A 171,871-nucleotide genomic window follows, 5' to 3' on the forward strand; every position below is an offset into this window, starting at 1 on the left:
GTCCAAGGATATCGCCGCGATCTGCTCGCGGCTGAACAGCTTCAGCGGCAGCGCGTGACGTGCGCAGAATTCGAGCAAACCGGCTTCGTGGGCTTTGACGTCGACCGAGGCAATCGCGCTGATTTCATCGAATGCATGCGAACCGAGTGTGGCACGCACAGCCGCTTCGATCTGCGCAGCCGAGCTGTGCAAGCGGCAACCGATGCCGATGGTTAGCGTTTTCATTGGGCGTCCGCTGGGTTCGCGGCGTTGGAGGTGTCCGACGCGTTTGCCGTCCCGGCCGAGTTCGTTACCTTTGCCGCTCCCACCGCTCCCACCGCTCCCACCGCGTCTACTGCGTCCAGCGCACCTGCATTCGCATTCACAGCATCCCGCGCCAAAGCCAGCGACACGACGCCGCCGATCACCACGATCGCCGGCGAGCCGAGCCCGGCACACGAGACCGCATCCGCGAACTCGCCGAGTCGGGCGAGCGTATGCCGTTGCTCCGGACGCGTGGCCGATTCGATCGCCGCGCACGGCGTATCGGCGTTCATGCCGGCCGCGAGCAACGCGCCGGCGATATCGTTCAGCCGCCGCATGCCCATATAAATCACCAGCGTCATCCGCGTGGCGACGAGCGCGGCCCAGTCCGGCTCGCTGCTGCCGGCGCCGTGTCCGGTGACGAACACCACGCCTTGCGCGTGATCGCGATGGGTCACAGGAATGCCGATCGCCGCGGGCGCCGCAATCCCGGCGGTGATGCCGTTGATCACATCCACCTCGATACCCGCCGCATGCAGCGCCTGCTGTTCTTCGCCGCCACGGCCGAACACGAACGGATCGCCGCCTTTCAAACGCGCGACGCTGCGCCCGGCCTGCAGGTGTTCTAGCATCTGTGCGACGATGCCGGCCTGCGGCGTGGACGGATGCCCGCCGCGTTTGCCGACGTACACGACCTGGGCATCGGCGCGGGCGAACTGCAGCACATCGGGGTTCACCAGATCGTCGACCAGCACCACATCGGCTTGCGCGAGGGCGCGAGTCGCCTTGAGCGTCATCAGTTCGACATCGCCGGGGCCGGCGCCGATCAGCCAGGCGCGGGTCATCGCGGCGTGCATGGCGAGCGCCATGTCGTGACAAGCGGGAGCGGGTGAGGCGCGAAGATGCCGGAGGCGGCAGAAATTGAGGTCATGCGGTGCTACGGATTACGCGCGACGAAAAACGCCGCTCGCCGCGTTTCCCTCAGGAAAACGCCAACGGCCGCGCCACATCGTGCTTCAGCGCCTTCACATCCGTCCCTCGCGGATTCCGGCGGCCGGCAGCGTGATGTTCGCTGCCTCCGCGTCTGGCCGGTATCCGGGCTGGCGGCCTCATGCGTTTTGCCTTCCCGTCCGGATTCGTCAGACAGTGGCATCACAAACGCATGCGCGATGCGAAAGCACCGCAGGTCGCTTACCGTTGCGGGGACAGCACAGGTTGAGCGCAGCGAGCGCGGCCTGTTTCCCGTTTAACTGCACATGCGAACGCATATGCGGGCACCAAACGCGCGCATACGATAGCACACGGCAGGCCGCGCCGGCACTGCGCAAAGGCCCTGCCGCGGCCCGCGTTTCCTTGACGGCACGGGGCTCTCGGCCTAAACTCGCACGCACTTTGGTGCTCGTGTGCGCGCTCGTGCGCATGCAGTTAAACGGGAAACAGGGTGCCCACCTGCAATGGACCGGGTCAACCTGTGCTGCCCCCGCAACGGTAAGCGAAAAGCGGTGCGTTCTCCAGCGCCGCGGAGCCGGCTTCGATGTCCACGCGCAAGGCCGCGTCGGCATATAACCACTGGGCGAGAAACCACTCGTCCGGGAAGGGGAAGCGGCGCTTTCGCCAGCCCGGATACCGGCCAGACGACGAAGAACGACCACCGCGGGGATGCGGCGGCGCGTTCATGACTTCACTCCCGTTTTCTGTTTCTTTGTTGCCTTGGCAACGCCGTTGTTCGTCCCCGTGTTTGCTTATTGTCGTGGCTTGCGGCATGTGCCCCGTGTGCCCGGCCTGAACAGACATGCGCCGGCGTGCACGTGCAACTCCTACGGATGGACCTCACGATGCAAACTCAAATGCGCAAGATTCCCGTCACCATCGTCACGGGCTTTCTCGGCAGCGGCAAGACCACGCTGCTGCGGCACATTCTTCAGCATGCGGGCGGCAAGCGCATCGCGGTGATCGTCAACGAGTTCGGCGAACTCGGCATCGACGGGGAAATCCTCAAGGGTTGCGGCATCGGTTGCGATGAAAACGGCGTCGAGACCGAAGGGCAACTGTATGAACTCGCGAATGGTTGTCTGTGCTGCACCGTGCAGGAGGAGTTTTTCCCGGTGATGGAAAAGCTGGTGGAGCGGCGCGAGCAGATCGATCACGTGCTGATCGAAACCTCCGGTCTCGCGTTGCCGAAGCCGTTGGTGCAGGCGTTCAACTGGCCGCAGATCAAGAATAGCTTTACTGTCGACGCAGTCGTCACCGTGGTTGACGGCCCGGCCGCAGCGAGCGGCCAGTTCGCCGAGAATCCGCTCGCCGTGGATGCACAACGCAAGGCCGATCCGAATCTCGATCACGAATCGCCGCTGCACGAATTGTTCGAAGATCAATTGTCGGCAGCCGATCTGGTGATTCTGAACAAAACGGATTTGCTCGACGAATCGCATCAAGCGTCTGTCGAAGCCACCATCCGCGCAGAAATTCCGCCGCAAGTGAAGATCGTGCGCGCGCAGATGGGCCGGCTCGATCTGCATACGTTGCTGGGTCTCGAAGCGGCGTCGGAAGAAACGATTCACCTGCGCCATGATCATCATGGTTCTGCCGAAGACGCCGATCACCATCATGACGAGTTCGATTCGGTGGTGGTGCACGCGAATGTGTCGTCGCGTGAGGCCGTGATCGCCGCGTTGCGGGGGCTCGTCGAAACGAACACGATCTACCGCGTCAAAGGTTTCGCGGCTTTGCCGGACGCGGCGATGCGTCTGGTGATCCAGGGCGTGGGCCGTCGTTTCGATAGTTACTTCGACCGGCGCTGGCAAGCGGGCGAAACGGGCCAAGGCCTGCAAAGCCGTTTCGTGCTGATCGGCGAAGACCTCGATCAGGCCGCGCTGCAACAGGCATTCGACGCCGCATTGGGCGCCGAGGCGAGCGCTCAGCCGCAACAGGCGTAACCGTCATGCATCTGCTGCGCACCACGCCGGGGGGCTTTGTCGACGATACGCAAGGCGTGATCCGTATCGACCAGCAGCCCGCCGATATCGTGGTGCTCAGCTCCGCTGATACCACGCTGTCGCTGCTCGCGAGCGTGTTTCCGCGTCTGGGCGAGGGTTTTCCGAGCGTGCGGCTCGCGAACGTCACGTATTTGCGGCAGCCGGCTTCGGTCGATTTCTATGTCGAAGACGTGTTGCAGCATGCGCGTGTCGTTGTGGTCGATCACCTCGGCGGTGAGGCGTATTGGCCGTACGGGATCGAGCAGGTGGTCGCGCTCGCTGAGCGCAAGCAGCAGACGCTCGCGATGTTCTCCGGCGATCTGCAGGAAGACCCGAACCTGCTCGCGCGCAGCACCGCCGACGCCGATCTGTGCCATCAGCTCTGGCGTTATCTGCGTGAAGGCGGCCCGCAGAATGCGGAGGCGTTCCTGCGCTGCATCGCGTACCGCTCGCTTGGCTGGGGGCGCGAGCCGGCGCCGCCGCGCGCACTGCCTGCCGCGACGCTCTACCATCCCGAACACGACACGCCGACCGTAGCCGACTGGCAGGCGCGCTGGCGTAAGGGCGCACCGGTCGCCGCGATTCTGTTCTACAAGGCGCATCTGCAAGCGGCCAACACGGCCGTGTTCGACGCGCTGATCGATGCGCTCGAAGCACAAGGCCTGAATCCGCTGCCGATCGCGATTACCTCGCTGAAAGATGCGATGAGCCGCGACGTCGTTCAGCGGCTGTGCGCGCAACATGATGTCGCACTGGTGCTGAATACAACCGCATTCGCCGCGTCCGCCATCGACGACCCCGAGCCGCTTGCGCTCGCCGGTGACGCGCCGGTGATGCAGGTGATCCTGAGCGGCGGCAACCGCGAGGATTGGCTCAAAGACAATCAGGGCCTCAACTCGCGCGATATCGCCATGCATATCGCGCTGCCGGAGGTGGACGGACGCATCATCACGCGGGCGATCAGCTTCAAGGGGCTCGCCTATCGTTGTCCGCACACCGAGGTCGATGTGGTCCGCTATCAACCGGACCTCGAACGCGTCGGCTTTCTGGCCGAACTGAGCCGCCGCTGGTGCCGGTTGCGCACGCTCGATAACGCGGACAAGAAACTCGCGCTGATCCTCGCCAACTATCCAATGAGCGAAGGGCGCATCGGCAATGGCGTGGGACTCGATACGCCGGCCTCGGTGGTCGGCATTCTGTCCATGTTGCGCGATGAGGGATACCGCGTCGCCGAGTTGCCCGCCGACGGCGATGCGCTGTTGAAGAAGCTGACCGAAGGCGTGACCAACGATCCGGTCGTGCGCGACTTGCGCCCCGCGCTGCAAAGCCTTGCGCTCGACGACTATCTTTTGTACTTCAACGCCTTACCCGCCGAAGCCCGCCACGCGCTGAACGCGCGCTGGGGTGCACCCGACCAGGATCTGACGTTGCGGCGCGGCCGTTTCATGATCGCGGGCTGGCGCTGCGGGCAGGTGTTCGTCGGGATTCAGCCGTCGCGTTCTCGTGAACAGGGCGATTACGCGAGCTATCACGACGCTGAGCTCGTGCCGCCGCACGCGTATCTGGCGTTCTATTTCTGGCTGCGTCATCAGTTCGGCATCGACGCAGTCGCGCATGTCGGCAAGCACGGCAATCTCGAATGGCTGCCGGGCAAGAGCGTCGCATTGAGCGATGTCTGCTGGCCCGATCTGATTCTCGGGCCGATGCCGCATCTGTATCCGTTCATCGTCAACGATCCGGGCGAGGGCAGTCAGGCGAAACGCCGCGCGCAGGCCGTCATCATCGATCACCTGATGCCGCCGCTCACGCGCGCCGAAACTTACGGGCCGTTGCAGGACCTCGAACGCCAGGTCGACGAATACTATGAAGCGCTGATGGTCGATCCACGCCGCTCGAAGCTGTTGAGGCGCACGATTCTCGCGACCATCGTCGAGCATAAGCTGCATGAAGAGTTGAGTCTCGCGGCGCCGACCGGTCAAGACGATGAGGACGTGCTGTTGACGCGCGTCGACGCCTGGCTGTGCGAGTTGAAGGAGGCGCAGATTCGCGATGGTCTGCATACGTTCGGGCAATCGCCCGCTGGAGTGCAGCGGCGCGATACGTTGCTGGCTTTGGGGCGCTTTCCGGTCGGCGATGGCCAGGGCGGTAAGGCCGGGTTGATCGATGCATTGGCGCGTGATCTGCAGATGGATCATCTGTTCGATCCGTTGTCGGTGGATTGGTCGGCGGCGTGGGACGGTCCTCGCCCCGACGTTATGCAACGTGTGAGCGACGCGCCGTGGCGGCACAGCGGCGATACGCGTGAGCGCCTGGAGTTGTTGGCGGCTGAGATGTTGCGTGGCGTGTGTGGCGATGAGACGTCCGCTGCGATGCCGGCGGCTGGGACGTTGCCCCAAGTCGAACGCGTGATCGAACGCCTGCGCAACGACGTATTGCCGCGGCTCGACGCTTGCGGTCCGCAGGAAATGCTGCATCTGAAGCGCGGCCTTGAAGGGCGCTTCGTCCCGCCAGGGCCGAGCGGTTCGCCTTCGCGTGGACGGCCCGATGTGCTGCCTACCGGCCGCAACTTCTATTCGGTCGATACGCGCGCAGTGCCGACGCAGGCGGCATGGTCGCTCGGTTTGAAATCCGCGCAGCAGTTGATCGAACGGCATCTGCAGGAGAAGGGCGACTATCCGCGCGCGATCGGGCTTTCGGTATGGGGCACCGCAACGATGCGCACTGGCGGCGACGATATCGCTCAGGCACTCGCTTTACTCGGTGTGCGGCCGAAGTGGGCGCCGGGCAGTCATCGCGTGACCGACTTCGAGATCATGCCGATCGAAGCGTTTGACCGGCCACGTATCGACGTCACGTTGCGCGTGTCGGGCTTTTTCCGCGATGCCTTCGCGAACGTGATGCATCTGTTCGACGCCGCCGTGCAGACCGTGGCCGAACTCGACGAGCCCGAGGACCTGAACCCGATCCGCGCGCGTGTGCTGCGCGAACGCGATGCGCTGATTGCGCGCGGCATGGACGCTACCGAGGCGCGCAAGCGCGCCGGCTGGCGCGTGTTCAGTGCGCGGCCCGGCGCTTATGGTGCAGGTCTGCAGGACATGATTGACTCGCAGCAATGGCAAACCGATGCCGATCTCGCGAACGCCTATCAGGCGTGGGGCGGTTACGCCTACACGCAGAAAGGTACCGGGGAAGAAGCGCGCCACGCGTTCGGCACACGTCTTGCGGCGATGGACGTGGTGCTGCAGAACCAGGACAACCGCGAGCATGACCTGCTCGATTCGAACGATTACTACCAGTTCCAGGGCGGTATGGTCGCGGCGGTGCGGCATCTGGCAGGCAATCAGCCGCAGATCTATCACGCGGACCATAGCAATCCGGCCGCGCCGCGCGTTCGCACGCTGCATGAAGAGATTGCGCGTGTGATCCGTTCGCGGGTGGTCAATCCGAAATGGCTCGACGGCGTGAAGCGCCACGGTTACAAGGGCGCCGCTGAAATCGCGGCGACGGTCGACTACCTCTACGGCTACGACGCGACCGCGCGGGTGGTCGCCGATCATCAATATGCGCTCGTCACCGATGCCTATCTGAACGACGCCGATACTCGCGAGTTCTTGCAGCGGCACAATCCGCATGCCATGCATTCGATCTGCGAGCGTCTGCTCGAAGCGATGCAGCGCGGTCTGTGGCAAGCGCCCGGTGACTATCGCGCGCAAGTCGAACAACATCTGCTTGCGAGCGAGCAGCAGATCGAAGGAATCCAAACATGAATGCAGCGACCCAACGGCCCGCTTTTCCATTTGCTGCGCTGATCGGCCAGAAGCCATTGCAGCAGGCGCTCCTGCTGGCGGCGATCGATCCAGGTCTCGGCGGCGTGCTGGTGAGCGGGCCGCGCGGCACGGCGAAATCGACCGCGGCGCGCGCGCTCGCTGAGTTGTTGCCGGAAGGGCAACTGGTGAATTTGCCGCTCGGCGCGAGCGAAGATCGCTTGATCGGCACGCTCGATATCGAAACCGTGCTGCGCGACGGCTCGGTGCGTTTTTCGCCTGGCTTGCTCGCGAAAGCCCATCGCGGCGTGCTGTATGTCGACGAAGTGAATCTGTTGCCCGATGCGCTCGTCGATGCGTTACTCGATGCGGCTGCCAGTGGCGTGAATACCATCGAACGCGATGGTGTTTCGCATAGTCACGATGCGAGCTTCGTGCTGATTGGCACGATGAATCCGGAAGAAGGCGAGTTGCGCCCGCAACTGATCGATCGCTTTGGTTTGATGGTCGGGTTGCAGAATTGTTTTGAGCCGCAGGTGCGTCAGCAGATCGTCAAAGCACGTCTGGCGTTCGATCTCGATCCGCCGGGTTTTCGTGCGGGATATACGCAACAACAGGAAACGTATGTTCGACGGATTCGCGCGGCGCGTGAAGCGCTGCCGCAACTCGGCTTCGACGACGCCGTGCATGCGCATGTCAGCGCGCTGTGCATCGACGCGGCGGTCGATGGGTTGCGTGCCGATCTCGTGATGTTGCGCGCAGCGCGGGCATTGGCTGCGCTGGAGCAGGCGTCCGCGGTGACGACGGAACATGTCGAGCGGGTCGCTGAGGCGGTGCTGATGCATCGGCGCCACGATCGCGAGACGCGTGCAGGTGGCGACGCACGTGAGAGCGAAGCGCCGCTGCAGGTCGCCGACGGTGCGGATGCAGCACCTTCACTCGCTTCTACGGGGACAGCGCCGGGCGCCGCTGCCGGCGATAGCGATTGGGGTTATTTGCCACCGCAGCCCGCGGGCGTCGCACGGGTCAAAGGCGTTATTCCGCTCAACGCAAAAAAACGCTGAGCCATCGGAAGGGTGCCGCCGCTGACTCGCGCAGCGGTTTTCGATGGCGGCAAGGTGCTGGCGCAGGTTCGCGTGGCCGTTTGCAAGGTGCGCCGGGAAAGCGCATTGCATGGCTGCCGACGCTCACCGCGCGGCGTCAGGACACACTGCGCGCCGAGCATCTGCGCTTCGTGCGCGAGGCGCCGCGAGGCGGCGTACTGCATTGCTTCGTGCTCGATTGTTCAGGTTCCATGCTTGGCGGGCAGCGCCTTGCACTGGCTAAGGGTTTGCTGATTGCGCTGTTCGATCGTGCAGGCGCCGCGCGTGCCGAGGCTGCGCTGGTGTGTTTTGGCGGTGCCGGCGCGGATCTGCGCTTCGGTCCAGCCGTGCCGCGCTGGTGGAGCGAACGGTGGCTAAGACCGGTGGGGGGAGGCGGCGGGACGCCACTAGCGTCCGGCGTGCGTCAGGCTGCGCAGGTGCTGGAGCGCAGCGCCCGCCGCAAGCCCGCGCAGCAGCGCTGGTTGTGGATCCTGACCGATGGCCGCAGCGGTGATCAGCCGGCGCGGCCGCTCAACGCCGACGAGGTGGTATTCGTCGATTTCGAGCGGGAGGCGATACGGCTGGGCCGGTGCCAGACGCTTGCCGACGCATGGGGCGCGGCGCTTCTCACGCCGGAAGAACTGATCGCCTGAGTCTGAGCGACACGAGCAACGTGCGGCACGTTTTCGTGCGCTTATTTCAAGCCGTTGGACCAATACTGCACATCGTCCTGGCGGTCGAATACGAAGACTTTCATCGCCATCTGTTGCGCGACGTCGAGTTGATCGAGTTCGAGGCCATGGGTCGATGGCTCGCCCGGCGCATTGCCTTTCTGCACATTACGGATGACCGCTGTAGTTTCGATCTCGGTTTGCTGCTCTGCCGATTTGAGGCAGAAGGCGACGCGCAGTCGTTCGCCGACTGTACCCAGCGTCCACGAGGCGGTCAGCGACATGCCGTCTGCGCTAATGCTTTTAGCGAGGCCCAGACCTTCATAGGAATCGCCGGTTTCTCCGATGCCGAACCGTACTGCGAGGTGCGCGTGGACGCGGATCGACTTGCGTTCGCGCAGGCGGCGGATCACGCCGGGTTTTGAAAGCACCACGTAGTCGAATGGAGCGCGGCACACTGCCTCGACCGTGCAGACGAAGCGAAACACGGCGTGGCTGGCTATGGCGACGATCTCGACGTTTTCACTGAGGCCTAGCGGGAGGATGCGGCCTTCGTGTAGCGGCGGCGTGACGAAGAGTGCGTGGTTGGGGGCGAAGCCGATGATGCGGCATGGGTGCATTGGGGCGCCGCTGCCTAGCTGCGAGCGCACGCCTATTAGTGCACCTATTGTCAGGTGCATGTCCTTTAGGGTGGGTTTATCGGTGGGGTGGTCGGATTGGGGTTCCTGCTGCGTGGCTGTGTCCAGCAAGTCGCCGCGGTGCGGGTGGAAGTTGTCGAACAGGAATTTGCGCTCGTCTGTGGTCGCCAGGATGGTGCCGCCGGCGAAGAGGAGGGTGCCGTCGGAGTCTGCGATTGGCCAGTCGAGAGGGATGCCGATTGGGACTGCCTCTAGAGTCAGGTGTGGTGTTGGGGTTTCTGCCTGGGTCTCTGTTTGGGCTTCTGCTCGGGCCTCTGTTGCGTTTTCCATGGTCGGTGTCGCTAAATATGTGGCTGGATTACTTGTTTACGGCCGCGTGCGCGGTGAGCTTTAGGGGTTTGGGGGTTTTGTTGCTCTTTTATGTTGTTTGCATGATGAGGTGGTTCTTCTTGATTTGTTAGTGGTCTATTAGTGTTGCCCCTGTGCGGGGCGGCACTTACTTTCTTTGCCGCCGCAAAGAAAGATAAGCAAAGAAAGCGGCTCACCCCGCTAATTCTTAAGCGGGTCCCCCGCGCAGTCGCGGTAGTGGTGCATCTGGAATCTGTGCCCTCGCACATTCGGCTTCAGTGACAAAGGAGTCATCAGCTCCCACTCCGCACTACGTGCGTCGCGGATGGGTCTGCCTGGGAAACCGAGGGCTTCTTTTGAAGCGGGGAGCTATGCTTCGGCGCAGCGCCCAATTATCTGGCCGTGAGAGGCACGGATACGCGGTGATACGAGCCTGGGCTTCAAACGAAGTGCGGTGCCTCGTAGCGCGTTCGCGACGGGACGGTGGCCTACTGTGCCGAGTAGTTGACGGCGGGCGCGAAAACGACCGGATGGTTTGGTGAAGTACACGTCGGCGCGCGCAGCGCCGCCGGAAGTATGACTGCTTTGTCACCAGGGCCGAATGTGCGAGGGCACGGATTCCAGATGCACCACTACCGTGGCTGTGCGGGGGACCCGCTTAAGAATTAGCGGTTTTGAGCCGCTTTCTTTGCTTATCTTTCTTTGCGGCGGCAAAGAAAGTAAGTGCCGCCCCGCACAGGGGCAACGCTAATAGACCAATAAGAAATCAAGGAAAGGCCAACGCCGCAGGCAAGCAGGCAAGCAGACAAACAACGAGCGCCGCGCAGGCAAAAACCCCAAACGCCGCGCCGTCAGGCGCCCCCCGCCCAAACGGGCAAAAACCAGAGATAGCCCTCAATAACCCTTCTTTTCGACCCATCGCGCCGCAGGCAAATAAACAACAATCACCCTCACCAGCACTAAAGGCAAGCAAAGCAAACCTCATGGCAACCACGACCGCAAACCAGCAAGCCGCGCCCGCCTCGCCGGGCCCCTTGAAGCGCATCATCCTGATCGTCGTCATCGCGCTCATCGCCGCAGGCGCCGCCGGCGCGGGTGTGTGGTTCTACATGTCCCAGCGTAGCCCGGCCCCCGCCTCAGCGGCCACGGCCAGTGCGCCGGCGCCACTGGCCGTGCCGCTGTTCTTCCCGCTCGAATCGATGACGGTCAACCTGCAATCGGACGACGGTCAGCAACACTTCCTGCGTATCGGCCTGACCCTCAAGCTCAACGACCCGAAAACCCAGCAGGAACTCTCCGACCATATGCCGGAAGTGCGCAGCCGCATCCTCCTCGCCCTGTCGAACAAACATCCGGAAGACCTCGCGCCGCTCGAAGGCAAACGCGCGCTGGCCACCGAACTCCAGACATTGATCGAACAGCCGACCGATAAAGGCGCGCCGCCGATCCACGTCCAGGACGTGCTGTTCACCGAATTCGTCGTGCAGTGACGTTCTCAGTGACGTCATTCACCGCCGCCATCATTAACCGCCGGACGCACGAGGAATAAGGAATGGGCCACGAAGAGTTCATGTCCCAGGAGGAGGTCGATGCCCTCCTCAAGGGCGTCACCGGCGAGTCCGACTCGGTCGCCGAGCAGACCGATCGTGCGGGCGTACGCCCGTACAACATCGCGACGCAGGAACGCATCGTCCGCGGCCGGATGCCCGGCCTCGAAATCATCAACGACCGCTTCGCGCGCCTGTTGCGCGTCGGTATCTTCAACTTCATGCGGCGTTCGGCGGAAATCTCCGTCGGTCCAGTGAAGGTGGTGAAGTACAGCGAGTTCACCCGCAACCTGCCGATCCCGACCAACCTGAACCTGGTCCATGTGAAGCCGTTGCGCGGCACATCGCTGTTCGTGTTCGACCCGAATCTGGTGTTCTTCGTGGTCGACAACCTGTTCGGCGGCGACGGGCGTTTCCATACCCGCGTCGAAGGCCGCGATTTCACGGCAACCGAGCAGCGCATCATCATGAAGCTGCTCAATCTCACGTTCGAGCACTACGCGGCGTCGTGGAAAAGCGTGCGCCCGCTGCAGTTCGAATTCGTACGCTCGGAAATGCACACGCAGTTCGCCAACGTGGCGACGCCGAACGAAATCGTCATCGTCACGCAGTTCTCGATCGAGTTCGGCACGACGGGCGGCACGCTGCACATCTGCATGCCGTATTCGATGATCGAGCCGATCCGAGACATTCTCTCGTCGCCGATCCAGGGCGAGGCGCTCGAAGTCGACCGCCGCTGGGTCCGCGTGCTGTCGCAACAGGTGCAGGCAGCAGAAGTGGAACTGACCGCCGACCTTGCACAGGTGCCGGTCACGTTCGAACAGATCCTGAACATGCGCCGTGGCGATGTTCTGCCGATCAACATCCCCGAACACATCACGGCGAAAGTCGATGGCGTGCCGGTGATGGAGTGCGGCTACGGAATTTTCAATGGTCAGTACGCGTTGCGGGTCCAGAAAATGATCAGCGCAGCCGACACGATGAAGGAAGGTGGATATGAGTGACCTGAACGCAAAGACTGAGGCCGAACTGGCCGCTGGCGCGCCGCAACTGGCCGCCGACGCAGCCAGCGCCGAAGACGACGCGGCGATGGCCGACTGGGCCAGCGCGCTGGCCGAGCAGAACGACAACACGGAAGTCAGCGCAACCACGGCAGGCGTGTTCCAGCCGCTCTCGAAGGTCGAGTCGACCTCGACGCGTAATGACATCGACATGATCCTGGACATTCCCGTCCAGATGACCGTCGAACTCGGCCGCACCAAGATCGCGATCCGCAACCTGCTGCAACTCGCGCAAGGTTCGGTCGTGGAACTGGACGGCATGGCCGGTGAACCGATGGACGTGCTGGTCAACGGCTGCCTGATCGCCCAGGGCGAAGTGGTGGTCGTCAACGACAAGTTCGGTATCCGTCTGACCGACATCATCACGCCGTCCGAACGCATCCGGAAGTTGAATCGATGAACCGTGTTGCCGGTCGCGCCGCGTTGCGTATGCCGCAGGGTTCGCCTCAGTCACATGCGTCACATGCGTCACATGCGTCACATGCGTCACATGCGTCGCGCCATGATCTCCATCGCACTGGCCTCGCGACGACCGCGGCAACGACAGCGACAGCGACTACGTCGGCGCTGATGGCCGCACTGGCCTCCGTGGCGACATTCGCACCATCGGCCGCGCACGCAGCCGACATGAACGCGGTCAACAACGCCGCGAAAATCGCGTCGGGTGTCGGTGCCGGCACGGCCGTTCCGGCGCTTGGCGTCGGCGCGGTGTTGCAAACCATTGTCGGCCTGCTGGTCGTGATCGGTCTGGTGTTCGCCTGTGCATGGCTCGCGCGCCGCTTCGGCTTGCAACCCGCCCATCGCGGCGGCCTCGTAAAGACGATTGGCGGTGCCTCGCTCGGCGGCAAGGAGCGGGTCGCGGTGGTCGAGATCGGCGATACGTGGCTCGTGCTCGGCACGGCGCCGGGCAATGTGCGTCTGCTGCACACGATGCCCGCCGGTTCGGCCGCAGTCGATCCGGCCGCAGGCACGCAACCCGCCACACCAGGCGCATCCGGTACCGGCGCAGCATTGCCCGGCACCTTCGGCCAACGCTTTCGCGACGCTTTAAAAGGCGAAGTGGGCAAACGTTTCAATGGGCAAGGCAGCGGGGATCGGTAATGCAGTTCAGTCTTCAATCAGCGCAATCAGTGCGTCACGCGCACGCCACTCGCATGTCTTCTGCCGCCTCGAAAGTCATTCCCGTGCTGCGCCGTGTCGCGCCAGTGGTATTACCGGCTCTGATGCTCGCACTGCCGACGCTGTCGTTCGCGCAAACCGCCGGCTTGCCGGCCTTCAATACGAGCCCGGGCCCGAACGGTGGCACGACCTACTCGCTGAGCGTGCAGACGATGCTGCTGCTCACGATGCTGTCGTTCCTGCCTGCGATGGTGCTGATGATGACGAGCTTCACGCGCATCATCATCGTGTTGTCGTTGCTGCGCCAGGCGCTCGGCACGACCACCACGCCGCCTAACCAGGTGCTGGTCGGTCTCGCGCTGTTCCTCACGCTATTCGTGATGTCGCCAGTGCTGGACAAGGCCTATAACGACGGCTACAAGCCGTTCTCCGAAGGCTCGATGCCGATGGAGACAGCCGTCAACCGCGGCCTCGCGCCGTTCAAGACCTTCATGCTGCGCCAGACCCGCGAAAGCGATCTCGCATTGTTCGCCCGCATCTCGCACGCCGCGCCGATGCAAGGCCCGGAAGATGTGCCGCTGTCGCTGCTGGTGCCGTCGTTCGTGACGAGCGAACTGAAAACGGGCTTCCAGATCGGCTTCACGATTTTCATCCCGTTCCTGATCATCGACATGGTGGTGGCGAGCGTGCTGATGTCGATGGGGATGATGATGGTGTCGCCCGCCACCATCTCGCTACCGTTCAAGCTGATGCTGTTCGTGCTGGTCGACGGTTGGCAATTGCTGCTCGGCTCGCTCGCGCAGAGCTTTGTTTAACCGCGTCGCTTAGCGGCCTCATCTAGCTGCGCCACTCAACCCCTCACGCTTCCGGTCGACTCGCCATGAATCAAGAATCCGTCATGACGCTCGCGCACCAGGCCATGTACGTCGGCCTGCTGCTTGCCGCGCCCTTGCTGCTGGTCGCGCTGGTGGTCGGTCTGGTAGTGAGCCTGTTCCAGGCCGCTACGCAGATCAACGAAACCACGCTGTCATTCATTCCGAAGTTGCTCGCCATCGCCATCACGATGGTGATCGCCGGTCCGTGGATGTTGACCACCATGCTCGACTATCTGCGCCAGACGCTCACCAACATCCCGTCGCTCGTCAACTGAGCGCGGCGCCGGCTTCCGCCCTTCTCCACCGTCATGTTTTCCGTCACCTACGCACAACTGAACGCCTGGCTCACGGCGTTCCTGTGGCCGTTCGTGCGAATTCTCGCGCTGGTGGCGACTGCGCCGGTGCTTGGCAACCGCGCGCTGCCGATGCGGGTGAAGATCGGCCTCGCGGCCTTCATCACGATCATCGTCGCGCCCACGCTCGGTGCGCTGCCGCAAGTCACGGTGTTCTCCGCCGAAGGCGTGTGGATCATCGCCAACCAGTTCCTGATCGGCATCGCGCTCGGCATGACGATGCAGATCGTGTTTCAGGCGATCGGCGCCACAGGTGATTTCGTCGGTCTGGGCATGGGCCTGGGTTTCGCGACGTTCTTCGACGCGCAGGCGAGCAGTTCGAGCCAGGTGCTGTCGAGCTATATGACCACGATCGCGATGCTGGTGTTTCTGGTGATCGACGGCCATTTGCAGATGATCAGCGCGCTGCTGACCACGTTCCAGTCGGTGCCGGTCTCGGCGAACATCCTCGGCGCGCCCGGCTGGCGCACCCTGGCGAATTTCGGCAGCACGGTGTTTTCGGCGGGGCTGCTGCTGTCGCTGCCGGTGGTCGTCGCGCTCCTGATCGCCAACATCTCGCTCGGCATCCTGAACCGCGCCGCGCCGCAAATCGGCGTGTTCCAGATCGGCTTTCCGCTGACGATGCTGATCGGCATGCTGCTCCTGCAGCTGATGATCCCGAACATGATTCCATTCTTCATGCGCCTGTTCGATGTTGGCATCGATCAGATGGGACGCGTGGCGGCCGGCTTCAAGTAGCGCAGCCTGCCCCGGGGCGGCGACTGGCTTCGCGTTGGCCACCCATCGGCCACCTAAAACAAAGAAGGGCGGAACCGGCTCACACCGGCTTCCGCCCTTCTGCATTTCAGACTACGTAGCCGCTCAGTTCAGGTACTGGAACAGCGAAACGCTCTGAATCTTCACGAACGCCTGCTGCGCCGCTTGCAGCGCGTTTTGCGTCATCGTGTACTGGCCGATCGTCTTGGCCATGTCGGTCTGCGTCAGATCTGCCAGGTTGCTCGCCGTCTGCAACGTGTTGGTCTGCGTGACGGTCTGCAACGCTTGCACTTGCTGCTCACGGCCACCCACCGCCGCCTGCGCGGTCACGACGTTGTTCATCGTGTTTTCGAGCTGGGTCATGCTGGTGGTCAGCGCGCTCTGGAAAGTGGCCGTCGAGGCGCCGCCAGACAGCGGCGATTGCAACGTGGTGATCAACTGGCTCAGATTTGCGAACACATCCATGCTGCCTTGCGTGGCCGGCGTCACGGAAAAGCTGTCGCCCGCGTTCGGCGCGCCAGTGATGTTCACCGTCTGGCCGCCAAGCGTGATCGCCGAGCCGGCCGTGAACGCTTGCGGCGCGCTCGTGGTCGGCGCCCCGCTCGGCGGGGTCTGGGTCACCGTGTAGGTGGTCGCCGACGTGAAGTTGATCTGGTACGTATCCGCATTGGCCGGATTGGTCGGATTCGTCAGGCTGACGGTGCTGATCACGCCCGTGCCGGTATTGGCGGCCGTCGCGGCCGGCACCGAGCTGGTGCCGATTGCTGCAACGCTGCCGAAGATCGCGATACCGTTGTCGCCGGTCTGAATCGTGTGCGACGACGTGACCTGCATGGAAGGCGTACCGGTATCGCCCGAATAGCTCACAACGCCGGCTGCGTTGGTGGTGTACGGGGTCGCGGTGGTTTGATAACCGCCGAACAAGGCGTTGCCCTGCGGATCGGTCGCATTGGCGAGCGTCATCAACTGGCTGCGCAAGCTCTGCAGTTGCGTTGCGATCGAGCCGCGGTCGCCGTTGTTCAGCGAACCGTCGCCGGCGCTCAGCACCAGCGTATGAATGCTCTGCAGCACTGTATTGACGCTGCCGAGCGTTGAATCTTCCTGTTGCAGCGAAGAGAGCGCTGCGCCCTGGTTGGTCGTGTACTGCGACAGGCTCGTCGCCGTCGAGCTCAACAGCACTGCCTGCGCCGCGCCGAGCGGATTGTCCGACGGCGTGGAGAGGCTGACGCCGGTCGAGATCTGTTGATACAACTGCGACAACTGAGCTTGCTGATCGCTCATCGTCGCCACGTTCATGTTGAAGTACTGCATGCTGGAGATACGCATGTTCAACGCCTCACTGGAAGATGCCGAGTAGCGTCTGGAACAGGGTCTGCGCGGTCTGGATAACCTTGCTGTTCGCCTGATAGAGCTGCTGATACTGAAGCAGGTTGGCTGCTTCTTCGTTGATGTTCACGCCCGAGACCGACTGCTGCGCGGTGGTGATCTGCGTCACCAGCGAGGTCTGCGCCGTGCTCGAGGTCTGAATCTGGTTGGTCTGGTTACCGATCTGGTTGACGTAGTTCGCATACGCGCCCGTCAGCGTGACCGTGCCGCCCGACAATACCTTCGCCGCGGACAGGTTCGACAGCGCCAGCGCATTGCGGCCGTCGTTGCTCGCGCCGGTGTTCGGGCCGATGGTGAACGTGTCGCCCGCGGCCGGTGCGCCGCTGATCGTCACCGAAACGTTGTTCATCTGGCCCAAGGTCGGGTTGGTGATCGTCAGCGACGCACCCGTGGCCGACGAATACGGCACCACGGTCGCCGCACTGGCGATCGGGTAAGGGGTAGGGGGCGTGCCAGCTACCGTCACCGTCGAACCGGCCGGGAAGCCGGACAGACCCGCGCCGTTGTACGACAGCGTGGTGGTCGCATTCGGCATCGTGTAGCCGGCCGTTACGGTGCCTTGTGTGATCGTACCGGTGCCGGTATTGCTCGGCGTTGCAGCGCCGAGCACCGGTGCCGCGGCGGCAATCGCCGACGGGTCCGTGGTCGCCGTGTTGAAGCTGTTCAGCGCGCCGCGGGTCGGTTCGACCGTGAACGAGTCGCCGGCTTTCATCGTGCCGGTGGTCGAGAAATTTAGACCGTTGATCGGCTGGGTCAGATTGGCCGCCGAACCCACCACGTTGCCGGTCGAATTGTCGGTCAGCGTGTAGGTGCTGCCGTTGTAGGACAGCGTGTAATCGCCGGTAGTCGGCTGCGCGGGATTCGCGAACGAGACGTTCAGCGACGCGTTACCGGTGTTCTGCGTGTTCGCGTAGACGGTCGGGCCACCCACTGAGAACAGCGCGCCGCCTTGGGCGCCGGCGAGCGTGATGCCGAGGCCGTTCTGCGCGTTGACCTGGGCGGAAAAGCTCACCGCAATCGCGCCGAGTTGCGCTTCCGACGGATCGAGTGTCTGGCTGCGGAACGCCAGCAGGCCGCCCAGCGTGCCACCCGTGACCTTGCTGTCGGGCAGGTTTTGCGGCGCGGCGGCCGGGTTCGCACCGGCTTGGCCGAGATACTGCACCGACAGTTCGCTGGTGTCGCCTGTGGAAGGCGCCGTACCCAGGTTGTAGCTATTGGTGGACGACACGAGCGGCTGGCCGTTGGCCATGAACACGCTGTAGCTGCCGTTGCTGTTCACGACGTTCACGCCGATCAGTTGCGACAGGTTCGACACGGCTTGATCGCGTTGATCCATCAGCTGGTTCGGCGGCTGACCTTGCGTGCTGGCCTGGGAGATCTGCCCGTTCAACTGGGCGATCTGTTGGGTGTAGCTGTTGATTTGCGCAACGGTGTTGCTGAGCTGCGTGTTGACGCTCTGGCGCATCGCGTCGTATTGCTGACCCGCGGCATTGATCTGGTTCACGAGCGTCTGCGCGCCGCTTATCGCGCCCTGACGGGTGGACAGGCTGGAGGCGTTGTTCGAGACGTTCTGCAAACCGGTGAAGTAGCTGGTGATCGCGCTTGCAATGCCGGCTGTCGGGCTGCCGACCAGATTGTTCAGTTGCGAGATCATCGTGTTGTACGCCGTCAGCGAGCTGCCCGAGCTCTGGGCGTTGTTCAGCTCAGTGGTCAGGTACTGGCTGTACTGGCGCGTCACGGTGACGGTCGAGACACCCTGCGGCAGAAAACCCGAGCCGGTGTACTGGCCGCCGGCTTCCGCATAAACGGGGGTTTCGATCGTATAGCCGGGCGTCGACGCGTTGCTGATGTTCTGGCCGGTCGTCGTGAGTCCCCACTGCGCAGCGTTCAGTCCGCTGAGGCCGATACTGATGAGATCTGACATGCGTCATCCTGAAGGGCGACACCGACCACTTGCCGCCACGTTACTTGAACATCTTGTTTAACGGCCCTCACGAGGAAAAATTGAGGGCCATTCCGATGCTTGTTCGACGTTTGTTTCAACGTTTGCGAGGCGCGTGCCGCAAGGCTTCTGCACCGCTCAGCGCACCAGCGAACGGCGCTTCATTTCGAGTTGCGTAATCAGGCGTTGAAGCGTGTTTTCGGCGCTGCCCGGCAGCGTCAGAAAACGGAAGCCAAGTTGGTAGCGCTGCGTGCCGTTCGGCAACGCGGTGGAGCGGTGCGACACCAGTTGCAGATCAAGCGAAAGCCGGCCGAGCGTGCCGAGCGACAGTTCGCAATCCTGCAGCCGCGTGCCCATCGGCAATTCGGCCACGCGTTCATCCGTGGTGCGCATGCCGACGCCGCCAAGCGACAGATCGTGTACTTCGAAGCGAAACGTGTCGCCTTCGGGCAAACGGCCGCTGCACATATACGGATCGAGAATCGGCGCATCGACGCGGAAATACTCGCGGCGCTGCACATAGAACAGCACTTCAGGGAAGTCGGACTCGAATGCGGGCAGTCCTTCGTAGCGGGTCTCGCGCGGCGTGCCGGTGACGAACTCGACGCGCACACCGTCAGGCGACGCGTGGAACTGGCAGCGCGGCGCGCCCAATAAGCCTTTGTTCTGCTCGGCGAGCGCGCCCCAATCGAAAGTGAAGGTGCGCCCGCGCACGTCGACATCGAGCAGGCGCGTCACGAGCTGACCGCCCGCGTATTCAACGGTGAGGAAATCGCCTCGATTGACGAGGTTGCGTAACTGAACGCCGATCTCCAGCGGATTGCGACGGCCGAAATCGGGTGCGCTTTCGTCTAGGGTGGCGTGCGGCTGGCCGGGTGCGTCGGTCTGGCCGTGCGACTGGGTAGTATCCATAGGCTTGCCGGTATGCTTGTTCTTGCGGGCGCGTGCCAAGGCTCCTGCCGGGGCTTTCGCGCGGTCTTCATCGAAGCCGCAGCACGCGCATTCAACCGGACATTACAACGCTTTCCGGTATCGGGTCTAACTGATTAGCGGCAGCGCCCAGCCAAAATTTAGGGGGCGGTTATGAAATATTTGCCGCAAACGTTAAAACCGATATACCGCGGATGAAATCCGGCGGCTTCGAATACTGGCGGCGATCAGCTGGTCACGCGGTTCGACCGGCCGCCCGTAGGCGGCCGGCCTCATCCGTCTTGTTATGCACCTGGCCCCGTCGCGTGCATGGCTTTATTCGAGAAAATCACCCTGCATGAACTGATCAACCGCACGGTCGACTACGACCGCGTACCTGTATTAACGGCAGCTCAGCCCATTTTCTGCATGATGGACATCAGTTTTTTCGCGTAATGCGGATCGGTCGCGTAACCCGCGCGCTGCATGCCGTTGGCAAAGCCATTCACGTCATGCGCGGAATTGATCACCTGCGCATAACGCGGGTTGCCCTTGAGCAGGCTCGCGTAGTCGGTCATCGCTTCCTGGTACGAGTCGTACGCACGGAATTTTTCGACGGTGCGCTGCGGTTTGCCGTTCACATATTCAGTCGTGACCGTCGAGACGGTCTTGCCGGTCCAGTCCTTGGTCGCCTTGATGCCGAACACGTTGTGGCTGGTCGAACCGTCCGACTTCTTGATCTCGCTCTTGCCCCAGCCCGATTCGAGCGCGGCCTGGCCGATGATGAAGCGCGCCGGAATACCGGTTGCCGCGCTGGCGGCTTGCGCCGGCTCGGCCAACTTGTCGACGAAGGCATCGACCTTCGGCGAACTGCCGTCGCCTTTGATCGGCGGAGTCAGCGCGCTGTTGGCCGAGTAGCCCTTGCCCATCGCCAGTTGGCCGTTGGCCTGCGCATTGCCGTAGGCTCTCGCAAGCGCATTCAGCGCCGCGCTCTGGCCTTCGTCGCCGCCGCTGCCGCCACCCAGCGCACCGGCGAGGCCGCCGCTTGCACCATTCGCGCCGCCCACCTGCATGCCCTGATTGCGCATCATCTGCTTGAGCATCGCGTCAGCCACGCCAATGCCCTTCTGCGACAGCTGTTGCGACAACTGCTGATCCATCATCGACGTGAAGGTGGCGCTGTCGTGCGAATCGAACGGACCATCCTGTGGCGTCGCATCGCGCATGCTCTTCAGCATCATCTGCGTGAACACCGCGTCGAACTGCTGAGCGGCCATCTTCATGCCGGCTTGCGGCGAAGCCTTGGCTTGCGCACTCAATTTTCCGAAGCCTTGGACGTCGAGCGCGAAGCGCTGGGTCAGGTCGTTCGCCGCATTGGCGGAATTGGTCGTATCCGAATTCATCCTGTGTCTTCCTTAGATGATTTCCAGCTCGGCGCGCAGAGCGCCCGCCGCTTTCATGGCCTGCAGGATCGACATCAGATCCGCGGGCGTCGCACCGAGTGCGTTGAGCGCCTTCACCACTTCGGCAAGATTGGCGCCGGCGGTCACCATCTTCAGTGCGCCGTTGTCCTGCTTCATCTGAATCTGCGACTGTTTCTCCACCACCGTCTGGCCGTTCGAGAACGCACCCGGTTGGCTCACCACTGGCTGCGTATTGATCACCACCGACAGATTGCCGTGCGCCACCGCGCAGCTTTGCAGCGTGACCATCTGGTTCATCACGATCGAGCCGGTGCGCGCATTCAGGATCACCTTCGCGGCAGCTTGCGCCGGCTTGACGTCCAGGTTCTGCAATTGCGCCATGAAGGCGACCTGCTGCTCCGGATCGGTCGGCGCGCGCAGTTGAATCGTGCGGCCGTCGAGCGCCGTGGCCGTACCGCTGCCGAACGCGTTGTTCACCGCTGCCACCACGCGCTGCGTGGTGTCGTAGTCCATCTCGTTCAGGTCGAGCTGCATCGTGCCCGCTTGCGACACCGAGGTCGGCACCGCGCGTTCGACGATCGCGCCGCCGGCGACGCGGCCCGCATTGAGTGTGTTCACCTGCACCTTGCTGCCGTTCGCGCTCGCGCCAGCGCCGCCGACTGCCACGTTGCCCTGGCCAAGCGCATACACCTGGCCGTCCGCGCCCTTCAGCGGCGTGAGCAGCAGCGTGCCGCCGCGCAGGCTCTTCGAATTGCCGAGCGACGATACCGTCACGTCGATCGCTTCGCCGGGACGCGCGAACGGCGGCAGCACGGCCGTCACCATCACCGCGGCGACGTTCTTCAACTGGATATTCGACAACGACGACTGCGAGTTGCTCGAGCCCGCCGCCTGGTTGTTGATCGAGATGCCGAGGTTCGCCAGCATGTTGGCGAGCGTCTGCGTGGTGAATGGCGTTTGCGTGGTCTGGTCGCCCGTACCGTCGAGACCGACGACGAGGCCGTAGCCGATCAGCGGGTTGTCGCGCACGCCCTGGATCTGCACAAGATCCTTCAGACGCTCGGCGTGAGCGGGGGTGACGGCCGGCAGTGCCGCGCAAGCCAGCGCGACGATGGCGAGGACGCGGCCGAGGTGGACGAGTCGCGTGAAGCGGCCGGGACGGGAGAAGACGGTACGCATGATCACCACGGCGACACGTTGAGGAAGAAGCGCTGCAGCCAGCCCATGTTCTCGGCCTCGTCGAGATAGCCCTTCGCGGAGTATTCGATCTTGGCGTCGGCCACCTGGGTCGAGTACACGGCATTGAGACTGGAAATCGTGTTCGGATTCACGACGCCGGAGAAACGCACGAATTCGTTGCCCTGGTTGATCAGCATCTGCTTTTCGCCGCTCACCGTCAGGTTGCCGTTCGGCAGCACGCCCGTCACCGTCACGGTGATCGTGCCGTTGAAGGTGTTCGACGCGTTCGCACCACCGGTGCCGTTGAACACGTTCGCGCCGTTCGCGCTCAGATTGGTTTTGCCGAACAGTCCACCCAGGAAGCCCGCCGTCGGCACGCTGAAATTGGTGGTGCCCGTGCGATTCGCGTTGGCGCCCGACGATTTCGTCGCGTTGACGTTTTCCTGAATCACGATGGTCAGGATGTCGCCGACATTGCGCGGCCGCTGGTCTTCGAACAGCGGCCGGCCCGCGTAACCCGGGTTGTAGATCGAGCCCGGCGTTTGTGCCTGCGGCGGCATCGGCGGCAAGGCCGTCATCGGTTGCTGGGTGATCGGCTGCTTCGGCACGAGGCCGCAACCGCCCATCGCCGCGAGCAGCGTGAGCTGCACGAGCGCCTGAGCGGTGCGCGAATGAACCGGATTACGAGTGAAGTGCGACATCTTGATTACTGCCTTTCGAGAAAACGCCGGGCCGCCCCAAGTTTCCTTGTCCCCCTCGGGGGGGCCTGGCGCAAAGCGACAGGGTCGGGGGCGTTCTTAATTCCCAGTCCCTTAAGCCTTAAACCTGCATCTGGCTGAGGGTCTGCAGCATCTGGTCGGAGGTCGTCACGGCCTTGCTGTTGATTTCGTAAGCGCGCTGCGTCTGGATCATGTTCACCAGTTCCTGCACCACGTTCACGTTCGATGCTTCCACGTAACCCTGATTCAGCGTGCCGGCGCCGTTCAGGCCCGGTTGCGCGATGTTCGGCGCGCCCGACGAAGCGGTTTCCGCGAACAGGTTTTCGCCCTTCGCATCCAGACCGGCCGGGTTGATGAAGGTCGCGACCTGCATCGAGCCGAGTTGCTGGCTGTTGGTCGAGCCGGCGACAGTGATCGACACCACGCCGTCGCTGCCGATCGTGAGCGAGGTTGCGTTGTTCGGAATCGTGATGGCCGGGATGACCTGATAGCCGCTCGACGTCACGAGCTGGCCCTGTGCGTTGGTCTGGAACGAACCGTCGCGGGTGTAAGCGGTCGTGCCGTCGGGCATCTGCACCTGGAAGAAGCCCTGGCCGTTGATGGCGATGTCTTTCGAGTTGCCGGTCTGCTGCAGGTTGCCCTGCGTGTACAGACGCTCGGTGGCGACCTGTTGCACGCCGGTGCCAAGCTGGATACCGGACGGCAGTTCGGTTTGCTGAGTCGAGTTCGCACCCGGCTGGCGGATGGTCTGGTACAGCAGATCCTCGAACACCGCGCGCGAGCCCTTGAAGCCGTTGGTGCTGACGTTGGCGAGGTTGTTCGAAATCACGTCCATCTGCGCCTGCTGCGCATTCATGCCGGTAGCGGCGATGTAGAGTGAGCGATTCATTCTTCTTCTCCTATGTCGATCCGGAGTTAGTGCTTTAGCACTTACTCCGGTCCCATGCAGCGCGGTCGATCCGGAGTTAGTGCTTTAGCACTTACTCCGGTCCCATGCAGCGCGGTCGATCCGGAGTTAGTGCTTTAGCACTTACTCCGGTCCCATGCAGGGCGGTCGATTCGGACCGCCGGCGCGAGCCGCAGTGCGCCTATGATGCGAAGCGGGCTCGCGGACGCCGTATTGGCATGGCGCGTTCCTTCAGGCTTCTCCGGCTTCGGCCAACACCGGATAGTCGGTATAACCTTGTCCATCGCCGCCGAAGAACGTATTGGGGTTCGCATCGTTCAGCGGTGCACCGGTCTTCAGGCGCGCAACGAAATCCGGGTTGGCCAGCACCATCTGGCCATAGGCTTCCAGATCAGCGAGCCCCGATGCGACGTCGGTGCCAGCCTGGTCGCGGGAGCGGCCGGGCCGGTTCAGGATCAGCGTGCCCGTCCAGCGCTTGCGAATGTCAGCCAGCAGCGGTTCGTTGCCCTGATGCGTGACGTGCAGGTACGCCAGACCGAGCTTGTCCAGTTCAGCCACCAGATAGCGGTAGAGCGCCGGTCCTTCGACGCCTTCGTCGATGCCCCACCGCGCCAGGCCAGGCGACAGACGAATGGCCGTCCTGTCAGCGCCGATTTCCTCAGCGATTGCAATCGCCACCTCAATGGCAAAGCGGGCACGGTTTTCGATCGAGCCGCCATATTCGTCGGTGCGGGCATTGGCGCTTGATGCAAGGAACTGATGGATCAGGTAGGCATTCGCACCGTGGATCTCGACGCCATCGGCGCCGGCCTCGATCGCGCGGCGTGCCGCGAAGCGGAAGTCGGACACCGTCTGGCGCACCTCCTCGGTCGTCAACGCACGCGGTACCGGAATGTCCTGCATCCCCTTGGCCGTGAACATCGGCGTATCGGGCGCCGCGATGGCCGAAGGCGCGACGCTCTGACGATGATGCGGCGTGTTGTCCGGGTGCGACATGCGCCCTGCGTGCATGAGCTGGATGAAGATATGGCCACCGCGCTCATGGACGGCGGAGGTGATCTTTTTCCATCCCGCCGCATGCGCATTGGTATAGATGCCCGGCGTGGCAAGATAGCCCTGACCATCGTCAGACGGCTGAGTGCCTTCAGTCACAATCAGGCCGACACTCGCGCGCTGCGCGTAGTACTCCGCGGCCAACTCTCCCGGTGTGCCGTTACACCCGGCGCGGCTGCGGGTCAACGGCGCCATGACCAGGCGGTTCTTCAGTTCCAGCCTGCCGAGGCGAACGGGCGCAAACAGGCCCTCAAGTACGTTCGTAGTCACGATCAACTTCCTTTTCAAAGATGTGTGAGCTACTGTACAAACTAGGCGATTGTTGAAAAAGTGGCTAAATTTGATAACTTTATCTACGTGGATAGATAATCGACATGGACCAATTGCTTGCCATTCGCGTGTTTGCCCGTGTTGTCGAAGCGGGCGCATTCACGCGTGCCGCCGACTCGCTCGATATGCCTCTCGCCACGGTGAGCAAACTCGTGCGTTCGCTGGAGCAGCATCTCGGCGTCAAGCTGCTTCAGCGAACGACGCGACGCGTCACAGTCACGCCCGACGGTGCCGCGTACTACGAGCGCACCTCGCGCGTGCTGAAGGAACTCGAAGACATCGACACGGGTTTCTCCAGCGCACATCAGCGTCCGCGCGGACGGCTGCGCATCGACATTGGCTCGGCGAACGCAAGCTGCGTGTTGATCCCCGCACTGCCCGACTTCATCGCGAGATATCCCGACATACGTGTTGATCTCGGCGTGAGCGACCGGCAGGTCGATCTCATCGGCGAGAACGTAGATTGTGTCGTGCGCGGCGGCAACGCCGACGAGCTCTCGCTAGTCGCACGTCCGCTCGGGCGTGCATCGTGGGTGACATGCGCGACACGCGATTATCTGAAGCAGCACGGTAGGCTGACGCATCCCAACCAGCTGAAAAACGGGCATCGCATCGTGAGCTACGTTTCGGCACGGACCGGACGCGTCATGCCAATGCATTTTCAGAAGGGCAGCGAGCGAATCGAAATCGGCGGCTTACCGGGCATGGGTGTCAACGAGAGCAACGCGCATGTCGCGGCGGCGCTGGCCGGCCTCGGTGTGATTCAGACCTTCTCCTTTGCCGCGACGGACGCGATCGCGCGTGGCGAGCTTCTGCCTGTTCTGACGGCGTGGCAGCCGGATCCATACCCATTCTTCCTGGTGTACCCGCCAGACAGGCACATGAGCCAGCGGTTGCGCGTCTTCATCGAATGGGCGACGGAGCGGTTTGCACACAAGTTCGATCGGGCAACGTAGTCGTCGCCGAACGGCTCCGGGCAACGTTGGCGGCTCTCTGGAGCCGAAAGTGACATTGGCCTACCCTCGGCGCGAATGTCCACGTGATCGATTTCCGGGTTGCGTGTCCACGGCGGTGAGGAGATGCTGACGGCCCTCGTCAAGAATTTCATCCGCGAGCGCCGGGTCGACGTCTGCCACTGCACGCGAAAGCAGCAACGTACCGACCATCTGACTGAACAGAGTGATCGCCTTCCCGCGACTGCCTTCGCTGCTCCCCTCCGTCTCTTCGATGACCCTGGCGAATTCCTGGAGGTTCGCCGCAAGACCTTCCACGTAAGCGCCGCGCGCCACGTCGCCAAGCCGCCGGGCATCGCCTACAAAACCCGACAGGGGGCAGCCCGCCTCGATATTCGCGCGATGCTCGGGTGAGAGGTACCACTCGATCCGTTGCCTGACCGGGTTGGCGTCAGCCGACCTGGCGTTTTCGATGATGGAGGCATAAGTCTCCCCACCATCGTCCATCGCCTTTTCGATCACTGCGGCGACCAGTGCATCTTTTGATTTGAAGTGGTTGTAGAAACCGCCCTGTGTAAAGCCCGCCGCCTTCATCAGCTCGGCGAGCCCGACCGCATCGACGCCGCGCTCGCGAAACAGCTTCTCGGCGGCGGCCACGATCGCGTGCCGGTTTTCAACCGCCTGTTGCCTGGAAACACCCACTCTCCCTCCCTTCGGCCGACATCGGGCCAATCAGATCCATCGAAAAATACAATGTCGATCACCATTGACATTGGCGGGGTGTCCGCCCACAATCCACTTCAATGACAATGTTATTCACCATTGTCTTAAGTATAGCCCTTTTTACCTGAACGTCCAGGTAACCCGGGGGTCCGGTGAACACGATCTGGCCAATGGCTTCAATGCACAGATGGCGGAAGTGTTTGCCGGGTGATTCGCTGCCTGCCGGAAACTTGACGCAGGCGATAGGCCACCGGAGCAGACCAAAACTAGAGGAAAGGAAGCGAGATGACGAATGATCTTTTGAAGCTGGCTATTGAGGCCCATGGAGGCCTTGCGCGCTGGAATGCGTTCAGAACGCTGGAAGCCGAAATGTCGATCACAGGCGGCATCTGGCATGTCAAGCAGAAGCCAGATATTTTCAGGCACACTGTCGCCGCAATAGATATGCACGCCCAGCGTGTCGAAATGCGGCCTTTCACAGCGCCCGATCGACACGCCATTTTTACCCCGGGCCGCGTTGCCGTCGAATCGACCGACGGGCGCGTACTCGAGAGTCGCGACAATCCGCGTTCATCCTTCGCCGGTCATAGCCAGCAGACGCCCTGGGACGATCTTCATGCGGCATATTTCTGCAGTTATGCGCTGTGGACCTATCTCAGCACGCCGTTTCTCTATACGTATCCTGGCGTCGTGACCGAGGAGTTGTCGCCGTGGCATGAAGACGGTGAGCAATGGCGGCGCTTGAAAGTGACGTTTCCAAATTCCATCGAAACGCATTCACGCGAGCAGATTTCGTACTTCGGCCCGGATGGCCTGCTGCGGCGCCATGATTACACCGTGGACGTCATGGGCGGCGCTACCGGCGCAAACTATGCGTCGAACTACCAGGACTTTGACGGCATCATGGTGCCGACGACCCGGCGCGTGTTCGCTCATGACACTGATGGCCAGAAGATTGACGAGCCGCTGCTGGTTGCCATCGATATTGCTTCGGTATCCTTTCGGTAGGCTAATTACAGCGAACGCTCAATCGCCTGCCCGAGCAACGCCAGGCCCAGATCGATCTCATCCTCGTGAACGGTCAAGGGAGGGGCGATGCGGAAGACGCCGCCCATGCCGGGCAACTGCACGATGTTCATGCTGAGCCCCAGGTTCATGCACTCGCGGGTGATCTTTGAACCAAGCCCATCCGCCGGCTCCTTCGTGTGTCGGTCCCTGACGATCTCCATACCCAGAAGCAGCCCTCGTCCGCGAATGTCGCCGATACATTCAAAGCGTTCCATCAGATCCAGAAGGCCGCGTTTGAGTCGATCACCCATCAGGTTCGCACGCGCAACCAGTCCCGCGCGCTCGACCACATCCAGCACCCGCAGACCGACGGCGGCGGGAAGCGGATCGGACACATGGGTCGTATAGAACAGGTAACCCAATTCATGGGCTCGCTCCTCGATCTGCGCGGAGGTCACCACGGCCGCGAGCGGCAGACCGGCGCCTAGCGTCTTCGACAGGGTAAGAATGTCGGGCGTGACGCCATCGTGCTGACAGGCGAACATCGTCCCCGTGCGCCCGACCCCGGTTTGCGCTTCATCGAGGATCAGCAGCATGCCGCGCTCCTCGCATTTGCGCTTCAGCGCGGCCATGTAGCCTGGCGGCAGTTCGATGATCCCGCCGGAACTGAGGATCGGCTCTGCAATGAACGCGGCGAGATTGCCACTGGACTGACGATCGATAAGATCGAAGGCGTAGTCCAGCTCCGCCAGGTAATCGTATTCACCATTGCGCTCGAAACGCGGACGGTACAGGAACGGAGCGGGAATCGCGAAGGAGCCGACGGCAGCTGGACCGACGCCCTTGCGACCGGCGCTGTAAGTCGCGGATGCTGCGTTCCCCGTCATGCCGTGCCAGGACTGCGCAAAGCCAACGATTTCATATTTGCCCGTGACCAGCTTCGCCATGCGAATGGCGGCCTCGTTCGACTCCGCGCCGGTACTGAGCAACAGCGCCCGGTCGAGTCCGTCAGGCGTAATGTCGGCCAGCCGGGTCGCCAGGTCGACCACCGGTCGCGAAAGCATCCCGCTGAAGAGGTGGTCGAGCTTGCCGGCGTATTCGTTAATAACCGACACGATTTCCGGATGGCTGTGCCCGAGCACCGCGCTCATCTGCCCGGAGGTGAAATCCAGGATCGCGCGGCCGTCCGCGTCATAGACGAAGCTGCCCTGGGCGCGCTCAATGATCATCGGCTCGAAGGTGCCGCCATAGCGGATGAGGTGCTGCCTGGCGTTGCGCCAGAAAGTTGCATCATTGTTTCGGGACACCTTGCTTCTCCTTGGCGGGTAACGAGAATAGCTTGCAGTCTAGATGGCTCTCTGCTTTCATAGAATCGAATAGTTCTTATGGAAGCTAGAAGCGGGGCTAATATCTTGGGTCTTTCACTCGAAATCGATCTGCTGCGTTCGTTTACCGTCGTTGCCGAAGTCCGGGCGCTCAGTCGTGCGGCCAATCGGATCGGCCGGACCCAGTCGGCGCTGAGTCAGCAGATGAAGCGCCTCGAAGAAATTGTGGATCAGCCGCTGTTCCAGCGCACGGGTCGTGGGGTGGTGCTGACGAATCCCGGCGAACGTCTTTTGATCCACGCCCAACGCATTCTGCGGCTGCACGACGAGGCGATGGCTGATCTTTCCGGTAAAGGGCTGTCGGGGACGATGCGCTTCGGCTGCCCGGACGACTATGCCGCGGTTTTTCTCCCGCATTTACTGCGTCAGTTCTCGGGCCAACACCCGCATGCGCTGGTGGAGGTTATTTGCGCGCCCACGCCACGATTGCTCGAACAACTGGAGATGCATGCGCTGGACCTTGCCATGATCTCGTTGCCTGAGGACGCCCCGAATGAGGACTTCATTCGCCGCGAACCGTTGGTCTGGGTTGGCTATCCGGGACTGGATTCCGCGCACTTCGACCCATTACCGCTGGCACTTTCCGATCCGGACACGCTCGACCACGTGGCGGCCTGCGAGGCACTGCAACGCGCTGGCAGGGCCTACCGCATCGCCTATGCGAGCAGCAGTCTTGCCGGGCTCACGGCCCTGGTCCGTTCGGGGCAGGCCGTGGCCGTCATCACACAGACTGCCGTCGCCCCGGATCTCTCCATACTCAATGGCGATCCTTCGCTTCCGCCGTTGCCCACCGTCGGCATTACCCTAAAGTTCGAGCGGGAGCGTCCTTCTCATCTGACCACGGTATTCGCTGAGCACATCAGACTGACGCTGCCGTTGCTGTGATCGAGCAGGCTCAGAAGAGGGCGGCGACCTGTCGTCGCCGCTTCAGTGTGGCCAAGTTGTCATTCGACATTGATGAAAAGATAGCTGACAATCCAAGCGGACTTTCACCCAAAGCAATACCCGTTAGAGGCGAGGCGAATAGTGTCGAATCAAGCACGCGAGCTGTTGAAGGCAACCGAAATCGACGCAATGGAGCCTCAGCGCTCCGTCCATCCATTGAATGAACGAGCGGTTCGTCTTAAAAGGTCGTTAAGCGAAATGACCGGGCTCACCCAGTTAGGCTTTCACCTCATCACGATCCAGCCGGGGCACGAGTCCACCGAATATCATCGCCACCTTTACGAAGAGGAATGTGTCTACATCCTCTCAGGCACGGGCGAGGCGATGATTGACAATCAGGTGCACGAAGTTGGACCCGGGGACTTCATGGGTTTTGCACGCGGGGGCGCCGCGCATACATTGTCGAATACTGGTCACATCCCTCTCGTTCTTATCGTCGCCGGTCAGAGGCTGGAGCAAGATGTTTGCGACTACCCACACAAAGGCAAGCGCCTGTATGTGGCGGGCGCCAATAAGGTTTTCGTGGACCTCGCCAACGAGAGCAAAGATTAAGGGGGTGTTCAACCCCAAAGGGTGGGTTCTCATTCAAGCGGGGTAATGGCGAATTTCGACTTTGAATTCCGGGTTGCGACCACATTGAGATTTCACGCGTATCGATGAAACCTTCCAACAAAACCACGTTCCCGAAACGACGACGTATTTTGCAATTCGCGGTCGGGCTCACAGTTTTGCCTGGCGCCTAAAAACAGATGCTCGCTGGGGCTCGAATTACAGCAGGCTGCTCGCCGTTAAGAACCGGTATGACCCCGATGGCTTGTTCTTCGTTCATCACGGCGTAGGGAGCGAACGCTGGAGCGCCGACGGTTTCACGAGGCTCGTATGAGGCTGGCACTGCCACTATGTCAACGAGCGAAAAAGCCTCGGGCGACGCCGCTACAATAGCGTTCATTCGATGCGCCCGCCTCCCGGCCCGGCCTGGCTTGGACGGTGGCGACGCCTGCGGCGGCGGGCGCGTCGCTTGAGCCGCCGCAGCGCGCTAACCAACCGGCCAGACCAGACATGCTCGGTGAAGTGGGTTCGCCGACAATGGGGGGATCTATGTTCGACAAGGCGCTGCGTATCGAGGGCGGGCCAGACTGGCATCACTTCAACATCTATACCGATAGCGCTTTTGTCGCGGTACTGCTTGTTGTCGCTCTCCTGTTCGCCATTCTGCTGGCAAGCGCTATCTGCTACTACGTGACGCGCTCGATCATGTTGATGATCGTTGGCCGCCTCGCACACCAGGAGCAGCACAAGTGGCTGCGAGCCGCCGAGCGCCACAAGGTCTTCCATCGGCTCGCGCCGCTCGTACCCGCGGCGATCGTCTACGCGGCCGGACCCCTGCTTTCCGGACTCACATTCCCGCTGATCGCGGCGCTCGGACATCCGCTGGCGCTGCTCGCGGCTTGCTACATGGTGTACACGCTGCTTCGCGCCGCGCTCGCGTTCCTCGACAGCGTCAGCGAGCGCTACAGCCATGTCCCATCCGCGAGCGAGCGGCCGATCAAAAGCTTTTTGCAGATCGCCACCATCGTGCTGTACGTGATCGCGCTGATCGCCGTGATTTCGGTGTTGCTGGAGCGTTCGCCCGCATACTTCCTCACCGGCCTCAGCGCCATGACGGCACTTCTTATTATCATCTTCCGCGATTCGCTGCTCGGTTTCGTGGCGAGCATCCAGCTCGCCGCCTACGACATGCTGCGAGTGGGCGACTGGATCGAGGTGCCCGGTTTCGTCGCCGACGGCACGGTGATCGACATCGCGCTGAACACGATCAAGGTGCAGAACTTCGACAACTCGATCGTCATGCTGCCGAGCTACGTTCTGCTGACGAATAGCGTGAAGAATTGGCGTGGCATGACAGAGTCGGGCGGCAGGCGCGTCAAGCATGCGATTCATTTTGACGCCGACACCGTCCGCTTTCCCGACGAGGCGCTGCTCGCCCGGCTGCACAGCGATGTCGACCGGCCGCTCGCCGCACTTGCGCCCGGTGACGCACGGCGGCGCACAAACCTCGGCTTGTACCGTCTCTATCTGACCGCGCATTTCCGCGACCACCCGGCGGTCCGTCACGACATGCCCCTCGTGATCCGCCAACTGCAGTCCAGCGAGCCCGTCGTCGCGCTGGAGATCTATCTCTACGTCGACGAGACTCGCTGGGAACCGTACGAAAACCTGCAGTCGGACATGCTTGACCATGCTTATGGGCTCGTACCGCTGTTCGGCTTACGCTGCTGGCAGCCACAATGTTCGTCATCCCGGCAGCCGTAGCGGAACTCGGGGAGTGGAATCCGCCCGGCCAGAAGCGGCTGCTAACGCACGCCTGCTAAACTCATCCCGATTCCCGACTTCACTGTCTTTGATTCACTGTTTTTGAGTAGACCAATCATGAAGGGTAGTTCAACAGGCGGCCTTGTCTATTCCACCGATGGCGGGCGGATGTGTCCCGAATGCAGACAGGTGCTCGCGAAATGTGTCTGCAAGACCGTTGCCAAGACACTGCCGGCAGGTGACGGCGTGGTGCGAGTGACGCGCGAGACCAAGGGGCGGGGTGGGAAGAGCGTGACGATCGTTAAAGGGCTGGCGCTCGATCCTCTTGCCTTGGCCTTGCTAGGCAAGCAGTTGCGCACGGCCTGCGGTTCTGGTGGAACGGTCAAGGATGGCGTAATTGAAGTTCAGGGTGACCATTGCGAGCGGATCATTGAAGCGCTCAAGAAGTACGGCCACAGCGCGAAGCGGGCGGGAGGCTAATCGCTTCACTGGGCCGCGGCGCGATAAGCTCAATTGAACGTGTGCGGCCAGCTTCGATAGTTCGAGGTCGGGGCGGGAAAGAGAGGGCCGATGTTACCTAGTCGACAATGAACAGTTTGGCGCCCGTTGTAGTCGACGAGCGATGTGCCTCGGCATCATCGGCAACCTGGTAACTCATGCCGGGCATGAGTATGAACTGGCGTCCATCTTGAAGTTCGGTTCGAAGCTCTCCTTCGATACAGAAAAGGATATGCCCCTTGACGCACCAATGGTCGGCAACGTAGCCCGCCGTATACTCGACGCGCCGTACGCGAACCGGTCCGAAGTATTGGGTTCGCCAGTAAGCAACGCCGCTATCACCCTTATGTTCGGTTTTTTGCAGCGTCTCCCAGTTGGTGACGCCGAATGGAAAGCCTTTCATTTGCATCGTTGAATTCTCTTGATCATCTCATTGGGAATGCGTGGTGATTGCGCATGGCCGAAGAAAATCTTTGCATCGGATCACTCTAAAGACTTAGGGCCTCAATTGTCAGATACAGATCGCCGGACATTTGACCGCTACAGCCAACGTGTTCATGCGGAAGCGAGATACTTCGCGGGTGCCGCGCGGTCGCGCGAATGGCCGTTCTGGAGAAAGCGCATCAGCCGCTCCGGGTTGCGTGCCGTCGATCGCCGTCAGGCAGTGACCGGAAAGTTTGAGACGTTCGACGGCTCCGCTTAAACTATCGGCAATCATTGCTCCCTGACACGCACCGAACGAAATGAGCGCGATTGAACTGTTAAAACCTTCGACCGCATTGCTCCCGAGCTACGTTGCGGCCCTTGAGGCGGGATGGTCACCTGACAACGTCCGCAAGGAAGTCGCTGCGCGAGAACAATTGCACGCTATCAAAGTGAACGCGGAGGCGTTTGTCGACGGTCTGGATGATCCGACCGCATCCGGCGGACCGATTCCTTTGCCCGATGGCTCGATCATCGCACGTCTGCCCAGCATTGTCCGATGGATTTGGGACGGCGACGTTAGCGGCGCAATCGGATTTCGTTGGCAAGCTGGAACTGCCGAATTACCGCCGTATGTACTCGGACATATCGGCTTCTCAGTCGTGCCGTGGAAAAGAGGTAACGGATACGCGCGGCAGGCGCTCAATTCAATGCTGGGCGAAGCGAGGCGACATGGCTTGCCCTACGTCGAGCTGACGGTTGACCCTGAAAATAGAGCCTCGCAGAGGGTTATTGACGCGTGCAATGGTGTCTTGATCGAGCGCTTCAGAAAGACTGCGGCCTATGGATTCGCTGAGACTCTTCGCTACCGTATTGAGCTGGAAGACTGAGGAACCTGTCGGACTCCGTTCGGCCGATGCTGTGTGAAAACGCAAAAGTACTCGGCTTTCGGGTGTCGCTCTACCCTTCCCGAGTTGCTGCCAAGCCAATACGGCGCGATCTGAAGGTCGATTTTTTGGAACGCGGCATTCAGCATGCGTTTTCACACAGCCTCGGTCGACTACGGAAATTCGTCGTCGACCCGGGAGCGGCCAGAAACCGTCGTTTGCGAGTGGCAGCATTCAGGTTGCCGAACTATTGATGGACGCTGTCTTAATCCCATGATAAATACCGGTACGAGGCAATACCGCGCTTCGCATATTCTTCAAAGGAGAAAGTCGTGACCAAGATGATTTTTGTGAATTTTCCTGTCGCAAACCTCGCGGCATCGAGACGTTTCTACGAGGCGCTGGGCTTCACGAACAACGCGCTATTTAGCGACGACACGTCTGCCTGCATGGTGTGGAGCGAGTCGATAAACGTTATGCTGATGACCCATGCCAAGTGGAGCACGTTCACGGCTCGTCCCATTCCGCCCAGCACCTCAAGCGAGGTGATGCTCGCTGTCTCCTGCGACAGTCGCGAGGCGGTCGACGCGATGAATACGGCCGCAGCGGCTAACGGCGGGACGGCCGATATCAACCCGATGCAAGACCTTGGCTTTATGTACAACCGAAACGTGGCCGATCCCGACGGCCACATCTGGGAAGCGGTCTGGATGAATCCGACGGCCATGGGTGCCGGTGAGCACAAAGCGACGGGAGAGTGACCGGCGCCTTGTCTTTGAAGGTGGGTGGTCCAGCGTCAGAGAGACAAGTCCGTTCGTAAGCGACTTCTTTCTTGCGCTGAAACCAACGAGCCGAGCGACCGCTTCACGCCCTGAGTCGGGCAGTCGCCGGCCAGTTAGGGCCCTTCGACATAAGCACCTGGATCGTTCAATCTGCGTCAACGGGCGATGCGGTCCCCGTCCATGACATGCTGCCGCGAATAGCACACAATGATTGAACCCACGGGGGCCTGCACCGCAGGTGTGAAGGTGCGCGTCACTCGCCAGCGTATGGTCGGAAAAATCGCCCGACACAGTGGCGCGGACATAGCAACCGGAGTAACGTCCGGCCGCCCGTGGCATTCCACTCTCGACAAATGGGAACCGAGCGGCCATTTCTCGCGGCGGACGGGGGCTCCTGGGCAGGTTTTCGGCGTGACTATTTTGTGGGGGCTGTGTGACCTTCGAACGCGGAAACAATGCCGTCAATCATCGCTGCGATGCGCGCGGTATGCCGAAGGTCTTGATGCGTGACGAGCCAGATTTCGTAGACTGCCCCACGTGCGGGTTCCGGCCATACCTGCACGAGGCCGTCGTGTTCAGCCAGATGTATCGGAAGCTCACCGATGCCGAGGCCGGCCTTTACCGCGGTACGCAGCATGAGGCTGGAATTGAAGGTCGAAACGATGCGCCCCGCATGTGTCGGTTCGCCAGCCAGAGTCGGTGATGTGGGTGATCGACTACCGGTCCAGTTTCCCTGATAGACGACAAGATCGTGACCCTCGAATGCGGAGCCAGGGGCGGGCTTGCCGTGCTGCTCAAGATATGCCGCCGATGCAAAGAGCGCCATGGGCCAGCGAGCCAGGCGCCGCGCGATCAGATCGGGATTGTCCGGCCTGACTGACCGGACCGCGATATCCGCTTCACGCTTTGCCAGATTGAGCATGCGCGTCGACGTGTCCAGCAGGACGCGCACTTCGGGATGCGCAGCATGCAGGCGTTCGATGGCGGGAAGCAGGAAGTCGAGCGCGATCGAGTCCGTGCTGGTGACTCTGACGTCGCCCGCCAGCCGTGTATCCGTGCCTTGAGTTTGTCTGACGAGTTCATGTGCGGAGTGTTCCATTTTCTCCGCTGATCTCAGCGCGGTTTCGCCTGCGGCAGTCAACGCGTAACCCTCAGAGGTGCGCAGGAAGAGCGTTGCACGTAGGGCGTGCTCGAGTGCCGCAATCCGTCTGCCGACCGTCGCCTGATCGAGGTTGAGCGTCCTGGCCGCTCCACGGAGCGTTTTTTCGCGCTCCACCGCGAGAAACACTCGCGCGTCATCCCAGTTCATCGTTCTGTCCCCCTTGATGCAAATTTGCATCAGACCACGTGAATAATGCCGCGCGGATTCATCAATGTCGACTCCTATACTTAGCGCAAGAGTTCCTCGTTCAGTGATCCGACCGGATCAATCGAGCCTCATCAATAGAAGGAGTGGTATCCATGTCTGCTTCAACTTATCGTGTGCCGTCGTCCATGATGGCCATTGAGATCAAACAGCCAGGCGGTCCTGAGGTTCTGGTGCCGACTACGCGTCCGGTGCCGATGCCGGCCGCCGACCAGGTTCTGATCCGCATCCACGCGGCTGCCGTGAACGGCCCAGACGTTTTCCAGCGCAAGGGACTGTATGATCCGCCCCCCGGCGCTTCGGACATCCCTGGTCTGGAAGTGGCAGGTCGAGTGGTTGCCGTTGGCTCCGACGTGTCCCAATTCCGGATCGGCGAACTGGTGTGTGCGTTGATTCCCGGCGGTGGCTACGCAGAATATGCAGTCGCGCACGCCTGCAACACGATGCATATTCCCAAAGGCCTGACGTTGGTGGAAGCGGGGGCCATGCCCGAAACGTTTATGACGGTATGGCTGAACCTGTTCCAGCGCGGCAAGCTGGTTGCCGGCGAATCGGTATTGATCCATGGCGGCGCGTCAGGCATCGGGACCACGGCGACCATGCTGGCGAAGGCATTCGGCGCTGCGAAAATCATCACGACAGTTGGCTCGCAGGCGCATCGGGAGGACAGCCTGGCGCTAGGCGCAGACCTCGCGATTGACTACCGCGAGGAAGATTTCGTCGCCGAAACGAAGCGGTTTACCGATGGAAGAGGCGTCGACGTGATTCTCGACATCATTGCCGGCGACTACGTGGCTAGAAACTATGAGGCCGCAGCCATGGACGGACGGATCCTCCAGGTGGGCGTGATCAAGGGGCCGGCGAAGGATCTCAACATCTTGCCGATGCTGACGAAACGTCTAACGCATATGGGCTCAACATTGCGTTCGCGCACATCCGCGGACAAGGCGGCCATCGTCAATGAACTCGAGCGGCAGGTCTGGCCGCACATCGAGAGCGGCAAGATCAAACCGGTTGTCTACAAGACCTTTGCGCTTGCCGACGCTCGCGGCGCTCACGAGCTGATCGATTCCGGCACACACTTTGGAAAGATTGTCCTTACGACAGGTGCCGATCTCATTGGCTGAAGCCTGGCTTGCCGCCAACGCGCAGGTGGCAAGCCTCCTTCCGGTTTCGTGATGGACGTCAAGAAAAAGCGTTACGTTCAAATATCACGGACTGTCTCACGATCTGCTCGACGCCCCCCGACGCGCACGTGTCCGATGTTTGCCGAACAGACTCGTCTGCCCACGGTGGCCAACACTCCTCATCACATTCGTTCGACTGTCCGTCCGATGGCGGGGGCACGGCGGCTAGGTGCGGTCGTTCGAAGTCGCTGCCTGGATCGTCGATGAAAGGCCCCGAATGACTACAAGGCCTCCGCCATGTTGTGGTCCGCTTAGCGCGAAAGAGCAATGCGCTTGACGTGCTCTGTGCTTTTAATCACTATCTTCCCCCAATGCTCTAATTGATCAGCGGGCAATATCGACGACGGCTGAAAGGTGTTTTGAAGCGCCGGGATGTTGCAGCATTGAGAGTTTCGGCGGCCGGCTATGTAACTGGGACGGATTGGATGGAAATATCGACAATGCAAATGCCTAAACCCCTGGCCGCTCATCGGGTTGATCCTCTGATCGTCGAAGCGTGGGTAACGGGCTGGGCGCTATCGCGAAGAACGGCCGCCCCGACGCTCTTATCAATTGGTTTTCGGGTCGACGTCGGATTACCTCAACAAAACGCACGCTATGTGCTGCCGGAATTCGAACCGGAAGTCGTCACAGAGCTGACTTCCCGTATCGATGCCCCATGGACTTTCATCAAGGTTTGCGCCGAGCCGCGGACCGTGGCAGAAGTCCTTCCGAAGACCTGGACCGTGCAAGCGCCTGTGTTCATGATGACGGCAGCGTTGGCCGACAATGAACGTTCGCAAGGCGAGCGCATCCTTCCGAAAGGGTATGCCGCACGCGTATTTGACGAGGGGCCAATTATCCGGGTACAAGTCAAGGATGCTGCGGGTGATATAGCCGCGAGCGGTCAGTGCGCTCTATTCGGAGAGTCGTGCATATTTGACCAGATCATCACGCATGAATCACACCGCAGACGTGGCCTGGGAAGCGCAATCATGAAGTTATTGAGCGGCGAGGCTGTTGCGCGAGGAAAGAAGCAAGGCGTTTTGGTGGCGACGGCCGACGGCCTTGCGCTGTACAGTTCCATGGGATGGACTGTCCATTCGCCCGTCACCTCTGCCGTGATCATTCCCGCTGAGGAGAGCGCAGCCGGGCAATAGCTCTCCGGTAGCGGCCGTGAAATCTTCCACGCTCCGGGTAATGCCAGGTCATGCAGCCTGTCGCTGCTCCCGGCCGCCGCACCTGCATCCGCACCCGACCCACCGAACCGTGGACATAAGCAACGGCTAAGAAACGGAGACACGCATGAAAGTAGGATTCATCGGCCTCGGCGTGATGGGGCAGCCCATGGCGCTTAACCTCGCGCGCGCGGGCACCCCATTGGTGGTGTGGAATCGCACCTCGGAACGTTGCACCGCGTTGCGCGACGCTGGCGCGCAGGTCGCGGACAGCGTCGGCGACGTCTTCCAGCAGGCCCGCATCGTCATCCTGATGATGGCAACTGATACAGCGCTCGACGCGGTGCTTGGCCGCCACACCGCGGATTTCGCGGCGAACGTCGCACAGCATACGATCGTGCACATGGGGACGACGTCGGCCGACTACTCACGTGGCCTCGAAGCCGACATCCGCGCGGCGGGAGGACAGTACGTCGAGGCGCCCGTCTCGGGCTCACGCAAGCCGGCCGAAGCGGGGCAACTGGTGGCGATGTTGGCGGGCGAGCCGACCGCCGTCGAAGAAGTGTGTCCGCTCCTTAAACCGATGTGCCATGAAACGGTGATCTGCGGAGCGGTGCCCACGGGGCTTCTGATGAAGCTGTCGGTCAATACGTTCCTGATTCCGATGGTGACCGCGCTTGCCGAGGCATCACATCTCGCGCGGCGCTACGGACTCGACATGAAGCAATTCCAGGCCGTGCTCGACGCGGGTCCGATGGCGAGCAACGTATCGCGCGTGAAGGTCGACAAGCTCGTGAATGAGGATTTCACGGTGCAGGCCTCGATCCTCGACGTGCTGAAGAACAACCGGCTCGCGGTCGAAGCGGCGCGCAATGCGAATCTCGCGTCGCCGCTGCTGGATGTGTGCTTTGATCTGTACACCGAAACCGTCGGGTTGGGTCACGGTCAAGCCGATATGGCGGCCGTCGTGCACGCGATCGAAGCGCGCACCGAGGCGAGGGGAAATGGCTCGCGCAGTTGATCAACGGCGGGGGGCGCACTGATGCGAACTAGCGGGCTCACGCTTCAGGAGATGCGAGAGCCGTTGGATCCGCGAACTGGCAAGCCGGCATCAGTGATCTTTCGCGCGCATGTGCGAGGTTAGTTAAGGGGCGCGACGTAGATGGCGATGTTACTGGCGCGCGACCGGCGTGAACCCGTAACGTGTGAGGACGTCCTGCGCCTCCGGGCTCATCAGGTACAAGGCAAGCCGGTAAGCGGCGTTTTGCGTGGCAGCGTTCTGCGGCAACTCCAGGACTGTCATCCCATAGTCTGCGGAGATGCTGAGGTTGGCCGGGAGTTCGACCTGCACAAGAGTCGAATCGGGCTTTGTTTCGTGAGAGCTGCAATAGCCGATGAAGACATCGACACGCCGGGTCGCCATAAAGTACTTCACCGGACTCTGACCAGCCGGAACCTGAGGCGCTACTGGGCCACCCACCAGCTGCTGTGCTTTCGCTTCGAGAATCTGCTTCGCTCCGGGGCGGACTGAGTCAGCCTTCGCGAACAACGCCCATGCATAGTCACCGCCCGGGTCTGCCTTCGGTGTTGAAGTGCCGATCTTTATAGTCGGATCAAGCAGTTTGTCGAGCAGATTATCCGTTGTGAGGCCGACGTCCGGGCGAGCCTGAACACAAACCCGATTCCTCGCAAAGACAACGGTAGGTGCAGCCTTTCCTTCTGCCGTCAGGCGCTGCGGATGCGCCATATTTGCGGAAACGAAAATATCCGCCTTGGCGGAATTCTCGATCTTGTTCAATAGAAGACCTGCTGGCCCTGTAACGAGATCAATCTTCTGGCCCGACTCCGCCGTGTATTGATGCGTGATAGTGGCGAGTGCGCCGCCCATGCTTCCAGCAGCATAGATCGTGACAACCGGTGAGGCGGGCGCTTGCTGCGCCCACGCGATGCCCATGGTGCTACCGAGCGCGACAGCAAGGAGAGTGCGAAAAAACATATGTCAGTCCTTGTTCAGAGATTGATTTGTAGCGAAGCGCGGACGGTGCGAGGAGCGCCAAGCGTGCCTGTACCATTGTCGGAGCCGGTGTAGCCATTTTGTCCACTTGGCGTGATGTTGGCCCAGTACTAGCGGTTGGTGATGTTGTCGACGGCAATGCGCAGTGTCACTGATTTACCGGCAATTTTCGTTCTGTAGCGCGCACCGGGATCGAAGACGGTATAGCCGTCGACATAGTCTGTGTTCGTATAGTTGCCGGGTCGACGGCTTGCGTAGTTCATGTTGACGTTGTACCCGAGACCGGCGACCGCCGGCACGGAGTAGTCAAGCAGAGCATCGAATACGACGCGCGACAGCGCGAGGATCTGCTTACCACTGGTAGACGCCGAGCCCGTGTCGAACAGACGGGGATCGAGTAGCGAGATCCCCGTGAAGATGTTGAGATCTCGTGTAACCGCGCCTGTCGCAGTCAGTTCAAGTCCGCGATTAACTTGTTGACCTTGTTCAGCAAAAACGTTGTTTGCGCCTACATATGCGTACGGTCGCTCGATGCGGTAAAGGGCGGCGCCGAGCGTAACCTGGCTCACATAGACTTTGTAGCCCAGTTCCCATTCTTCGCTTCGGTACGGAGCGAGGCTATCTCCCGCATTGGCTGATCCCGCTGGAGCAATGTCCCCCTGTTGAAGACTGTCAGCGTACGTCAGATACGCCGTCATATTATCTTGCGGCTTAAACATCAGACTGGCTGTCGGGCTGACGCCGTCCGCGTTGTACTTGCTGTCGTCGCGCCTTGCTTGCTGTAGTTCTCAGTGTGTATCCAGCTCTGGCTTGCGGCCAGCAGCGTTGACCAGTATCGGCCGAATCCAATCCTGTCCCCGACGCTAATCGACTGCTGGACCGTGTTGGAGGACAGATATCGATTTGAAAAATCGGGCAGCGGAGGTTTCGCAAAAGACAGCGGGTCGTTGATGCTCGCACTGCCGAGCGTAATCGCGCCTGTTTGATACGGCGTATACCGATTCCAGTAGAAACCCGTGGTTGACACGAAGACGTCGTGTGACAGGCCTGCAAGCTCGGTGTGGCCATTCAGCGCGATGGTGTTGCTAACGATCGTATCCAGGCTGTACGTGGTCGTCGCGGTGGTCGTCGTATAGGCGCCGGTCTTGCTGGTGATGGTGTTGGTCGGCACGGTCGACGCACGGTCGTTCGTCTCTCTCAACACGCCAGCGCTTAGGTGCCAATCCTTGTTGAAGTCGTGCTTCAAGGTGGCGCTGAACATGTTGGTGACGTTGTCATCACCCGCCCACGATTGGCCGTAGCCCGGATGTGTAGGGTCCGGCGCACTGGGAAAGGGCACGTTGCGCGCCAAAGCAAACGTTCCTGGGAAGCCAGTCGACAGGTAGTGGTACGTGCTGAAATTGGTCTCAAGCGTTGTGTCCGGGGTGAAACGAACGTCGAACGCAAGGCTTGCCAATTCTCTGCGCAGGCGACTGCCCTCCACATATCCCTCACCGTTCTGGTTGAGCAAATTCAGCCGATACCCGAAGCGGTCGTCGTTGCCGAAGTGTCCTCCGAGGTCCAGATGTTCAGTCAAGGACTGACGTGACTCGTAGCCGAACGTGAACTCGCGTAACGGCTCGGCGGTAGGCCGTTTGAGCACGTAGTTGAACGTGCCGGCAGGACTGGCGGGCCCGTACAGGGCACCGGCCAGGCCATTTAGAACCTCAATCTGCTCGAATTGCTCGATTGGATAGTCTGTTGTCGCGGCGATATTCAGGCCATCAATCCGCGTGTTCTGGACGACCCCGGCTTGCATCCCTCGAGTCTGAGGGCGGATGTTTTCGCCCTGAACCGTCGGGACGAAGCGAAACGCTTCCCGCACGCTCTGGAGTTGCTGATTCTCCGCGAGCGATGAGGGGACGACGCTAATTGAGTACGGCGTATCAAGAAGCTCCTTCTCGCCTAACGGTCCAACTTTCGTTCGGTCGATCTGATAAGACGGGTATTGAGTGGGCGATATCCCAGTGATGACCACAGGTGTGAGTTGGATTCCGTCGTCCTGAGCATGGACTGAGAATGTCGCGCCCATCCCCGCTGATACGAGGGTGAGCGCCTGAAAGGCGTTGATTGAGCGAGTCATGGAGCTTGAGGTTTCTACTTCTGTGTCGTTATATCCTAATATATATAACGCAGTGCGTGAACTCTCGACAAGCAGCAGCCTGTAATAGATGGAATTTGGCCAAAACTCCGCTCAGGAAGCCTTGCGACTGAAATCAGGCCTTCAACGGCAGCCAGATTTCGAGCCCGCCCATACCGCTGACCGGATCGAACTTTTCGTCATAGCGCTCGAAGTTCGGCGCATCGGCAGGCACATGTCCCGACGCCGGTAGCCATTGATTCCAGATCGTGTTCACGGTGCGCCGGATCGTCGAGATATGCTCGCGGTGGCTGAAAATCGCATACCGCTGCGCGGGAATACGTACGCGGCTCAACTCGGCGGGCAGCGCCGAAAAGTCGCTGACTTCGACGCCGCACAGGTAGTCGAAATTGCCCGCATCATCCGCGTTGTAGCAAACGCCGTAAGCCACGCGGCCTACTTGCCCCGGCACCTTGCCGTAGTAGGCGCCAAAGCGCTGCCATTGCGAGGGAATAGCGGTGCTGGTGTCGCAGGTATAGCGCTCGCTCAGACCCGCGATGAGAAACGGTTTCCCGTCTTCGAAACGCGGCGGTTCGAGATGGGTGAGAAGAGTTTCGTCCATTTTGATCGGCTCCACGAGGGCAAGGTTGTCGAGGTGACCACGTGCACGCAGCGCTTCGGGTGTGAGTCCGAACTGCTCGCGAAACGCACGCGTGAATGCTTCGTGAGAACCGTAACCGGCGTCGATGGCGACTGTCAGGATGTCGGGTGCGCCGTCGGCGAGGCGACGTGCCGCTTCGCTCAGGCGGCGTGCACGAACGTAACGCATCACCGACAGCCCGGTGGCCGCTTCGAAAGCACGCGCCAGGTGAAAGCGCGACACGCATCCGCAATTAGCGATGTCGTCGAGCGTTAACTCGTGGGCAAAATGGCTTTCGATAAACCATAGTGCTTTTCCAACCGGGTTCATATCGGCTCTCATGTCTGCATGAAGCCAGCATAGCCAGGCGCGATGCGGCGCATTTGATCGCGCTTGCGGTTTTGCGATTGGTTTTTCGATTAGCCCTGACCGGCCGTCATGGCAGCACGCTCAGGTAGGCGAAATGTCTTCAACCGGCCAACCGAAATACACCGTCACTTCGAAGTAATTGCGAATCAGCGTGGAAACGTCGGTGCTGGTGGTCATGATGTAGCTCCTTCGTATGCTTGCTTCGTAGACGCCCCGCGCAGGTCAATAGTTTTCCGTCGCTGCCTTGTTGCCGGTGGAACGAGGATGTTCCGATGCCGATGTGTCGAGACCGTGCGCGTCCGCGTGAGCGCCGCCAGGCTGCCCCGGACGCAACAGCAAGCCACCCAGCACACCCGCCGCCGCTGCAAAGATCGCACCGAACAGAAACGCCACGTGATAACCGCTGTTGAGCGCCGCCGTGGCGCTCTCAGAGGCCTGCATCGCTTCGCTGCGCGCGGCAGCGAGGCTCGCGAGCACGGCGAGACCGAGTGCGCCCCCCATCATGAACGACGTATTGACGATACCGGAGGCCAGGCCCGAATCGCTCGGATCGACGTCGCTCATGGCGGCCAGCAGCATGGGATTGAACGCGATGCCTGCGCCGAAGCCGAGCAGGATCATGCCCGGCAGCACGTCGAGCACGAAGCTGCCATTGACCGGCGCGCGTGCAAACAGCGCAAGCCCACACGCCGCGACCAGTAGCCCGGCGGCAAGCGGAATACGCAGGCCGAAGCGCATCACCACGCGTGCCGACAGGCCCAAGGAAAAGAACGCCATGATCAGATTGGCAGGCAGGAACGCGAGCCCGACCTGCAACGGCCGGTAGCCGAGCACGCGTTGCAGATACAAGGCGGAGATGAAGAACCACGCGAACATCGCCGCCGCCCACAGTACGCCGACCACGTTGGCGGTCGCGACATTGCGCAAGCGGAACAGACCGAGCGGCATCAACGGATGCTGGACGCGCGCTTCGATAACGAGAAACACGGCCAGCAGCGCGAGCGCGGCGACCAGCAGGCCCAGCGTTTGCGCCGAGGTCCAGCCTGCTTCATTGCCGTTCACGACCGCGTACACGGCAAGCATCAGCGAAGCAGTCACCGTCACCGCGCCGGCCACGTCGAGCCGTTCGCCATGAGCATGACCGCGTGCCGACGGCAGGAGCGCGACGCACAGCGCGTAGACCGCGATGCCGATGGGCAAGTTGACGAGAAAGATCCAGTGCCAGCTCAGCAGGTTGGTCAGCAGGCCGCCCAGCAATACACCGATGCTGCCGCCACCCGCGCAGACGAAACCATATACGCCCATCGCTTTCGCCCGTTCGCCGGTCTCGGTGAACAGATTCATGATCAGCGACAGAGAAACAGCGGAGACGACAGCGCCGCCCAAACCCTGCACGGCACGTGCGCACACCAGCAGAGCTTGTGAGTTCGCCATGCCGCATGCGAGCGACGCCAGCGTGAACAGGGTGATGCCGCCGAGGAACAGCTTGCGGTGGCCGTAGAGATCGCCGAGCCGGCCGCCCAGCAGCAGGCAGCCGCCGAAGGTGAGCATGTACGCATTGACCACCCACACCAGCGACGTCTCGGTAAAGCCGAGGTCTGCGGCGATCGACGGCAAGGCAACGTTCACGATCGTCGTATCGAGCACGATCATGAGCACGCCGAGGCACAGAACGATCAGCGCCAGCCAGCGTTTGTTGCCGTGGATGGAATGGGTCATGCAGGGGCTCCTTTGCCGTGGTCAGGCGGGCGCAAGCGGATGCAAGCGAATGCCGGACGTGCCGCCGCTCGGCACGAAGTCGGAAACCCGGTCGGCAACCCGTTGATGGCAATGGGAATTTTTTAGTCTAGCACTCGCGACTTTCGACCCACAACTACGAATTCCTGGGCGGCGTTGGCGGTCAATCGCCGCCCAGCAGTTCATACTTGCCGCCGCGCTCCAACGCGCGCTGATAAGCCGGCCGCGCATGAATGCGTTTCAGGAAATCGACCACGGCGGGAATCTGCCCTTCCATGCCGCCGCGTGCGGTGGCGGCTTCGAGCGGAAAGCTCATCTGAACATCGGCCGCCGTGAAATCGTTGCCGACGAACCAGCCGGTCGCGCCCAATTCCTGATTGATGTAGCCGAGGTGCAGCTTCAACTGCGGATCGATGAAGCTCGATTGCAGCGTCGACGCGATCTTGCGGGCGATCGGCTTGGCGAAAAACGGCATTGGCGCACTGGCGATGCGCAGGGCGACCAGTTTGAGCAGCAGCGGTGGCATTGCTGAGCCTTCCGCATAGTGCATCCAGTAGGTGTAACGCAGCCGCTCGGGTGTGCCCGCTGCGGGTGCAAAGCGGCCCTGACCGTACTTGTCGACCAGATACTCGATGATCGCGCCGGATTCGGCGAGGGTCTGGCCGTCGTCGGTGATGACGGGCGATTTGCCGAGCGGATGGACCGCGCGCAACTCGGGCGGCGCCAGCATCGTCTTCGGGTCGCGCTCGTAGCGCTTGATCTCGTACGGAACGCCGAGTTCTCCGAGCAGCCACAACACACGTTGCGAGCGGGAGTTGTTCAGATGATGGACGATCAGCATGGGTCGAGGGACGTTGGCCTGTGGAGTGTCACATCATAGGGATGTTGTGCCGAGGCGGGGCTCTAGGAAACAGGGGCTACGTCATCGTACGCAATTCAAAGCGTTTGAGCTTGCCGGTTTCGGTGCGCGGCAGCGCGTTGATGAAAGAGATGACGCGGGGGTATTTATACGGCGCCACGCTATTTTTCACGAAATCTTGCAGTTGCGCGACCAGTTTGTCATCCGGCGCATAACCTGGGTTCAGTACCACGAAGGCCTTCACGATCTGCCCGCGCGTCTCATCTGGCACCCCGATCACGCCGCATTCGGCCACCGCGTCGTGTTGCATCAGCACGCTTTCCACTTCCGGACCGGAGATGTTGTAGCCGGCGGAGACGATCATGTCGTCGGCGCGAGCCTGATAAAACACGTAGCCGTCTTCGTCGAGATAGACCGAGTCGCCGGGAAGGTTCCAGCCGTCGCGGACGAATTTCGTTTGGCGGTCGTCGGCCAGATAGCGGCAGCCGGTCGGGCCGCGTACCGCGAGTTTGCCGATCGTGCCGGGCGGGACCGGTTGCATGGCATCGTCCACAGCTTGCACGACGTAGCCGGGCACCGCGCGGCCGATGGCATGCGGGCGAATCGCGTTGCCTTGAGCCGAGATGAAAATATGGATCAGTTCCGTGCCGCCGATCCCGTCGATCATGTCGATGCCGGTGGTGTCGTGCCAGAGACGGCGCGTCGAATCCGGCAACGCCTCTCCCGCCGAGACTGTTTTCTTCAAGCTTGAAATGTCGTGGTGCGCCACGAGGGGCGCCATTTGCCGATAGAACGTCGGCGCGGTGAACATGATCGTCGCGTGAAAGCGTTCGACGGCTTGCAGCAAGGTCTCGGGCGTGAGCCGCTCGATCAGCACCGTCGACGCGCCCACGCGCAGTGGAAAGCACAGCAAACCGCCGAGCCCGAATGTGAAGGCGAGCGGCGGCGTGCCGCAAAACACATCGTCCGATGAGGGTTTCAGAACATGACGCGGAAACAGATCGCACATCGCTAACACGTCGCGATGAAAGTGCATGCAGCCCTTCGGTGCACCCGTCGTGCCGCTGGTGAAGGCGATCAGGCAGACGTCGTCAGCGGCGGTGTCGCAGGCCTCGAAGTGGTCCGATTTGTTGATCGTGAGGGTGTCGAGCGAATCGGCGGAGTCGTCATGAAACAGGCGCGTTTGTTTCAGGCCCGCGCAATAGAACTCATCCTGAGGATTGTTGCAGCGTGCGAGTTCGTCGGTGAGTCGTGCGTCGCATAGCGCGGCGCTGACTTGCGCCTTCTCGATAATCTGCTTGAGTTCTTTCGCACGCAGTAGCGGCATGGTGGGCACAACGACGAGGCCGGCCTTCAGCGCGGCGAGCGCCGTGACCGCCATGTGCAACGTGTTCGGTCCGCGCAGCAGGACGCGGTTGCCTGGCTGCAAACCCATTTCATCGACCAGCACGTGCGCGCTGCGGTTGACCAAGGCAAGCAGTTCGCCGTAAGTGGTCGCCTGCGGTTTCCCATCTACGTCCGACCAGATCGCCGGACGGTCGCGATGGCCTGCTTCGATGTTCGTGTCGAGCAATTCCGTCGCGCAATTGAAGCGCGCCGGGTAAGCAACGTCCGGGTTGTCGAGCAGAAAGACAGGCCATTGATCCTGCGGCGGAAGATTGTCCCGCGCGAAGGTATCGACGTGTGCTGACGGTTCCATCATTGTCTCCCGGTCGTTGAGCCGGCTGAATGCGCTTCGGTTGGCCTGGTGGCTAGGTATTTCGTATTTCGTGCGCTTACTGGGGGATCACTGCCGTGGCTTCGATTTCGACCTTGGCTTCGTCCTCAATCAAGGCGACGACCTGTACCGCGCTCATCGCGATGTCGTAGTCGCCGATCAGTTCGCGAAACGCACGGCCGATGTCTTTCAGCGCGGCGAGGTACTCGCGCTTGTCTGTGACGTACCACGTCATGCGGACCAGATGCTCGGGTGTGCCGCCCGCTTCATGCAGCACAGCCAGCACGTTCTTGAGCGCCTGAATGGCTTGTTGTGCGAAGTCGGTGGTCTGGAAGCGCGCCTGTTCGTCCCAGCCGATCTGGCCGGCGATAAACACTTGCGTGCCGGTTGCCGCGACGCCGTTCGCGTAACCACGCGGCTTGAGCCAACCAGCGGGAAGGAGAGCTTTTTTCATGAGCGATGCGCCTCGATGAATTCGGACTGTGGGCTGAACGTCGCGAGCGCGCTCGCGATGTCGGCGGGAATGTCGATGGATGTGCCGCGTTCGAGCGATGTCGTCACGAGCACCTGTTTCGCGCGAAAGCGGGTTTCGTCGCCGCAATAGCCGAGGATGTCGATGCTGATCGAGCGTCGTCCAATCGCCACGACGCTGAGTGCCAGCGTGATCGTTTCGCCCATCTGGCTCGGCCGCGAGAACTCGCAATCGAGTTTGACGATCGGCAAGCCGATACGGCGTTGTGCGATCATCTGCGCATAGTCGATCTGCAGGCCGTCGTTGAACCAGTCTTCGACCAACGCGTTGGTCATCACCAGATACTGCGGAAAGAACACGATGCCGGCGGGATCGCAGTGCTGGAAGCGGATGCGGACCGGTCTTTCAAAGGTTGTGTTCATTTCGCTGCGTCCTTGCTGACTTCCGCAGCGTGGGCTTTCAAGAGGTCGCGGCCGATGATTAACTGCTGCACTTCAGTCGCGCCTTCATAAATCCGCAACGCCCGAATCTCGCGGTACAGCATCTCGACGGCTGTGCCGCTTTGCACGCCCATGCCGCCATAGAGTTGCACGGCTGCGTCGATCACCTGTTGCGCGCCTTCGCTTGCGTGCCACTTGGCCATCGCGGCTTCACGTGTGACGTTTTCGCCCTGATCGCGCAGCCAGGCGGCGCGATAGACCAGCAACGCGCTGCTGTCGATCGTCAATGCCATTTGTGCGAGTTTGGCTTGCGTCAGTTGAAAATCGCCGAGCGTCTGTCCGAACATCTTCCGCGACGACGCGCGCGAGAGGCCTTCAGCCATGGCATGACGCGCGAAACCCAACGACGCAGCCGCGACCGACGTGCGGAAAATATCCAGCGTACGCATCGCGAGTTTGAAACCTTCGCCGGGTGCGCCGAGCATCTGACTGCGCGGTACGCGTGCGCCGGCAAAGTGCAAACGCGCTAGCGGATGCGGTGCGATCACGTCGATGCGTTCGGCGATTTCCAGACCCGGCGTGTCGGCATCGACGATGAAGGCGGTAATGCCGCGTGCGCCCGGCGCTTCGCCGGTTCTGGCGAACACCACGTAGAAATCGGCGATGCCGCCGTTCGAAATCCACGTCTTGTCGCCGTCGAGGATGTAGAAGTCGCCGTCTTCGCGCGCTGAGAGGGACATCGCGGCGACGTCCGATCCTGCTTCCGGTTCCGACAAAGCGAAGGCGGCGATGGCCGTGCCGTTCGCCACGCGCGGCAAGTAGCGCGTCTTTTGCTCATGTGTGCCGCCGAGCGAGATCGCGCCTGAGCCGAGTCCTTGCATCGCCAGCGCGAAATCCGCGAGACCGGAATACTTGGCGAGGGTTTCGCGCAGCAGGCAGACGGCACGTGTGTCGATGGTGTCGCCATTGCCGCCATAGGCAACGCCGCCGACACCGTATTTCAGCCAGCCTGCCGAACCGAGTTCACCGACCAGGCGACGGCAGGTCGCATCGACGTCATCGTGCTCACCATGCGAAAGATTCGCGCGGCACCATGCTTCGATACCCTTAGCCAGTTCGCGATGGCGTGGTTCGAAGAACGGCCAGGCCAACGCGCTGTGCAGATCCATATCGCTGTTCGTGCTCAATTCAATCTCCCTCGAACACCGGGCGCGACTTCGCGGCAAACGCGCTATACGCACGTTCGAAATCGCGTGTACTCATGCAGATGGCTTGTGCTTGCGCTTCCGATTCGATCGCTTCGTCGATGCTCATGCTCCATTCCTGATGCAGCATTTTCTTCGTGATGCCGTGCGCGAAAGTCGGACCGGCGACGAGATCGGCGGCGAGCTTTTGCGCGTCCTCGAGGAGTGCTGCCGGTTCGCACAGGCGGTTATAGAAACCCCATGCATGGCCTTCGTCGCCACTCGCCGAGCGGCCGGTGAACAGCAATTCGGCGGCGCGTCCCTGACCGATGATGCGCGGCAGGATCGCGCATGCCCCCATATCGCAACCCGCGAGGCCGACGCGCGAGAACAGGAACGCGAGCTTGCTGCGCGCGGTGCCCAGGCGCATATCGGACGACATCGCCAGAATTGCGCCGGCGCCGGCGCATACGCCGTCGACCGCGGCAATGATGGGTTGCGGGCAATGGCGCATCGCTTTGACCAGGTCGCCGGTCATGCGCGTGAACAGCAGCAGTTCCGGCATCGGAAGATCGATCAGCGGTGCGATGATGTCGTGCACGTCGCCGCCGGAGCAGAAGTTCTCGCCTGCGCCGTGAATGACGACCGCCTTGACGTCGGTTGCGTAGGCGAGCTGCCGGAACAGATCGCGCAATTCCGCATACGATTCGAACGTCAGCGGGTTTTTGCGTTCGGGGCGGTTCAGCGTGATTGTCGCGACTTTGTCGGCGACCGACCAGCCGAAGTGCTGCGCCTCGTAACTTGCGAGCGTCAGGCGGTTGCCGGCCAGCAGCGCGTCGGCGTTGGATCGTGTCATGAGTGTCTCCTGTGTCGACCGGAGTTAGCGCTTTAGCTGTCGACCAGAGTTGACGCTTTAGCGTCTCACTCTGGTCCCATGCAAAGCGCTTACTCTGGTCCCATGCAAAATGGTTGCTCAGTTCGTGCGGATCAGTCTTTCAGACTGTCGAGCAGATGTTTCTTGAGTTTGCCGAGGCGTTGATGGGTGCGCGATTTCTCGTCGAGGCTCAAGCCACCGAACAGTTCGACAACCCATTGCTCATGCGCGACGGCCATCTTGTCGAACGCCTTGCGGCCCGTGGGCGTGAGGCACACGCTGATCGAACGGCGATCGTTCGGGTCGGTGTCGCGCGAAACCAGGCCTTCTTTTTCGAGCTGATCCGTGATGCCGGTCACGTTGCCGCCCGTCACCATCAAACGGCGCGACAGTTCGGTCATCTTCAGGCCTTCCGGATGACGTTCGAGTTGCGCCATCAAATCGAATCGTGGCAGCGTGGTGTCGAATTCGTTGCGCAGGCGCTTGCGCAGTTCGGCCTGCACGAGATTGGTCGTGGTCAGCATACGCAGCCACAAACGCAGGCCCATGTGACTATCGGCACCAGTGCTCATTTCCAGATCCACGACGTTCTCCGCGGGTTTGGCGACGCCTTTGCGCGGCGGCTTTGCTTCAGCCGGCGAGGGCTTTTTGATGTTCAATGACTTGGTCACATTACTTCTCCACCGGAGATGGAAATGGATTGCCCCGTGATCGCGTCCGAGCCGGGTTGGCAAAGCCAAAGCACTGCGTTGGCGACCTGCTCCGGGCTCACGAAGCGATGTTGCGGATTCGAGCGAAGCAAGGTTTCGCGCGCCTGCTGTTCGGTGCGCGAGGTTTTGCTGGTGATCTGTTCGAGCGATGCGTGAAGCAACTCGGTCTCCGTGTAGCCGGGACACACGGCATTGACGGTGATGCCTTTCGTCGCGACTTCCAGCGCGAGTGAACGCGTCAGGCCGATTACACCGTGTTTCGCGGCGCAGTAAGCGGCGACATACGCGTAGCCGATTTGCCCGGCCGTGCTCGCGACATTGACGATGCGGCCGTGACCGCGTTCGAGCATGCCGGGTAATACGGCGCGCATGCCGAGGAATACGCCCGTGAGATTCACGTCGAGCATGCGCTGCCAGAGCGCCATGTCGGTGTGGGTGAACGGCGCGGCTTGCGCCTGGCCAGCATTGTTGATGAGGATGTCGGTTGCGCCGGCTTGGGCGAATGCTTTCTCGACCGAGTCCTCGCTGGTGACGTCGACGCTGATGCATGCGACATCGCCGAGTCCGCTGAAATTCTCCCGCTGCGCATCAAGACGCTGGGCGTTGCGTCCCATCAAGGTGACGCGCGCGCCGGCGCGCAACAGCGTTTCGGCCACTGCCGCGCCGATACCGCTGCCGCCGCCTGTGACGACAGCGTCCTGTCCTGCGAGCGTTCTGATGGGCGTGTTCACGTGGTTCCTTCAGCGCGTTGTGCGCGTTGTTGCGGCGACAGTCCGGCATTTGCAGCGGCCTGGGCGCGCTCACGTTCGAGATTGCGTTCCAGTTGCGCCTTTGCTGCCGTGTAAGGCTTCGGCCACATCACATCGAAATAGCCGATTTTTGCGGCTTCATTCAACGTCCACGACGGATTCGCCAGATGCGGCCGCGCAATCGCGCAGAGATCCGCGCGGCCCGCCGCGATGATGCTGTTCACGTGATCCGCCTCCGAGATTGCGCCAACCGCGATCGTTGCGATGCCAGCTTCGTTGCGCACACGATCGGCGAATGGCGTCTGGAACATGCGGCCAAACACGGGCTTTTCCTGCTTGCTGACCTGGCCCGACGAGACGTCGATCATGTCGGCGCCTGCAACTTTGAAGGCGAGGGCGATTTGCACGGCGTCGTCGGGCGTGGTGCCGCCTTCGACCCAGTCGTTAGCGGAAATACGCACGGAAATCGGCTTGTCTTGCGGCCAGACTGCGCGGATCGCCTTGAAGACCTGCAATGGATAGCGCAGACGGTTTTCGAGCGAGCCGCCGTATTCGTCGGTGCGATGATTGGTCAACGGGGACAGGAAGCTCGACAGAAAGTAGCCGTGTGCGCAGTGCAGTTCGAGCCAATCGAAGCCCGCCTCCGCGGACATTTGCGTGGCGCGTACGAACTGCGCTTCGATTTCTTGAAGTTCGTCTCGGGTGGCCTCATGCGAGATCTGACTGACGCCGTTTAAATATTGTTGCGGCGAAGCCGACACGACCGGCCAATTGCCTTCGTCAAGCGGCTGATCGATGCCTTCCCACGAAACGCGCGTTGAACCTTTGGCGCCGGAGTGCCCCAGCTGGATACCGATCTTCGCGTCCGACTGACTATGCACGAGGTCGACGATGCGCTTCCACGCTGTGAGATGTTCCGGCGCGTACATGCCGGGACAAGCGGGCGTGATGCGCGCTTCGGGTGACACGCAGGTCATTTCTGTCATGACTAGCGCGGCGCCGCCCATTGCGCGGGCACCGAGATGCATCAGGTGATAGTCACCGGCAATGCCGTCGACGGCGGAGTACTGCGCCATCGGCGAAACGACTACGCGGTTTTTCAGCGTGACGCCACGCAACGTGAAGGGGGTGAACATCGGCGGAACGGAGTGCTTTTCAGGCGCGCGTTCAACGCCTGAGCGGTGTGCGAGCCAGTCTTCGAACGTCGAAAGATAGCTTGCATCACGCTCACGCAAATTCTCGTGCGAAATGCGCTGCGAGCGCGTAAGCAGCGAGTACGCGAACTGTTCCGGTTCGAACGACGTATAGCGGTCGACATGCTCGAACCACTCCGTCGAATTGCGCGCGGCGTTCTGGATACGCAATACGTCGATGCTACGGACATCCGTGTAGTGCTTCAACGCAGCGGGCAAATCACCGGGATGCGCGTCGATGCTGTTGGCGAGTTCGATCGAATCTTCGAGCGCGAGCTTGGTGCCCGACCCGATCGAGAAGTGCGCGGTGTGCGCCGCGTCGCCCATCAGCACGATCGGCGTTTGCGTGCCATTGGCGTTGTCGCGCCAATGCACCCAATCCTCATTGACGACGCGCGGGAAACGAATCCACTGCGACGAACCACGCAAATGCGCAGCGTTCGATAGCAACGCATTGCCGTCCAGATACTTGGCAAACAGCTTCTCGCAGAACGCGATGCTGTCTTCCTTGCTCATTTCGTCGAGACCGGCGGCGCGCCACACGCGCTCCGGCGTTTCCACAATGAACGTGGAGGTCTGATCGTCGAAGCGATAGGCGTGCGCCTGGAACCAGCCGAACTCCGTTTCTTCGAAGGCGAACGTGAAGGCGTCGAAGAGCTTCTTGGTGCCGAGCCAGACGAAGCGGCAATCGCGCATGTCGATGGCGGGCTTATAGGTGGCGGCGTGCTTCTGACGGATTGCGCTGTTGGCGCCGTCGCAGGCGACGATCAGGTCGGCTTCGTAGGCGGTGTCGTCTGTGACCTGGGTTTCGAAGACCAGCTTGACGCCGAGCTCTTCGCAGCGCGCCTGCAGGATATTCAACAGACGTTTGCGGCCGATGCCGCAGAAGCCGTGGCCCGACGAGCGAATCTGCCTGCCGCGGAAATTGATCTCGATGTCGTCCCAGTGATTGAAGGCGTCGAGGATCGCGTCCGCGCTGGGGGCGTCGGCGGCGCGCAGGTTACCGAGCGTCTGGTCTGAGAATACGACGCCCCAGCCGAAAGTATCGTAAGGACGGTTGCGTTCGACCACCGTGACGTCATACGCCGGGTTCCGTCCCTTCATTAACAGGCCGAAGTACAACCCGGCCGGGCCGCCGCCGATACAGACGATGCGCATGTTGACTCTCCAGTGGACTTTGCTCTGGAGGGTAATTTAGGCGTCGATAGTTTAGATGTCAAGTAAATGATGGGCGGAGTTGGCGGGCAGGCGTGTTGCCCTGATCAGAAGAAATATCGTCGGTCGGAGGCCGGTGATCTGCAGTGGGAAGTCCGTCACGCGTTTCTGCCGCGTTGTTGAGGGCGGTAGGAAACGCCAGTTGGTTTGCGATGAAGTCCCAGCTTGTAGAGATTCGACTGTGACGGCATCTTAGGCGACGTGATGGCCGATCACCGGCAAGTCATCCTTGTGCGAAATGGCGCACGTTCATCGTGCTTTTCAACAGCTGTAAGAACGTAGACGCAGCCCTGCTAAGCGGCTTGTCGCTACGCGTGACAGCGACGAGCGGGCCGAGATGAAGCGGCAATTCACAGAGCACGGGTTGCAGTCGATACAGGGCGTGCAACTCTTCCGCAATGCATTGCGATGCGAGCACGAGCGTGTCGCTCTTGCTTGCGAGCCGGAATGTCAAAGGCGAAACCTGCGAGGACATGACATCCGCTCCAAAGCGCAGGCCCATGTCGCGCACGGCGAACTCCAGTTGCTGTCTGATGATATTGGGTTGTTCAGGTAAGACCCATGGGAAGCCCAATAGGTCTTCGAGCGCGACCGGTTTCTGCGTGAGTGGATGTCCCTGTCGGGCGACAAATAGTGGATGGTCATCGCGAAGAGGCTCTTGCAAGTACTGATCGCCGCCAAAGCCACTTGCGAGGCGCCCGATGACGATGTCAACAAGATCCTGATCCAGGCGCTCAAGAAGGGTTTCCATCGCGTCCTCGCGGACGTTCAGGCGTATCCTGGGCGATCTCGTCCGGAATTCCGCGACGCAATCGGCGAGAACTTCCCACCAGTTAAGCGGGAAGAATACGCCAATCGACAATGTTCCCATGTCACCAACGCGCAGCGCGTCGAGTTCCGCTTCCGCCCGTTGGACGTCGCTGGCGATCAGATAGCCATGGCGCACAAGGGCTTCCCCAAGAATCGTGGGGCGCATTCCTGATGATGTGCGCTCGAACAGCTGTGCGCCCGCGATTGCTTCAACTTCCGCGAGTGCCTTCGATATTGCCGAGTGACTCACCGTGAGCGCCTCTGCCGCCTTCTGCAGATTCCCGCATCGCGCTATTTCGAGTACCACCGAAATATGGCGAAGCTTCAGACGCTGTTGCAAGGAGCTCATAGTCGGTGGCTCATGAATTTTCTTCAAGGGCGGTTGCGAAATTTTCCGTTTTGTTTCCGCCGCAGCTGCATGAACATCACTCCGAACACACAACAGCATACTCCGGCTGGAAACGCCAAGGATATCAGGAGAAGTAGGGCGTGAGATGAAGGATTTTGGCGGCAGGATGAGCGCGAAACCGTTCCCAACGCGCCCGTGCAGCCACATGGAGGCGAGCGAGATCAATCAATGACGAAGACAAGCATCACACATTGCGCACAAGGTGTTCTCAAGGGCGTACTGGACGACGGAGTCCACACATTCTTCGATATTCCCTATGCCGCCGACGCGGGTCGGTTTTCCCCTCCGCTTCCGCCCTCCACATGGCAGGGCGAACGCGACTGTACACGGCCAGGACCTGTCTTTCCGCAGCTGCCAAGCCGCCTCGACTTTGTGATGGGCCCAACGAGCAAAGGCGCGGAAATGTCGGAGGATGCCTTTCGTCTCAACGTCTTCACGCCGGCGCTTTCCGCCAAACTGCCTGTCATCTTCTGGATTCACGGGGGTGGCTTCCTGACGGGAGGCGGCTCGCTGCAGTGCTACTTCGGCGACCAACTCGCGAGAAGCGGGCGCGCCGTCGTGGTAACCATGAACTATCGGCTTGGTCTGCTCGGCAATCTCTTCATGAAGGGGATTTCTCCGGGTAACCTCGCCGTTCGCGATCTCGAGATGGCATTGCAGTGGGTCAAATCGAATATCGGAAGTTTTGGTGGCGATCCGGAATCGATCGTGCTGGCCGGACAATCCGCGGGTGCCTGGTTCACGCAGTTGCTCGCTGCGATGAAGTCAACGAGTGCGCTGGTCAAAGGCGGCATCATGATTAGCTATCCGGGTCTGCCACCCATGACGCCTGAAGCCGCTCAGACAATGGCCGAGCAATCTTGTGCGATGGCGGGGATAGACCCGTCCGGCGACGCGTTGCGGACGATGCCTGTGGAACGCATACTGGAATTGCAGACCGCGATGTTGCGCGCGCAAAGCGCGTTTGCCGAGGTACCCGTGCTGTTCCAGACCGTTTGCGATGGCGAGGTTCCGGCGAACCCGGGCGCAGAAGCTTGCGAGAATTTTGCCGGCAAACCGCTGATGATCGGCTGGACCCGGGAGGAAATGGGCAGCTTCCTCGCGAGTAACCCCGCAATGATTGGCGCGACGGAAGAGCAAGCCCAGAAGAAATATAGCGAAGAATTCGGCGAGCAAGGCAGGCCGCTTTACATGCGGGCACTCAAGCGTCGGCTCAATGGTCGACCTTACACAACGCTCGTCGATCTAGGTTCGGACAAACTATTCAGGCTTCCGGCAGTCAGGTTCGCTACTGAGATGGAATCGGCGGGCAACGACGTCTTCACGTATCAGTTCGACTTCCAGTCCCCTCAGGCGGAAGTGGGAGCGGGTCATTGCTTCGAGTTGCCCTTCGTATTCGGCAACTTCGAAGACTGGGTTGACGCACCGATGCTGGACGGGATCGACCTGGCGGCTGCTCGCTCGCTATCGGCATGCATCCAGGAGTACGTGCTGAACTTTGTCGAGTCGGGCGATCCAAATGGCGCGCACTTGCCGTATTGGCCGGCCTATGACCACTTGCAGGAGCGGTGGACCATGCGCTTCGCGAATGTGATTGAGACCGTTGCGAGCGATACGGAGAGCGGAGCGTATTGAGAACGTACGAGGCTTGTTGGTTCAACGAAAGCGCGTCAAGTTAATCGTTAAGTATTGCTATGCAAATAAATGAGCAACTTGGAGAGGCGCAGTTTTACTCAAGAGGCTGATCGATTTTTTCCGTATTGTTTTCCCCGAACTCAAAGGATTATCGAGTCAGCCTCGGATGGAGTTCGAGAGCAAGAGCACTGAACATAAACGACTAGATGGGCAAGGAGATCGGCGTGGGAATCGGAAAAAACGTGAAGTTGCTGGGCGGTGTGGGTGTTCTTCTGCTGGGATGTTCGTCTGGAGCATTCGCGCAAAGCAGTGTTTATATTTCGGGTTTTCTGGGCGCTGGGATCGGCTACACGAGCAACGTCGGAGGCCACTCAAGCGTGTCTGAAACCAATGGTGTATTGCGTCCAAACTCGTTTGCAATACAGGGCAAAGAAGACCTGGGTGACGGTCTGCAGGCGCTCTTCTATTTGGGTTCACTGTTTTCGATGAGTACAGGAACGGTCCTTGGTGCGCCCGGTAGCCTTTTCTCCCGAGAATCCTATGTTGGCCTGTCGGATAAATATGGCACTTTGACCTTTGGTCAGCAGCGCGATTTTATGTTCGACATGACGGTGCATGGATATGCAGGCGGCTACAGCCAGGGCCTGTGGGGCGCGCACCAGGGGCCGTTTCCGAGCTTCGGCGTGCCGTACGTAATTGGCGGATCTTACGACTTTGACCGGCTCAACGGCGAGGCCCTCAACAACGCGGTCAAGTTCAGGAGCGCGAATTTCAGCGGGATGACCTTCGGAGCGATGTACGGCTTTGGTGGCGTTGCCGGTCATTTCGGAAACTCCAGCTCATCGAGTTTCACCGTCAACTATGAGTTCGGATCAGGTGGTGTGGGTGCTGCGTATACGATGGCAAAGTCGCCCACGATCGACAATGGTAATGATGGTATTCGGAACATCGGCGTAGGCGGGAAGTATCTGGTGGCGCCGGTTCAATTTTCGGTGCTGGGGACGATCTCTCGCAATACAGGAACCGGAGCGCAGATCGATGCCGTCGACGCAACCGTGAGTTACGACTTTACGCCGTTCTGGAATCTCGCCACGACCTATACCTATATGAGTGGCAATCACGTGCTCGATAGCGTGCACGCAAACCAGGCGGATGCCACGCTAACTTACCGCTTCTCGAAGCGCACCTCGGTGTATGGAACCTATGTTTGGCAGGAGGCATCGGGCAAGGGCGCGCTCGCCCGCATCAACTCGACTTTAACGAGCCCATCGAGTTCCGATGCCCAGACGATGGTGGGTATCAGCATCATGCATCTGTTCTAGCCGTCGCGCGGAGGCTTTTACCATGGGGACGTAATGTCCCCTGTAAGGCCTTCTAGTGAGTCGGATAGGGACTGGGCCCGCGTTGTTTGCTCGGCGGGTGCATCAGCCTTGGCCGGCACCGTGCAGCTTTTTTTGTGACGGGTGCGAACGCTGGCCAACGAGCCGGTCCAGTCACACCGAGCTAGTATCTGAATCCAATTCAGCCAGCGAGCGATCTGAACCTAGCTGCTGCCATGCCTTTTCCCAGTATTCCTGGGAACGCCCGTCGGGACTACCTTCTTTCTCCCAAAGATAGAACGCAAGCGTACGAATTTGCTCCTCGGTAACAGGCACATCCATTTTCAATCTCCCAAAAAAATACCTTCAATTGGCCAGAGCATTGTCGCTATGGTCAATCGAGTCGACAGCGCGGAAAGGAAGCACCGCACGGTGCCCGCCTTCCGCATACCAAACAACCCACTCATGCGTGGTCCACGACAACCGCTAACGGTAACGACGGTTTGCTGCGATTCGCGTGACTACTGGCACCAAACGAGGGTTCAACACAGGAACAGAGCCGGCACGACTTTCAGCTCGCGCAACTATTGCATCAATAGTGACTCGTGCGACCGCGCGTTGTGCCCGCCTTGCGAAGTGCTTCATGCGGCGGTCGCTGACCGGATGCCGTGCCCATACTAGCGCTGCTAACCAACCGATAACTGTCCACCCGAGCAGGATGTTCACCATGGTCACCGCAAAGGCATCTTCGCGTTCTCTAGCGTCTGCAATCATTGCGGGCACCAGATAGAGCACCAGCGCACCCAAAAACACCGCAGCTTCGATAACCTTCAACATTTCTACACCTCACTACAGTCTCGGTCAGCTGACGACCTTCAGATCAGTGGCGTGCGTACACACGACCACCAGCTTCGGCGGGTTGACGGATGCCGGATTCCGAGGACGATGCAACTACGCCACCATACGAATCATTGACGGAGCCGACCGTTTCGCTGCGTTCAGCTGCAACAGTTTGCGCACTCTGGCCTCGCTGTGACGCAGGCGCCCCTACCGAGGGCCGGTAGGAAGGTGCTGGGCCGTAGCCGCTGGCAAACGCAGGCGCAGCGATTGCGGTCGTAGCTGCGATGAACAGAGCTGCAAGAAGTTTGCTTTTCATGATGAATCTCCAATGCGATTTTTAAGAGCGCCGCAAGCCGAGTAAGACCTGCGCTGCTGACAGGACTCAGTTTAGGTGTGGCCTATCTTTTTTCTAGGTCGATAGCGTGAAATCACAATTGCAAAAGGCCGAACAATGGCGCTCCCTACCGCCCATCGTGGGTTCGCGGGTATCCCTATGCTGGAGGAGGTCTCCGCACTGGCCCCTGCGCGCCGATGGATGCAGAAGCGTATGCTGCTGTAAATCATCAGGAGAAGACCATGAGCCTTGCTGGCAAGACACTATTCATGTCCGGCGGCAGTCGCGGCATCGGACTTGCGATTGCACTCAGAGCCGCACGCGACGGCGCGAATGTCGTGATTGCCGCAAAGACCGCCGACCCAGATCCGCGTCTCGAGGGTACGATTCACACGGCGGCTGCAGCCATTGAAACTGCTGGCGGCAAGGCACTCCCGCTTGTTGTGGATATTCGCGATGAAGAACGCGTGAAAGCCGCAGTTGCCGAGGCCGTTGCGTTGTTCGGTGGCATCGATATTCTTGTGAACAATGCCAGCGCGATTCGACTGACTGGCACGCTTGACACACCCGTCAAACGGTACGACCTGATGCATGGGGTCAATGGCAGAGGCACGTTCGTGTGCGCGCAAGCGTGCCTGCCGCATCTCCTCAATTCGGCGAACCCGCACATTCTCACACTGTCCCCGCCCTTGGTCCACGACGCGAAGTGGTTTAGCGACTTTCCTGCATACGCCATTGCAAAATACACGATGAGTCTGTTCACGTTGGCGCTTGCCGGCGAGTTTAAAGACCGTGGTATCGCCGTCAATTCACTATGGCCCCGAACAGCTATCGCGACCGCCGCTGTGCGAAATGAGATTGGCGGTAAGGAAATGATTGCAGCGTGTCGCAAGCCTGAGATAGTCGCCGACGCGGCCCACTATATCCTGACGCGCCCTGCCAAGGAGTGTTCGGGAAACTTCTTCCTCGACGACGAAGTTCTGCTGGCAGCCGGGGTGCGCGACTTTGCACAGTACGACGTGCAGGCTGGGGCGGCGTTGCAAGCGGATTTCTTTGTTGAGGCCTTGCCGGGCATGTTGCCGGCGGACAATATGACGAAGCGACCATCCCGCAACCCACTCGGCTAAAAAGTCAGGTTGTGCGCAAACGGACGCGGTATGCGACGGGCGACTACAATCAGCGAGGCGCAGAGCGTGAACGCACGGCACTGCGTACGTAGCAGCGCTAGTCCCTGCTGAATCCGGAGGAACCATGAGTCGAACTGAGACAGCTTTGATTGTGGGCGCGGGAAAGGGATTGAGTGCTTCGCTCGCGCGACTGTTTGCGGCAGAGGGTATGCAGGTTGTACTCGCTGCCCGCAACACCAGCAAGCTGACAGAACTCGTAGACGAGACGGGCGCTCTTCTCCTGAATTGTGACGCCAGTCAACCGGACGATGTCACCGCGCTTTTTGACCGCATAGATAACGCATTCGGCGCTCCCGACCTCGTTGTTTACAACGCCAGTGGCCGCTATCGCGCGGCGGTCGAAGCCATCGAGGCACAGAAACTCGAGGATGCCCTGAAAGTGACCGCATTCGGTGGGTTTCTCGTTGCCCAGGCCGCGGCGGTTCGAATGCTGGCACGCGGCAACGGCACCATCCTCCTGACCGGCGCTACTGCAAGTGTAAAAGGGCTACCTGGTTCGACGCCATTTGCGATGGGCAAATTCGCTTTGCGAGGGATGGCGCAGTGTATGGCGCGAGAACTCGCCCCCAGGAATATTCACGTTGCCCACTTTGTCATCGACGGTGGCATCGCGAGTAGCGTACCCCAACCGGATGACGGTGACACAGGCGACAAATGGTTGGATCCTGACGCCATAGCGCAGGAGTATCTCCACATCCATCGTCAGCACCGCAGCGCGTGGACTTGGGAAGTCGAACTGCGCCCTTGGGTAGAGAAGTTTTAGGTGGCGACGTACGCTTGACTAGGCCGATTCGGGCGTTGCGCCTATAGGCAGATTGCGAGAAAGCATCCGTGTCTGTTCACCTTCGCGGACCGCGTTCTGGCGGAGCAAAGACGGGCGGCCAGTTACCCGCCAGCCCCGCCTTTGCCCCGTTTTGTAGTCACGTGTCGCTAGCACGGACCACATCTACATCATAGTCACTGCGCCGGCGTGCGGCGGAGATTTTCACCGGCGGCGCAGCGCATCAGCCGCCGGCGTCTGGCGTCCGCTGCGAGATGCCAGGATCTGCCGGATCGCTGCCAGCGACTGCTCGGCCGTCGCACTCGCAACGCGCCGGCACGGTGCGGTGAACTGCGGCACCGTCACGCCAAGCATTCGGCACACCGTGGACAGGTACGGCTTAGCCGGACCCATGTACCGCTGCGCCGCGGCCTCGATCGCTGCATCGCCGACCTGCCCGCGCAGCCACGCGAGCGTGCGACGATCCCGTTCATTCTGTACGCGCACCAGATGCTCCATGACGCCCTCCGGAACTGTATATGCAACCATACTGTATATATATACAGGTTTTCGGGGATTTTCAAGAACAATGATCACGCGCAAGGACCGATCCGGGCGATCGCCTACCGGCTGCGGCGGGGTGCCGGTCGCGTGAGATGGCGTGATGACGAAGTCTCAATCGCTCTATACCCGGCGACCTTCGATCGGATATCCCGGATCCGTGTAGCCCGGGGTCGATGCGTGGCCGGGAGGCACCAGACTGTCTACGAACTTCTCGTCTTCGGGTCCCAGTTGCACGTTGAGCGCTTGAACGTAGCTGTCCCAATGAGCCTCTGTGCGAGGACCGGCGATCGTCGAGCTGACCAGTTTGTTCTTGAGCACCCACGCCAAGGCGAAGGCGATCGAAGTCGTACCGCGTGCCTCGGCGTGGGCGGCAACTTGTTGCGCGATCGCCAGCGACTCAGGCCGCCATTCCGTTTGCTGGATGCGTTTGTCGCCGCGCCCTGCGCGCGAATCCGGCGGCGGCGCACCATCCAGCGCATATTTGCCGGTCAGTACACCGCGAGCCAGCGGGCTATAAGGCACGACGCCGATGCCGTAGTGCGCGGCCGCGGGCAATTGCTCGACCTCGGCGGTACGATCCACCATGTTGTAGAGCGGCTCGCTTGCAACCGGCCGATCGATGCCGAGTTGGTCAGCAAGACGCACGATTTCGGCGATGCGCCACCCGCGGAAGTTGGACATGCCGAAGTAACGAACCTTACCCTGGCGAATCAGGTCGCCAATCGCGCGGACACCTTCTTCAAGCGGTGCATCGAGCAGCGCGCGATGGAAGTAGAGGATGTCGATGTAGTCCGTGCCCAGGCGCTTGAGGCTGGCTTCGACTGACTGGATGATCCACTTGCGCGACTGGCCTTGTTCGTTCGGACCCTGAGTCGTCGGATAGCCAAACTTCGTGGCGATCACCCAGCTGTCGCGCCGCTCGGCAATCGCGCGGCCGACGATTTCCTCGGAACGGCCGGCGTGGTAAACGTCCGCCGTATCGATGAAATTGACGCCCTGATCGAACGCCTTATCGATGATTCGCTTCGACGTGGTTTCGTCCGTTTCTCCGCCGAACATCATCGCGCCCAGACACAAGGGCGAAACCTTGAGGGCGCTACGGCCCAGATATCGATAGTCCATTACCTTTCTCCATACAGGCTATGCCTGCGGTTAGTCACGATCTCTTATCGCGCTTTGAAGCCGCCATCGATCGCTAGCGCGTGACCATTGGCGTTGCAATGATGTCTGGGCACATTGCATTGATATTGACGCCCTTGCTGACGTAGTCGAGGTCAGCGCGCTTAAATGTCGAGTCAGATGAAATGATAGACATTCGCCGTCTATAGATTAAGTCCATGAAACCGCAAGCTGTTATGAATGTGATTCATGAGTGCGCTCGCGTGTCTGCGCAAATGGGCGGCGTTTGAAGGCCGTGATGATGAAGACCGGCAAACCGTCAAGGTCCCTTGTCATTATTGACCTTGCGAAGTTAACCAGTGCGCGCCTGCGTGACTAGTGGTTAAATTCCGCAAACGTCTATGAGGGCAGTTCATTAATGCCACGCGAAAATTTCAGCGACCTGCTCGCCTTCATTGCGGTTGCACGCGAACGCAGCTTTACCCGCGCGGCCGCCCAGCTAGGTGTGTCCCAATCGGCTTTGAGCCATACGATCCGTGCGCTCGAGAATAGACTCGGGCTCAGGCTGCTGACGCGAACCACGCGCAGCGTATCGCCGACCGAGGCAGGCGAGGGCCTCCTGCGGACGGTGGCGCCGCGTTTCGAGGAGATCGAAGCTGAACTGACAGCGGTAACCGAGCTTCGCGATGTGCCTGCCGGCACGATTCGCATCACCGCGACAGACTACGCGACGAACACGATTCTCTGGCCCAAGCTGTCCAAGGTGCTCCGCAAGTATCCAGAGATCAAAGTTGAAATCATGACGGATTATGGTCTCACCGATATCGTGGCGGACCGCTACGACATCGGGATCCGCCACGGGGACCAGGTCGCGAAAAACATGATCGCGGTTCGCATCGCACCGGCTATGAAGATGTCGATTGTTGGCTCGCCGGCGTACCTGGAAAAGCAAGCACTGCCGAAAAAACCTCAGGACTTGATGGCGCACAAGTGCATCAATCTGCGTCTGCCGACACATGGGGCGTTTTACGCATGGGAGCTGAAAAAGGGAAGTCGAGAAGTTCAGGTTCGCGTGGAGGGCCAGCTCGCTTTTAACGGCACCTATCACATGCTCGACGCTGCGTTGGCAGGCTACGGCCTTGCATACCTACCGTCTGACCTAGCACAGCCACACGTTGCCGCAGGGCGTCTCGTTCGTGTCCTCGACGATTGGTGTCCGACGTTTCCAGGCTTGCATGCGTACTATGCGAGCCGTTCCGAATCTTCGCGCGCCATGGCACTGATTATCGATTCGCTACGCTATCGTCCGAAAACGAGCTAGATCCGGCGTGGCTTTCCGCGACTCATCCGGTCCGGCAGACCCGGCAGGCTGTGATATGGTCCACAATGCCACGCCAACGAGTATGGCCGCCGATGACCCGCTTCCGGTCGCTGCGAATCTGCTTAGCTCGTCCATGCTCGTGGGCGATGTTGTCGCCGGGCATGGGGTGACGCCATTTTTGCAGGCGGCCCAAACCGCGGGCTGCAAGACAGCGAATGGCGTGCAGATGGTCGAGGCCGTGCAGGAGTTGATGCTCGACTTCGTGCTCGGCAATTAATCGATTAGCGCTGTACTACAGCACCGGCGACGGCGACTGATGAGGAGACCGATGTCATGGAACGCTCTGAATTCCTCGCTGCCACGCGGCAGCTGGCAGCAGCGGCTGAGCTTCTAGCCAAAGCCGGTCCCGAAGACGGGCGGTCCGATGCTTTCCAGATGCTCGCGTTTTTCCGCCGATACGATCATCCCGGTGTCGGTTTGAATGCGGTCGCAACGTCCGACGACGCGCTGTTCGCGCAAACGGGGCACGCTGCACTCACTATGGCTGGACGTAATGAGTTTGCGGCGGCGCACGCGCTTCTCAAGCAGGCCCGGTCGCTTTTGCCGGGGACATGAGCGCATCTGGCGTCTGCCCGAGTCCAACGCAGGGTCTCGTAGCGAAGCCATCTGATTGTCTACCGGCCCTCGTTCCTTCTGATAAACCACGCGCCGGTCAGGAGAGGACCCCAAAAGCAGCGCCGACAATGCCCGCAACACACACGACCGCGGCAATCCCGGAAACGAGCCACAAATAAGCGCCACGAGGCCGATGCTGGCGAGGCAGCACGGTGACGCTGAGTGCGATGAGTAATCCAACCACGAGCGGCAGCATCAACGCGTTGACGACCTGCGCTGCAACGTTCAGCGAAACGAGATTCGGGGCTAGCCAGACGACGTAAGCGCTACCGGTGACGGACACCACGTACACCCCGTAGAACCACGGCGCGCTCGCGGGCCGGTCTTCGAGCGAGCGCCGGTATCCCGCCACTTCGCCCAGTCCCCATGCCAGCGACAGTGAGCAGACTATGGCGGCCACCATCGATGCACCAAGAACCCCTGCACTGAAGAGAAGGCGTCCCGCCTGTGGGCCCACTACGGTCGCGAGGGCGTCACTGATTTCGCCGACGCTTTCCAAAGAGCTCGGGTGACCACGTCCCCATAGCGTTGCGGCTGCGGCGACAAGGACCGCTGCCGTCAGTAGCTGTGTGAGGACGGCGCCAACGGCCGTTTCAACCCGGGCGGCCGTGTAGTCCGCCGGAGTGAGTCTTTTGTCCGCGACCGCCGCCTGCTGATAGAAGACCATCCATGGATTGAACGTCGCGCCAATCAGCGCAGCAGCAAGATATCCAAACTGGTGGTTGCCAAGCGGGAGGGTAGCCATTTGCCGGAACAACTCGTGGATATCCGGGTGCGCTTTCCATGCCACAACGAAAAACATCAATTCGAAGGCGCCAATGACGATGGCGACCTTGTCCACGCGTTTATGCGAGCCCGTGAACACGACGGCTATCAGGGCGGCAACGGCGAGCGGTAACGTAATGGACCGGGATACACCGTACATCTCTCCCACGCCGGCCACTCCAGTGAACTCAGTGACCAGCGAGCCGAGCACGGCAATGACCAGTCCGGTCGCGGATACCCATGCCCATAGTGGACCGAAGTTCGAGCGAATGAGTTCGCCGTGACCTCGCCCGGTAAAAATGCCAAGCCGGACAGTGAGTTCCTGAACCATATAAAGCAGGGGGATGAGGCCTAGTAGCACCACCAGAAGTTGGAGACCCCACTGCGCACCGGCCTGCGCGGCCGTTACAACATTCCCGGCGTCGCAGTCTGCGAGCATGACGAGCAGTCCAGGTCCCCACAAAGCAAACCAGCGCAGACGGGGCGAGACCTTTGGTTTGAGCAGAGAGGAACCAGTCATGCTTTCTGAAAGGAAGCGAAGGTAGTATTCGGCGACTGATTGTAGCGTGACATGTACTGCCGTCAGGCATGACATACCCATCAACGACCTTACATGGTCGAGCAATCAAATGTGCTGCCGATGCCGATGCCGCTGCGTTAGCGCGCTGACTCGCACACCCACCCTATCTCGAAGGCTCGAAATGGACACTTACATCTTGTTGGGCTGTGGTTTTGGCGCGGCTCTGCTGATTGCAATCTGGGGAATCTGGAATCTCAGGTAATCCGCAAAAGGGGGCGCCCGAAGAGCGCGTGACGAAGCCCCCAATTGCGCGAACAAACGTGTGACTCAACACGTTGTAATGGCACAGCAGCATCAGAACACGATGTTGGTCCTCAGGCCCACAACGGCTTCATTGCCGATACGCTGCGACGGGTTCTCCGGATTCGGAATGCCGCCCGCCGGACGGAACGCGTACTGAAAGTCCGCCTGCAACTGCCACCACGGCGTGACCTGGTACTGATAGGTCGCTTCGATGATCGTCTCCGCGCTGCGCGACGGATACCCCGGCGTCGTGAGCGAAGCCGTATCGCTCGCGAGGTTCTGCGCGTGCGAGCCAATCTTCGCGTAGCCGACCGCAATCCCGGCGACGTCATTGTCGCGGCCCTTGAACGGCGCCTTCAGTGCCACACCGACGTTCACCCCCAGGTCGACCAGATTGCGATCGCCCGGAGCGCCCATGACTCTGGCGAACACGCCCAACGATTGCGGACTGTCCGGGCCCGCACGCCAGACCATCTGGTCGGCCACCGCGTAGAAGCTGTAGTCACCCCGATGATTGCGTGGAACGCCGGTGCTGGCCGGATTCGCCAGTGACAGGCCGGTGTTGTCGAACTGCTGGTCGGCAAAATTCCCCGTGTTGTACCAGAAGCCCAGTTTGTAAGTGCTAGGCAGGCCGGTGGGTTTCGGGTCCGATGGGTTAGCCGGTGGCTGGTTGATCGCGTACTGCACTTCGCCGATGAACAGGGCGCTGTCATGCAGGTTGAAATTGGTGCCGTGTGCGTTCAGCTTCTGCGGATCGCCGATACCATTGCCCGCCGGATTACCGTCGAACACACCAGCAAGCACCGTCCACGAATCCGCGGGGGTGGCCCGCACGCGTACCCCGAGTGACGACAACGGATAGGCAGGCCCGCCCGCCGGCATATCGGTGGACGGCAGCACCGGCCAGCCAAACGTGGCGTTCATGAACGTGCTCGCATACTGGCTCGTCATGAATTCCTGGTCGAGACTCTGCTGCCCGATCTTCACATCGACCTTGCCCGCGAGCAGGGACTGCTGATACCAGAGTTCCCACAGTCTTGTCGTCGCTTCCGCTTCGATGCCGGTCGCCGATTGCAGGGTCTGCAGGTTGCGCTGGGTCAGGTTGGTGCCGTGAATCTGCAACGCCGACACATTGAAGGTACCGCCCGGCAGCCCGAATGCTTTTTGCGTGTCCACCACGACACCGAGCTGCGTTAGCCCGTCGTAGGCGCCACTGCGGTGGGTCCCACCGGACAGGTTGTTCAGATATTCGCTGGTCTCCTGCAGGCTGAGCGTGACGCCGTGGTCGCCGAGCCAGGGCCGCAGGCCGCCCATGTCGCCAAAAAGTGTCGCGCGGTCCCAGAAACCGGTCGGCGAAGGCGGCGCCTGGTCCGCCTTCGCCGCGTCCGGTGCGGGCGTTGACGACGATGGCGCGGACTCGGCCGGTGTGGCGGCGGGCGCGGCTTCCCCGCTCGCCTGGGCGAATGCGGGCTGTACGACGCCCAGAGACAGCAGGCAGGTCAGGCTGATGGGGGCGCCGCACATCAGCAAGGTGGTCTTGAGGTTTTTCTTCATGGCAAGTGGAGGCGAGATTATCAGGCGGATAAATCCGTTCGTTTTATGGATAAGACACGCGATATGTGGCGGAACCGTGATCGGACATTGTTCAGGAGAACCACCAGCTCAGCCGCAGCGAGCGACCCAGCTCGTTGCCGACTGCGGAAGTGCACAACATCGCGACCAGTGCAAAAGCGGCTACCGTGACGGCGACAATCGCGTACCCGGTAGGCGTTAAAGGGTTGCCTACATAGGCCACACGAAGCGCGGCGCGCACGGCCGTTTTCCCGGCGCGGCGCAGGTGGCTTGCTACCGCTGACCTATGGGTTCCACTAGCGTGACCGAGGGCGCCGGCGCGTGCCGTTGCCGACACAGGCGTGGATACGACAATGAGATGCGCACGGGCGGCAAGCCGCATTGGGTGCCGGGCATGGACCGCGCCAGCGAAAAACGTACCGAATGATTTGACGAACATAAGCGCATCCCCGTCCTGCCCGGCCAAACCGGGCGACGTGTAACGACGTGACTGCGTCTCGCAAGCGGACTTGCGTCTCGCAAGCGGACTTGCGACAAGCGGCCAAACAAAGGGAGCGTGCTGCTGACAGACTGGCAGAAAGCCAGTCGGTGATGAAGCGCGCTAACCCGACCAGAGCGAGTTAGCGGCGAAGGAGTGTTCCTGCGGCGGCTATCTCGCGGTTACTTCGCCGGCACAGGCCGGCATCGGACTTCCACTACTAGAGCATGTGTCCACGAGGGACTCCTTTTGATGAGACGGGCGGATTGTATTCGGCTCGCAATAAAAACTGCAAGTAAAAAAACCGCAAAGACATCGCAGTCCGAATCTCCTGACCACAACTTCGCACCAAATGATTCTGTTTCTTATTTCAATGTCGTTCCCAGGCAGCGGTGACGTTTCTTTCAATTCTGAAAGAAAATGATGCCAGGAAATTATATTGGCTCTGCTTAACGAATGAAGTTGACTTCGGATTCGAGCGCCGCCTAAAATTTAAAAGTCTTCACAAACGGGGCTGATGCCTTGGACACCTGCAGTAGTCGACCTTCGTATAGTTTCGCTGCCTGACCGGCAGGACGTCCGCGCTCTCTTCACCCAGCCGCCGTCTTGCCTTCAGGCAGACGGTGCGCGCCGTAGTTACCCTCTCCGTGCACCCTTGATTAGCGCCATATGGCCGCAGCGTTTGCGCGTCCATGTGGCACCGCGTCGCGAGCGTCAACTCGCGGCTGCGTCCCTTTGCGCCTTGTCGATTTTTGATGGCGCGGGCGGACGCGTGGATAAGCGCGCGTGTTGCAAACATGCAGCAAGCGCGTACAGACCTCGATAAGGAGCCGCCATGCCGGACAGTGACAGTTACCCCATATGCCGCTCACCTTTACCTTTGCCTGAGGAAAGCGAGTAGACGTCTGTCGCCGCGCGCATAGCACGCCCGGCCTCCCTGTCTGCTGGCTTTCCGCAAATCGCGTTAAGCCAAACGCTCGGAGAAATATCATGAACTTCGGCCTCCTCGTCTCGCAACTGCCGCACGTCCAGGAATCCCGCGTCCACTACGACGCCATGCTCGCGCTGCACGCCCCCGCGCCGCATGCATTTGCCGCCTTCTGGCAGCGCCTCATAACCTTCGTTTCCTGATTTTTACCGCGCAACTTTCCGCCATACGCAAGCGACGTCGTGGTTTCCCGACGCACGCCCTTACGTATGTCGGAGAAGCGCATTTTCCTTTCAATAAACACAACTAGGGAAGAAAGAAAAATGTCTACTCCTACGCAGGTTTCATCCGCGCGGAGCGCAGTACTTGATTCGGCGCACATCGGCGATATCAAGGGTGCGCTAGGCACCATTGCGCACCACGACACCGCCCCGCGCACCAATTGGTGGGCGCGTTTCCGCACACTGCTCGCCATTCTCGGCCCCGGGCTCATCGTGATGGTCGGTGACAACGATGCAGGCGCCTTCGGCACCTACACCCAGGCCGGCCAGAACTACGGCACCACGTTGCTGTGGACCATGCTGCTGCTCGTGCCCGTCCTCTTCGTCAATCAGGAAATGGTGCTGCGCCTCGGTGCCGTCACCGGTGTCGGCCACGCGCGCCTCATCTTCGAACGCTTCGGCAAGTTCTGGGGTGCGTTCAGCGTTGTCGACCTGTTCATCCTTAACGCGCTGACTATCGTGACCGAGTTCATCGGCATCACGTTCGTCCTCGACTTCTTCGGCATCTCCAAGATTCTGGGCGTCTGCATTGCCGCGGCGCTAACGATGGCGGCCGTCAGTACGGGCAACTTCAGACGGTTTGAACGCTTCGCCGTCGTACTGTGCCTCCTGAGCCTGTTGCTGGTGCCGGTGCTGGTGTCGATTCACCCGCCGGTTGGCCAGATGACGCGCGATTTCTTCATTCCGAACTGGCCTGCCCACTCGAAGCTGAGCGATGTGATGCTGCTCGTCATCGGCATCGTCGGCACGACGGTCGCGCCGTGGCAACTGTTCTTCCAGCAGAGCTACATCGTCGACAAGCGCATCACACCACGTTTCATGAAGTACGAAAAGGCCGACCTGTGGATTGGCATTGTGTTCGTGCTGATTGGCGCCGTGGCGATGATTTCATTCTGCGCGGCGATGTACGCCGGCAAGCCCGAGTTCGGCAATTTCACGGACGCAGGTGGTGTGATTGCAGGTCTGGAAAAATACGCGGGTCGCACATCCGCCACGCTCTTCGCGGTGGCACTGCTCGATGCCTGCATCATCGGCGCAGCCGCCGTGTCGCTGTCGACCGCGTACGCGATCGGCGACGTGTTCAAGATTCGCCACTCGCTGCATCGTCCCGTGTCGGACGCCAAGGGTTTCTATCTCGTCTACTTCGGTATTGTTGCCGCCGCTGCAGCGCTGGTGCTGATTCCCGGTAGCCCGCTTGGTCTGCTGACTGAAGCCGTGCAAACGCTCGCGGGCGTATTGCTGCCGAGCGCCACCGTATTTTTGCTTCTGCTGTGCAACGACAAGGCTGTGCTTGGCCCGTGGGTCAACTCGAAGAAACTGAACCTGTTCACGGGCGCCGTTATCTGGGTGCTGGTGATGCTGTCCATCATCCTGACCGCCTCGGTCGTCTACCCGGACATCACGGGCGAAACGATTCTGGAAACGCTCGCTGGCGGGACGCTGCTGGCAATCTTTGGCTACGCCGCCACGGTCGGGATTCGCCGAGTCCGTCGCGAAGCCGCGGATAGAGACGAGCAGAAGTATCCGAAGAACGCCCGCGATACGTGGCGCATGCCGCCGCTGGATGAGCTGGCGCCGCCGAATCTCACGCTGTCCAAACGCGTCTGGATGGGTGTGCTGCGCGGCTATCTGATCGTGGCAGTCGCACTCGTTGTCGTGAAGGTCGTGCAGATGACACTCCTGAAATAAAACAAACGCCCGCGCCGACCGCATTTTCGGTCATTCGCACAGACGCAGTGCACATCTCGCCGTTGCGACGCGGATGAGAATCCATGCAGTGTTTCGAGCGACGGTTCAAACCATCAGAAGGTGCTGATATCCGCTGCGCTGCGATGGTTTAACCTTAAAGAAGCATCCGACAGGTTGCGCGTCGCGCGAGAGCCCGTTCTTTCAGGGCGTGCAGCATCGCGCGCGCCAGACGCAAAATGATCTTCAGCGGTTTTGCCGCCGGGCGGCAGGCTGTGCGCCCGGCGCGCTTCCCTATGAAAAGAACAGGCAAACATGACCCTTGACTTTGTTTTGCGTCTACTCGCTGCATTTGCATGTGGGGTGGTCATTGGGCTCGAGCGCCAGATGCGTCAACGGACAGCAGGGTTGCGTACGATTACGCTCGTTGCGAGCGGTGCCTGCCTGTTCGTCACCCTTGGGGTGCTGACTGGAAACGGGACGACCGGCGTGACACAAATCGCCTCATATGTCGTCTCTGGTGTCGGCTTCCTCGGCGGTGGCGTCATCATGCGCGACAAGGGTTCGATACAAGGCGTCAATACGGCAGCCACGCTCTGGTGCTCAGCCGCAGTCGGCGTTCTATGCGGTGCGGGGCACTTTGGCCCCGCCGCCGCAGGAACCGCTGTCGTGTTGCTCACGAATACCGTCCTGCGCGAAGTGAGCCGCGCGATCAATATCTCCCCGGTATCGGCCGCAGACCTTGTGCGTGAGTACACGCTCACCGTGGTCTGCCGCGAAGCCGACGAAGTGCATATCCGTGCATCGCTGTCCAATTCGATGTCCTCCGCGCCGCTTTCGTTCCAGAGTTTGACTAGCCGCGACTACGAGGACGACCCGCAACGTATCGAGGTGACGGCGACACTCAAGCTGCACCCGAAGGATCAGTCCAAGCTTGAGCACATCGCCAGCCGTCTGAGCATGGAGAAAGGCGTCTCGAGCGTCAGCTGGTTGGGCCTCGACGCTGAGCCCACGCCGGAATAACTTTCCTGCGGAACCGCCGGGCGACGCGCACGCTCGCCGTACTTCATGGCAGGTGCAGCCGCGCTTTCACACGTGAGGAATGACGTGTGAAAGCGCGGCCACCCTCTCAGTCAAGTTCGAAATATTCCGTTTCAGAACTCACAACTCCATGGTCAACAACGGCGTCGTCAGGCGCGTTGAGCAGATGAACGGCCATAAAGCCGCCCGTCAACCGGATTGGAGATGATGACCATGAAACTCGCTTACAAACTCGCCGCTGTTGCCACCCTCGCGATGCCCTTCACCGGCATTGCGTCAGCACAAACGAACTGGGACGCGACTCATCCGCGCCGCGCGGAAGTGAACCAGCGACTCGCGAATCAGGACCATCGCATTCATCAGGAGGTCCGTGAGGGCGACATGTCGCATAGGGAAGCGGCCAGACTGCATCGCGACGATCATCAGATTCGCCAGGAAGAGCGTGACATGGCAAGCCAGGACCGTGGCCACATCACGAAGCGCGAGGACTACGCGTTGAACCAGCAGGAAAACCACGTTAGCCGCCAGATTGGGCAATAGGGTTGGCAACAACGCCCAGCGTCGAGTCTCAGAAGGCTCGGCGCTGGTTTGCCTGAATCAACCCGGTCTATATGGTGACGCCGCGCCCATGTCCACGGTTTGGAAGTCACGGCAATGGGCCGCGCGCCACGCTTCGAGACCGTTACCTTATCCGACGCCCATGTCCTCCGACTTGTTGGAGGGGAAAATGAAAAACTCAAGCGACCAATCCCTACGCTGCCAGGTAGAAAAGTGGCTTGCCCCGGCACCCGGAAGTCCGGTTCGGGTGACTGAATTCAGTCGCACCCGTTGGGATGGCAGACGCTACGTGTGCGTCAGAACTTCGTCATCGGCCGGTGCCCGCGCGTTGCTTTTCTTCCGGCACGATGACGGGAGCTGGTGCGTGTTCCCGGTCTCGTTCACCAATCACTTCTAACGCGCTGCGATGGGCTGCGGGCGCTCAGATATTAATCTGACCACCCATTTCTACCACGCGGTTAGCGGGCAGGCTGTAATACTCGGCCGCCTGCGCCCCATTTCTTGCAAGAAACGCGAACAGCTTCTCGCGCCAGAGCGGCATCGATTTACTTTCACCGGTCGCCACGATGGTATCGCGCGCGAGGAAGAACGACGTATCCGCCGCTTCGTACTTCCAGTTCGGCATCTGTTTCTGCGCCAGTTCGAGAATGGCAGGGACGTTTGGAATCTCCATGAAGCCGTGGCGAACCGTGACGGCGTAGCATCCGTGCCCGAGGTCGACCACTACCGCTTTGCGCTGGTCGGGAACATGCGGCACGTTGTCTGTTGTACCTGAAAGGAAGATGTTGACCTGATGCATGACACCGTTGTGCTTCAGGTTATGCAGAAACGCGGAGGGCGCCATGTCTACGACCCCACCCGGAAAAACGGCCGTGCCATTCACGCGCGGCGGGGCGTGCTCGCCGTCGCACAGGGAGTGAATCAAGGCCACCAGCGGCATATTGTCGGCTTTCATCTTGTCGACGACCGTCTCGCGTCCCTTATGCCAGGTTGTCATCACGGTAAACAGCACGCCCCCGGCGAGCAGCGGAAACCAGCCGCCTTCGAGCACCTTGCTAACGTTGCTTGCCACGAACACCGCGTCGACCAGGGCCAGGGGACCGATGACAGCCGCGGTTGCAAGCGGCTTCCAGTTCCAAAGACAATGAGTGATGAAGTACATCAGCAAGGTGGTCAGCAGCATGGTCGATGCCACTGCAATACCGTAAGCTGCCGCCAGATTGTCAGAGGACTTGAAGAACACCACGAGAAAGACGACGGCCGCGTAAAGCGAGACATTGATGAACGGGACATACACTTGTCCGATCTCGTGCGTCGACGTGTGCACGACCGGGATGCGCGGCAGGAAGCCGAGCTGGACCGCCTGCTTGGTCATCGAAAAAGCCCCCGAGATAACGGCCTGCGACGCGATGATAGTGGCCGCCGTGGCAAGCACGACCAGCGGCACGAGCGCCCAGCCAGGCGCAGATTGAAAAAATGGTTGAGCGATCGCTGAAGGCGTTTCCAGAACCAGCGCCGCCTGACCGAAATAGTTCAGCACCAGGCTGGGTAGCACGAGAAGCAGCCATGCTAGACGGATCGGCTTTTTGCCGAAATGGCCCATGTCGGCGTAGAGAGCCTCGCCGCCGGTCAGCGCCAGAAAGACCGAGCCCAGCACGACGAACGCGGTGGTCGGCGCGTGGGTGATGAACCTGATGGCATAGAGCGGCGATACGGCCTGCACAATGGCGGTATGCGTAACGATATGGGATAGGCCGAGCGCCGCGAGTGTCACGAACCATACGATCATCACCGGTCCGAAAACTTTGCCGACCGCGCCCGTGCCGCGTTTCTGAAGTTTGAAAAGGCCGGTGAGAATGACGAGCGAAATAGGAACGATCCATTCACTCAGATGGGGGTCCACGAGTGTCACGCCCTCCACGGCGGATATCACCGAAATTGCCGGCGTGATCATCGAATCGCCGTAGAACATGGCCGCGCCGAATACCCCGAGCGTCAGTAGAACGCCGCGCAACCGCGCGGGGGCGACACCGGATGCCAGTGCGGTGAGCGCCAGGATGCCGCCCTCACGATCGTTGTCCGCGCGCATGACGAAGCTGACGTACTTCAGCGTGACGACAATGATGATCGACCACAGAATCAGCGACACAATGCCGAACACGTTGGTTTGCGTGATACCGCCGGCCGCCTTCAGGCACTCGCGAAGCGTATAGAGCGGGCTGGTTCCGATATCACCGAAGACAACCCCGATTGCGCCGAGCACAAGGCCGGGCGCAGCTTGTTTTGCAGGAGAGGCTGCGCTGAGAGCAGTGGAGGACATAGGGGTTCTAAGTTGAGTATTTCGGTAGGCGCGCGGCGTATTGATAACCGCGACTTCTGCGCGTGATGCGCGCGGTAAGCCTGCCCCAGGCTTGGCTGGAAGGGGCCTCTCGCGTGCTTGCGAAACTTGTGATGCGTGAGCGATCTGCTGCTATCTCAAGCGCCAGATCCCCCGTGCTGCAATGAGCAAAGCCATGGCGAACCCGCCGCCGAGGAGGATGTAGGTGGCCATCGAAATGAAATGTTAATGATATGTGATTGAAAGGAGTGGCCGTGACATTGCGTCGTATGCTACCGGCTCTACCTTTCAGAATATCTGTCGATGACGCTTTGGCCCGGCCTAATCCGCCGCGCGTTCTTGGCTCGTCGATGCAGTAGCGTGCTCGCCGGCGTTCAGGAATGGTTTGGCGATGTTCTCCAGGCGGTGCTGGAGCGGCTTTACAAGGCGGAGTTTACGAGGTGGAGGGCGACAATCCGCAGCACCGTTTGACGGTAATGCCGCTTGCGTTTCTGGAAGGGTTCAACCCGTGGTAGCTCGCCTGGTCATGACCGCGACGACTGCGTCACCCATCTGGCCTGTGCCGACCTTGGTCGTGCCTTCGGCGTAAATGTCCGCCGTACGCAATCCCGACGCGAGCACATCCTTGACCGCCAATTCGATGCGGTTTGCGGCGGTGGCCTGGTTGAGTGAGAAACGCAACATCATGGCAGCGGACAGAATCGTCGCCAAAGGATTCGCGATGCCCTTGCCCGCGATGTCCGGAGCGCTGCCGTGGCTGGGTTCATACAGGCCCTGATTGCTCGCATTCAGACTGGCCGATGGCAGCATGCCGATAGAGCCAGTGAGCATCGCGGCTTCGTCACTGAGGATGTCCCCGAACAGGTTGCCGGTGACGATCACGTCAAATTTCCTGGGCGCCTTGACCAGTTGCATCGCTGCGTTGTCGACGTACATGTGGTCAAGCTCCACGTCGGGGTAGTCCTTGCCGACTTCGGTCACGATGTCCCTCCAGAACTGCGAGGTTTCCAGCACATTGGCCTTGTCTACGCTGGTGAGACGCTTGTTGCGCTGGCGCGCGGCCTGAAACGCGACATGGGCGATGCGCTCGACCTCGGGACGCGAGTAGCGCATGGTGTCGAAACCCTCCTGCGCGCCGGGGAAGTGACCGTCGACAGCGGTGCGGCGTCCACGGGGTTGGCCAAAATAGACGTCGCCGGTTGCATCGCGGATGATCAGGATGTCGAGGCCTGAGACCAGTTCGGGTTTGAGGCTGGAAGCGCCAACCAGTTGCTCGTAGCAGATCGCGGGGCGGAGATTGGCAAATAAAGCCAGGTGCTTGCGCAAGCCCAGGATTGCCTGCTCGGGACGTAAGTGGCGGTCCAACTGGTCATATCGCCAGTCGCCAACGGCGCCAAACAGCACGGCGTCAGCCTCCCGCGCCAGTTTAAGCGTGGCTTCTGGCAAGGGGTGACTGTGGGACGCGTACGCAACACCGCCCACCAGGGCGAACTCGGTTTCAAATTTCAGGTCCAGGACGTTCAGGACCTTGATGGCTTCAGCGATGATTTCGGCCCCGATGCCGTCGCCGGGAAGGATTGCGATTTTCACGGTCAATTTTTCTGCAGGTTGAATAGTTCACTCGCTCGTTTCAAGTCTTTGCCTATCGACCCGAGCGCCCGGTTGTTCAAGAAGGCATTGTTTACCCGCTTTAAAACCGGTACAAGGCAACTGTTTATCCTGGGTTTAATGCTACCGTGATCGAACCTGATAGCCGCGATGAGGCAGCCAATTTCCACAAGACATGATCGCCAGGCAATTACCCAACATGAGCATTGCCGAGCTGCTTTCAATCCTGAACTCGACGCGCAATGCATTTTTCGGCGCGGACGTGCATCCTCGCTTCAAATCGGATAGGAATGCAAACGAAAAAGAACCGGCTGGCCGAGGGATCGCCTGGCGACGAGATCGAGGAGTGGGGTTGGCCTGAGAGCGGCGCCCCTCGAAAGACCGAAGCGGAGGTGAGTCGTTCGAAGCCGGCGGTGGACGCAAGCGGCCGATTGCGTCAAATTGTTGGTCGACAAATAAACCTGAAAATCAAATTAATACAGTAACAAAAACTGGCCTCAGCCCGATACGATAGTGGAAAACGCTGCCTGTCGGCCACAACAGTGGTCTTTAGTAACGGGCATCCATTCCCTTTCCAAACAAGCCCTCAACACCTCCTATGCCACGCCCGATCGTTGCACAGATTCATCCCGACGCAGTCAGCCACAACCTCTCCCTCGTCAAGCAGCGGGCGCCTCGATCACGGACTTGGGCCGTCGTCAAAGCCAACGCCTATGGACACGGAATCGATCGTGTGTTCCCGGCACTCGCGAAGGCCGACGGCATCGCGCTGCTCGATCTTGACGAAGCGGTCCGGGTGCGTGAGTTGGGTTGGACCAAGCCGGTTCTTCTTCTGGAAGGTGTCTTCAGGACAGGTGACGTGCAAATCGCCCAACAGTTCGATCTTTCCATGGCCGTGCATTGCCGTGAGCAACTCGACCTGTTGCGCTTGTCGCCGTCACGTGAGCGCATCAACGTGCATCTGAAAATGAACTCCGGGATGAATCGCCTTGGATTCCGGCCCGACGCGTACCGCGCCGCATGGGAGGAGGCCAGTTCGATTCCAGGCATCTCGGACATCACGTTGATGAGCCACTTCGCGAACGCTGACGATGGCGACGTGGCATGGCAGATGGATCGCTTCGATGCAGTGACTCACGGCATACCCGGCCAACGAAGTCTCGCGAATTCAGCGGCCGTTCTGTGGCATCCCCAGGCTCATCGCGACTGGGTGCGCCCGGGTGTCGTGCTGTACGGCGGCTCGCCCACCGGTCAGTCGCGCCATATTGACGACGTGGGCCTGCGCGCCTCGATGACGCTCAAGAGCGAAGTGATCGGCGTGCAGTCATTGTCGGCGCAGGAGACCGTCGGTTATGGCCGTGCCTTCGCCGCGAATACCGACATGCGCATCGGTGTGGTGGCATGCGGCTATGCGGACGGATATCCCCGGCACGCATCGACGGGTACGCCAATCGCTGTCGACGGAATCATGACGCAAGTGGTTGGCCGCGTCTCGATGGACATGCTCACCGTCGACCTGACACCGTGCCCGCATGCGCAGGTTGGTTCAAAGGTCGAACTGTGGGGCGAGAAGGTCAACATCGATGACGTCGCGCATGCTTCAGGGACGATCGGGTATGAACTGATGTGCGCCTTGGCAAAACGGGTGCCTGTAGAAGTCAAAGCAGCGCAATAGCGGTGCAACCAGGCATTTTTGTGTTTACGTAATAATTGCGAGGAGCGTACGATTCGACCCACTAACCATAAAATGCGCAGGTCATGGCTTTCAGCGAACCAAGGTCTCCATTTTTCAAGTGGGTCGTGTCCTCCGCTCAGGATCTGAGCGCCGAGAATCGGCAAATATTGCTGGCCAATCTGTTCACGCGCACTGCGTCGATCGTGTTTGCGTCGATCTGCGAAATCAGTGTTTGCGCGACCGCGTTCTATCTCTATCCCAAAGCCCTTTACGCATGCTGGGGCAGCGCCGTCGTCGCGTTGCTGATTACCCGCCTTGCCTTGATCTGGCTGTGTTGCCGGCGCAGCGCGCTGGGTCAGCCGACACCCACATCGGCATTTCTTTTCGCGAGCCTTCTATGGAGCGCGCTATTCGGGTTCGGCACCTTCTTGTGCAATACCAGCGGAGATCAGACGCTTTTCCTGCTCGGCAACGTTTGCGCGGTGGGTGTGATCGGCGGCCTGGCTGGACGAAACGCCGGGACGCCCCGCCTCGTGCTGCTCCAGATTTCGTTCATTCTCGGGCTGTTAGGCGCGGGGGCGGCGCTGTCTCCCGGCTCCGGCAAGCTCGTGCTGCTGTTTCAGGCGCCGTTTTGCGCCGCTGGCTTCTTTACGGTTGCGCTGCGTAGCAATCGTGACACCGTTGCGTTGCTGCTGGCACGCGAAAACAGTCATCGCCTTGCCCATGAGGACAGTCTCACTGGCCTGCCCAATCGCGCGCGTATCAGCGAGCTCCTGCTGGAGCGTACCCAGGCAGGCTTGTTGCGTCAGGATCAATTGTTCGCTGTTTTGCTTATCGATCTCGACGGCTTCAAGGCGATCAACGACAGCCTCGGCCATGCCGCTGGCGATCAGATCCTTCAGGAAGCGGCGGTCCGATTGCGTGAAGTACTGCCGACCGGCGATCTCGTGGGACGGCTGGCCGGCGACGAGTTCGTCGCCATTTCCGACGGCACCGGGCTGAACCGCGACGTGCGGTTGCTGGCGGACCGGATCGTCAAGACGCTGGCGCGGCCTTTCGCACTCAGCGAGGCGCGGGTGCATATCGGTGCGAGCGTGGGCGTCTCGCTCTATCCGGAACACGCGAGGACCGGGCCGCAATTGTTGATCTGTGCGGATCGCGCCTTGTACGCGGTCAAACGCAGCGGCAAAAGCGCGTACGCGCTCTTCGATGCCTTCAGGCACGCGTCCGACGAAAGTCTGAGCCTCCTGCGAAGCGATCTGGAGGGCGCAATGCAGTCTTATAGCGGTTTGCGCATGGAGTACCAGCCGATTATCGACCTCAGCGACGACACGATTTCCGGCCGCGAGGCACTGCTTCGCTGGACGCACCCGACTCGCGGCGAGCTTTCTCCCTCCGCATTTATTCCCACCGCCGAACGGACGGGCCTCATCCTCGCACTCGGCGAATGGGCCTTGCTGCAATCATGCACGGAAGCTGCCACCTGGCGTGACGCAGTGAGCGTCGCTGTGAATGTTTCGCCGGTGCAATTGCGGGAGGAATCGTTCGCCTCGACGGTCGCGGCGATCCTTGGCAAGACGGGGTTGCCGCCGGCGCGTCTGAATATCGAAGTCACGGAAACGGTGTTGTTGAGCGACGATATCGTCACGCGGCTCAACGTCGAGAAGCTTCGCGCGTTGGGAATTGGCCTCGCGCTCGACGACTTCGGCACCGGGTTTTCAACCATGTCGACGCTCGTGCGCTTCTCATTCGACAAGCTCAAGATCGACAGTTCGTTCGTGAAGGAGTCCGTGCATCGGCGCGAATCCGCGGCTGTGGTTCGCGGGATTGTGGCTTTGGCACGGGAGATCGGCATACCGACCACGGCGGAAGGGATCGAGACGCAGGAGCAGCTGAATTTTGTGCGTGTGTGTGGATGCACGCATGCTCAGGGTTATCTTCTGGGCAAGTCGGTCTGTGGTGAGGAAATTCCGCACCTCGAAAATAGGCTTGCCGCGCCCGCTGAATCCAGCGGGCGCTGATCATTGCGGCCTGCTTTTACTGACGCAGTTCCGGCGAATCCTGCATGGCTGCCTGCAGCTTTTGCACGGCGTCAATCGTCGCGCGCTGGGCGGCGAGACCGAAATTGCGCTTGAACTCGCCAAACTCCGCGTGACCGCTGCCTGTCACTTCCTTTTTTGTCACGAGCTTGCCGCTCGGATCTGTCACGGTACACACGAGCGTCACCGAAAAGTCGGTCGGTGGCCAGGTCAGGAGGCTCGGCGACGAAGAAGTCGTCGAGATGGTCGGCGTGACGACATAGCTCAGGCTTTTTGATTGGACCGTTGCCTGATCAGGCGCGGCATTCAGCTTCACCACATTGCTGAACACCTGGCTGAGTTCGACGTAGATCGGAAGCTCCAGATCGCGATACGGTTTGTAGGCCACCTTGTCGCCACCGCCGCCCGGCGTGACGACTTCCTTTGCGCGCAACTCGTCTGTAATGACGAGCCCAACCGTCTTGTTGATGATCGGCTGCGTTTGGGCCGTCGCCGTTGCTGCGGTCGTGGTGGTTGCGGTGAGCGCTGCCGGGTCGCCGGAGATGGTGATGTCGTGTGCGCAACCTGCGAGCGACGCAATGGCGCCGGTGACCGCGATACTGCGAATGAGGTGGATCAGTTTCATGATGATGTCTGGTCTGCGAGAAAAGGAGGATTACTGGATGGCTTGCATGAATGCGGGATCCGCGTAGAGCGACGCGAGCAGTTTCTGGACGATGAGCGGATACTCCTGAGTCGCCCTCGGAATCGCGATCGCGGCTGCGAATGACGAATCCCATTGCGTCGTCGCGCTTTTCACGCTGTCATATCGCACTTCGTCGCCGCGCTTGACGATGAAGCGAGCGGAGATCGTGCCGGTGGCCGTGCCGATGTTGGCATCGACGTTATTCTTCAGCAGCACGCCGCTCAGTTCGACCTTGGCGTCGGGTGACAGCGCGCGGGCGATCGTCAGTTCCTGTTGTAAGGCGCCGGAGAGGTATTGGGCAAACGAATCGCCAACGGGCGAAGTCATGCGGTTCGCGCGCAGTTGCACAGATGAATGATCGCCATCGGCTTTATCGTTGGTGAAAGTGCCGAGACGCGTTGCCAGAGGCGATGCGTTCTTGAGCGTCTGGATATTGTCGACGGAAGCCGAATAGGGCGGCGCGACAACTGAGCAAGCGGCGAGCGCGGCAATCGGGATGATGAGGAGAATCCTTCGCAAAGCAAACATGGGCTTCTAATGCCTCTTTGGTTATGGTCTAAATGAGGTGGCCGACCGCCTCGACGCTTATGTAAAGGCGGTTCATGTGTTATCGGCAAGTCCAGAGAAAAATTGACTGAAGGCCTATTCTCTTTTTCGCTGAAAGCTAATCGTAATAAACTCGCGCGAGAAGGCGAGAAGTATTGACGAGTTGATTCAGAATTAACCGGTCTATGGTCGGCCATTGCATGACGGCCAATGGCGCCGACTTATCTCCACTAGCGCACGCTCATGATGCGATACCGAGGTCGACATGGAACACACATGGCAATTCCAGCTAAGAATCACCGTCTCGCCCAAACTTGCCGGCGATCTGCGCGCAAATCCGCAGGGTGTTTCGCATGCCGCGCTTCATGATGTGCTATGCCGGCACAACGCGACCTTGAAGTGTCAGTTCGACGCTTTCGCCGACTACGTGAACGAAGCGGAAAAGCAGGGAACGGAAAACTATCCGCTTTATCAATGGACCCGGCAGACAATCGAGAACCCGGAGAAGAAAGCAAAGTACTTGCAGTCGTTCACGGTCTATGTGAACGGCGACGAGATATACGGCAAGGAAATCGCCGACGTGATGGAAGCTGAATTGCAGGCACTCGTCAGTGACGAAGGCATTAAAAACGTCGCAAGGTTCGATACCAATCCCGCGAATAATCCGCAGCCGCCCAAGCGCTAACACTTATCCGTAGTCCGCCTGTTTTTTACCACGACACTCGCATGTAATAAACGGTAATTATCGTCTCGGCACCGCTTGCGCCTAAGCGCGGCGGTTGCCGACGCGCGATCGCGTCCGTCATTCATTTCCACGGAGACACTCATGCCGACTTCGGCATTCCGGCTTTTTGCGCTCGTCGGCGCTATTGCAGTGACAGCGCTGCTTGGCGCGTGCGGCGACGGTCTGTCGTCTCCTTCGCCGGTGCCCGCTGCAGCGGTCAAGGCAGCATGCGGCAACGCCACTGTCGCTAATGCGCGCATGAGTTGCCCGCCGGGTTTCGTCCCACCCGCCTCCTGAGCTCAGAATTCAAACTAGGTCCATCGCATGGTCACCAAAACGCGTCGAGATTTTCTGAAGCTGTCCGCCGGACTGGCGGGTGCGACAGCCGCCACCACCCTGTTTCCCGAATCGATTCGCAAAGCGCTCGCAATCGAGCCGACTTCGGTGACGGGTACGATTCAGGACGTGCAGCACATTGTTGTCTTCATGCAGGAGAACCGCTCGTTCGATCACTACCTCGGTCACCTGAGTGGCGTGCGCGGTTATAACGACCGCTTTCCCGTGACGCTGCCGAACGGCCAGCCGGTGTGGTTCCAACCGCGTCAGGAGGATCAGACGAAGGTGATCGCGCCGTTCCGCTACGACACGAGCAATCCGAACGTCAACGCGCAATGTATCGGCGGTCTGCCGCACACGTGGGCCACCACGCACGGTGCGATCGACAGCGGCCGCGCCGACAAGTGGGCCGTGCAGAAGAGCAATATGACGATGGGCTATCACGTGCGTGAGGACATTCCGTTCCATTACGCGCTCGCGGATGCCTTCACCGTATGCGACAACTACTTCTGTTCGATCCCGGGCAACACGCACCCGAACCGCATGTATCTGATGACGGGGATGGTCGACCCGCTCGCCACCGGTGGCGGCCCGCTACTCGACAACACCGATTACATCGACAATCAGTTCGACGCGATCAAGCTGCAGCCCTTCAACTGGACCACGTATCCCGAGCGGCTCGAGACGGCCGGCATCTCGTGGCAGATCTACCAGCAGGGCACCGGCTTCGACAATTTCAGCGGCAACTACGGCACGAACATGCTGGCCTCGTTCCAGAACTTCGTGAATGCACCGGCGGGTTCGTCGCTGCAGAACCGCGGCATGAGTACACGCACGCTGACGCAGTTGAAGGCCGACGTACATGCCAATGCATTGCCGCAAGTGTCGTGGCTGCTGCCACCTGCCGCGTACTCGGAGCATCCGAAGTTCACACCGCTCTACGGCGCCAATTACATCTCGACGATCCTCGATGCGCTGACGTCGAATCCCGATGTGTGGAGCAAGACGGTCCTGTTCATCATGTATGACGAGAACGACGGTTTCTTCGACCACGTGGTGCCGCCGCAAGCACCCACGTTGCCGGGCTCGGGCATGAGTACCGTGGACATCTCGCTTGAACGGCATAACGTCGTGACGGCGACGCAAGCGGGTACTTATACCGCCGACAATCTGCCGTACGGCCTCGGCCCGCGCGTGCCGATGACCGTGGTGTCGCCGTGGTCGAAGGGCGGCTTCGTCTGCTCGCAGGTATTCGATCACACGTCGGTGCTGCAATTCATCGAGAAGCGTTTCGGCGTGATCGAAACCAATATCTCGCCATGGCGCCGTGCAATCTGCGGCGACCTGACTTCGGCGCTCGACTTTTCGAAGACCGACTCGAGCATGCCGTCGCTGCCGAGTACGCAAACCTATGTTGCACAGGCCGATATGCAATGCGCGCGGTCCACGGCGCAGGCCGCGCCGGCCAGTACCGCGCAGCAACTGGTGACGGCGCAGGAGCCCGGCACGCGGCCCGCGCGTGCGTTGCCGTACGAGTTGCATGTGAACGGGCAGGTGCAGTCACAAGGCTATGCGCTGACGTTTGCGAACACCGGCACGCAGGGCGCACATTTCTGGGTGTACACGGGCGATCCGACTGCGATGCCGCGTCGATACACCGTCGAGGCCGGCAAGCAATTGACCGATACGTGGGCGTTCGACGCGAACGGCAACTACATGGTGAACGTCTACGGCCCGAACGGTTATTTCCGCCGCTTCGCGGGATCATCTACGGCGGACGCTGCTGCCAAGCCGGATGTCGTGACTTGCTACGACGTGGCCAACGGCAACGTCTACGTCACGCTGTCCAACGCGGGGAGCACGCCGCTCACGGTCACCGCGGCCGACGTCGCCTATGGCCAGGCGCCGCTCACGGTGACGGTGCCGGCGGGCAAGAGCGTGGAGGCACATTGGGACCTGTCGTGCAGCAGTCAGTGGTATGACTTTCAATTGACTGTCGCGGGCAATGGGAGCTGGTTGCGACGCATTGCGGGTCATGTCGAGACGGGCCAAATCAGCATTACCGATCCGGCGGCAACCGCGCCGGTAACGAAGGCGATTTAAGCGTGTGGATTCGACGTTTCTTTCAATGTCATTTCGGCGTCTGTGCAAACTGGTAAATCAATTTTACATTTGGCGACAACGCGCCGAGTTCGTGAGAGGATGGCATTTCACTTTTTCTCGCGGAGGGCGAAATGGGACTCTTGGACGAAGTAGGCAAGATCGCTGGCGCAGTAGCTGCCGTTGAGGCGGCAGAAAAAGTCGATCCGGACGCAGGTCTGCTAACGAAGGGTGTTGCAGCGGTTGCGGGCTTTGAAGGTGCCGGTGCATTGGAGGGGTTGGTCGAGAAGAAAGACGGCGAGAAGCAGGACGACGCCGACAATGCTCAAGCCACCGACGATACGAATCCTCAGACGTGATTTCGCGCTGTTAGCGAACCAGTCCAGAACGGGCCAACCCTTAGCGGGGTTGGCCCGTTTTGTTATGGTGAGCCGGCATTGGAGCGCGTAACAATTCGCACGGCTCTCTAGCTTCATTACCGCGACATGCGAAATAGAGGACGATTCTGTGACCATTTCTGCAACACGCCGGCGCTTGGCCCTTGGGTTGCCCATGCTCCTTAGTCTTCGAGCTACACCCACTCTGGCCGCAAATGCATCTCCATTGGCCAACATCGAACGCCGCAATGGCGGACGCCTTGGCGTGTTCGCTATCGATACCGGCTCGGGCCGAACCTTGGCTCATCGCGCTGACGAGCGCTTTCTGATGTGCAGCACCTTTAAGGGACTGCTCGCCGCGCAGGTGCTATCCCGCGTGGATGCCGGCAAGGAGGATCTTGCCCGTCTTGTGCGCTACACCGAGAAAGACCTCGTCTTTACGTCGCCTGTGACGAAGGCGCATGTCGCACAAGGCGCGATGTCGGTCGGCGCGTTGTGCCAGGCCATCGTCGAAGTGAGCGACAACACGGCGGCTGTGTTGTTGATGAGCGATGGCGGTGGTCCCGCCGGTTTGACGCAATTCGTTCGCAGTCTCGGCGATACCGTGACTCGCTCCGATCGATACGAACCCGAGTCGAACAAATATAGCGGTGTGCTCGATACCACGACGCCTCGATCGATCACAACGTCGGCGAGCAAGATTCTCTTGGGGAACGTTCTCAGTCCCCAATCGCGTGCGCAACTGGAAAACTGGATGATGACGTGCACACCGGGTCTGAACCGGCTCCGCGCGGCGTTACCGCCGGATTGGACAGCGGGTGACAGACCCGGAACAAGCGTGGAAGAAGAAACCAACGACTACGCGATTGTTCGCCCACCGGGACGCGCTCCGCTTCTCATCGCAGCCTATTACGATGCACCGGCGCTTGCTATGCCGGCTCGGGAGGCCGTGTTGCGTGAGGTCGGTGCTGCATTCGTGAAGTGGACGTCGGATCGGACATGATGATGGTGAGCCAGCGTAACCCGCGGATTGGCTGGCGATGTAAGACTGCTGCTATTCGCCGGGTTTCTCGTGCTATCGGCAGCGTTGAGTGCCTGTATCGCCCGACTTTTTGCCGAGCCGCTAAACCGCAGGATCAGAGATTGGCGCGTGGCTGCATAGAGGCTGTTGGCACTGCGAGCCCGTCGTCAGCCCGCTGACGGTTGACGGACGAAGCGACGCTTTGCGCTCTTATCCTGCCGTCGTCGCGCGCAACCGATCCGCGCTTACGGCGCTAACGCGCTTTGCCCCGAGTACTCTTCCTGGCGGTCAAGGCGCGCGGCGTATCTTTAGCCGGCGAGGCGCCGCCGCCGTTCATCTGCTCCATCCACGACAAGGCGTCGACGTACGACAGGAACTGCTGGAGATAGCCCGGTGACAGCTCGCGCATCAGCGAGAGCGACCGATGCACGAGGCTGCTCGAGTTGAGCGGACCAGCATTACCCGGCGCCTTCTTCAGCGACTGCCGCAACTGTTTCTCGGACCGGACCTTGGACCAGGTCTCCCTGAAGTATTCGAGCGCCTCCAGTTCCGGATATGAGGGGCGCCGGGGCGCGGGGTTGCCCGCTGCGGGGCTGCATCCGTCTGCGGGCGCATGGCTGGCGATGTAGTCGATCAGTCCGGCCAGCGCGCCGCGTGCGGGTTCGCTGGATGATGCCGCAGTGCCGGTGCCGGTGCCGGTGCCGGTGCCGGTGCCGGTGCCAGAGCCAGAGCCAGAGCCAGAGCCAGAGCCGACATCGACAGCCTTGGATGTGCCGCGCTCAAGATCATCCGCATAGGCCGCGATCAGTTTGGACAGCTTGTCGTCCAGAAGACACCGCGCCTCGCCGCTGTGGCCGGCTGCCCGCCGATCCAGCGCCTCGATGAAATGAAAGCGAATGGGATCCAGCCGATCGGCGCCGCGCTCGCGCCACGCGTCGAGCGTCGCCCGGGTGCCGCTTGGCTGACCGCCAGCGTCACTGCTCGCGCTAGTCACACTACTCACGGGGCTTCACCGCTGCAGTCGAAGGCCTAGGGACCGGTGCTATTTCCACTCGCCGGTTCTTAGCCCGACCTTGGTCGTCGGCATTCGAACTGACGGGCTGCTGGGAGCCAAACGCGGCCGCAAATACGGACGAGGAGGGAACGCCCTCATCGATCAACGCACGGGTCACCGTCAACGCGCGCTGGGCCGACAGCTCCCAGTTATCGGCAAAGCGGCGGTTAGCCTCTCGCACCTGCCGGTCGTCGGTAAAGCCGCTCACCATCAGGATCTGGTCATTGGCCCGGAGGTAAGCGGACAGCGGCCCCGCCAGGCTCTTCAGCACGTCCCGGCCTTCGGGCTGCAATTGATCGGAGTTCAGCGCGAACAACACGTTGCCGTTGATGCCGATGCGCCCGTTGACCAGTGTCACCCGGCCCGCAGCCAGCGGTCCTGCCAACGCCTGCTCCAGCGTCTTGCGGCGCTGCGTTTCCATCTGACGCTGCTTGACCTCCTGCTCCAGCCTGGTCGAGAGTTCCAGTTGGACGCCGATGACGCTCACCAGGATCAGCACGAAGGCGCCCAGCAGCACCGACATCAGGTCGCCGAAGACGGGCCATATGGGCGCCGCAGTCTCCACGCCGCCGTCGATTTCCTCGCTCATGCCGCTTCAGCTCCCGCGACCGCTCGCTTGCCGGCGAGCTGCTGCAGGTCTTCGACGATCTGCTTCTGCGACATCATGCTCAGGTCGATGACTTCTCTTGCCTGGGCGACGTAATAGGCCAGTTGTTCGTCGCTGCGCGCGAGGGACTTGTCCAGCGCGGCTTCGATACGTTGCAGGTGCGCGACGAGCGTGGTGTTCGACTCGCCGAACAACTGGACGGCCGCGCCGAATGCTTCGCCCAGGCTCGCCACTTCGACGGCGCTGCCGGTGACCTGCGCGGCCACCGCGCCCAGCTTCCCGGTCTCAAGCTCGACCTTGTCGGTGAAACGGGTGCCGACACGATCCAGCAGATCCGCCGACGTGGCAACGAGCGCGTCGACGGCCGAGCGTTGCTCGGTGGAGGCATGGTTCACGGCATCGAGCAGGGTTTCCAGCGTGGCCAGCAGGCGGCTGCGTTCCTCCAGCATCGCGGTGTCGCGGACCATGCTGTCGGAGAGCTTCTGACGCAGTTCGGCGACGACTTCCGCCGCGGCCTTTGGGGCTTCCGACGCGGCTTGCACGAGTTGGCCGATCTCGGCGATCGTACTGCTCGCGTGCGCCTGTGTCTGGGCTGAGATGTCGCGCGCGGTTTGCGCCAGCGTGTCGCAGATCTCCTGCTGCCGGCTCGCGGTACGCGCGCCTGCCTGCTCCCATTCCTTGCTCAACGTCGTGGCCATGGAACCGAGCGTCTCGGTCCAGGCCGCCAGCCGCTGCTGGTCCCGTTCGGCCAGTTCCGCCTGCAGGTCCGCCGCAGCCTTGGGCGCTTCCGCCGCCGCCTGGACGAGCCGGTCGATTTCGGCGACGGTGCTGCTGGCGTGCGCCTGCGTCTGAGCCGAGATGTCGCGGGCAGTTTGTTCCAGCACGTCGCAGATCTCCTGCTGCCGGCTCGCGGTACGCGCGCCTGCCTGCTCCCATTCCTTGCTCAACGTCGTGGCCATGGAACCGAGCGTCTCGGTCCAGGCCGCCAGCCGTTGCTGGTCCCGCGCAGCCAGTTCCGCCTGCAGGTCCGCCGCAGCCTTGGGCGCTTCCGCCGCCGCCTGGACGAGCCGGTCGATCTCGGCGACCGTGTTGCTCGCATGTGCCTGTGTCTGGGCCGAGATGTCGCGGGCGGTTTGCGCGAGCACGTCGCAGATTTCCTGCTGCCGGCTTGCGGTACGCGTACCCGCTTGCTCCCACTCCTGGCTCAACGTCGTGGCCATCGAGCCGAGCGTCTCGGTCCAGGTCGCCAGCCGTTGCTCATCTCGCGAGGCCAATTCCGTCTGCAAGTCCGTATGCGACTGCCCCACGGTGCGCAGCAGCGACGCCGAGTGCTGTTCGAAGGTCGCTGCTGCTGCTGCCAAGGCTTGCTGATTGTGGCCGGCCAGCTTCTCGCCGACCTGCTCTTGCCGTGACAGTGCCTCGTTCCATGCTGCCGACACGCTGCCCGCCGTTGCGTCCAGGCGCGCTGAGACGCCTTCCAGCAGACCGGCCGAGCGTTGCTCGAAGGTCTCGGTGAATCGATCCAGCGACGTGCTCAAGTGCTGAGTGAGCGCCTCGCTCGATCGCTGGTGCCCTTCCAGTGCTTTGTTCCAGATGCCCGCGACGGTGGTGGTGGCCGCCTCGAATCCGCTCGAGAGTCCATCCAGTTGCCGTTGCACGGCGTGGGTGACGGTGTCGTGCAGCGAGGCCGTCTCGCGCGCGAGACCCGCCATCGTGGCCGCCATGACCGGCTGCAGCGCCGCGCTGGCGGCGCGGGTGCTTTCAGCGACGCTCTCCTTCAACGATTGCTCCACGGATGAAGCGAGGCGCGTGTAGGCGGCCTCGGCCTTGCCGTGGAAGGCGTCCTGGCTGGCGATCTGCCGCTCGTTCAAGGCGAGGCTCTGTTGCTCGATGGTCGCCATCATCGTCTGCAGACGATCGACCAGGGTGGGCATCACCTCGGCCTGCCGCTGCAGGAGCTTGAAGCTTTCCTCGCGCTGATGGGTCTGCGAGTAGATGCGCAAGGTCGTCGCGATTTTCACGTCGAGCGTCTGCGCGGCATCGATCCGCTCGCGCCGGCACAACGCGGAAAGCAGCCCGAGCATCGCCGAGGTGGCCACGCCCGCAATCGACGTGCCGAACGCGAAGCCGAGCCCCTTGACCGGCGCGGCGAGCGAATCGCGGATAGCCTGCAGGTCCGTCGCGCTTTCCAGCGCCATGCCGGTGCCGCGCAGGGTCGCCACCATGCCGAGGAGCGTGCCGAGCATGCCCAGCAACACGAGCAGGCCGACCAGATACGGCGTCAGCGCTGGGCCCGGCAAGGCCACACGCTCACCCTCGACGCGCAGGCGCACCGCATTGCGCAGGCTGGGATGCAACGGGTCGAGCCAGGTGCCCAGGCTGGGCGGCGGCCCGGACAGACCCGCGACCGCACGCGCCAGCGTCGAAGTGGCCTGGCTGTAGCGTCGAAGTTCGAGCGCGCCCGCCACGTAGCTGACGCCGATCAACATCGTGACCGCCAACGCCAGTGTGTTCGAGCCGACGTAGCCGGCACCGATCCAGCACACCGCGGCCAGACCTACCAGAAAAACAACGAGATTGAGATATCTGGACATAGTGTCCCAGTTAGCGGGTACGAAGGGCCGCGAGCAACCCTTCGACCGGTTGTAAACGAACATCCAGTTCGGCAAGCAACACGCTCTGCATATCCTTGTGGAACGTGTTCAGCCATGCGCCGGGCGTGGCGGGTGTGACTGTTGCTGCGTCCCCCGAGGCTTCGGCGTCGGCCAGTGTCTGCTGCTCCGCCTGGCGCAAACGCTCGAAGTGCCCTGCGAGCAACCCGGGCACGGCGGCCAGAAGACTCCGCTCGCGCTCGCTGAGCGCTCGCTCCATGACGGCGTCCACCACCGCGAGCCGGGCCATGGCGGGCGTTCTGGCGGCCAACATGGCCCGCAGGCGGCCGCGCAGGGTGCCGATGCCCGTCTCCATCGACTGCTGCATGGAGAGGTAGCGCTGACGAAACACCGCGTAATCGACCGGCGCATCCACGGGGGCGCCTTGGGGGAGCACTTGCGACGCGGGTCCGCGACGCCTCGCGGCAGCAAACACGCTATCGCCGACGATGGCATTCGCCAACGACGTGCGCACGCGGGCGCACTCGCTCTCCTCAGCTTCGCCGAAGGCTCGCGCGCCGGCGGCGACGGCAGGCGGATTGCCGTTCAACGCGGAGGACAACGCGATCGCGTCGGTCCAGCCGAGCCATTGGCTTAGCCGGTCCGACAGCGATTGGCCGGATTCGGGAACATCGACGTCCGTCAGGCGCGCAAGTAAACGGATGAGCGCCGGGCCACTGAAAGCTGTGCGCTGTGGGGCTTGCACCATACCACCAGAGTCAAAAAAGTCAGCAGTTTACACGTCGGCGGGGGCGGGGATGCGGCCCCTTAATGACTGGAACGGCCGAAAGTGGATTTCAGTGTGCCCGATACGCCTTTCGCGATGCCGCGATTGGGGTCGCCATGCCGGTTTTTTCCCGGCTACCTGGGCGGTTTTAACGTCATCCATTGTTTGAGCGATCAAGGCGGTCGGGCGGTGCGATGTGCTGCACCGAGACCACACCGACGCGGCGCAGCCGGTCCCGAAAGCGGCTATGCGGCGTCTCCCACTTCGGCCATTTCATCTCGGTGTCATAGCTTCACGACTAGGATGCCCCATCACTTCCGCTGCGCCCTGGTTCGGCACGGCACTCGCGGCCCACATAGGACCGTGTGCCCGCCGTCCGCGTTGGTGACCTTCCACACCCATACAAAAACACCCGACATGTCGAACAAGAAAATTGCCAAGGATTTGCTGACCGAGCAGGGCGCGACCATCGTCTCGCGCCGTGGGTTTTTGAAGTTTGCCGGCGCATCCAGCCTCGCGACGGCCGCGGGCACGCTCGCATCGGCGGCGCGGGCCGCGAACAGCGCGCCCGACGGCACGCCAGAGCAGGTCCACCTGACCTGGGGCAACGATCCGACGAGCGAGGTCACCGTGTCGTGGGCGTCGCCGGCGCAGGCGGTCAACCCACAAGTGCGAATCAGTAGTGCGGGCGAGGCGAGAGCGACAGTGCACGGTGTCCAAAGCACCTATACCGATGGCATCAACGGCGAGGTCGTGTTCACCTATCACGCGCGGCTGCGTGGCCTGAAGGCCGATACGAGTTACGCGTACGAGGTGAGTGCCGACAACGACAGCAATGCGGCTCAGCCATTTGCCGCGAGCTTCCGCACCGCGCCCCTCGGCCGTGCGCCATTCCGCTGGACGAGCTACGGCGACCTCGCGACGCCCAATACTGGCTGGGCCCTGTCGTCGCCGCAGAGCCGTTTCGCGGTTCAGGCCGTCGAGCGATTTCAGCCATTGTTCCACTTGCTGAATGGCGACCTCTGCTACGCCAATCTGAACCCGACACACCAGCCGGACGTGTGGCGCGATTTCGGCAACAACTGCCAGACCTCGGCGTCGAACCGGCCATGGATGCCGTGTCCGGGCAATCACGAACTCGAATTCCACAACGGCGAACAAGGCCTCGCCTCGTATCTGTCGCGCTACACGCTGCCCGAGAATCACACGCGCTTTCAGGGACGCTGGTACAGCTTCCGCGTGAGCTCGGTGCTTTTCATTTCGCTCGATGCGGATGACGTGGTCTATCAGGATGCGGCTGCGTTCGTGGCGGGCCCGAGTCCCCTGGTACCGGTGGCGAGCACCGGCAATCCGCCGATTCAGCCGGGCACCTCGCTCTATGTGCGCGGATATAGCGAGGGCGAGCAGACCCGCTGGCTCGAGAAGACGTTGCGCCGGGCGGCGGAAGACCACGAAGTCGACTGGATCATTGTGCAGATGCATCAGGACGCGTTGAGTTCATCTAAAACCGGCAACGGTTCCGACAAGGGCATCCGCGAAGCCTGGCTGCCGCTGTTCGACCGCTACGGCGTCGACCTGGTGCTGTGCGGGCACGACCATGATTACGAGCGCAGCTATCCCGTGCGTGGTTGCAATCACAACAAGGGCACCGATATCGCCACGGGGCAGGCGGTCGATACGTTGCAGCCGCGGCCGGTGATGTCGGCGGTGTCGTCGGGTGCGTCGACGTTCGACACCCGTCACGGTACCATTCACCTGATTCTCGGCGGCGGCGGGACCAGTGCGCCGCTCGACGTGTATGGGGTGGATGCCGGTACCGGCTTGCCACAGGCGCGTATTTTCACGCGGCCTAATCGTCCGGTTGCAGGGACGACCGCGGGTACGTTTGTGCGTGCCAGCGCGGATGCCGTTGAAGATGCGGTCTGGTCCGCGCAACGGGATACCGGCACGGGCTACGGTATCGCGGTGTTCGATCATGATCCGGGACAGCCGGGTGGCGAAACCACGATTACCATGAACTACTATCACGCGCCGGGGGCTGATCAGACCCCCACGCCGAACTATGAGTTGTTCGAAACAATTGAGTTAAAGAAGACGCGGCGGGGGTAATCTTCGCACTATTTCACGCGTCGTGTCTTGAAGCCCGGCAGGGTCCGGGCGTCGGGGCTCCCTGCAAGGTGGACCGCCTGCTCGACGGCTCCCTTGAACTGCGAATCGCTCGTCCATATAGGAATGCGCGTGCGAAAAAAATCCGCCCACTGAAATTCGGCGAAGGGTTCGGGCGTCTTCAGATAGCCCCCTGCGTCCCGCACGAACGCGGAAATGCTGCGGTACGGGTCGTTGGTGAGGGCGGAGACCTCATCGGGAATCGAGGAAATGGCGCGCAGGATGCCGCGTTCATCGTAGGGATGCACCCAGCGTTTTGCAATCACGGTGTCCCAGAACTTCTCGTCCGGCAACTGCGACAGGTCGTCCACAACCATGGCGAAGGCCTTTTTGATGCCGCCATCCCACAGCGCACGCGCGAGGTGGTGGTGGTCGATGACGTAGTGCCTGTCGCGCTTGCCAATGACGGTTGGAATCGGCGCCCCTTTCAGGAAGGCTTTCAAAGACTTTGCGTCCATGGCCAACAGGCGTTTTCGTTTTGCATCGACTTCCAGCATGCCTACCGTTGCCTGCAGGGGGCGCAGTTGTTCAATGTCGATGCTCGTTATCGTTGCCATAGGTCGTGACCCTCCGTATCTGGACTGGAGCATTCTACTGCTGCGCTTGCATTCGTACGTCGCAGAGTTTTCAGAAGTCGATGTGATGCACTCACCGGCTGGACCCGGTCGTTGGGCGCCGCGTCCCCCATCGTTCACACTGGGTCGACGGCCCAGGCTGGACGCCCTCAGGCAGAAGCGGTAGGCTGTCAGTGCTGGTGACTCTGTTTGGCTATGCTGGTCTTAAACGACAACGTGGAGCCTGCACATGGACGTGAGCACGGAAACGCTGGTGGAACTGCTGCGGGAAGTGGAAGCCGACGACCCGATCGACTATGCGGACCTTCCCTTTGGAGAGCAGGAACTCAGGCGCCTTGTCATGAGTTCACTTGTCGAGCGTCATCACCTGGTCGAAGCCGGCAACATGTCGGTCTCCGACATCCATGCGCTGTATTTGCTGAGCACCGCCAAGCTTGTTCTCGAGAACACGGTGCTTCACGCAAGGTTGCTTTTGCTCCAGGGGCAGCGGGTCGACGTACAGTCACTGTTAGCTTCTTTTACCCTCAAAGGCAAACCGTAGTAGCAAGCATCACTTCTTAAGTTCTGCAAACAACCAATCCTGGAAGCTACGCAGCTTCGGCAATTCAGCGCGAGATTTCAGCAGGTTGAGCGTATAGCCTCGCACAGGGAGTCCTTCGAAACCGAACGGTGCGACCAGTCGGCCCGTTTCCAATTCGCGTTGTGCCAGAAGCAGGCTTTCAAGGCAGACACCCAACCCGTCGACCGCCGCGCTGATCGCCATGAACGAGCGATCGAAGCGCGGACCGCGTCCGATGTCGAGCCGCGTTTTGCGATGCAAGCGCATCCAGTCACGCCAGTTCACGAGGCACCCCTCGCTATGAATCAGCGAATGGTGCTGCAAATCCGCGACGCTCTGCAGGGGATGCTCGCCCACCATGAGCGCGGGCGAGCACAGCGGCACGATCGTCTCGGGTGGCAATTCGAGCACCATCGTGCCGGCCGGTTGCAGCTTTCTTGGACCGTAGCGGATGTCGATATCCACCGCTTCCGAGATCAGATTGACCGCTTCTGACGACGCATTCAAGCGCACGTCGATATCCGGATGCGCCGCGCTGAAACGCGCGATGCGCGGCATCAGCCACTGAGTCGCAAAGCTGGGCGTGCAATGGATCGTGAGGATGTCGCTCTTGGCGGCGCGCCCGATCTCGCGGGTGGCGGAATCGATCCGCGCGAACGCCGCGGTGATTTCCTCAGCGTATTGCCGCCCAGAGTCCGTCAGGATCACCGTGCGGTGCAGTCGATGGAACAGACGAATGCTCAATTGCTCTTCCAACAGCTTGATCTGATGGCTGATAGCCGAGGGCGTGACAAACAGTTCGTCTGCTGCGAGCGCAAACGACGAGAGCCGTGCGGCGGCTTCGAATGCCTGTATCGACTTGAAGGTGACGCGATTGTGCATGGCAGCATCAAGGTGAATTGAATTCATCCATTGGGCCATCTTAATTCGTTTGAGCGCGTGTGAGTGCGAGATTACGCTTGAGTCACTGGGATCGGCATCACAGCGGTCCCTGCAAAGCGACCCACGCGCAACGATGTTGCATGGGACCGGAGTAGCGAGCTTTGCATGGGATCGGAGTAGCGCGCTAAAGCGCGAACTCCGATCGACAGCTAAAGCGCGAACTCCGGATCGACAGGAGACAAACAGTGACCACCAGCGAAACCGCGCCGTACGCCAAACTCGCGGCGCACGCCTACCAGATCCGCCGCAACGCGCTACGCATGGGCGAAGTGCAGGGGCAGGGTTATATCGGCCAGGCGCTCGATATTGCCGATGTGCTTGCCGTCGCCTATTTCCGCGCCATGCGCTATCGCGCTGACGACCCCGAATGGGAAGGCCGCGACCGTTTTCTGCTATCGAACGGCCACTACGCGATCGCCCTGTACGCCGCGCTGATCGAGGCCCGCATCATCGCCGACGAAGAACTGGAAACCTACGGCAGCGACGACAGCCGTCTGCCGATGTCCGGTATGGCGAGCTATACGCCAGGCATGGAGATGTCCGGCGGCTCGCTGGGCCAGGCGTTGACGATCGCGGTCGGCCGCTGCCTGGGTCTGAAGCGCAAAGGCTCGGACGCCCGCGTCTACACACTGTTTTCCGACGGCGAACTCGATGAGGGTGCGATCTGGGAAGGTCTGATGTCGGCTGCCCACTGGAAGCTCGACAACCTGATCGCGATGGTCGACGTCAACAACCAGCAGGCCGACGGCCCGTCGTCGAGCGTGATGGCATTCGAGCCGCTGGTCGACAAGCTCCAGGCGTTCGGCTGGTTCGTGCAGCGCGTGGACGGCAACGATCTCGCCGCCGTCGTCGCCGCGTTCGATGCGGCGCACGCGCATCCTGAAGCGCAACCCCGGATCATCGTCTGCGATACGCGGATGGGGTGTGGCGTGCCGTTCCTCGAAGCGCGCGAGAAAAACCACTTTATTCGAGTCGATGCGCACGAGTGGCAACTCGCGCTGCAGGCGCTGGAAGCCGGGAGAAACGTATGAGCGCCGCCGCACCGAAACCGCGTTTGAAAACGTCGGCGATGATCGCCTCGATTGCCGGCGAAGGGCAAATAACCCGCTCGGCCCCGTTCGGCCACGCACTGGTCGAACTGGCGCGCAACCGCCCCGAAGTGGTCGGCATGACCGCCGACCTCGGCAAATACACCGACCTGCATCTGTTCGCGAAGGCATACCCCGAGCGCTACTACCAGATGGGCATGGCCGAACAACTGCTGATGGGCGCCGCCGCCGGGATGGCGCACGAAGGCGCGCAGCCGTTCGTCACCACGTACGCCGTGTTCGCCGCACGCCGTGCTTATGACTTCATCCATCAGGCGATTGCCGAGGACAACCTCGACGTCAAGATCGTCTGCGCCTTGCCCGGCCTCACAACCGGCTACGGCCCGAGCCACCAGGCGGCGGAAGACCTCGCCCTGTTTCGCGCGATGCCGAACCTCACGGTGATCGACCCGTGCGACGCCATCGAAATCGAACAGATGGTGCCGGCGATCGCCGACCATCGTGGGCCGGTGTATGCGCGGCTGTTGCGCGGCAACGTGCCGGTCGTGCTCGACGAATACGACTACCAGTTCGAACTTGGCAAAGCGAAGCTGCTGCGCGACGGCGCCGAGGTGCTGATTATCTCGTCCGGGATCATGACGATGCGCGCGCTGGAAACGGCCAAGGCGCTGGCCGTCGATCGCATCGACGTCGGCGTGCTGCACGTACCGACCATCAAGCCGCTCGACACCGTCACGCTGCTGCGCGAAGCGCGCCGCTCAGGCCGCCTTGTGGTGGTGGCGGAGAACCATACCGTGATTGGCGGACTAGGCGAGGCCGTGGCCACCGTGCTGCTGACCAACGGCGTCACGCCGCCGTTCCGCCAGATCGGCCTGCCCGACGCGTTTCTCGACGCGGGCGCGCTGCCGACCTTGCACGACCGCTACGGTATTTCCACCGAGGCGATGTGCGACACGATCAAAGGCTGGCTGCGGTAACGGTTCATAAGCGTCGATCAGCGCCGATAAGCGCCACACACGTAGTCACCGATAGCCAACAACGTAACAAACCATAAGCTTCATATTCAGGAGATCCGCATCATGTCAGAGTCACGTCTACTCGACGGCAAGGTCGCCGTCATTTCCGGCGGCGCGTCGCCGCGCGGCATCGGCATCGCGACCGCCCGCATGTTCGCAGCGCACGGCGCCCGCATCGCCATCTTCGATCTCGACGAAGCCGCCGCCGTCGAAGCCGCCGCGTCGATCGGGCCCGAGCATCGCGGCTATGTGTGCAATGTGACCGACCGTGGCGCCTGCCAGGCTGCAGTCGAACGCACCGTCGCCGATTTGGGTTCGATCGATATCCTGATCAACAATGCCGGCATTACCCAGGCCGCCAAGCTGCTCGAGATCGATCCGGAAAGCTGGGACCGTATCCTCGACGTCAACCTGCGCGGCGTGTTGTATCTGTCGCAAGCTGTCGTCCCGCAGATGAAGAAGCAGAAGAGCGGCTCGATCGGCTGCATGTCGTCGGTGTCGGCGCAGCGCGGCGGCGGCATTCTCGGCGGCCCGCATTACTCGGCGGCGAAGGCCGGTGTGCTGGGTCTTGCCAAAGCGATGGCGCGCGAACTCGGCAACGACGGCATCCGCGTGAACTGCGTGACGCCGGGGCTGATCCAGACCGACATCAACGCGGGCAAGATCAGCGACGATAAGCGCGGTGAAATTCTCGCCGGCATTCCCCTCAACCGCCTGGGCGTACCCGACGATGTGGCCGGCGCCTTCCTGTTCCTCGCGTCGAACCTGTCGTCGTATATCACCGGCGCGGTGATCGATGTGAACGGCGGGATGCTGATTCACGGCTGACGCGCAACGGCAGGACGGGCCGTCTGGCGGGAGGCCGGCGGCGGCGATGGAGATCCGGTAGTAGAGAACAGACGACCGCGGCGAGCGATACGTGCAGCCGCCGCGGTTCAGACTCGAAAACTATAACGACACGCCCAATTGGAGGAAGACATGACAACCCGTTCTAACGCGCCGCAAGGCATCAGCCGCCGCACCTTTCTGAAAGCCGGTGCGGCCATGTCCGCCGCCGCGCCGTTATGGAGCATCTCGCGCAGCGCGATGGCGGCCCCCGAGTTTTCGTACAAGCTCGCGGCCGGCCAGGACCCGACGCATCCGGTCAACATCCGCGCTCAGGAGGCGATCAATCACATTCGCGAAGCGACCAAGGGCCGCCTCGACATCAAGCTCTTTCCGCAAAATCAGCTAGGCTCCGACACCGATCTGCTCTCGCAGGTGCGCAATGGCGGTGTCGAGTTCTTCAACCAGGCCTCGTCGATTCTGGCGACGCTGACGCCCGCCGCGGGCATCGTCAATACCGGCTTCGCGTTCAAGGACTACGACGCGGTCTGGAAGGCGATGGACGGCGATCTTGGCAACTACATCCGCGCGCAGATCGGTAAGTCGGGCATCGTCTCGGTGAGCAAGGTGTGGGACAACGGCTTCCGGCAAATCAGTTCGTCCACCAAGGCGTTGCGTGCGCCGGCCGATCTGAAAGGCTTCAAGATCCGCGTGCCGCAAGCGCCGATGTTGACCTCACTGTTCAAAGCGCTCGACGCCGGCCCTTCGCCGATCAATTTCAACGAGCTGTATTCGGCGTTGCAAACCGGCGTGGTGGAAGGTCAGGAGAACCCGCTGCCGATCATCGCGACGGCCAAGCTTTATGAAGTGCAGAAGTACATCAGCCTCACGTCGCACGTATGGGACGGTTACTGGATTCTCGGCAATCGCGCCGCGTGGGAGCGCCTGCCTGCGGATATTCGCGCGATCGTCACGCGTGAATTCGAAAACGCCGCGATGCTGCAACGCGCGGATATCGCCAAGCTCAGCCTCTCGTTGCGCGACGACCTGAAAAAGAAGGGCATTACCTTTATCGATGTCGACCGCGACGCTTTCCGTGGCGCGCTGGCCAAGACGAGCTTCTATCACGACTGGAAAGCCAAATATGGCGAAGAGGCGTGGGGGTTGCTGGAGAAGTCCGTCGGGAAACTGGGGTAATGCGATGATCTCGATCTCTTATTCGCACGAGCGGCAGCATCGGTTCGCCTGTGCGCTCGACTCCGCCCTCGGCCATCTGGTGGAGATTCCGGCCGCCTTGCTGGTGCTCGCGGAAATCGTCGTGCTGCTGGCGGGCGTGACCAGTCGCTATGTGCTGCACGCGCCGCTCGTCTGGTCCGATGAACTCGCCTCCATGCTGTTCCTGTGGCTCGCCATGCTCGGCGCCGTGATCGCCTTGCGGCGCGGCGAGCATATGCGGATGACGGCGTTGGTCGGCATGGCGCCGCCGGGTGTACGCGCCTTTCTCGACGTGGTCGCGATCGCCGCGCCGATCGCGTTCCTCGCGATGGTGATCGGCCCGGCGATCAGCTTTGCGCAGGACGAATCGTTCATCACCACACCGGCACTCGAACTGTCGAACTCATGGCGCGCGGCGGCATTGCCGATCGGTTCGGCGCTGATGCTGCTGGTCGCCGTGGTGCGGCTTGCCCGCGTGAGCAACTGGCGCCTGACGCTCGCCGGGATTGCAACGGTCGGCGCGCTGGTCGGCATCTTCGTTGCGCTGGGACCGCTGCTGCGCGATCTCGGCAATATCAACCTGTTGATCTTCTTTGTCGGCCTGGTGGCGCTCGGTGTGCTGAGCGGTGTGCCGATTGCCTTCTCGTTCGGACTCGCCACCTTCGGCTACCTTGCGCTGACCACGAATACGCCGATGCCGGTGGTGGTCGGCCGGATGGATGAGGGCATGTCGCATCTGATCCTGCTCTCGGTGCCGCTCTTCGTGTTCCTCGGCCAGTTGATCGAGATGACCGGCATGGCGGCGGCGATGATTGCGTTCCTCGCGAGCCTGCTGGGTCACGTGCGCGGTGGGCTGTCGTATGTGCTGGTCGGTGCGATGTATCTGGTGTCGGGCATCTCGGGCTCGAAAGCCGCGGACATGGCAGCGGTCGCGCCCGTGTTGTTTCCCGAGATGAAAGCGCGCGGTGCGAAGCCGGGCGATCTGGTCGCGCTGCTGGCCGCGACCGGCGCACAGACCGAGACGATTCCGCCGAGTCTCGTGCTGATTACGCTCGGCTCGGTAACCGGCGTGTCGATCTCGGCGCTCTTCACCGGCGGCATGCTGCCGGGCATCGTGCTCGCCATCACACTGTGCGCGGTGGTGCAGTGGCGTTACCGGCGCGAAGATCTGTCGGGCGTCAAACGCGCGAGTCGTGGCGAGATTCTGCGCAAGCTGGTGATCGCGGTGCCGGCGCTCGCGTTGCCATTCGTGATTCGCGCGGCGGTGGTCGAAGGGATTGCAACGGCGACCGAAGTCTCGACCATCGGCATTGCGTATGCGGTGCTGGCGGGCTTGCTGATCTATCGCCGATTCGAGTGGAAGCGGCTCAAGCCGATGCTGATCGATACCGCGACTTTGTCCGGCGCGATTCTGCTGATCATCGGCGCGGCGACGAGCATGGCGTGGGCGCTGACTCAATCGGGTTTCTCAGGGCAGCTTGCTCAGACGCTCGGCAGTTTGCCGGGTGGTGCGGCGATGTTCATGGCCGCCTCCATCTGCGTGTTCGTGATTCTTGGCAGCGTGCTCGAAGGTATTCCGGCGATCGTGCTGTTCGGCCCGCTGATGTTCCCGATCGCGCGGCAGATGGGCATTCACGATGTGCACTACGCGATGGTGGTGATCCTGTCGATGGGTGTGGGTCTGTTCGCACCGCCCTTTGGTGTGGGCTATTACTCGGCTTGCGCGGTGAGCCGCATCCATCCTGACGAAGGCATGAAGCCGATTCTCGGCTACATCGCTGCGTTGATGGTCGGTTTGATCATCGTCGCTGCGGTGCCCTGGATTTCGACCGGCTTCCTGCATTGATCCGCTGACGTATGAGGCTGCGCCGTGCAGCCTCGTATGAAGTTCTTTCGCCCAATCCGATTCGATTCGTGTTGATTGCCGCAGCCGCCTCTACCGGGGCCGCGTAGAGGAGCCTTTTGCCATGTCCACCACTGAAGCTCAGCCCGCTGTACCGATTGCCGCGCTGACCGCATCGCCATCGCTGTCAGCCGCGGCCGCGCCAACGCAATCCCAGGCGCAAGCGCCCCAGCTACCGCTGGCCGACGCGATCCGCTTCCTCTCCATCGATGCCATTCTGCAAGCGGGCGAGGGCCACCAAGGGGTGCCCCTCGGTATGGCCGAGATCGCGACCGCGCTGTTCAACCGGCACCTGAAATTCAATCCCGCAGATCCGGCCTGGCCCGACCGCGACCGCTTCGTATTGTCCAACGGCCACGGTTCGCTGCTGCTGTATTCGCTGCTGTATCTGACCGGTTATGCGGCGATCGGGCTGGACCAACTCAAGACCTTCCGCGAACTCGGCTCGCATTGTGCGGGGCATCCCGAGTACGAACCGGCGCACGGTATCGAGGCGACCACAGGTCCGCTCGGGCAGGGTATCGCCAACGCCTTCGGCATGGCGATCGCCGAAGCGTATCTCGCGGCGAAATTCGGTAGCGATCTCGTCGATCACTACACGTATGCGTTCGTCGGCGACGGCTGCCTGCAGGAGGGTATCGGTCAGGAAATGATTTCGCTGGCGGGACACCTGCGGCTGGGCAAACTGATTCTCTGTTGGGACGACAACCAGATCACCGACGACGGCAGTACCTCGCTCTCGATCAGCGAAGACGTCTGCGCGCGATTTCGCGTGGGCGGCTGGCATGTGATCGAAGTCGACGGTCACGATCTCGAGGCCGTATCCGCAGCGTTGACGATCGCGCGCGCCGACCCGAGGCCGTCGATGATTGCCTGCAAGACGGTGATCGGTCGCGGCATTGCGCGATTGCAAGGGCAGCGCGGCGGGCATAGCGGCAAGCTGTTTCAGTCGGATGCCGAGGCGGCACGCGAACAGCTGGGCTGGCCGCATGCGCCGTTCGACGTGCCCACCGAAGTCCTGACCGCATGGCGCGAAGCGGGCCGGCGGAATAGCGAGGAATACAACGCGTGGCACGCGCGCCTCGCCGCTTTGCCGGACGCGCAGTGCGCCGAGTTCGAGCGGGTCCAGGGGGGCGGCTTGCCGGAAGGCTGGCGCGACGTGCTCGACGATTACCGCAACCGTGCAGTCGAGCGTGACGAGCCGCAATCGGGCATCACCGTGTCGGGCGAGATCGGCGATCTGTTCGCGACGCTGCTGCCCGAGCGCATGGTCGGTTGTGCCGATCTCGAAGCGCCCACCGGCCACAAGCGCCAGTTGCGCGCCTTTACCGCCGATGATCGCAGCGGCGCCTACGTCCATTGCGGCGTGCGGGAACATCTGATGGGCGCGATGGCCAACGGCATGGCTGCACACGGCGGCATCGTCGCGACCAGCGTCACCTATCTGGCGTTCTCCGATTATCAGCGTCCGGCAATGCGTATGGCCGCGCTGATGGGCCTGCCGGTGCACTTCGTGTTCAGCCACGACTCGATCGGCGTCGGCAAGAACGGGCCGACGCATCAACCCGTCGAGATCCTTGCCTCATTGCGCGCCATGCCGAACATGCGCGTGCTGCGGCCCGCCGATGCCGTTGAAGCCGCCGAGTGCTGGGCGCTCGCGCTCGAGCACCGCAGTGGCCCGAGCACGTTGGTGTTCGCGCGCCAGGCGCTGCCGCTGGTGCGTCGCGCGTATAGCGCCGAGCCGTTGTCTCAGCGCGGCGCTTACGTGCTGGCCGAGGCGGAGGGCGGGCCGCGTGCGGTGACGTTGCTCGCAACCGGCTCTGAAGTCGCGCTGGCGTTGCAGGCGCGTAGCCAGTTGCAGGACGAAGGCATTGCGACCGCGGTGGTGTCGATGCCGTGCTGGGAAATCTTCGACGAACAGGACGCCGGCTATCGCGCTGCGGTGTTGGGTTCAGACACCGTGCGCATCGGCATCGAGGCAGCACTGCGTTTCGGTTGGGACCGCTATCTCGGCGAACGCGGCGGTTTTGTCGGGATGAGCGGCTTCGGTGCTTCCGCCTCTGCGGAGACGTTGTACGAGCACTTCGGCATCACGGCGCAGCACGTCGTCGCCGAAGCGAAGCGGCACTTGTAATTCATCGAGGACTTGAACATGCAAAGAATCGTCTTTCTCGACCGCGCCACGCTTGCGCCGCAGATCGTGTTGCGCGAGCCGCGCTTCGATCATCAACTGATCGAACACGATCACACGACGCCGGATCAATTGCTGAAGCGGCTGGCCGGCGCATCGATCGCGATCACCAACAAGGTGCCGCTGACGAAAGAGGTCCTCGCGCAACTACCGGATCTGAAACTCGTCGCGGTTGCCGCCACCGGCACCGATTGCGTCGATAAAGCCGCCTGCCAGGAACTCGGCATCGCGGTGAGCAATATTCGCGGCTATGCGATCAACACCGTGCCCGAGCACACCTTTGCACTGATCCTCGCACTGCGGCGCAATCTGATCGCTTACCGCGACGACGTGCTCGCCGGCGAGTGGCAGAAGTCAGGGCAATTCTGCTTTTTCACGCATGCGATTCACGATCTGGCCGGCGCGCGGCTCGGCATCATCGGCGAAGGGGTGCTTGGGCAGCGCGTCGCGGAAATCGGCAAGGCCTTCGGCATGCTGCCGATGTTCGCCGCTCACAAGGGGAGGACGGGTCTCGGCCCGCTTTACACGCCGTGGGACGAGGTGCTCGCGACCAGCGACATCATCACCGTGCACAGTCCGCTCACACCGCACACGCGCAACATGCTTGCCATGCCCGAGTTCCGCGCGATGAAACGCAAGCCTTTGATCATCAACACGGCGCGCGGCGGACTGGTCGACGAAGGCGCGTTGGTGCAGGCGCTCGACGAAGGTTTGATCAGCGGTGCAGGTTTCGATGTGACCGCGAGCGAACCACCCCCTGAGGACAATCTGCTGATGCGTGCGGCCGGCCGGCCAAACGTCATTCTGACGCCGCATGTCGCATGGGCGTCGGACGAGGCACAACAGTGTCTTGCCAATCAGTTAATGGACAACATCGACAGCTTCGTCCACGGTGCGCCCACCAATCTGGTGTTGGGGTCATATTGACTGGCAAGGGATACCGCGTCGCGCCGCGCGCGGATCGTCGGATGAATCAGGTCCACATCGATTGCGAAGAGAACTAGCTCGTTGCCGACAAATATCTGACTACTCCGGACGAGAAAATGGCCTCTCCTCAACCGAATGTTCCATCCCATCGCGCTGTAGTCCCCGGTGGCCGCGGGCGCGGAGAATGCCAGCGGCTTTCTGACTATCCCGCTCGGACCGCGCGACCGTTCAGCGCAGATTTTTTTTTCGCATTAGCATAGGAAGGGTCTTCAGTGCCGTTCGGTGGAGTGAATCACCGGACCATTGCCACTGAACCATCAACGTGTGCGGGTCGCGCAGTCATCCCCACCTCAGCCCATCGCAGGCTCACACTGCGAACCTGCCGTTCGACGTGTTGTTCGAACAGACGGAAATCATCCATCCAATCGCATCGATTGAACGAATCGTTAGTTAATATGAGGAATGTACGCACATCATTCATAGTCGGCGTGCTTATCGTCGAGTTGGTATTCGGTGCCTTTTTACTGTCACACAAAAGCCACCGCGCGACGGCCGACACCGACGTCACGACAAATAGCTCGGCGCAATGGGCTGCGACTTCTCCCCAATCGGGTGACGCCCGTGTGGCCGCGGGAAGTGTGATCGCCGCGACCGCTCTGGCCGGCAACACAGCGACTGGCGCCGGGCAGTCTACGAGCGGGATCGTGGTGGCGCAATCCGACTCGCCAGCTCAAGGCGCCGCGCAAGCGGCGCGACCGGACACGCGACCACGCGAACCGGTCGCCGTCCGTCGTTACGTTGAGCCGAAGAGCAGCCCACCGTCGCGAACCGAAAGCAGGCATGACAGTCTGCAGCGTCATGGCTCGAATCCGGTTGCGTCTGCGATGACGGATGAACTGGTCAAAGGGTCCGCGAAACTCGATCCGGCACTGCCGCCGCCGTCGGCGCTACCGATGCCCCCGCCGGATCAACCCAGCCGTAACAACGCGGACCATCGCGGCTCGAATCCGGTTGCGGCTGCAATGACTGAGCAGCTTGTCAGAGAGTCCGCGAAACTCGATCCGGCACTACCGCCGCCGGACCAGTCCGGCGTGAAGTAAGCGCGCGGCGCGAAGCGTGAGTTGCTATCGGTAGAACACGTAGTCCGCGAGATAGGGCGAGCTTCCGGATTCATGTTCCGTCAAACACGGTGCCGTCGGCGCCAACCCGCCGACGGTATGCACGCGCTGTACATACCGCACCGCGGAAAGTGCGCCGCTACCGGACGCGCTATGCGCTTCGAGTAACAACTGCGGGATGCTCGCCGGTGTTTCGCTAGGCCGCTGTGCGATCACGCGGCCTATGATCCGGCTGCCATCCTCCGCTTCCCATGACGGCCCGGCGCCATGCCGGACCGCGGCGTGGCCGCTCGCGTCGTAGAGCGTCGCGAGGGGACTCTTGAACACCCATCCGAGACGATGCTGTGCGTCGAATTCGCACGAGTAATTCTGTACGCCGGACGCGGTGAGTGTCATCACGCGCTCGGCTTGGGGTGGGGCTATGGATGCACTCGGCGGACTTACGGGTGGTGTGACACACGCGGCTAGCATAGATGCGGCGAGGGTCGCGAAGCTTGCTTGCGAAATAGTCCTGAGCATGGATATCACCTCGAATGACCGAGTGAGTGGCAGAGCATGGCGATTGTAGCCGTTGAGTATGGCCGGTGAAACGGCTAGTCGGGATAGTACGCGTGATCTTATGCGTGCCGGGAATCCGCTTGCGCGGCTGGTTGCAATCTCGTTCGCGCGGCTATCGCTCCCCTGCCACACGGGCAATTCGATCCCGGACTACGCCAATCGCCTGCTTGAGAGCGAAAACGTCGTGGAAGTAACGCTGCGGCATCCGGATCTGGTTGGCATGCGCATCGATGTGCTCGATCTCGTCCTGCCATTGTGCAATCTGGCTCGGGGTTGGATGGCGGTTTCTCCATATTTCATCTTCCAGCGCCTTGATCTCGCGATACCAGACAACCAGGCGTTTCTTTATCCGCGCCTCGGCCATGCGCGGCAACGCTTGCAGCAGCCCCAACAATAAAGCCATGAAGGGGAGCAGGATCAGCAGACGTCTTTCGACAAAGCTGGCCAGCCAGAATGGCAGGTAGCGCTGCAGGAAGGGGCGCCCCGTTTTGAAGTAACGCTCGCTCTCTTCGGAAACAGGAAATTCCTCGGTGTTCAGATTGGGAAACACGCCAAGCGGCGTGAAGTAATCTTCGCCGCCGTGGACGGTTTTGGCCGCGTCGAGCAACAGGTAGACCAGCGCGGGGTGCAGCGTGTCTTTGGCGACGAGCAAAGCGGTAGCGGCGAGTAGCGTGACGTCGGTTTGCGGCAAATCGTTGACGATGCTGGTCGCGGCGCGCGGAAACGTCACCTTGGATAGCGACGGGAATTTCTGCACCAGCGCATCGGCCTGCGCAAAACTCATCAGTTTGAGATCGCTGTTCAGCAGCGTTGTCTGCATCGCCGCATCGGGTCGGCCGATAAAGAAAGCCGCATCCAGTTGACCATTTTCGAGGCCTTGGTAGGCCTTGGTCGCGTCCATTTCGAGCAGCGTCGTATTGTCCTGTGTGATGCCGCTGTACCCGAGCAAGACTTGGGAGACGTTCAGCAGGCCGCTGCCAGGAACACCGATTGAAATCTTCTTGCCGCGTAGTTGTGCCAGCCGGTTGATGGTGGACTCGCCACGGTAGAACACCCAGATCGGTTCATAGGAGACGGCGGCGATCGTCTGCAGGTGGTCGGTGTCTTTCGGGCTGGTGGTGCCGGACTGGATGAAGCCCACCTCATATTCGCTGTCCGGATCTTTCAAGCGCTGATAGTTTTCGCTCGAACCCGATGAGCTGCGGATATCGAGCTTAATGCCATCGCGTTTCAGGATCGGGGCATAGCGATCGGCAAAGCCGCGATAGATCCCGTTGTCGGCTCCGGTTGTGATGACGATCGTGTGCCGGAAGGCGGGTTCGAGAATGACCGCTATCCCCCAAGCTAGCACGGCCGTCAGCAGTATCACGCCGGCGATGACAAGCCGCCGGCGACCCGGTGTCATCGGGACTTTTTCATTGCGAAGAAGCGCAGGGTCGTGCTTGGGCATTGTTTGCCTCTCTCGTTCGGCGCTGCTCGCCAGGTCTTTGCCGCGCGCGGTCGAGGTGGAGATGGCGTCGAGGTCGCAGCGTTGTCAATAGTTGCAGGCGGCGCCGCGAAGTTTGTCGCGTGAAGCGTTGGCCTTGCCGCGCTGCGGGGGGTGTCTGACAGACAGCATGGATAATGCAGCGCCTTGAACGCCTTGTCCACATCCGTGCTTCAGCTTGCGATCGTCGCGATGAGTGAACAATCAATGCTGCATGGAATGTCGCGCGCCATCCGGCACGAATACATAACCATGACTGCGCACGGTCTGGATGAACCTCGGCGAGGAGGGGTTGGTCTCGAGGATTCTGCGCAACCGCCACACCTGGACATCGATCCCTCGACCGGTATGATCGTCCTCCGGGCCGTGCAGCAACTCGAGCAGGTGCTCCCGGGTCAGCGTGCGCATGGGGTGATTGACGAAGACCTTGAGCAGCGCGAATTCTCCCGCCGAGAGCGTGAGCCGGCTGTTCTCCATGTTGAGTGTCCGCAACTGAAGGTCGAGCGTGAATGGGCCGAATCCAACGACATGGTGTTCTTTGCGCGCGGCGCTCGACGCAGACTGGGTTTGTCGCCGCAATACGGCCCGCATGCGCGCAAGGAGTTCGCGAGGATTGAATGGTTTGCCGATACAGTCGTCCGCGCCCATTTCGAGTCCCACGATCCGGTCCATGTCGTCGGCGCCTGACGTCAGAATCACCGGGACCGTGTTGCCCGCGGCGCGTAGGGTGCTCAGCGCGGCAAGCCCATTCACGCCTTGCATGATCTGGTCGAGGACAATCAGATCGGGCGGATCCCGTTTGATATGTTCTCCGAGCGACCTCACCTCATGCAGAACGGAGACTGCCATACCCTCCCGTCCGAGGAAGTCGGCCAGCGACCCAAGTAGATCGACATCGTCGTCAACGACCAGTATCTGAGTTGTCATAGTAGGGAAATCGAACGCTTAGGCCGGAAAACGGGTTTGCAATAGCGGTGGCTGCGACATCAGGTTTGCCGACTTTGTCGTGCAAGCTTTCAATGCCGTCAGGATGCGATTGACCCGCGAATGTTGTGCTCCGACTTCTTTAACGGAGCAACCCGCAGGAATCCGTCGCCGAATGTTGATTTTTTGTCCTGGCGGCACGCGGTGGGTTTGCGCGGCATCACGCGACCTATGCGGCAAAGGAGTTCAGTCTTTACGACTTGCCTGATCCAGTCGATACTTGGGCGGTTTTTGCATTCGGAATAGCCTTCGATGGTTATAAGCGCCGTTGTTCGCTTGAAGCAGGCGCGAAGGCAACAAGGTCGAAACCAGCATCGAGCCTGGACGATATGCGAAACGAATTGTTTTTGTCTGCGTGCATCCCGGTGTGGCGCTTCGGACAGTACTTCGCCGCCAGTGGGACGTTAGTGGCGCGATTCCAACCAAGAAAAAGACTATTCATGAAAACTTCACTGATCACCACCTGCGTTACAGGCCTTGTTCTCGCAGCCGTTGGCACTGCTCAAGCGCAAACTGCCGCGGCGCCGTCGGCGGGTGCGACGGTTCCCGTGACCGTCGACAATTTTGTTCGCGCGGAAACAGACATGTATGTCGTTGCGTTGGCAAAACAAGGCGGGCTGGGGAAACTGCTCCATCGCCGGGAGCCCGCATCGATCGATCATCAAACCGTCATCCGCCTGAATCGCGACACGCTCTATTCATCGGGTGTCTTCGATCTCGACGCCGGGCCGGTGACGATCAAGATGCCTGATCCGGGCAAGCGTTTCATGGCGATGCAGGTTATCAACGAGGATCACTACACGCCGAACGTCTTCTACGGTGGCGGAACACATACCCTGACGCGAGAGAATGTCGGGACGCGTTACGTCGTCGTCGCGATACGAACGCTGGTCGACCCGAATAGCCCGGACGACATCAAGCAGGTCCACAGCCTGCAGGACGCGATCACCGTCAGCCAGAAGGCGCCGGGCAAGCTCGACATGCCTGACTGGGATGCCGTGAGTCAGAAGAAGACTCGCGATCCGCTGCTGGTTCTCGCTTCCACGATTCCGGATTTCAAGCGGGCATTCGGCACCAAGGAGGAGGTCGACCCGGTTCGACGCCTGCTCGGCACCGCGGCGGCCTGGGGCGGCAATCCGGACAAGGACGCCACCTACCTCAACTTCACGCCGGCGAAGAACGACGGCAAGACCGTCTATCGGCTCTCGGTCAAGGACGTCCCCGTGGATGCGTTCTGGTCAGTGAGCGTCTACAACGCGCAAGGGTACTTTGAGAAGAACCCGTCAAACGCGTACTCGATCAACAACCTCACCGCGAAGAAGGGTAGCGACGGTTCAATTACGATGCAGTTCGGTGGTTGCGATGGACAGGTGCCCAATTGCCTGCCCGTTGTCGCCGGCTGGAATTACACCGTGCGACTGTATCGTCCGCGTGCCGAAATTCTCAGCGGTGCCTGGACTTTCCCGGCGCCTCAGCCCGTTAATTGAGCTAACGAGTTGACGGCTGTTGCGGATCGCATTTTCGGCAGGTCCGAAAACGCAACAGCCGTACTCGCGCCCAACTCGCCGCGCTGTTGCTCTGGTCATGGCGTGCGCCGCCTTCCTGGGGTTACAGGCGGCGAATCGGCGGATAGTGAAAACGTTGCTCGAGATGGGCCGCGCCCGGTATGTAGATGCGAAGGATGATGTAAAACAGGCCATCCGGCGCAGGCAGCCAGTTGGATTGCGTTGCGGCGTCGGCCGGTGGCGCTGCCGATAAGCGCAAGGTCAGGCCGTGCTCGTCGTAGCGCAGTTGCGGCGAGCGATCGCCGATCGAATGTCGGTCGATCACGTTATCCACCAGCATGCACGAGGCTTTGTCATACATCGTGATCGACCAGAAGGCCTGCGCCTGCGGCAGACCATCAGGCGGGAACGTGAGCTCGTACGTATGGCGCCCGTCGAGCGGCCGTCCTTCGCTGTCGCAGTCGGCGGAGACGTACATGGCTTCCTTGATGCCGAGCGCACCGATATAGTTCCGGCTGACGTGCGCGCGCGTCAGGTAGTCATCGCCGAACGACGCGCGGACTGCCACCGGCAGGAACCATCCACCACCAAGCGCCGACGGTTGCGGCACGCCCAGTTCGTCAATCACCTGGCCGAGAGCACTGCCGAGGGCGGCGAGCGTCGGCGCCTCGAGCGTGGACGCGTCGGTCTCCGCACCGATACCGACGGCAGCGAACCGAGCGACGAGCGCGGATTCCGCGGCAGGCGGACGATTGCGCACGAGGGCTGCGTTGACCGCCGCCGCATAGAGCCGCGGATCACCCGCTGCCGTACGTCGCACCACGCCGACGTCGAAACGCCGCTGCGCGGGTTGACCGCTGAGCGTCTTCAACACGAAGCGATCCTGCAGGGCATGCACGGCGGCCAGATCGTCCGTTCCGTCGACAAGGATGCGGCCGATCATCCAGACGTCTCGCGTGGGGCAGGCGATTGGCGTGAGATCGTCATCGGCGGGCGGCGCGACCTTGCCGTGATGGAGAACAAAACGCCGCGCCCCGTTGCCGGTCGTGCGCGTGCCAATCGATTCGAACGGGTTGGTGCAGAAGTCCAGCAGACCGAGCACGTAGTAGCGGCCCGCCGTGTCGGGCACCTCCAGCACGAGCGGTTCGTCGCCAAGGTCCAGCCATGCGCTGAGGTACAGCGTGTCGTTGTTGGGCGTCACGACTTCGCGGTTCCGCGGGCCCAGCAACTGCCGTCCGCGCACCAGTTGATTGATCCAGCCGAGCGTCGAATCCGGACTGCCACCGGCAAATTGGCCGCTGTCGTCACGACGCGGGCACATCGCCGCGCGCATGCGCGTCATTTCGAATAAAGGCAGGGTGTAGAGCACTGCATTGCGGGCGAGTGCGCTGATGTTTTCGCTTGAAGTACAAGACATGGATGCCGCTCCGGCAATAGACGGGAAGGAGTCGGATCAAGCCTACCGGGACGGCCAGATAACGGAACTAGGGTTTCGCTATGTTAAACACTTGTGAGGCCTCCGCTGCCTATACTTTGCGCTCCTAAGGCTTGCAAAGGGATCGCGGTATCCCGCCTCCTGTGCGCTCCCGCGCATGCAAGCAGATCCTCACGGAGTTTCTCGCATGACCATTGGCAATGCACAGCAGGAATGGGCTTATGTCGCAGGCGTTCAGGCATTCATATACGGGTATCCGCTCGTCGAGATCGTGCGCACGTGCGCGCTCATGACCGCCGTCGACGAGCCGCAGAACAACGGGCGCGCGCCGATCAACCAGTTCTCGCATTGCCCGCGGCCGTGGACACACGAGGACCGTGATGTCGTCACGCCGGCCAATGACCTGCTTTACTCGATGGCCTGGCTGAACCTTGCTGACGGCCCCGTCATGCTGACGACGCCGGCGCCGACCGGGCGTTACTTCGTGATGGAATTCATCGACGCGTACAGCGATAACTTTCATAACCTCGGCCCACGCGTGGTGGGTCCGTCGGCGGCGAGCTTTGCAATCGTCGGACCCGGCTGGTCGGGCTCACTGCCACCCGGTTCGATCGAAATCCGCTGCCCGACGAATCTCGTGTGGGTGCTGGGCCGTGTGCTGATCGACGGTGTCGAAGACATGGAGGACGCGCGTGCCTTCCAGGCAGGCTTCACCCTGCGCGCGACGGCGCCGGGCCGCTTGCCGCGTGCAGTCGCGGCCTACCAGTCCTGGGCGGAGTCAGGCGAGGCGTTCTTCGCGAACCTGGCGAGAACGATGGCCGACGATCCGCCGCCTGCGGTGGATACGGGACTCGTCGCGCAGTTCTCCCGCATCGGCATTGCACCGCATCGAACGTTCGACGCCGATGCACTCGGCGACGCGCAGGTGGCAGCTTTGCGAAGGGCGGTCGCGGCCGGTGTCGAGATCGTCGACGGTCATACCCGTAGCCGTCGCGCGCGCTCGTGGTCGATCAACTATGCGGGGGGGCGATTGGGCACGGACTATCTGGCGCGCGCCTGTACCGCAATGAAAGGCCTCGGCGCGCTCGCGAGTGAGGAGGCGCTCTATGCGCTCTGCGACTTCGACGGGCACGGCGAACCACTCAACGGCGAGCATGGCTACGTCTTGCGTTTTCCTGCTGGAGGACTGCCGCCCGTGGATGCCTTCTGGTCCGTATCGCTCTACGGCAGCGATTTCTGTTTCGTGGACAACCCGATCCGGCGCTATGCGATCGGCGATCGCCCGCGTGATCTGCGCTATGGCCCGGACGGTTCGCTCGAGATCCTGATCCAGCGCAGCCAGCCGCAGCAGGGACACTCGAACTGGTTGCCCGCACCCGCGGGCCGGTTCTATCTCATCTTGCGCCTGTACCATCCGCGCGAGGCGATCCTGTCAAAGGACTATACGATTCCGCCGGTCGAGCGGGTCGAGCGCCGCCAGCTGGCAGGATGACAAAGGCATGGATACCACTCCGCGTAGGACAGTAGGGGTGGGTCAAGCCTAACAATCTGACAGGATGCCGATCCTAGAGTTTCGCTATGTTAAACATGCATGGAAGCGGGATAGCGGATATGTTTCAATTGGCGCAAGCACGCGCCGAGCGCTTTTCCCGTACGAAACGATGGCTCCGAATCCACTCCGCAATCCCCAGTTCGCCACGACGCTCGCGCATGGTCTCGCGTTGTTGAACTGTTTCAAGGTCGGCGACCCGATTCTCAGCAACAAAGACTTCGCCGAGCGCACTGGCCTGTCGAAAGCGACGGTGTCGCGGCTGACGTATACGCTCGCCATGCTCGGCTTTCTGCGCTATGACAACACCGTACGCAAATATCGGCTGGGCTCGGCGGTCGTGTCGGTGGGCTACCCGCTTCTGCAAGGCCTGCGTATCCGCGAACTGGCGCGACCGTTGATGAGGGAGCTTGCCGACGTGGCGCGCGGATCGGTGTCGCTCGGGATTCGTGACCGCTCGCAGATGGTGTATGTCGAGACTGCGCGCGGTCATGAATCGCCGACGTTTCGTCCGGATACCGGTGCTTCGCTGCCCATTCTCGCTTCCGCGATGGGCCGGGCCTGGCTGGGCCGCGCCGAACCCGCGCAACGTGCTGCCGTGCTCGAGCAGGTTCGCGTTTGCGATCCGGCGCAATGGGACGCGTATCACGCCGACCTCGCGGCCGCCCTACGCACGTTTGCAGAGCGCGGCTTTGCCCTTAGCGAAGGCGATTTTGAGCGTGAAATCCATGCGGTCGCCGTACCGATGCGCGAACCGATCAATTCGGAAACCTTCGTTTTCAATTGTGGCGTGCCGCGCTTGCAACTGACTGACCGGACACTCGTCGACGTGATCGCGCCGCGCCTCGTGGCGATGGTGGACACACTCGAACGGCAGCTTGCGTCGCAGCAAGTGGGCGGTGACGACGTGCGAACCTCGCCCAGTCCACCGCTTGTTGAGCGGGTATCCGTGGACTCGTTTCCCGACGACGACGATCGTCAATTCGCCATCACGCTCGCGCGCGGTCTGGAAATCCTGCGCTGTTTCCAGCCCGGCGAAGTTGCGCTAGGCAATAAGGATTTTGTGGCGCGTACGGGTTTGTCGAAGGCCACGGTGTCCCTGGTTGCCTACACGTTGACTGAACTCGGCTACTTGCGTCATGACGAAGTGGCGCGCAACTATCGGCTCGGCGGCGGTGTGCTGTCGATGGGCTATCCGCTGCTGGCCGGCATGCGTATCCGGCAGATCGCGCGGCCGTTCATGCGCGAGCTTGCGCTTCAGGTGCGCGGGTCCGTATCGCTTGGCATGCGGGACCAGTCGAATATGGTCTACATCGAATGTTGTCCGCGCGATAAGCGAATTCGTGCGCGGCCCGACGTCGGTGCGGTGCGTCCGATTCTGCGGATGGCAATGGGACGGGCGTGGCTAGCGGCGGTGGCGCCGCAGGAACGGGAGGTGGCGCTGAATCGGCTACGCATCGCCGTGCCCGACCAGTGGCAACAGTACGGGGCGCAGGTGCAGCAGGCGCTTCACGATTACCAGCAAACCGGTGCTTGCTTCTCCTATGGGGATGCGCAGAAGAACGCCTACGGCGTCGGTGTGCCGTTGTGCGCACAGGTCGACGCTGAGACGCTGGTGTTCAATTGCGCGGTGCCGGCACAATCGGCGCAGGGACGCCGGTTGATCGACGATATCGCGCCACGACTCTTGGCGATGGTCTCGAACGTCGAGATTGCGGCTGGCTTGCGGTAGCGCGTGCAGCGGTCGTCCCGCTCGACCATTCAGGCGCTTTTGCGCTAGCCTGTCTCCGATCGGCGTGCTGCGCTCCGGTGTGGCCGTTGAAGTGGAAGCCGTTATCTCCCTTACACAAGCGTGAACCCAACGCGCGTCATTGGAACAACTATGTCTTCTCCTCTCTCGCTTGCTGCCGTGGACGCGTTGCGCGCGCTCACACCTGGTGCTCAACGCACCACGCATTTCAATCACGCGGGGGCCTCGCTGCCGTCCTCCGCCACGCTGGAGGCGATCCGCGCTTACCTTTGGCTCGAAGCTACGACGGGGCCGATGGAAGCCGGCGTGGCCGGACGTGAGCAGACTGAGCGGGCGCGCTCGCTTGCTGCGCGACTGCTGAATGCCCGGCACGCCGAGATCGCTTTGACCACTGGCAACTCGGCCGGTTGGGGCGCCGCATTCGCCGCGTTGGGACCTTGGGCGTCCGGCGAGCGGATCCTGGTCGGGCGTCACGAATGGGGCGGGAATCTGGCTGCCATGCGCCTGTCGGCGCAGCGCGCGGGGGCGACAATCGAAGTCATTCCGTCCGATTCCAGCGGTGCGGTGGATCCGTCGGCGCTGGAGGCCATGCTTGACGACCGTGTGCGCCTGATCGCGCTGACGTGGATGCCGGCGAACGGCGGACTGATCAATCCGGCCGCGGCGATCGGGCAGGTCGCACGCCGCCACGGCATTCCATACTTCGTCGATGCTGCGCAGGCGGTTGGGCAACTTCCTGTCGATGTCGTTGAGGTGGGGTGCGATGTTCTGACCGGTGTGTGCCGCAAGGCGCTGCGTGGTCCGAGAGGCACCGGCCTGCTGCATGTGCGAGAGGATTTTCTATCCCGTTTGACGCCCGCATTCGTCGACATGCGATCTGCGCCGCCGGGTGTCGACGGCGAACCCGTCTTGCGGGATGACGCGGTGCGCTTCGAGCCGGCGGAAGCGTCGCTGGCATTGCACTGCGGACTGGCTAATGCGTTGGAAGAGGCATTGGAGATTGGCATTGAAAATATTCGCGCGCGGATCGACGGCATTGCACAAGCGCTGCGTGTGCAACTCGCCGCGATCCCCGGCGTGACGGTGCTGGATCAGGGCCGGGAGCAGTCCGGGCTGGTGGCGTTCAACATAGCGGGTCTGGAGGCGGTATCGGTACAGCGCAAGCTGGCGGATCAGGGTGTCGTGATCGGCAGTAACGGTGTCGCCTACACGCCGTTTGATATGGAGTCCAGAGGACTGAAGCAGATCGCACGCGCGTCGGTCAGCTATCTGACGACGGAGTTGGAGATCGGCAAGTTGCTGGGTGGCGTACGCGCGTTGGCGATCCAGTGACCCGCTACGTTCTCCGCTTGGTCAACGTTTTTACCGAACCGATCTTGGCGCCAATCATCTAAGCTCGACCGAAACAAAACTGCGCGCGTGGTTGCGCTGGATCAGCACGGCGACCTGTTTCCCTGCCTTTGCTTCCAGCGCGGTCACGTCCGCCGGCGTTTCGACCAGTGTGTCATTGAGCGACAGGACGATATCGCCGGGCTGGATGCCGGCGCTTGCCGCCGGCCCATCAACGCCGTCCACCATCAGACCCACGGCTAAATCGCTCGCGCGCCGCTCGTCCTCATTCAGCGGATGCATGCTCAAGCCCAGACGATCCCCTGTGCTGCCTTCGACGGGTCGAGCTTTGGGGCTTTCCACGGACGCGCCGACCATGACCGTCATGGTCATCGGCCTGTGGTTGCGGATCAGCCTGAGTGTGGTTTTCGTCCCTGGCGGCAACGCAGCCGCATCCTCGGCGAGTTCGGCCGAGTGATCGATCGGCTTGTCGCCGATCCGGATGATCACGTCGCCGGGCTTGAGGCCGCTCGCGGCAGCCGATGTGCCGGGCTGGACGGAGTTGACCAGCGCACCTGCCGGCCGTGGCAGGCCAAAGGCCGCGGCGAGACCCGGGCCGACGTCCTGTACGTCCACGCCAAGACCGCCCGGAGAGGTCGCTTGCGTGGCTTGCGCCTGCGATCGCACCTTGGCCGCCAGGTTGATCGGGATGGCCAAGGCCAGGTTGGGGGATCCGCCGGAGTCCGCGTAAATCTGCACGTCGATGCCGACCACCTCGCCGGCACGGTTGAACAGGGGGCCGCCCGAATTGTCCGGGTTGGCGGCGAGATCGGTTTGAAAAAAGGGAAAACTGCTGCCGTCCTGGAGCGTGCGAGACGTGGCGCTGACAATGCCGGCTGCAACGGTATTGTCGAAGCTGTCGGGCGAGCCGATCGCCAGGACCGGTTCACCGACGCGTACTCGCGACGAGTCACCCAGTTTGACGGTCGGGAGCTTCGTGGCATCGACCTGGATGATCGCGACGTCGCTCTGGGTGTCGACCGCCACGACCTTTGCCTTGAACTCGCGTCGATCGGTCAGCCTGACCGTCACTTCGTCGGCTTGATCCACCACATGAGCGGTGGTCAGAATGAGGCCGTCGGAACTCACGATAAAGCCGGAGCCCATTCCTGTGATGACGCGTGCCGAACTGCCTTGAGACGGCTGTGATTGCGGCACCACATGCTTGACGAGGGCAAGAAGGGGATCGTCAGCATCCATTGCCGCGGGGGCGGGTAACGACGCTTGCTGCGCAGGGGCAGTCGCCCTGATATTCACGACGGCGGGCCCGTATCGCTCCACGATGGTAGGGAAGTCGACCGACGCTGCAGCGTTGACGGGTGAAACCCGCTTCGCCTTCACGGGTGGCGGCGGCACGGCTTCGGCATTCGCCGTCGGCTGCAGGCACGGGTAGCCCGAGAGAAATGCTGCTATCAGGGCAGCGGGGAGCCAGGCGCGTGCAAGAGTTGGGTGCAACACAGTGCACCTCCATGGCGGTCAGAGTGCCAGGGCCAGGCGCGCGATTAGTGGGCCGATCGATACATGAATGCATCGATAGCGCCGGTACGACAATGCACGGTCCTCCCCTACATGATTTATAGAAGAGCGGTGGGAAAACTGCACCGAGTGCTAATCCTGGGGTACGGTTTTCGAGCGGCGTGGATCGCTACTAACGCAAGCAGGTTGCGCAAAATGCGGCAAAGCCTGGCGCCTGAGCGCCGATGGACGACTTCACGCCGTGCGGTAGCGTGCCTCACTCGTGCTGGCGGGAACAAGCCGTTCGCGTTGCATCGCGACCGCCTCGCCAAGCCGCTTGCAGAGCTGGTCCGTGTTCCGGATGCCTGGCAAACGCCTCACGGGATGCGCGACGTCGTTGGTCGTCAGGATGATCGTGCCGGTGCCGAATAGACGCAGCCACCAAGGATGGATCGAGGTGATGTGTTGAATCCGGGAAAGATCGAGACTCGATGTACGGCGATGCAGAATGCCTTGTGTCCAGGTAATGCGCGTGGTGTCGATGACGATTCGGGTGAACGCGGTTTTGACGAACGGCAAAGCGACACCGATCAGGACCGCGCAGGCTTGCGCAAGCAGCACGGGCCACTGAAGCGGGAAAGCGTTCAACGCGCAGACATGGATAGCGCCAATCATGGCCATGACAACGCCACCCTTCAGCAGCGCCGGAAGGTTGCAGGCCTGCGACGGCGCGCCGCTGAAAATCACCTGATTGGCCATCGCACATACTCCTCTTTCTGATCCACGGCCCTATTCGTCCTTCGAAAAAAGGCAGTGCTGCCTTTTTTGGTCCTCGTGCCGGTGGTGGGCCCAGTATAGCCCTCACGACGAAGATCGTCCGCAACGCCTACGCACCGGGCGGTGAGTGCGGCAGACGGGGCAGGACGAGGCTTTACGCGTCTTTCAGCCAGGGCATTTCCACGGGCGACACCACCAGACGCCGGGACTCCCGTTTCAGTTCGAAGATGAACCCGACCAGGATCATCGAGTCGGCATAGGGGATCGGGAATACGTGAGGATTGTCCACGCTGCGCAGCGGGTGCGCGGGGGTATCCGCCGTTGTCGCGGCGTTCGCGCGGACGCTCTCGAGTTCGTCGGCCATTGCCGGCCCACTGACTTTCAGGACGCGGCTACGCAGGTCGCTGAAGGGTTCGATGCGCGCCCCGTCTTCGTTGTATTCGGGCACTTCATAGATGAACCAGGACATGTGCGTCTCCTAGGAAAAGGGCATCTATTCTAGCAGTGGGCGTAACTTACGGTGTCCGGACGCTCATCCAGCGCGTGCCCTGCTATGCTGGCGCCGACTATTATTTCGCGACCCAGCACGTGATACAGGCGGTGTGCCTTTTCTGACCTGTTTGTCGCCCATACTTCGATTTCGTATGGGCGGAAATCGTCCATCGCCTGCATGAAACGCGCGTTCCAATCGCTCTGATCCACTATGCGTCCATCATCCGCCGGCGAGTCCTCCAACACTGACAGTGACGATCCGGTCGCGCAGCCGGACCCAACGGCCAGGTTCACCGACGCGCTGGAGAAGGTGACGCCGCTGTTCGAGTTGCAGCCGCCGTTAGAGGCCACCGTGCTAGCCGAGGCGTTGCAGCTCGCGGCGGTCAGCTCGCTTGGCTTGGGCCGGCTCACCGATGCCGAGTCCTATTGGCGCCGTGCGATCGAAGCGAACGCGCGATTCGTCGACGCATACCTGAACCTCGCCACCTTGCTGAAAGGACTCAACCGCCTGTCCGACGTGGAAGCGCTGTTTCGGCGATTGCTGGAAGTGAGCCCGGATCTCGCAGACGTTCACAACCAGCTTGGGTCTTTGCTCCAGGACCAGGGGCGCCTGTCAGAAGCAGAGGCGGCTTATCGGCAAGCGGCGCTGATTTGCCCTGATCGCCTCGAATTTCATTACAACCTCGGTACCGTACTCAGACCGCTAGGCCATTGGCACGAAGCTGGGGAGGCGTATCAGCGGGCAATCGCGCTACGCCCTGACTTCGTCATGGGTTACAGCAACCTCGGCAACATACTGAAGGAACTCGGACGCCTGCCGGAAGCCGAAGCTGCCTACCGGCAGGCGCTCGCCATTCGCGGCGACTATCACATGGCGAAGTACGCTCTGGCGATACTGCTGCTCAGCATGGGGCGCTTCGAGGAAGGATGGCGGCTCTATGAGGCGCGTCATGCGGATCCTAAGTCCATGCAGCATAAGACGCAGAAGGTCATAGGGCGTCCCCGCTGGCAAGGCGAAACACTGGCGGGGAAAAAGCTGCTGGTCTGGCAGGAGGGCGGGCTCGGCGATGCGATTCATTTTGCCCGCTACTTTCAGCTGCTCAAGGCGCAAGGCGCGGCCCAGGTCGCCTTTGCCTGCGCTCCGGCGCTGCACCGGCTGTTCGCCGCGGTCGAGGGCGTCGACGTGGTGCTGGCTCACGAGGCGGGATGGGCTGCATCGGCGAATTACGACTACTGGATGAGCCCATTGAGCGCGCCGCTGTATCTGAGCACGACGACGGACACCATGCCGTTGCCCGTCCGGCTGACGCTGGATCCGTCTCTCCTCGAAGCCTGGCGCGTGCGTCTGGCAACGCTTCCTCCGGGTCGGAGGATCGGGCTCGTGTGGAAAGGTAATGCTCTACACCAAAACGATGCGAACCGGTCGCTGGGATCCTTCGGGATGCTGGCGCCACTCTGGCGCGTGCCCGGACTGAGCTTCGTGAGTCTGCAAAAGGGGGAGGGCGAGGACGAAGCCCTATCGCCGCCCGCCAACCAGCCGCTGCTGCATCTCGGGTCCGATGTAACGGACTTGGCCGACAGCGCCGCCATCATCGCGCAGCTCGATCTTGTCATCTGCGTGGATACAGCGATTGCGCATCTCGCCGCCTCCGTCGGTACGCAGTGCTGGGTCATGCTGCCCGGAGAGGCAATCGACTGGCGCTGGATGCACGAACGCACGGACTCGCCTTGGTATCCGGATACGATTCGCCTGTTCCGCCAACCTTTGGGCGCGCAGTGGCCGACGGTTATCGAACAGGTGCGGCAGGCGTGTGCCGAGGCGTTCCCGGGGTAAAGCACGATGGGGGGCGATCAGGGTTTTCAGCCACCTATCGACGCATGCGAGAATGCTACGCTGCGCCGACAAAGGTGGCTCCGTATTACCCGATTGACTATCCGATAGCCGCTTGTAAAACAGAATACAGGAGCTAAACGTGAGTGACTTTTCCGCCGATTATCTCGTTCCAGCCGCGGCCCAAAAAATGCAAACCCTGATCGAGACGGCCGCGTGATGCGCATCGAGACCGGAGATTTTGCCACCAACGGGATCGAGCTACGAGCCGACATTGCCGGCACCGGTATGCCGGTCCTGCTCTGCCACGGATTCCCTGAATCGCGGCATTCCTGGCGCCATCAGGTACCGGCGCTCGCCGAAGCGGGATATCGTGTGATCGCGCCCGATATGCGGGGCTATGGCGGCAGCAGCGCGCCGGAAACGATCGAAGATTTTACGATTCTGCATCTGGTGGGCGACATGGTCGGGTTGCTCGATACGCTCGGGCATCCGAAAGCCGTGATCGTGGGCCATGATTGGGGCGCGCTTGTCGCCTGGGCGGCGGCCATGTTGCGGCCTGACCGGTTTATTGGCGTCGCTGGACTTTCGGTTCCGTTCATCCCTCGCACCGCCTCTGCGCCGCTCGCGACCTTGCGCCGCCGGGGGCGGGAGCGCTTCTACTGGCTCTGGTTCGAACCGCGCGGTCGCGCCGAGGCAGAACTTGACGCTGATCCGGCGGAAAGCCTTCGCCGCATGTACTGGGGCCTCTCTGGCGCCGCGCCCGATCCGCTCTGGAACGGTATGGTCGCTGAGAGCGGATTTCTTGCGACCTTTCCGGCACCCTCCGGCCTGCCGGATTGGCTGACGCCAGAGGACCTTAGTCTGCAAACAGCGGCTTTCGCCCGTGGCTTTCGTGCGCCGCTCGACTGGTATCGCAATCTTGATCGGAACTGGGGCTTGCTCGGCGCCTTTGCCGGCACACGCATCACACAACCGGCGATGTTTCTCGCAGGCGCGCGGGACCCCGTGTTGAATTGGCGACGTGACGCCTATGCTGCCCATTCGGAAACCTTGCCAGGCCTTGTCTCCAGCACACTGCTCCCGGGCATCGGCCATTGGATACAGCAGGAGGCGCCGGAAGCCGTCACGGTGGCGCTCCTCGACTTCCTGCGGACATTCAAGGCTCCGGACTACCCGCCAATGGGTTCGCGATAAGAAGGCGTGTGTCAACGCTGCCCGTACCTATACGTCGCGCCTACTCCATGGGTGGTTCATTTCGTATCACCAGCTCCATGAACCCTGAACTTGAGTCGTGCTCCCGGGAGAAGCGATGTTCGGGAAGAAGCGCCAGCAATATCTCCGCGGTTGTACGGACCGTGCAACCGCGTGCCACATGACCACCGAACACTCGACCGCGTGAGTCGGCAACCGACATGTGCAGATGCGCGTCATCAGGTGATAGGGACCCGGCGAGCGTCAGGATTTCCAGATCGTCGCGCAGCTCAGTCGGATCCTCGTCGCCGGCAAATCGCAATTGGGCAATGCTGAGGCTTCCGATGCCCTGGATCACGAAGGCCGCCTGCAACTTGACCTGACGCAGTGCGTCTTCGAGGGCGGCACGCAGATCGTCGCCGGGAAAGAGGCGCAAAGGATGTGCTTGCATCGCGAGGTTCCAGGTTAGGGGCTGGGTGATAGGTTAAGCCGGATTGCTGCTGGCCCTTATGCTGGCGAAAAACCAGCGTGGCTCCGGTACCAGTCGACCAGGCCGCGTCAACGTGTCGAGTTGAGCATCACCCGTCCAGCACCTCAAGCTTGCCCGGGGCACGTTCACAAAGAAACTGCCAGTCTCAGTCGTTGTCAGGCGTTCTGTTTGAGGCCTTTCCGTGATGGAATAGTCATTGCGGCGACTCCAGCGACGACACATCCTAGTCCCAGCCACGCCGACGGAGAAAGCGATTCTCCCAGAAACGCAATGCCTATCGCTACGCCGATGGGCACTCGCAGGTAGGCTTGCGCCGTTGTGCCAACCGAACCTAGCGTTGGTATAAGTCGAAAGTAAATGACGAACGCCATCGCTGTCGAGAAAACTGCCAGCGCCATAAGCGCCAACAGCGATTGCAACGAAGGATGGAGTGTCCACGGGCGATCAACCACCAGACTGACAGGAACAAGCAGGATCGCGCCCACAATGAGCGAACCCGCAGCGGGAGCGACTGGGGAAAGCCCTCTGAAAGACCGACCGTAGATCGCCGCTCCTGCGTAGCAAACCGTAGCTGCGACGATCGCCAATTGCGGAATAAGCTGCCTGCCGAGTCCTTCGAATGCGTTGACGCCAACAACCAGGCCTATACCGGCAATCCCTGCGGTGACACCGAACAACTTGCGCGGCGTAATCTGCTCATGGCGGGTGATCAACCACGTTCCGAGAAACGCCATGACAGGTGAGGCCGAATTCAGGATTGTCGCCAAACCAGCTTCCACCGAACGCTCGGCCCACGCGATAAGCGTAAAAGGAACCACGCTATTCAGCAACGCCTGCACGACGAAGCGACGCCACACTGCGGGATCGCGCGGCATGGAAACTCGCTGAACCGTCATCCAGAGCAGAAGGACTGATCCGGCAATCAACGTTCTCGCTGCAATGAGCGTAAGCGGAGGAATGGTAGCGACGCCAACTCTGATGAATGTGTAAGACGCTCCCCAAAGCGTCGAAAGTGTCAGGAGCAGGATCAGGTCGAGAGCGGGGTTTGCTCCGCTCATAGTTGTTGTTCGTACTTTGGACAATTTGCTTTCGCCGTGACGGGTTGAAAATACTGAACCGTGCGGCACGCACCGGGCCGAACGGCCGAATTATGCAAGCCGCCACAGAGTGAACGTTTCAGCATGGAGCGAAATGTGGATTGCTGCCACATCGACGCCCCGCTCTCTCTGCTGTTAGTTGGCCCTTTTCCTTTCGGGACATCGCGTCATCTTCACCAACTCGCCCAGAGGTGCTTCGTCAGATGCGCGGCACCCGACAATGGCAGCTTCCGGCGCACCGCCAGCGTACCGAAACATGCAACGCCTTCGGAGATCGCCGTGCGGATGGTGCGAAACGTCCGGCTGGTTGCGAGCACCGCCTCGCCATCGCCGGACTCGCTCCACACAAGCAGGAAGCCCGTGCGTTGATCATTGTCACGCACCTGCAATTGCCGCCGTGGGGGTGAACCAAAAGCGCGGATGTTTTCCATATGGCATCTCTGATGGATGGGATATTCCCTTCATGTCCTTACGCCAAAGCGCGGCGGCGACGACAGATAGACGTCGCCGCCGCGCACAATCAAACCGTCGCAGCCCGGTGACTTGGCAGCAACGTGGTGACGGTTTCCGGCGCCTTGCAGTCTGACACCCACGCTTTCATCGCAGCGATATCGTCCGCGAAAAAGCGGTCCTTTTCATAAAAGGCCACGTTCTCGCGAATGTTCCCGATCACACGTTCGAGCGCGGCGCTTGAACGCAGCGGGCGATGAAACTCGATGCCTTGCGCTGCGGCCATCGCTTCGATACCGACTACAACGGCGGTGTTTTCCGCCATGTCACCCAGGCGCCGTGCGGCGAACGTCGCCATCGACACGTGATCTTCCTGATTGGCCGAGGTCGGCAAACTGTCGACGCTTGCCGGATGGGCGAGTGATTTGTTTTCCGATGCAAGCGCCGCGGCCGTGACCTGCGCAATCATGAATCCCGAGTGGAGACCGCCATCGCTTACGAGGAACGGCGGCAAGCCCGACAGGTTCGAATCGAGCAGCAAGGCGAGACGACGTTCGGAAATCGCACCGATTTCAGCGATCGCGATCGCGATGTCGTCTGCTGCGATCGCGACTGGCTCGGCGTGGAAATTCCCTCCCGACAGCACGTCGCCTTCGTCGGCAAAGACGAGCGGATTGTCCGAGGCCGCATTTGCTTCGATACGCAACACTTCAGCGGCGTGGCGCAACTGGTCCAGGCACGCACCCATGACCTGGGGCTGGCAGCGGATCGAATACGGATCCTGCACGCGTCCGCAGTCGCGATGTGACGAAACGATCGGGCTGTCTCCGAGGAGTGCCCGGTAAGCGGCGGCCACATCGATCTGACCCGGCTGCCCGCGCGCCGCGTGAATGCGGCTGTCGAACGGCGTGAGCGATCCCTTGATCGCTTCGAGCGACAGCGCACCAGCGAGAACGGCGGACGCGAACACGTCTTCCGCAGCGAACAGGCCCACCAGTGCTAACGCCGTGGAAACTTGCGTGCCATTGAGGAACGCGAGCCCTTCTTTCGGGCCGAGCTGCAGCGGCTCGAGTCCGGCATGGCGCAATCCCTCGATTGCGGTGACCCGTTCGCCGCCAACGCGTGCGTGTCCAACGCCGATCAGCACCGCGGTCATATGCGCGAGCGGTGCAAGATCGCCCGATGCGCCGACCGATCCCTTCGCTGGAATGCAGGGGTAGACGCCAGCGTTGAGCAAACGCACTAGCGCATGAATCGCGTCCGGCCTCACGCCGGAATGACCGCGGGCGAGGCTGATGGCCTTCAGTGTCATGATCAGGCGCACCGTGCTGTCGGCGAGGAGGGAGCCGGTGCCGACGCTGTGCGAGAGCACGAGATTTTTTTGCAACTCGGCGAGCTTGTCAGATGGAATGACGGTTTGGGCCATCTTGCCAAAGCCGGTGTTGATTCCGTAGACCACCTGACCGCGTGCGATCACATCGTCGATCACCGCATGGCTGCGTTCGACCGACGCAAACGCACTGGGGTCGATTTCAATGGGCGTGGTGTTGCGCAGCACGCTGCGCAACTGATCGAGCCGGACCTTGCCCGGCACGAGAGTAATAACGTTGTCGATCTGTTTCATGACTGTCCGATATGAGCGAGTGAAGAAAACGCGGCAGCGCTAGCCTTGTCGCTGGGCGACATCGGGGGTAAAGCGGCAACCAAGCCGGTAGCGCGACCCTGGATGGACGAACCGGGAGAAAGTGACGGCGACACCGCCCGTCCACGTACGCCGCACCAGGGTGAGGCAGGGCTCCTCGTCGGATATTTCCAGCAGTTGTGCCTCAGTGGCGGTGACAAGGCCCGCATCGACGACGTGTTCGATTTCATCCAGCGGCACCGTGCTGTACAGATAGGCAGACGGGCGTGTGCTGTTGAAGTCCTGTTCGAGAAACGCCGGCGCCACTGCAGGATTGACATATCGATCTTCCAGCTGGACCGGCAGGCCATTTTCCCGGTGCACGCAGATCACGTGGAACACCGAGGCGCCCGGCTCGAGTCCCAGCGCGTTCGATACAACGGCCGGCGCGGTTTCCCGTCTTTGCAGCAATGTCTTGAAGCTGTACTCATGACCACGCGAGCGGATTTCGTCGCCGATATGGGCGATCATCAGCAGCGTGGATTGCGGCTTACTCTCCGCGACGAACGTGCCGACGCCCGATAGCCGGGTGAGCAGGCCTTCGTCGCTCAGTTCGCGCAAGGCGCGATTCACCGTCATGCGCGACACGCCGAGTGTTTCGACCAGGCTTAGCTCGGATGGAATGCGATCGCCCGATCGCCATGTGCCCGCGTCGATAGTGGTCCGGATGTAGGTCTTGACGCGCTCGTAGCGGGCCATGGTCGGCCCTTCGACCGTTACTTCAAATGCTGGCGTACGCCGGACTGTGCGTTTTCCATTCACGCCCGCCTGGTTTGTCACATCATTCACTGAGGCGCGTGAGTTACGTTCAGTGGATTTCAATTTGTGATCCTCTGCTATGTACTGCGCCCAGACTAGTGAGCACCTCGATAAACAGATCGTTGTCGTCGCGGCTGCCGATCGAGACGCGCAGACAGTCCGCATAGCCTTTTTCTCGCCATGGTTTGACGATCACGCCTTCACGTAACAGTCGCTGCGACAGCGCGACCGCATCCTCATAGGCATCGAAAAACAGAAAATTCGCACAAGACCGCGCGGGCCGATAGCCGAGCGCGAGCAACGATGCACGCATTGCCTCGCGTTCGCTGCTCACGTGCGCAACGCTAGCGGCAACGTGCTCCGGGTCGGACAGGGCCGCAACCGCGGCACACTGCGCGAGGTGATTGATATTGAATGGCGTACGCACCCGGTTCATCAGATCGGCGAGCCGCCAGTCCGATGCGATGCCATACCCGATCCGCAGACCAGCAAGCCCATACGCTTTGGAGAAAGTCCGCAGCACGAGCCATGGCAAGCCGGATTCCGCCAGCAATGCCAGGCAGTCCGCATAACCCGGCGTGGCGACGGCATACTCGTAATACGCTTCGTCCCAGACGACCAGCGTGCCGGGCGACACACAGGACCGCAGGCGCCTGATCTGCGCGCCGTCCATCGCACAGCCAACAGGATTGGACGGGTTGCTCACCAGCAGCATCCGGGTGTGGGGCTTGAGCGCCGCGCAAAGGGCGTCAACGTCAAATTCGAAGCCGCGCATCGGAACGGTCGTCACGGTAGCGCCGACGCTTTGCGGGCAGATGACGTGCAGTCCGAACGACGGCACCACGGTGACCACCTCGTCACCGGGCGCAAGAAACGTGTGTGCCGCTACGGACAGGAGATCTTCGGAGCCGTTGCCGAACACCAGTTGGCCGGCATCGACGGGAAGACGGGCCGCCAGTGCGGCCCGCAGCAAACCGCAGGCTGGGTCGGGATAAACGGCGATGCCGTCGGCCAGCGCCTGCGCCAGCGCATCGGTAACGCATGGGCTTGCACCGTACGGATTTTCATTGCTGGCGAGTTTGGCGATGCGTGTCACACCGAACTGCTCGCGGACATGTGCCGCGGACAACCCCGCGTTATACGCAGGCAATGCACGCACTTCGGGGCGAAGGGCGCCAATGAGCGCATCGGTAGGGGTCATGCTGTCTCCGTGTCGTTGCTTCGCGTCCAGAACGCGTTGCGGTCAAAGTAGTTCTGCAGGAACTGACGCAGGCGCGGCTGGGCTGCATCGTGAAAGACCTGCTGCGGCGATCCCTGCACGGCGATCTTGCCCTGATCGATGAACACCACTTTGTCGGCGACCTGAGCGGCGAAACCCATTTCATGGGTGACGACCATCATCGTCATACCGTCGCGCGCGAGCTGTTTCATCACCTGCAATACTTCGCCCACCAGTTCGGGGTCGAGCGCGGAGGTGGGCTCGTCGAACAGCATGATGTGCGGTTCCATCGCCAGCGCGCGCGCGATGGCGACGCGCTGCTGCTGGCCACCCGAGAGCTTGGCCGGATAGGCATCGGCCTTGTGGGCGAGACCGACGGTCTCCAGCATCGCCATGCCGCGCCGCTTCGCTTCGTCGCGCGACTGGCCGCGCACGCGCTGCAGTGCCTCGATGACGTTGCCGAGCGCGGTCATGTGCGGCCACAGGTTGAACTGCTGGAACACCATGCCGACGTTGCGCCGTACCCGGTTGATCTCGCCCTGCGAGGCCCGCACGCGGCGGCCGTTGCGTTCGGTGTAACCGAGCAGTTCGCCTTCGATCTGCACTTCACCCCGGTCATAGGTTTCCAGCGCCGCGATACAGCGCAACAAGGTGCTTTTGCCCGAGCCGGACGGCCCGATGACGCAGACCACTTCGGATTTGGCGATTTCGAGGTCGACGCCGCGTAACACTTCAATTTCGCCATACTGCTTGCCGAGCTCACGCACCTGGATCAGGGGCTGGCGCGTGGGAGGCGTGGCGTTCGGGATAGGACTGGTAGACATATCAGTAATGGCATTCATGGCTGGGGATCCCTGTCAGGCGTAAATACGGGCAAGACGTTTCTCTGCCCATGCGCCGGCGCGTGACGTTGTTTCGACCAACGCGAGGTAGCAGACGCACAGCACGAGCAGGGTTTCCATAAAGGCGAACGTCGCTGAGCCGATCCCCGTCAGTACGAAGGTGAGCTCGGGTACGGTGACGATCGACAGGACGGCGGTTTCCTTGCTCAGCACGATGGTGAGATTGGTGAGTGCGGGCACGATCAGCACGAGCATCTGCGGGAGCTGAACGCGCCATACCGTCTGCAGGCGGGACAACCCGAGGCATTGCGCCGCTTCGATATGGCCCTTCGGGACCGAGCGGAATCCCGAGCGAAACGCCTCTGCAAAATAGGCGCTGCTATAGAGACCAAGCCCGATGACACCCGCCGTCATCGGCTCGAGTGTCAGGCCAAACGATGGACCGCCGTAGTAGAGCAGAAAGAGCTGGATGAGAAACGGCGTGCCGCGGAAGAACTCGACATAGGCACGCAGCAGTGCACGTAACCAGCGGCTGCCGAACAATTGCAGGACCGCGATCATGAAGCCGATGAACATGCCGATGAGAACGCCCGCAGTCCATGTGCCGATGGTGTAGGCGAGACCGGAGAGTATCGGTTGAAGGTTGTGCGTGACGACGGTGGGATCGAACTGTTTCATCGTAGGGCCTCATGCGTGTAGTCGGTGTTCGGCCAGATGAGCAAGCGCCGCAAGCGTGCCGTTGATCACCAAGTAGATCAGACCAGCAGCCAGATACGCTTCAAGTGGCCGATAGGTCCCGGCGGCAATGTTCTGAGCGGTGCGAGTGATTTCAGCGACGCCGACAACGGAGATCAGCGACGATGCCTTGATCAGCAGCACCATCTCGTTCGCGAGCGAGGGCAGGGTGAGCCGGAACGCCTGTGGCACCTGCACGCGCCGCAGCATGTCGAACGGGCGGATGCCCAGCATGCGGGCGGCCTCCATCTGACCGGGCGGAATGCTCAGAAAGCCGCCACGGAGGATTTCCGCGACGTACGAGGCGGAACACAACGAGACCGCGCTGATTGCCGCGACCAGCGGCGGCACGTTGATGCCCACAAAGGGCAGCAGGTAGTACACCAGAAGCAGTTGCACGAGCAGCGGTACGCCACGGAAAAAGAACACGTAGGCGCCGGCGCACGCACGCATGACCGGGTGAGCGGAAAGTCGCGCGGCGCACACGCCGAGCGCCAGGAAAAAGCCGATCACCAGACCGGCGAGCGAGATTCGCACGGTGGCAATCGCCGCGTGTAGCAACAGAGGTAGAGCTTGTGCAAACACAGTCGGACTGAACATGGCTGGGAGCATCGAAGTGTGTGGGCGGTAAGGTCAATCAGACGTGTGCGGCGTCGGACCGCCGCACACGTCCAAAGACCGGTGTGGCTCGCTCAATAATTCGGCGTAGGCAGCGTGCCCGGCGTGTCCATTGCGACGCCAAGCCACTTCTTCTGCAAGGCCGCGAGACGTCCGTCTTTGTTCATCTTGACAAGCGCGGCGTCGAACGCATCAAGCAGCGTCTTGCTGTCCTCATCCTTGCGCATGCAGTAGGCGTAGTAGACCTTCGCGCCGAACGACGGCTGCATGACAGCGAACGTGTCGGGCCGCTGTTTGGCGACATAGGCGATATTGGTCACCGAGTTCGCCACCGCGACGATGCGTCCAGCGGCGAGATCGGAGTAAGCCTGATTGAAGTCGACGTACTCGCGGATTTCAGGCGGCTTGGGCAGCGTCGCCGCCCAGGTTTTCAGCTGTTCGTACTGTGCCGTGCTCTTGCCCGCGCCAACCGTCTTGCCGGCGATATCCGACGCCTGCTTGAGGGACGTGTCGCCGGTGCGCTTGAGCAGCGCATCGGTCGCGTCGGCGATCGGAAGGGTATAGGCGTAGCGGTCCGCGCGCGCCTTCGTCACCGTCAGCGGGCCGCCGACCATGTCGAATTTGTGCGCTTCCAGTCCGGGCAGCACGCTCGGCCACGGCAGGTCGATGAAGCGCACCTTCACGCCCAGTTCCTTGCCAATTTCAGCGAACAGGTCCTTGTTGAAGCCGGCCTGCTGCCCGTTCTCCAGAAAGTCGAACGGCGCGAACTGCATCTCCGTGCCGACCACCAGTTCGCCGGCTTTGCGCACGTTGGCCAGGTCGTCCGCGTGAGCGCACAGGCTTGCCGCGCACAACGCCAACGTCACCGCACAACTCTTCCAGCCTGCCACCTTGACCATGAGATTTCTCCTGAGGGATAGAACAACGTTGTAGAGGTCGCCCCGTCGGCGCCGGCCGGTTCGATGTGGCGCAGTATATACCGCGATTTTTTGAAAAATACCTGGTTTTTCAGCATCGTTTACCCATGGTTGCGGTTTACATTTATGCGGTATATACAGCTTGTCACAGTAATCGAACCCCCATGAGTGTTTACATATGCCTTTCAAACCCACTTTCAGATGGTTTCGTTGGAGTCGTTGTATGAACAATGCTGCGTTCAATGACACGCTCGCAGCGCTACGTGAAGCGCTTGGCGAAGAGGGTGTGCGGATGGGCGCGGAGATCGGTGAACGCTCGATGACGGATTGGACGAAGCATGCCGCGACGTGGCCGCCCCCGCGCGGATGGAAGCGCAGTACGATAGGTCGCGCCATGACTGCCGAGCAGAGGGCAATCTTTGAGCAGCGGATATATAAAGACGAGGCACCGCCGACATGAGGCTAGCTCTGTTCTGATCGCCATATCGGACTGACTGGCCGACAATCACGACCCAAGACGCGCAGGAAGGGTCATTGGGGCGGTAGCGCACAGGAGATTACATGAACCCAGTTTCCGATCTTTCAGTTTTATTGAACACTTTGGAGCCGGTGCTCAACCCGGGTGTGTTTGTGTTTGCTTCGCTCAAGGACGGTCATGCCATTGACCCAGCCGTCATCGTTGCGTCAATCCGGGAGCCGGAGGGCTTGTCGGTCATTACGAGCGAGACGGACGCGACGATCAGCGGTTTGAATGTGTTGTTCAAATGCGCCTGGATTACGTTGACCGTGAATTCAGCTTTGGATGCGGTGGGGTTGACTGCGGCATTCGCCAGCGCTTTGGGTCATTCCGGCATCAGTTGCAACGTGGTGGCGGGCGCGTACCACGACCATATTTTCGTTCCTCACGAATCAGCACAGACGGCGATGCAGGTACTTCATCAGTTGCAGACGGATGGAGGCATCGCGTAACAACTGGCAAATGGTGCCCTCCCGGACGCTCACGCTACCGGGAGGGCAATGTGTTTTAGAACGTATAAGCCAGCTTGCCGAATGCCGTACGGCCCAGCGTGTTGTAACCGTACGCGGTGGCGTACTGCCGGTTAAAGAGGTTCGACAGATTGGCGGACACGGTGAGATGCGAATTGACCTTGTAGGTGGCACGCAGTGCCACCGTTGTATACGACGGCAGATAGGTCGTGTTGAACTGGTCGTCGAAGGTCGATCCGCCGTAAAGCAGAGAGACGCCGGTGCTGAGGGCGTGCAGATGGAACTCGTCCCACGTGTGATCGACGCTCAGGCTGACTGTCTGGCGCGGGCGGCGGTTAAGCCACGTCTGGTCGGTGACGTCCTGCGGATTCAGAATGCCGATCGCCAGACTGACCGGCGTCGATTTTCCGATTGTGCCCTTGTATGACAGATCGATACCCTGGATGTGCGCCCGCCCAATGTTGACGGGCAGAAAGGTCGCGGAGTTATAAGAGATGAGGTCATGGACCCGGGTGTCATAAACGGCAGCCGTGAAGGTGCCGAAAGACGTCGAGGCATCCAGTGCGGCCTCGATCGAGTCGCTGCGCTCGGGCACCAGGTTCGGGTTCGCGTAGCCCGGATAGTACAGATCGTTGAAAGTCGGCAGGCGGAATGCATTGCCATACGAGAGTCGCGCCGTATAAACCGGCGTGATCGCATAGGCCACGGCGACATTGCCGGTATTGACCGTCTGGCCCTGAACAATCTCATGGCGGCCCGCAAGGAACACCGTCAGTGCGCCGAGCGTGGCTGACTGATGGAGCGAGACAGACGAATCGTTGCGCGCCGGCAAGCCTTGAGGGACATCGACCGGCAGGAACGCCAACTGACGGCTAAAGTCGTAGGCGAGTTTCGTCTCTCCGGACAGCGGCAGATTGAACAGCGTCAGCCCGCGTTCCTGATGCGTCAGCGAGGTTGACGTGCTGAAGCGCGTCGAGTTGAACTCATCGCTCGGAATGGTCGGATCGTTCGCGTAGATGAACTGGCGGTCTGTGGCGTAGCCCACCGATTGGTCAAACTGCGTGGACGGCGTGATGTCCAGATGAAACGCGACGCCCGTCGTCAACTGATAATCGGCCTGCCGGTCGTTGCCGCCTGCATTGTCGTAAGACAGATCGGACCTGTGGTACAGGGCGAACGTGGAGAGCGACCAGTTGTCGTGCGCATAGCCGAGGCGGGCATTCACATCCTGCGCATGGTACGGATTGCGGCCGTCCTCGTGGCCATAGGCATACGGCTGGGTCGCATCGATCCCCGCGGTGTTGTAGTCGTGCAGACCGAGCGAGTAGGTCAGTCCCGACAGTGCCGAAAGCGGACCCGTGGACGGGATACTGCCCGACGTGCGGATTTGCGTATCGAAGGTCTTGTTCGAGCCGCCGCCTACAGAGACCGTGGTCCGGTTCGGCTGATTGGATGCATGATTGGTGAACAACTGCACGACGCCGCCCATCGCATCCGCACCGAACGACGCGGCCGCCGGCCCCGAAATGACCTCGACGCGGTCGAACGCTGAGGTCGGCAGATCCGCCCATTCGGCTATCCCGGTGGTCGCGGAACCGATCCGGATACCGTCGATAAACACGGCGACCTGATTGGCTGATGAACCCCGGATACTGACCGAGGCGCCCGAGCCTGGGCCGCCGTTTTGCGAAACGGTGACGCCGGGCAGCGTGGCGAGGGCTTGCGTGATACTCGGGTCGGCGGGTGACAGACGCTCGAGATCGGCCCGCGTCAGGACCTGAGTCGTGGCGAAGCGTTGGTCGAACGATTGCGGCAGGTGTTGTGTGTCGCCGGTGACGAGAATATTCGGCAGCGTGGTTTCCGCCGGCGCCTGCTCAGACGGCGGCAACGACGTGTCGTCCGCGGCCTGTGCAACCTGCCACGCCGAGACGGTCAGGGCAGAGGTGATGATGAATTGACGGAACTTCATGATGGGGATGTGCGCGTTCTTGTAGATTCTTGTAGACAGTGGGCAGCCTGGCTGCGGCCACCAGGCCTAACGTTTGACGGGATAGGCTTCCAGCTCGTCATAACGCTTCATGCCATAGATGACGAACGCCCAGATCCAAGGCGCCAATATTGAAAACGGCGAGAACGCTATAAATGCCGGTGACGCGTCGGCGCAAGGTTCCTGTGGGGAACCGGTTTGAACAGCAGTGGACATGACAGATCCTGAGGTTTGGGCTGTCGTTGCAACGAGCGACCGCATAGGCGGTGCTTGCGCATCGGGACACCCCGCCCCGGTGCGGCTGCGCAGACCTCGGTTTGATGGCAGGTCTCCTGGCTCGCGGGTCAACGTCACGTGCCGACCTTCCCGGTGTTCCAGTGGTCATGAGTGGCACGGACTCGCCGCGTACAGTTGCGGGGGCAGCCGCAGACTCGGAGCATGGCTGCTCGTCCTGCGTTCCCTTTTGATCCCGGTGACGGGAACCATCAGCGCGAAGCGTACCGATGCGTAGTGGCTGCCGTCAACCACCACGGCGCTTACGGTGCGCTGCTCATCATTATTGGTGCGGGTTCGTTGTTTCTGTCACCTAAGGCATTGATATGGCATGACTGAGTGCTTTCAGTAAGCTTCTGACGCAACGTCTTCGCGGCCTGAACCATATTGTTCAACGCGGCTTCTGTCTCGGGCCAGCCGCGTGTCTTCAAGCCGCAGTCTGGATTGACCCAAAGCCGTTCGGCCGGCACCACTTCGCAAGCTCGTTCGAGCAACTGCTGCATTGCATCGGCGCTCGGCACACGCGGCGAATGGGTGTCATACACGCCCGGTCCGATGCCATTCGGATAGGCGAACTCGACAAAACCGTCGAGCAGTTCCATTGAGGAGCGCGAGGTTTCGATCGTGATGACGTCCGCGTCCAGATTGGCGATCGCAGGCAGAATGTCGTTGAACTCCGAATAGCACATGTGCGTATGAATCTGCGTGGCGTCGGACACACCGCCCGCGGCAATCCTGAACGCGCGCGCCGCCCATTCCAGATACGCCGGCCAGTCTTCCTGGCGTAATGGCAAGCCTTCGCGGAAGGCGGGTTCGTCGATCTGGATGATCCTGATGCCGGCTTTTTCAAGGTCGATCACCTCGTCGCGAATCACGAGCGCCAACTGCAGCGCCGTGGTCGAGCGGGGCTGGTCATCGCGAACAAATGACCATTCGAGCATCGTCACCGGTCCGGTCAACACCCCTTTCACCAGGCGTTCCGTCAGAGACTGCGCGTGGCAGGCGGCGTCCACCATCATGGGTTCAGGCCGATAGACGTCACCGTAGATGATCGGCGGTTTGACGCACTGTGAGCCGTAGTTCTGGACCCAGCCGTTTTCCGTGAACGCGAAGCCCCAGAGCTTATCGGCAAAGAATTCAACCATGTCGTTGCGCTCCACTTCACCATGCACGAGCACATCGAGTCCGAGTTCCTCCTGCTTGCGAATCACGCTTGCCGTTTCGGCGCGCATCCGTTCAAGGTAATCGAGTGCTCGCTTCTCGCCCCGCTTGTACGCGGCGCGAGCTTGCCGGATGGCCGGTGTTTGCGGAAACGAGCCGATCGTGGTGGTCGGTAACAGCGGGAGCTTCAGTGAGTGCCGCTGCACACGGCTGCGGACAGTGAAGGGGCTCTTGCGGCTCGCCATCGCATCGGTGATGCTCGCCACCTTTCTTTGAACGAGGACGTTCATGACAGCGCCCGAGGCACGTCGTGCGTCGAGCGCGGCATCTGCCGCAGCGAGCGCCGGCTCAGCAGCAACCGGGTCGCGGAGCGCGAGCGCAATCGTGCTGAGCTCGTTGAGTTTCTCGGTCGCAAAGGCGAGCCATGACTTAAGCTCGGCGCCGAGTCTTGTTTCGGAGGCTAGCGTGACCGGCACGTGAAGGAGCGAGCATGACGGTGCGATCCAGAGGCGCTCACCGCGTTCCGCGTGCAGCGCATCCAGCGAGCCGACGATTTCGCCCAGATCCGCGCGCCAGATGTTCCGGCCGTCGATCACACCTGCCGATAGCACTTTGTCGGCGGGCAGCGCGCTTCGCCATACGTCGAGCTGTTGCGGAGCCCTGATCAGATCGATGTGGACACCGTGTGCGGGAAGTTGCGACACCCGCGGCGCGTGATCGGCCGCCGTGTCGAAATAGGTCCCTAGCAAAACCTTGACGCCCGAGACGCCCAGCACGTCGTACGCTGCCGAGAATGCCTCGAGCCATTCCCCGTTGAGGTCGAGGCACAAGGCCGGCTCGTCGAGTTGAACCCATTCGATGCCGCGTTGTTTGAGTGTGTCGAGAATGCGCATGTAGCGGATCACCAGCTTCGGCAACAGCGACAGACGGTCAAAGCCCGGAACAGGACTCTTGGACAGCCACAAGTAGGTGATCGGCCCGATCAACACCGGCTTGACCGGCAGATTCAACGCGAGTGCCTCGTCGATTTCGTCAAAGAACCAGTCGACTCCGCCATTGAAGGTCGTATCGGGTCCCAACTCCGGTACCAGGTAGTGGTAGTTGGTGTCGAACCACTTGGTCATTTCCATGGCCGGCTGGGCTTTGTTACCCCGAGCGAGTTCGTAGTACTGCGTCAGCGAAAGCCTCGCCGGTTCGAACCCGAAGCGCTCCGGCAGCGCGCCGAGCAGCGCGCTCAGGTTCAGCATCTGATCGTAGTAAGCGAAGTCGCCGACGGCGACAAAATCCAGCTTCGCCGCGCGTTGCAATTCCCAGTGCCGGATGCGAAGTTCTTTCGCGATGCCCTTGAGATAGGCATCGTCGGACTCTCCGCGCCAGAACGATTCCTGTGCGAACTTCAGTTCGCGCTGCGCGCCGATGCGCGGAAAACCAGAGATGTGAGTGCGGGCCATGAACAATCCTTGCTTGAATAGCCCGCAGTGTGAGAGTCACGCTATGATTCAACAAGCGACATGTTTTCATTACCGTATGAGCCACATTCATATCAAAGCGATTCACGCTGTCTTTCACCGCGTTTCTCAGCGCCGGCCCCGCCATGCTTGAACTGCGCCATCTTCGTTCGCTCGTTGCCATCGCCGATTCCGGCAAGCTGGTCGCCGCCGCTGAGCGGGTCAATCTGAGCCAGTCCGCGCTTTCGCACCAGATCCGCGATATGGAGGCCCATTACGAGGTGTCCCTGTTCGAGCGGACCCGCCAGGGCCTGCGTTTTACCGCGGCGGGCGAGCGGCTATTGGCGCTGGCGCGTGAATCGATCGCGGCGGTCGCTGCGGCTGAACGGGATCTGGTCCGGCTCAAGGGCGATGTACGGGGCGAGCTTCGGATCGTGCTCGAGTGCCATACCTGTTTTGACTGGCTCATGCCGGTGATGGATGAGTTTCGCCGCCGTTGGCCGGAGGTGGAAGTCGATCTGGTCGCCGGCTTTCATGCCGAGCCGATGAGGCTGCTGAACGATGGCAAGGCGGACGTCGTCATCGGCTCAAAGCCGTCCACCCGGCGCAATCTGCATATCGCGCCGCTGTTCCGCTTTGAAATTCAGGTGGTGATGGCCAATGAGCATCGTCTGCGGAACAAGCGGCGTGTCGGGCCGGAGGATTTGCGCGGTGAGACGCTGATCACCTATCCGGTGCCGGAATCACGCATCGACCTGATTCGCGAAGTGCTGGAGCCGTCCGGCATCAAGCTCGAGCGCCGCACGGCGGAGTTGACCATAGCGATCATGCAACTCGTGGCGAGCCGCCGGGGCATCGCTGCGCTGCCGAACTGGGGCGTCAAGAACTATGTCGACCATGACTATGTGGTCGCCAAACGGGTCGGCACGGGCGGGCTGTGGAGCGAACTCTATGCGATAGCGCCGAAAGGCATTGCGGGTCGCCCCTATTTCGATGATTTTGTCCGGATCGTCCGCGACATTTGCGCGGCGCAACTGGACGGCATCGAACTGCTGTCCGATAGCGATTGAACACCGGCGTCAAGTAACCAGGAGTGTGCAGTATGAAAAAAATTCTGATCATCGGGATCGGTGCGGGGAACCCGGAGTACCTCACCGTTCAGGCAATCAACGCGCTCAATGAGGTCGACGTGTTCTTCGTGATGGATAAGGGGGTTGCGAAGGAGAAGCTGGTTGCGCTTCGCAAGGACATCATCGAGCGCTATGTCAAGGATGATGGCTATCGGATCGTCGAGGCAACGAGTCCTGAACGCAGGCGAGACGTCGCCGATTATCTGACTGCCGTTGAAGACCTGAACCGCGATAAGCAACGCGTATTTGAACGGCTCATTTCAGATGAACTGAGCGATGGCGAGTGCGGCGCGTTCCTCGTGTGGGGCGACCCGTCGCTTTACGACAGCACGATACGTATCCTCGATGCCATCGTGGCAGGCGGAAAACATGAATTCGACTACGAGGTCATTCCGGGCATCAGCAGTGTGCAGGCGCTGGCGGCCCGGCACAGAGTGCCATTGAATCACATCGGCCGCTCGATCGAGATCACGAATGGCCGGGGGATTGCCGAAGGGTTTCCGAGCAATGTCGACAGCGTCGTCGTGATGCTGGACTCGCAGAATGCCTACCGGCACCTCGCGGATGAAGATCTGGACATCTACTGGGGGGCGTACGTGGGAACGCCCGACGAAATTCTCATTTCAGGCAAGCTGCGAGACGTCATGGATGACATCGAACGCGTCAGGGCCGAGGCTCGCCGCACCCATGGCTGGATAATGGATACCTATCTGCTGCGTAAGCGTGGCGGCGTGTGACGCGTAGCCGTGCGCTGGGCAAGCCGCACGGCATTGGGGGCGTACTGGACCTTAGGCGGAAGCGCGCAGCGTCTTGGCCGCCGCCACCATGTTGATCAATGCCGGAATGACTTCTTCCCACTGACGCGTCTTCAGGCCGCAGTCCGGGTTCACCCACAGGCGCTGCGCCGGAATGCGTTCAGCGGCTTTCTTCATCAGCTGAACGATGTGCTCTTCGGTCGGGATGTTCGGCGAGTGAATGTCGTACACGCCCGGGCCGATCTCGTTCGGATAGTTGAAGTTGTCGAACGCGTCCAGCAACTCCATATCCGAGCGCGAGGTCTCGATGGTGATCACGTCGGCGTCCATGTCGGCGATCGAGGCGATGATGTCGTTGAACTCCGAATAGCACATATGCGTGTGGATCTGCGTCTCGTCATCCACGCCATTGGCGGTGATCCGGAACGACGTCACGGCCCAGTCCAGGTATTCCTGCCATTGCGACTTGCGCAGCGGCAGACCTTCGCGCAACGCCGCTTCGTCGATCTGGATGACACGCACGCCAGCCTTCTCGAGGTCCAGCACTTCTTCGCGGATCGCCAGCGCGAGCTGATAGCACGACACCGAACGCGGTTGGTCGTCGCGCACGAAGGACCAGTTCAGAATCGTGACCGGGCCGGTCAACATGCCCTTCATCGGCTTGTTGGTGAGCGACTGGGCGTACTTGATCCATTCGACGGTCATGGCCTTCGGGCGGCTGATGTCGCCGAACAGGATAGGCGGCTTCACGCAACGCGAGCCATACGACTGCACCCAGCCGAACTGGCTGAAGGCGTAGCCATCGAGCTGTTCGCCGAAGTATTCCACCATGTCGTTACGCTCGGCTTCACCGTGCACCAGCACGTCCAGACCCAGCGCTTCCTGTTCGCGCACGCTGCGTTCGATCTCGGCGCGCATCGCAGCCTTGTAACCGGCTTCGTCCAACGCACCGCTCTTGAACTGGCTGCGCGCATGGCGGATCTCGCCGGTCTGCGGGAACGAGCCGATGGTCGTGGTCGGGTAAGCCGGCAGCTTCAACCGTGCAGTTTGCTTGTCGGCACGCGCCGGATAGGCGTTCTTGCGTTGACCCAGGGCCGGGTTGATCTTCGCGAGGGCAGCCTTGACTACCGGGTTGTTCACACGCGGTGACGCACGGCGGGCGGCAATAGCGGCACCGTTAGCAGCCAGCTCTGCCTTGACGGCGTCGCGGCCGTTGTTCAGGGCGGTCGCCAGCACTTTCAGTTCGCCCAGCTTTTGCAGTGCGAAGGCGAGCCACGAGCGGACTTCCGCATCCAGCTTCTGTTCGCTGTCCAGATCCACCGGTACATGCAGCAGCGAGCACGACGGTGCGATCCAGAGGCGCCCGCCCAGTTGCTTTGCGACCGGTTCGAGCCAGTCCAGCACGCCGTTGAGGTCCGTCTTCCAGATGTTGCGGCCATTGATCACGCCGAGTGACAGCACGCGGTCCTGAGGCAATTGTGCAATCACCGCATCGACTTCAGCGCGGGCATTGATTGCATCCAGATGCAGGCCTTGTACCGGCAGTTTGCACGCGAGTGACAGGTTGTCCAGCAACTGGCCGAAGTACGTCGCCAGCAACAGCTTCACCTTGCTGTTCGCGAGCGCCTCGTACGCGGTGACGGTCGCTTGTTGCCATTCAGCGGACAGTTCGGTAACGAGGATCGGCTCGTCGATCTGGGCCCATTCGACGCCTTGCGCTGCCAGCGTGGCCAGCAGTTCAGCGTAGACCGGCAGCAGGCGCGGCAGCAGAGCCAGCTTGTCGGAGTCGTCCTTGGCCTTGCCGAGCGCCAGATAGGTCACGGGGCCGACGATCACCGGCTTGGCCTTGACGCCTTGTGCCTTGGCCTCAGCCAGTTGTTCCAGCAGGCGCGACGGGTCGAGTTTGAATTCGGTGCTAGCGCTGAATTCGGGGACGATGTAGTGATAGTTGGTGTCGAACCACTTGGTCATCTCGCCGGCAGCGACGCCACCGCAGCACGCGCTGTGGTCCTCGGCACCCTTGGCCGAACGACCGCGGGCGACGCGGAAGGTGTTGTCGAGCGTATCGCCGTGGAAGCCCTGCACACGTTCCGGCAAGTTTCCCAGCGTGAAGCTCATGTCCAGCACCTGGTCGTAGAAGGCGAAATCGCTCACGGCGGCCAGACCCAGATCGGCCTGGTGTGCCCAGTGACGCTGGCGCAACTGGGCGCCCAACGCTTTAAGTTCGCCGAGCGAGGACTCGCCTTTCCAGTAAGACTCGAGTGCGAATTTCAGTTCGCGCTTCGCGCCGATGCGGGGGAAGCCCAGATTGTGTGTCGTTGCCATCGTGTCGCCTTGATTCGGTCAGGTTGCGGATCCGTGGATCGTATCGAAGGCGACTTATGAAGTAAAATGGTGTTAATTCAACAAACCATTAGTTTTGCTCATGTACGATCATGCTTGAGAGAATTCATCTGGCCATCGTCCAGGCGGTGGACAAGCACGGCTCCCTTACCGCGGCGGCGGACATTCTGTGCGTGACGCAATCCGCACTGAGCCACTCCATGAAGAAGCTGGAGCAGCAACTGGGTGCCGACGTCTGGTTGCGCGAGGGGCGCAGCCTGCGCTTGACTCAGGCCGGTCAATACCTGCTTGCCGTTGCCAATCGCGTGTTACCGCAACTGGCGCTCGCCGAAGAGCGCCTTGGCCAGTACGCGCAGGGTGAGCGCGGCGCGCTGCGCATCGGTATGGAATGCCATCCCTGCTACCAGTGGTTGCTCAAGGTGGTCTCACCCTATCTTGCGCGCTGGCCGGACGTGGATGTCGACGTCAAGCAGAAATTCCAGTTTGGCGGAATCGGCGCGTTGTTCGGCTATGAGATCGACCTGCTTGTGACGCCTGATCCGCTCTACAAACCGGGCTTGCGCTTCGAACCGGTGTTCGACTACGAGCAGGTACTGGTGGTGAACCGCGAGCACCCGCTGGCCACCGTCGACTATGTGAAGCCGGACCAGTTGACGCAGGAGGTGTTGGTCACGTATCCGGTGGAGACCGACAGGCTCGATATCTACAATCAGTTTTTGATGCCGGCTGGTGTCACGCCACGGCGCCACAAGGTGATCGAGACCACCGATATCATGCTGCAGATGGTGGCAAGCGGCAGGGGCGTCGCGGCGCTGCCGCGCTGGCTGGTGGAAGAGTATGCCGGCAAGATGAACGTCGTGCCGGTACGTCTGGGGCGAAAGGGCATCGCCAAGCAGATTTTCCTGGGCGCGCGCGAGACAGACACTGAAATTGACTACCTCAAGGCCTTTGTTGACCTGGCTCGCAAGCTCAGTTTGCGCAACTGAACATCCATTGGACTCCAAACCAATCGGTTAGCTTGCCAAAGTCTCTGCTGCCAGCGATAAGGTCGCGTATCTCCTGCGTGGCTGCTCACGCGCTCGTGGACGCTTCCAGTTCGGCAAGACGCTTGCGCAACAAGCGATCCTCCTGGAAACGGCTGGTTTCGTCGCGAATCACGGCGACGATGCCGGTGAGCTCGTTTTGCGGCGAATGTAGCAACGCAACCGTAAACGCAATCGACAGTGGCCGCCCGTCCTTATGCCAGGCGGGGACACGCAGCACGTCGTTGCCATAACGGGTTTCGCCTGTTGCCATGGTCTTGTGATAGCCGTCCCAATGGCGGCCGCGCAAGCGTTCTGGAATGATCAGGTCCAGCGATTTTCCCAGTGCCTCGCCTGACGTAAAGCCGAACATACGTTCGGCGGCAGGATTCCAGACGGTGATGCTGCCGCCGGCATCGGACATGATGATCGCGTCGCCGATTGAGTTGACGAGTTGCTCGAAGTCGATAGCGCTTTGCATGGTGTTCCCTCGAATGCAAAAACGCAGATCCCTAACGAGGAAACTGCGCTGGATACGGCGTTGAAAACGGCGCCCACGAGGAACGCAGTATCCGCAGGCCCAAGCCGACAAACGGGCCTGCGGCGTCACACCATCACTCGATTAAACCGCTTTGACTTCGCGCAGATTGAAGATGTCCTGCTTGCTGTAGCCGAGGCTCGCCAGCACTTCGTCCGTGTGTTCGCCGAGCAGCGGCGACGCCGTGACTTCCGGTTTCATATCCGAGAACTTGATCGGGCTGCCCACCGTCAGATACGAGCCGCGTTTCTTGTGCGGCACTTCGACAATCGTGCCGCTCGCGCGCAACGACGGATCGTTGGCCAGTTCCTTCATCGTCAGCACCGGCGCGCAGGGAATGTCGAACTGACGCAAGATGTCGACCGCTTCGAATTTGGTCTTGTCGGCGAGCCAGGCTTCGATGGTGCCGAAGATCTCGAAGATATGCGGTTGACGTGCTTCAGCGGTCTTGTAGGCGGGATCGTTGATCCACTCGGGTTTGCCGAGTGCCTTGCAGATCGGCTCCCACGCATGGCCCTGGATCGTGAAGTAGATATACGCGTTCGGATCTGTTTCCCAGCCTTTACACTTGAGCACCCAGCCCGGCTGACCACCGCCGCCCGCGTTGCCGCCGCGCGGCACCACGTCGCTGAATTCGCCGTGCGGATATTGCGGATATTCCTCAAGATAGCCCACGCGCTCCAGCCGCTGCTGGTCCCGCAGCTTCACGCGGCACAGGTTCAGCACGCTGTCCTGCATCGACACGGCGACCTTTTGACCTTTGCCGGTTTTGTCGCGCCCTAGTAGCGCAGTCAAAATGCCGATCGCCAGATGCATGCCGGTGTTGCTGTCGCCGAGCGCCGCGGCGCTGATGGTCGGCGGACCGTCCCAGAAGCCCGTGGTGGACGCCGCACCGCCCGCACATTGCGCGACGTTCTCGTAGACCTTCAGGTCGTCGTAGTGATGGCCGTCGCTGAAGCCCTTCACCGAAGCGACGATCATCTTCGGATTGAGTTCGTTCAGGCGTTCCCATGAAAAGCCCATCCGGTCCAACGCGCCCGGTCCAAAATTTTCGACCAGGACGTCAGATTCGCGAATCAGCTTTTCGAGGACTTCCTTGCCTTCGGGCTTTTTCGTGTCCAACGTCAGCGACTTCTTGTTGCTGTTGAGCATCGTAAAGTACAACGCGTCGGCGTCGGGGATGTCGCGCAACTGGTTGCGCGTGACGTCGCCCGAACCTGGCCGTTCGACCTTGATCACATCGGCGCCGAACCAGGCGAGTAACTGGGTGCACGCGGGGCCGGCCTGAACGTGGGTGAAGTCGATGATTTTGATGCCTTCGAGAGGTTTGCTCACTTTGCTATCTCCGTGTTTGCTCTGGGTTACTTTTTCATCGCCGCGCTTTGCGGATTCAGATTGGTCAGGCGGCCGCTTTCGGTGCCGGCCGCTTCATCGATGACGGCATTGATCAAGGTCGGCTTGCCCGATGCGATCGCTTCGACAAGCGCCTTCGTCAGTTCTTCCGGTGTGGTCGCGTGGTGGCCGACACCGCCGAATGCCTCGATCATCCTGTCGTAGCGCGCACCCTTCACGAACACGGTCGGTGCAACGTCCTTGCCGCCCGTCGGGTTCACGTCGGTGCCGCGATACACGCCGTTGTTGTTGAATACGATCGTGCACACAGGCAAGTCGTAACGGCAGATGGTTTCGAGTTCCATGCCGCTGAATCCGAACGCGCTGTCGCCTTCGATTGCGACAACCGGTTTGCCGCTCGTCACCGCCGCGCCGATCGCAAAGCCCATGCCGATGCCCATGATTCCCCACGTGCCGGAATCGAAGCGTTTGCGCGGCTCATACATATCGATGATGCTGCGCGCGTAGTCGAGCGTGTTCGCGCCTTCGTTGACGACGTTGATGTCCGGACGCGTCTTCAGCACATCGCGGATCGCACGCAACGCGCTGTGGAAATTCATCGGCAACGGGTTCTTGTCGAGCGTGGCGGCCATCTTTGCGAGGTTCTTGCTCTTGCGCTCAGCGATCGCGCCGGTCCACTCAGCGCCCGGCTTTTCGAAGCTCGCATCGAGACCTGTGCGAAGTGCCGCTACGCACGAGCCGATATCGCCGATCACCGGTGCGGCAATCGCGACGTTGCTGTCGATTTCGGTCGGCGAAATATCGACCTGGACGAACTTCTTCGGCTCCGCGCCCCATGTTTTGCCCTTGCCATGCGAGAGCAGCCAGTTCAGGCGTGCGCCGATCAGCACGACAACGTCGGCTTCCTGCAGCACGAACGAGCGTGCAGCCGACGCCGATTGCTCGTGCGTATCGGGCAACAGACCCTTGGCCATCGACATCGGCAGATACGGAATGCCACTTTGTTCGACGAACGCGCGAATCTCCGCGTCAGCCTGCGCGTACGCCGCCCCCTTACCGAGCAGGATCAGCGGACGCTTCGCGCTCTTCAGCACATCGATCGCACGCTTGACCGATTCCGGCGCCGGCAACTGACGCGGCGCGGCGTCGACCACTTTGACGAGCGACTGCTGCGCCTTCGCGGCGTCCAGCGTTTGCGCGAGCAGCTTGGCCGGCAAGTCCAGATACACGCCACCTGGGCGGCCCGACACCGCGGCACGGATCGCGCGCGCCACGCCGATGCCGATGTCTTCCGCATGCAGCACGCGGTACGCGGCCTTCGCATACGGCCTGGCCGCATTCAATTGATCCATCTCTTCGTAATCGCCCTGCTGCAGATCGACGATTTCGCGCTCGCTCGAACCGCTGATCAGGATCATCGGGAAGCAGTTGGTGGTCGCATTGGCGAGCGCGGTCAGGCCGTTCAGAAAGCCCGGCGCCGACACCGTCAGGCAGATGCCTGGCTTTTGCGTCATGAAACCGGAAATGGCCGCTGCGTTGCCCGCGTGCTGTTCATGACGAAAGCCGATGAAACGCATCCCTTCCGCTTGTGCAAGTCGCGCGAGGTCGGTGATCGGAATACCGACCAGTCCAAAGATGGTGGTGATGTCGTTCAGTTTCAGCGCGTCGATGACGAGATGGAATCCGTCGGTCGTCCCGGCTGCCTGTTGCTGCAGGGTCGCTTCTTCTGTGGGCCTATCGGCTTCTGCCATGATGTCTCTCCTTGGTCACGGGGCGTGTGAGGTTCGTCGTGAGTTGCGCGCTCACGTTGTTGTTCATTCAGGCGAGCCGCTGGACGACGGCTGCAGCCGCGCTTCGGCGATGACCGCGCCAGCGGGCGCGCCTGAGTTTTCGATCCAGCACTTTCTCATGGGTGCGAGGATGAACTTCGCGGACACGGCTGCCGCGATCGAGATCACCGCAGCCGAGATGAACACGGTGCTCCACCCGCCGTTCGCCGACAGCACCGATGCGATCGGCACCAGCATCGACGCGGTACCTTTCGCGGTATAAAGCGTCCCCGCATTGGCCGCGGCGTATTTGCTGCCGAACGTGTCCGCGCAGGTCGCCGGGAAGATCGAGAAGATCTCGCCCCAGCACAGGAACACCGTGGCGGCGAAGAACATGAATGCGTAGGGGTTGTGGCCGAACTGCATGAGCCCCAGCAGCGCGACGCCTTCGCCGAGAAAGATCATGAACATCGTGTTTTCGCGGCCGATGCGGTCCGACAGAAAACCGCACAGCGGACGCGTGAAACCGTTGCACAGGTTGTCGATCGACAGCGTCATCGTGAGCAGCGGCAGCGTGATGCCCAGCAGATTCACCGGCAGTTTGGCAAAGCCGTATTCCTTCGCGATCGGCCCAAGCTGCGCGGTCGCAATGATCCCGCCGGCAGCGACGAACACGAACATCAGATACAGGACCCAGAAGAGCGGCGAACGGATCATCTCGCCGGGCGTGTAGTCGATCTTGCTTGCGACCACGCGTTTGGCCGCGACCGCGGTGGCGGGCGGCTTCGGCCGTATCAGCATGGTGGCGAGCAGCAGAATAGAGACGCCCTGGAAAATGCCGAAGAACATGAACGTGTGCTGGTAACCCGAGCGCTGGATCATGTTGGCGATCGGAATCACGGTGACGGCGGCGCCGGCACCGAAGCCTGCCGCGGTCAAACCCGCCGCGAGCCCGCGCTTGTCCGGAAACCATTTGAGCGCCGTGCCGACGCAGGTGCCATACACGCAACCCGCGCCGATACCGGCGATCACTGCGGCGACGTAAAGCTCGGCGAGACTGCTCGCGTGCGCGTCGATGATCCAACCGAGTGCCGCGCACAGCGAACCGCCGATCACAACCGGGCGCGGTCCGAACTTGTCGACGAGCCAGCCTTCGACCGGCACGAGCCAGGTTTCGGTGACGATGAAGACCGTGAACGCGGTCTGGATCGCCGCTTGGCCCCAATGGTGGACGTTGTCCATGGGTACGACGAATAGCGTCCACGCATATTGCAGGTTCGCGACGAGCCCCATGCACACGATGCCGATCGCCAGTTGCACCCAGCGGTGGTGCCTGAACGCCGTACCTCTCCCGGATACCTTGGAAGGTTCCATGTCTTTCGTCTCCTGTAGTTTCCGTCGCGCTCGAGCGGCGCGTTGGACATACGTGATCGAATTGCTTCATCGCCCGTTTGTCTGCGGGCGATAAGGCGCCAGTGGTCGGTCAGAGGGAATTGCACTAACGAAACGCTTTACCCGTTGAACGCACAACAGCCGGGTAAAAGGTGTTTCGCGTGGAGCGCTTCTGAGGGGATGCTGCGCGTGAACAGCGATAAGGAAAAGTTAAAACATTTTATGGTTTGCATTAGGCATCCCTAATAGATAGGTTGCCTTTGCCGACTATGGAGTGATGAGAAACACGACGCTGCTCCCACTGAGCGGGCGTGAGGTGCACCGCAAGAACACGCGCCAACCTCCCGGCGCGTTTGCGTTCGGGGGATTTTTTGGTCAACGAATTCGTGGATTGCGGAGGTCACCTATATTGACACGCGGCTGCTGCGCAGTTGGCCGGAGGGGCAGGGAGGGTCACTGTCCCGGCACACAGATGTCGCTACTGTCGTAGCGGAGGAAAACGGATATATAAACAAAACACTATCGTCTTTCGAAAAAACTTTAACTGTTGTTTATTGATGCGCGCTCCTATTCTTGCTCATGCCACTTGCCTGAAGGAGACGACCATGAATCCATCCCAGTTCGACGCTCGCGACAGCGCGCTTGATGCGGAAGTCGAGGCGCAACTGTGCGCCTACAACAGCGCTTTCGATGAACTCGGCCTGCGCTTCCGTTGGGATGCGCGCACGCTGGCGTCACTCGCCATGATCGACGGTGAGGAGGCGCAGATCGCCGCTTACATCGAAGCGCATCACGCGCACTTGCTGAATGCTTATAGCGCCGGGTTTCTGAGCCGGGCCATTCTCGAGAAGAAAAAGGCTCGCTGTCCAGCGCGCGTACCGATGCGCGTCGAAAGCGCGCCACCTCTGAGCGGCGTCGTCCATCAGTCAAAGATGATCAGCCGGCGCGAGCACGTGTCGTACGAGATCGCGCTGCCGGCGCTGGCTGGTGTTTAGACGCGGCGCGCGCCGCTCGATTGATCCGCCATGGTCAATCAGGCGACAAACTGGCACTGCGACGCCGGCGTGCGTGTGTCCATGTTGCGACCGCGGTTCATGTGGTCGTCAACTTCAGCGGCGCACCCGAGCATGCGTGGATACAGGAAGATCGTAAACGCCGCTGTCTCGAGCGCCGAGCCGGTATATCCGCCGCTGCGATACGGCTGCCACAGCATCCTCAACAGCAGCGCGGCAATGACCGCGTCCACGTTGACGCAATAGACGTTGCGCGACACGCCTGCATCGAACAAGGTTTGCACCAGCGTGCGATAGAACTCGTGGAAGACGTTGTACTCGTTGCGGCTGGCCATCAGCTCGCGAATGAAGACCTCGCGCGGATCGTAATTGACTGGCTTGTCCTTGAAGACCGGGTGATTGACGCCCGGAATCTTCTGGATGTCGAGGCTCCCGGTGTTCTTCTTGTTCGACTTGTAACGGGCGTAGGCCTCGACATACTTCAAGGCCAGCGCCTGCAGGTCGATACCATGGTTTGGATCGCCCGGATCGACCAGGCCCGTGTCCTTGAACTGCTCGATCAGGAAGGCGATACCTTCGTAGCCGTTGCCGCCGTGGGTGTAGCCGGTGTGTGTCAGGAAGCCGACCAGGCCCTTGTTGAGTTGCACCCGCTCGGGATCCTCGGGTCCGTCGGCCGAGACCGCGCCCTTGGCGCCCTGGGCCGAGATCGTGCCTGGCCCGTTGGACAGCAGCAGCCCCACCAGCACCTGGAAAGCGAACAGATCGGCCGGCTGGGGTGCGAAGCCAAGCAGCGCGACGAATGCGATTTCGCTGATTGGCCGGTTCTGCAGGATCTCGCTCATCGCGATGCCACAGAAGCTGTCTGGCTGATGTTGGTCCGCGTTCACCGACGCGCCGATCAAGGCGCCGAACAGGCGCAGCCACCACGGCAGGCTCTCAGCAGTCAGGCGGGAGACGCGTTTGCGCAGCAGCGGCCCCCACGCCAGGGTAGCGCTGATCGCGGCAAGCACGGCATCCGCGGTGGGATGGCCGGGTAGTCCTTGCAGGTAACGCACGAAGACCGACTTCGCGCCTCTGGCGCGCAGCCCCTCGAGCATCGCCTCGGCGCGGGCGTCGGGGTCAGGGCGGACGAACAGGCTAGGGTCATCCACCTTGATCCGGCTCAGATCGAAGCTTTCGTCCAGCGCGTCGCTCATGCCGGCCGCCATGAAAGCGTCAATCAGCGCCCGCGTGGCCTGGCGCGCCTCGCCTTGGGCGCGCGGCCCGAGGATGCTGGCGGCAGCGGCCAGCACCGTGTTGGGCGCATTGCCGGCCTCGCGCGCAGCCTGCGCCGCAGCGAGGGCCGGGTGACCGTACAAGTTGAGGCCGGCGCCGATGGCGACATTGATCAGCCGCCGGTCGTTCTCGCCTCCGGGTTCGTGCAACAGCGCGAGGCTGACGTTGGCTTCCAGCGGGTACTGCGCGGCGTCGAGCATCGACACACCGTACAGGCTGGTGACTTGGCTCCTGGCATCCATCTGCGAGGCGCCCGAGGCGTCCTTCAGCGTCTGGCGCGGCGGCACCGCGCCGATCTGCCGGTTCAGCGCCGTGATCTGTTCGTTATATGGCGCGCTCGCCTCGACGACCGGCAGGTCGAGCTCGGGCGGTAAGGTCAGACCGTGGCTCGCACCGAACCACGGCTTGAGTGCAAGATTGCCCTCTGACGCGAAGTCCGGCCGGCAGGCGTTCTCGCCCATCACCGCAGTCAGTGCGGCCGGAATGTGGGCAATGTTGGTCACGAGTGCGCCCTTGGCGGAGAACACGGGCTGCTCGGGCGTGAAGATGCCGTCCACGCCGAATTTCTCCATGAACCAGCGTTCCTTGCTAAGGGCGTCGTCGGCACCACCGGCCATGGCGCCGGCATGTCCGACCGCGCGGGTCAGCTTGGATTTCCAGCGCCCGACCACGCACGCCACCACCGGCTTGGTGAAGGTGGCATCGAGCTCGTAGTAGCCACCGGGCTCGACATAGAGCACTGCCGCCTTGCTGCGTGCATCGTTGGAGAGCGCAAAGGCGAACTCGGGCGCCGCGAAGTGGATATAGACATCCTTGCCGCACGAAATCGAGGTGGTGGTGCCCCAGCCGGCCATGCGCAGATAGGTCGCGATGGTGGTGGTGAAGTTGCCCGAGTTGGAGAAGATCGCGATCGAGCCGCGGCGCAAGGCTTCCTCCGGATGGTCGCCGCCCAATGCGCCGCCGATCCGAACCTGGTTCCAGGCATCGGCCACGCCCAGGCTGTTGCCGCCGAAGATGTCAATGCCGTTGGATTGACCCATCGCGCGGATCTCGCGCGAGTCGTGCACGGCCAGCTTCTCGGTGACGATGAAGATCTTCTTCAGATCCGGATTCACCCGGATCAACTCGGCCACGCCGTCACGCGCCGCCGCGGGCGGCAGGTAGATCACGCCGCAGTTGAAGCGATGGCCGTCATTGATGCCTTCCAGAACGTTGTTGTAGACCGGCACGTTGCCCAAGGACGTCTCCAGCACCTGGCCGCGCTTGCCCGGCGCGGTGCCGAACACGACATTGCCGCCCGAATAAACATGGCCTACCGGTGTCACGTCGCTCGACTCGCCACCCAGGATGTTGAGCACGCAGACCCGGTCTTCACGCGTGGCCACCTGGGCGAGAGAACTGATGCCAACGAAATACTTGAAATCGCCTACGCCTTGCTTGTACATGACATGCTCCTTATGCGCGGGCAACCGTCAGGCGGCCTGGTTCGCCGCGATGCCGAGCCGGGCGGCGACCTGCTCGCGGCCACCGGCTTTCATCCACGCATCGACCTTTTGGGCATACAGCACGACCTCGCTCATGTCGGAGTCGAAGCCGAAAAACCGGTACGGCAGGCCGAGCGCGTCGAGGGTGTCGCGCATCGCGCCCATGCCGCGCACGAGGTTCGGGCCGCCACGGCCGATGACCACGTACAGCGGCGTTGCGCCATGCCGGCTGAAGTGCTCGCGCAGCGCATCGGCCATCGCGCGGAAGGTCTCGAAGATGTCTGTGTTATTCGACTTGCCACCAATGATGAACAGCACATTGGTCTGTTTGATCCAGTGTTTGAAGCAGATGCGTGCGACCTCCTTCATCTTCTCGTAAGGCGGGTTGCCGCCGAAGTCCGAGGAGATGATGGCGTCGTCGCCCAGCATCTGCGTGACGAGCGAATTGGCGCCGCCGCCGAAGGTCGGCGCGAGGATGGTCCCCGCGGCATTGATCACGTAGACGTCGCTCTGGCCCTGGTAGGTGCGAAGCTGATTGATCTCCTGCTCGAAGTCGGAGTAGTCGACCGCGAACAGGCTCGCCGGCAGGTTCAGACGCCGCCAGCGCGGGTCGTCGCGATCGAAGCCGCATTTGAAGTCGCAGGCCACGGGTGTCATGCGGCCCTTCTTGTCCTCCCGCATGCGGATCGGATTCAACTCCAGCGTCGTCATGCCGTAGTCGTGGTACAGCTCCCACAGCTTGGGCAGGTGCTGCACCAGCGGCGAAATGATCTGCTTGGGCGCCCCGAGCGCGGACAGCGCATTGGCGACGACGAACGCTTTTAGCCCCGTGAGCGGATCGAATGGCACCTGCGCCACCTGGGTCCTGTCGAGCTCCTCGATGTCGACGCCGCCGTGGTGGGTCAGCGTCATCGTCGGCGCACGGAAATGCGTCGAGTCGGTGATCGAGAAGTAGACCTCGTGCTCGGCCGGCACGCCGGCCTCGAAGGTGACGCCGTTGGCCTTGGCCACCGTGTTGCCGATGCGGTGCTCGACGAAGTACAGACGCTCCTTTTCCTTCAGCGCGGTCTTCAGGTCAGCGGCCTTGCCAATCAGCCCGGACTTGCCCTTCTTGCCGACGCCGCCCTTGAACACCGGCTTGATGAATACCAGACCATGCTTATCGATCATGGCGCGGATATCTTCTTCGCTGGCGTCGGGGCCGAGCACTTCAGTGGTCGGGAAGTCGACGAACTGGAGCATTCTGGCTCCGTACAGCATACCGGTGACTTGCATGGTGACCTCGCGGTGGAGAGGTACTGGCTAGACAACGCGCGACAGGACAATCAGCACGGTCGTCACGGTAATCGCCCCGCCGATCCGGGTCGCGATCTGGGCGAACGGCATCAGCGTCATGCGATTGGCGGCCGTCAGGATGGCGACGTCGCCCGTGCCACCCTGGCCGCTGTGGCAGGCATTCACGATGGCCGTGTCAATCGGATACATCTTCATCCAGTACCCCACCAAAGCACCGATCGCCATCAGGGTGGCGACGGTCGACACGATGGTGATGAGGGTCGGCAGGGTGAAGGAGGCCATCAGCTTGTCCCATGGCGTCAGCGACACGCCAATGGCGAACAGCAACGGGTAGGTGACGGCCGTGGAGAAAAACTTGTACACAACGTAAGCGCCTTCCTGCAACTGCGGAGACACTGCCTGCGTCAGTTTCAGGACCACCGCGATGAACAGCATCGCGACCGGCGCCGGCAGGCCGAACAGTCGCTGGCACAAGATCCCGACAACGTAGAGCGTCAGCGCGGTGATGCCCGCCGCGGCGATATGGGTCACATCCATATGTCCTGAGATTTCTTGCTGGGCAGGGTCCATCTCACCGTGCTCGCCAGGCTGCAAGCGCCCTTCGCCCGTGAAACGAGGGTATCGCTTGCCGACGAAGTTCAACGTACCGGCGAAAATGATCGCCGCCAGGCTGCCGAGCATGACCGGAGGCAGAACGGTCGCAAACAGGACACCTGGGTCCTGATGCAGGATCCCGGCGTATCCGACGGTCAGCGGAATGGCCCCTTCGCCGACGCCACCCGCCATGATCGGTACGACGATAAAAAAGAACGTGTGATAGGCGCCCAGGCCCAGCGCCGTACCGACGGCTGTCCCGACAGCGCCGGCCGTGATCGTTCCGACACCGAGTGGCACGAAGATCTTGAGGAAGCCTTTGATCAGGACCTGCCGGTCCATGCTCAGGATGCTGCCCACAATAATGGAAGCAATAAACAGGTAAAGAAAATTGGTGGTCTTGGTGAACTCGATGGTGACCTTCACGACCTGCGCAGGCAGCAACTTGTAATACACCAGCGCGGACGGGATAAAGGTCGCAAAGATGGCGGCCGCACCGATCGCGCGGATGACCGGAATGCGCTTACCGATTTCGGCCAGTGTGAAGCCGAAGAACGCAAACATCACGATCACGAGCGAGATCTCGTTCGGCAGCTTGTCGATATAGACCAGAATGGCGATGAGCGCGCCGGCAACCACGTAGACCGGCAGCGGAATGATGCCGATGCGGATCTCCATCAGCCGCCACCATCCTTGGGGCCAGAAGGCCTGCTTCTTCGTCTGGTCTGGCGGGAGAGGGGTGGAAGCCGCTGTCTTCATGGAAGTCTCCTGAACGGATAGCCGGCTGCTTGCCACCGCCACATCGTGCCTGAGCGACGTGCGTGGTGAGGGTGCTGCGCGGGCATCGCTTATTCAGCGCGCTATCGACTTTATGGAGTGCCAAAGACATTCGTCATGGTTGCCGTGGCGGCCAGACGGTTTGTCCGCAGTGTGGCTGAAGTCTGCGTTTAATTAGTGTCGTGCGCAAAGCAACTTCAAGCGTAGCATCGTGTGTCTGGCACGGATACCGTGCATACCCTAGCGGCCGGATTCAGCCTTTGCTGACATCGCCGGAAGGCGACAGTCGGCCATTTTTCGACATTCCCGCATCGGACCTATTCGATGCCGTATCGCAACTTTTGATTGGCAGGCGGCATATTTCATTGCAATACTACTGCCCGATTGCGCGTTGTTGAGTGTGGGGTTTCACGGGCATTTTATTTAGCTGAATTTTTTCAATGAACGCTGAAGAACAAGCTGATAAGGCATTCTTTTAGAATTCTTACGGCCAATGTATATCGCAGTGACCGATATAAGCCGCAGGTCTTGCGGTTGACATTACGTTAGGCGTCAATCGAAAGGAAGGCATGAAAATGACACGCGTCCGAGTTGAGGGCTTTACCATCTCGCTTGACGGATACGGAGCGGGTCCGAATCAGGACATTGGGAATCCGCTCGGCCTGGGCGGGACAGATTTGCACCAGTGGCTAGTCCCGACACGCACGTTCCAACGGACCCTATTTGGCGCCGACGGTGGCACCACGGGGATCGATGACGACTTCGCTGCGCGGGGCTTCAAGAATGTTGGCGCCTGGATTCTCGGAAGAAACATGTTCGGACCGATTCGCGGTTCCTGGCCCGACATGAACTGGAAAGGCTGGTGGGGGGACAACCCACCCTATCACGTTCCAACTTTCATCTTGACTCATCACGCACGCGCGCCCATCCAGATGGAAGGCGGAACGACATTCTATTTCGTCACGGGCGGTATTCACGAGGCGCTTGACCGGGCGCGCGAAGCAGCCAACGGAATGGATGTGCGCATTGGCGGCGGAGCTAACACTATCCAGCAATATCTTCGTGCGGGCCTCATCGATGAACTGCACTTCGCTATCTCGCCGGTCCTGCTGGGCGGGGGAGAGCGACTGTTCGAGGGGATTGACGCACGCGCTCTGGGATACGAATGCGTTCAGTTCGTTGCGTCGGAGAAAGCCACCCATGTTGTACTCCGGCGTCAAGGGCATAACGACGCCTAACAACCGGTTGCAGCGGACGGCGCTGCCGCGCCGTCGCTGAACCGGAACGTTGTGGTTTTTTCTTTGATTGTGGCGCCAATGTTCTTGCTGGATTCCGCGGTCGCATGACGAGAAAACGCCCATGGCAGATCGGCGGATCATTGCGATGGACGCGTCTCTGCAATCGGGTCCGGGCAGCTCTCGGCAGCCGGGAGGTCGCGGTGGTGTGTGGCAATTTGCCATGTGTTTCCCCACGGATCTCTTACCATCGCTCGCCTGTCGCCGTATGGCATGTCGGTTGGAACTTCGAGCGAGATCGCATTCGCCGCAATCGCTCGCTGGAAGGTTGAATCGGCGTCCTCAACGTAGACATACAGAAATGCCGGCATCGGATCGCGGAGGCCGTCTCCGCCGCTAACCATCACGACGGAATCGCCGATCATGATTTCGGCAGGCAGCCCGCGACGGAATTCGCCCAGTGCCTGAAACACCATCTTGATGAATGTGATCAGGTTTTCCGGATCCCGTACGACGATTCGGGGTGTGACGGTATGCCATCCATCAGGCTGAAATTTGGCCATGTTGCGCAGCCTTGGAAGAGATTCGCAAGGGCATTGTCCTCCGAGCGCCGGATGTCCGCAAAGGGGCGACCGGAGACGATCGTCATTCGTCTCAATGCGGCCAGGAGCGGCCGGCCGAGGCCCGCTAGATGATTTTCAATCGCTGTCCCGAGCGAGAGCAGCCGCTGGCTAAACTATGGTTGCAGATTGGTCGCATCGGTCCCACGCGTGTTTTGCAGCAACAATGCTGCCGATTGCGAGGTAGCGAAGCATGGCTAGAACTGGAACAACCCACGCGCTGTTCCGTCTGAGGCAACTTTCTGTGGGACTCAATACAAGTCAACGTAGATTCAGCTCGTTAAGATGCACTGGACTGGTGCATCTTAACCAGTTTGCATTCCAGCCATAGAGACGATGAAGACTAGGGTTCCGGGCAACTTCATTCACGCCGGATTCGATGACCGGCGAATTGGTTAGCGTGCGGTCCATCACATCTCATTGGCCACCGCGTATGCATACGTTTGAAGACAGGAGGTTGCCGTGTTACGCATTGGTGATCTGGAGATTGACTTCGTAATGCGCGAAGTACGTCGCAACGGCGCTCCGCTTCGAGTTGGCTCCCGCGCTTTCGATATCCTGGAACTTCTGAACAACGCCAATGGCGAGCTGGTGTCAAAAGACGAAATCTTGCGCGTTGTCTGGCCGAGAACCGTGGTGGAAGAAAACAATCTGCAGGTGCAGATTTCCGCATTGAGAAAGGTTTTCGGTTCCAGCAGCCAATTGATCAGAACGGTTTCCGGTCGTGGCTATAAGTTACTGCAATGCACCAACGCGGTCCGCGCGGAACATTCGTGCAATACACAGTCTGATGCTGCTCTGGTCGCGTCCATTGACGACTCGCAGACCATATCAAACGGTAGCATCGTGGACCTCTTCGGGCGCGATCTAACGTTGGCGGAAGTTCTGACTGTGTTGAAACGCCGTGAAATGGTGACGCTAGTCGGCACCGGGGGGATCGGCAAGACCCGCCTCGCGATCGAAGCTGCCAGAAAAGTAGCTCCAGCGTTTCCCGACGGTGTGGCGGTGATATCGTTCTCATCGGTAACGGATGAACGATTTGCGCTCGACGCGGCGGCCGCCGGGCTGCGCATGAATAACGCGAGTGCACCGCTTTCAGTCAACACGATCGTCGATGCGGTGCGCGGTAAGCGGCTGCTTATCGTGTTGGATAACTGCGAACATGTTGTCGGCAGCGCGGCGAACATTGCGTTGGCGTTGCGAAATTCCGGCCACGTCATCCTGGCGACGAGCCGCGAGCCTTTACGAATACCCGATGAGGCGCTGTACCCTGTGCCCCCCCTTGTTGTACCTGAGGCGGTAAGTACAGGAGGCGCCGTGCTGCTAACCGGCGCCGCCCAGCTCTTCCTCGCTCGGGTGCGGGAAGTCGCGCCCGAATTCACGGTGGACGAAAGAACTGTTCTATTGATAGGTGCCGTGTGTCGCGCGCTCGACGGCATACCGCTGGCGATCGAACTAGCCGCCGCAAGGGCCGCCCTAATTGGCATTGAAGTGCTTGGCAATTGTCTCAACGACCGTCTACGGATTCTTACGGGCGGTTGCCGGACTGCACCGCCGCGACATCAGACGATGAGGGCGACGCTGGATTGGAGTTACCGGCTGTTAAGCGATATCGAGCGATCCGTGTTGCGTCGCTTGGGCGTATTCATTGGTGGCTTTACTTTTGATGCTATTCGCTTCCTCACGGTGGACCGCGACGTGTCCACTTGGGAGACGCTCGACGCGTTCTGCGGCCTCGTGAGTAAATCGATGGTCGCGGCTCAACTCGATGGCAATGGCCGGCGCTACCGCCTTCTCGAAACTACCCGCGACTACGCTTTGCAGCAGCTTGACGACAACGGCGAGCGAAATGCGGCTTTGGCTATGCACGCACGGTATTTGCTGACGCTGTTCGGTGAGGCCCCGGCGCACGCGACCGAACGAACGGATGAAAAAAGGCAGGCAGATTTTACCTGTGAGCTTGACAACGTCCGCGCAGCGCTTGAGTGGTCGTTCTCGTCGTCGGGCGATCCGTCGATGGGCGTTGCACTTGCGTCGGCGACCGTTCCCTACCTCTTCGACCTGCCACTTTTGAGTGAATGTTGTAGCCGTGCAAGGCAAGCACTGGCTGTTTATAACTCGACAATGAATAGGGAAATCCCGCCAGAGGCCGTACTGAAATTGCGCGCCGCTTTGGCTGCTGGACTTGTTTATACGAAAGGTCCTGGTCCAGATGCCCGGCATGAGTGGATGAACCTGTATGCCGACGCGGTGTTACAGAGGAACACAGAATACGAGGCGCGCGCGTTATGGGGTCTTTGGAATGCGCATCAGTATGGCGGTGAACCCAAGGCCGCATTGCTCATGGCTCGACGCTTCTGCGACCTCGCGCGTGGACAGGCAGATGTGGCGCGGTCCCTGCTTGGCATCGGCATCGAAGGGATCACGCTGCATTACCTCGGCGATCAACGACAGGCGCGCGCGAGACTCGAGGAGATGCTGGCTGCCTACGATCATTCTGAGCATCGCTGGAGCACGACCGGGTTCCGTATCGAACACGGAATCGCCGCACGCGCGACGCTCTCCCGTGTACTTTGGGTCCAAGGCTCGGTGCAACGCGCCTTGGAATTAGCTCAGTCGACCCTCGAGGCGGCGATCGATTACGACAATGAGATGGTCACGTGCTACGTACTGGTCGAAGCGGCTATTCCGTTGGCAATCCTGTCGGACGACCTGGTGCGAGCGCGCGAAGCGATCGCCGCTCTTCGCGAGAGGGTCTCCCGGATGTCGTTCCCTATATGGATTGCGGTTTGCGCATGTTATGAACAATGCGTTGCCGCCGCGGCATCGCCGAACTCCGGTCAACTGCGGCTTTTTTCGATCGCTATTGAGCACTTGGCACAAACGGGTTTCCGTGCGCCGCTGACCTTCCTGTTGTGCCGATACGGCCAGGCGCTTGCGAACTGTGGCGACGCAATGAACGCACTGAAAGCTGTCGATCAGGCAATTGAGCATGGGAACCTGACCGGAGAACATTGGCTTCACGCCGAATTGTGCCGCGTAAAGAGAAAGATCCTTTCAACCCGTGAGAATGGACCGTTCAATTGGGGAGTGAAGCACATCACCCCACCGCAGGCAGATAGACTACAGCACGGAGATTCAGTACATGCGCTCGACATTTGACCTTGAAGATCTTCCCCTCTCCGAGCGGTACGAGTACTGGCGGGATGTATCGGAAACCTTGCATGTGCCGGTGTCAGTGAGCTGCGACGAAACAGAGACCTTCACGGCCAAGTGGGACGGACGTCCACTGGGAAGGCTCTTCGTCGGATCGGCGTTTCTGAGTGAAGCGCAGCGTGTGTCCCGCACTTCGTATCACATAGGCCGTTCCGCAGCGGACCCAGTCGGCATCTGGATGCCTTTAACCGGCGGAATCCATTTAAGGCAAGATGGCAAGGATGCACTGATTGGCCCAGGACAACTCGCTATCGTAGATCCTGCGCGTCCTTATGAAGAGTTGACACTCAGGAACTGCAATTTCCTGTGGATGCACGTGCCCCGGGAGGACATCGTTGCCCGAATCGGTTCGACCCAAAAAGTTACGGGCCTCACTCACTCCGTCGATCAACCGCATGCACGGCTCGCGATCGAGTTCGTTCGCAGCCTGTCGACCGTGTGGGATGAGCTTTCCAGTCCCCAGTCTGAACAGGTGGCGGCGCACGTGTTGAGTCTTCTAGGACTCGCGTTTAACGCGTATACCGATTCGCCGGCTATAACGAACGACACGGATTCGTCGGAACTGTTACTGTGGATCAGGCTCTTTATCGACGAACGTGTGGCGGATCGCGGCCTATCTGCAGAAACAGTCGCGGCGGCACTCGGTCTTTCAACACAAGAAGTGCGGCGCCTGACTGCACAGGCCGGTCCTGGATTTCAGGATTACGTGCAGGCGCGCAGGTTAACGCGAAGCTTTCGTATGCTGTCGGATCCACGCTTCGCCGCTCACAGCGTAAATGACATCAGCAATATGGTTGGTTGGCTGCATATCGACTGCTTTCGCAAGGCATTTGAAGCGGCGTATGACATATCTCCCGACGACTACCGGCTGCGAAAGGGCTCAACCGATTGCTAGTCTGTATGAAAACGCATGCTGAATACGGCGCTCCAAAAAACCGACCCTTCAGATCGCGCCCTTGCGGACCACGATTGATAATCAGTCGTCGGATTTCGTTGGCGTCCATCTTTCTATTTCAAAACGGCGTTACTGCCTTGACGCGCGGTAATCGCGCGGGGACATGCCGTATGCTGCTTTGAATGCGCGACTGAAATGCGCGCCGTCGTTGAAGCCGCACGAAAACGCGATACAGGTAACGGACTGTTGGCCCATCCGGGGATCAATGAGGTCACGCGCGCAACGGGCAAGTCTCTGGTCCAGAACGTATTGGCGATAAGCAATTCCGCCCTCTACAAGCAAGCCGCCAACATATCGCGTCGATATTCCCAACGCTGCAGCCACATCGCCTAGTGTCAGATCTGGATCCGATAAATGTTCATCAATAAACGCCTTGGCTCGATGCCTCAATGCCGATCTGTGGATAGTGCTGCGAGGTTGAAGCTTGTCTGTTTGCTCCCAACACGCCATCGTGAACAAATCTAACGCCACAGCGCTGATGTGTTCCGCCGCTGCTCCTTCCACCGAATCCAATACGTGCGAAATGCTATGGATGAAGTCGGTAGAGAGTCGCCCATAAGGCGATCTATTGCTAAAGGCCGTCGCAGTCACCTGTTCAATCCGACCAATCCTTGACGTCACTGCTTCTCTGGGGATATGTGCCCAGTGGAACGTCAAACCTTCAATAATCTGCTCCTGGTATGGCCTGACTGGATCAACCAGGTAGAATTGCCCGGGGCGTACGACCGTATGCTTTTTGTCCTGGCTAATAGTGATTGCACCCGATAACGGCACAATGAGCTTGACCGGGTCAGCCTGAGAGCGGGCAATATGTTCAGACGTTCGATTGACTTTAAGCCGGCCCATATATGACGTGCCGAACCTGGTCGGACCAAAGTTCCTTCCGTCATACTTGGCGGTGAAGGTCTCGGGAGTGTCGCATTCCAGGCTTACGGGGACGAACAGCGTTTCCGAGAGATCGCACCAGTATTGGAACCGGCTGCTGATGGGCAGATCATCAAGTGAGAAGGTGGATCTCATAGCACGCTCGCGCAGAATTTGTCCAAATGTACGCTTGAAACTCGCTCGTGTGCAACCTTCGTTTCGTCGCAAATTCTGACATCTTCCTTTCATGAAAATTCCCAACGTTAGGGCCTGCACACTCGCTTCCACCGCGAGGAATGGCGCACGTGAGCGAATGGGAAGCAGATGTACTCCTCGCGGCCATCATGGTATTCAAGCCAAGATCGGGGCTTCTTTTCGGTCGGCACCATCTTCGTCGGACACAGAGCCACCGGCGAAATCTACTCACCCAAACTCGCAGAACAGTTCAAGCGCGCGACTGGATATTGCCCGTATTCTTTGGATGCGTGGCATCGAAAATCGATTAGGTAACCTAGATACGATGCGGCCTTATATATCCACGGTTGCCCTCAAAACAGGCCGATGGCGATTGCTGCGTCTCATGGCTGAATAAGAATGCGTAACGCGGACGTCGTGGCGCGATTTGAGCTAGTCGAATCATGATCGACAGTTTTGATTGAAGAGTAAGGCGTGGAATAAGCAGCCGATTACGGCAGCTTTGATTGTCCGCTTTCGAGCGACATGATTGTCCCTTGTGGGTCGGTTTATGTCACGCGCCTGAAACGATGCCCGACCAGCTCCCGTCATTCGATACGAGCAGCCAAATTGTTGACAATCAGCGCATGTTCCATTGGAACGCGAGCTGAGGTCATGGTGGTGTAGATGGCGGGGCGAACGCAAGCTGCTGCGTACGTGACGTTTGGTCCTAAGGGTTTGTACTTATTTCTACAACATTGTTTTGTTCTGCAAGTACTTAATGGCGAGCAGGCCTCAGCCTAGACTGCAAGCACTGAAACGCAAACGGGCGTTTGCGGACAAACGAAGTCTGGAGGTCAGCATCATGAAACTCGTTCAATCGCTCATCGTCGCAGCTGCTCTTGCAATTCCGGCTGCCTCATCTTTTGCTCAATCTAACGAAGCGGTCGCTCCGACCAATGTTCAGGCCGCACAAACTAGCGTGAATCCAGGAAGTGACGCTGCGACCGATTTTGGCGGCGTTGCTGACGGTACTTCAGCGTCGGGCAGCCATCATGAACTGCGTTCGTTCGGCACCGCCGTCTCCCACTTGGGACATAAAATTCAAGGCTCTGTTCGCCCGGACCCGAATGATGGAATGAAGCCCGTGTTTTTCGGCGGCGCATAAATTGACCGGATTGCTTGCAGCCTTGTGTCGTTGATTGAGTGGTGCCTAGACGTCCTTGGTCTGTTGAGGGAATAACGTTGAGACGCGCAGATAAATCTGCGCGTTTTCTCTTTCAGGAATCTGCCGCTGGGCTTGTTTCGCTGAGTGACGGGTTTCGAGCGGGTCAATTGACTGCAACGGGTCGACCTGAAACGATTGCCATCCGTCTCGGTTCGGCCGGTGGACACCGCCGCCATGGCCTGAATCGTCGACGATCTGTATCGATACGGTATCCTTCGCATCGCGGACAGGAGAGGGCTCGGTCGTGGTGGCAACGAGAACGGTGGGCTGGTTATAACGGTGTTCACTGCTCCGCGCTGGCGCCGGTTAGGGCTCGTACCCGGCTTTCATCGGCGGCGAGCGCGCCCGCGTCTCCCGAATAGACGATGCCGCCATCGTCCAGCACGTAAGCATAGTCGGCGATCTCTAGACTCACGCGTGCGTTTTGCTCCACCAGGAGTACCGAAATTCCCTCAGCGCGCATCTGCGACACGACTCGAAACACCTCCCGAACGATCAGCGGGGCCAAGCCTTGCGATGGCTCATCGAGAATGAGCAGCCGGGGATTGAGCAGGAGTGCGCGGGCAATCGATAGCATCTCCTGTTCTCCGCCGGATAGCAGGCGCCCGCGGCTGAACTTGCGCTCGGCGAGGCGTGGAAACAGCTGGTAGATCCGCGCGATTGTCCATGGTCCGCTGCGCTCCAGCGGGACCTTCAGATTTTCCTCGACGCTGAGATTGGCGAAGATTCTTCGCCCCTCGGGCACATAGCCGACGCCGCTCGCGGCGATTCGGAAGGTCGGCCAGCGCGTGGTATCCGCCCCGAAGATCGTCACGCGCCCTTGGCGAGCGGGCGTCAAACCCACGAGGGTGCGCAATGTCGTGGTCTTGCCGGCTCCATTGCGACCGAGCAATGCCGTGATCCGGCCTTCCGCCACTTCGAGACTCACGCCATGCAGGATATGGCTCTTGCCGTAGTAGGTATGCAGCCCTTCGGCGATCAGTGCGGCGTTCATTTGAGCCCCCACGCTCGGCACTTCGTGTCCTCGCTGCCCCCCGAGGAGGCGTGAGCTTGCCTGGAGCGGTCCGGCGCGGCGCTCATGCTGCGTTACCCAGATAGGCGGCCTGTACGGCCTCGTTGGAAGCGATCTCCTCTGGCGAACCTTCGGCGAGGAGGCTGCCCTGGTCGAGCACCGTGATTCGATCTGCCAGATGGAAGACCACGCGCATGTCATGCTCGATCAGCACGATGGTGAAATTGCCGTCGCTGTGCAGGCGGCGCACGAGTTGCGTAATCTCCTGAGTCTCCTGATCGCCCATGCCGGCGGTGGGCTCGTCGAGCAGCAGCAAGCGCGGCCGCAGCGCCAGTGCCATCGCGATCTCGGCAACCCGCTGGTCACCGTGCGGCAGCTCTCCGACCAGCCGGTGCGATTTACTGGCAAGACCCGTGAGCTCGAGCGTCTCTTCGACGTGACGACGAACCCGCGCCCGCTCGGTGCTGCTGATCCACGGGCGCAGGCGAAAACCTTCCGTCACCTCCGCACTGATGCGCACGTTCTCGAATACCGTCAGTTCGGGAAAAATCTCGGTGATCTGGAACGTGCGAGCGATGCCGGCCGCAACGCGCCGATACGCAGAAAGCGCCGTGATGTCGAGTCCGTCGAACACGATCGTTCCCATGCTCGGCGGGAAAAAGCCGCTGATGAGATTGAAGAAGGTGGTCTTGCCGGCGCCGTTCGGCCCAATGACAGCGCGCAGCTCGCCCTTCTCGACCGTGAGCGATACGTCGCGCACCGCCGCCAGGCTACCGAAGCGCTTGCTGACGCGCCTGACTTCGAGCACGCTCATTGGGTAACCTCCGTGCTCCGCACTGCGGTGCGAGCGCCTTTGGGCGGCCGGGCGGTGCTCATGAGTCGCTCCTGCGCTGAATGAAGCCGAGCAGCCCGCGCGGGAAAAACAGCACGATCGCGACGAACAGCATGCCGACGAACGACATCCAGTTAACCGTGATGCTCGAAAGATAATCCTGCAGCACGACGAATACCGCGGCGCCGAGCAGTGGCCCCCACAAGCTGCGCATGCCGCCCATGACCGCCATCATCACGAAATCGCCCGACTGGCTGTAGTGCAGCCCGCGCGGATCGGCGAAGTTGTTCAGGAGAGCGTAGAGCGCACCGGCGAACCCCATGAAGAAGCAGGACAGTGTGAAGGCGATCCAGATATGCCGATCGACGGGAATGCCGAGAAAGCGCGCACGCCGCTCATTTTCGCGGATCGCGATCATGGTGCGCCCGAACGGGGAGCGCAGGATGAAACCCATCACGCCGATCGCCAACGCAAGGCAAACCAGCACGAAGTAGTAGAACGCGTTTGCGTTCGACAGGATGTCGATTCGGGCGACGCCGAGATCGAGCGGCTGGCGCGAAAAGCCGCGCAACCCGTCGTCGCCGCCGGTGACGGAGCTCCATTGGAAGGCGATGTAGTAGAAGACCTGCCCGAACGCGATGGTGACCATTGCGAAGTAGACGCCGCGTCGCCGTGCGATGAGCGCGCCCAGCAGCGTGCCGGCAATGCCGCCGAGCAGCGTGCCGCACAGCAGCGCGAGTGGTGTGCTCGGGGCGAGAAACTTCAGCGCGAGTCCTGCGCCGTAAGCGCCGAGCCCGAAATACGCCGCGTGTCCGAAGGACAGCACACCGGTGAAGCCAAGCAGGAAGTTCACCGACATGGCTGCCAGTCCGAGCACGAGTACGCGCGTCCCGAGCGCGGTGTAGCCGCCGAGCAGCGGCATCCAGTAGGGTGCCAGCAAGAGCACTGCCCAGAGCGCTGCGATGACGACGAGCCGGGGAGGGTGGAGGTAGTCGCTCACGTCATCATTCCCTCTTCGCCGAGCAGGCCGCGCGGCCGGATCAGCAAAACCACAGCCATCAGCACGTACATGATGGCCTCGCTCGCCGCGGGGAGGAACACGGCGGTGATGCCTGAAGCGACGCCGATCAGCAAGCCGCCGAGCAGCGTACCGGTGAGGCTGCCAACGCCGCCGACGATGATAGCGATGAAGCTCGGCATCAGGAGGCCGGTTCCCATCGTCGGCTCCAGCCCGAGCTGGCCCGCGGCGAGCACGCCGCTCAGACCGGCGAGATAGATGCCGACGGCGAAATTGAGCGCGCGCAGTCTGCCCACGTTGATGCCGAGCGCCGCGACGGTCTCGAGGTCGAGCGTGCCGGCGCGGATGCGTATGCCGAGCCGGCTATAGCGCAACAGCATGAAGAGCAGTGCAACCGCGATGGTCACGGTGCCGACCATGAACAGGCGGTAGCCGGTAATAAAGAAGAGATCGTTGCTCAAGGGCTGAGCCAACGCGGGCGGAATGGTCACGGGCTTGCCCTGTGCACCCCAGATGAAGCGAGTGCCGTCCTCGATCATGAAGGCAAGGCCGAACGTCAGCAGCAGGCTGTAGAGCGGGTCGCGCCCGTAGACTCGCCGGATCAGCACCCGCTCGACGGCGAGACCGATGACGGCCGTGCATATCGGCGCGATCAGCAATGCCCCCCAGAACCCGACATACGGCGTGATCGTATAGGCAATGTAACCGCCGATCACGAGAAAGCCGCCATGGGCGAAGTTGATCACGTTGCTCAAGTTGAGAATGAGCGACAGGCCAAGCGCCATCAGCACGTAAAACGCGCCGATGATCAGCCCGTTGGTGACGTTGAAAAGGAGTAGTTGAGTCATCGCGCGCATCCCCTGACGCAACCCGTGCATGGGCCGCGCCGTGCAGCCTTGGCAGCTGTGTTGCCTCGCACGCGTGTCGGTGTCATGGGAACGGCTTCCGGCACTAACGCGCGGACATTGTCTTCGGGATCAGGCCGGCCACTGCAGCTGGCATCCGGTGGCCGTCTCGGGCGGCGCAGTCTTGTCGCCGGCGACCACGCGTTCGACACGGAACAGATCCTCCGGGTCGCCCGCCGGCTGGGACAGCGCTTCGCCGACGAACGCCGAGGTCATCAGCTGGTGGTCTCCCTTGCGGTAGTAGCACTTGTTGGGCTGCAGCTTGACGTCGTCCGCGAGTTCGAACCCGCCGAGCGCCTCGGCGAGTTTTTTCGCATCGAGGCTCTTTTCCTTGTTGGCAACCGCGGCGAGCGTATGAACCGACGTGTAGCCGAACCAGTGGCGCGCAGTTGGGACTTTGCCGCCGTTCATCTTGCGGATGTCGGCGACGAACTTCTCGACGCCCGGGACACCCGGCTGCTTCCAGTACCACTCGAACATCCAGATGCCGACGCGCGCCTCCGGCGGCATTGCCTCGAGCGATTCGAGCTCCTGTTGAAGCCCGGCAACGTGGATCTGCTTGCCGATGCCGAACTGCGCGATCTGCTTCAGGCAGTTGACCATGTCGGAACCTTGCGGCAGCACCAGCAGAACATCGGGGTTGGCCGCGCGGGCCTTGATCAGGTATGCAGAGAAATCGGTCGTGCCGAGCGGCGTGAGCTCGTTGCCGGTCATCGTGCCACCGAGCTTTTGCAAGTCCGCCAGCGCGGCCTTCTGCAGCGTATGGCCGTAGGCGTAGTCCGGCGTAATGAAATGCCACTTCTTTCCGTACTTGGTGAAGAGGATGTCGGCGACCGCGTTGGCCTCCATGCTTGTCGTATTGCAGACGCGATATACGTTCCACTTGCAATCGCTGCCCGTGATCGTGTCGGTGTGGCCGCCCGAGACAATGTGCAACACCTTCTTCTCGTTGGTGACCTGGGCGATTGCCTGAGCGACGCCGGAATTCACGTCCCCGATCAGAAACGTGACCTGATCGCGATCGATCAGCTTGCGCGCCTTCTGCACGCCGGTGCCGACGTCGTTCGCCGAGTCTTCCACCAGCAGCTCGATGGGGCGGCCGAGAATGCCGCCGTTGGCATTGATCTGTTGCACGGCGAGCCTGGCGCCCATCACTTCATTCTGTGCAACTGCAGCATAAACACCGGTCAACGGATCGACCATGCCGATGCGCAGCGGTGTCTCGCCACGTGCCTTGATGATGAAGGGCGAGGCGAGCTGCAACGCCGCAGCAGCAGCGGCCCCCTTGAGCACCGTGCGACGACTAACGGCGCGAATCTGACCCGGAGTTTTCATAGGGGTTCTCCCTGATTTATTCACGTCGAACCGGTCAAACGCCTGAATCCTGAACCGAGGCGTGAGAATCCTCGGTCATCACAATCTTGATCTTGTTAGATGGGATCTACAAGATATCGTTTTACCACCCGTCAGCTAACGGACATCCGCTTTCGCGACATGCCAACGACGGGTTGGGGGCGTCTACGGACGTTTGTCGTCGGACGGGGTTCGGCCAGTTACAGCCATTCTGCGTTGCCTTCCAATTCGCATAGCGCCAGGATGTCTTATCTAGTTTCGGGATGCGTACGAACGCCGGAATCAGGCCGCGCTAGCGAACTGACTCCGGCATCCAACGCATGCGCTGCTTACGCAACATGCTTCAAGAAGTCCCTCAAGCGCTGCGTAGGCGGGTTGTCAATTAGCGCCGCCGGCTCGCCATCTTCCGCAATGCCGCCGTTGTCCATAAACAGCAGGCGTGTCCCCACCCGCTTCGCGAAGCCAATCTCGTGCGTCACCACGATCATCGTCATGCCTTCCATCGCGAGATCTTGCATAACCTTGAGGACTTCGTGACTAAGCTCAGGATCGAGCGCGGACGTCGGCTCGTCGAACAGCATCAGCTTCGGCTTGATCGCCAACGCACGGGCGATGGCAACCCGCTGCTGTTGTCCACCGGATAACTCAGACGGATAGTGGTTGGCCCGCGACTCCAGACCGACTTTGTCGAGTAGCGCCATCGCCTGATCACGCGCTTCGGCACGCGACGCGCCGCGCACCTGAATGGGACCGAACATGACGTTTTCGAGCGCGGTCATCTGCGGAAACAGGTTGAACTGCTGAAACACCATGCCGGCTTCGAGGCGAATGCCGCGGATGTCCGACGTATTGCCTTTGACGCTCAAACCATCGACAAGCAATTCGCCGCCGCTAATTTTTTGGAGCGCATTGATGCAGCGAAGCAGCGTGGATTTTCCCGAGCCCGAGGGCCCAACGATCACCACGACCTCGCCGTTTTCGATACGAAGATCGATGTCCTTGAGCTCGGGCACGTGGCCGAAGCTCTTTGAGACGCTTTGGAATTCGACCATGCTCATAGAATGCGCATCCTTCTTTCAACGAGACGCAACGACAGTGTCATCACGCCGGTGAGGACCAGATAAATCACCGCGACGGCAGACCAGACTTCAACCGCGCGAAAATTCCCTGCAATGATTTCCTGGCCCTGGCGCGTCAGTTCGCCTACGCCAATGACGATGAACAGCGACGTATCCTTCAGGCTCACGATGCACTGATTGCCCAGTGGCGGAATCAGCCGGCGGAACGCCAACGGTCCGACGATTTTCAGCAGCACGCGCGGCATCGACAATCCCATTGCGAGGCCGGCTTCCATCAAGCCCTTCGGAATGGACAGCAAGGCGCCGCGTACGACCTCGGCAAGGTAGGCCCCCGAATTCACCGTGATCGCGATGATGGCGGCAGTGAGCCCGTCGATCCTGATGTGCGCGAGCAGTGGCAGCGCGAAGTAAAGGAACATCACCTGAACCACAATCGGCGTGCCGCGAATGAGTTCAATGTAGACCTGCGCTATGACGTTCAGCGCAAGGGGGCCGTACGCGCGGAACGTGCCGGCTATGACGCCGACGACAAAGCCGCCGACCAGTCCCACGAACGCAATGAACACCGTCAATTTCACGCCGTCCATCAAGTCTGGAAGCGCAGTCCAGATAACTGACCAATCGAATTCCACACACCGCTCCTGGTCGAGTCGTCTCGCGCGCAGCGGATCTCGCTGCGCGTCCTGCTGATGACGATTACGACTTGGGCGGCTCGGAACCGAACCACTTCTTGTACAGCGTCGCGTAGCGGCCGTCGGCTTTCATCTTGATCAACTCCTGGTTGACCTTGGTGATCAGCGGGCTGCCCTTCGGGAAACCGATGCCGTATTTGTCTCCGCTGACCGGCGTGCCGGCGACCTTCACCTTGCCTTGGCCGGCGGTGTTGACGAAATACTGCACGTTCGGCGTGTCGTGCATGGCGGCGTCCACCCGGCCCGCCTCCAGTGCGAGATAGGCCTGGTCGATGTTCGGGAACTGGCGGATTTCCTTGGGCTTCAGATGCGCCTTGATCCAGTCGATGGTGGCGGTACCGGTTTTAGCCGCGATGACTTTGCCGTTCAGGTCGTCGATCGATTTAATGCTGGTGTTCCCGGTTTGCACCATCGCGGCGAGCCCGCTGTCGTAGTACGGGTCGGAGAAGTCGATCGCCTTCTTGCGTTCTTCCTTGATCGTCATGCCTGAGAGCGCGACGTCGATGTTCTGTGTTTGCAGGGCCGGGATCAGCCCGGCGAAATCCATCGGCTGAATCGTGTATTTCCAGCCCTGATCCTTCCCGATTTCCGCCCACAGGTCGAGATCGAAGCCGACGTACTTGTCGCCCTGCTTGAATTCGAAGGGCATGAACGAGGTGTCGGTGCCGACGATGAGTTCTTTGTTGTCGGCGTGGGCAACGGTTGTGCCGAGCATGGCGTCAGCAACCATAGACATGAGGAAGGAGCGACGTCCCATAACTTCTCCGCGGTGGTGGGCAATGCCCCTGACAGGGTCAAGGGACGGCTGACGGACACCGGGCGCCGTCGCAACATGCGATGCACAACCCGCCTATATGGCAACATGTGTTGCCAAGGCGGATACTACGACAACAAAAAATTTGGCAACAGCTATTTTCGTTGATGAAAACCATGGATCGACAACATTTGTTTTTTTTCGTTTGCGGTGTCGATCCAGGCGTTGCGCCAGATCGGCTGTCAGGCGGCGCGCAGGCACGCCGGGCACGCCAGTCACATTAGCGATCCACGCGCTGCTGCAGGTGGGCCGGGTACCGGTCGCCGACCACCTTGATCGCTCGCAGAGCGGCTTCGATGGCGGACAGATCGTCGGCCGACAGTTCGACGGCAGCCGCGCCGACGTTCTCTGTCAGTCGATGCAGCTTGGTGGTGCCGGGAATCGGCACGATCCACGGTTTCTGCGCCAGCAACCAGGCGAGAGCGATCTGCGCGCGCGTCACGCCTTTGCCGTCGGCGATCCGGCCCAGCACCTCGATGAGGCTCGCATTGGCCTTGCGGTTTTCTTCCGAGAAGCGCGGCACGATATTGCGGAAATCGGTTTTGTCGAACGCGGTGTTCGCGTCGATGGCGCCAGTGAGGAAACCCTTGCCGAGCGGGCTGAACGGAACGAAGCCGATGCCCAGTTCCTCCAGGGTCGGGAGCACCGTTTCTTCCGGTTCACGCCACCACATCGAATACTCGCTTTGCAGTGCCGCCACCGGTTGCACGGCGTGGGCACGGCGAATCGACTTCGCGCCCGCTTCGGAGAGACCGAAATGCTTGACCTTGCCCTGCTGGATCAAA

General features: G+C 61.1%; 155 protein-coding genes and 3 riboswitches. Of the genes, 69 read left to right on the forward strand and 86 right to left on the reverse strand.

Annotation, left to right across the window (positions count from 1 at the left end; genetic code table 11):
* Together GNZ12_RS40700 and cobA are read right to left on the reverse strand one after the other, a co-directional pair.
* The coding region (locus GNZ12_RS40700) for a cobalamin biosynthesis protein (protein WP_172318175.1) at window positions 1-225 on the reverse strand (225 nt) is incomplete at its 3' end.
* Window positions 222-1,088 (reverse strand): uroporphyrinogen-III C-methyltransferase, encoded by an 867-nt coding sequence (cobA, locus tag GNZ12_RS40705; protein ID WP_235994065.1) that lies wholly within the window; start codon window positions 1,086-1,088, stop codon window positions 222-224. The genes cobA and GNZ12_RS40700, both read right to left, overlap by 4 nt.
* A gap of 224 nt (window positions 1,089-1,312) precedes the next feature.
* Window positions 1,313-1,540: riboswitch (cobalamin riboswitch) on the reverse strand.
* Window positions 1,541-1,619: 79 nt separating this feature from the next.
* A riboswitch (cobalamin riboswitch) is annotated at window positions 1,620-1,892 on the forward strand.
* 186 nt (window positions 1,893-2,078) lie between these two features.
* On the opposite strand from cobA, the gene cobW reads away from it, so the two are divergent.
* The 4 genes from cobW to GNZ12_RS40725 all read left to right on the forward strand — a co-directional run bounded on the left by cobW (window position 2,079) and on the right by GNZ12_RS40725 (window position 8,717).
* Window positions 2,079-3,179 carry a cobalamin biosynthesis protein CobW gene (cobW, locus tag GNZ12_RS40710; protein WP_328806160.1) on the forward strand — a complete coding sequence of 367 codons (1,101 nt, stop codon included), beginning with the start codon at window positions 2,079-2,081 and terminating at the stop codon, window positions 3,177-3,179.
* A 5-nt stretch (window positions 3,180-3,184) separates the two neighbouring features.
* Window positions 3,185-6,985, forward strand: a complete 3,801-nt coding sequence (gene cobN, locus GNZ12_RS40715) for a cobaltochelatase subunit CobN (protein ID WP_172318177.1) — start codon at window positions 3,185-3,187, stop codon at window positions 6,983-6,985.
* The gene (locus GNZ12_RS40720; RefSeq protein WP_172318179.1) at window positions 6,982-8,046 is read left to right on the forward strand and encodes an ATP-binding protein; all 1,065 of its coding nucleotides are present in this window, start codon (window positions 6,982-6,984) and stop codon (window positions 8,044-8,046) included. The genes cobN and GNZ12_RS40720 overlap by 4 nt, the downstream gene beginning before the upstream one ends.
* Window positions 8,047-8,126: 80 nt before the next feature.
* Window positions 8,127-8,717 carry a vWA domain-containing protein gene (locus GNZ12_RS40725; protein WP_172318181.1) on the forward strand — a complete coding sequence of 197 codons (591 nt, stop codon included), beginning with the start codon at window positions 8,127-8,129 and terminating at the stop codon, window positions 8,715-8,717.
* Window positions 8,718-8,758: 41 nt separating this feature from the next.
* On the opposite strand, the gene GNZ12_RS40730 is transcribed toward GNZ12_RS40725, so the two are convergent.
* Window positions 8,759-9,703 carry a flagellar brake protein gene (locus GNZ12_RS40730; RefSeq protein WP_172318183.1) on the reverse strand — a complete coding sequence of 315 codons (945 nt, stop codon included), beginning with the start codon at window positions 9,701-9,703 and terminating at the stop codon, window positions 8,759-8,761.
* A gap of 1,001 nt (window positions 9,704-10,704) precedes the next feature.
* On the opposite strand from GNZ12_RS40730, the gene fliL reads away from it, so the two are divergent.
* From fliL to fliR, 7 genes are all read left to right on the forward strand, one after another.
* Window positions 10,705-11,211 carry a flagellar basal body-associated protein FliL gene (fliL, locus tag GNZ12_RS40735; RefSeq protein WP_172310515.1) on the forward strand — a complete coding sequence of 169 codons (507 nt, stop codon included), beginning with the start codon at window positions 10,705-10,707 and terminating at the stop codon, window positions 11,209-11,211.
* A 62-nt stretch (window positions 11,212-11,273) separates the two neighbouring features.
* Window positions 11,274-12,272 carry a flagellar motor switch protein FliM gene (gene fliM / locus GNZ12_RS40740; protein WP_172310516.1) on the forward strand — a complete coding sequence of 333 codons (999 nt, stop codon included), beginning with the start codon at window positions 11,274-11,276 and terminating at the stop codon, window positions 12,270-12,272.
* Window positions 12,265-12,729, forward strand: coding sequence for a flagellar motor switch protein FliN (gene fliN, locus GNZ12_RS40745; RefSeq protein WP_172310517.1), 465 nt, complete (start codon window positions 12,265-12,267; stop codon window positions 12,727-12,729). Before fliM ends, fliN begins: the two co-directional genes overlap by 8 nt.
* 170 nt (window positions 12,730-12,899) lie before the next feature.
* A complete protein-coding gene (gene fliO / locus GNZ12_RS40750) occupies window positions 12,900-13,430 on the forward strand; it encodes a flagellar biosynthetic protein FliO (protein WP_172310539.1) in 531 nt (176 codons plus the stop codon).
* Window positions 13,430-14,263, forward strand: a complete 834-nt coding sequence (fliP, locus tag GNZ12_RS40755; protein WP_172310518.1) for a flagellar type III secretion system pore protein FliP — start codon at window positions 13,430-13,432, stop codon at window positions 14,261-14,263. Before fliO ends, fliP begins: the two co-directional genes overlap by 1 nt.
* Window positions 14,264-14,328: 65 nt before the next feature.
* Window positions 14,329-14,598 carry a flagellar biosynthesis protein FliQ gene (fliQ, locus tag GNZ12_RS40760; RefSeq protein WP_028198519.1) on the forward strand — a complete coding sequence of 90 codons (270 nt, stop codon included), beginning with the start codon at window positions 14,329-14,331 and terminating at the stop codon, window positions 14,596-14,598.
* 33 nt (window positions 14,599-14,631) lie between these two features.
* A complete protein-coding gene (gene fliR, locus GNZ12_RS40765; protein WP_172310519.1) occupies window positions 14,632-15,414 on the forward strand; it encodes a flagellar biosynthetic protein FliR in 783 nt (260 codons plus the stop codon).
* Between the two features lie 123 nt (window positions 15,415-15,537).
* On the opposite strand, the gene flgL is transcribed toward fliR, so the two are convergent.
* From flgL to GNZ12_RS40805, 8 genes are all read right to left on the reverse strand, one after another.
* The gene (gene flgL, locus GNZ12_RS40770; RefSeq protein WP_172310520.1) at window positions 15,538-16,758 is read right to left on the reverse strand and encodes a flagellar hook-associated protein FlgL; all 1,221 of its coding nucleotides are present in this window, start codon (window positions 16,756-16,758) and stop codon (window positions 15,538-15,540) included.
* Window positions 16,759-16,768: 10 nt separating this feature from the next.
* Complete coding sequence (gene flgK / locus GNZ12_RS40775; RefSeq protein ID WP_172310521.1) at window positions 16,769-18,742, reverse strand: flagellar hook-associated protein FlgK; 1,974 nt, start codon at window positions 18,740-18,742, stop codon at window positions 16,769-16,771.
* Between the two features lie 156 nt (window positions 18,743-18,898).
* A complete protein-coding gene (locus GNZ12_RS40780) occupies window positions 18,899-19,672 on the reverse strand; it encodes a flagellar brake protein (protein WP_172310522.1) in 774 nt (257 codons plus the stop codon).
* A gap of 410 nt (window positions 19,673-20,082) precedes the next feature.
* Window positions 20,083-21,072 carry a flagellar assembly peptidoglycan hydrolase FlgJ gene (gene flgJ / locus GNZ12_RS40785; protein ID WP_172310523.1) on the reverse strand — a complete coding sequence of 330 codons (990 nt, stop codon included), beginning with the start codon at window positions 21,070-21,072 and terminating at the stop codon, window positions 20,083-20,085.
* Between the two features lie 12 nt (window positions 21,073-21,084).
* A complete protein-coding gene (locus tag GNZ12_RS40790; protein WP_235993699.1) occupies window positions 21,085-22,272 on the reverse strand; it encodes a flagellar basal body P-ring protein FlgI in 1,188 nt (395 codons plus the stop codon).
* Window positions 22,273-22,274: 2 nt separating this feature from the next.
* Window positions 22,275-22,973 (reverse strand): flagellar basal body L-ring protein FlgH, encoded by a 699-nt coding sequence (flgH, locus tag GNZ12_RS40795; RefSeq protein ID WP_172310524.1) that lies wholly within the window; start codon window positions 22,971-22,973, stop codon window positions 22,275-22,277.
* Between the two features lie 118 nt (window positions 22,974-23,091).
* Entirely contained in the window at window positions 23,092-23,880 is a 789-nt protein-coding gene (gene flgG, locus GNZ12_RS40800) for a flagellar basal-body rod protein FlgG (protein ID WP_172310525.1), read from the reverse strand.
* Between the two features lie 249 nt (window positions 23,881-24,129).
* Window positions 24,130-25,221 (reverse strand): alkene reductase, encoded by a 1,092-nt coding sequence (locus GNZ12_RS40805; protein WP_328806161.1) that lies wholly within the window; start codon window positions 25,219-25,221, stop codon window positions 24,130-24,132.
* Between the two features lie 104 nt (window positions 25,222-25,325).
* On the opposite strand from GNZ12_RS40805, the gene GNZ12_RS40810 reads away from it, so the two are divergent.
* Window positions 25,326-26,237 (forward strand): LysR family transcriptional regulator, encoded by a 912-nt coding sequence (locus GNZ12_RS40810; protein ID WP_172318187.1) that lies wholly within the window; start codon window positions 25,326-25,328, stop codon window positions 26,235-26,237.
* A 60-nt stretch (window positions 26,238-26,297) separates the two neighbouring features.
* On the opposite strand, the gene GNZ12_RS40815 is transcribed toward GNZ12_RS40810, so the two are convergent.
* Window positions 26,298-26,936: a TetR/AcrR family transcriptional regulator gene (locus tag GNZ12_RS40815; protein WP_172318189.1), complete on the reverse strand. Its 639-nt coding sequence runs from the start codon at window positions 26,934-26,936 to the stop codon at window positions 26,298-26,300.
* 321 nt (window positions 26,937-27,257) lie between these two features.
* On the opposite strand from GNZ12_RS40815, the gene GNZ12_RS40820 reads away from it, so the two are divergent.
* Window positions 27,258-27,965, forward strand: coding sequence for a hypothetical protein (locus GNZ12_RS40820; protein ID WP_216673560.1), 708 nt, complete (start codon window positions 27,258-27,260; stop codon window positions 27,963-27,965).
* Window positions 27,966-27,970: 5 nt separating this feature from the next.
* Here the strand turns inward: GNZ12_RS40820 and GNZ12_RS40825 are convergent, their stop codons facing one another.
* Complete coding sequence (locus GNZ12_RS40825; protein ID WP_172318193.1) at window positions 27,971-29,272, reverse strand: aspartate aminotransferase family protein; 1,302 nt, start codon at window positions 29,270-29,272, stop codon at window positions 27,971-27,973.
* Between the two features lie 78 nt (window positions 29,273-29,350).
* On the opposite strand from GNZ12_RS40825, the gene GNZ12_RS40830 reads away from it, so the two are divergent.
* From GNZ12_RS40830 to GNZ12_RS40850, 5 genes are all read left to right on the forward strand, one after another.
* The gene (locus GNZ12_RS40830; protein WP_172318195.1) at window positions 29,351-30,235 is read left to right on the forward strand and encodes a LysR family transcriptional regulator; all 885 of its coding nucleotides are present in this window, start codon (window positions 29,351-29,353) and stop codon (window positions 30,233-30,235) included.
* A gap of 189 nt (window positions 30,236-30,424) precedes the next feature.
* A complete protein-coding gene (locus GNZ12_RS40835; RefSeq protein ID WP_172318409.1) occupies window positions 30,425-30,847 on the forward strand; it encodes a cupin domain-containing protein in 423 nt (140 codons plus the stop codon).
* A gap of 154 nt (window positions 30,848-31,001) precedes the next feature.
* A complete protein-coding gene (locus tag GNZ12_RS40840) occupies window positions 31,002-31,178 on the forward strand; it encodes a BBE domain-containing protein (RefSeq protein WP_328806170.1) in 177 nt (58 codons plus the stop codon).
* A gap of 215 nt (window positions 31,179-31,393) precedes the next feature.
* Window positions 31,394-32,608: a mechanosensitive ion channel family protein gene (locus GNZ12_RS40845; RefSeq protein ID WP_172318197.1), complete on the forward strand. Its 1,215-nt coding sequence runs from the start codon at window positions 31,394-31,396 to the stop codon at window positions 32,606-32,608.
* Window positions 32,609-32,725: 117 nt separating this feature from the next.
* On the forward strand, window positions 32,726-33,088 hold the full coding sequence (locus tag GNZ12_RS40850; protein WP_172318199.1) for a translation initiation factor Sui1: 363 nt from the start codon (window positions 32,726-32,728) through the stop codon (window positions 33,086-33,088).
* A gap of 97 nt (window positions 33,089-33,185) precedes the next feature.
* Here the strand turns inward: GNZ12_RS40850 and GNZ12_RS40855 are convergent, their stop codons facing one another.
* Complete coding sequence (locus GNZ12_RS40855; RefSeq protein WP_172318201.1) at window positions 33,186-33,515, reverse strand: DHCW motif cupin fold protein; 330 nt, start codon at window positions 33,513-33,515, stop codon at window positions 33,186-33,188.
* Between the two features lie 12 nt (window positions 33,516-33,527).
* On the opposite strand from GNZ12_RS40855, the gene GNZ12_RS40860 reads away from it, so the two are divergent.
* The 3 genes from GNZ12_RS40860 to GNZ12_RS40870 all read left to right on the forward strand — a co-directional run bounded on the left by GNZ12_RS40860 (window position 33,528) and on the right by GNZ12_RS40870 (window position 35,177).
* Window positions 33,528-33,809, forward strand: coding sequence for a hypothetical protein (locus GNZ12_RS40860; RefSeq protein ID WP_172318203.1), 282 nt, complete (start codon window positions 33,528-33,530; stop codon window positions 33,807-33,809).
* A 40-nt stretch (window positions 33,810-33,849) separates the two neighbouring features.
* On the forward strand, window positions 33,850-34,419 hold the full coding sequence (locus GNZ12_RS40865) for a GNAT family N-acetyltransferase (protein ID WP_172318205.1): 570 nt from the start codon (window positions 33,850-33,852) through the stop codon (window positions 34,417-34,419).
* Window positions 34,420-34,757: 338 nt separating this feature from the next.
* Window positions 34,758-35,177 (forward strand): VOC family protein, encoded by a 420-nt coding sequence (locus GNZ12_RS40870; protein WP_216673566.1) that lies wholly within the window; start codon window positions 34,758-34,760, stop codon window positions 35,175-35,177.
* Between the two features lie 436 nt (window positions 35,178-35,613).
* On the opposite strand, the gene GNZ12_RS40875 is transcribed toward GNZ12_RS40870, so the two are convergent.
* Window positions 35,614-36,507: a LysR family transcriptional regulator gene (locus GNZ12_RS40875; RefSeq protein ID WP_172318209.1), complete on the reverse strand. Its 894-nt coding sequence runs from the start codon at window positions 36,505-36,507 to the stop codon at window positions 35,614-35,616.
* Window positions 36,508-36,659: 152 nt separating this feature from the next.
* Here GNZ12_RS40875 and GNZ12_RS40880 point away from each other — a divergent pair, with 152 nt between their 5' ends.
* From GNZ12_RS40880 to GNZ12_RS40890, 3 genes are all read left to right on the forward strand, one after another.
* On the forward strand, window positions 36,660-37,691 hold the full coding sequence (locus GNZ12_RS40880) for an NAD(P)H-quinone oxidoreductase (protein ID WP_172318211.1): 1,032 nt from the start codon (window positions 36,660-36,662) through the stop codon (window positions 37,689-37,691).
* Window positions 37,692-38,176: 485 nt separating this feature from the next.
* Window positions 38,177-38,890 (forward strand): GNAT family N-acetyltransferase, encoded by a 714-nt coding sequence (locus GNZ12_RS40885; RefSeq protein ID WP_216673561.1) that lies wholly within the window; start codon window positions 38,177-38,179, stop codon window positions 38,888-38,890.
* Window positions 38,891-39,035: 145 nt separating this feature from the next.
* Window positions 39,036-39,929: an NAD(P)-dependent oxidoreductase gene (locus tag GNZ12_RS40890; protein ID WP_172318215.1), complete on the forward strand. Its 894-nt coding sequence runs from the start codon at window positions 39,036-39,038 to the stop codon at window positions 39,927-39,929.
* Between the two features lie 150 nt (window positions 39,930-40,079).
* Here GNZ12_RS40890 and modA read toward each other — a convergent pair whose 3' ends face one another.
* The 15 genes from modA to GNZ12_RS40960 all read right to left on the reverse strand — a co-directional run bounded on the left by modA (window position 40,080) and on the right by GNZ12_RS40960 (window position 56,584).
* Window positions 40,080-40,862 (reverse strand): molybdate ABC transporter substrate-binding protein, encoded by a 783-nt coding sequence (gene modA, locus GNZ12_RS40895; protein ID WP_172318217.1) that lies wholly within the window; start codon window positions 40,860-40,862, stop codon window positions 40,080-40,082.
* 170 nt (window positions 40,863-41,032) lie between these two features.
* The gene (locus tag GNZ12_RS44050; RefSeq protein WP_235994056.1) at window positions 41,033-41,641 is read right to left on the reverse strand and encodes a TonB-dependent receptor domain-containing protein; all 609 of its coding nucleotides are present in this window, start codon (window positions 41,639-41,641) and stop codon (window positions 41,033-41,035) included.
* Window positions 41,641-43,044 (reverse strand): TonB-dependent siderophore receptor, encoded by a 1,404-nt coding sequence (locus tag GNZ12_RS40900; protein ID WP_216673562.1) that lies wholly within the window; start codon window positions 43,042-43,044, stop codon window positions 41,641-41,643. Before GNZ12_RS40900 ends, GNZ12_RS44050 begins: the two co-directional genes overlap by 1 nt.
* A gap of 133 nt (window positions 43,045-43,177) precedes the next feature.
* Window positions 43,178-44,011: an AraC family transcriptional regulator gene (locus GNZ12_RS40905; RefSeq protein WP_172318219.1), complete on the reverse strand. Its 834-nt coding sequence runs from the start codon at window positions 44,009-44,011 to the stop codon at window positions 43,178-43,180.
* Window positions 44,012-44,272: 261 nt separating this feature from the next.
* Window positions 44,273-45,769, reverse strand: a complete 1,497-nt coding sequence (locus tag GNZ12_RS40910; protein WP_172318221.1) for a DHA2 family efflux MFS transporter permease subunit — start codon at window positions 45,767-45,769, stop codon at window positions 44,273-44,275.
* Window positions 45,770-45,950: 181 nt separating this feature from the next.
* Complete coding sequence (locus GNZ12_RS40915) at window positions 45,951-46,628, reverse strand: glutathione S-transferase (RefSeq protein ID WP_172318223.1); 678 nt, start codon at window positions 46,626-46,628, stop codon at window positions 45,951-45,953.
* Between the two features lie 76 nt (window positions 46,629-46,704).
* Window positions 46,705-48,345: an AMP-binding protein gene (locus tag GNZ12_RS40920; protein WP_172318225.1), complete on the reverse strand. Its 1,641-nt coding sequence runs from the start codon at window positions 48,343-48,345 to the stop codon at window positions 46,705-46,707.
* Between the two features lie 76 nt (window positions 48,346-48,421).
* Entirely contained in the window at window positions 48,422-48,817 is a 396-nt protein-coding gene (locus GNZ12_RS40925; RefSeq protein ID WP_120306661.1) for a RidA family protein, read from the reverse strand.
* Entirely contained in the window at window positions 48,814-49,257 is a 444-nt protein-coding gene (locus GNZ12_RS40930) for an acyl-CoA thioesterase (RefSeq protein WP_172318227.1), read from the reverse strand. The genes GNZ12_RS40925 and GNZ12_RS40930 overlap by 4 nt, the downstream gene beginning before the upstream one ends.
* On the reverse strand, window positions 49,254-50,444 hold the full coding sequence (locus GNZ12_RS40935) for an acyl-CoA dehydrogenase family protein (protein WP_407947770.1): 1,191 nt from the start codon (window positions 50,442-50,444) through the stop codon (window positions 49,254-49,256). Before GNZ12_RS40935 ends, GNZ12_RS40930 begins: the two co-directional genes overlap by 4 nt.
* Window positions 50,445-50,463: 19 nt before the next feature.
* Window positions 50,464-51,315: an enoyl-CoA hydratase family protein gene (locus GNZ12_RS40940; protein WP_172318231.1), complete on the reverse strand. Its 852-nt coding sequence runs from the start codon at window positions 51,313-51,315 to the stop codon at window positions 50,464-50,466.
* A gap of 131 nt (window positions 51,316-51,446) precedes the next feature.
* Window positions 51,447-52,004: a MarR family winged helix-turn-helix transcriptional regulator gene (locus GNZ12_RS40945; protein WP_172318233.1), complete on the reverse strand. Its 558-nt coding sequence runs from the start codon at window positions 52,002-52,004 to the stop codon at window positions 51,447-51,449.
* Entirely contained in the window at window positions 52,001-52,774 is a 774-nt protein-coding gene (locus GNZ12_RS40950) for an SDR family NAD(P)-dependent oxidoreductase (RefSeq protein WP_172318235.1), read from the reverse strand. Before GNZ12_RS40950 ends, GNZ12_RS40945 begins: the two co-directional genes overlap by 4 nt.
* On the reverse strand, window positions 52,771-55,143 hold the full coding sequence (locus GNZ12_RS40955) for a bifunctional salicylyl-CoA 5-hydroxylase/oxidoreductase (RefSeq protein WP_172318237.1): 2,373 nt from the start codon (window positions 55,141-55,143) through the stop codon (window positions 52,771-52,773). Before GNZ12_RS40955 ends, GNZ12_RS40950 begins: the two co-directional genes overlap by 4 nt.
* A 280-nt stretch (window positions 55,144-55,423) precedes the next feature.
* Window positions 55,424-56,584, reverse strand: coding sequence for a LysR substrate-binding domain-containing protein (locus tag GNZ12_RS40960; RefSeq protein ID WP_216673563.1), 1,161 nt, complete (start codon window positions 56,582-56,584; stop codon window positions 55,424-55,426).
* 3 nt (window positions 56,585-56,587) lie between these two features.
* On the opposite strand from GNZ12_RS40960, the gene GNZ12_RS40965 reads away from it, so the two are divergent.
* Window positions 56,588-58,054 carry a carboxylesterase/lipase family protein gene (locus GNZ12_RS40965; protein ID WP_172318241.1) on the forward strand — a complete coding sequence of 489 codons (1,467 nt, stop codon included), beginning with the start codon at window positions 56,588-56,590 and terminating at the stop codon, window positions 58,052-58,054.
* Between the two features lie 206 nt (window positions 58,055-58,260).
* A complete protein-coding gene (locus GNZ12_RS40970) occupies window positions 58,261-59,376 on the forward strand; it encodes a porin (RefSeq protein ID WP_172318243.1) in 1,116 nt (371 codons plus the stop codon).
* A 171-nt stretch (window positions 59,377-59,547) separates the two neighbouring features.
* On the opposite strand, the gene GNZ12_RS40975 is transcribed toward GNZ12_RS40970, so the two are convergent.
* The 3 genes from GNZ12_RS40975 to GNZ12_RS44845 form a co-directional block, all read right to left on the reverse strand.
* Window positions 59,548-59,715: a DUF2934 domain-containing protein gene (locus GNZ12_RS40975; protein WP_172318245.1), complete on the reverse strand. Its 168-nt coding sequence runs from the start codon at window positions 59,713-59,715 to the stop codon at window positions 59,548-59,550.
* 144 nt (window positions 59,716-59,859) lie between these two features.
* A complete protein-coding gene (locus GNZ12_RS40980) occupies window positions 59,860-60,210 on the reverse strand; it encodes a superinfection immunity protein (RefSeq protein WP_172318247.1) in 351 nt (116 codons plus the stop codon).
* A gap of 43 nt (window positions 60,211-60,253) precedes the next feature.
* Window positions 60,254-60,529, reverse strand: a complete 276-nt coding sequence (locus tag GNZ12_RS44845) for a hypothetical protein (protein ID WP_235994057.1) — start codon at window positions 60,527-60,529, stop codon at window positions 60,254-60,256.
* 260 nt (window positions 60,530-60,789) lie between these two features.
* On the opposite strand from GNZ12_RS44845, the gene GNZ12_RS40985 reads away from it, so the two are divergent.
* Window positions 60,790-61,674, forward strand: a complete 885-nt coding sequence (locus tag GNZ12_RS40985) for an SDR family oxidoreductase (protein WP_172318411.1) — start codon at window positions 60,790-60,792, stop codon at window positions 61,672-61,674.
* Between the two features lie 124 nt (window positions 61,675-61,798).
* On the forward strand, window positions 61,799-62,497 hold the full coding sequence (locus GNZ12_RS40990) for an SDR family NAD(P)-dependent oxidoreductase (protein ID WP_172318249.1): 699 nt from the start codon (window positions 61,799-61,801) through the stop codon (window positions 62,495-62,497).
* Window positions 62,498-62,719: 222 nt separating this feature from the next.
* On the opposite strand, the gene GNZ12_RS40995 is transcribed toward GNZ12_RS40990, so the two are convergent.
* Both GNZ12_RS40995 and GNZ12_RS41000 read right to left on the reverse strand, forming a co-directional pair.
* Window positions 62,720-63,013 (reverse strand): hypothetical protein, encoded by a 294-nt coding sequence (locus GNZ12_RS40995; RefSeq protein ID WP_172318251.1) that lies wholly within the window; start codon window positions 63,011-63,013, stop codon window positions 62,720-62,722.
* A 165-nt stretch (window positions 63,014-63,178) separates the two neighbouring features.
* Entirely contained in the window at window positions 63,179-64,180 is a 1,002-nt protein-coding gene (locus GNZ12_RS41000) for an aldo/keto reductase (protein ID WP_159004018.1), read from the reverse strand.
* 415 nt (window positions 64,181-64,595) lie between these two features.
* On the opposite strand from GNZ12_RS41000, the gene GNZ12_RS41005 reads away from it, so the two are divergent.
* From GNZ12_RS41005 to GNZ12_RS41015, 3 genes are all read left to right on the forward strand, one after another.
* Complete coding sequence (locus tag GNZ12_RS41005) at window positions 64,596-65,498, forward strand: LysR family transcriptional regulator (RefSeq protein ID WP_172318253.1); 903 nt, start codon at window positions 64,596-64,598, stop codon at window positions 65,496-65,498.
* Window positions 65,499-65,580: 82 nt separating this feature from the next.
* The gene (locus GNZ12_RS41010; protein ID WP_172318255.1) at window positions 65,581-65,775 is read left to right on the forward strand and encodes a hypothetical protein; all 195 of its coding nucleotides are present in this window, start codon (window positions 65,581-65,583) and stop codon (window positions 65,773-65,775) included.
* Window positions 65,776-65,831: 56 nt separating this feature from the next.
* Window positions 65,832-66,113 carry a hypothetical protein gene (locus tag GNZ12_RS41015; protein WP_235994058.1) on the forward strand — a complete coding sequence of 94 codons (282 nt, stop codon included), beginning with the start codon at window positions 65,832-65,834 and terminating at the stop codon, window positions 66,111-66,113.
* Between the two features lie 97 nt (window positions 66,114-66,210).
* Here the strand turns inward: GNZ12_RS41015 and GNZ12_RS41020 are convergent, their stop codons facing one another.
* Entirely contained in the window at window positions 66,211-67,563 is a 1,353-nt protein-coding gene (locus tag GNZ12_RS41020) for an NRAMP family divalent metal transporter (protein ID WP_235994059.1), read from the reverse strand.
* Between the two features lie 249 nt (window positions 67,564-67,812).
* Window positions 67,813-69,315, reverse strand: coding sequence for a carbohydrate porin (locus GNZ12_RS41025; protein WP_172318257.1), 1,503 nt, complete (start codon window positions 69,313-69,315; stop codon window positions 67,813-67,815).
* Window positions 69,316-70,801: 1,486 nt separating this feature from the next.
* Between GNZ12_RS41025 and GNZ12_RS41030 the strand changes: the two genes are divergently transcribed.
* The 5 genes from GNZ12_RS41030 to GNZ12_RS44850 all read left to right on the forward strand — a co-directional run bounded on the left by GNZ12_RS41030 (window position 70,802) and on the right by GNZ12_RS44850 (window position 74,702).
* Window positions 70,802-70,942 carry a hypothetical protein gene (locus GNZ12_RS41030; RefSeq protein WP_172318259.1) on the forward strand — a complete coding sequence of 47 codons (141 nt, stop codon included), beginning with the start codon at window positions 70,802-70,804 and terminating at the stop codon, window positions 70,940-70,942.
* 120 nt (window positions 70,943-71,062) lie between these two features.
* The gene (locus tag GNZ12_RS41035; protein ID WP_172318261.1) at window positions 71,063-72,709 is read left to right on the forward strand and encodes an NRAMP family divalent metal transporter; all 1,647 of its coding nucleotides are present in this window, start codon (window positions 71,063-71,065) and stop codon (window positions 72,707-72,709) included.
* 312 nt (window positions 72,710-73,021) lie between these two features.
* Window positions 73,022-73,729 carry an MgtC/SapB family protein gene (locus GNZ12_RS41040; RefSeq protein ID WP_172318263.1) on the forward strand — a complete coding sequence of 236 codons (708 nt, stop codon included), beginning with the start codon at window positions 73,022-73,024 and terminating at the stop codon, window positions 73,727-73,729.
* A 231-nt stretch (window positions 73,730-73,960) separates the two neighbouring features.
* The gene (locus GNZ12_RS41045; protein WP_407947769.1) at window positions 73,961-74,287 is read left to right on the forward strand and encodes a hypothetical protein; all 327 of its coding nucleotides are present in this window, start codon (window positions 73,961-73,963) and stop codon (window positions 74,285-74,287) included.
* A gap of 187 nt (window positions 74,288-74,474) precedes the next feature.
* The gene (locus GNZ12_RS44850; protein WP_235994060.1) at window positions 74,475-74,702 is read left to right on the forward strand and encodes a hypothetical protein; all 228 of its coding nucleotides are present in this window, start codon (window positions 74,475-74,477) and stop codon (window positions 74,700-74,702) included.
* 24 nt (window positions 74,703-74,726) lie between these two features.
* Here the strand turns inward: GNZ12_RS44850 and GNZ12_RS41050 are convergent, their stop codons facing one another.
* Together GNZ12_RS41050 and leuB are read right to left on the reverse strand one after the other, a co-directional pair.
* Complete coding sequence (locus GNZ12_RS41050; protein ID WP_172318265.1) at window positions 74,727-76,625, reverse strand: potassium transporter Kup; 1,899 nt, start codon at window positions 76,623-76,625, stop codon at window positions 74,727-74,729.
* A gap of 519 nt (window positions 76,626-77,144) precedes the next feature.
* Window positions 77,145-78,233: a 3-isopropylmalate dehydrogenase gene (gene leuB / locus GNZ12_RS41055; protein ID WP_172318267.1), complete on the reverse strand. Its 1,089-nt coding sequence runs from the start codon at window positions 78,231-78,233 to the stop codon at window positions 77,145-77,147.
* 616 nt (window positions 78,234-78,849) lie between these two features.
* Between leuB and alr the strand changes: the two genes are divergently transcribed.
* Together alr and GNZ12_RS41065 are read left to right on the forward strand one after the other, a co-directional pair.
* The gene (alr, locus tag GNZ12_RS41060) at window positions 78,850-79,926 is read left to right on the forward strand and encodes an alanine racemase (RefSeq protein WP_172318269.1); all 1,077 of its coding nucleotides are present in this window, start codon (window positions 78,850-78,852) and stop codon (window positions 79,924-79,926) included.
* 83 nt (window positions 79,927-80,009) lie between these two features.
* Window positions 80,010-81,947 carry a putative bifunctional diguanylate cyclase/phosphodiesterase gene (locus tag GNZ12_RS41065; RefSeq protein ID WP_172318271.1) on the forward strand — a complete coding sequence of 646 codons (1,938 nt, stop codon included), beginning with the start codon at window positions 80,010-80,012 and terminating at the stop codon, window positions 81,945-81,947.
* 16 nt (window positions 81,948-81,963) lie between these two features.
* Here GNZ12_RS41065 and GNZ12_RS41070 read toward each other — a convergent pair whose 3' ends face one another.
* Both GNZ12_RS41070 and GNZ12_RS41075 read right to left on the reverse strand, forming a co-directional pair.
* Window positions 81,964-82,590: a hypothetical protein gene (locus GNZ12_RS41070; protein ID WP_172318273.1), complete on the reverse strand. Its 627-nt coding sequence runs from the start codon at window positions 82,588-82,590 to the stop codon at window positions 81,964-81,966.
* A gap of 30 nt (window positions 82,591-82,620) precedes the next feature.
* Window positions 82,621-83,178: a hypothetical protein gene (locus GNZ12_RS41075; protein ID WP_172318275.1), complete on the reverse strand. Its 558-nt coding sequence runs from the start codon at window positions 83,176-83,178 to the stop codon at window positions 82,621-82,623.
* A 283-nt stretch (window positions 83,179-83,461) separates the two neighbouring features.
* Here GNZ12_RS41075 and GNZ12_RS41080 point away from each other — a divergent pair, with 283 nt between their 5' ends.
* The 5 genes from GNZ12_RS41080 to bla all read left to right on the forward strand — a co-directional run bounded on the left by GNZ12_RS41080 (window position 83,462) and on the right by bla (window position 87,736).
* Entirely contained in the window at window positions 83,462-83,881 is a 420-nt protein-coding gene (locus GNZ12_RS41080; protein WP_172318277.1) for a hypothetical protein, read from the forward strand.
* Between the two features lie 141 nt (window positions 83,882-84,022).
* A complete protein-coding gene (locus GNZ12_RS41085) occupies window positions 84,023-84,217 on the forward strand; it encodes a hypothetical protein (RefSeq protein WP_074289745.1) in 195 nt (64 codons plus the stop codon).
* Window positions 84,218-84,244: 27 nt separating this feature from the next.
* Entirely contained in the window at window positions 84,245-86,359 is a 2,115-nt protein-coding gene (locus tag GNZ12_RS41090) for a phosphocholine-specific phospholipase C (RefSeq protein ID WP_172318279.1), read from the forward strand.
* A 131-nt stretch (window positions 86,360-86,490) separates the two neighbouring features.
* On the forward strand, window positions 86,491-86,715 hold the full coding sequence (locus GNZ12_RS41095; RefSeq protein ID WP_172318281.1) for a hypothetical protein: 225 nt from the start codon (window positions 86,491-86,493) through the stop codon (window positions 86,713-86,715).
* Window positions 86,716-86,959: 244 nt separating this feature from the next.
* On the forward strand, window positions 86,960-87,736 hold the full coding sequence (gene bla / locus GNZ12_RS41100) for a class A beta-lactamase (RefSeq protein ID WP_235994061.1): 777 nt from the start codon (window positions 86,960-86,962) through the stop codon (window positions 87,734-87,736).
* A gap of 271 nt (window positions 87,737-88,007) precedes the next feature.
* Here bla and GNZ12_RS41105 read toward each other — a convergent pair whose 3' ends face one another.
* Genes GNZ12_RS41105 through GNZ12_RS41120 form a run of 4 tightly spaced genes read right to left on the reverse strand, consistent with a single transcriptional unit; the run spans window position 88,008 to window position 92,775 of the window.
* The gene (locus tag GNZ12_RS41105; protein ID WP_172318419.1) at window positions 88,008-88,748 is read right to left on the reverse strand and encodes a DUF2894 domain-containing protein; all 741 of its coding nucleotides are present in this window, start codon (window positions 88,746-88,748) and stop codon (window positions 88,008-88,010) included.
* Between the two features lies 1 nt (window position 88,749).
* Window positions 88,750-89,397: an OmpA family protein gene (locus GNZ12_RS41110; protein WP_172318285.1), complete on the reverse strand. Its 648-nt coding sequence runs from the start codon at window positions 89,395-89,397 to the stop codon at window positions 88,750-88,752.
* A complete protein-coding gene (locus tag GNZ12_RS41115; RefSeq protein ID WP_172318287.1) occupies window positions 89,394-92,009 on the reverse strand; it encodes a DUF802 domain-containing protein in 2,616 nt (871 codons plus the stop codon). Before GNZ12_RS41115 ends, GNZ12_RS41110 begins: the two co-directional genes overlap by 4 nt.
* A 10-nt stretch (window positions 92,010-92,019) precedes the next feature.
* Entirely contained in the window at window positions 92,020-92,775 is a 756-nt protein-coding gene (locus GNZ12_RS41120; RefSeq protein ID WP_172318289.1) for a DUF3348 domain-containing protein, read from the reverse strand.
* 435 nt (window positions 92,776-93,210) lie between these two features.
* Here GNZ12_RS41120 and GNZ12_RS41125 point away from each other — a divergent pair, with 435 nt between their 5' ends.
* Window positions 93,211-94,902, forward strand: a complete 1,692-nt coding sequence (locus GNZ12_RS41125) for a purple acid phosphatase family protein (RefSeq protein WP_172318291.1) — start codon at window positions 93,211-93,213, stop codon at window positions 94,900-94,902.
* A gap of 8 nt (window positions 94,903-94,910) precedes the next feature.
* Here the strand turns inward: GNZ12_RS41125 and GNZ12_RS41130 are convergent, their stop codons facing one another.
* Window positions 94,911-95,516 (reverse strand): ParB-like protein, encoded by a 606-nt coding sequence (locus GNZ12_RS41130; RefSeq protein ID WP_172318293.1) that lies wholly within the window; start codon window positions 95,514-95,516, stop codon window positions 94,911-94,913.
* A 247-nt stretch (window positions 95,517-95,763) separates the two neighbouring features.
* Between GNZ12_RS41130 and GNZ12_RS41135 the strand changes: the two genes are divergently transcribed.
* Window positions 95,764-96,075 carry a hypothetical protein gene (locus tag GNZ12_RS41135; protein ID WP_172318295.1) on the forward strand — a complete coding sequence of 104 codons (312 nt, stop codon included), beginning with the start codon at window positions 95,764-95,766 and terminating at the stop codon, window positions 96,073-96,075.
* Between the two features lie 9 nt (window positions 96,076-96,084).
* On the opposite strand, the gene gcvA is transcribed toward GNZ12_RS41135, so the two are convergent.
* The gene (gcvA, locus tag GNZ12_RS41140; RefSeq protein WP_235994062.1) at window positions 96,085-97,002 is read right to left on the reverse strand and encodes a transcriptional regulator GcvA; all 918 of its coding nucleotides are present in this window, start codon (window positions 97,000-97,002) and stop codon (window positions 96,085-96,087) included.
* A gap of 218 nt (window positions 97,003-97,220) precedes the next feature.
* Between gcvA and GNZ12_RS41145 the strand changes: the two genes are divergently transcribed.
* The 8 genes from GNZ12_RS41145 (at window position 97,221) to GNZ12_RS41180 (ending at window position 107,261) form a co-directional block, all read left to right on the forward strand.
* Entirely contained in the window at window positions 97,221-98,066 is an 846-nt protein-coding gene (locus GNZ12_RS41145; RefSeq protein WP_172318297.1) for a transketolase, read from the forward strand.
* Complete coding sequence (locus GNZ12_RS41150) at window positions 98,063-99,061, forward strand: transketolase family protein (protein ID WP_172318299.1); 999 nt, start codon at window positions 98,063-98,065, stop codon at window positions 99,059-99,061. The genes GNZ12_RS41145 and GNZ12_RS41150 overlap by 4 nt, the downstream gene beginning before the upstream one ends.
* A gap of 102 nt (window positions 99,062-99,163) precedes the next feature.
* Complete coding sequence (locus GNZ12_RS41155; RefSeq protein WP_172318301.1) at window positions 99,164-99,928, forward strand: SDR family NAD(P)-dependent oxidoreductase; 765 nt, start codon at window positions 99,164-99,166, stop codon at window positions 99,926-99,928.
* A 150-nt stretch (window positions 99,929-100,078) separates the two neighbouring features.
* Window positions 100,079-101,122: a TRAP transporter substrate-binding protein gene (locus GNZ12_RS41160; RefSeq protein ID WP_172318303.1), complete on the forward strand. Its 1,044-nt coding sequence runs from the start codon at window positions 100,079-100,081 to the stop codon at window positions 101,120-101,122.
* A gap of 4 nt (window positions 101,123-101,126) precedes the next feature.
* Complete coding sequence (locus GNZ12_RS41165) at window positions 101,127-102,986, forward strand: TRAP transporter large permease (protein WP_172318305.1); 1,860 nt, start codon at window positions 101,127-101,129, stop codon at window positions 102,984-102,986.
* A 121-nt stretch (window positions 102,987-103,107) separates the two neighbouring features.
* Window positions 103,108-105,177, forward strand: coding sequence for a transketolase (gene tkt / locus GNZ12_RS41170; RefSeq protein WP_172318307.1), 2,070 nt, complete (start codon window positions 103,108-103,110; stop codon window positions 105,175-105,177).
* Between the two features lie 18 nt (window positions 105,178-105,195).
* Window positions 105,196-106,161, forward strand: a complete 966-nt coding sequence (locus GNZ12_RS41175) for a D-2-hydroxyacid dehydrogenase (protein ID WP_172318309.1) — start codon at window positions 105,196-105,198, stop codon at window positions 106,159-106,161.
* Window positions 106,162-106,784: 623 nt separating this feature from the next.
* A complete protein-coding gene (locus GNZ12_RS41180; protein ID WP_172318311.1) occupies window positions 106,785-107,261 on the forward strand; it encodes a hypothetical protein in 477 nt (158 codons plus the stop codon).
* A gap of 24 nt (window positions 107,262-107,285) precedes the next feature.
* On the opposite strand, the gene GNZ12_RS41185 is transcribed toward GNZ12_RS41180, so the two are convergent.
* The 3 genes from GNZ12_RS41185 to GNZ12_RS41195 form a co-directional block, all read right to left on the reverse strand.
* A complete protein-coding gene (locus tag GNZ12_RS41185) occupies window positions 107,286-107,798 on the reverse strand; it encodes a DUF3455 domain-containing protein (RefSeq protein ID WP_172318313.1) in 513 nt (170 codons plus the stop codon).
* Window positions 107,799-107,949: 151 nt separating this feature from the next.
* Complete coding sequence (locus GNZ12_RS41190; protein WP_172318423.1) at window positions 107,950-109,242, reverse strand: TAXI family TRAP transporter solute-binding subunit; 1,293 nt, start codon at window positions 109,240-109,242, stop codon at window positions 107,950-107,952.
* A 285-nt stretch (window positions 109,243-109,527) separates the two neighbouring features.
* Window positions 109,528-110,250 carry a response regulator gene (locus GNZ12_RS41195; protein ID WP_172318315.1) on the reverse strand — a complete coding sequence of 241 codons (723 nt, stop codon included), beginning with the start codon at window positions 110,248-110,250 and terminating at the stop codon, window positions 109,528-109,530.
* Window positions 110,251-110,747: 497 nt separating this feature from the next.
* Here GNZ12_RS41195 and GNZ12_RS41200 point away from each other — a divergent pair, with 497 nt between their 5' ends.
* Window positions 110,748-111,794 carry a DUF1254 domain-containing protein gene (locus GNZ12_RS41200; RefSeq protein ID WP_172318317.1) on the forward strand — a complete coding sequence of 349 codons (1,047 nt, stop codon included), beginning with the start codon at window positions 110,748-110,750 and terminating at the stop codon, window positions 111,792-111,794.
* A gap of 121 nt (window positions 111,795-111,915) precedes the next feature.
* Here the strand turns inward: GNZ12_RS41200 and GNZ12_RS41205 are convergent, their stop codons facing one another.
* Window positions 111,916-113,229, reverse strand: coding sequence for a DUF1254 domain-containing protein (locus tag GNZ12_RS41205; RefSeq protein WP_172318319.1), 1,314 nt, complete (start codon window positions 113,227-113,229; stop codon window positions 111,916-111,918).
* A gap of 205 nt (window positions 113,230-113,434) precedes the next feature.
* On the opposite strand from GNZ12_RS41205, the gene GNZ12_RS41210 reads away from it, so the two are divergent.
* The 3 genes from GNZ12_RS41210 (at window position 113,435) to GNZ12_RS41220 (ending at window position 117,878) form a co-directional block, all read left to right on the forward strand.
* The gene (locus GNZ12_RS41210) at window positions 113,435-114,739 is read left to right on the forward strand and encodes a DUF1254 domain-containing protein (RefSeq protein WP_172318321.1); all 1,305 of its coding nucleotides are present in this window, start codon (window positions 113,435-113,437) and stop codon (window positions 114,737-114,739) included.
* A 169-nt stretch (window positions 114,740-114,908) separates the two neighbouring features.
* On the forward strand, window positions 114,909-116,528 hold the full coding sequence (locus tag GNZ12_RS45440) for an IclR family transcriptional regulator (protein WP_172318323.1): 1,620 nt from the start codon (window positions 114,909-114,911) through the stop codon (window positions 116,526-116,528).
* A 150-nt stretch (window positions 116,529-116,678) separates the two neighbouring features.
* Entirely contained in the window at window positions 116,679-117,878 is a 1,200-nt protein-coding gene (locus GNZ12_RS41220) for an aminotransferase class V-fold PLP-dependent enzyme (RefSeq protein ID WP_172318325.1), read from the forward strand.
* A gap of 54 nt (window positions 117,879-117,932) precedes the next feature.
* Here GNZ12_RS41220 and GNZ12_RS41225 read toward each other — a convergent pair whose 3' ends face one another.
* The 3 genes from GNZ12_RS41225 to GNZ12_RS41235 form a co-directional block, all read right to left on the reverse strand.
* Window positions 117,933-119,393, reverse strand: a complete 1,461-nt coding sequence (locus GNZ12_RS41225) for a trypsin-like peptidase domain-containing protein (protein WP_172318327.1) — start codon at window positions 119,391-119,393, stop codon at window positions 117,933-117,935.
* Between the two features lie 252 nt (window positions 119,394-119,645).
* The gene (locus GNZ12_RS41230) at window positions 119,646-120,149 is read right to left on the reverse strand and encodes a PH domain-containing protein (RefSeq protein ID WP_172318329.1); all 504 of its coding nucleotides are present in this window, start codon (window positions 120,147-120,149) and stop codon (window positions 119,646-119,648) included.
* A 172-nt stretch (window positions 120,150-120,321) separates the two neighbouring features.
* Complete coding sequence (locus tag GNZ12_RS41235; RefSeq protein ID WP_172318331.1) at window positions 120,322-120,636, reverse strand: helicase; 315 nt, start codon at window positions 120,634-120,636, stop codon at window positions 120,322-120,324.
* 333 nt (window positions 120,637-120,969) lie between these two features.
* On the opposite strand from GNZ12_RS41235, the gene GNZ12_RS41240 reads away from it, so the two are divergent.
* Together GNZ12_RS41240 and GNZ12_RS41245 are read left to right on the forward strand one after the other, a co-directional pair.
* Complete coding sequence (locus GNZ12_RS41240; protein WP_328806168.1) at window positions 120,970-122,493, forward strand: tetratricopeptide repeat protein; 1,524 nt, start codon at window positions 120,970-120,972, stop codon at window positions 122,491-122,493.
* Window positions 122,494-122,709: 216 nt separating this feature from the next.
* Complete coding sequence (locus GNZ12_RS41245) at window positions 122,710-123,687, forward strand: alpha/beta fold hydrolase (protein ID WP_172318425.1); 978 nt, start codon at window positions 122,710-122,712, stop codon at window positions 123,685-123,687.
* Window positions 123,688-123,727: 40 nt separating this feature from the next.
* Here the strand turns inward: GNZ12_RS41245 and GNZ12_RS41250 are convergent, their stop codons facing one another.
* The 10 genes from GNZ12_RS41250 to GNZ12_RS41295 form a co-directional block, all read right to left on the reverse strand.
* Complete coding sequence (locus GNZ12_RS41250) at window positions 123,728-124,135, reverse strand: PPC domain-containing DNA-binding protein (protein ID WP_172318335.1); 408 nt, start codon at window positions 124,133-124,135, stop codon at window positions 123,728-123,730.
* 194 nt (window positions 124,136-124,329) lie between these two features.
* Window positions 124,330-125,232, reverse strand: a complete 903-nt coding sequence (locus GNZ12_RS41255) for a DMT family transporter (RefSeq protein ID WP_172318427.1) — start codon at window positions 125,230-125,232, stop codon at window positions 124,330-124,332.
* 212 nt (window positions 125,233-125,444) lie between these two features.
* Entirely contained in the window at window positions 125,445-125,702 is a 258-nt protein-coding gene (locus GNZ12_RS41260; RefSeq protein ID WP_172318337.1) for a hypothetical protein, read from the reverse strand.
* Window positions 125,703-125,791: 89 nt separating this feature from the next.
* The gene (gene hutH, locus GNZ12_RS41265; RefSeq protein ID WP_172318339.1) at window positions 125,792-127,345 is read right to left on the reverse strand and encodes a histidine ammonia-lyase; all 1,554 of its coding nucleotides are present in this window, start codon (window positions 127,343-127,345) and stop codon (window positions 125,792-125,794) included.
* A gap of 39 nt (window positions 127,346-127,384) precedes the next feature.
* Window positions 127,385-128,101 (reverse strand): histidine utilization repressor, encoded by a 717-nt coding sequence (hutC, locus tag GNZ12_RS41270; RefSeq protein ID WP_172318429.1) that lies wholly within the window; start codon window positions 128,099-128,101, stop codon window positions 127,385-127,387.
* A 109-nt stretch (window positions 128,102-128,210) separates the two neighbouring features.
* Window positions 128,211-129,362: a histidinol-phosphate transaminase gene (hisC, locus tag GNZ12_RS41275; RefSeq protein ID WP_172318341.1), complete on the reverse strand. Its 1,152-nt coding sequence runs from the start codon at window positions 129,360-129,362 to the stop codon at window positions 128,211-128,213.
* Complete coding sequence (locus GNZ12_RS41280) at window positions 129,359-130,222, reverse strand: amino acid ABC transporter ATP-binding protein (RefSeq protein ID WP_172318343.1); 864 nt, start codon at window positions 130,220-130,222, stop codon at window positions 129,359-129,361. The genes hisC and GNZ12_RS41280 overlap by 4 nt, the downstream gene beginning before the upstream one ends.
* A 15-nt stretch (window positions 130,223-130,237) precedes the next feature.
* Window positions 130,238-130,900, reverse strand: a complete 663-nt coding sequence (locus GNZ12_RS41285; RefSeq protein WP_172318345.1) for an amino acid ABC transporter permease — start codon at window positions 130,898-130,900, stop codon at window positions 130,238-130,240.
* A 9-nt stretch (window positions 130,901-130,909) separates the two neighbouring features.
* Entirely contained in the window at window positions 130,910-131,557 is a 648-nt protein-coding gene (locus GNZ12_RS41290) for an amino acid ABC transporter permease (protein ID WP_172318347.1), read from the reverse strand.
* 92 nt (window positions 131,558-131,649) lie between these two features.
* On the reverse strand, window positions 131,650-132,474 hold the full coding sequence (locus GNZ12_RS41295; protein WP_172318349.1) for a transporter substrate-binding domain-containing protein: 825 nt from the start codon (window positions 132,472-132,474) through the stop codon (window positions 131,650-131,652).
* A gap of 241 nt (window positions 132,475-132,715) precedes the next feature.
* On the opposite strand from GNZ12_RS41295, the gene GNZ12_RS41300 reads away from it, so the two are divergent.
* Window positions 132,716-132,952 carry a hypothetical protein gene (locus GNZ12_RS41300; protein ID WP_172318173.1) on the forward strand — a complete coding sequence of 79 codons (237 nt, stop codon included), beginning with the start codon at window positions 132,716-132,718 and terminating at the stop codon, window positions 132,950-132,952.
* Between the two features lie 101 nt (window positions 132,953-133,053).
* A complete protein-coding gene (locus tag GNZ12_RS41305) occupies window positions 133,054-133,461 on the forward strand; it encodes an ACT domain-containing protein (protein WP_172318350.1) in 408 nt (135 codons plus the stop codon).
* Between the two features lie 55 nt (window positions 133,462-133,516).
* Here the strand turns inward: GNZ12_RS41305 and GNZ12_RS41310 are convergent, their stop codons facing one another.
* The 3 genes from GNZ12_RS41310 to metE (GNZ12_RS41320) form a co-directional block, all read right to left on the reverse strand.
* Complete coding sequence (locus GNZ12_RS41310; RefSeq protein WP_172318351.1) at window positions 133,517-135,448, reverse strand: TonB-dependent receptor domain-containing protein; 1,932 nt, start codon at window positions 135,446-135,448, stop codon at window positions 133,517-133,519.
* Between the two features lie 66 nt (window positions 135,449-135,514).
* The gene (locus GNZ12_RS41315; RefSeq protein WP_172318353.1) at window positions 135,515-135,682 is read right to left on the reverse strand and encodes a hypothetical protein; all 168 of its coding nucleotides are present in this window, start codon (window positions 135,680-135,682) and stop codon (window positions 135,515-135,517) included.
* A gap of 89 nt (window positions 135,683-135,771) precedes the next feature.
* Window positions 135,772-135,968: riboswitch (cobalamin riboswitch) on the reverse strand.
* 34 nt (window positions 135,969-136,002) lie between these two features.
* On the reverse strand, window positions 136,003-138,351 hold the full coding sequence (metE, locus tag GNZ12_RS41320; RefSeq protein ID WP_172318355.1) for a 5-methyltetrahydropteroyltriglutamate--homocysteine S-methyltransferase: 2,349 nt from the start codon (window positions 138,349-138,351) through the stop codon (window positions 136,003-136,005).
* A 143-nt stretch (window positions 138,352-138,494) separates the two neighbouring features.
* On the opposite strand from metE (GNZ12_RS41320), the gene GNZ12_RS41325 reads away from it, so the two are divergent.
* A complete protein-coding gene (locus tag GNZ12_RS41325) occupies window positions 138,495-139,418 on the forward strand; it encodes a LysR family transcriptional regulator (protein ID WP_172318357.1) in 924 nt (307 codons plus the stop codon).
* A 32-nt stretch (window positions 139,419-139,450) separates the two neighbouring features.
* A complete protein-coding gene (cobF, locus tag GNZ12_RS41330; protein WP_172318359.1) occupies window positions 139,451-140,215 on the forward strand; it encodes a precorrin-6A synthase (deacetylating) in 765 nt (254 codons plus the stop codon).
* A gap of 51 nt (window positions 140,216-140,266) precedes the next feature.
* Here cobF and metE (GNZ12_RS41335) read toward each other — a convergent pair whose 3' ends face one another.
* Window positions 140,267-142,558 carry a 5-methyltetrahydropteroyltriglutamate--homocysteine S-methyltransferase gene (gene metE, locus GNZ12_RS41335; RefSeq protein ID WP_172318361.1) on the reverse strand — a complete coding sequence of 764 codons (2,292 nt, stop codon included), beginning with the start codon at window positions 142,556-142,558 and terminating at the stop codon, window positions 140,267-140,269.
* Window positions 142,559-142,668: 110 nt separating this feature from the next.
* Between metE (GNZ12_RS41335) and GNZ12_RS41340 the strand changes: the two genes are divergently transcribed.
* Window positions 142,669-143,562, forward strand: coding sequence for a LysR family transcriptional regulator (locus GNZ12_RS41340; protein WP_172318363.1), 894 nt, complete (start codon window positions 142,669-142,671; stop codon window positions 143,560-143,562).
* Window positions 143,563-143,647: 85 nt separating this feature from the next.
* Here the strand turns inward: GNZ12_RS41340 and GNZ12_RS41345 are convergent, their stop codons facing one another.
* The 4 genes from GNZ12_RS41345 to oxlT form a co-directional block, all read right to left on the reverse strand.
* Window positions 143,648-144,079 (reverse strand): PAS domain-containing protein, encoded by a 432-nt coding sequence (locus GNZ12_RS41345; RefSeq protein ID WP_172318365.1) that lies wholly within the window; start codon window positions 144,077-144,079, stop codon window positions 143,648-143,650.
* A gap of 141 nt (window positions 144,080-144,220) precedes the next feature.
* Window positions 144,221-145,471 carry a formyl-CoA transferase gene (gene frc / locus GNZ12_RS41350; RefSeq protein ID WP_172318367.1) on the reverse strand — a complete coding sequence of 417 codons (1,251 nt, stop codon included), beginning with the start codon at window positions 145,469-145,471 and terminating at the stop codon, window positions 144,221-144,223.
* 26 nt (window positions 145,472-145,497) lie between these two features.
* Complete coding sequence (gene oxc, locus GNZ12_RS41355) at window positions 145,498-147,240, reverse strand: oxalyl-CoA decarboxylase (RefSeq protein ID WP_172318369.1); 1,743 nt, start codon at window positions 147,238-147,240, stop codon at window positions 145,498-145,500.
* Window positions 147,241-147,303: 63 nt separating this feature from the next.
* Window positions 147,304-148,632 carry an oxalate/formate MFS antiporter gene (gene oxlT, locus GNZ12_RS41360; RefSeq protein WP_172318371.1) on the reverse strand — a complete coding sequence of 443 codons (1,329 nt, stop codon included), beginning with the start codon at window positions 148,630-148,632 and terminating at the stop codon, window positions 147,304-147,306.
* 623 nt (window positions 148,633-149,255) lie between these two features.
* Here oxlT and GNZ12_RS41365 point away from each other — a divergent pair.
* Complete coding sequence (locus tag GNZ12_RS41365; RefSeq protein WP_172318373.1) at window positions 149,256-149,645, forward strand: hypothetical protein; 390 nt, start codon at window positions 149,256-149,258, stop codon at window positions 149,643-149,645.
* A gap of 38 nt (window positions 149,646-149,683) precedes the next feature.
* Here the strand turns inward: GNZ12_RS41365 and GNZ12_RS41370 are convergent, their stop codons facing one another.
* The 3 genes from GNZ12_RS41370 to GNZ12_RS41380 are packed head-to-tail and all read right to left on the reverse strand — an operon-like array spanning window position 149,684 to window position 155,071.
* Window positions 149,684-152,383 carry a CoA-binding protein gene (locus GNZ12_RS41370; protein ID WP_172318375.1) on the reverse strand — a complete coding sequence of 900 codons (2,700 nt, stop codon included), beginning with the start codon at window positions 152,381-152,383 and terminating at the stop codon, window positions 149,684-149,686.
* A gap of 27 nt (window positions 152,384-152,410) precedes the next feature.
* Complete coding sequence (locus GNZ12_RS41375; RefSeq protein ID WP_172318377.1) at window positions 152,411-153,697, reverse strand: ATP citrate lyase citrate-binding domain-containing protein; 1,287 nt, start codon at window positions 153,695-153,697, stop codon at window positions 152,411-152,413.
* 27 nt (window positions 153,698-153,724) lie between these two features.
* Window positions 153,725-155,071 (reverse strand): 2-hydroxycarboxylate transporter family protein, encoded by a 1,347-nt coding sequence (locus tag GNZ12_RS41380; protein ID WP_172318379.1) that lies wholly within the window; start codon window positions 155,069-155,071, stop codon window positions 153,725-153,727.
* Window positions 155,072-155,664: 593 nt separating this feature from the next.
* Here GNZ12_RS41380 and GNZ12_RS41385 point away from each other — a divergent pair.
* Window positions 155,665-156,327, forward strand: a complete 663-nt coding sequence (locus GNZ12_RS41385) for a dihydrofolate reductase family protein (RefSeq protein WP_172318431.1) — start codon at window positions 155,665-155,667, stop codon at window positions 156,325-156,327.
* A gap of 137 nt (window positions 156,328-156,464) precedes the next feature.
* Here GNZ12_RS41385 and GNZ12_RS41390 read toward each other — a convergent pair whose 3' ends face one another.
* The gene (locus GNZ12_RS41390) at window positions 156,465-156,887 is read right to left on the reverse strand and encodes a VOC family protein (RefSeq protein ID WP_172318381.1); all 423 of its coding nucleotides are present in this window, start codon (window positions 156,885-156,887) and stop codon (window positions 156,465-156,467) included.
* A gap of 519 nt (window positions 156,888-157,406) precedes the next feature.
* On the opposite strand from GNZ12_RS41390, the gene GNZ12_RS41395 reads away from it, so the two are divergent.
* Both GNZ12_RS41395 and GNZ12_RS41400 read left to right on the forward strand, forming a co-directional pair.
* On the forward strand, window positions 157,407-160,106 hold the full coding sequence (locus GNZ12_RS41395; RefSeq protein ID WP_172318383.1) for a winged helix-turn-helix domain-containing protein: 2,700 nt from the start codon (window positions 157,407-157,409) through the stop codon (window positions 160,104-160,106).
* Window positions 160,090-161,055, forward strand: a complete 966-nt coding sequence (locus GNZ12_RS41400) for an AraC family transcriptional regulator (protein ID WP_172318385.1) — start codon at window positions 160,090-160,092, stop codon at window positions 161,053-161,055. The genes GNZ12_RS41395 and GNZ12_RS41400 overlap by 17 nt, the downstream gene beginning before the upstream one ends.
* Before the next feature lie 129 nt (window positions 161,056-161,184).
* On the opposite strand, the gene GNZ12_RS41405 is transcribed toward GNZ12_RS41400, so the two are convergent.
* Window positions 161,185-162,135: an AraC-like ligand-binding domain-containing protein gene (locus tag GNZ12_RS41405; protein WP_172318387.1), complete on the reverse strand. Its 951-nt coding sequence runs from the start codon at window positions 162,133-162,135 to the stop codon at window positions 161,185-161,187.
* 883 nt (window positions 162,136-163,018) lie between these two features.
* Here GNZ12_RS41405 and GNZ12_RS41410 point away from each other — a divergent pair.
* The gene (locus tag GNZ12_RS41410) at window positions 163,019-163,321 is read left to right on the forward strand and encodes a hypothetical protein (RefSeq protein WP_172318389.1); all 303 of its coding nucleotides are present in this window, start codon (window positions 163,019-163,021) and stop codon (window positions 163,319-163,321) included.
* Between the two features lie 343 nt (window positions 163,322-163,664).
* On the opposite strand, the gene GNZ12_RS41415 is transcribed toward GNZ12_RS41410, so the two are convergent.
* From GNZ12_RS41415 to GNZ12_RS41455, 9 genes are all read right to left on the reverse strand, one after another.
* On the reverse strand, window positions 163,665-164,375 hold the full coding sequence (locus GNZ12_RS41415; RefSeq protein ID WP_172318391.1) for an ABC transporter ATP-binding protein: 711 nt from the start codon (window positions 164,373-164,375) through the stop codon (window positions 163,665-163,667).
* An 82-nt stretch (window positions 164,376-164,457) separates the two neighbouring features.
* Window positions 164,458-165,207 (reverse strand): ABC transporter ATP-binding protein, encoded by a 750-nt coding sequence (locus GNZ12_RS41420; RefSeq protein ID WP_172318393.1) that lies wholly within the window; start codon window positions 165,205-165,207, stop codon window positions 164,458-164,460.
* A gap of 58 nt (window positions 165,208-165,265) precedes the next feature.
* On the reverse strand, window positions 165,266-166,225 hold the full coding sequence (locus GNZ12_RS41425; RefSeq protein ID WP_328806169.1) for a branched-chain amino acid ABC transporter permease: 960 nt from the start codon (window positions 166,223-166,225) through the stop codon (window positions 165,266-165,268).
* Entirely contained in the window at window positions 166,222-167,091 is an 870-nt protein-coding gene (locus GNZ12_RS41430; protein ID WP_172318395.1) for a branched-chain amino acid ABC transporter permease, read from the reverse strand. The genes GNZ12_RS41425 and GNZ12_RS41430 overlap by 4 nt, the downstream gene beginning before the upstream one ends.
* A 129-nt stretch (window positions 167,092-167,220) precedes the next feature.
* Window positions 167,221-168,483: an ABC transporter substrate-binding protein gene (locus GNZ12_RS41435; RefSeq protein WP_172318397.1), complete on the reverse strand. Its 1,263-nt coding sequence runs from the start codon at window positions 168,481-168,483 to the stop codon at window positions 167,221-167,223.
* Window positions 168,484-168,830: 347 nt separating this feature from the next.
* On the reverse strand, window positions 168,831-169,559 hold the full coding sequence (gene glnQ / locus GNZ12_RS41440) for a glutamine ABC transporter ATP-binding protein GlnQ (RefSeq protein WP_172318399.1): 729 nt from the start codon (window positions 169,557-169,559) through the stop codon (window positions 168,831-168,833).
* Window positions 169,556-170,212 carry a glutamine ABC transporter permease GlnP gene (gene glnP, locus GNZ12_RS41445; protein WP_172318401.1) on the reverse strand — a complete coding sequence of 219 codons (657 nt, stop codon included), beginning with the start codon at window positions 170,210-170,212 and terminating at the stop codon, window positions 169,556-169,558. Before glnP ends, glnQ begins: the two co-directional genes overlap by 4 nt.
* Before the next feature lie 64 nt (window positions 170,213-170,276).
* Window positions 170,277-171,029, reverse strand: coding sequence for a glutamine ABC transporter substrate-binding protein GlnH (gene glnH, locus GNZ12_RS41450; protein ID WP_172318403.1), 753 nt, complete (start codon window positions 171,027-171,029; stop codon window positions 170,277-170,279).
* A gap of 277 nt (window positions 171,030-171,306) precedes the next feature.
* Window positions 171,307-171,871 (reverse strand): aldo/keto reductase (locus tag GNZ12_RS41455; protein ID WP_172318405.1); only part of this gene is annotated, 565 nt, incomplete at its 5' end.

Source organism: Paraburkholderia solitsugae, assembly GCF_013177695.1.
In the GTDB taxonomy this organism is placed as follows: Bacteria; Pseudomonadota; Gammaproteobacteria; order Burkholderiales; family Burkholderiaceae; genus Paraburkholderia; species Paraburkholderia solitsugae.

What these genes read in the sequence shown, in the direction of transcription:
- GNZ12_RS41010 (WP_172318255.1), top strand. Translation starts at nt 65,581, where the DNA reads ATGGCCGCCGATGACCCGCTTCCGGTCGCTGCGAATCTGCTTAGCTCG.
- GNZ12_RS40900 (WP_216673562.1), bottom strand. Translation starts at nt 43,044, where the DNA reads ATGACTCGCTCAATCAACGCCTTTCAGGCGCTCACCCTCGTATCAGCG.
- flgJ (WP_172310523.1), bottom strand. Translation starts at nt 21,072, where the DNA reads ATGAATTCGGATACGACCAATTCCGCCAATGCGGCGAACGACCTGACC.
- GNZ12_RS40935 (WP_407947770.1), bottom strand. Translation starts at nt 50,444, where the DNA reads ATGGATCTGCACAGCGCGTTGGCCTGGCCGTTCTTCGAACCACGCCAT.
- GNZ12_RS40730 (WP_172318183.1), bottom strand. Translation starts at nt 9,703, where the DNA reads ATGGAAAACGCAACAGAGGCCCGAGCAGAAGCCCAAACAGAGACCCAG.
- hisC (WP_172318341.1), bottom strand. Translation starts at nt 129,362, where the DNA reads ATGACCCCTACCGATGCGCTCATTGGCGCCCTTCGCCCCGAAGTGCGT.
- GNZ12_RS41005 (WP_172318253.1), top strand. Translation starts at nt 64,596, where the DNA reads ATGCCACGCGAAAATTTCAGCGACCTGCTCGCCTTCATTGCGGTTGCA.
- GNZ12_RS40995 (WP_172318251.1), bottom strand. Translation starts at nt 63,013, where the DNA reads ATGGAGCATCTGGTGCGCGTACAGAATGAACGGGATCGTCGCACGCTC.
- GNZ12_RS41065 (WP_172318271.1), top strand. Translation starts at nt 80,010, where the DNA reads ATGGCTTTCAGCGAACCAAGGTCTCCATTTTTCAAGTGGGTCGTGTCC.
- GNZ12_RS40955 (WP_172318237.1), bottom strand. Translation starts at nt 55,143, where the DNA reads ATGCGCATCGTCTGTATCGGCGGCGGCCCGGCCGGGTTGTACTTCGGC.
- GNZ12_RS40810 (WP_172318187.1), top strand. Translation starts at nt 25,326, where the DNA reads ATGGACCAATTGCTTGCCATTCGCGTGTTTGCCCGTGTTGTCGAAGCG.
- GNZ12_RS41130 (WP_172318293.1), bottom strand. Translation starts at nt 95,516, where the DNA reads ATGGCAACGATAACGAGCATCGACATTGAACAACTGCGCCCCCTGCAG.
- GNZ12_RS40980 (WP_172318247.1), bottom strand. Translation starts at nt 60,210, where the DNA reads ATGTTGAAGGTTATCGAAGCTGCGGTGTTTTTGGGTGCGCTGGTGCTC.
- fliR (WP_172310519.1), top strand. Translation starts at nt 14,632, where the DNA reads ATGTTTTCCGTCACCTACGCACAACTGAACGCCTGGCTCACGGCGTTC.
- GNZ12_RS40885 (WP_216673561.1), top strand. Translation starts at nt 38,177, where the DNA reads ATGGAAATATCGACAATGCAAATGCCTAAACCCCTGGCCGCTCATCGG.
- GNZ12_RS41035 (WP_172318261.1), top strand. Translation starts at nt 71,063, where the DNA reads ATGTCTACTCCTACGCAGGTTTCATCCGCGCGGAGCGCAGTACTTGAT.
- GNZ12_RS40880 (WP_172318211.1), top strand. Translation starts at nt 36,660, where the DNA reads ATGTCTGCTTCAACTTATCGTGTGCCGTCGTCCATGATGGCCATTGAG.
- GNZ12_RS40835 (WP_172318409.1), top strand. Translation starts at nt 30,425, where the DNA reads ATGGAGCCTCAGCGCTCCGTCCATCCATTGAATGAACGAGCGGTTCGT.
- GNZ12_RS41295 (WP_172318349.1), bottom strand. Translation starts at nt 132,474, where the DNA reads ATGGTCAAGGTGGCAGGCTGGAAGAGTTGTGCGGTGACGTTGGCGTTG.
- GNZ12_RS41030 (WP_172318259.1), top strand. Translation starts at nt 70,802, where the DNA reads ATGAACTTCGGCCTCCTCGTCTCGCAACTGCCGCACGTCCAGGAATCC.
- GNZ12_RS41205 (WP_172318319.1), bottom strand. Translation starts at nt 113,229, where the DNA reads ATGTCTTGTACTTCAAGCGAAAACATCAGCGCACTCGCCCGCAATGCA.
- cobA (WP_235994065.1), bottom strand. Translation starts at nt 1,088, where the DNA reads ATGACCCGCGCCTGGCTGATCGGCGCCGGCCCCGGCGATGTCGAACTG.
- GNZ12_RS41075 (WP_172318275.1), bottom strand. Translation starts at nt 83,178, where the DNA reads ATGTTTGCTTTGCGAAGGATTCTCCTCATCATCCCGATTGCCGCGCTC.
- GNZ12_RS41185 (WP_172318313.1), bottom strand. Translation starts at nt 107,798, where the DNA reads ATGCTCAGGACTATTTCGCAAGCAAGCTTCGCGACCCTCGCCGCATCT.
- flgK (WP_172310521.1), bottom strand. Translation starts at nt 18,742, where the DNA reads ATGTCAGATCTCATCAGTATCGGCCTCAGCGGACTGAACGCTGCGCAG.
- GNZ12_RS41260 (WP_172318337.1), bottom strand. Translation starts at nt 125,702, where the DNA reads ATGGAAAACATCCGCGCTTTTGGTTCACCCCCACGGCGGCAATTGCAG.
- GNZ12_RS41115 (WP_172318287.1), bottom strand. Translation starts at nt 92,009, where the DNA reads ATGTCCAGATATCTCAATCTCGTTGTTTTTCTGGTAGGTCTGGCCGCG.
- GNZ12_RS41070 (WP_172318273.1), bottom strand. Translation starts at nt 82,590, where the DNA reads ATGAAACTGATCCACCTCATTCGCAGTATCGCGGTCACCGGCGCCATT.
- GNZ12_RS40920 (WP_172318225.1), bottom strand. Translation starts at nt 48,345, where the DNA reads ATGGAACCGTCAGCACACGTCGATACCTTCGCGCGGGACAATCTTCCG.
- GNZ12_RS45440 (WP_172318323.1), top strand. Translation starts at nt 114,909, where the DNA reads ATGGCTCCGAATCCACTCCGCAATCCCCAGTTCGCCACGACGCTCGCG.
- GNZ12_RS41415 (WP_172318391.1), bottom strand. Translation starts at nt 164,375, where the DNA reads ATGAACGCCGCACTGATCGCCGAAGGGCTGCATACCTACTACGGCAAG.
- GNZ12_RS41245 (WP_172318425.1), top strand. Translation starts at nt 122,710, where the DNA reads ATGCGCATCGAGACCGGAGATTTTGCCACCAACGGGATCGAGCTACGA.
- oxlT (WP_172318371.1), bottom strand. Translation starts at nt 148,632, where the DNA reads ATGGAACCTTCCAAGGTATCCGGGAGAGGTACGGCGTTCAGGCACCAC.
- GNZ12_RS40855 (WP_172318201.1), bottom strand. Translation starts at nt 33,515, where the DNA reads ATGCAAATGAAAGGCTTTCCATTCGGCGTCACCAACTGGGAGACGCTG.
- GNZ12_RS41385 (WP_172318431.1), top strand. Translation starts at nt 155,665, where the DNA reads ATGACACGCGTCCGAGTTGAGGGCTTTACCATCTCGCTTGACGGATAC.
- GNZ12_RS41120 (WP_172318289.1), bottom strand. Translation starts at nt 92,775, where the DNA reads ATGGTGCAAGCCCCACAGCGCACAGCTTTCAGTGGCCCGGCGCTCATC.
- cobF (WP_172318359.1), top strand. Translation starts at nt 139,451, where the DNA reads ATGAAAAAAATTCTGATCATCGGGATCGGTGCGGGGAACCCGGAGTAC.
- GNZ12_RS41200 (WP_172318317.1), top strand. Translation starts at nt 110,748, where the DNA reads ATGAAAACTTCACTGATCACCACCTGCGTTACAGGCCTTGTTCTCGCA.
- GNZ12_RS40875 (WP_172318209.1), bottom strand. Translation starts at nt 36,507, where the DNA reads ATGAACTGGGATGACGCGCGAGTGTTTCTCGCGGTGGAGCGCGAAAAA.
- GNZ12_RS41090 (WP_172318279.1), top strand. Translation starts at nt 84,245, where the DNA reads ATGGTCACCAAAACGCGTCGAGATTTTCTGAAGCTGTCCGCCGGACTG.
- oxc (WP_172318369.1), bottom strand. Translation starts at nt 147,240, where the DNA reads ATGGCAGAAGCCGATAGGCCCACAGAAGAAGCGACCCTGCAGCAACAG.
- alr (WP_172318269.1), top strand. Translation starts at nt 78,850, where the DNA reads ATGCCACGCCCGATCGTTGCACAGATTCATCCCGACGCAGTCAGCCAC.
- GNZ12_RS40720 (WP_172318179.1), top strand. Translation starts at nt 6,982, where the DNA reads ATGAATGCAGCGACCCAACGGCCCGCTTTTCCATTTGCTGCGCTGATC.
- GNZ12_RS41085 (WP_074289745.1), top strand. Translation starts at nt 84,023, where the DNA reads ATGCCGACTTCGGCATTCCGGCTTTTTGCGCTCGTCGGCGCTATTGCA.
- GNZ12_RS41095 (WP_172318281.1), top strand. Translation starts at nt 86,491, where the DNA reads ATGGGACTCTTGGACGAAGTAGGCAAGATCGCTGGCGCAGTAGCTGCC.
- GNZ12_RS41015 (WP_235994058.1), top strand. Translation starts at nt 65,832, where the DNA reads ATGGAACGCTCTGAATTCCTCGCTGCCACGCGGCAGCTGGCAGCAGCG.
- GNZ12_RS41310 (WP_172318351.1), bottom strand. Translation starts at nt 135,448, where the DNA reads ATGAAGTTCCGTCAATTCATCATCACCTCTGCCCTGACCGTCTCGGCG.
- GNZ12_RS41435 (WP_172318397.1), bottom strand. Translation starts at nt 168,483, where the DNA reads ATGAAAACTCCGGGTCAGATTCGCGCCGTTAGTCGTCGCACGGTGCTC.
- fliN (WP_172310517.1), top strand. Translation starts at nt 12,265, where the DNA reads ATGAGTGACCTGAACGCAAAGACTGAGGCCGAACTGGCCGCTGGCGCG.
- GNZ12_RS44845 (WP_235994057.1), bottom strand. Translation starts at nt 60,529, where the DNA reads ATGAAAAGCAAACTTCTTGCAGCTCTGTTCATCGCAGCTACGACCGCA.
- GNZ12_RS40940 (WP_172318231.1), bottom strand. Translation starts at nt 51,315, where the DNA reads ATGACACGATCCAACGCCGACGCGCTGCTGGCCGGCAACCGCCTGACG.
- GNZ12_RS41410 (WP_172318389.1), top strand. Translation starts at nt 163,019, where the DNA reads ATGAAACTCGTTCAATCGCTCATCGTCGCAGCTGCTCTTGCAATTCCG.
- GNZ12_RS40850 (WP_172318199.1), top strand. Translation starts at nt 32,726, where the DNA reads ATGAAGGGTAGTTCAACAGGCGGCCTTGTCTATTCCACCGATGGCGGG.
- GNZ12_RS41365 (WP_172318373.1), top strand. Translation starts at nt 149,256, where the DNA reads ATGAATCCATCCCAGTTCGACGCTCGCGACAGCGCGCTTGATGCGGAA.
- fliL (WP_172310515.1), top strand. Translation starts at nt 10,705, where the DNA reads ATGGCAACCACGACCGCAAACCAGCAAGCCGCGCCCGCCTCGCCGGGC.
- GNZ12_RS41150 (WP_172318299.1), top strand. Translation starts at nt 98,063, where the DNA reads ATGAGCGCCGCCGCACCGAAACCGCGTTTGAAAACGTCGGCGATGATC.
- glnQ (WP_172318399.1), bottom strand. Translation starts at nt 169,559, where the DNA reads ATGAGCATGGTCGAATTCCAAAGCGTCTCAAAGAGCTTCGGCCACGTG.
- GNZ12_RS41250 (WP_172318335.1), bottom strand. Translation starts at nt 124,135, where the DNA reads ATGCAAGCACATCCTTTGCGCCTCTTTCCCGGCGACGATCTGCGTGCC.
- GNZ12_RS40780 (WP_172310522.1), bottom strand. Translation starts at nt 19,672, where the DNA reads ATGGATACTACCCAGTCGCACGGCCAGACCGACGCACCCGGCCAGCCG.
- GNZ12_RS40985 (WP_172318411.1), top strand. Translation starts at nt 60,790, where the DNA reads ATGAGCCTTGCTGGCAAGACACTATTCATGTCCGGCGGCAGTCGCGGC.
- GNZ12_RS40975 (WP_172318245.1), bottom strand. Translation starts at nt 59,715, where the DNA reads ATGGATGTGCCTGTTACCGAGGAGCAAATTCGTACGCTTGCGTTCTAT.
- hutH (WP_172318339.1), bottom strand. Translation starts at nt 127,345, where the DNA reads ATGAAACAGATCGACAACGTTATTACTCTCGTGCCGGGCAAGGTCCGG.
- GNZ12_RS44050 (WP_235994056.1), bottom strand. Translation starts at nt 41,641, where the DNA reads ATGTTTAAGCCGCAAGATAATATGACGGCGTATCTGACGTACGCTGAC.
- GNZ12_RS41340 (WP_172318363.1), top strand. Translation starts at nt 142,669, where the DNA reads ATGCTTGAGAGAATTCATCTGGCCATCGTCCAGGCGGTGGACAAGCAC.
- GNZ12_RS41050 (WP_172318265.1), bottom strand. Translation starts at nt 76,625, where the DNA reads ATGTCCTCCACTGCTCTCAGCGCAGCCTCTCCTGCAAAACAAGCTGCG.
- GNZ12_RS40990 (WP_172318249.1), top strand. Translation starts at nt 61,799, where the DNA reads ATGAGTCGAACTGAGACAGCTTTGATTGTGGGCGCGGGAAAGGGATTG.
- GNZ12_RS41375 (WP_172318377.1), bottom strand. Translation starts at nt 153,697, where the DNA reads ATGCAAGTCACCGGTATGCTGTACGGAGCCAGAATGCTCCAGTTCGTC.
- GNZ12_RS41380 (WP_172318379.1), bottom strand. Translation starts at nt 155,071, where the DNA reads ATGAAGACAGCGGCTTCCACCCCTCTCCCGCCAGACCAGACGAAGAAG.
- tkt (WP_172318307.1), top strand. Translation starts at nt 103,108, where the DNA reads ATGTCCACCACTGAAGCTCAGCCCGCTGTACCGATTGCCGCGCTGACC.
- GNZ12_RS41190 (WP_172318423.1), bottom strand. Translation starts at nt 109,242, where the DNA reads ATGACACCGGGTCGCCGGCGGCTTGTCATCGCCGGCGTGATACTGCTG.
- glnH (WP_172318403.1), bottom strand. Translation starts at nt 171,029, where the DNA reads ATGGGACGTCGCTCCTTCCTCATGTCTATGGTTGCTGACGCCATGCTC.
- GNZ12_RS41230 (WP_172318329.1), bottom strand. Translation starts at nt 120,149, where the DNA reads ATGGCCAATCAGGTGATTTTCAGCGGCGCGCCGTCGCAGGCCTGCAAC.
- GNZ12_RS41430 (WP_172318395.1), bottom strand. Translation starts at nt 167,091, where the DNA reads ATGACTCAACTACTCCTTTTCAACGTCACCAACGGGCTGATCATCGGC.
- GNZ12_RS41305 (WP_172318350.1), top strand. Translation starts at nt 133,054, where the DNA reads ATGAACCCAGTTTCCGATCTTTCAGTTTTATTGAACACTTTGGAGCCG.
- GNZ12_RS41345 (WP_172318365.1), bottom strand. Translation starts at nt 144,079, where the DNA reads ATGCAAAGCGCTATCGACTTCGAGCAACTCGTCAACTCAATCGGCGAC.
- GNZ12_RS41235 (WP_172318331.1), bottom strand. Translation starts at nt 120,636, where the DNA reads ATGTCCTGGTTCATCTATGAAGTGCCCGAATACAACGAAGACGGGGCG.
- fliP (WP_172310518.1), top strand. Translation starts at nt 13,430, where the DNA reads ATGCAGTTCAGTCTTCAATCAGCGCAATCAGTGCGTCACGCGCACGCC.
- GNZ12_RS41000 (WP_159004018.1), bottom strand. Translation starts at nt 64,180, where the DNA reads ATGGACTATCGATATCTGGGCCGTAGCGCCCTCAAGGTTTCGCCCTTG.
- cobN (WP_172318177.1), top strand. Translation starts at nt 3,185, where the DNA reads ATGCATCTGCTGCGCACCACGCCGGGGGGCTTTGTCGACGATACGCAA.
- GNZ12_RS40790 (WP_235993699.1), bottom strand. Translation starts at nt 22,272, where the DNA reads ATGCGTACCGTCTTCTCCCGTCCCGGCCGCTTCACGCGACTCGTCCAC.
- GNZ12_RS41285 (WP_172318345.1), bottom strand. Translation starts at nt 130,900, where the DNA reads ATGAAACAGTTCGATCCCACCGTCGTCACGCACAACCTTCAACCGATA.
- flgH (WP_172310524.1), bottom strand. Translation starts at nt 22,973, where the DNA reads ATGTCGCACTTCACTCGTAATCCGGTTCATTCGCGCACCGCTCAGGCG.
- metE (WP_172318361.1), bottom strand. Translation starts at nt 142,558, where the DNA reads ATGGCAACGACACACAATCTGGGCTTCCCCCGCATCGGCGCGAAGCGC.
- metE (WP_172318355.1), bottom strand. Translation starts at nt 138,351, where the DNA reads ATGGCCCGCACTCACATCTCTGGTTTTCCGCGCATCGGCGCGCAGCGC.
- fliQ (WP_028198519.1), top strand. Translation starts at nt 14,329, where the DNA reads ATGAATCAAGAATCCGTCATGACGCTCGCGCACCAGGCCATGTACGTC.
- GNZ12_RS40925 (WP_120306661.1), bottom strand. Translation starts at nt 48,817, where the DNA reads ATGAAAAAAGCTCTCCTTCCCGCTGGTTGGCTCAAGCCGCGTGGTTAC.
- GNZ12_RS41405 (WP_172318387.1), bottom strand. Translation starts at nt 162,135, where the DNA reads ATGAGATCCACCTTCTCACTTGATGATCTGCCCATCAGCAGCCGGTTC.
- GNZ12_RS41045 (WP_407947769.1), top strand. Translation starts at nt 73,961, where the DNA reads ATGAAACTCGCTTACAAACTCGCCGCTGTTGCCACCCTCGCGATGCCC.
- GNZ12_RS41280 (WP_172318343.1), bottom strand. Translation starts at nt 130,222, where the DNA reads ATGAATGCCATTACTGATATGTCTACCAGTCCTATCCCGAACGCCACG.
- GNZ12_RS40930 (WP_172318227.1), bottom strand. Translation starts at nt 49,257, where the DNA reads ATGAACACAACCTTTGAAAGACCGGTCCGCATCCGCTTCCAGCACTGC.
- GNZ12_RS41160 (WP_172318303.1), top strand. Translation starts at nt 100,079, where the DNA reads ATGACAACCCGTTCTAACGCGCCGCAAGGCATCAGCCGCCGCACCTTT.
- GNZ12_RS40865 (WP_172318205.1), top strand. Translation starts at nt 33,850, where the DNA reads ATGAGCGCGATTGAACTGTTAAAACCTTCGACCGCATTGCTCCCGAGC.
- GNZ12_RS41135 (WP_172318295.1), top strand. Translation starts at nt 95,764, where the DNA reads ATGGACGTGAGCACGGAAACGCTGGTGGAACTGCTGCGGGAAGTGGAA.
- GNZ12_RS41390 (WP_172318381.1), bottom strand. Translation starts at nt 156,887, where the DNA reads ATGGCCAAATTTCAGCCTGATGGATGGCATACCGTCACACCCCGAATC.
- GNZ12_RS41125 (WP_172318291.1), top strand. Translation starts at nt 93,211, where the DNA reads ATGTCGAACAAGAAAATTGCCAAGGATTTGCTGACCGAGCAGGGCGCG.
- GNZ12_RS41080 (WP_172318277.1), top strand. Translation starts at nt 83,462, where the DNA reads ATGGAACACACATGGCAATTCCAGCTAAGAATCACCGTCTCGCCCAAA.
- GNZ12_RS41110 (WP_172318285.1), bottom strand. Translation starts at nt 89,397, where the DNA reads ATGAGCGAGGAAATCGACGGCGGCGTGGAGACTGCGGCGCCCATATGG.
- GNZ12_RS41400 (WP_172318385.1), top strand. Translation starts at nt 160,090, where the DNA reads ATGCGCTCGACATTTGACCTTGAAGATCTTCCCCTCTCCGAGCGGTAC.
- GNZ12_RS41040 (WP_172318263.1), top strand. Translation starts at nt 73,022, where the DNA reads ATGACCCTTGACTTTGTTTTGCGTCTACTCGCTGCATTTGCATGTGGG.
- GNZ12_RS41220 (WP_172318325.1), top strand. Translation starts at nt 116,679, where the DNA reads ATGTCTTCTCCTCTCTCGCTTGCTGCCGTGGACGCGTTGCGCGCGCTC.
- GNZ12_RS40845 (WP_172318197.1), top strand. Translation starts at nt 31,394, where the DNA reads ATGTTCGACAAGGCGCTGCGTATCGAGGGCGGGCCAGACTGGCATCAC.
- GNZ12_RS40965 (WP_172318241.1), top strand. Translation starts at nt 56,588, where the DNA reads ATGACGAAGACAAGCATCACACATTGCGCACAAGGTGTTCTCAAGGGC.
- GNZ12_RS44850 (WP_235994060.1), top strand. Translation starts at nt 74,475, where the DNA reads ATGAAAAACTCAAGCGACCAATCCCTACGCTGCCAGGTAGAAAAGTGG.
- GNZ12_RS40905 (WP_172318219.1), bottom strand. Translation starts at nt 44,011, where the DNA reads ATGAACCCGGTTGGAAAAGCACTATGGTTTATCGAAAGCCATTTTGCC.
- GNZ12_RS40890 (WP_172318215.1), top strand. Translation starts at nt 39,036, where the DNA reads ATGAAAGTAGGATTCATCGGCCTCGGCGTGATGGGGCAGCCCATGGCG.
- GNZ12_RS41195 (WP_172318315.1), bottom strand. Translation starts at nt 110,250, where the DNA reads ATGACAACTCAGATACTGGTCGTTGACGACGATGTCGATCTACTTGGG.
- GNZ12_RS41420 (WP_172318393.1), bottom strand. Translation starts at nt 165,207, where the DNA reads ATGAGCGTGCTCGAAGTCAGGCGCGTCAGCAAGCGCTTCGGTAGCCTG.
- flgG (WP_172310525.1), bottom strand. Translation starts at nt 23,880, where the DNA reads ATGAATCGCTCACTCTACATCGCCGCTACCGGCATGAATGCGCAGCAG.
- gcvA (WP_235994062.1), bottom strand. Translation starts at nt 97,002, where the DNA reads ATGAATTCAATTCACCTTGATGCTGCCATGCACAATCGCGTCACCTTC.
- GNZ12_RS41325 (WP_172318357.1), top strand. Translation starts at nt 138,495, where the DNA reads ATGCTTGAACTGCGCCATCTTCGTTCGCTCGTTGCCATCGCCGATTCC.
- GNZ12_RS40970 (WP_172318243.1), top strand. Translation starts at nt 58,261, where the DNA reads ATGGGCAAGGAGATCGGCGTGGGAATCGGAAAAAACGTGAAGTTGCTG.
- GNZ12_RS40830 (WP_172318195.1), top strand. Translation starts at nt 29,351, where the DNA reads ATGGAAGCTAGAAGCGGGGCTAATATCTTGGGTCTTTCACTCGAAATC.
- GNZ12_RS41290 (WP_172318347.1), bottom strand. Translation starts at nt 131,557, where the DNA reads ATGTTCAGTCCGACTGTGTTTGCACAAGCTCTACCTCTGTTGCTACAC.
- GNZ12_RS41155 (WP_172318301.1), top strand. Translation starts at nt 99,164, where the DNA reads ATGTCAGAGTCACGTCTACTCGACGGCAAGGTCGCCGTCATTTCCGGC.
- modA (WP_172318217.1), bottom strand. Translation starts at nt 40,862, where the DNA reads ATGGGCATCGCGTGGGCGCAGCAAGCGCCCGCCTCACCGGTTGTCACG.
- hutC (WP_172318429.1), bottom strand. Translation starts at nt 128,101, where the DNA reads ATGGCCCGCTACGAGCGCGTCAAGACCTACATCCGGACCACTATCGAC.
- GNZ12_RS41165 (WP_172318305.1), top strand. Translation starts at nt 101,127, where the DNA reads ATGATCTCGATCTCTTATTCGCACGAGCGGCAGCATCGGTTCGCCTGT.
- GNZ12_RS40870 (WP_216673566.1), top strand. Translation starts at nt 34,758, where the DNA reads ATGATTTTTGTGAATTTTCCTGTCGCAAACCTCGCGGCATCGAGACGT.
- GNZ12_RS40910 (WP_172318221.1), bottom strand. Translation starts at nt 45,769, where the DNA reads ATGACCCATTCCATCCACGGCAACAAACGCTGGCTGGCGCTGATCGTT.
- GNZ12_RS41255 (WP_172318427.1), bottom strand. Translation starts at nt 125,232, where the DNA reads ATGAGCGGAGCAAACCCCGCTCTCGACCTGATCCTGCTCCTGACACTT.
- GNZ12_RS41300 (WP_172318173.1), top strand. Translation starts at nt 132,716, where the DNA reads ATGAACAATGCTGCGTTCAATGACACGCTCGCAGCGCTACGTGAAGCG.
- GNZ12_RS41175 (WP_172318309.1), top strand. Translation starts at nt 105,196, where the DNA reads ATGCAAAGAATCGTCTTTCTCGACCGCGCCACGCTTGCGCCGCAGATC.
- GNZ12_RS41315 (WP_172318353.1), bottom strand. Translation starts at nt 135,682, where the DNA reads ATGTCCACTGCTGTTCAAACCGGTTCCCCACAGGAACCTTGCGCCGAC.
- cobW (WP_328806160.1), top strand. Translation starts at nt 2,079, where the DNA reads ATGCAAACTCAAATGCGCAAGATTCCCGTCACCATCGTCACGGGCTTT.
- flgL (WP_172310520.1), bottom strand. Translation starts at nt 16,758, where the DNA reads ATGCGTATCTCCAGCATGCAGTACTTCAACATGAACGTGGCGACGATG.
- fliO (WP_172310539.1), top strand. Translation starts at nt 12,900, where the DNA reads ATGGCCGCACTGGCCTCCGTGGCGACATTCGCACCATCGGCCGCGCAC.
- GNZ12_RS41370 (WP_172318375.1), bottom strand. Translation starts at nt 152,383, where the DNA reads ATGTACAAGCAAGGCGTAGGCGATTTCAAGTATTTCGTTGGCATCAGT.
- GNZ12_RS40915 (WP_172318223.1), bottom strand. Translation starts at nt 46,628, where the DNA reads ATGCTGATCGTCCATCATCTGAACAACTCCCGCTCGCAACGTGTGTTG.
- fliM (WP_172310516.1), top strand. Translation starts at nt 11,274, where the DNA reads ATGGGCCACGAAGAGTTCATGTCCCAGGAGGAGGTCGATGCCCTCCTC.
- GNZ12_RS41025 (WP_172318257.1), bottom strand. Translation starts at nt 69,315, where the DNA reads ATGAAGAAAAACCTCAAGACCACCTTGCTGATGTGCGGCGCCCCCATC.
- GNZ12_RS41210 (WP_172318321.1), top strand. Translation starts at nt 113,435, where the DNA reads ATGACCATTGGCAATGCACAGCAGGAATGGGCTTATGTCGCAGGCGTT.